This window comes from Brevundimonas sp. Root1423 (genome assembly GCF_001426805.1).
This window is the reverse complement of sequence record NZ_LMFL01000034.1, coordinates 54,826-272,954: the sequence shown is the minus strand read 5'-3', so window position 1 is coordinate 272,954 and position 218,129 is coordinate 54,826. Positions and strand designations below refer to the sequence as shown.

222 protein-coding genes, 3 tRNA genes and 15 pseudogenes (1 of these 240 running past the window's edge) are annotated in these 218,129 nt (G+C 68.4%); 128 read left to right on the top strand and 112 right to left on the bottom strand.

Features of this window, described 5'->3' with window-relative positions:
- Nucleotides 1-2: 2 nt before the first annotated feature.
- From ASD25_RS19875 to ASD25_RS19865, 3 genes are all read right to left on the bottom strand, one after another.
- Nucleotides 3-422 carry an Hsp20 family protein gene (locus ASD25_RS19875; protein ID WP_056619969.1) on the bottom strand — a complete coding sequence of 140 codons (420 nt, stop codon included), beginning with the start codon at nt 420-422 and terminating at the stop codon, nt 3-5.
- Between the two features lie 118 nt (nt 423-540).
- A tRNA-Ala gene (locus ASD25_RS19870) sits at nt 541-616 on the bottom strand.
- A 158-nt stretch (nt 617-774) separates the two neighbouring features.
- Nucleotides 775-1,155, bottom strand: coding sequence for a hypothetical protein (locus ASD25_RS19865; RefSeq protein WP_056619965.1), 381 nt, complete (start codon nt 1,153-1,155; stop codon nt 775-777).
- A 118-nt stretch (nt 1,156-1,273) separates the two neighbouring features.
- Between ASD25_RS19865 and aroA the strand changes: the two genes are divergently transcribed.
- The 8 genes from aroA (at nt 1,274) to ASD25_RS19825 (ending at nt 11,563) form a co-directional block, all read left to right on the top strand.
- Nucleotides 1,274-2,596: a 3-phosphoshikimate 1-carboxyvinyltransferase gene (gene aroA, locus ASD25_RS19860; RefSeq protein WP_082572525.1), complete on the top strand. Its 1,323-nt coding sequence runs from the start codon at nt 1,274-1,276 to the stop codon at nt 2,594-2,596.
- Nucleotides 2,593-3,243 (top strand): (d)CMP kinase, encoded by a 651-nt coding sequence (gene cmk, locus ASD25_RS19855; RefSeq protein ID WP_056619962.1) that lies wholly within the window; start codon nt 2,593-2,595, stop codon nt 3,241-3,243. Before aroA ends, cmk begins: the two co-directional genes overlap by 4 nt.
- A 118-nt stretch (nt 3,244-3,361) precedes the next feature.
- Nucleotides 3,362-5,071: a 30S ribosomal protein S1 gene (gene rpsA, locus ASD25_RS19850; RefSeq protein WP_056619960.1), complete on the top strand. Its 1,710-nt coding sequence runs from the start codon at nt 3,362-3,364 to the stop codon at nt 5,069-5,071.
- Between the two features lie 223 nt (nt 5,072-5,294).
- Nucleotides 5,295-5,582: an integration host factor subunit beta gene (locus ASD25_RS19845; RefSeq protein WP_056619956.1), complete on the top strand. Its 288-nt coding sequence runs from the start codon at nt 5,295-5,297 to the stop codon at nt 5,580-5,582.
- 14 nt (nt 5,583-5,596) lie between these two features.
- Nucleotides 5,597-6,016 carry a large-conductance mechanosensitive channel protein MscL gene (mscL, locus tag ASD25_RS19840; protein ID WP_056619952.1) on the top strand — a complete coding sequence of 140 codons (420 nt, stop codon included), beginning with the start codon at nt 5,597-5,599 and terminating at the stop codon, nt 6,014-6,016.
- An 87-nt stretch (nt 6,017-6,103) separates the two neighbouring features.
- On the top strand, nt 6,104-6,757 hold the full coding sequence (locus ASD25_RS19835; RefSeq protein ID WP_056619951.1) for a hypothetical protein: 654 nt from the start codon (nt 6,104-6,106) through the stop codon (nt 6,755-6,757).
- Nucleotides 6,663-8,270 (top strand): DNA polymerase Y family protein, encoded by a 1,608-nt coding sequence (locus ASD25_RS19830; RefSeq protein ID WP_162252091.1) that lies wholly within the window; start codon nt 6,663-6,665, stop codon nt 8,268-8,270. The genes ASD25_RS19835 and ASD25_RS19830 overlap by 95 nt, the downstream gene beginning before the upstream one ends.
- Complete coding sequence (locus ASD25_RS19825; RefSeq protein WP_235562801.1) at nt 8,267-11,563, top strand: error-prone DNA polymerase; 3,297 nt, start codon at nt 8,267-8,269, stop codon at nt 11,561-11,563. Before ASD25_RS19830 ends, ASD25_RS19825 begins: the two co-directional genes overlap by 4 nt.
- A 6-nt stretch (nt 11,564-11,569) precedes the next feature.
- Here ASD25_RS19825 and ASD25_RS19820 read toward each other — a convergent pair whose 3' ends face one another.
- The 4 genes from ASD25_RS19820 to ASD25_RS19805 all read right to left on the bottom strand — a co-directional run bounded on the left by ASD25_RS19820 (nt 11,570) and on the right by ASD25_RS19805 (nt 16,277).
- On the bottom strand, nt 11,570-11,755 hold the full coding sequence (locus ASD25_RS19820; RefSeq protein ID WP_056619945.1) for a hypothetical protein: 186 nt from the start codon (nt 11,753-11,755) through the stop codon (nt 11,570-11,572).
- Nucleotides 11,748-12,851: a 4-hydroxyphenylpyruvate dioxygenase gene (gene hppD / locus ASD25_RS19815; protein ID WP_056619944.1), complete on the bottom strand. Its 1,104-nt coding sequence runs from the start codon at nt 12,849-12,851 to the stop codon at nt 11,748-11,750. Before hppD ends, ASD25_RS19820 begins: the two co-directional genes overlap by 8 nt.
- A gap of 117 nt (nt 12,852-12,968) precedes the next feature.
- On the bottom strand, nt 12,969-14,921 hold the full coding sequence (locus tag ASD25_RS19810; protein ID WP_056619941.1) for a M1 family metallopeptidase: 1,953 nt from the start codon (nt 14,919-14,921) through the stop codon (nt 12,969-12,971).
- Nucleotides 14,922-15,014: 93 nt separating this feature from the next.
- Nucleotides 15,015-16,277: a multidrug effflux MFS transporter gene (locus ASD25_RS19805; protein WP_056619938.1), complete on the bottom strand. Its 1,263-nt coding sequence runs from the start codon at nt 16,275-16,277 to the stop codon at nt 15,015-15,017.
- Nucleotides 16,278-16,429: 152 nt separating this feature from the next.
- On the opposite strand from ASD25_RS19805, the gene ASD25_RS19800 reads away from it, so the two are divergent.
- Together ASD25_RS19800 and arsC are read left to right on the top strand one after the other, a co-directional pair.
- Nucleotides 16,430-17,536, top strand: coding sequence for a sensor histidine kinase (locus ASD25_RS19800; protein WP_162252090.1), 1,107 nt, complete (start codon nt 16,430-16,432; stop codon nt 17,534-17,536).
- 16 nt (nt 17,537-17,552) lie between these two features.
- Nucleotides 17,553-17,999, top strand: coding sequence for an arsenate reductase (glutaredoxin) (arsC, locus tag ASD25_RS19795; protein ID WP_056619936.1), 447 nt, complete (start codon nt 17,553-17,555; stop codon nt 17,997-17,999).
- 573 nt (nt 18,000-18,572) lie between these two features.
- On the opposite strand, the gene ASD25_RS19790 is transcribed toward arsC, so the two are convergent.
- The 11 genes from ASD25_RS19790 to ASD25_RS30620 form a co-directional block, all read right to left on the bottom strand.
- Nucleotides 18,573-18,654: transfer RNA gene (locus ASD25_RS19790), tRNA-Leu, on the bottom strand.
- A gap of 92 nt (nt 18,655-18,746) precedes the next feature.
- Nucleotides 18,747-19,616 (bottom strand): hypothetical protein, encoded by an 870-nt coding sequence (locus ASD25_RS19785; protein WP_056619933.1) that lies wholly within the window; start codon nt 19,614-19,616, stop codon nt 18,747-18,749.
- Nucleotides 19,617-19,678: 62 nt separating this feature from the next.
- Nucleotides 19,679-20,224 carry a CcdC protein domain-containing protein gene (locus tag ASD25_RS19780; protein ID WP_056619930.1) on the bottom strand — a complete coding sequence of 182 codons (546 nt, stop codon included), beginning with the start codon at nt 20,222-20,224 and terminating at the stop codon, nt 19,679-19,681.
- 218 nt (nt 20,225-20,442) lie between these two features.
- Nucleotides 20,443-21,450, bottom strand: coding sequence for a fumarylacetoacetate hydrolase family protein (locus ASD25_RS19775; protein ID WP_056619919.1), 1,008 nt, complete (start codon nt 21,448-21,450; stop codon nt 20,443-20,445).
- A 50-nt stretch (nt 21,451-21,500) separates the two neighbouring features.
- A complete protein-coding gene (locus ASD25_RS19770) occupies nt 21,501-22,256 on the bottom strand; it encodes a hypothetical protein (protein WP_156389387.1) in 756 nt (251 codons plus the stop codon).
- Nucleotides 22,257-22,313: 57 nt separating this feature from the next.
- Nucleotides 22,314-22,580, bottom strand: coding sequence for a hypothetical protein (locus tag ASD25_RS19765; RefSeq protein ID WP_056619911.1), 267 nt, complete (start codon nt 22,578-22,580; stop codon nt 22,314-22,316).
- Entirely contained in the window at nt 22,571-23,077 is a 507-nt protein-coding gene (locus tag ASD25_RS19760; RefSeq protein WP_056619908.1) for an isoprenylcysteine carboxylmethyltransferase family protein, read from the bottom strand. Before ASD25_RS19760 ends, ASD25_RS19765 begins: the two co-directional genes overlap by 10 nt.
- Nucleotides 23,074-24,138 (bottom strand): isoaspartyl peptidase/L-asparaginase family protein, encoded by a 1,065-nt coding sequence (locus tag ASD25_RS19755; protein ID WP_056619905.1) that lies wholly within the window; start codon nt 24,136-24,138, stop codon nt 23,074-23,076. Before ASD25_RS19755 ends, ASD25_RS19760 begins: the two co-directional genes overlap by 4 nt.
- A gap of 46 nt (nt 24,139-24,184) precedes the next feature.
- On the bottom strand, nt 24,185-24,904 hold the full coding sequence (locus ASD25_RS19750) for an ABC transporter ATP-binding protein (protein WP_082572522.1): 720 nt from the start codon (nt 24,902-24,904) through the stop codon (nt 24,185-24,187).
- Nucleotides 24,901-25,890: an iron ABC transporter permease gene (locus tag ASD25_RS19745; RefSeq protein ID WP_162252089.1), complete on the bottom strand. Its 990-nt coding sequence runs from the start codon at nt 25,888-25,890 to the stop codon at nt 24,901-24,903. The genes ASD25_RS19750 and ASD25_RS19745 overlap by 4 nt, the downstream gene beginning before the upstream one ends.
- Nucleotides 25,887-26,837 (bottom strand): ABC transporter substrate-binding protein, encoded by a 951-nt coding sequence (locus ASD25_RS30620; protein ID WP_162252088.1) that lies wholly within the window; start codon nt 26,835-26,837, stop codon nt 25,887-25,889. Before ASD25_RS30620 ends, ASD25_RS19745 begins: the two co-directional genes overlap by 4 nt.
- A 236-nt stretch (nt 26,838-27,073) precedes the next feature.
- On the opposite strand from ASD25_RS30620, the pseudogene ASD25_RS19735 reads away from it, so the two are divergent.
- Both ASD25_RS19735 and ASD25_RS32210 read left to right on the top strand, forming a co-directional pair.
- A pseudogene (locus ASD25_RS19735) lies at nt 27,074-28,643 on the top strand (peptide MFS transporter); the annotation flags it as partial.
- A gap of 1 nt (nt 28,644) precedes the next feature.
- Nucleotides 28,645-29,011, top strand: a pseudogene (locus tag ASD25_RS32210) (MFS transporter); the annotation flags it as partial.
- Between the two features lie 101 nt (nt 29,012-29,112).
- Here ASD25_RS32210 and ASD25_RS19730 read toward each other — a convergent pair.
- Both ASD25_RS19730 and ASD25_RS19725 read right to left on the bottom strand, forming a co-directional pair.
- Nucleotides 29,113-31,212, bottom strand: a complete 2,100-nt coding sequence (locus tag ASD25_RS19730) for a TonB-dependent siderophore receptor (RefSeq protein ID WP_056619897.1) — start codon at nt 31,210-31,212, stop codon at nt 29,113-29,115.
- Between the two features lie 125 nt (nt 31,213-31,337).
- Nucleotides 31,338-33,383, bottom strand: coding sequence for a TonB-dependent siderophore receptor (locus tag ASD25_RS19725; RefSeq protein ID WP_056619893.1), 2,046 nt, complete (start codon nt 33,381-33,383; stop codon nt 31,338-31,340).
- Between the two features lie 171 nt (nt 33,384-33,554).
- Here ASD25_RS19725 and ASD25_RS19720 point away from each other — a divergent pair, with 171 nt between their 5' ends.
- Entirely contained in the window at nt 33,555-34,520 is a 966-nt protein-coding gene (locus tag ASD25_RS19720; protein ID WP_235562800.1) for a TraB/GumN family protein, read from the top strand.
- On the opposite strand, the gene tldD is transcribed toward ASD25_RS19720, so the two are convergent.
- The 4 genes from tldD to ASD25_RS19700 form a co-directional block, all read right to left on the bottom strand.
- Entirely contained in the window at nt 34,517-35,947 is a 1,431-nt protein-coding gene (tldD, locus tag ASD25_RS19715) for a metalloprotease TldD (RefSeq protein WP_056619890.1), read from the bottom strand. The two genes, ASD25_RS19720 and tldD, sit on opposite strands and share 4 nt — an antisense overlap.
- A gap of 81 nt (nt 35,948-36,028) precedes the next feature.
- On the bottom strand, nt 36,029-36,826 hold the full coding sequence (locus ASD25_RS19710) for a GIN domain-containing protein (protein WP_056619887.1): 798 nt from the start codon (nt 36,824-36,826) through the stop codon (nt 36,029-36,031).
- Between the two features lie 13 nt (nt 36,827-36,839).
- A complete protein-coding gene (locus ASD25_RS19705; RefSeq protein WP_056619886.1) occupies nt 36,840-37,424 on the bottom strand; it encodes a DUF1700 domain-containing protein in 585 nt (194 codons plus the stop codon).
- A complete protein-coding gene (locus tag ASD25_RS19700) occupies nt 37,421-37,792 on the bottom strand; it encodes a PadR family transcriptional regulator (protein ID WP_056619883.1) in 372 nt (123 codons plus the stop codon). The genes ASD25_RS19705 and ASD25_RS19700 overlap by 4 nt, the downstream gene beginning before the upstream one ends.
- Nucleotides 37,793-38,046: 254 nt before the next feature.
- On the opposite strand from ASD25_RS19700, the pseudogene coxB reads away from it, so the two are divergent.
- From coxB to ASD25_RS19640, 12 genes and pseudogenes are all read left to right on the top strand, one after another.
- Nucleotides 38,047-38,981, top strand: a pseudogene (gene coxB, locus ASD25_RS19695) (cytochrome c oxidase subunit II).
- Between the two features lie 23 nt (nt 38,982-39,004).
- Nucleotides 39,005-40,673, top strand: a pseudogene (gene ctaD / locus ASD25_RS19690) (cytochrome c oxidase subunit I).
- Nucleotides 40,674-40,751: 78 nt separating this feature from the next.
- The gene (gene cyoE / locus ASD25_RS19685; protein WP_056619880.1) at nt 40,752-41,720 is read left to right on the top strand and encodes a heme o synthase; all 969 of its coding nucleotides are present in this window, start codon (nt 40,752-40,754) and stop codon (nt 41,718-41,720) included.
- Between the two features lie 5 nt (nt 41,721-41,725).
- The gene (locus ASD25_RS19680; RefSeq protein ID WP_056619876.1) at nt 41,726-41,905 is read left to right on the top strand and encodes a hypothetical protein; all 180 of its coding nucleotides are present in this window, start codon (nt 41,726-41,728) and stop codon (nt 41,903-41,905) included.
- A complete protein-coding gene (locus ASD25_RS19675; protein WP_056619873.1) occupies nt 41,902-42,480 on the top strand; it encodes a cytochrome c oxidase assembly protein in 579 nt (192 codons plus the stop codon). The genes ASD25_RS19680 and ASD25_RS19675 overlap by 4 nt, the downstream gene beginning before the upstream one ends.
- A gap of 51 nt (nt 42,481-42,531) precedes the next feature.
- Nucleotides 42,532-43,440, top strand: coding sequence for a cytochrome c oxidase subunit 3 (locus ASD25_RS19670; RefSeq protein ID WP_056619871.1), 909 nt, complete (start codon nt 42,532-42,534; stop codon nt 43,438-43,440).
- On the top strand, nt 43,437-43,817 hold the full coding sequence (locus ASD25_RS19665; RefSeq protein WP_056619870.1) for a DUF983 domain-containing protein: 381 nt from the start codon (nt 43,437-43,439) through the stop codon (nt 43,815-43,817). Before ASD25_RS19670 ends, ASD25_RS19665 begins: the two co-directional genes overlap by 4 nt.
- Nucleotides 43,814-44,509: an SURF1 family protein gene (locus ASD25_RS19660; RefSeq protein ID WP_056619866.1), complete on the top strand. Its 696-nt coding sequence runs from the start codon at nt 43,814-43,816 to the stop codon at nt 44,507-44,509. Before ASD25_RS19665 ends, ASD25_RS19660 begins: the two co-directional genes overlap by 4 nt.
- Nucleotides 44,510-44,559: 50 nt before the next feature.
- A complete protein-coding gene (locus ASD25_RS19655) occupies nt 44,560-45,771 on the top strand; it encodes a pitrilysin family protein (RefSeq protein ID WP_156389383.1) in 1,212 nt (403 codons plus the stop codon).
- A 24-nt stretch (nt 45,772-45,795) separates the two neighbouring features.
- Nucleotides 45,796-46,386 carry a GNAT family N-acetyltransferase gene (locus ASD25_RS19650; RefSeq protein ID WP_056619860.1) on the top strand — a complete coding sequence of 197 codons (591 nt, stop codon included), beginning with the start codon at nt 45,796-45,798 and terminating at the stop codon, nt 46,384-46,386.
- A gap of 33 nt (nt 46,387-46,419) precedes the next feature.
- The gene (locus ASD25_RS19645) at nt 46,420-48,087 is read left to right on the top strand and encodes a bifunctional diguanylate cyclase/phosphodiesterase (protein ID WP_056619857.1); all 1,668 of its coding nucleotides are present in this window, start codon (nt 46,420-46,422) and stop codon (nt 48,085-48,087) included.
- Nucleotides 48,088-48,465: a hypothetical protein gene (locus ASD25_RS19640; protein WP_056619854.1), complete on the top strand. Its 378-nt coding sequence runs from the start codon at nt 48,088-48,090 to the stop codon at nt 48,463-48,465.
- On the opposite strand, the gene ASD25_RS19635 is transcribed toward ASD25_RS19640, so the two are convergent.
- Entirely contained in the window at nt 48,462-49,031 is a 570-nt protein-coding gene (locus ASD25_RS19635) for a YqgE/AlgH family protein (RefSeq protein ID WP_056619853.1), read from the bottom strand. The two genes, ASD25_RS19640 and ASD25_RS19635, sit on opposite strands and share 4 nt — an antisense overlap.
- 110 nt (nt 49,032-49,141) lie before the next feature.
- Between ASD25_RS19635 and ASD25_RS19630 the strand changes: the two genes are divergently transcribed.
- Together ASD25_RS19630 and ASD25_RS19625 are read left to right on the top strand one after the other, a co-directional pair.
- Nucleotides 49,142-49,627 carry a peroxiredoxin gene (locus ASD25_RS19630; protein ID WP_056619852.1) on the top strand — a complete coding sequence of 162 codons (486 nt, stop codon included), beginning with the start codon at nt 49,142-49,144 and terminating at the stop codon, nt 49,625-49,627.
- Between the two features lie 43 nt (nt 49,628-49,670).
- Nucleotides 49,671-50,120, top strand: a complete 450-nt coding sequence (locus ASD25_RS19625) for a very short patch repair endonuclease (RefSeq protein WP_056619851.1) — start codon at nt 49,671-49,673, stop codon at nt 50,118-50,120.
- Here ASD25_RS19625 and ASD25_RS19620 read toward each other — a convergent pair.
- The 5 genes from ASD25_RS19620 to ASD25_RS19600 all read right to left on the bottom strand — a co-directional run bounded on the left by ASD25_RS19620 (nt 50,078) and on the right by ASD25_RS19600 (nt 54,760).
- Entirely contained in the window at nt 50,078-52,030 is a 1,953-nt protein-coding gene (locus tag ASD25_RS19620; protein WP_056619847.1) for an ATP-binding protein, read from the bottom strand. The two genes, ASD25_RS19625 and ASD25_RS19620, sit on opposite strands and share 43 nt — an antisense overlap.
- A 64-nt stretch (nt 52,031-52,094) precedes the next feature.
- Nucleotides 52,095-53,126: a quinone-dependent dihydroorotate dehydrogenase gene (locus tag ASD25_RS19615; RefSeq protein ID WP_056619845.1), complete on the bottom strand. Its 1,032-nt coding sequence runs from the start codon at nt 53,124-53,126 to the stop codon at nt 52,095-52,097.
- Entirely contained in the window at nt 53,117-53,473 is a 357-nt protein-coding gene (locus ASD25_RS19610) for a DUF952 domain-containing protein (protein ID WP_056619844.1), read from the bottom strand. The genes ASD25_RS19615 and ASD25_RS19610 overlap by 10 nt, the downstream gene beginning before the upstream one ends.
- Nucleotides 53,470-53,973: a histidine phosphatase family protein gene (locus ASD25_RS19605; protein ID WP_056619841.1), complete on the bottom strand. Its 504-nt coding sequence runs from the start codon at nt 53,971-53,973 to the stop codon at nt 53,470-53,472. The genes ASD25_RS19610 and ASD25_RS19605 overlap by 4 nt, the downstream gene beginning before the upstream one ends.
- 10 nt (nt 53,974-53,983) lie before the next feature.
- Complete coding sequence (locus ASD25_RS19600; RefSeq protein ID WP_056619839.1) at nt 53,984-54,760, bottom strand: class I SAM-dependent methyltransferase; 777 nt, start codon at nt 54,758-54,760, stop codon at nt 53,984-53,986.
- Nucleotides 54,761-54,805: 45 nt separating this feature from the next.
- Here ASD25_RS19600 and gloB point away from each other — a divergent pair, with 45 nt between their 5' ends.
- Complete coding sequence (gloB, locus tag ASD25_RS19595; RefSeq protein ID WP_056619837.1) at nt 54,806-55,534, top strand: hydroxyacylglutathione hydrolase; 729 nt, start codon at nt 54,806-54,808, stop codon at nt 55,532-55,534.
- On the opposite strand, the gene ASD25_RS19590 is transcribed toward gloB, so the two are convergent.
- A complete protein-coding gene (locus ASD25_RS19590) occupies nt 55,535-56,422 on the bottom strand; it encodes a DUF4908 domain-containing protein (RefSeq protein WP_235562799.1) in 888 nt (295 codons plus the stop codon).
- Entirely contained in the window at nt 56,400-57,125 is a 726-nt protein-coding gene (gene phbB, locus ASD25_RS19585) for an acetoacetyl-CoA reductase (RefSeq protein ID WP_056619832.1), read from the bottom strand. Before phbB ends, ASD25_RS19590 begins: the two co-directional genes overlap by 23 nt.
- A 182-nt stretch (nt 57,126-57,307) precedes the next feature.
- Here phbB and ASD25_RS19580 point away from each other — a divergent pair, with 182 nt between their 5' ends.
- Nucleotides 57,308-57,850, top strand: a complete 543-nt coding sequence (locus ASD25_RS19580; RefSeq protein WP_056619829.1) for a hypothetical protein — start codon at nt 57,308-57,310, stop codon at nt 57,848-57,850.
- 7 nt (nt 57,851-57,857) lie between these two features.
- Here the strand turns inward: ASD25_RS19580 and ASD25_RS19575 are convergent, their stop codons facing one another.
- From ASD25_RS19575 to ASD25_RS19560, 4 genes are all read right to left on the bottom strand, one after another.
- Nucleotides 57,858-58,922: an NAD(P)-dependent alcohol dehydrogenase gene (locus tag ASD25_RS19575; protein WP_056619827.1), complete on the bottom strand. Its 1,065-nt coding sequence runs from the start codon at nt 58,920-58,922 to the stop codon at nt 57,858-57,860.
- A 62-nt stretch (nt 58,923-58,984) separates the two neighbouring features.
- Entirely contained in the window at nt 58,985-59,353 is a 369-nt protein-coding gene (locus ASD25_RS19570; RefSeq protein ID WP_056619824.1) for a GFA family protein, read from the bottom strand.
- Nucleotides 59,350-60,102 carry a DUF72 domain-containing protein gene (locus ASD25_RS19565; RefSeq protein ID WP_056619822.1) on the bottom strand — a complete coding sequence of 251 codons (753 nt, stop codon included), beginning with the start codon at nt 60,100-60,102 and terminating at the stop codon, nt 59,350-59,352. The genes ASD25_RS19570 and ASD25_RS19565 overlap by 4 nt, the downstream gene beginning before the upstream one ends.
- 33 nt (nt 60,103-60,135) lie before the next feature.
- On the bottom strand, nt 60,136-60,717 hold the full coding sequence (locus tag ASD25_RS19560; RefSeq protein ID WP_056619819.1) for a TetR/AcrR family transcriptional regulator: 582 nt from the start codon (nt 60,715-60,717) through the stop codon (nt 60,136-60,138).
- Between the two features lie 103 nt (nt 60,718-60,820).
- Between ASD25_RS19560 and ASD25_RS19555 the strand changes: the two genes are divergently transcribed.
- Nucleotides 60,821-61,138, top strand: a complete 318-nt coding sequence (locus tag ASD25_RS19555) for a hypothetical protein (protein WP_056619818.1) — start codon at nt 60,821-60,823, stop codon at nt 61,136-61,138.
- Here ASD25_RS19555 and ASD25_RS19550 read toward each other — a convergent pair.
- The 6 genes and pseudogenes from ASD25_RS19550 to ASD25_RS19530 form a co-directional block, all read right to left on the bottom strand.
- A pseudogene (locus ASD25_RS19550) lies at nt 61,135-62,404 on the bottom strand (glutamate--cysteine ligase). The gene ASD25_RS19555 and the pseudogene ASD25_RS19550 sit on opposite strands and share 4 nt — an antisense overlap.
- Nucleotides 62,405-62,478: 74 nt before the next feature.
- On the bottom strand, nt 62,479-63,198 hold the full coding sequence (locus tag ASD25_RS19545; protein ID WP_056619817.1) for a 16S rRNA (uracil(1498)-N(3))-methyltransferase: 720 nt from the start codon (nt 63,196-63,198) through the stop codon (nt 62,479-62,481).
- A 15-nt stretch (nt 63,199-63,213) separates the two neighbouring features.
- Nucleotides 63,214-64,377 (bottom strand): acyl-CoA dehydrogenase family protein, encoded by a 1,164-nt coding sequence (locus ASD25_RS19540; RefSeq protein WP_056619816.1) that lies wholly within the window; start codon nt 64,375-64,377, stop codon nt 63,214-63,216.
- A gap of 2 nt (nt 64,378-64,379) precedes the next feature.
- Nucleotides 64,380-66,164, bottom strand: coding sequence for an acyl-CoA dehydrogenase C-terminal domain-containing protein (locus tag ASD25_RS19535; protein WP_056619813.1), 1,785 nt, complete (start codon nt 66,162-66,164; stop codon nt 64,380-64,382).
- Nucleotides 66,165-66,214: 50 nt separating this feature from the next.
- Nucleotides 66,215-66,316 carry an acyl-CoA dehydrogenase N-terminal domain-containing protein gene (locus ASD25_RS29630; RefSeq protein ID WP_082572520.1) on the bottom strand — a complete coding sequence of 34 codons (102 nt, stop codon included), beginning with the start codon at nt 66,314-66,316 and terminating at the stop codon, nt 66,215-66,217.
- A 2-nt stretch (nt 66,317-66,318) separates the two neighbouring features.
- Nucleotides 66,319-66,804 carry a MerR family DNA-binding transcriptional regulator gene (locus ASD25_RS19530; protein ID WP_056619811.1) on the bottom strand — a complete coding sequence of 162 codons (486 nt, stop codon included), beginning with the start codon at nt 66,802-66,804 and terminating at the stop codon, nt 66,319-66,321.
- Between the two features lie 49 nt (nt 66,805-66,853).
- Between ASD25_RS19530 and ASD25_RS29625 the strand changes: the two genes are divergently transcribed.
- Nucleotides 66,854-67,024: a DUF2256 domain-containing protein gene (locus ASD25_RS29625; RefSeq protein WP_082572519.1), complete on the top strand. Its 171-nt coding sequence runs from the start codon at nt 66,854-66,856 to the stop codon at nt 67,022-67,024.
- On the opposite strand, the gene ASD25_RS19525 is transcribed toward ASD25_RS29625, so the two are convergent.
- Both ASD25_RS19525 and ASD25_RS19520 read right to left on the bottom strand, forming a co-directional pair.
- Complete coding sequence (locus tag ASD25_RS19525) at nt 67,021-67,443, bottom strand: DoxX family protein (protein WP_056620140.1); 423 nt, start codon at nt 67,441-67,443, stop codon at nt 67,021-67,023. The two genes, ASD25_RS29625 and ASD25_RS19525, sit on opposite strands and share 4 nt — an antisense overlap.
- A gap of 309 nt (nt 67,444-67,752) precedes the next feature.
- Nucleotides 67,753-69,168, bottom strand: a complete 1,416-nt coding sequence (locus tag ASD25_RS19520) for a protein adenylyltransferase SelO family protein (protein ID WP_056619810.1) — start codon at nt 69,166-69,168, stop codon at nt 67,753-67,755.
- A gap of 202 nt (nt 69,169-69,370) precedes the next feature.
- Here ASD25_RS19520 and nhaA point away from each other — a divergent pair, with 202 nt between their 5' ends.
- Together nhaA and ASD25_RS19510 are read left to right on the top strand one after the other, a co-directional pair.
- Nucleotides 69,371-70,585 (top strand): Na+/H+ antiporter NhaA, encoded by a 1,215-nt coding sequence (gene nhaA / locus ASD25_RS19515; protein WP_056619807.1) that lies wholly within the window; start codon nt 69,371-69,373, stop codon nt 70,583-70,585.
- 225 nt (nt 70,586-70,810) lie between these two features.
- Nucleotides 70,811-73,411 (top strand): TonB-dependent receptor, encoded by a 2,601-nt coding sequence (locus ASD25_RS19510; protein ID WP_056619806.1) that lies wholly within the window; start codon nt 70,811-70,813, stop codon nt 73,409-73,411.
- A gap of 653 nt (nt 73,412-74,064) precedes the next feature.
- Here ASD25_RS19510 and ASD25_RS19500 read toward each other — a convergent pair.
- Nucleotides 74,065-77,154: an efflux RND transporter permease subunit gene (locus tag ASD25_RS19500; protein ID WP_056619804.1), complete on the bottom strand. Its 3,090-nt coding sequence runs from the start codon at nt 77,152-77,154 to the stop codon at nt 74,065-74,067.
- Between the two features lie 9 nt (nt 77,155-77,163).
- Nucleotides 77,164-78,354: an efflux RND transporter periplasmic adaptor subunit gene (locus tag ASD25_RS19495; protein WP_235562798.1), complete on the bottom strand. Its 1,191-nt coding sequence runs from the start codon at nt 78,352-78,354 to the stop codon at nt 77,164-77,166.
- Nucleotides 78,355-78,577: 223 nt separating this feature from the next.
- Here ASD25_RS19495 and lepA point away from each other — a divergent pair, with 223 nt between their 5' ends.
- A complete protein-coding gene (gene lepA, locus ASD25_RS19490; RefSeq protein ID WP_056619803.1) occupies nt 78,578-80,272 on the top strand; it encodes a translation elongation factor 4 in 1,695 nt (564 codons plus the stop codon).
- A gap of 31 nt (nt 80,273-80,303) precedes the next feature.
- Here lepA and ASD25_RS29620 read toward each other — a convergent pair whose 3' ends face one another.
- The 3 genes from ASD25_RS29620 to ASD25_RS19475 form a co-directional block, all read right to left on the bottom strand.
- Entirely contained in the window at nt 80,304-82,022 is a 1,719-nt protein-coding gene (locus ASD25_RS29620; protein WP_082572518.1) for an AAA family ATPase, read from the bottom strand.
- A gap of 37 nt (nt 82,023-82,059) precedes the next feature.
- Nucleotides 82,060-82,965 carry a DUF3883 domain-containing protein gene (locus ASD25_RS19480; protein WP_056620135.1) on the bottom strand — a complete coding sequence of 302 codons (906 nt, stop codon included), beginning with the start codon at nt 82,963-82,965 and terminating at the stop codon, nt 82,060-82,062.
- A gap of 151 nt (nt 82,966-83,116) precedes the next feature.
- Complete coding sequence (locus tag ASD25_RS19475) at nt 83,117-83,344, bottom strand: hypothetical protein (RefSeq protein ID WP_056619799.1); 228 nt, start codon at nt 83,342-83,344, stop codon at nt 83,117-83,119.
- 214 nt (nt 83,345-83,558) lie between these two features.
- Between ASD25_RS19475 and ASD25_RS19470 the strand changes: the two genes are divergently transcribed.
- Nucleotides 83,559-84,176 carry a hypothetical protein gene (locus ASD25_RS19470; RefSeq protein WP_056619795.1) on the top strand — a complete coding sequence of 206 codons (618 nt, stop codon included), beginning with the start codon at nt 83,559-83,561 and terminating at the stop codon, nt 84,174-84,176.
- 97 nt (nt 84,177-84,273) lie between these two features.
- Nucleotides 84,274-85,095: a hypothetical protein gene (locus ASD25_RS19465; protein ID WP_056619790.1), complete on the top strand. Its 822-nt coding sequence runs from the start codon at nt 84,274-84,276 to the stop codon at nt 85,093-85,095.
- Nucleotides 85,096-85,260: 165 nt separating this feature from the next.
- Here the strand turns inward: ASD25_RS19465 and ASD25_RS19460 are convergent, their stop codons facing one another.
- A complete protein-coding gene (locus ASD25_RS19460; protein WP_235562797.1) occupies nt 85,261-88,005 on the bottom strand; it encodes an amidohydrolase family protein in 2,745 nt (914 codons plus the stop codon).
- Between the two features lie 39 nt (nt 88,006-88,044).
- Here ASD25_RS19460 and ASD25_RS32205 point away from each other — a divergent pair, with 39 nt between their 5' ends.
- The 6 genes from ASD25_RS32205 (at nt 88,045) to ASD25_RS19435 (ending at nt 93,541) form a co-directional block, all read left to right on the top strand.
- Nucleotides 88,045-88,287, top strand: a complete 243-nt coding sequence (locus tag ASD25_RS32205) for a hypothetical protein (protein WP_235562796.1) — start codon at nt 88,045-88,047, stop codon at nt 88,285-88,287.
- A 552-nt stretch (nt 88,288-88,839) separates the two neighbouring features.
- Nucleotides 88,840-89,205, top strand: coding sequence for a hypothetical protein (locus tag ASD25_RS19455; protein WP_056619788.1), 366 nt, complete (start codon nt 88,840-88,842; stop codon nt 89,203-89,205).
- Nucleotides 89,206-89,210: 5 nt separating this feature from the next.
- Complete coding sequence (locus ASD25_RS19450; protein WP_056619786.1) at nt 89,211-89,864, top strand: DUF305 domain-containing protein; 654 nt, start codon at nt 89,211-89,213, stop codon at nt 89,862-89,864.
- 24 nt (nt 89,865-89,888) lie between these two features.
- A complete protein-coding gene (locus ASD25_RS19445; protein WP_056619783.1) occupies nt 89,889-91,724 on the top strand; it encodes an LVIVD repeat-containing protein in 1,836 nt (611 codons plus the stop codon).
- Nucleotides 91,725-91,979: 255 nt separating this feature from the next.
- Nucleotides 91,980-92,960, top strand: a complete 981-nt coding sequence (locus tag ASD25_RS19440; RefSeq protein WP_056619780.1) for a hypothetical protein — start codon at nt 91,980-91,982, stop codon at nt 92,958-92,960.
- Nucleotides 92,961-92,977: 17 nt separating this feature from the next.
- Complete coding sequence (locus ASD25_RS19435; RefSeq protein ID WP_056619778.1) at nt 92,978-93,541, top strand: fasciclin domain-containing protein; 564 nt, start codon at nt 92,978-92,980, stop codon at nt 93,539-93,541.
- On the opposite strand, the gene ASD25_RS19430 is transcribed toward ASD25_RS19435, so the two are convergent.
- Complete coding sequence (locus ASD25_RS19430) at nt 93,538-94,482, bottom strand: hypothetical protein (RefSeq protein ID WP_056619777.1); 945 nt, start codon at nt 94,480-94,482, stop codon at nt 93,538-93,540. The two genes, ASD25_RS19435 and ASD25_RS19430, sit on opposite strands and share 4 nt — an antisense overlap.
- Nucleotides 94,483-94,665: 183 nt before the next feature.
- Here ASD25_RS19430 and ASD25_RS19425 point away from each other — a divergent pair, with 183 nt between their 5' ends.
- Both ASD25_RS19425 and ASD25_RS19420 read left to right on the top strand, forming a co-directional pair.
- Complete coding sequence (locus ASD25_RS19425) at nt 94,666-95,217, top strand: OmpA family protein (protein ID WP_056619776.1); 552 nt, start codon at nt 94,666-94,668, stop codon at nt 95,215-95,217.
- A gap of 122 nt (nt 95,218-95,339) precedes the next feature.
- Nucleotides 95,340-96,095, top strand: coding sequence for an SseB family protein (locus tag ASD25_RS19420; protein WP_056619775.1), 756 nt, complete (start codon nt 95,340-95,342; stop codon nt 96,093-96,095).
- A gap of 15 nt (nt 96,096-96,110) precedes the next feature.
- Here ASD25_RS19420 and ASD25_RS19415 read toward each other — a convergent pair whose 3' ends face one another.
- The 4 genes from ASD25_RS19415 to ASD25_RS19400 all read right to left on the bottom strand — a co-directional run bounded on the left by ASD25_RS19415 (nt 96,111) and on the right by ASD25_RS19400 (nt 100,237).
- Entirely contained in the window at nt 96,111-97,058 is a 948-nt protein-coding gene (locus tag ASD25_RS19415) for a hypothetical protein (RefSeq protein WP_056619773.1), read from the bottom strand.
- Nucleotides 97,055-98,431: a glycosyltransferase family 2 protein gene (locus tag ASD25_RS19410; RefSeq protein WP_235562795.1), complete on the bottom strand. Its 1,377-nt coding sequence runs from the start codon at nt 98,429-98,431 to the stop codon at nt 97,055-97,057. The genes ASD25_RS19415 and ASD25_RS19410 overlap by 4 nt, the downstream gene beginning before the upstream one ends.
- Nucleotides 98,432-98,616: 185 nt before the next feature.
- Nucleotides 98,617-99,741 (bottom strand): zinc-dependent alcohol dehydrogenase family protein, encoded by a 1,125-nt coding sequence (locus ASD25_RS19405; RefSeq protein ID WP_056619771.1) that lies wholly within the window; start codon nt 99,739-99,741, stop codon nt 98,617-98,619.
- A 46-nt stretch (nt 99,742-99,787) separates the two neighbouring features.
- Complete coding sequence (locus ASD25_RS19400; RefSeq protein ID WP_056620121.1) at nt 99,788-100,237, bottom strand: GNAT family N-acetyltransferase; 450 nt, start codon at nt 100,235-100,237, stop codon at nt 99,788-99,790.
- A 194-nt stretch (nt 100,238-100,431) separates the two neighbouring features.
- Between ASD25_RS19400 and ASD25_RS19395 the strand changes: the two genes are divergently transcribed.
- On the top strand, nt 100,432-100,869 hold the full coding sequence (locus ASD25_RS19395; protein ID WP_200943674.1) for a thioesterase family protein: 438 nt from the start codon (nt 100,432-100,434) through the stop codon (nt 100,867-100,869).
- 138 nt (nt 100,870-101,007) lie between these two features.
- On the opposite strand, the gene ASD25_RS19390 is transcribed toward ASD25_RS19395, so the two are convergent.
- The gene (locus ASD25_RS19390; protein WP_056619769.1) at nt 101,008-101,208 is read right to left on the bottom strand and encodes a hypothetical protein; all 201 of its coding nucleotides are present in this window, start codon (nt 101,206-101,208) and stop codon (nt 101,008-101,010) included.
- Nucleotides 101,209-101,377: 169 nt separating this feature from the next.
- On the opposite strand from ASD25_RS19390, the gene ASD25_RS19385 reads away from it, so the two are divergent.
- Nucleotides 101,378-102,151, top strand: coding sequence for a YebC/PmpR family DNA-binding transcriptional regulator (locus ASD25_RS19385; RefSeq protein WP_056619763.1), 774 nt, complete (start codon nt 101,378-101,380; stop codon nt 102,149-102,151).
- 63 nt (nt 102,152-102,214) lie between these two features.
- The gene (locus ASD25_RS19380; protein ID WP_056619760.1) at nt 102,215-102,733 is read left to right on the top strand and encodes a hemerythrin domain-containing protein; all 519 of its coding nucleotides are present in this window, start codon (nt 102,215-102,217) and stop codon (nt 102,731-102,733) included.
- A 6-nt stretch (nt 102,734-102,739) separates the two neighbouring features.
- On the opposite strand, the gene ASD25_RS19375 is transcribed toward ASD25_RS19380, so the two are convergent.
- Nucleotides 102,740-102,946, bottom strand: coding sequence for a hypothetical protein (locus ASD25_RS19375; RefSeq protein ID WP_056619759.1), 207 nt, complete (start codon nt 102,944-102,946; stop codon nt 102,740-102,742).
- Nucleotides 102,947-103,062: 116 nt separating this feature from the next.
- On the opposite strand from ASD25_RS19375, the gene ASD25_RS19370 reads away from it, so the two are divergent.
- Nucleotides 103,063-103,752, top strand: a complete 690-nt coding sequence (locus ASD25_RS19370; protein WP_235562794.1) for an MgtC/SapB family protein — start codon at nt 103,063-103,065, stop codon at nt 103,750-103,752.
- Between the two features lie 67 nt (nt 103,753-103,819).
- Entirely contained in the window at nt 103,820-104,506 is a 687-nt protein-coding gene (locus ASD25_RS19365) for an MgtC/SapB family protein (protein WP_056619757.1), read from the top strand.
- Between the two features lie 119 nt (nt 104,507-104,625).
- On the opposite strand, the gene ASD25_RS19360 is transcribed toward ASD25_RS19365, so the two are convergent.
- Nucleotides 104,626-105,861 carry an MFS transporter gene (locus ASD25_RS19360; protein WP_056619754.1) on the bottom strand — a complete coding sequence of 412 codons (1,236 nt, stop codon included), beginning with the start codon at nt 105,859-105,861 and terminating at the stop codon, nt 104,626-104,628.
- A complete protein-coding gene (locus ASD25_RS19355; protein WP_056619751.1) occupies nt 105,854-106,267 on the bottom strand; it encodes a MarR family winged helix-turn-helix transcriptional regulator in 414 nt (137 codons plus the stop codon). Before ASD25_RS19355 ends, ASD25_RS19360 begins: the two co-directional genes overlap by 8 nt.
- A 95-nt stretch (nt 106,268-106,362) precedes the next feature.
- Here ASD25_RS19355 and ruvC point away from each other — a divergent pair, with 95 nt between their 5' ends.
- From ruvC to ASD25_RS19285, 15 genes and pseudogenes are all read left to right on the top strand, one after another.
- Nucleotides 106,363-106,878 (top strand): crossover junction endodeoxyribonuclease RuvC, encoded by a 516-nt coding sequence (gene ruvC / locus ASD25_RS19350; RefSeq protein WP_056619747.1) that lies wholly within the window; start codon nt 106,363-106,365, stop codon nt 106,876-106,878.
- Nucleotides 106,875-107,492, top strand: a complete 618-nt coding sequence (gene ruvA / locus ASD25_RS19345; protein WP_056619744.1) for a Holliday junction branch migration protein RuvA — start codon at nt 106,875-106,877, stop codon at nt 107,490-107,492. Before ruvC ends, ruvA begins: the two co-directional genes overlap by 4 nt.
- A 153-nt stretch (nt 107,493-107,645) precedes the next feature.
- Entirely contained in the window at nt 107,646-108,674 is a 1,029-nt protein-coding gene (gene ruvB / locus ASD25_RS19340; RefSeq protein ID WP_056619741.1) for a Holliday junction branch migration DNA helicase RuvB, read from the top strand.
- A gap of 69 nt (nt 108,675-108,743) precedes the next feature.
- Entirely contained in the window at nt 108,744-109,118 is a 375-nt protein-coding gene (locus tag ASD25_RS19335; protein ID WP_056619737.1) for a hypothetical protein, read from the top strand.
- Nucleotides 109,115-109,561 carry a tol-pal system-associated acyl-CoA thioesterase gene (gene ybgC, locus ASD25_RS19330; RefSeq protein WP_056619734.1) on the top strand — a complete coding sequence of 149 codons (447 nt, stop codon included), beginning with the start codon at nt 109,115-109,117 and terminating at the stop codon, nt 109,559-109,561. Before ASD25_RS19335 ends, ybgC begins: the two co-directional genes overlap by 4 nt.
- 155 nt (nt 109,562-109,716) lie before the next feature.
- Nucleotides 109,717-110,469, top strand: a complete 753-nt coding sequence (tolQ, locus tag ASD25_RS19325) for a protein TolQ (RefSeq protein ID WP_056619729.1) — start codon at nt 109,717-109,719, stop codon at nt 110,467-110,469.
- A 3-nt stretch (nt 110,470-110,472) separates the two neighbouring features.
- Complete coding sequence (locus ASD25_RS19320; protein ID WP_056619726.1) at nt 110,473-110,928, top strand: ExbD/TolR family protein; 456 nt, start codon at nt 110,473-110,475, stop codon at nt 110,926-110,928.
- Nucleotides 110,929-110,932: 4 nt separating this feature from the next.
- Nucleotides 110,933-111,727: a hypothetical protein gene (locus ASD25_RS19315; RefSeq protein WP_056619725.1), complete on the top strand. Its 795-nt coding sequence runs from the start codon at nt 110,933-110,935 to the stop codon at nt 111,725-111,727.
- Nucleotides 111,728-111,833: 106 nt separating this feature from the next.
- The gene (gene tolB, locus ASD25_RS19310; RefSeq protein ID WP_056619723.1) at nt 111,834-113,198 is read left to right on the top strand and encodes a Tol-Pal system beta propeller repeat protein TolB; all 1,365 of its coding nucleotides are present in this window, start codon (nt 111,834-111,836) and stop codon (nt 113,196-113,198) included.
- Between the two features lie 125 nt (nt 113,199-113,323).
- Nucleotides 113,324-113,875, top strand: coding sequence for a peptidoglycan-associated lipoprotein Pal (gene pal / locus ASD25_RS19305; RefSeq protein ID WP_056620115.1), 552 nt, complete (start codon nt 113,324-113,326; stop codon nt 113,873-113,875).
- Between the two features lie 60 nt (nt 113,876-113,935).
- Nucleotides 113,936-114,838, top strand: a complete 903-nt coding sequence (locus ASD25_RS19300; protein ID WP_056619720.1) for a tetratricopeptide repeat protein — start codon at nt 113,936-113,938, stop codon at nt 114,836-114,838.
- Entirely contained in the window at nt 114,784-116,187 is a 1,404-nt protein-coding gene (gene tilS / locus ASD25_RS19295) for a tRNA lysidine(34) synthetase TilS (RefSeq protein ID WP_369816638.1), read from the top strand. Before ASD25_RS19300 ends, tilS begins: the two co-directional genes overlap by 55 nt.
- Nucleotides 116,188-116,229: 42 nt before the next feature.
- Nucleotides 116,230-117,043: pseudogene (locus tag ASD25_RS19290) on the top strand (AAA family ATPase); the annotation flags it as partial.
- A 1-nt stretch (nt 117,044) separates the two neighbouring features.
- Nucleotides 117,045-117,351 (top strand): annotated as a pseudogene (locus tag ASD25_RS32200) (AAA family ATPase); the annotation flags it as partial.
- Between the two features lies 1 nt (nt 117,352).
- Nucleotides 117,353-118,471 (top strand): annotated as a pseudogene (locus ASD25_RS19285) (ATP-dependent metallopeptidase FtsH/Yme1/Tma family protein); the annotation flags it as partial.
- Between the two features lie 65 nt (nt 118,472-118,536).
- Here the strand turns inward: ASD25_RS19285 and ASD25_RS19280 are convergent.
- Nucleotides 118,537-118,953, bottom strand: coding sequence for a GreA/GreB family elongation factor (locus ASD25_RS19280; RefSeq protein ID WP_056619716.1), 417 nt, complete (start codon nt 118,951-118,953; stop codon nt 118,537-118,539).
- 300 nt (nt 118,954-119,253) lie between these two features.
- On the opposite strand from ASD25_RS19280, the gene ASD25_RS19275 reads away from it, so the two are divergent.
- From ASD25_RS19275 to folP, 4 genes are read left to right on the top strand one after another with little or no spacing between them, the layout of a single operon-like run.
- Nucleotides 119,254-120,474, top strand: coding sequence for an acyltransferase family protein (locus ASD25_RS19275; protein WP_056619715.1), 1,221 nt, complete (start codon nt 119,254-119,256; stop codon nt 120,472-120,474).
- 60 nt (nt 120,475-120,534) lie between these two features.
- Nucleotides 120,535-121,179: a hypothetical protein gene (locus ASD25_RS19270; protein ID WP_056619714.1), complete on the top strand. Its 645-nt coding sequence runs from the start codon at nt 120,535-120,537 to the stop codon at nt 121,177-121,179.
- Between the two features lie 3 nt (nt 121,180-121,182).
- Nucleotides 121,183-121,488 carry a transcriptional regulator gene (locus tag ASD25_RS19265; protein ID WP_156389381.1) on the top strand — a complete coding sequence of 102 codons (306 nt, stop codon included), beginning with the start codon at nt 121,183-121,185 and terminating at the stop codon, nt 121,486-121,488.
- On the top strand, nt 121,485-122,300 hold the full coding sequence (folP, locus tag ASD25_RS19260; protein WP_056619711.1) for a dihydropteroate synthase: 816 nt from the start codon (nt 121,485-121,487) through the stop codon (nt 122,298-122,300). The genes ASD25_RS19265 and folP overlap by 4 nt, the downstream gene beginning before the upstream one ends.
- Here the strand turns inward: folP and ASD25_RS19255 are convergent.
- The 4 genes from ASD25_RS19255 to ASD25_RS19240 are packed head-to-tail and all read right to left on the bottom strand — an operon-like array spanning nt 122,221 to nt 124,071.
- On the bottom strand, nt 122,221-122,742 hold the full coding sequence (locus tag ASD25_RS19255) for an SRPBCC domain-containing protein (protein WP_056619708.1): 522 nt from the start codon (nt 122,740-122,742) through the stop codon (nt 122,221-122,223). The genes folP and ASD25_RS19255 overlap by 80 nt on opposite strands.
- Nucleotides 122,739-123,212, bottom strand: coding sequence for an SRPBCC family protein (locus tag ASD25_RS19250; RefSeq protein ID WP_200943672.1), 474 nt, complete (start codon nt 123,210-123,212; stop codon nt 122,739-122,741). Before ASD25_RS19250 ends, ASD25_RS19255 begins: the two co-directional genes overlap by 4 nt.
- On the bottom strand, nt 123,209-123,763 hold the full coding sequence (locus ASD25_RS19245) for an SRPBCC family protein (protein ID WP_056619706.1): 555 nt from the start codon (nt 123,761-123,763) through the stop codon (nt 123,209-123,211). Before ASD25_RS19245 ends, ASD25_RS19250 begins: the two co-directional genes overlap by 4 nt.
- Nucleotides 123,760-124,071, bottom strand: a complete 312-nt coding sequence (locus tag ASD25_RS19240; RefSeq protein WP_056619702.1) for a helix-turn-helix transcriptional regulator — start codon at nt 124,069-124,071, stop codon at nt 123,760-123,762. The genes ASD25_RS19245 and ASD25_RS19240 overlap by 4 nt, the downstream gene beginning before the upstream one ends.
- Nucleotides 124,072-124,154: 83 nt before the next feature.
- Here ASD25_RS19240 and thiD point away from each other — a divergent pair, with 83 nt between their 5' ends.
- From thiD to ASD25_RS19225, 3 genes are read left to right on the top strand one after another with little or no spacing between them, the layout of a single operon-like run.
- Complete coding sequence (gene thiD / locus ASD25_RS19235) at nt 124,155-124,958, top strand: bifunctional hydroxymethylpyrimidine kinase/phosphomethylpyrimidine kinase (protein WP_056619700.1); 804 nt, start codon at nt 124,155-124,157, stop codon at nt 124,956-124,958.
- A gap of 50 nt (nt 124,959-125,008) precedes the next feature.
- Nucleotides 125,009-125,536 carry a nucleotidyltransferase family protein gene (locus tag ASD25_RS19230; RefSeq protein ID WP_056620106.1) on the top strand — a complete coding sequence of 176 codons (528 nt, stop codon included), beginning with the start codon at nt 125,009-125,011 and terminating at the stop codon, nt 125,534-125,536.
- Nucleotides 125,536-126,354 (top strand): PhzF family phenazine biosynthesis protein, encoded by an 819-nt coding sequence (locus ASD25_RS19225; RefSeq protein ID WP_056619697.1) that lies wholly within the window; start codon nt 125,536-125,538, stop codon nt 126,352-126,354. Before ASD25_RS19230 ends, ASD25_RS19225 begins: the two co-directional genes overlap by 1 nt.
- 61 nt (nt 126,355-126,415) lie before the next feature.
- Here ASD25_RS19225 and ASD25_RS19220 read toward each other — a convergent pair whose 3' ends face one another.
- A complete protein-coding gene (locus tag ASD25_RS19220) occupies nt 126,416-126,820 on the bottom strand; it encodes a hypothetical protein (RefSeq protein ID WP_056619696.1) in 405 nt (134 codons plus the stop codon).
- Between the two features lie 254 nt (nt 126,821-127,074).
- On the opposite strand from ASD25_RS19220, the gene ASD25_RS19215 reads away from it, so the two are divergent.
- The 17 genes from ASD25_RS19215 to ASD25_RS19135 all read left to right on the top strand — a co-directional run bounded on the left by ASD25_RS19215 (nt 127,075) and on the right by ASD25_RS19135 (nt 144,038).
- Nucleotides 127,075-127,383 (top strand): hypothetical protein, encoded by a 309-nt coding sequence (locus tag ASD25_RS19215; RefSeq protein ID WP_056619693.1) that lies wholly within the window; start codon nt 127,075-127,077, stop codon nt 127,381-127,383.
- The gene (locus ASD25_RS19210) at nt 127,384-128,064 is read left to right on the top strand and encodes a response regulator transcription factor (protein WP_056619692.1); all 681 of its coding nucleotides are present in this window, start codon (nt 127,384-127,386) and stop codon (nt 128,062-128,064) included. It abuts the gene before it with no gap.
- Nucleotides 128,061-129,509 (top strand): sensor histidine kinase, encoded by a 1,449-nt coding sequence (locus ASD25_RS19205; protein WP_082572516.1) that lies wholly within the window; start codon nt 128,061-128,063, stop codon nt 129,507-129,509. The genes ASD25_RS19210 and ASD25_RS19205 overlap by 4 nt, the downstream gene beginning before the upstream one ends.
- 83 nt (nt 129,510-129,592) lie before the next feature.
- The gene (locus ASD25_RS19200) at nt 129,593-130,948 is read left to right on the top strand and encodes a hypothetical protein (protein ID WP_056619689.1); all 1,356 of its coding nucleotides are present in this window, start codon (nt 129,593-129,595) and stop codon (nt 130,946-130,948) included.
- 19 nt (nt 130,949-130,967) lie between these two features.
- Nucleotides 130,968-131,792: a c-type cytochrome biogenesis protein CcmI gene (gene ccmI / locus ASD25_RS19195; protein ID WP_056619686.1), complete on the top strand. Its 825-nt coding sequence runs from the start codon at nt 130,968-130,970 to the stop codon at nt 131,790-131,792.
- Nucleotides 131,789-132,271 (top strand): cytochrome c maturation protein CcmE, encoded by a 483-nt coding sequence (gene ccmE, locus ASD25_RS19190; RefSeq protein WP_056619684.1) that lies wholly within the window; start codon nt 131,789-131,791, stop codon nt 132,269-132,271. The genes ccmI and ccmE overlap by 4 nt, the downstream gene beginning before the upstream one ends.
- Entirely contained in the window at nt 132,268-134,253 is a 1,986-nt protein-coding gene (locus tag ASD25_RS19185) for a heme lyase CcmF/NrfE family subunit (protein WP_056620101.1), read from the top strand. Before ccmE ends, ASD25_RS19185 begins: the two co-directional genes overlap by 4 nt.
- Nucleotides 134,250-134,741 (top strand): cytochrome c-type biogenesis protein, encoded by a 492-nt coding sequence (locus ASD25_RS19180; RefSeq protein WP_056619682.1) that lies wholly within the window; start codon nt 134,250-134,252, stop codon nt 134,739-134,741. Before ASD25_RS19185 ends, ASD25_RS19180 begins: the two co-directional genes overlap by 4 nt.
- Nucleotides 134,742-134,853: 112 nt before the next feature.
- Nucleotides 134,854-136,410 (top strand): S1C family serine protease, encoded by a 1,557-nt coding sequence (locus ASD25_RS19175; protein WP_369816631.1) that lies wholly within the window; start codon nt 134,854-134,856, stop codon nt 136,408-136,410.
- A gap of 69 nt (nt 136,411-136,479) precedes the next feature.
- Complete coding sequence (locus tag ASD25_RS19170; RefSeq protein WP_056619676.1) at nt 136,480-137,115, top strand: response regulator transcription factor; 636 nt, start codon at nt 136,480-136,482, stop codon at nt 137,113-137,115.
- Between the two features lie 113 nt (nt 137,116-137,228).
- Nucleotides 137,229-138,479, top strand: coding sequence for a HAMP domain-containing sensor histidine kinase (locus ASD25_RS19165; RefSeq protein ID WP_304439662.1), 1,251 nt, complete (start codon nt 137,229-137,231; stop codon nt 138,477-138,479).
- Nucleotides 138,476-138,907, top strand: a complete 432-nt coding sequence (locus tag ASD25_RS19160; protein ID WP_056619670.1) for an acetyltransferase — start codon at nt 138,476-138,478, stop codon at nt 138,905-138,907. Before ASD25_RS19165 ends, ASD25_RS19160 begins: the two co-directional genes overlap by 4 nt.
- Complete coding sequence (locus tag ASD25_RS19155; RefSeq protein ID WP_056619668.1) at nt 138,904-141,777, top strand: bifunctional [glutamine synthetase] adenylyltransferase/[glutamine synthetase]-adenylyl-L-tyrosine phosphorylase; 2,874 nt, start codon at nt 138,904-138,906, stop codon at nt 141,775-141,777. The genes ASD25_RS19160 and ASD25_RS19155 overlap by 4 nt, the downstream gene beginning before the upstream one ends.
- A 67-nt stretch (nt 141,778-141,844) precedes the next feature.
- The gene (locus ASD25_RS19150; RefSeq protein ID WP_056619666.1) at nt 141,845-142,477 is read left to right on the top strand and encodes an EF-hand domain-containing protein; all 633 of its coding nucleotides are present in this window, start codon (nt 141,845-141,847) and stop codon (nt 142,475-142,477) included.
- A 66-nt stretch (nt 142,478-142,543) separates the two neighbouring features.
- Nucleotides 142,544-143,107: an RNA polymerase sigma factor gene (locus ASD25_RS19145; protein WP_156389380.1), complete on the top strand. Its 564-nt coding sequence runs from the start codon at nt 142,544-142,546 to the stop codon at nt 143,105-143,107.
- 5 nt (nt 143,108-143,112) lie between these two features.
- Nucleotides 143,113-143,541, top strand: a complete 429-nt coding sequence (locus ASD25_RS19140) for a hypothetical protein (protein WP_056620097.1) — start codon at nt 143,113-143,115, stop codon at nt 143,539-143,541.
- Complete coding sequence (locus ASD25_RS19135; RefSeq protein WP_056619662.1) at nt 143,538-144,038, top strand: periplasmic heavy metal sensor; 501 nt, start codon at nt 143,538-143,540, stop codon at nt 144,036-144,038. Before ASD25_RS19140 ends, ASD25_RS19135 begins: the two co-directional genes overlap by 4 nt.
- Before the next feature lie 6 nt (nt 144,039-144,044).
- On the opposite strand, the gene ASD25_RS19130 is transcribed toward ASD25_RS19135, so the two are convergent.
- From ASD25_RS19130 to ASD25_RS19120, 3 genes are all read right to left on the bottom strand, one after another.
- The gene (locus tag ASD25_RS19130; RefSeq protein WP_056619659.1) at nt 144,045-146,453 is read right to left on the bottom strand and encodes an ATP-binding protein; all 2,409 of its coding nucleotides are present in this window, start codon (nt 146,451-146,453) and stop codon (nt 144,045-144,047) included.
- Nucleotides 146,454-146,543: 90 nt separating this feature from the next.
- On the bottom strand, nt 146,544-147,119 hold the full coding sequence (locus tag ASD25_RS19125) for a hypothetical protein (RefSeq protein WP_056619657.1): 576 nt from the start codon (nt 147,117-147,119) through the stop codon (nt 146,544-146,546).
- Nucleotides 147,120-147,224: 105 nt separating this feature from the next.
- Complete coding sequence (locus tag ASD25_RS19120; RefSeq protein WP_056619654.1) at nt 147,225-147,635, bottom strand: CBS domain-containing protein; 411 nt, start codon at nt 147,633-147,635, stop codon at nt 147,225-147,227.
- 168 nt (nt 147,636-147,803) lie between these two features.
- Here ASD25_RS19120 and ASD25_RS19115 point away from each other — a divergent pair, with 168 nt between their 5' ends.
- The gene (locus ASD25_RS19115; RefSeq protein WP_056619651.1) at nt 147,804-148,211 is read left to right on the top strand and encodes a hypothetical protein; all 408 of its coding nucleotides are present in this window, start codon (nt 147,804-147,806) and stop codon (nt 148,209-148,211) included.
- Nucleotides 148,212-148,308: 97 nt separating this feature from the next.
- A complete protein-coding gene (locus tag ASD25_RS19110) occupies nt 148,309-149,802 on the top strand; it encodes an aldehyde dehydrogenase family protein (protein ID WP_056619648.1) in 1,494 nt (497 codons plus the stop codon).
- On the opposite strand, the gene ASD25_RS19105 is transcribed toward ASD25_RS19110, so the two are convergent.
- Both ASD25_RS19105 and ASD25_RS19100 read right to left on the bottom strand, forming a co-directional pair.
- Nucleotides 149,799-150,989 (bottom strand): winged helix-turn-helix domain-containing protein, encoded by a 1,191-nt coding sequence (locus tag ASD25_RS19105; RefSeq protein WP_056619644.1) that lies wholly within the window; start codon nt 150,987-150,989, stop codon nt 149,799-149,801. The two genes, ASD25_RS19110 and ASD25_RS19105, sit on opposite strands and share 4 nt — an antisense overlap.
- Nucleotides 150,990-151,204: 215 nt before the next feature.
- Nucleotides 151,205-153,055 (bottom strand): von Willebrand factor type A domain-containing protein, encoded by a 1,851-nt coding sequence (locus ASD25_RS19100; RefSeq protein ID WP_056619641.1) that lies wholly within the window; start codon nt 153,053-153,055, stop codon nt 151,205-151,207.
- 153 nt (nt 153,056-153,208) lie between these two features.
- Here ASD25_RS19100 and ASD25_RS19095 point away from each other — a divergent pair, with 153 nt between their 5' ends.
- The 3 genes from ASD25_RS19095 (at nt 153,209) to ASD25_RS19085 (ending at nt 156,538) form a co-directional block, all read left to right on the top strand.
- Complete coding sequence (locus tag ASD25_RS19095) at nt 153,209-155,071, top strand: monovalent cation:proton antiporter-2 (CPA2) family protein (RefSeq protein WP_056620093.1); 1,863 nt, start codon at nt 153,209-153,211, stop codon at nt 155,069-155,071.
- A gap of 40 nt (nt 155,072-155,111) precedes the next feature.
- Complete coding sequence (gene dusA / locus ASD25_RS19090) at nt 155,112-156,128, top strand: tRNA dihydrouridine(20/20a) synthase DusA (protein WP_056619638.1); 1,017 nt, start codon at nt 155,112-155,114, stop codon at nt 156,126-156,128.
- A 98-nt stretch (nt 156,129-156,226) separates the two neighbouring features.
- Nucleotides 156,227-156,538, top strand: a complete 312-nt coding sequence (locus ASD25_RS19085) for a hypothetical protein (RefSeq protein ID WP_056619635.1) — start codon at nt 156,227-156,229, stop codon at nt 156,536-156,538.
- Here ASD25_RS19085 and ASD25_RS19080 read toward each other — a convergent pair.
- On the bottom strand, nt 156,535-157,161 hold the full coding sequence (locus ASD25_RS19080; RefSeq protein WP_200943671.1) for a DUF4126 domain-containing protein: 627 nt from the start codon (nt 157,159-157,161) through the stop codon (nt 156,535-156,537). The genes ASD25_RS19085 and ASD25_RS19080 overlap by 4 nt on opposite strands.
- A gap of 89 nt (nt 157,162-157,250) precedes the next feature.
- Between ASD25_RS19080 and ASD25_RS19075 the strand changes: the two genes are divergently transcribed.
- A complete protein-coding gene (locus tag ASD25_RS19075) occupies nt 157,251-158,234 on the top strand; it encodes an SDR family oxidoreductase (RefSeq protein WP_056619633.1) in 984 nt (327 codons plus the stop codon).
- On the opposite strand, the gene ASD25_RS19070 is transcribed toward ASD25_RS19075, so the two are convergent.
- The 6 genes from ASD25_RS19070 to ASD25_RS32860 all read right to left on the bottom strand — a co-directional run bounded on the left by ASD25_RS19070 (nt 158,235) and on the right by ASD25_RS32860 (nt 161,150).
- Nucleotides 158,235-158,522, bottom strand: a complete 288-nt coding sequence (locus tag ASD25_RS19070) for a GNAT family N-acetyltransferase (protein WP_056619629.1) — start codon at nt 158,520-158,522, stop codon at nt 158,235-158,237.
- Nucleotides 158,523-158,641: 119 nt separating this feature from the next.
- Entirely contained in the window at nt 158,642-159,061 is a 420-nt protein-coding gene (locus tag ASD25_RS19065; RefSeq protein WP_200943670.1) for a hypothetical protein, read from the bottom strand.
- Between the two features lie 15 nt (nt 159,062-159,076).
- On the bottom strand, nt 159,077-159,802 hold the full coding sequence (locus tag ASD25_RS32195) for a hypothetical protein (protein WP_235562792.1): 726 nt from the start codon (nt 159,800-159,802) through the stop codon (nt 159,077-159,079).
- A 66-nt stretch (nt 159,803-159,868) separates the two neighbouring features.
- The gene (folB, locus tag ASD25_RS19055) at nt 159,869-160,261 is read right to left on the bottom strand and encodes a dihydroneopterin aldolase (protein WP_235562791.1); all 393 of its coding nucleotides are present in this window, start codon (nt 160,259-160,261) and stop codon (nt 159,869-159,871) included.
- Nucleotides 160,262-160,264: 3 nt separating this feature from the next.
- On the bottom strand, nt 160,265-161,026 hold the full coding sequence (locus tag ASD25_RS19050) for an SDR family oxidoreductase (protein WP_056619626.1): 762 nt from the start codon (nt 161,024-161,026) through the stop codon (nt 160,265-160,267).
- The gene (locus ASD25_RS32860; RefSeq protein ID WP_255356178.1) at nt 161,019-161,150 is read right to left on the bottom strand and encodes a hypothetical protein; all 132 of its coding nucleotides are present in this window, start codon (nt 161,148-161,150) and stop codon (nt 161,019-161,021) included. The genes ASD25_RS19050 and ASD25_RS32860 overlap by 8 nt, the downstream gene beginning before the upstream one ends.
- Nucleotides 161,151-161,222: 72 nt before the next feature.
- Between ASD25_RS32860 and ASD25_RS19045 the strand changes: the two genes are divergently transcribed.
- The 3 genes from ASD25_RS19045 (at nt 161,223) to ASD25_RS19035 (ending at nt 163,921) form a co-directional block, all read left to right on the top strand.
- Nucleotides 161,223-161,669 (top strand): DMT family transporter, encoded by a 447-nt coding sequence (locus tag ASD25_RS19045; protein ID WP_056619622.1) that lies wholly within the window; start codon nt 161,223-161,225, stop codon nt 161,667-161,669.
- A gap of 16 nt (nt 161,670-161,685) precedes the next feature.
- On the top strand, nt 161,686-163,539 hold the full coding sequence (gene uvrC, locus ASD25_RS19040; RefSeq protein WP_056619619.1) for an excinuclease ABC subunit UvrC: 1,854 nt from the start codon (nt 161,686-161,688) through the stop codon (nt 163,537-163,539).
- 70 nt (nt 163,540-163,609) lie between these two features.
- Nucleotides 163,610-163,921 (top strand): TonB family protein, encoded by a 312-nt coding sequence (locus ASD25_RS19035; RefSeq protein WP_056619616.1) that lies wholly within the window; start codon nt 163,610-163,612, stop codon nt 163,919-163,921.
- Between the two features lie 13 nt (nt 163,922-163,934).
- Here the strand turns inward: ASD25_RS19035 and bla are convergent, their stop codons facing one another.
- Nucleotides 163,935-164,933: a class A beta-lactamase gene (gene bla, locus ASD25_RS19030; protein WP_082572515.1), complete on the bottom strand. Its 999-nt coding sequence runs from the start codon at nt 164,931-164,933 to the stop codon at nt 163,935-163,937.
- Nucleotides 164,934-165,118: 185 nt separating this feature from the next.
- On the opposite strand from bla, the gene ASD25_RS19025 reads away from it, so the two are divergent.
- Together ASD25_RS19025 and pgsA are read left to right on the top strand one after the other, a co-directional pair.
- On the top strand, nt 165,119-165,739 hold the full coding sequence (locus tag ASD25_RS19025; RefSeq protein ID WP_056619613.1) for a carbonic anhydrase: 621 nt from the start codon (nt 165,119-165,121) through the stop codon (nt 165,737-165,739).
- Nucleotides 165,740-165,811: 72 nt separating this feature from the next.
- Nucleotides 165,812-166,447: a CDP-diacylglycerol--glycerol-3-phosphate 3-phosphatidyltransferase gene (pgsA, locus tag ASD25_RS19020; RefSeq protein WP_056619609.1), complete on the top strand. Its 636-nt coding sequence runs from the start codon at nt 165,812-165,814 to the stop codon at nt 166,445-166,447.
- A gap of 39 nt (nt 166,448-166,486) precedes the next feature.
- Here pgsA and ASD25_RS19015 read toward each other — a convergent pair whose 3' ends face one another.
- Nucleotides 166,487-168,562, bottom strand: a complete 2,076-nt coding sequence (locus ASD25_RS19015; RefSeq protein ID WP_056619605.1) for a S46 family peptidase — start codon at nt 168,560-168,562, stop codon at nt 166,487-166,489.
- Nucleotides 168,563-168,722: 160 nt separating this feature from the next.
- Complete coding sequence (locus tag ASD25_RS19010) at nt 168,723-170,792, bottom strand: S46 family peptidase (RefSeq protein ID WP_056619602.1); 2,070 nt, start codon at nt 170,790-170,792, stop codon at nt 168,723-168,725.
- A gap of 193 nt (nt 170,793-170,985) precedes the next feature.
- Here ASD25_RS19010 and ASD25_RS19005 point away from each other — a divergent pair.
- From ASD25_RS19005 to ASD25_RS18995, 4 genes and pseudogenes are all read left to right on the top strand, one after another.
- Nucleotides 170,986-171,894, top strand: a pseudogene (locus ASD25_RS19005) (ABC transporter permease); the annotation flags it as partial.
- Between the two features lies 1 nt (nt 171,895).
- The coding region (locus ASD25_RS32190) for an FtsX-like permease family protein (protein ID WP_369816628.1) at nt 171,896-172,258 on the top strand (363 nt) is incomplete at its 5' end.
- Nucleotides 172,255-173,010 carry an ABC transporter ATP-binding protein gene (locus tag ASD25_RS19000; RefSeq protein ID WP_056619599.1) on the top strand — a complete coding sequence of 252 codons (756 nt, stop codon included), beginning with the start codon at nt 172,255-172,257 and terminating at the stop codon, nt 173,008-173,010. The genes ASD25_RS32190 and ASD25_RS19000, both read left to right, overlap by 4 nt.
- A 20-nt stretch (nt 173,011-173,030) precedes the next feature.
- A complete protein-coding gene (locus ASD25_RS18995) occupies nt 173,031-174,050 on the top strand; it encodes an HlyD family secretion protein (protein ID WP_056619596.1) in 1,020 nt (339 codons plus the stop codon).
- A gap of 8 nt (nt 174,051-174,058) precedes the next feature.
- Here ASD25_RS18995 and ASD25_RS18990 read toward each other — a convergent pair whose 3' ends face one another.
- The 3 genes from ASD25_RS18990 to ASD25_RS31330 all read right to left on the bottom strand — a co-directional run bounded on the left by ASD25_RS18990 (nt 174,059) and on the right by ASD25_RS31330 (nt 175,497).
- Nucleotides 174,059-174,856, bottom strand: a complete 798-nt coding sequence (locus ASD25_RS18990) for a crotonase/enoyl-CoA hydratase family protein (protein WP_056619594.1) — start codon at nt 174,854-174,856, stop codon at nt 174,059-174,061.
- 37 nt (nt 174,857-174,893) lie between these two features.
- On the bottom strand, nt 174,894-175,211 hold the full coding sequence (locus ASD25_RS18985; protein WP_056619591.1) for a hypothetical protein: 318 nt from the start codon (nt 175,209-175,211) through the stop codon (nt 174,894-174,896).
- Nucleotides 175,212-175,341: 130 nt separating this feature from the next.
- Entirely contained in the window at nt 175,342-175,497 is a 156-nt protein-coding gene (locus ASD25_RS31330; protein WP_200943669.1) for a hypothetical protein, read from the bottom strand.
- A 154-nt stretch (nt 175,498-175,651) separates the two neighbouring features.
- On the opposite strand from ASD25_RS31330, the gene ASD25_RS18975 reads away from it, so the two are divergent.
- Both ASD25_RS18975 and ASD25_RS18970 read left to right on the top strand, forming a co-directional pair.
- Nucleotides 175,652-175,882, top strand: coding sequence for a DUF1289 domain-containing protein (locus ASD25_RS18975; protein WP_056619575.1), 231 nt, complete (start codon nt 175,652-175,654; stop codon nt 175,880-175,882).
- Nucleotides 175,883-175,987: 105 nt separating this feature from the next.
- Nucleotides 175,988-176,497 (top strand): TIGR02281 family clan AA aspartic protease, encoded by a 510-nt coding sequence (locus ASD25_RS18970; RefSeq protein ID WP_056619572.1) that lies wholly within the window; start codon nt 175,988-175,990, stop codon nt 176,495-176,497.
- Here ASD25_RS18970 and ASD25_RS18965 read toward each other — a convergent pair.
- Nucleotides 176,494-177,318 carry a sulfite exporter TauE/SafE family protein gene (locus tag ASD25_RS18965; RefSeq protein WP_056619569.1) on the bottom strand — a complete coding sequence of 275 codons (825 nt, stop codon included), beginning with the start codon at nt 177,316-177,318 and terminating at the stop codon, nt 176,494-176,496. The two genes, ASD25_RS18970 and ASD25_RS18965, sit on opposite strands and share 4 nt — an antisense overlap.
- Nucleotides 177,319-177,433: 115 nt before the next feature.
- Between ASD25_RS18965 and ASD25_RS18960 the strand changes: the two genes are divergently transcribed.
- Nucleotides 177,434-178,303, top strand: coding sequence for a hypothetical protein (locus tag ASD25_RS18960; protein WP_056619566.1), 870 nt, complete (start codon nt 177,434-177,436; stop codon nt 178,301-178,303).
- Nucleotides 178,304-178,337: 34 nt separating this feature from the next.
- Here ASD25_RS18960 and ASD25_RS18955 read toward each other — a convergent pair whose 3' ends face one another.
- The 4 genes from ASD25_RS18955 to ASD25_RS18940 form a co-directional block, all read right to left on the bottom strand.
- Complete coding sequence (locus ASD25_RS18955; protein WP_056619563.1) at nt 178,338-178,547, bottom strand: helix-turn-helix transcriptional regulator; 210 nt, start codon at nt 178,545-178,547, stop codon at nt 178,338-178,340.
- Complete coding sequence (locus ASD25_RS18950; RefSeq protein WP_056619560.1) at nt 178,540-179,223, bottom strand: hypothetical protein; 684 nt, start codon at nt 179,221-179,223, stop codon at nt 178,540-178,542. Before ASD25_RS18950 ends, ASD25_RS18955 begins: the two co-directional genes overlap by 8 nt.
- Before the next feature lie 71 nt (nt 179,224-179,294).
- Nucleotides 179,295-179,813: a methylated-DNA--[protein]-cysteine S-methyltransferase gene (locus ASD25_RS18945; protein ID WP_056619557.1), complete on the bottom strand. Its 519-nt coding sequence runs from the start codon at nt 179,811-179,813 to the stop codon at nt 179,295-179,297.
- Complete coding sequence (locus ASD25_RS18940) at nt 179,810-180,595, bottom strand: isocitrate lyase/phosphoenolpyruvate mutase family protein (protein WP_056619555.1); 786 nt, start codon at nt 180,593-180,595, stop codon at nt 179,810-179,812. The genes ASD25_RS18945 and ASD25_RS18940 overlap by 4 nt, the downstream gene beginning before the upstream one ends.
- Nucleotides 180,596-180,769: 174 nt before the next feature.
- Here ASD25_RS18940 and ASD25_RS18935 point away from each other — a divergent pair.
- Nucleotides 180,770-182,945 (top strand): annotated as a pseudogene (locus tag ASD25_RS18935) (excinuclease ABC subunit UvrB).
- Between the two features lie 209 nt (nt 182,946-183,154).
- Here the strand turns inward: ASD25_RS18935 and ASD25_RS18930 are convergent.
- Nucleotides 183,155-183,874, bottom strand: coding sequence for a DUF3800 domain-containing protein (locus ASD25_RS18930; RefSeq protein ID WP_056619551.1), 720 nt, complete (start codon nt 183,872-183,874; stop codon nt 183,155-183,157).
- A gap of 34 nt (nt 183,875-183,908) precedes the next feature.
- Entirely contained in the window at nt 183,909-184,043 is a 135-nt protein-coding gene (locus ASD25_RS32855) for a hypothetical protein (RefSeq protein WP_255356177.1), read from the bottom strand.
- Nucleotides 184,044-184,074: 31 nt separating this feature from the next.
- Here ASD25_RS32855 and ASD25_RS30610 point away from each other — a divergent pair, with 31 nt between their 5' ends.
- The 4 genes from ASD25_RS30610 to ASD25_RS18905 all read left to right on the top strand — a co-directional run bounded on the left by ASD25_RS30610 (nt 184,075) and on the right by ASD25_RS18905 (nt 188,035).
- Entirely contained in the window at nt 184,075-184,941 is an 867-nt protein-coding gene (locus tag ASD25_RS30610; RefSeq protein ID WP_156389379.1) for a hypothetical protein, read from the top strand.
- A 538-nt stretch (nt 184,942-185,479) separates the two neighbouring features.
- Nucleotides 185,480-185,701 carry a hypothetical protein gene (locus ASD25_RS18915; protein ID WP_056619544.1) on the top strand — a complete coding sequence of 74 codons (222 nt, stop codon included), beginning with the start codon at nt 185,480-185,482 and terminating at the stop codon, nt 185,699-185,701.
- Nucleotides 185,698-186,081: a hypothetical protein gene (locus ASD25_RS18910; RefSeq protein WP_156389378.1), complete on the top strand. Its 384-nt coding sequence runs from the start codon at nt 185,698-185,700 to the stop codon at nt 186,079-186,081. The genes ASD25_RS18915 and ASD25_RS18910 overlap by 4 nt, the downstream gene beginning before the upstream one ends.
- 763 nt (nt 186,082-186,844) lie before the next feature.
- Nucleotides 186,845-188,035: a DMT family transporter gene (locus tag ASD25_RS18905; RefSeq protein WP_235562790.1), complete on the top strand. Its 1,191-nt coding sequence runs from the start codon at nt 186,845-186,847 to the stop codon at nt 188,033-188,035.
- Between the two features lie 55 nt (nt 188,036-188,090).
- On the opposite strand, the pseudogene ASD25_RS18900 reads toward ASD25_RS18905, so the two are convergent.
- The 3 genes and pseudogenes from ASD25_RS18900 to ASD25_RS18890 form a co-directional block, all read right to left on the bottom strand.
- A pseudogene (locus tag ASD25_RS18900) lies at nt 188,091-188,189 on the bottom strand (cold-shock protein); the annotation flags it as partial.
- A gap of 203 nt (nt 188,190-188,392) precedes the next feature.
- On the bottom strand, nt 188,393-189,151 hold the full coding sequence (locus tag ASD25_RS18895; protein WP_056619537.1) for an extensin family protein: 759 nt from the start codon (nt 189,149-189,151) through the stop codon (nt 188,393-188,395).
- 48 nt (nt 189,152-189,199) lie between these two features.
- On the bottom strand, nt 189,200-190,306 hold the full coding sequence (locus tag ASD25_RS18890) for a serine hydrolase (protein ID WP_056619534.1): 1,107 nt from the start codon (nt 190,304-190,306) through the stop codon (nt 189,200-189,202).
- A 162-nt stretch (nt 190,307-190,468) separates the two neighbouring features.
- Between ASD25_RS18890 and ppk2 the strand changes: the two genes are divergently transcribed.
- A complete protein-coding gene (ppk2, locus tag ASD25_RS18885; RefSeq protein WP_056619532.1) occupies nt 190,469-191,215 on the top strand; it encodes a polyphosphate kinase 2 in 747 nt (248 codons plus the stop codon).
- On the opposite strand, the gene gluQRS is transcribed toward ppk2, so the two are convergent.
- Both gluQRS and ASD25_RS18875 read right to left on the bottom strand, forming a co-directional pair.
- Complete coding sequence (gene gluQRS / locus ASD25_RS18880) at nt 191,216-192,067, bottom strand: tRNA glutamyl-Q(34) synthetase GluQRS (RefSeq protein ID WP_056620080.1); 852 nt, start codon at nt 192,065-192,067, stop codon at nt 191,216-191,218.
- On the bottom strand, nt 192,064-193,197 hold the full coding sequence (locus ASD25_RS18875) for a JmjC domain-containing protein (protein WP_056619530.1): 1,134 nt from the start codon (nt 193,195-193,197) through the stop codon (nt 192,064-192,066). The genes gluQRS and ASD25_RS18875 overlap by 4 nt, the downstream gene beginning before the upstream one ends.
- A gap of 47 nt (nt 193,198-193,244) precedes the next feature.
- Here ASD25_RS18875 and ASD25_RS18870 point away from each other — a divergent pair, with 47 nt between their 5' ends.
- From ASD25_RS18870 to ASD25_RS18860, 3 genes are all read left to right on the top strand, one after another.
- Complete coding sequence (locus ASD25_RS18870; RefSeq protein ID WP_056619527.1) at nt 193,245-193,904, top strand: DNA-3-methyladenine glycosylase; 660 nt, start codon at nt 193,245-193,247, stop codon at nt 193,902-193,904.
- On the top strand, nt 193,901-194,551 hold the full coding sequence (locus ASD25_RS18865; RefSeq protein ID WP_235562789.1) for a trimeric intracellular cation channel family protein: 651 nt from the start codon (nt 193,901-193,903) through the stop codon (nt 194,549-194,551). The genes ASD25_RS18870 and ASD25_RS18865 overlap by 4 nt, the downstream gene beginning before the upstream one ends.
- A gap of 133 nt (nt 194,552-194,684) precedes the next feature.
- Nucleotides 194,685-195,245, top strand: coding sequence for an HNH endonuclease (locus ASD25_RS18860; protein WP_056619522.1), 561 nt, complete (start codon nt 194,685-194,687; stop codon nt 195,243-195,245).
- Nucleotides 195,246-195,297: 52 nt separating this feature from the next.
- On the opposite strand, the gene ASD25_RS18855 is transcribed toward ASD25_RS18860, so the two are convergent.
- Nucleotides 195,298-195,819, bottom strand: coding sequence for a hypothetical protein (locus ASD25_RS18855; RefSeq protein ID WP_056619518.1), 522 nt, complete (start codon nt 195,817-195,819; stop codon nt 195,298-195,300).
- 125 nt (nt 195,820-195,944) lie between these two features.
- On the opposite strand from ASD25_RS18855, the gene ASD25_RS18850 reads away from it, so the two are divergent.
- Entirely contained in the window at nt 195,945-196,721 is a 777-nt protein-coding gene (locus tag ASD25_RS18850; RefSeq protein ID WP_056619515.1) for a transglutaminase family protein, read from the top strand.
- Here ASD25_RS18850 and ASD25_RS18845 read toward each other — a convergent pair.
- From ASD25_RS18845 to ASD25_RS29615, 3 genes and pseudogenes are all read right to left on the bottom strand, one after another.
- The gene (locus tag ASD25_RS18845) at nt 196,718-198,469 is read right to left on the bottom strand and encodes a M1 family metallopeptidase (RefSeq protein WP_235562788.1); all 1,752 of its coding nucleotides are present in this window, start codon (nt 198,467-198,469) and stop codon (nt 196,718-196,720) included. The genes ASD25_RS18850 and ASD25_RS18845 overlap by 4 nt on opposite strands.
- A gap of 59 nt (nt 198,470-198,528) precedes the next feature.
- Nucleotides 198,529-198,861, bottom strand: coding sequence for an MmcQ/YjbR family DNA-binding protein (locus tag ASD25_RS18840; protein ID WP_056620077.1), 333 nt, complete (start codon nt 198,859-198,861; stop codon nt 198,529-198,531).
- A gap of 83 nt (nt 198,862-198,944) precedes the next feature.
- Nucleotides 198,945-199,128: pseudogene (locus ASD25_RS29615) on the bottom strand (bL28 family ribosomal protein).
- 224 nt (nt 199,129-199,352) lie between these two features.
- Between ASD25_RS29615 and ASD25_RS18835 the strand changes: the two are divergent.
- Complete coding sequence (locus tag ASD25_RS18835) at nt 199,353-199,817, top strand: DUF3617 family protein (RefSeq protein ID WP_200943668.1); 465 nt, start codon at nt 199,353-199,355, stop codon at nt 199,815-199,817.
- 18 nt (nt 199,818-199,835) lie between these two features.
- Here ASD25_RS18835 and ASD25_RS18830 read toward each other — a convergent pair whose 3' ends face one another.
- Together ASD25_RS18830 and ASD25_RS18825 are read right to left on the bottom strand one after the other, a co-directional pair.
- Nucleotides 199,836-200,315, bottom strand: coding sequence for a hypothetical protein (locus ASD25_RS18830; RefSeq protein ID WP_056619507.1), 480 nt, complete (start codon nt 200,313-200,315; stop codon nt 199,836-199,838).
- 184 nt (nt 200,316-200,499) lie between these two features.
- Nucleotides 200,500-200,991, bottom strand: a pseudogene (locus tag ASD25_RS18825) (CarD family transcriptional regulator); the annotation flags it as partial.
- Nucleotide 200,992: 1 nt separating this feature from the next.
- On the opposite strand from ASD25_RS18825, the pseudogene ASD25_RS33305 reads away from it, so the two are divergent.
- Nucleotides 200,993-201,101, top strand: a pseudogene (locus tag ASD25_RS33305) (hypothetical protein); the annotation flags it as partial.
- Between the two features lies 1 nt (nt 201,102).
- On the opposite strand, the gene ASD25_RS33300 reads toward ASD25_RS33305, so the two are convergent.
- On the bottom strand, nt 201,103-201,215 hold a 113-nt coding region (locus ASD25_RS33300), incomplete at its 3' end, for a CarD family transcriptional regulator (protein ID WP_369816637.1).
- A 414-nt stretch (nt 201,216-201,629) separates the two neighbouring features.
- A complete protein-coding gene (fdxA, locus tag ASD25_RS18820) occupies nt 201,630-201,971 on the bottom strand; it encodes a ferredoxin FdxA (protein ID WP_056619504.1) in 342 nt (113 codons plus the stop codon).
- 174 nt (nt 201,972-202,145) lie between these two features.
- Here fdxA and ASD25_RS18815 point away from each other — a divergent pair, with 174 nt between their 5' ends.
- Nucleotides 202,146-202,766: a YceI family protein gene (locus tag ASD25_RS18815; protein ID WP_056619501.1), complete on the top strand. Its 621-nt coding sequence runs from the start codon at nt 202,146-202,148 to the stop codon at nt 202,764-202,766.
- Here ASD25_RS18815 and ASD25_RS18810 read toward each other — a convergent pair.
- A complete protein-coding gene (locus ASD25_RS18810) occupies nt 202,753-203,049 on the bottom strand; it encodes an RNA-binding S4 domain-containing protein (protein WP_056619498.1) in 297 nt (98 codons plus the stop codon). The two genes, ASD25_RS18815 and ASD25_RS18810, sit on opposite strands and share 14 nt — an antisense overlap.
- Nucleotides 203,046-205,550 carry a helicase-related protein gene (locus tag ASD25_RS18805; protein WP_056619495.1) on the bottom strand — a complete coding sequence of 835 codons (2,505 nt, stop codon included), beginning with the start codon at nt 205,548-205,550 and terminating at the stop codon, nt 203,046-203,048. The genes ASD25_RS18810 and ASD25_RS18805 overlap by 4 nt, the downstream gene beginning before the upstream one ends.
- 298 nt (nt 205,551-205,848) lie before the next feature.
- Between ASD25_RS18805 and ASD25_RS18800 the strand changes: the two genes are divergently transcribed.
- Together ASD25_RS18800 and ASD25_RS18795 are read left to right on the top strand one after the other, a co-directional pair.
- A tRNA-Arg gene (locus ASD25_RS18800) sits at nt 205,849-205,925 on the top strand.
- A gap of 681 nt (nt 205,926-206,606) precedes the next feature.
- Nucleotides 206,607-207,230, top strand: a complete 624-nt coding sequence (locus ASD25_RS18795) for a hypothetical protein (protein ID WP_056619492.1) — start codon at nt 206,607-206,609, stop codon at nt 207,228-207,230.
- A gap of 168 nt (nt 207,231-207,398) precedes the next feature.
- On the opposite strand, the gene ASD25_RS18790 is transcribed toward ASD25_RS18795, so the two are convergent.
- Nucleotides 207,399-207,806: a DUF983 domain-containing protein gene (locus ASD25_RS18790; RefSeq protein WP_056619489.1), complete on the bottom strand. Its 408-nt coding sequence runs from the start codon at nt 207,804-207,806 to the stop codon at nt 207,399-207,401.
- A gap of 109 nt (nt 207,807-207,915) precedes the next feature.
- On the opposite strand from ASD25_RS18790, the gene ASD25_RS18785 reads away from it, so the two are divergent.
- Nucleotides 207,916-208,425 carry a CinA family protein gene (locus ASD25_RS18785; RefSeq protein ID WP_056619487.1) on the top strand — a complete coding sequence of 170 codons (510 nt, stop codon included), beginning with the start codon at nt 207,916-207,918 and terminating at the stop codon, nt 208,423-208,425.
- Nucleotides 208,426-208,527: 102 nt separating this feature from the next.
- Nucleotides 208,528-211,356, top strand: coding sequence for a hypothetical protein (locus tag ASD25_RS18780; protein ID WP_056620075.1), 2,829 nt, complete (start codon nt 208,528-208,530; stop codon nt 211,354-211,356).
- 11 nt (nt 211,357-211,367) lie between these two features.
- On the opposite strand, the gene ASD25_RS18775 is transcribed toward ASD25_RS18780, so the two are convergent.
- The 3 genes and pseudogenes from ASD25_RS18775 to ASD25_RS18765 all read right to left on the bottom strand — a co-directional run bounded on the left by ASD25_RS18775 (nt 211,368) and on the right by ASD25_RS18765 (nt 212,803).
- The gene (locus ASD25_RS18775) at nt 211,368-211,589 is read right to left on the bottom strand and encodes an HU family DNA-binding protein (RefSeq protein WP_056619484.1); all 222 of its coding nucleotides are present in this window, start codon (nt 211,587-211,589) and stop codon (nt 211,368-211,370) included.
- Nucleotides 211,590-211,707: 118 nt separating this feature from the next.
- Nucleotides 211,708-212,495 (bottom strand): annotated as a pseudogene (gene fliP / locus ASD25_RS18770) (flagellar type III secretion system pore protein FliP).
- A gap of 20 nt (nt 212,496-212,515) precedes the next feature.
- Nucleotides 212,516-212,803 (bottom strand): flagellar biosynthetic protein FliO, encoded by a 288-nt coding sequence (locus tag ASD25_RS18765; protein WP_056620072.1) that lies wholly within the window; start codon nt 212,801-212,803, stop codon nt 212,516-212,518.
- Nucleotides 212,804-212,920: 117 nt separating this feature from the next.
- Here ASD25_RS18765 and flgB point away from each other — a divergent pair, with 117 nt between their 5' ends.
- From flgB to ASD25_RS18740, 5 genes are all read left to right on the top strand, one after another.
- Nucleotides 212,921-213,328: a flagellar basal body rod protein FlgB gene (flgB, locus tag ASD25_RS18760; protein WP_056620070.1), complete on the top strand. Its 408-nt coding sequence runs from the start codon at nt 212,921-212,923 to the stop codon at nt 213,326-213,328.
- Nucleotides 213,329-213,372: 44 nt separating this feature from the next.
- A complete protein-coding gene (flgC, locus tag ASD25_RS18755) occupies nt 213,373-213,759 on the top strand; it encodes a flagellar basal body rod protein FlgC (protein ID WP_056620068.1) in 387 nt (128 codons plus the stop codon).
- 10 nt (nt 213,760-213,769) lie between these two features.
- Nucleotides 213,770-214,069: a flagellar hook-basal body complex protein FliE gene (gene fliE, locus ASD25_RS18750; protein WP_056619481.1), complete on the top strand. Its 300-nt coding sequence runs from the start codon at nt 213,770-213,772 to the stop codon at nt 214,067-214,069.
- Nucleotides 214,070-214,174: 105 nt separating this feature from the next.
- A complete protein-coding gene (locus tag ASD25_RS18745; RefSeq protein ID WP_056619478.1) occupies nt 214,175-215,497 on the top strand; it encodes an amidohydrolase family protein in 1,323 nt (440 codons plus the stop codon).
- A 59-nt stretch (nt 215,498-215,556) separates the two neighbouring features.
- Nucleotides 215,557-215,943 (top strand): VOC family protein, encoded by a 387-nt coding sequence (locus ASD25_RS18740; protein ID WP_056619476.1) that lies wholly within the window; start codon nt 215,557-215,559, stop codon nt 215,941-215,943.
- A 3-nt stretch (nt 215,944-215,946) separates the two neighbouring features.
- On the opposite strand, the gene ASD25_RS18735 is transcribed toward ASD25_RS18740, so the two are convergent.
- The 3 genes from ASD25_RS18735 to folE all read right to left on the bottom strand — a co-directional run.
- Nucleotides 215,947-217,095, bottom strand: coding sequence for an acyltransferase (locus ASD25_RS18735; protein ID WP_056619473.1), 1,149 nt, complete (start codon nt 217,093-217,095; stop codon nt 215,947-215,949).
- A gap of 56 nt (nt 217,096-217,151) precedes the next feature.
- Nucleotides 217,152-217,664, bottom strand: a complete 513-nt coding sequence (locus tag ASD25_RS18730; protein WP_056619471.1) for a hypothetical protein — start codon at nt 217,662-217,664, stop codon at nt 217,152-217,154.
- 61 nt (nt 217,665-217,725) lie between these two features.
- Nucleotides 217,726-218,129, bottom strand: partial view of a GTP cyclohydrolase I FolE gene (gene folE, locus ASD25_RS18725; protein WP_056619468.1) — the 3' portion only. It continues 172 nt past the right edge of the window; the window shows 404 of its 576 coding nt (coding positions 173-576); its start codon lies beyond the right edge, outside the window — the gene reads right to left on this strand; it ends in the stop codon at nt 217,726-217,728.

Sequence of the window (218,129 nt, the reverse complement as noted above, 5' to 3'; positions counted from 1 at the left end):
TGTCAGCCCGTCGTGATGGGAATGCGCCGGATCGTCGGCAGGTCTTCGGGACGAACCATGTCGACATGCAGCAGGCCATGCTCCAGCCGCGCCTCCTCGACCTCAAGCCCGTCAGCCAGCACGAAGCTGCGGACAAAGCCGCGGCCGGCGATGCCGCGGTGCAGGAAGGCCTGATCGGCCTTGTCCGAGGGTTCGCGCTTTCCGGCGATCGTCAGCTGACGGCCCTCGAGCTGGACGGCCAGATCCTCGGGCCCGAAGCCGGCGACGGCCAGGGTGATCCGTACGGCGTGCTCGCCGCGCTGCTCGACATTGTAGGGGGGATAGCTGTCGGCGGCGGCGCGCGCGGCGCGGTCAATCATCTGCCGGGTGTGGTCGAAGCCCAGCAGGAAGGGGCTGTCGAACAGGATGGTTCGCGTCGTCATCGTCTCATGCCCCCGAAGCAGGCTGTCGCGCCGTCTGCGCCCCCCGTCATCGGCGAGGCGTCGGCTACGGTATCCAGATGGGGCCGGATCGTCCGGAGATCAACAGGACCCCGGAAGATGGTGGAGCTTAGCGGAGTCGAACCGCTGACCTCTTGCATGCCATGCAAGCGCTCTACCAGCTGAGCTAAAGCCCCGAACCTTTCGGTCGGATCGCTTGGGGGCCCCGGGAGGCCCTGCTGCGAGGCGGCGGAACCTATGTCAGGGTCTGATCTCGATCAAGCCCGGTTCTGCCATTTATTTTCGTCGCGCCCGGACCGGTGAAAACCGGTCCGGGAACGGGCCGAAAAATCGCTTATTCGTCTTCCTTGGGCGTGATGATTTCGTCCTCGAAGCCGTCGTCGTCCTCGTCCTCGATGAAGGGGACCGAGTCGTCGTCATCATCGTCAGCCAGGACGTCGTCGTCCTCGACCGCTTCGCCCATGCCGGACTCTTCGGTGGGGTCGACGGGGGTCTCGTCGTCGTCGTCCGGCGTCAGGATCGGCTCGTGGCCTTCCTCGTCGATCTCGGGCGTTGCGACCGCCTCTTCTTCCTCGTCCTCGTCGCCGTCGGCCTTCTTGTCCTTGACCTGATCTTCATCAGCGTCGTCGGCAGGATAGCCGGCCGGACGGCCGCGGCGGTTGCGCAGCTTCAGCGCTTCCTCCGGATCGAAATCGGTCGCGTCGGGTTTGGCCACGGTTGAAGACCTTTGGCGGGAGTGGGGAAATGGGGCGGCTCCCTTGCCACCCCCTGACGCCGCTGTCAAAAACCATCTCCGCGCACCCGCGTCTATTGACCGCCCCGGAGACCGCAGGGTGTCGACCCCCGATCATCTGACCGCCCGCCGCAGCGCCCCGCTGAACGGCCTCGTGCGCGCCCCGGGCGACAAGTCGATGTCCCACCGCGCCCTGATCCTCGGGGCGATGGCGACGGGTGTCACGGAGATCGAGGGTCTGCTGGAGGGCGACGACGTTCTGGCCACGGCGCGGGCTGTGGAGGCATTCGGCGCGAACGTCGAGCGGCTGGGCGAGGGGCGCTGGCGTGTGACGGGGCAGGGTGGGTTCAGACAGCCGGCCGGCGTCATCGACTGCGGCAACGCCGGGACGGGCGTGCGGCTGCTGATGGGCGCGGCGGCGGGATATCCGATCACCGTGACCTTCGACGGCGACGCCAGCCTGCGAAAACGGCCGATGAAGCGGGTGACAGGTCCGCTGGCGGAGATGGGCGCCCGGTTCGGCTGGAAGGCCGAGCCCGATCGCCTGCCGGTCGAGATTCAGGGCGGAGCCCTGTCGGCGATCGATTTTCTTCAATCGGTGGCCTCGGCCCAGGTGAAGTCGGCCATCCTGCTGGCCGGACTGAACGCGGAGGGCGTGACCACCGTGGCCGAACCGGAACCGAGCCGGGATCATACCGAGCGGATGCTGCGAGCCTTCGGGGCCGAGGTCGGGGTGTTGCCGATGGAGCAGGGCTGGCGGATCAGCCTGAAGGGCGGACAGGCGCTGGTCGGGACCGATGTGGCCGTGCCGGGCGATCCGTCCTCGGCGGCCTTCCCGCTGGCGGCGGGGCTGATCGTCCCCGGGTCGGAGGTGATGGTCGAAGGCGTGATGCTCAATCCGCTCCGCACCGGCCTGTTCGAGACCTGGCGGGAGATGGGGGCCGACCTGACGGTCTCGAACCGCCGCATGGCGGGTGGAGAAGAGGTGGGCGACGTCACGGCGCGCTATTCGGCGCTGACGGGCGTTGTCGTTCCCGTCGAAAGGGCCGCCTCTATGATCGACGAATATCCGATCCTCGCCGCCACCGCCGCCTTCGCGACGGGCGCGACCGTGATGCGCGGCATCGGCGAGATGCGGGTCAAGGAGAGCGACCGTATCGCCCTGATGGCGGCGGGGCTGAAGGCGTGCGGCGTCGCGGTCGAGGAGGAACCGGAGGGGTTCACCGTGACAGGCGGCCCGGTGCGCGGCGTCGCGACGGTCATCACCCACGGCGATCACCGCATCGCCATGAGCCATCTGGTGCTGGGTCTGGCGGCGGACGAGGCGGTCACCGTGGACGAGCCGGGCATGATCGCGACCAGCTTTCCCGGTTTTGTGGAGTTGATGCGCGGCCTCGGGGCCGATATCGCAACGTCTGAATGAACCGATCCCTGATCATCGCCGTCGACGGCCCCGCCGCTTCCGGCAAGGGCACCATCGCCGCGCGGCTGGCGCGGGAGTTCGGCCTGCCGTTCCTCGACACCGGCCTGCTGTACCGGGCCGTCGGCCTCGGCGTGCTGGACGCCTGCGGATCGCTGGACGACGAAGCGGCGGCCGTGGCCGTGGCGCGGGCGCTGAAGGCGGAGAACCTCAGCGACACCGAGCGGCTGACCAGCGGCGATGCGGGCGAGGCGGCCAGCCGGGTGGCGGGCTATCCGGGGGTGCGGGCGGCCTTGCTGGAGTTCCAGCGGGCCTTCGCCGCCCAGTCCGGGGGCGCGGTGCTGGACGGGCGGGACATCGGCACCGTCATCGCGCCCGATGCGCAGGCCAAGCTGTTCGTGACAGCGACCCCCGAGGTCCGGGCCATGCGGCGCTGGAAGCAGTTGACGGGCCGCGGCGACGCCATCGCCTATGAGGCCATGCTGGCCGACATCATCCGCCGCGACGAGCGCGACGCGGGCCGGGGCGCGGCGCCGATGGTGCAGGCCGACGACGCCGTCTTGCTGGATACGACCGATATGGATATAGAGACCGCCTTCGATGCGGCCCGCCGTATCGTCGAGGCGGCGCGTGTCCGGAACGGTCTCTAGAGACCCAAAGGCAAATCCAGCGCGTCATCCTCGGCTTCCGCGGGCGTTCTGGCTTCATCTGCCTCGCGTCCCGACGACCTGATTACCCTTTCACACTCGTTAGAAACCTCAACACTGCATGACTGACACCCAAAGCTTCTCCCCCTCGCGTGACGACTTCGCCGCGCTGCTCGACGAAACCCTTCAGGGCCGCGATCTCGGCGAAGGCCAGGTCGTTCACGGCCGCGTCGTCGGTATCGAGAAAGACATCCTGATCATCGACGTCGGTCTGAAGACCGAAGGCCGTATCCCGGCCCGCGAATTCGGCATCGGCGAAGGCGCCGTGATCCCGAAGGTCGGCGACAACGTCGAAGTCTACCTCGAGCGCGTCGAGAACGCCCTGGGTGAAGCCGTCATCAGCCGCGACAAGGCTCGCCGCGAAGAAGCCTGGACCCGTCTGGAAGTCGTGTTCGCCGAAGGCCAGCCGGTCAACGGCGCCATCGTCGGCCGCGTCAAGGGCGGCTTCACCGTCGACCTCGGCGGCGCCTCGGCCTTCCTGCCCGGCTCGCAGGTCGACATCCGCCCGGTGCGCGACGTCGGCCCGCTGATGGGCAAGGAACAGCCCTTCGCCATCCTGAAAATGGACCGTCCGCGCGGCAACATCGTCGTCTCGCGTCGCGCCATCCTGGAAGAAGCCCGCGCCGAACAGCGCACGGAGCTGGTCGGCCAGCTGCTGGAAGGCGAAGTCCGCGAAGGCGTGGTCAAGAACATCACCGACTACGGCGCGTTCGTGGACCTGGGCGGCATCGACGGCCTGCTGCACGTCACCGACATGTCGTGGAAGCGCGTCTCGCACCCCTCACAGGTCCTCGCCGTCGGCGACACCGTCAAGGTCCAGATCGTCAAGATCAACCCGGACACCCAGCGCATCAGCCTCGGCATGAAGCAGCTGCAGACCGATCCGTGGGACGGCGTCGAAGCCAAATACCCGGTCGGCGCCAAGATGACCGGCCGCATCACCAACATCACCGACTACGGCGCGTTTGTTGAGCTGGAAGCCGGCGTTGAAGGTCTGGTCCACGTCTCGGAAATGAGCTGGACCAAGAAGAACGTCCACCCGGGCAAGATCGTCTCGACCTCGCAGGAAGTCGACGTGGTCGTGCTGGATGTCGACGCCTCCAAGCGCCGCATCTCGCTGGGCCTCAAGCAGGCCCAGGACAATCCGTGGGACGCCTTCGTGGCCGCCAATCCGATCGGTTCGACCGTCGAGGGCGAGGTCAAGAACGCCACCGAGTTCGGCCTGTTCATCGGCCTGGACAACGACATCGACGGCATGGTCCACCTGTCGGACCTCGACTGGAACGTCTCGGGCGAGGAAGCCATCCAGCGCTACCGCAAGGGCGAAACCGTCAAGGCCAAGGTTCTGGACGTCGACGTCGAGAAGGAACGCGTCTCGCTGGGTATCAAGCAGCTGGGCGGCGACCCGATGGAAGGCGACACCTTCAAGAAGGGCCAGCAGGTCACCGTCACCGTGACGTCGGTGGAAACCGGCGGCATCGAGGTCAAGTTCGGTGAAGACGACGCTCCGGCGACCGCCTTCATCCGCAAGTCCGACCTGTCGCGCGACCGCAACGACCAGCGCACCGAGCGCTTCTCGGTCGGCGACCGCGTCGACGCCATGGTCACCGGCATCGACAAGGCCTCGCGCCGCGTCTCGGTGTCGATCAAGGCTCTTGAAATGAAGGACGAGACCGCGGCGATCGAACAGTTCGGTTCGTCGGACTCGGGCGCCTCGCTGGGCGACATCCTCGGCGCAGCCCTTCGCGAGAAGGCCAGCACCAAGGAATAGTCTTCCTTGAGCTGAGTACGGATCAGGCGGCGGGAGCGATCCCGCCGCCTTTTTCGTGCGCGGGAAGGGGCGATTTGTGAGCGTTAACCGACATTTCGCCCTCCAAACCGCCGGTCGGGGCTTTTTCCTGCGGCGGGCGGAGGTTAGGGTGGCTTGCATCCTGCGCTCGGATGCACCCGTATGCGTCCCGGGGAAGCGCGGATAAAGGACGGGGGTCTCGCCAATGATCAAGTCTGAGCTGATCGAGAAGCTCGCTGCCGAGAACACCCACCTGACCCATGCGGAGGTCGAGCGGGTGGTGAACATCGTGCTCGGCCAGATGGTCGACTCGCTGGGCGAAGGCGGCCGCGTGGAGCTTCGCGGCTTCGGCGCCTTCTCCGTGCGGGCCCGTCCGGCGCGCGCCGGACGCAATCCGCGTACCGGCGAGACCGTCGACGTGCCCGCCAAGGCCGTGCCCTTCTTCAAGAGCGGCAAGGAACTGCGCGAACGGCTGAACGCCGGCGACGCCTGAACCGGAGACCGGCAATGGGCCTCGTAACCGAGTTCAAGGAGTTCATCGCCCGCGGCAATGTCATCGACCTGGCGGTCGGCGTCATCATCGGCGCCTCGTTCGGCAAGATCGTCACCAGCCTGGTCGAACAGGTGGTGATGCCGCCGATCGGCATGCTGCTGGGCCGGGTGGACTTCGCCAATCTGAAATGGGTGCTGGCCCCGGAGAACCCCTCTACCGAGGCGGTCGAGGAGGTGGCGATCCAGTACGGCGCCTTCATCAACACCCTGATCCAGTTCGCCATCGTCGCCCTTGTGGTGTTCCTGATGGTCAGGGCGATCAACAATTTGCGCCGCGAGAAGGCCGCCGAACCCGAGGCGCCGGCTGCGCCGACGGCGACCGAGGCCCTGCTGGCCGAAATCCGCGACGAGCTGAAGGCGCGGCCCAGGGCCTGATTTCCATCGAAGGTGCGGAACGGGATTCTCTGTTTGACTCTGACGTGGGTTGGAACAAATAGTGAACATTCTGCTTTCCGGACTCTCATGAACCCCGCGCCCCTGTCATCTCCCGGCCTGTTTCCCGAGCGGCCCGCGCCGTTGGAAGAGGCCTGCGCGGCGAGCCCACGGGACGGGGCGGCCCTGATGTCCTTCGCCCTGTCGCGGCGGCTGGAGGGGGATGAGCGTCCGGTGCTGATGACGGCGACGCGAGCGTGGCTCGGCGAGCATGGGCGGCCCTATGGGCCGGGCCTGCCGGGAACGTCGCTGATCCTGGCGCCGGTGAACACGGCGGCCGAGGCCTTGTGGACGTTGGAACAGGCGTTGCGGTCAGGGGCGGTGTCGCTGGCGCTGGGGACGGTGGATGCGGCCACCCTGGCCCAGACGCGGCGGCTGGATTTCGCGGCCAAACAGGGCGGATGCGTGGGTCTGGTGCTGCCGCGCGGGCTGGACGGGCTCAGCGCGGCGCGGCGGCGGTGGAGGATCTCAACCCTGTCCAGCGCGGTCGATCCCGATGACGCCAAGGCGCCGGGCGCGGCGCGGCTGACGGCCGAACTGGTGCGCGGGCGCGGGGAGCGGCCTGGGGCATGGATGCTGGAGCAGGATGATGAGACGCATCGTCTCCGTCTGGCTGATCGACTGGCCGATAGCGGTCTGGCGGCGATCGGCCATGCGGGCGCGTCGTCCGGCCTCGCCGCCTGACCCCGCGCTCGACCCGAAGAACCCGTTCGCCCTGATCCTGAAGAACAGCCGGGGCGCGGCGATCATCCACGCCCTGAATCCGGCCGCCCGTTCGGCTGGCTTGAGGCGCGGCCAGACCCAGGCCGACGCCCTGGCCATGATCCCGCACCTGATCTGCAAGCCCGCCGACACCGAGGCCGACGCCCGGGCGCTGACGGCGCTGGCGGTCTGGGCCGAACGCTGGTCGCCGTCGGTCAGCCTCGATCCGGCGGGGGAGGGGCTGGAAGGGCTGTTCCTCGACGTCACGGGCGCAACCCATCTTTTCGGAGGAGAAGCGGTCTTGCTGACGCAGATTCGCGACCGGCTGGCCGAGGCCGGAACGCGGGCGCGGGCCGCCATGGCCCCGACGCCGGGCGCGGCCTGTGCTCTGGCGCGCTGGGGCGAGGCGGAGGGCGGCGGCTGCATCGCCGACGAGGACAATGTGCGCGGTCTGCTGTCGGCCTTGCCGGTCGAGGCATTGCGCATCGACGACCGCACCCTGACGCAGGCGCGGCGGTTCGGGCTGAAGCGGATCGGCGATCTCAATCCCATGCCGCGCTCGGGATTGGCGCGGCGATTCCGGGACGGGGCCGGGGTCGGTCTGGTGCAGCGGCTGGATCAGGCGCTGGGCTTTGCAGGCGAGGCCCTGACGCCGGTGCGGCCGCCGCCGAAATATCGGGCCTGGCAGACATGGATGGAGCCGGTCGGCGATATCGAGGGCGTGGAGGCGCGGCTGAAGGAGCTGACCGCCGACCTGTCCGCGCCGCTGGTGCGCGACGGGCAGGGGGCCAAGGCCCTGACCCTGACAGGCTTCCGCTCGGACGGTCGCACCACCAGCCTGTCGGTGCGCATGGGCCGGCCCGGACGGGATGCTGGCGTCTGGATGCGGTTGTTCCGCGAGGCGGGGCTGGGGCGGCTGGAACTGGGCTTCGGCCTCGACGCCATGATGCTGACCGCCGACACGGTCGAGGCGATGACAGCGCGGCAGGGCGCGCTGGAAAGCGAGGCCGAGGCGAAACAGGCCGAGAGTCTGGCCGCCCTGATCGACCGCCTGACCGCGCGGCTGGGCGAGGACCGGGTGCTGACGCCCGAACCGTTTGACAGCTGGCTGCCCGAACGCGCCGAGCGCTGGCGGCCGGCCTTGGGGCGGTCGCCGTCCGCGGCGGAAGGCGATGCGCGCCGGCCCATCCTGCTGCTGGATCCGCCCGAACCGGTCGAGGCCCTCGCCGAACTGCCCGACGGCGCCCCGGTGCGGTTCACATGGCGGCGGCTGTCGCGGCGGGTGACGCGGTCCGATGGACCCGAGCGGCTGTCGCCCGAATGGTGGCGGCCCCGTCCCGACGACCGGCAGGTGCGCACCCGCGACTACTATCGCGTCGAGGACGAGGCGGGCGGCCGGTACTGGCTGTTCCGCGAGGGGCTTTACGGACGAGAATATTCGGGCGAGGTCGAGGAACGCGCCCCATCATGGTGGATGCACGGGGTGCTGCCGTGACCACCCCGGGATCCGGCTGGGACGGCCAGTACGCCGAGCTGGGGGCGATGACGAACTTCAGTTTTCTGGAGGGGGCGTCGCATCCGGGCGAACTGATGCATCAGGCGAAATCGCTGGGTCTGGCCGCCGTCGGGGTGGCCGACCGCAACACCCTGGCCGGGATGGTGCGGGCCTTGATGGGGGCCGAGGAGGTCGACATCCCCTTGGTCGTCGGGTCGCGGCTGGGGTTCACCGACGGAACGGAGCTGATCGTCTTTCCGCGTGACCGCGCCGCCTACGGCCGCCTGTGCCGACTGCTGTCGCTGGGCAAGAGCGAGGCCGTGCCGCAGCCGGGTGCCGACCCTGCTGCAGAGCGGATCGAGAAGGCCGAAACGCGGCTGACCTTCGAGCAGGCGGCCGGGCTGGGCGAGGGGATGATCGCCTTGGCCCTTGCGCCGGAGAGGCCTGATCCGGCGTTCGAGGCGCGGCTGGCGGCGTGGCGGCGGGCCTGGCCTGACGCCCTTTATCTGGCGGCGGCTCCCCTGTGGCGCGGCGACGACCGCAAGCGGCTGAACCGGCTGGCGGCGATGGCGCAGCGTACGGGCGCGCCCATGATCGCGACCAATGCCGTGCTGTATCACCACCCCGACCGGCGCATGCTGCAGGACGTCCTGACCTGCATCCGCGAGGGAACCACCATCGACAAGGCGGGCCGGCGGCTGCAGGCCAACGCCGAACGCCATCTGAAGCCGCCCAGGCAGATGGCGCGACTGTTCCGCGGGCATGAGGCGGCGCTGGCGCGGACGATGGCGGTGGCGCGGGCGTGCCGCTTCTCGCTGCGGGAGCTGGAATACCGGTATCCTGACGAGCCCGTCCCGGCAGGATGGACGGCGCAGCGGCGGCTGATCCGGTTGGCCTTTAAGGGCGCGAGGATGAAGTGGCCTGACGGCGTCGATCCCAAGATCCGGGAGACGATCGTCAAGGAACTGAAGCTGATCAAGCTTCTGAAATACCCCAACTACTTTCTGACCGTGCACGACATCGTCCATTGGGCGCGGACGCAGGAGAAGCCGATCCTGTGTCAGGGACGCGGCTCGGCCGCGAACTCGGTGGTCTGCTTCTGTCTGGGCGTCACCAATGTGAACCCTGCCGAGCAGGACGTGCTGATCGAACGCTTCATGTCGGCCGACCGGGACGAGCCGCCGGATATAGACGTCGATTTCGAGCATGAGCGGCGCGAGGAGGTGATGCAGTACGTCTATCGCCGCTATGGCCGCGACCGGGCGGCGATCGTGGCGACGATCATCCACTATCGCCCCCGTTCCGCGATCCGCGACGTGGGCAAGGCGTTGGGCCTGACCGAGGACGTCACCGCCCGGATGGCCGACACCGTCTGGGGCTCGTGGGGCGACAGTGTGAAGGACGAGCACGTCGACCGGACGGGCCTGAGCCGCGACGACGCGCGGATGCGGCTCGCGCTGGAGCTGACGGCCGAGCTGATCAAATTCCCCCGCCATCTCAGCCAGCACGTCGGCGGCTATGTCCTTAGCCAGACGCCGCTGCTGGAGATCGTGCCCATCGGCAACGCCGCCATGCCGGACCGCACCTTCATCGAATGGGACAAGGATGACATCGACTTCCTGCGGCTGATGAAGGTCGATGTGTTGGCGCTGGGCATGCTGACCGCGTTGCGGCGCGGCTTCGACCTGATCGCGGAACACTATGGACGCCGGTTAGAACTGGACACGGTCCCGCCGGACGATCCGCAGGTCTACGACATGCTGTGCAAGGGAGACTCTCTCGGGGTCTTCCAGGTCGAAAGCCGGGCCCAGATGTCGATGCTTCCCCGGCTTCAGCCACGTGTCTTCTACGATCTGGTGGTGGAGGTGGCGATCGTCCGGCCCGGGCCGATCCAGGGCGGGATGGTGCATCCCTATTTGAAGCGGCGGGCCGAGCGGCGCGAGGCGGAGCGGCTGAACCGGCCCTTCGTGATCGACTTCCCCCATCCTCACTCCGACCATGGCGACAGGGACGAGTTGAGGCGGGTGCTGCACAAGACCCTGGGCGTCCCCCTGTTCCAGGAGCAGGCGATGCGGATCGCCATGGAGGCGGCGAAATACACCCCGGCCGAGGCCAACAGCCTGAGGCGGGCCATGGCCACCTTCCGGCACATGGGCACCATCGGCGAACACGAGGTGCGGTTCACAAGCCGGATGATCGAGCGCGGCTACGACCCCGACTTCGCCCGCAGCTGTTTCGACCAGATCAAGGGGTTCGGGGAGTACGGCTTCCCGGAAAGCCACGCCTGCTCGTTCGCCCACCTCGTCTACATCTCGTCATGGATGAAACGCTGGCATCCGGAGGCGTTCACCGCCGCCCTGCTGAACAGCCAGCCGATGGGTTTCTACGCGCCGGCGCAGCTGGTTCGGGACGCCATCGAACATGGGGCCGAAGTCAGGCATCCGGATGTGAACGTCAGCGGCTGGGACGCCTCGCTGGAAGCGCGCGGCGAGGGCGAACCCTGCGCCCTGCGGCTGGGCATGAGGTCCATCGATGGCTTCAAGGAGGGCTGGGGCCTGCGGATCGAGGCGGTGCGAAAGGCGGGGCCTTTCGCTGATCTGGAGGATCTCAGGCTGAGAGCGAATTTGCCGCCCTCCGCCCTCGACCGGCTCGCGGAAGCGGACGCCTTCGGATCACTGGAGCTGACGCGCCGGCAGGGGGTGTGGGCGGTCCGGGGCGCGCCGCCGCCCTCATCCGCGCCCTTGTTCGAGGCCATGGGACTGGTCGAGACGGACGGCCGTCCGCCTGAGGCTCTGCCGATGCTGGCGCCGTCAGAGGAGGTGGTCGGCGACTACCAGACCATTCGCCTGTCGCTGAAGGGGCACCCGGTCAGCTTCCTGCGCGAGCGGCTGACGGCCGTCGGGGCGCTGACGGCGAAGGACTATCCGCAAAGGCCGAACGGCCGGACCGTCTCGGTCGGCGGCGTCGTGCTGGTGCGCCAGCGGCCCGGCACGGCCAAGGGCGTCTGCTTCATGACCGTGGAGGACGAGACGGGCGTGGCCAATCTGGTGCTGTGGCCCAACGTGTTCGAGCGGTTCAGACCTGTCGCCATGGGCGCGCGCATGGTGCTGGCCCGTGGCAAGGTGCAGACGGCCGAGGGCGTGACCCATCTGGTCGTCGATCATCTGGAAGACTGGACCCCAATGCTGGGCCATCTGACGCCCGACAGCGCGCCGGGATCAGGCCATACGCCAGCGCGCGGACGGCATCCGCGGGACGTCAGGGTGCTGCCTGGGTCGCGGGATTTTCACTGACGGGCCTCAGCCCTTCCGCTGAAACCGCCACTTCCAGATGCGGTAGCCGACGATCGGGGCGAAGCCGCAGACCAGGGCGGCGATCAGCACCGTCCAGAAGCCGCCGCCCAGCCCGTATTCGCCGACCGCCGCCCCGACCAGGGCCGCGAGAAGCGGACCCAGCCAGGGCACCCACGACGGGGGCTTAGGCATCCACCTTGATGACGCCGCGCCGGATCTGGTCCAGCTCGATGGAGTCGAACAGCGCCTGGAAATTGCCCTCGCCGAACGCCTGGTTGCCCTTGCGCTGGATGATCTCGAAGAAGATCGGACCGAAGGTGTCCTGGGTGAAAATCTGCAGCAGCAGGCCGTCCTCGTCGGAACCGTCGATCAGGATGCGGTTCAGCCGCATGCGGGCGACGTCGTGGCCGTGACCCGGCAGGCGTTTGTCGATCAGATCGAAATAGGTGTCGATCGTGTCCTGGAAGGGGATGCCGCGACGCTTCATCTCCTCGACGGTCTCGAAGATGTCGTCGGTGGCGAGCGCGATGTGCTGGATGCCCTCGCCGTTGTAGCGGCGCAGGAATTCCTCGATCTGGCTGTTCTCGTCCTGGCTCTCGTTCAGCGGAATGCGGATGGCGCGGTCGGGCGCGATCATGGCCTGGGACAGCAGGCCGGTCGCCTTGCCCTTGATGTTGAAATATTTCTGCTCTTCGAAATTGAAGACGTCGCCGTAGAAGCCCGACCAGGTTCGCATCTCGCCGCGGCGGACGTTGTGGGTCAGGTGGTCGAGCATGAACAGGCCGACGGAGTTCTTGCGCTCGGCCTCTTCCCAGCCCTCGATCTCGTTCCAGCCGTCGTAGAGCGAGCCCTGCTCGCCATACTGGTCGATGATGTAGAGCAGCGAGCCGCCGATGCCCTGCAGGATGTAGGAATAGCCGCCGCCCAGAGCGCCGCCGTCATGGCCTTCGGCCGGACGGGCGCCGCGCGCCACGGCGCCTTCGTAGGCGGCCTTGGCGTCGGTGACGCGGAAGGCCATGCCGTTGGCCGAAGGACCGTGATCGGTCGAGAAGGCGGCCGCCTGTCCCTTGGGCGACTGGTTGACCAGCAGGGTGATGTCGCCCTGCTTCAGCCGGACCACGTCATTGGCCGGGTTCACATGGGTTCGGGTGAAACCCATCAGCTCGAGGCGCGAGACCATGGCCGCGGGATCGGGACCGGTGAACTCCACGAACTCGAAGCCGTCGACGCCGAGCGGGTTTTCCTTGTCGAGGCGGGCGGCCGCTTCGGATTGGGGGGCGTCATGCATGGAACGTCTCCTGAGCGCGTCGGCGTTGGTCGCCGCTTTCGGGCGGAACCTAGTGATCGGCGGCGGCCAAGCCAAGCCGCCGCCGGTCACAGTTGAGTGGGAGAGGACGCGCGGCGGCTACGGCCGCCCGACAACCGCATCGACCGACCCGGTGGTCACCGGGTGATAGCCCGGACGCGCCTGCGCGTAGATGCGGCGCGCGATCGGACGGCCCCAGTCGCCCTCGGCCCACAGGCTGGTGAACAGGGGCAGGACGAATTTGCGTCGGCCCTGGGTGGTCAGGAAATGCTCCAGCGTCGGCACGGCGGGCTGATAGCGGTGCTGGACCGCGATCTGCAGCCAGGCGAACAGCACCTCGGCATTGCCCTCGTTACGCAGGTTCAACGACGATTCCAGATCGGCCAGCTGCGCATTGGTCAGCCAGTCCGCCCCACCCTGCGCGCCCTCGGGACGCCAGGCGAGGAAGCGCTGGCGCTCCTGCGTCGACCAACCCGCCCACGGGACGGCCGAGGCCGGACCCTTGTCGGCGAAGAAGGCGCGGGCGGCCGCATCGACCGGACCGAAGGCGCCTGACACCGGAGGCTGCCAGTTCGACGGCATGCCGGGCTGGTAGATCCAGGCGTCCATCATCAGCTGGCGTTCCAGACCGGCGTCGCCCGCGATCAGATGGGTGCGGATGTCCTGCAGGAACAGTTCGGTGGTCATCGGACGGAAGGCGTTGCGCTCGAAATAGCCCTTCAGCCAGCCGTCGAACCGCTCGCGTCCGACGATGCGCTCGATGGTGAACAGGAAGGCGGCGCCCTTTTCATAGGCGACGTCGGTCAGGCCCTCGTCGGGGTCGCGGCCCTCGAGGCTCAGATGCAGGCGGGTGTCGGCGGGCGGCAGGCCTGCCATCTCGTCCTGCAGGTCGCCCCAGCCCAGCGAGGCCAGCATCAGGGCGCGGTCCTTGCCGTACAGGGCCTCCATGATGCGGTTCTCGAAATAGACGGTGAACCCCTCGTTCAGCCACATGTCGTTCCAAGTGGCGTTGGTCACCAGATTGCCCGACCAGCTGTGCGCCAACTCGTGCGCCACCAGCGAGACCAGCGACTGGTCGCCGGCGATGATGGTCGGGGTGGCGAAGGTCAGACGCGGGTTCTCCATCCCGCCGAACGGGAAGGAGGGCGGCAGGACCAGAAGGTCGTAGCGGCCCCAGCGATAGGGGCCGTACAGCCGCTCGGCCGCGTCGACCATGTCGGCGGTCGGGGCCAGTTCGGCGCGGGCGGCATCGAGGCGCGAGGGCTCGGTGAAGACGCCGGTGCGCTCGTCGATCGCCGCGAAGGCCAGATCGCCCACGCCGATGGCGATCAGATAGGGCGGGACCGGATTGGTCATACGGAAGCGCCAGGCCTTCATGCCGGGGCCGGCGGCCTCGCCCTCGGGGGTCAGCTGCTGGGCGCTCATCACGACGCGCAGGTCGTCGGGGGCGACGATGCGGGCGTCATAGGTCTGGCGGATGCCGGGGCTGTCCTGGGTCGGAACCCAGGTGCGGGTCAGGATGGCCTGGCCCTGGCTGAACAGATACGGCTTCTGGCCGCCCGCGGTCTGGCTCGGCGTCAACCACTGCAGGGCGGCGGCGTCCGGGCGGGTCGAATAGCTGACCACGATGCGCCTCGTTTCGCCCGCGGTCAGGGCCGGGAAGCGGACGGTCAGGGGCTGGCCCTTGATGGCGTCATTGGCGCCCGTTTCGTACTGCAGCGGGGCTCCGGCGGCGTCCGTGACGTTGCGGATGTCCAGATTCTTGACGTCCAGAACGATCTCGTCGGCGCCCTGGACGCCCTGGATGTCGAGCCCTGCCGTCCCCGACAGGGTGTGGGCGGCGAAGTCGGCGGTCAGGTCCAGATCGACGTGACGCACATGGGCGATCTCGGGGCGGGCGTATGTATGGGTGTCGCGCGCATACGCGATCGGCGCGGTCGCCGAGGCGGGCAGGGGCGGCATGTCGGAGGGGCCGGAGCCGGGCATGGATGCGCATCCTCCCATGGCCGTCGCGAGGGCGAGGGCGGAGACCAGTCCAAACGTGCGGATCATCGAGAGTCCTTGACCAGAAGGCCCGCCGCCCTTGTTCGGTCGGTCAGGCCGGTTCGTTTCCTGCCGGGACAACGCTCCCGCGGAGGAAAAAGATCAAGAGGGCGCCATCGCCGGAACGAGGTTTCGCGCCTTGAACAACTGGCCCCGCTCGGCGATCAGGACGAAGCCCAGCGCCGTGAGGCCCAGGCAGGTGAAGCCGATGGTCATGGGAACCGCCGAGCCGTTGAACTGCTGGCCGATCAGGAAGCCCAGCGTTGCGCCGCCGGTCGTCGAGATGAAGCCCTGCGCGGAGGAGGCGGTGCCCGCGATATGCCCCATGGGCTCCATGGCCATGGAGCCGAAATTGCCTGCGATGAAGCCAAAGCAGAACATGGTCAGGGCTTGCAGAACGGCGAACGTCCAGATCGTCTCATGGCCCGATAGCGCCACCGCCGCATGGATCGCCGACATGGTGATGAAGCCCAGCAGGGCGGTGTGCGAGATCAGCCGCGACCCGAGCCGCTCGACCAGTCGCGCGTTGAGCAGCGAGGCGATGGCGATGCCGCCGGCGACGACGCCGAAGACGATTGTGAACAGCTCCGGCTCGTGGAAGACGTCGAAGAAAATCTGCTGGCTGGAATTGATGAAGCCGAACAGGGCGCCGGAGATGGCGGTGATGGCGAAGGTGTAGCCGATCGATTGCCGATTGGTCAGTGCCGTGCGGAAGGCCGAGGCGATGCGCCCGACCTGGATCGGCATCCGGTCCTCCGGGTGCAGGGTCTCGGGCAGACGGATCGCGGCCCACATGGCGAAGGCGGCGCCGCCCACGGCCAGGACGCCGAACACCCACGGCCATGGCGCGACGGTCAGGATCGCCGCACCGAGCGCCGGCGCCAGGATCGGCACGCCGAGGAAGACCAGGAACGACAGGGACATGACCCGCGCCATCGTCCGCCCGGAGTAGCGGTCGCGCACGATGGAGACGGCCAGCACGCGCAGGGCGGCGGCGCCGACGCCCGTCCCGACCCGCGCCGCGATCAACAGTTCGAACGTCGGGGAGAAGGCGGCCAGCACGCTGAAGAGCACGTAGAGGCCCAGCCCGATCATCAAGATCGGCTTGCGCCCGTACCGGTCGGCCAGAGGGCCATAGACGATCTGGGTCACGCCAAAGCCCAGCAGATAGGCGGTGATGACCCACTGGCGGCTGTTCTCGGACACGACGCCCAGCGCCTCGCCGATGGCGGGCAGGGCGGGCAGCATGGAATCGATAGCCAGAGCGTTCAGCGCCATCATCATGGCGATCAGGGCGACGAATTCGGGAAACCCCGGCCCCTTCATCGCTTCCGGGGTGCTCCGAACGTCCGTTGATTTTTCCATCCGGCCCAGATGGGAAGGTCGGGCCAGCCTGACAACCGGAAGACGCCGGGAAATTGCCCGGAAGCGGTCCAACCTCTACCGTGGCGTAAATGAGAGGCGGGGGACGCATGGAGACGACCGTTCTGAAGGCCCATCGACCGTGGCGCGGGGTGTTGCTGCTCACCCTCGCGCTGTGGGGATTCTGCTTCCTCACCTACTATGCGATCACCTTCCTCTGGACCAACTGGGCGCCGCCCGCGTGGCTGCTGGGCTTCAATCTGGCGGCGACGCTCAGTGGTATTGGCGTGTCACTGGCTCTGGCCGCGGCGCTGATGAAGCTCGATCCGAGGCGCGGCGCCGGGCGGATCGCCGGCGCGGTCGCGCTCACCCTGGTCGCGGCCCTCGTCCAGACCCTGATCGACCAGCAGATCTGGCGCGAGCTCGCCAGCCAGTTCATGCAACCGACCCCGCGCCCGACGTCCCTGGCGGGCGTCTTCGCCGATTTCGCCCAGGCGATGAAGACGCCGATCGCCGCCTTCCGACTGCTGTCCTTTCTGTGGGTGTTCGGCCTGTTCGCCGCGGCGGTCATCCTGTTGCTCGAACTCGGAGCCGGCCGACGGCGTGAGCGTCAACTCGTCGAGGCCCGGAACATGGCCCAGACGGCGCAACTGGCGGCGCTGCGGTACCAGCTGGATCCGCATTTCCTCTTCAACTGCCTGAACAACGTCTCAAGCCTGGTCGTCACGGGTCGGGCCGCTGAAGCCGAGACGATGATGATGAAGTTGTCCGACATGCTCCGCACCAAGCTGGCGGGCGATCCCCACCTTCCGAAAACCCTCGGCGAGGAGCTCGACGACGTCTGTGAATATCTCGCGATCGAGGGGATCCGGTTCGGCGACGCGCTTGAGATCGACGTCGACTGTCCCAGCGAATTGCTCGGGGCCGAAGTGCCGGGATTCATCCTCCAGCCGCTGGCGGAGAACGCCGTGAAGCACGGGCTCATCGCGGATGGAACGCCGCGTGCCATATCGATCGAGGCGGAGCGCAGGGATGAGGCCCTGGTGATTTCCATCCGCAATGAAAGGACTGCGAACAGCGGCGACGCGCTCGAAGGCTTCGGTCTCGGACTGACCAACACGCGGCAGCGCCTGCAAGCCCTGTATGGTCCCGACGGGCGGCTGGAAACCGAAGCCGACGATAAAATGTTCACGGCCCGGGTCGTCCTCCCGCTTGATCGCGCGGCCGACCGGCGCGAAGACGCCATTCTGACCGGCGCCTAGCCTTCCGGACTTCAATATGACCGACTTCCCCGTGACCGTCTTTCACAACCCCGCCTGCGGCACCTCGCGCAAGGTTCTGGGCATGATCGAGGCTGCCGGCTACCAGCCCGACGTGGTCGAATACCTGCAGACGGGGTGGACGTCCGACCAGCTGCACGACCTGTTCGCCGAGGCCGGACTGACGCCGCGCGACGCCCTGCGCGAGAACGAGGCGGCGGTTACCGTTCCGGCCTTGCTGGACGCTGCGGCGACGGATGACGCGATACTGGAGGCGATGCTCGCAGACCCGGTTCTGGTCAACCGTCCTATCGTCCGCACCCCCCGCGGCGCCGCCCTGTGCCGTCCGCCGGAGCGGGTGCTTGATTTGCTGGACCGCCGGCCAGATGACCTTGTCGACAAGGACGCCGACTTGGTCGAACCAGGCCAGGCCATCTCTGGCGCACCATCGGTGGGCCCGGCATAGTCCTCCCGATCAGGGAGGATCACACCATGCGTCTTTCAGTACTTGCGGCCGCACTGGCCCTCGGCTGCGCCGCGCCAGCCGCCGCACAGACGCCGCCGTCGCCGGTTCCGGTCTCGACCGCAGCGCCGGCCGATGTCGCCACGCCCGAGGCCATCACGGCGGCGCTTTACAACGTGATTTCCGGGGACGCCGGAGTCGCCCGCGATTGGGATCGCTTCCGGTCCCTGTTTCACCCGACGGCCCGGTTGATGCCTTCCGGCATGAACCGCGAAGGTCAGAGGGTCGTCCGTTCGATCACGCCGGAAGAATACGTTACCCGCAACGGCCCGTTCCTGGTGGATCAGGGGTTCCACGAACGGGAGATCGCGCGCCGCTCGGAACGGTTCGGCCAGATCGTCCACGTCTGGTCCACCTATGAAAGCCTGCACAGCCTGTCGGACGCGAGCCCGTTCGCCCGCGGCATCAACAGCATCCAGCTGTTCAACGACGGCGCCCGCTGGTGGGTGGTCAGCGTCTACTGGCAGTCCGAAACCCCGGCTGCGCCGATTCCCGCGGAGTACCTTCCGCCCGCGGTGCGGGCGGCCGGGGTCGAACCGGCACTCCTTTCGGAACCGGATTTTGAGTCCGGCGCGTCTACCAATTCCACCACGCCCGCACAGGCCGCCCGGTCATCTCGGCAGGCGGGCTTGGTAGCGTGGGCCGTCCGTCCGGGTCAATCCGGCAGTCGCGGCGACATGGACCGGAGCATCATTCGCTTGCGGCGCGTCGGGCGGCGCGTTCTTCCCGCTGCCGCCGTCGGTCCTCACGCATGCGTTCCCTGTCCTCGGGGGTCTGATAGCCGTCCAGAAGGAAATGAGCCTTGTAGAGGACCCGCGTGACCGGCAACGGCGCGCCGGGATCGGTGAGGTTCTGGAGCCGGGCCCGTCGCGCCGAGGCGAGCGTCGCCTCGCCGAACCGGCCGTCTCGTGGGTGTTCGGACTCGATGGCGCAGTCCCGCAACGATCCGTCCGGATTGTTTACACAGGTGACGACCGCAAAGCCGCGAGCATATCGCGTGTTCGGGTATTCACCCCGGGGACGAACGGCCCACCCCAGATTGGGGGGCACGCCGTCCTCCTGAAGGGTGTCCAGTTCCGCGTCGCGCGGGTCGACAAGCGGCCGGCCGCATGTGGTCAGGGTCTGGTCGATCGAGCCGGACGACGCAGGCAGGGCAACGTCGTACAGAAGATTTCGCCCGCCGTAGGAGGCGCCCGGGACGAGAATGCGAAGGCGTCCGCCGTCGCGCAGTTGACGGGCGAAAGGAGCCGGCAGCTCGCTCACCACGATGGTGTCGTCCGTCGCGACATTCCAACGGCTCTCTACCGGCTCGTCATCTCCGAAAGCGATCCGCAGCGGACGGCTGGTCGCCCGTCCCGCAGGCGGAAGACCGGCGATAACGGCCTCGAACCCGCCATCCGCGCAGCGTGTGGCGATAGTCAGCCCGTTGTCGAACCGGACATAGGCGACCAGAAGATTCTTGCGCTGGTCCCGCGCGACATCCCAGTCCGGCGACGTATCCTGGGCGAGCGCCGGCAGCGCGATGCAGCAGGCGAGGAGGGTAATCAAGGCGCGCTTCATCGATCAGTCCGGGGAGAGAGTTGTTGCAACCTTGTCGGGACGAATGTCAGGAAGCAACCTCATTAGAGGGCCTGGGCTGTCACTTCCGTATGGGCGTCCGGCGCGCCGGCCATGATCCGGCGGGCGCGGATGAACATCTCGATCCGCTGGGCGACGATCAGGCCGCCGGCCAGCAGCAGGAAGCCCTGCTCGACCGCGACGACGTGGAGGCCGAGACTTTCGGCGTGACCCTCCAGCCACGGACGGGCGAACGAGCGGACCGCCAGCAGGGCCACGATCAGAATGATCCCCAGCGGCGACGCCTGGGCCTTCAGCACGCCGTCCTGGCCCTTCTCGATCGTCACCATGCTGCCCCGCCAGAAGCCTGCGGCGAGGCCCAGCATGAGGCTGCCGGCCAGCAGGGCCCAGTCGGCCGGACCATAGGGGGTCAGGTCCGCGCCGGGCGCCTGCCGCATGCCCCACAGGCCGAACCCGATCAGGGGGATGAAGAGCGCGGGCAGGATCCACATCAGCTCCGGCCGCAGGGTCCGCTTCTGGCGGTTGCGCAGAAGGATCACGACGACGGCGATCCCGATCCCGATCAAGGGACCGTATTGTTGAGGCGTCATGGCCGGTGCTCCCCCCGCGCGACCCGGAATGGTCGCGGAACTGTCGAAAGCTTAATCCGCCCCGCGCATCCGTAAAGGCGCGTCGCCGCCTCTGCCTCCTGAAAATCGGAGGTCGAGATGAAGCGCGTGATACCCGCGATCCTGTCGGGCCTGCTGCTGTCCTGTCAGGGACCGGCGGCGGTTCTCGCTCGGGAGCCGGCGAGGACGGCAGGCAGCGCCTATACGGCTTCGACCGTCTGTTCGATGGCGCCGAAGATGGAGTGGTGTTTGTCGTCCAGCATCTCGATGCGGACGGTATCGCCGGCTTTCAGGAACGGCGTTTCGGCCTTGCCGCGCAGGATGGTTTCCACCGTTCGCACCTCGGCGATGCAGGAATAGCCGAGGCCGCCCTCGGAGACGGGCTTGCCCGGACCGCCGCCCGCGTCGCGGTTCGACACCGTGCCCGAGCCGATGACCGTGCCGGCGCACAGGGCGCGGGTCTTGGCCAGATGGGCGATCAGGGTGCCGAAGTCGAAGGTCATGTCGACGCCGGCGTCGGCCTTGCCGAAGTCCGCGCCGTTCAGCTGGACGGACAGTTCGCCCTTCAGCTTGCCGTCGGCCCAGCGGTCGCCGAGCGCATCCGGCGTGACGAAGACGGGCGACAGGGCCGACGCGGGCTTGGACTGGACGAAGCCGAAGCCCTTGGCCAGTTCGGCGGGGATCAGGTTGCGCAGGGAGACGTCGTTGACCAGACCGACGAGGCGGATGTGGGTCAGCGCTTCCTCGCGCGTCACGCCCTGCGGCACGTCGCCGGTGACGACCACGACCTCGGCCTCGAGGTCGCAACCCCAGCTTTCATCGGCCAGCGGAATGGCGTCGCGCGGCGCGAGGAAGCCGTCGGAACCGCCCTGGTACATCAGGGGATCGGTCCAGAAGCTGTCGGGCATTTCGGCGTTGCGCGCCTGACGCACCAGGGCGACGTGGTTCACATAGGCCGAGCCGTCGGCCCACTGATAGGCGCGGGGCAGGGGAGCCGCGGCCTCGCGCTCGTGGAACCGGCCGCGCGGCACGCCGCCATGCTCAAGACTCTCGGCCAGCGCCAGCAGGTCCGGCTCGACCCGCTCCCAGTTGTCGAGCGCCGCCTGCAGGGTCGGCGCGATCAGGAAGGCGTCGGTGAACCAGGCGAGATCGTCGGAGACGAGGACGAGGCGGCCGTCGCGGCCGTGCTTGAGCGAGGCGAGTTTCATGCCTCAAGGCTTAGGCGGTTTTATCCGGCGAGGAAACCGTGCGTGGGCGGTCAATGACCGGCGCGCGTTCCGCTGATCCTGCCGTCGACCGGACGCTTCGGCCCGGGGTTCGACAGTTCCGCATGGGCGGCGCGCAGCTCGCGTACCCTTTCGCGGCGCTGGCCCCAGTGGTCGTTGAATTGCCCGATGGCGATACGCAGGGCGTCGTTCCGGGCCTGAACGCTCAACGGCGTTTTCGCGCCGTGGTCGCCGTGGTGATCGTCGCCGCCCTTGTGACCCTCGCCCGGGCCGTTGTTGACGATGACGGTGACGCCGCTCGCGGCGGCGGGCGGAGCGTCGTGATGTCCATGCTTTTCGTCATGGCCCGCGTCGTGTGCGTGATCTCCATGCGGCTTGTGCGCCGCCTCGCCATCGAGCGCCTTTTTCAAAGCCTCGGTGGTCTTGCCCACGCCGCCGCCCACGCCGAGGGTCTTGCCGAGCCGGCTTTCGATGGTCCGCAGCAGGGCGGAGGCCTTGGCCGAAAGGGTGTCGCCGTTCGCCTTTATGGCGTCCCGGGCGGCGTCGTCGATGTCTTCCCAGATCGACTCCGCGGCGTCCGGGCGTGAGGCCTTGCCGCCCTGTCCGATGTACCAGCCGATCAGCAGGGCCGCGGCCAGTCCCAGCAGCAGGGCGCCCCAAAGGACCGGGTCCGCGCCGATCATCAGGGGCGCGTCCAGCGGCGCATTGGCGGCGTCGGCGGTGGCGAAGTCGGCGCCATAGGCCATGCGGCTGTCCCTCCCGGTCTGCGCGTGCGCGTTCGGACGCATCTTGCCCTGACGGCTCAGCTTGGCAACGGGAAAGGTTAATGGCGGCGCGGTTCCGGGTCAGCGCGGCGCAGTGATCAGCGCCTTGGCTTCCGCACCCGTCCGTGCGCCGATGTCGCGCACCTCGACCTCGACGGCGATGGCCCCCTCGGGTTCATGGGCCCACAGGTAGCGCCGCTCGATCTCGACCTCGCGGCCCGAGGGGGCGAAGCCTGTGAAGCTGTCGCCCCATGGCGTCACCGATTTCATGTCGGGCCACGGCAGGGCGCAGGCGATATCCAGCTCCTCGATCGCCATGGCCGACAGCTCGTCATCGTTCACAGCCATCGGCGCACCTTCTGTCGGTAGGCGTCGTAGGCCGCGCCGAATTTAAGGGACAGGTAGCGCTCCTCGCGCCGGATCACGAACCGGTCGATCACGAACAGGCAGGGGACCAGCAGGATCAGAGCGATCCAGCTGTTCATGGCGATGGCCAGCCCGACGTAGGTCACCGCGAACCCGAGATAGATCGGATTGCGGCTGAACCGATAGGGGCCCTCGCTGATCAGGGCGGTCGACGGCTTCCACGGTTCGACCGCCGTGCCGCGGCGACGGAACAGGCCCGCTGCCATCCCGTCCAGCAAAAGGCCGCCGACGATCAAGGCCAGGGCGACGCCGCGACGGACCTCCATCTCCAGCCCGAAGCCGGCCGACAACCAGTCGAGGCCGGCCTCGACCGCTTCGGGCCGCGCGCCGAGTTCGGCCAGCCCCCAGCCGAGGAACAGGAAGCCGAGGTAGATGACCGGCGGCGGGGCGAGAACGCCGGGCGTGTCGGGCTTCTTCATGGCCGCAGCACTTCGTCGCCGTATATGGCCACCCGCGCAGGTTCGCTGGACGAGACCGCGCCGCGATACATGCCCGAGGTGGTCATGGCGAACGCGGGTTGGCCCTGCAGGTCCATGACGATCACGCCCCCCGAGCCGCCCAGCGACAGGGCGTCGTCGACCTCGGCCTGACCGGCGATCTGGCCCGAGGCCCCGGCGTGGATGCGGCTGCAGATGTCGCGGGCAACCGAGGCGCGGATGTAATATTCGCCGTCGCCTGTAGCCGACACGGCGCAGCCGTCGCGGTTGGAAGCGTAGGTGCCGGCGCCGATCACTGGCACGTCGCCGACCCTGCCCCAGCGTTTGGCGGTCATCCCGCCGGTCGAGGTGCCTGCGGCGAGGCGACCTTGGGCGTCCAGGGCGACGGCGCCGACCGTGCCGAATTTGCGTTCGTTCAGCGGCGGGGCGGGCAGATCGTTCGCGGCCTGCGGGCCGGGCGCGCCGGCCGGGCGTTCGGGGATGGGCAGGTTCTGCTGGCGCAGGGCGCGTTCCAGCCCCTGCCAGCGGCGCTCGGTGAAGAAGAAGGACGGATCGACCTGCTCCAGCCCGACCGAGGCGGCGAAGCTGTCGGCACCCTGACCGATCAGCATGACATGGGGCGAGCGCTCCATGACGGCCCGGGCCGCCGCGATGGGGTGACGGGTGGTGGTCAGGCCGGCGACCGCTCCGGCGGTCAGGTCGGTCCCGTTCATCACGGCGGCGTCCAGCTCGTTCCGGCCGGCGGCGGTGAAGACGGCGCCGCGTCCGGCGTTGAACAGGGGATCGTCCTCCATGACCTGGATGGCGGCCTGCACCGCATCCAGCGCGGCGCCGCCGCTGGCCAGCACCGCCGACCCTGCGTCCAGCGCCTGTTTCAGGGCGGCCCGATAGGCGGCGTCCTGTTCGGCCGTCAGGCTTTCGCGCTCGATCACCCCGGCCCCGCCATGGATGGCGAACGACCAGCGCGGCGCCTCCTGGGCCATGGCGGGCGCGGCGGATAACACGAGCGCGACGGCGGCCGGAACGAGATGGGCGAGGGACATGGTCAGCCTTTCGAAATCGAGGGGCGAACCTCGACCAGACGCGGGCTCAACTCAAGGGGCCGCCGCAACAGGGGCAGCCGTCGACCTCCACGCCGAACAGGGCGCGGATACGGTCGGGAGCCAGCGCACGCGCTGGAGTGTCCATTTCGGCCCAGTCCGGGCCCAGAGTCAGCACGCGGTCGGCGCGCGCGGCGAAGGGCAGGTGGTGGGTCGAGGCGATGACGATGCGGCCTTCGCTCGCGAGCGCCCGGATCGCGGTCTCAACGGCCTGGGCGTGGGCGGGGTCCAGCAGCGCAAGCGGTTCGTCCAGCACGCAAAGCGGCGCGTCCTGAACGAACAGCCTTGCGATAAGGACAAGCTGCTGTTGACCGCTGGACAAGCGGTCGAACGGGCGGTCGGCCAGATGGGCTATGTCCAGCCGGTCCAGCGCCGTGCGGGCGGCGTCGAGATCGGCAGCCGCGAGGCCCGAAGACCAGCGCCGCAGGTGCGACCGCCCCAGCGCCGTCAGATGCAGGACCGAAAAGCCGGCGTTGACCGCGCCCGGCGCCGGCAGCCAAGCCGCGCGCGGCCGCGCGACCGAACCCGCCAGCGGCGGCAGGAGCCCCGCGAGGGTCTTGAGCAGCGTTGTCTTTCCCGCTCCGTTCGGACCGATCACGGCGACGACCGCGCCGGGCGCAATGCTCTGATCCAGCGGCGGCAGTCGGAAACCCTTGCCGTCTCTCGCGGCCCGTCCGGCGACCAGACCCTGCAGCAGCAGGTCGCTCATGACCGCCTCGATGCGGCGACGAACAGGAACAGGAAGGCCGGGGCGCCGATGGCGGCGGACAGCAGGCCGACAGGGATTTCAGCGGGACCGAAGGCAGTGGCCATGCGGTCGATTATGAGGGCGAACAGGGCGCCGATTGCCATGGATGCGGGGATCAGCTGCCCGGCTCTGTCGCCGACGATCAGGCGTGCGGCGTGGGGCGCCAGAAGGCCGATCCAGCCGACGATGCCGGCGAGGGCGACGGCCGCCGACGTCATCAGCGCGGCCGCCGCCAGCGCCGTCACCCGCAGGGCGCGCGCCGACAGACCGAGCGACCGCGCCTGCTCATCCCCGAGCGACAGGACGTCCAGCCGGAAGCCGAGCCAGAGCAGGATCGCGCCGCCGAGGCAGATCGGCCCCAGCGCGAACAGCGCCTCGGCCAGCGTCGCCCGCGTGAACGAGCCGAGCAGCCAGTAGGTGATCGCGGGCAACTGCGAATAGGGCTCCGCGACGATGACCACCAGGCCGAGCCCGGCCGAGGCTAGCGCGCCCGCGACCACACCGCACAGGATCAGGGCCAGCCGCCCGTCGCCGCTGCGGGTCAGGGCCGCGCATCCCATGGCCAGCCCGCCGATCGCCAGCCCGCCGGCGAAGGCCGCGCTCTGCACCAGCACCGTTCCAGCGCCGAGCAGCAGCGCCACAGCCGCGCCGAGGCCCGCGCCGGACGAAACGCCCAGCAGATCGGGCGCCGCCAGCGGATTGCGGAACAGGATCTGGAACCCCGCGCCCGCTCCGGCCAGCGCCGCGCCGCAGGTCAGGGCGGCCAGCAGTCGGGGCGCCCTTAAGGTCAGGACCAGTTCCGCTTCCGGCGCGCCTCGACCGATCAGCGCCGCCAGAAGGTCGGCGGCCGGGATGGCCAGCGGCCCCGTCGACAACACGACGGCGGCCCCCATGAGTGCGAGCAAGGTCAGGGTCAGTGCGGGCAGGGCGGCCTTGAGACGGTTCACCAGACCCATCGCGGCTGGGCGACCTCGACCGGAGCCATGCCGTAGAGGCGACGGCTCAGCGCGCCGACGATCATGGTCGACCCCTTCGGATCGGCCAGCCACGCGCACCCCAGCAGGCGGTTCACCGAAGGCGGGCGGTCGACCCAGCCGAAAGGCCGGTCGGGCAACAGCAACAGACGACGGCGCTCGCCGTTTCCCCGCCAGCGCCAGGCGGGATCGCGCCGCACCGCCTCGGCGAACCCGCTGTCCAGCGTGACCAGAACCTCGGGGTCCCAGGCGGCGACCTGCTCGCGGGTCACCCGTCCGATGTCGCGCGATCCCTCGGCGACATTCGTCCATCCCGCGCCTTCGAGAACTTCCGTGGCGAGCGCCCCGCGGAAGCCGGTTTCCAGCCCGTCCGCGCCGCGTGCGTAGTAGAAGCCCGGTCCCGACGGTGCGCGACGCCAGCGCTCCAGCACCTCGGCCGCCTGATCGGCGAGGGGATCGGCGTTGCGGCCGGCTTCCAGCAGGGCGCCGGCCTCGCGGATCGCCTCGGGGATCCGGGTCAGCGATCCGTCGATCAGCCGCCAGTCCGCCCCCAGCCGGGCTTTCAGCCGCTCCGCGAGCGCCTGGTATTCGGGATCGGTGTTTCCGTAGTCGATGATCAGCCGCGGCTTCAAGGCGGCGATGGCCTCCAGATTCGCCTGCCGATTATTGCCCGTCAGGCCGCCGAGTTCCGGCAGGTCGGCGGCGAGAGCCGGAAGCGCAGACAGGGCGGCCGGCGCCGGTCGACGGGGCCAGCCCGCCAGCCGTTCACGCGCGACGGCCCAGACCAGCAGCGCCGCGGGCGATCCCGCCGCGACGACGTCACGGCTGTGCGCGCCGCCCGGCGACGAGCCGCGGGAACAGCCGGACAGGGCCAGGGCGCCGCCGAGGCCGATCAACGCTGACCTGCGAGTCGTGGTCATCAACCGCCCCATGCTGCGAATCTTGCGCATCGTGCCGACCCGCGGCCCCGGGCGCTACCTCCAACCAATTTACCCTTAACTCTTGTCCGGTCTTGCTCCGCGTGCTGCTTATGCGCCGATCGCGCGTCAGGTGGGGCGCAGCAACAAGGGAGTGAGCCGTTGAGTAGGACGGACGCAGGGGGCGCGCTTACAGGGCGCAACGGGCTTGAAGCCCGACAGGTCGCAGGAGGCCGGGCATGAACATCGTTATCATCCTGGGCCTGATCATCACCTTCGCCACCGGCATTCCGGTGTTGATGCAGATCCTCAAGAACCATCCGCGCGGACTGATCATCCTGTTCTTCGCCGAGATGTGGGAGCGTTTCTCCTACTACGGCATGCGCGGCATCCTGATCTTCTTCCTGACCCAGCATTTCCTGTTCGACGACGCCACGGCGGGTTCGACCTACGGGTCCTACACCTCGCTGGTCTACCTGCTGCCGCTGGTCGGCGGCATCCTCGCTGACCGCTTCATCGGCACGCGCAAGGCCATCGCCTTCGGCGCGGTCCTGCTGGTCGCCGGCCACGGCCTGATGGCTTTCGAGGGCCGTCCCGCGACCGAGACCCTGACCTACGCCGGTCAGACCTATGAAATCTCGGCCGAAGGCCGCGGCGCCGATCGCGACGTCAACATCGTCGTCGACGGCCAGAAATACGCCTTTGGTCCGGCCGAAACCGGCGGCATCGCCGTGACCGGTCTGCCGGCGACTTCGGCTCTGCCCGCGACCTTGGCGGAAGGGTCGTACGTCATGACCCAGACCCGCGACCTCCGCAGGGCGACCCCCGTCGCGATTCCGGCTTCACCCTCTACTACTACGGCATCAACCTCGGGGCCTTCTGGGCCGCGGTGCTGTGCGGCTATCTGGGACAGACCGTCGGCTGGTGGGCGGGCTTCGGCCTCGCTGGCATCGGCATGGCGCTGGGCTGGGTCGTCTTCATGCTCGGCAAGCCGCTGCTCGAGGGCAAGGGCGAGCCGCCCAACCCCGAGATGCTCAAGCGTCCGATGATCGGTCCGCTGAACCGCGAATGGTCGATCTATCTGCTTGGCACCCTGGGCGTCGGCCTGGTCTGGTTCCTGGTCCAGCGCAACGCCCTCGTCGGCACCGTGCTGACCATCGCCACGATCGCGTCCCTGCTTTTCATCCTCTACGTCATCATCAAGGTCTGCCAGACCAAGGCCCAGCGTGAGCGGATGATGCTGGCCGTCGTGCTGATCTTCGGCTCTGTGGTCTTCTTCACCCTGTTCGAACAGGCCGGCACCTCGCTGAACCTGTTCGCGGACCGCAACGTCGACCTCAGCCTGACGCCGACGGCGTTCAACTTCCTCGGCATCACCGTCGGTACACCGGCGCAGCTGGCCGCGGCGGGGATCACCCCGACCGGCTTCTGGATCGACGCCACCATCACCGCCGCCCAGACCCAGTCGTTCAATGCGGGCTTCATCCTGCTGTTCGCACCGATCATGGCGGCGCTGTGGGCCTATCTGGCGAAGCGCAACATGGATCCCAACCCGACGATGAAGTTCGGCCTCGGCCTGCTGCAGGTCGGTCTGGGCTTCATGGTGGTGGTCTGGGGAGCCGGCATGGCCGACTCCGCCTTCCAGATGCCGATCGTGCTGCTGGGCCTGCTCTACATGTTCCACACGACGGGCGAGCTGTTCCTGTCGCCGGTGGGCCTGTCGGAGATCACCAAGCTGTCGATGCCGGCGGTGGTCAGCTTCATGATGGCCGTCTGGTTCCTGGCCAGCTCCATCGCCCAGTTCGTGGGNGGTGGGCCTGTCGGAGATCACCAAGCTGTCGATGCCGGCGGTGGTCAGCTTCATGATGGCCGTCTGGTTCCTGGCCAGCTCCATCGCCCAGTTCGTGGGCGGCTGGATTGCCGGTCTGGCCGGCACGGAGACCGTCGGCGGTCAGGTTCTGGACCCCGGTCTGGCGCTGCGCACCTCGCTCGAGATCTTCGAGAAGCTCGGCTGGGGCGGCATGGCGATCGGCGCCTTCTTCATCCTGATCAGCTTCTTCATCAAGGGCTGGTCGCATGGAGCCAATGACGCCGGAAACCACCCGGGACCGACCCTGACCGACCGCGGTCAGGAAGACGGCAACGTCGCCAAACCCGGAACCAGCACCGCGGGCTGATCCAGCCAGCGCCGATAACAGAAAGGGCGGGGCCTCGCGGCTCCGCCCTTTTTTCGTGCGCGGGGGGGCGCACGTCAGTTGTGGGGTTGGGGACGCCTTCTTCAGAAGGTCTTTCTTATCTGGAGGAACAGCCAGGGGCTCATCTGCGTGCGGCGCACCTCGCGGAAGGCGAGGGGCGCGGTGTCGCGCGGCCCCGAATAGATTTCGCGGTTGTAGCCGATCTTGCGGTTGGTCGCGTTTCCGAGGTCGAGCCGAACCGTCAGATCGCTGCGCGGCTTCCACTGGCCGAAGGCGCTGACGCCGGGCTCAGCGTAGAAATAGCGGATCTCCCGCACGCGGTAGTCAGCGCCCTTGTCGACGTTGCAGCCGTGGTCGAAGCCATAGGACCAGCGGCCGCCCTTCAGATCCTGATTGAAGGCGATGCCGCAGCCGAAGGCCTGGTTGCCCTGGAACCGGCGTTCCTCGCCGGTGACCGGATCGGTCACCGCGGTCGACGACCAGCTCCCGCGCACCTGCAGACGGCCGTTGGGCACGCCCAGCTTGTCGGTGGGCAGGGTCAGGCGCGTCTGGAAGAACCTGGCCGTTCCGTCGCCGATATTACCCACGCCGTCGAAGCCGCCGACCAGCGGGATGACGTCGACGACGTCCTCGAATTCCGCGTACTGCCAGGTGAAGTCCAGAACGCCTTCGCCCCAGAAGCGGCGCTCGTAGATGGCTTCGAGCACGGTCGATTTCTGCGGTTCCAGATCGGGGTTGCCGCCCTCGACCTGGCCGATGTCGATATCGGCCGAGGCGACGAAGTCGCCGAAGTCCAGCTGGCCGACTTCGCGTTCGGCCCGGAATCGGAACTGCTGGCCGGCCCACGGCGTCCAGGTCATCTGGATGCGGGGCTTGGGGAAGACGAAGGATTTGGACTCGTTGCTGTCGCCGGACTGGCTGATTTCTGACACCTCGACCCGGACGCCGGCTTCCAGCGTGAATTCCGGATTGGGCCGCCAGGTCGCCTGACCAAACACCTCGCCGCGCAGCTCCTCGACCCGAACCGCGGCCGACGGCAGGGGGATGACCACGCCGTTTTCTTCATAGGCGTTGGCGCTGTCGAGGAAGTTGAAGGCGATCTCGCCGCCCGTCTCGACCGCGTACTGGTCATTGGGCCGGTAGCGCAGGGTGGCGCGGGCGATCGTTTCGCCGGCCGTGGCGTCGGCGGTGAAGGTCGAACTGTCGCCGCCGCCGACCGAGACGCCGGTGTATTCCTCGGTCCCGTAGCGTTGCAGACCGGTCAGCTCCAGCCCCATGCGAGGGCTCAGATCGCGGGTCCAGTTGACGCCCAGCTCGCCCGTGACTTCGTCGGCTTCCTCGTCGTTGAAGCTATCGCTGCCGGCGCCGGAGCGGATCAGCAGGTCCTGCGAGTTCTCGTTACCGAACCAGCCCAGCAGGCCGTTGACCTTGAGCAGGCCGCCGGCCACGCGGCGCTGAACCGCGCCCGTCGCCCGCACCGTTCGGATGCGGTCCCAGAGCACCAGATCGGCGTCCTGGATCAGATTGCCGGCGGGGTCGTAACGGCGACGGAAGCCGTCGCCGGTTCCGTCGGTGCGATCGGTGAAGGCGTTGATCGAAGCCTCGATCTGATTGTCTCCTTCGCGCCGCGACCAGCGGGCGGCGACGACGGGGCCGACATAGCCGTCGGGATAGAAATAGGCGTTGGCCTCAATGACCCGCTCGGTCACGACGGTGCGCACCAGAATGACGTTGGCGATCACCGAACGCCCCTGCATGTCGATGCCGGGAGCGCCGCCGCGGATCAGTTCGATGCGGGCCACGCCCGCGGCCGAGATGCGGCGCAGGATCTGGTCGAGGCTGTCGCTCTTGGTCGAGGGGCGGGCTCCGTCGATCAGGACGTTGCCGGCGGTGCCGGCCAGACCGCGCGTACCGCTGTCGCCGGTGTCGAGACCGAAGCCGGGCAGGCGGGCGATCATGTCCAGGGCGGTGTCGGGCCGCGAGTCTGCGAAGAAGGCGGGTTCGAAGATCAGCACGCCCTGCTGGGCCGCGTCGACTTCCGGCGCGCTCTGCGCCGGGCCTGTGGGGATCGGCGCCTGGGCCGCCGACTGGGGCGTCGCTGTCTGCGAGGGGGAAGTCTGCGCCGCGGCTGGCGCTGCAAGGGCGCACAGGGCCGCGCCCGTCAGCCAGACTGCTTTTTTCATCGACCCTCTCCCTGTTGCAACGAAGGTGCGCGAGGGCCTGCGGGGTCTCCAGTTACAAGCTGTACAGGTGGATTAAATCGCCGACAGGCTTGGGGCGACCCGAAGGCCGCCCCGCTTTTGCTTGATCAGAACGTCTTGCGCAGGCGCAGGGAGACGAAGGTGCGGGGGTCGATGTAGCGGTTCTCGTAATAGGAGACCGGGCGCGCGGGGGTGCGATCGGCGAAGACCGTGCGCTGGACCTCGAAATCGTCCCAGATGTTGATCTGGGCGCGCAGCGACAGGGTGGGGGTGTGTTTGTACTCGGCCCACAGCTCGAAATAGTCGGCGCCGCGGAAGCCCGAGGTCTGGTCGGGATCGTAGCTGAACTGGTGCAGCGTCGCGATATAGGCGCCCCCCCACTGCAGTTTCCAGGAGTTGATGTCCTGGGCGATGGTGAAGACCGGCTGCGACGGACGGACGCCCGAGATGGGACGAATTTCCCCCGTGGTCGGATCGGTCACCTCGGTGTGAACCCAGGTGTTGCGGAAGCCCAGCCGGCCGCCGGTGAAGCCGAACTTGTCCATCGGGACCAGAATGTTGACCGCCAGCTGGTCCGACGTGCCCTCGCCGATGTTGCCGACCGCCGACAGGCCGCCGTCCAGGGGAATCACATCAATGGCGTCGACGATCTCGTCGTGGCGCAGGCCGATGCTGATGATGCCGTCGGTCCAGAAGCGGCGCTCATAGGTGACCTCGGTGATCCAGCGCTGCTCGGGCTCCAGATCGGCGTTGCCGCCCAGCACGTTCTCCTCGTCCAGATCCGAAGAGGCGGCGAAGTCGCCGAAGTCCAGCTGGCCGACTTCGCGTTCGAAGCGGAAGCGGAACTGGTTGTCCGGCATCGGCGTCCAGGTCGCCAGCAGGCGCGGTTTGGGGAAGAAGAAGCTCTTCTCCTGCTCGGCGTCGCCCGACTGGGTGATGGTCGAGGTCTCAAGCCGCAGGCCGCCTTCGACGGTCAGGGTCGGACGCACCCGCCAGGTCGCCTTGCCGAACGCCTCGCCGCGCAGTTCCTCGACGATGACCGAGGCGGAAGGCAGGGGCACCCCGACACCGCCGACCGTGAAGGCCTGTTCGGTGTCCAGCATGTTGTAGGCGATCTCGCCGCCGCCCTCGAAGGTCAGGGCCGCCGAGCGTTCCAACCGAAGGAGGCCCCGGGCGATGGTTTCGGAGGATTTGCCCTCGCTGACGAACAGCTGTTCGGCGCTGTCGACGCCGTTGATCCGGCTCCGGGCGGTCGATGTCGATTCGAAGTCGTTGAACTGGTGGATGAAGCGGCTTTCCAGCGTCATCCGCGTGCTCAGAGGGCGCGTGTAGACAGCACCGAATTCGCCGCCGGCGCCCTCGTCGGTGAACAGGTTTTCGCGCCGGACTGTGGGGGCGGTCTGCAGGGTGATGCCCTGGAAGTCATTGAGTCCGTAACGGGCTGTCAGATCGATCTTGCCGCCGTACAGGGGCGTGGCGAAGTTGCCGCGGATCGAGGTGCCGCCGCCGTACTGGTCGTTGTAAAAGTCCTCCTGGCGGAAGATGACGCCGTTGGCGTCGCGGCGGATGACCGGGCCGACGCCGTTGGCGTCGCTCATCGAGATGCCGTCGCTCAGCGTGACGCCCCACGTCCGTTCGCCTTCCTTTGCCGTGAACTGGTAGCTGGCGCCGAACAGGTCCTGGCCGCTGCCCTCGAAGATGTTGGCGTTGGCGGTGAAGATATGCTGGCGGCTGGACTCGGTCTTGGTGATCACGTTCACGACCACCGCGAAGCCCTGCATGTCGATGCCGGGCGCGCCGCCGCGGATCAGCTCGATCCGCTCGACCTGGCCGGCGAGGGTGCGGCCCAGAACGGCCGAGCCGGTGTCGTTCTTGGAGGCCGGACGCGAGCCGTTGATCAGGATGTTGCCGACGGCGCCTTCGAACCCGCGGCTGCCGTCGCCGTCGACGACGGAGAAGCCCGGAACACGGTTGACCATGTCCAGCGCCGAGTTGGGCCGCTGGTCGGCGAAGAAGGCGGGCTCGAAGATCAGCACGCCTTGTTGCGCTGCGTCCGCCTGGGGGGCGGCCTGCTGTTCGCTGGGCGTTTGGGCGGATGCCGCGCCGGCGGTCAACAGGAGCGCCGTCGTCGCCAGCAGGATGGTCTTGGTCATTGCAGGATTCCCCTCGTCATGTGACGCGAGGTGTGGCTGTGTGTCGCGGCTTGCTCCAGTTACAAGACAGACAGGTGGATTAAATCGCGTACATCATTACGGCTCAGTCATGATTGTGTTCTGATTTAGTCTTGCCATTACTCGGTTATCTTGGGCGAAGAAGGTATAGCGGTGAAGTTCTTCATATACAGCGCGTTCTCTGTCGCCCTTTTGGCTGGAGCCGGCGCGGCCGGCCTGGCCGCCGCGCAGACGCCGGTCGCCGAGGAACCGGCCGCCTCTACGCTGGACGATGTCATCATCACAGCGCGCCGGGCCGGAGCGCCGATGTGGACCGTCGAGCGCGGCGACAGCGTCGTCATTCTGGTGGGGTCTATCGAGGGCGTGCCCCGTGACTACATCTGGCGGCCCGAGGCTCTGGAGGCGGCAACGCGTGAGTCGCAGCGGATTCTCTATCCGATGGAGGCGCAGGCCTCGGCGGCGGATCTGCTGCGCATGCTCTGGCGCATCCGAACCATCGCCCGCCTGCCCAACGGAACGACCATCGCCGACCACGTGCCGCCCGAACTGCTCGCCCGGCTGGAGCGGCTGAAGGCTGACGAGCGGTCCGACGCCTGGCGCACGCAGAGTCTTGTCGGACTGAGCTTCGATCTGTTGCGGGACGCGGGGCGCGAGCGCCGCGGGCGCGGGGCCCCGGCGGTGGTCAAGGATGCGGCGCGGACCGCGCACGTTCCCGGCGAGCCGGTTGGCGTCGTGCGGGGCGATGAACTGATCGACAATCTGATCACCCTGCCGCCCTCAACCTATCTGCGATGCATTGAGGCGGCCACGGACGCAGCCGAGGCGGGTCCCGCCGGCGCTGTGGCGCGGCTGAACGCCTGGAGCGGGCTTCGGGTGGCGGAGGTGCTGGCCAATCCGCTGGATCGGGCGTTCGGCCTTTGCTGGCCCAGCGGCGATCCCGACATCGCGCCGGTGCTGCGGGCGCGCTGGGCCGAGGCGACGAATACCGCCCTTGGCCAGCCGGGCGTGACGCTCGCGGTCGCCCCGCTGCGCATTCTGGCGGAGCCGGGCGGTGTGCTGGATCAGCTCGAGGCGCAGGGGCTCGATCCCCGCGGACCGGAGTGGAGGCCGGCGCCCTAGACCGCGGTGCCGCCGACCGTCAGGCCGCCGATCTTGAGGCTGGGCTGGCCAATGCCGACGGGGACGCCCTGACCGGCCTTGCCGCAGACACCGACGCCAGGGTCGAAGGCGAAGTCATCGCCGATCATCTGCACCCGCTGCAACGCCGTCGCGCCGTCGCCGATCAGGGTGGCGCCGCGCACCGGAGCCGTGATCTTACCGTCTTCGATGAGGTAGGCCTCGGTGCACTGGAAGACGAATTTGCCGTTGGTGATGTCCACCTGGCCGCCCCCGAAATTGGCGGCGTAGAGGCCGCGCTTCGTCGAGGCGATCATGTCCGCCTGCCTGTCCTTGCCGCCTTCCATGAAGGTGTTGGTCATGCGCGGCATCGGCATGTGGGCGAAGGACTGGCGCCGACCGTTGCCGGTGGCGCGGGCGCCCAGCTGGCGCGCCGACATCCGGTCGTGCATCAGCCCGACCATGATGCCGTCCTCGATCAGGACGGTGCGCGAGGTCGGCGTGCCTTCGTCGTCGATCGACAGCGAGCCGCGGCGGCCCGCGATCGAACCGTCGTCGACCACGGTGACGCCCGGAGCGGCGACGCGCTTGCCCATCATGCCGGAGAAGACAGAGCTTCCCTTGCGGTGGAAATCGCCCTCGAAGCCGTGGCCGATGGCTTCGTGCAGCAGGACGCCGGGCCAGCCGGCGCCGAGGACCACGTCCATTTCGCCGGCCGGGCAATCCACGGCTTCCAGATTGACGAGGGCCTGGCGCAGGGCCTCGTCGACCTGACCCTGCCAGCGATCCGGTGCGATCCAGGTTTCGAAGCCGGCGCGGCCGCCGGCTCCGGCCGAGGCGCTCTCGCGCTTGCCGTTGGCCTCGACGGTGATGGAGACGTTCATCCGCACCAGCGGGCGAAGATCGCGCATCAGTCGGCCGTCGCCGCGCAGGATCTCGATCTGGCGGCGCTCGCCGATCAGACTGGCGGACACCTGCACGACCCGCGGATCACGGGCGCGGGCCCAGGCGTCGATCTCGGTCAGCAGCGCGATCTTGTCCGAGAAGGCGGGCGAGGCGAGGGGATCGACCGCGTCGTAAAGCTGCTGGTTGGTGGCGCGCGGCGCCTCGGCCGTGACGCCGGCGTGGCCGGACCGGGCGAGGGAGGCGCTGTCGGCGGCGCGGCGGATGGCGGGGCCGCTGATCTCGTTGGCGTGGGCGTAGCCGGCGGTCTCGCCCGCCACGACCCGAAGACCGAAGCCTTCGCTGGCGTCGTATGCCGCGGATTTCAGCCGGCCGTCGTCGAAGACCAGCGATTCGCTCTCGGAGCGTTCGAGGAACAGTTCCCCGTCGTCGGCGCCTTGTAGCGCGCCCTGGAGGATGGAGAGGGCTTCATCGGCGCCGACGTCGGCGCTGTCGAGAATGGCGGGAGGCGATACGAGGACGGTCATGGGCTCCAGATAGGGTGTCAGGAGCGCCGCGTCACCGTCTCCTCTCCCTCCCCCGCGCAGGAGGAGGGAGGGAGGCCGGTGTCAGTCCTGCCGGACTTCGCCGAAACCGGAGACTCTCTGGGTCAGTTCAGCAGGCCGTTCGGTCAGAATGACGTCGCCGGAGCCCGAGACATTGATCTCGGCCTTGCCAGTGGCCGCCACGCGCGCATCGCCGAAGCCGCTGATGTCGACGGCCGCATCCCTGGTCGTCAGGCTATCGAGGTCAGCCTCGCCTGAACCGGAAATCTCCAGCTTGACGGTATCAGTCCGACCCGTGGCCTCCACCCCGCCGAAACCCGAGACCGCCAAAGTCAGCACAGGCTGGTCATAGTTGCGGATTTCGAGGTCGGCCGAGTCGGTGAGTTCGAAGGTGTTGATCGACGGAGCCGTGACAGTGATTTTCAGGGTGCCGTCTGCTCCAATCGGATTCCCGTCCTCGTCCCACCTCCGGGTTCCGACGTGGACGCTGACCGACCGCGTGTTGGGACCACTGCCGTCGCCTTCGATCGTCAAGCGACCGTCGATGAGGCGAACCCGATCCACCATCGCCTTCGGCCCGGTAACCCGAACACCGGCCTCGGCTCCCTGCACATAGGTCACCTCGCCAGGAACATCGATCTCCAGCCGCTCGCCGCCGGTCCAGGCGAGATTGCGGGTTACGGCCGCCCCCTCTTCGCCCCGACGGAAATCAATGGTGTGGTCCTCGCCGTCGTTGTCTCTGAAGGTCCATTCCCAGCCGTGCCGGGCCAGCTCGTTGCCCCCGATGGCGGCGGCTCCGGACAGGGTGGCGACGCAGAGCACCAGACTGGCGCCCGTGATGATGAGAAGCGTGCGGATCATGTCTGTTCCTCCCTCAGAACTTGCCGTCGGCCGGGGACTGTTCCCCCAGCGCGGGCTTCAGCAGGCGATAGTGCAGGCGCGCGTACCAGACGGTCGCGTTGACCAGCAGGATGGTGACGATGGCGGTCAGGGCGCCCAGAGCCGTGGCCCCGGCCATCAGGCCGATACCGCCCAGGATCGCCGTGGCGACGCCGCCCGGGAAGCCCGCGAACGGACCGGCGATCATCACCGCGCCCCCGCCGATGAACAGTCCGACGGCGGCCATGAAGAAGCCGAACAGGACGCCGACCACGCTCATGAAGATGGGCAGCAGGATCAGCAGGTCGATCGCGCCCAGTCCCAGGACCGCGAAGACGGCTCCGGCGGCGGCCGACGGGTTCTTCTCCTGATGCCAGCGCTGGGCTCCGGCCTCGGCGCGCAGTTCGCGGGCGAGACGGTCGGGATCGCCCAGGGCGGCCGCGACCTCGGCTTCGGAACGGCCGGCGGCGGCTCCGTCCTCGAAATGGGTCTCATAGTCCGAGGCGATGTCGGCGGCGGCGGCGGTGGGCATGCCGACCAGTCCGCGGCGCAACCGGCCCATGAATTCGGCGCGGGTCATAGTTCAGCTCCCTTGTCGGCTTTTTTCGCAGGCGTGACGGCAGGCGTCGCGCCATCGAGGACGGTTTCCACCGCGCGGGCGAAGGCGCGCCATTCGGCCGTCTGGGCCTCCAGGGCGCCACGGCCGGCGTCGGTCAGACGATAATATTTGCGCGACGGCCCGGACGCCGATTCGACCATATAGGTCTCGACCTGTCCGTCGGACTGCATCCGCCGCATCAGCGGGTAGATCGTCCCTTCGCCCATGTCGATCGCATCGGACAGGGTCGCGGCGATCTCGTAGGCATAGCTGTCATGCCGGTTCAGAAGCGCCAGAACGCATAGCGTCAGCACTCCCTTCTTCAGCTGTATCTCGATTGTTTCGGGCACCGGGGCGTCCTCCTTTGATGCCCAAGACGTATCGCAAGGTATCTTGTTGCGCAAGGTAGCTGTCATAACATGACGAGGAATTAATCCGGGGGCCGATGGCCGCACCGACGCGCAATCTCTTGCTGATCGCTTGGCAAGCGTCAGACGGGGCGATATGGACCGCCCGAAGAACCGCTGCGGGCGTCAGTCCGGGCGCCTGCTTGCGATTGTCTCGCAAGCGTTTGCGACGAAACGTATTTATGAGGATGTCTCGCATGGGGATGGGCACGCGGGCCCGGGCGCTGATCGGCGGTGGTTTCACCGCCCTTTGCCTGGCCGTATTCTCCGCCACGCCGACGTGGGCGAAGGAACTGGTGGGTCAACCGACTGACGGAGCCCTCGGGCTGCAGCCGGCCGCCTCGCCGCTGAAGGTTCAGGCGCACTTCTTCCACGACATCATCCTGATGCCGATCATCACCTTCATCACCCTGCTGGTGCTGGGCCTGATCGTGTGGATCGTCGTTCGCTACAACAAGAAGTCCAACCCGGTTCCGGCCAAGTGGAGCCACAACACCCTGGTCGAGGTGATCTGGACGGTCCTGCCGGTCCTGATCCTGGTCGGCATCTCGCTGTTCTCGTTCCGCCTGCTGTTCGCCTACCACGACATGCCGACGCCGGACCTGACGGTGAAGGCGACGGGTAACCAGTGGAACTGGGCCTATGAGTATCCGGACCAGGGCATCGCGGAATACGTCTCCAACATGCTGCCGGAAGACGAACTGGCCGAGCGCGGCATGCCGCACAGCCTGTACCGCCTCGCCGCCGACGAGCCGATCGTGGTGCCGGTCGGCAAGACGGTCCGCGTGCTGGTCACCGCCGCCGACGTCATTCACGCCTTCGCCCTGCCGGCCTTCGGTCTGAAGACCGACGCCGTCCCGGGCCGCGTCAACGAGACCTGGTTCCGCGCCGACCGCGTCGGCACCTTCTACGGCCAGTGCTCGGAACTGTGCGGCGTATGACGCCGAAGACTCCGGAACAGGCTCCCGGCGGCACCGCCGCCCAGGTCGCCGCCGGCACCACCGGAGCCCCGACGGTCKCCGAAGGCGCCGTCGCCGCCCCGACTTCCATCCCGACGGTCGGCGCTCCCGCCGCCGCCGCCCAATCCGCTGCCCCCGCCCCGGCTCCCGCCGCGGCGCCGGCGGCCCAGTAACGATCCGCGAGAGCCCCCAGATCATGGCCACCGCAGCCGAAAACCTCGCCTATGACCACGACGGTCATGACGACCACGACCACAAGCCGGGTTTCTTCACCCGCTGGTTCCTGTCGACCAAYCACAAGGACATCGGCACGCTGTACCTGCTGTTCGCCATCATGGCGGGCCTGGTCGGCGGCATCCTGTCCGGCTTCATCCGCCTCGAGCTGGCCGAACCGGGCATCCAGTATTTCGTCGCCGGCGGCCTGATCGACAAGCTCGGCCTCGTTGAGGCGTCSMAGCACGGCTACAACGTCACSGTCACCGCCCACGCCCTGATCATGATCTTCTTCATGGTCATGCCGGCGATGATCGGCGGCTTCGGCAACTGGTTCGTTCCGATCATGATCGGCGCGCCGGACATGGCCTTCCCGCGCATGAACAACGTTTCGTTCTGGCTGCTGGTCGCGGCCTGGGTGCTGCTGTGCCTGTCGATGTTCGTCGACGGCGGACCGGGSMAGGGCTTCGGCGGAGGCTGGACCATCTACCCGCCGCTCTCCACCACCGGCCACACCGGCCCGGCCATGGATCTGGCGATCTTCTCGCTGCACGTCGCSGGCGCCAGCTCGATTCTCGGCGCGATCAACTTCATCACCACCATCTTCAACATGCGCGCGCCGGGCATGACCCTGCACCGGATGCCGCTGTTCGCCTGGTCGGTGCTGATCACSGCCTTCCTGCTGCTGCTGTCGCTGCCCGTCCTGGCCGGCGCCATCACCATGCTGCTGGCCGACCGCAACTTCGGCACCAGCTTCTTCGACCCGGCCGGCGGCGGCGACCCCGTCATGTTCCAGCACCTGTTCTGGTTCTTCGGCCACCCCGAGGTGTACATCCTGATCCTGCCGGGCTTCGGCATCATCAGCCACATCGTCTCGACCTTCTCGAAGAAGCCCATCTTCGGCTACCTCGCCATGGCCTACGCCATGGTCGCCATCGGCTTCGTCGGCTTCATCGTGTGGGCGCACCACATGTACACGGTCGGCATGAGCGTGAACCTGCGCGCCTACTTCATCGCCGCGACCATGATCATCGCGGTGCCGACGGGCGTGAAGATCTTCAGCTGGATCGCCACCATGTGGGGCGGCTCCATCAGCTTCAAGACACCCATGCTCTGGGCGATCGGCTTCATCTTCCTGTTCACCGTCGGCGGCGTGACCGGCGTGGTCCTGTCCAACGCGGGCATCGATTACAGCCTGCACGACACCTATTACGTCGTGGCCCACTTCCACTACGTGCTGTCGCTCGGCGCCGTCTTCGCCATCTTCGGCGGCTTCTACTACTGGTACGAAAAAATGTTCGGGGTGAAGTACAACGAGTTCCTCGGCTGTGCGCACTTCTGGATCATGTTCGTGCGTGAACCTGGTCTTCTTCCCGCAGCATTTCCTTGGCCTGCAGGGCATGCCGCGCCGGTATGTGGATTACGCGGACGGCTACGCCTACTGGAACCACGTCTCGTCGGTCGGCTATGCGATCACGGCCGTCGGCGTGCTGGTCTTCCTGGTCATGCTGGCCGAGTCGGCGATCCGTCGCCGCAAGGGCGTCGCCAACCCGTGGGGCGAAGGCGCCACGACGCTGGAGTGGACCCTGTCCTCGCCGCCGCCGCACCACCAGTTCAACGAGCTCCCGGTCGTCAAGAGCGACGACCACTAGAGGCCGGCTGAACCGGAACTGACATACGGGGGCCGCTCTTTCAGCCGAAAGGGCGGCCTCTGGGTTTTTGAAAAGCAAATGACCGAAACCGCCCCCCAGCCCGCGATCTCGATGGCCCAGCCGGAAGACTTCTTCCAGCTGCTGAAGCCGCGCGTGATGTCGCTGGTGGTGTTCACCGGCGCCACCGGCCTGGTGGTGGCCAGGGGCGGCATCGACTGGATCTCGGCGGCCATCGCCATCCTGTGCATCGCCGTGGGCGCGGGCGCGGCCGGCGCGCTTAACATGGCGCTGGAGGGCGAGACCGACGCCCTGATGCGGCGCACCCGCGGACGGCCTGTGGCGGCCGGACGGGTGAAGAAGAACGATGCGATGGCCTTCGGCGTCATCCTGTCGATCTTCTCGGTCATGCTGCTGGGCATGACGACCAACTGGCTGGCCGGCGGCCTGCTGCTGCTGACCATCGTCTACTACGCCGCCTTCTACACGATGCTGCTAAAGCGGCGGACGCCCCAGAACATCGTCATCGGCGGCGCGGCGGGCGCCTTCCCGCCTGTGATCGGCTGGGCGGCGGCGACGGGGACGGCGCCGTGGCAGGCGTGGCTGCTGTTCCTGATCATCTTCCTGTGGACGCCCCCGCACAGCTGGGCGCTGGCGCTCTATTCGGCTGGCGACTACGCCAAGGCGGGCATTCCGATGATGCCGGTGGCGCGGGGCGCCAAGAGCACCCGTCTGCAGATCCTGCTCTACACCCTCGTCTTCGTCCCCGTGGCGATCGCGCCGGGCCTGACGGGGCTGGGCGGCCTGCTGTATCTGGCGGTGTCGGTCCTCGGCGGGCTGGGCTTCCTGTTCCTCGCCGTCCGCCTGTTCCGCAGCCGCGCCGGGGACCAGCCCGACAAGGCCGAGGCCGTGGGGCGAGAGGCCGCATTGTATGATGTCCGCGCCGAGGCCAAACCGGCCCGAAACCTGTTCGCCTTCTCGATCCTGTATCTGATGGCGCTGTTCGCGGCCTTGCTGGTCGAGAGCGTCGCCGCCATCCCCGGACTGTAACGACCATGACCCGCCTGACCCCTGAACAGCTGAAAGCGCGCAGCAAGCGCAACCTGGCCATCGCCGGGGCGCTGGTGGCCTTTATCGTGCTGGTCTTCGGCGTGACCGTGCTGAACCTCAAGCGCAACATCGACGCCCGCAAGGACGCAATCTCCGCCGGACAATCCGTGGGCTACGCGGGATGAAACTGTCGCGGAACGCTGTCGCCATCGCCTGCGTGCTGGGCGTCATGTTCATGACCGGGGCCGCCTTCGCGGCCGTGCCGTTGTACCGGATGTTCTGTCAGGTCACGGGCTTCGATGGCACGGTGATGAAGGCCGACAAGGCCCCGGACCAGATCCTAGACGAGACGGTGCTGATCCGCTTCGACACCAACGTCCGCGACCTGCCGATGACGTTCCGCGCCGAGCAGGTCAGCCAGCGGGTGCGAATCGGCGAGACGGGCATGGCCTATTTCGACGTCACCAACACCTCGGACAAGCCGATCCACGCCACGGCGTCCTACAATGTCGTGCCGGAACGCGCCGGGCCCTATTTCCAGAAGCTGCAATGTTTCTGCTTCGACGGGCAGACGATCCAGCCCGGCCAGACGATGAAATTCCCCGTCCAGTATTTCGTCGCGCCCGAGATGGCGACGGATCGTGAGAGCCGCGGCGTCCACGAAATCACCCTCAGCTACACCTTCTATCCGACCAAGGCGGCCGACGTGGCCGCCGCTGCCGGCAAAGCTGGCGCCCAAGCCACTGGCGCAGCCGGATAGCGGACGCTATAGCCTGCCCCATACGTATCTCGACCGCTTCAAGAGACCCTGATGGCCGACGCTCACGCCACCCCGCACCACGACTATCACCTGGTGAACCCCAGCCCCTGGCCGCTGGTGTCCTCCATCGCGGTCACGATCATGATGGTCGGCGCCGTGGTGTGGATGAAAGGCATCGTCGCCGACGACGCCGGGCAGTTGGCCGTGACGCTTCTGGGCAAGGGTCAGGCGGCGCTGTTCTTCGCCGGTTTCGCCGGCGTGCTTGTCTCGATGTTCGGCTGGTGGGCTGACGTGATCAAGGAGAGCAAGGCGGGCGATCACACGCCGGTCGTCTCCATCGGCCTGCGCTACGGCATGATGCTGTTCATCGCGTCCGAGGTGATGTTCTTCGTCGCCTTCTTCTGGATGTTCTTCGAGATGGCGGTCTTCAACGAAGCCCGCGCCCACATCCCGGAAGTCGCCAACTGGGCCGACACCGCCGCCGCCTGGTCGACCTGGCCGCCCAAGGGCGTCGAGACGCTGAGCGCCTGGCAACTGCCGCTGCTGAACACTGTCATCCTGCTGCTCTCGGGCACGACCGTCACCTGGGCGCACCACGCGCTGCAGGTCGGCGACCGCAAGGCCGCCAAGACCGGCCTGCTGATCACCGTTGCCCTCGGCATCCTGTTCACCGCGGTGCAGGCCTATGAGTACCAGCACATTCTCCACGAGAACCTGTTCTTCAACGAGGAAGCGGCGAACTCCGGCCTGTACGGCTCCATCTTCTTCATGGCGACGGGCTTCCACGGCTTCCACGTCCTGATCGGCACCATCTTCCTGCTGGTCTGCCTGCTGCGCCTGTACGCCGGCCAGATGAGCCCGGCCAAGCATTTCGGGTTCGAGGCCGCCGCCTGGTACTGGCATTTCGTGGACGTGGTCTGGCTGTTCCTCTTCGCCTTCGTCTACGTCACCTTCGGGTGACGGGCGGCCCCACAGGGGTTGATCTTCAACCGGCGCGGATCGATCCGATCCGCGCCGGATTGCTTTGTCGCTGCCCGCAGTGCGGACAGGGGCCGCTGTTCGCGGGCTTCCTGAAAGTGGTCGAGCGGTGCGGGGCCTGCGGCTTTGACTTCACCCGGCTGAACACCGGCGACGGCGCCGCCATCTTCATCATGCAGATCGCCGGCGGGATCGTGGTGTTCGGCGCCCTGTTCGTGCAGGTCGCATACAATCCGCCGATATGGGCCATGCTGGCCGTCGCCCTGCCGCTGGTGGCTGCTCTGTCGGTGGGGCTGATGCGGCCGGGCAAGGGCGTGATGATCGCCCTGCAGATGCGCAACAAGGCGGGCGCGCAATGACGACCCGCCCCCGCTTCCCATGGGGCCTGACCGTCGTCTGCGCCCTGGCGTTCGTCCTGCTCGCGGCGCTGGGTGTCTGGCAGGTGCAGCGGATGCAGTGGAAGAACGGTCTCATCGCCGAAGCCGAGGCGGCCGGGGCCACGCCGGCTTCCGATGCGTCGACGGCGTTCCGTCGCGGCGAGTTCGCGCGGGTAAGCATGGACTGCCCCGGTCTGGCGACCGCCCCCTATGTCGAGCTTCAGACCATCCATGATGGCGAATCGGGCGTGCGCCTGATCTCCGCCTGTCGCCCGACCGGTTCTGATTTCGCCATCCTTGTCGACCGGGGCTTCGTCTCCGAAACCATCTCCGCTCGCCCGCCGGTCGCAGCCTCGACCGTTCCGGTCCGAGTTGAGGGTCAGTTGCGCCAACCGACACCGCCCGGACCGATGGCGCTGCCGCCCGAGGGGCGCCGCTTCTTCGCCCGTGACCATGTCGCCATGGCCGAGGCCTTGGGCGCAGGCCCCGAGGTCATGGCGCTGATGGTCTACGCCACCACCTCGTCCAACCCCGAATGGCTGGCGCTCCAGCCCTCGGCGCCGCCAGCGGCCTTCACGAACAACCATCTCGGCTATGCGTTGACCTGGTTCGGACTGGCGCTTGCGCTGGCCGGTTTCTATATCGCGCTGCTGCGTAGAAAGCCGAAATCCTGACCGCCACCCTGCACACCCTGTCCAACGGCGTCCGCGTCGTCTGCGATCCTATGCCCGGCCTGCGCACCCTGGCCCTGACCGTCGCGGTGCGCGGCGGGGCCAGGTGGGAGACCGAAGCCACCTCGGGCTGGTCGCACTGCCTCGAACACCTCGTCTTCAAGGGCGCGGGCGACATGGGCGCGCGCGAGATCGTCGAGCGGATCGAGGCCGAGGGCGGCTCGCTGAACGCCTCCACCGGCTACGAACGCACCAGTTTCGAGGTCCGGGCGCTCGACGGCTCCCTGCCGCTGGCCATGCAGGTGGTGTCGGATCTCGTCTTCCGCCCCACGCTCGATTCCGACGAGATCGAACGCGAGAAGGACGTGGTCGCCCAGGAGATCGCCGAGGCCTTCGACACGCCCGACGACCACGTCTTCGAAATGGCCCAGACCCAGGCCTTCAAGGGCCAGCCGCTGGGCCGCCCGATCCTCGGGTCGGTGAAGAGCCTCAAGCCGATCACCCGCGCCTCGATCAGCGGCTGGCGCGCGCGCCTGTATTCGCCCGACCGGATGGTGGTGGCGGTGTCCGGCGCTGTGAACGAGGCCGAGCTGCTGGCGCTTGCCGAGCGATGGTTCGGAGACCAGACGGCAACGCCGGCCGCCGAGCCCGAGACGCCGCGCTTCACCGGCGGCGACGCGGCCCTGTCTCGGCGGATCGAGCAGGCCAATATCGTCTTCCAGCTGCCGGCCCCGGCGGCCGGAGACCCCGCCTATGCGGCGGGGCGGCTGATGACCGAGATTCTCGGTGGCGGCATGGCCTCGCGCCTGTTCCAGAGCGCCCGCGAGGAGCGGGGTCTGGCCTACGCCATCGACGCCTATCATGAGCCCTATGAGGACGCAGGCATCCTCGGCATCTACGCCGGAGCCGCCGCCGAGCGGTCGGTCGAGCTGGCGCAGGTCTGCGCGGCCGAGCTGAAGGCGCTGGCGGAAACCGGTCCCACGGCGGCGGAGCTCTCGCGGGCCAAGGCGGTCATGAACGCCGGGCTGTGGATGTCGGACGAAAGCCCGTCGGCCCGCGCGGGCCGGGCAGCCGCGCAGGTGCTGATCTTCGGCGCGCCGATCTCGTCGGAGACCATGGCCGAACGGATGCTGGTCCAGACGGCGGAGGACGTGCGCGCGGCGGCGGCGATGTCGCTGGCCGCCGGCAAGGCCGCGACGGCGGTGCTGGGGCCCAAGGCGGCGGCGCCCGCCGGGGCGGCCTTCCGCGAAGCCCTTTTCGGCTGACCGGCGGGCGGCTAATCTGCGCCCATGGCCCTGCTGGACTGGATCAACGAGGCGACCGGTCCGGTCGTGAAGGGCGCAGGGGTCACCCTGAGGGCCCCGCGCGCCGGGGACCACGAGGCCTGGGCGACCCTCCGTCAGGCCAGCCACGCCTATCTGCAGCCGTGGGAACCCGTCTGGCCCGAGGACGACCTGACCCGGGCGGCGTTCAAGCGGCGGCTGACGATCTATGCGCGCGAGATGGAGGCCGGCAACGCCTGGCCCTTCTTCATCTTCGCCGATGCGGATCAGGCGCTGGTCGGGGCCATCACCCTGTCGAACGTGCGGCGCGGCGTGGCCGAGACGGGGACGCTGGGCTACTGGATCGGCCAGCCGTTCGCGGGGCGAGGGCATGGCACGGCCGCGGTGCGGGCTTTGGTCGCCTATGCCTTCAACGACCTGAACCTGCACCGGGTCGAGGCGGCCTGCGTACCGGCCAACCTCGCTTCGCGGCGGGTGCTTGAAAAAGCCGGCTTCGAGCTCGAGGGTCAGGCGCGGGCTTATCTCAAAATTAACGGCGGTTGGGCAGACCATCTGCTGTTCGGCGTCGTGAATGACGGAGCCGCGCGCGGCGGCTGACTAAAGGCCGTACTGTCAGGACCGGTTAGGCGTTTGAACACTCGCTCCAGAAGTCTGGCCTGGGACGCGACGACCGCCATCGAGGCCTTGGCCGCGGCGGACACGGCGCTGTGGATCTGGACGCCCGCCGACGACCAGATGCGATTCACCGGGGCGACCCGCGCGCTGGGGCTGGGCCCGCTGGCGCCGGAGTGTTCGGGCGCGGCCTTCACGGCCGTGGCTTCGCCGCAGGACCGCGCGCTGGCCGAAAAGATTCTCAAGCCGCAGGAGGAGGGGACCGAGGTCGCCGTTCGCCTGCGTATGCGCGACTCGGAGATGTGCATCTGGCGCGGCGTCTGGCTCGAAGACGGATTGCGCGCCGCCGGCGTGGTGGCGCTGGAGACCAAATTCGCCGCCTCGCATCGCGATCACCTGACCGGGCTGCTGGACCGCCGCACCTTCCTTGTGCGCGCCGGCGAGGCCCTGACCCAGCCCGGCGACTATGAACTGGTGGTGGCTGATGTAGACCGCCTGCGCCGCCTGAACGAGGCTCTGGGGCATGCGCGTGCGGATCTGGTGCTGGCGGCCCTCGGATCCCGCCTCAACGCCGCCTTCGCCCATGACGCCAACGCCGCCCGCATCGGCGAGGACGAGTTTGCGGTGCTGGCGCCGCGCGGCACGGGCATGGTCGCCGAACGGGTGCGCGAGGCCATGGAACAGCCGCTGCGGATCGCCGGCTTCGACATCTACCCGACCGTCTCGATCGGCTCGGCCTCGGCCGAGGGCGGGCCGGACGCGCCCGACCCCGCCGAACTGCTGCGCCGCGTCGAACTGGCCGTCGAACAGGCCAAGCTTGCGGGCCGGGGCGGGGTCGCCGCCTATGGCCGGGCGCTGGAGAGCGACAGCCTGTCACGTCTGGCGCTGGAGGCCGATCTGCGGAACGCCTTTGTGCGCGGCGAGATCGAACCCTTCTACCAGCCGATCGTGAATCTGCTCACGGGCGCCGTGGCCGGGTTCGAGGCTCTGGCCCGCTGGCGCCATCCCAAGCGCGGACTGGTGCCGCCGGACGAATTCCTGGGTCTGGCCGACGAAATGGGCCTGATGAACGAGTTGGGCCTGCTGATGATGACCTCGGCGTCGCGCCAGCTGGCCGAATGGCTGACGCGGCATCCGACGGCGGGCAAGCTGTTCTGCAGCGTCAACCTGTCGGTCGGCGAGATCGAGCGGGCGGATCTGGTCGACGACGTCACCCGCATCATCACCGAGGCCGGCCTGCCCAAGGGCGCGCTGAAGCTGGAGGTGACCGAAGGCGACATCATGCGCGACACGTCGCGGGCGGCGGACACCCTGACGCGGTTGCGGGAGGCCGGGGCGTCGCTGGCGCTCGATGATTTCGGCACCGGTTTCTCGTCCCTGACCTGGCTGGCCAAGCTGCCGTTCGATACGCTGAAGATCGACCGCTATTTCGTTCTGACCATGGACAAGGACGAGGGCTCGGCCAAGATCGTCAAATCAGTGGTCAATCTGGGCCGCGATCTGGGGCTGGACGTCGTCGCCGAGGGCGTCGAGAACGCCGGCCTCGCCAAGCTGCTGCTTGAGGCCCAGTGCCACTACGGCCAAGGCTTCGGCTACGCCCAGGCCCTGCCGGCGCAGGAGGCGGAGGTCTATCTGAACGAGTCGCTGGCGGACGGCACGGCCCCGATCAAGGCGCGGTCGGCCTAGGTGCGGAGAGGCGGCGACGAACGCCTCGGACGCTGGGCATTCGGACTGATCGCTGTCGTGGTGCTGGCGGCGATCCTTGTGAGAGTAAACCGTCCTGGCGAGGAAGACGTTGTCCGCGCCGAGGTCCGCCGGATCGCCCCTACCGCGGCCGAAGCCGACATCCGGCTGGTCAATGTCCAGCAGTCCGGCGGGCGGCGCTCGAAATTCAGGGCCGCCGCGCCGGGCCTGTGGTGCGGTTCTATCTCTGGCCGGCCGGACAGCGACTTCGCCATCCGGTACCGCGACGGGCGCGTCGAAGCCGTCGCACGGTCGTGGGTTGCGGACCGGAGCGGCGATCAGGACGGCATGCTGACGACCTGCGCCGCCGCCCTCGGCTAGGCCCGCCCGATCTGTCCCGACAGCTGCGCCGGATCCACGCCCAGCCCCGCGAGCACCCGGCCCCATTTGCTCTCGTGGTCCGTGTCGAAGATCAGCTCGGGGTCGGCCTCGGCGACCAGCCAGACATTCTCGCCCAGTTCATCCTCCAGCTGGCCGTCGCCCCAGCCGGCGTAGCCCAGCAGCAGCACGGACCGGTGCGGGCCTGTCTCGGGGTTGACCATGGCCAGCAGGGCCTCGCGCGTGCCGGTCATGGCGAAGCCGGCGCCGAAGGCCAGCGAGGCGTCGTCGATCAGCCAGTCGTCGGTGTGCAGGACGAAGCCCCGCTCGCGGTCCACCGGCCCGCCGATCAGCACGGCGCGACTGTCGGCGTCGGGGGGCAGGGGCGTGTCGAGCTTGGTCAGCACCTTCTTCAGGTTCACGCCCGGTGCGGGCCGGTCCAGCCGCAGGCCCATGGCGTGGTCCGGGCGGTGGGCGCAGATCAGGATGACCGCGTGCTCGAACCGTGGGTCGCTGATGCCGGGCATCGCCACCAGCAGCCGCCCCGCCAGGGATTGGAATTCGTCCATGTCCCTATCATCGGCATGGACGGCGCTGTTCGCAAGGCGGTTGGCGGGAAGGACGACAGCGCCTATCTGATCGGCACGTTTCGTCCTCACATCCACTCCGGAGCCTGCCCATGACCGTCCAGATCGGCGACCGCATTCCCTCGGCAAACCTGACCCGCGCCACCGACGATGGCCCCCGGCCGGTCACGACGGACGACATCTTCGCCGGCAAGACCGTGGCCCTGTTCGCGGTTCCGGGCGCCTTCACCCCGACCTGTTCGGCCAAGCACCTGCCGGGCTTCAAGGACCTGCGCGAGGACATCGTCGGCAAGGGCGTCGACACGATCGCCTGCGTCTCGGTCAACGACGCCTTCGTCATGGGCGCCTGGGCCGACAGCCAGGGCATCGGCAAGGAAGACATCGTCATGCTGGGCGACGGCAACGGCGACTTCACCCGCCAGCTTGGCCTGTCGATGGACGCCAAGGGCTTCGGCATGGGCGAGCGCTCGCAGCGCTATTCCATGCTGGTCAAGGACGGCGTGGTCGAACAGCTGAACATCGAACAGCCCGGCGAGTTCAAGGTGTCGTCGGCGGAGCATCTGCTGGCGCAGCTTTAAGGGGCGCTACCGCTCGCCGCGCGGCGGCTCGCTATTTGAGCGCATGACCACCGACGTCTTCACTCCCGAGAAACGCAGCGCGGTGATGCGGCGCGTGAAGAGCCGCGACACGACGCCCGAAATGGCCGTCCGCCGCATCCTGCGCGCGGCCGGCGTCGGCTACCGGCTGGGCGGCGCGGGCCTGCCCGGGCGGCCCGATCTGGTGATGAAGGGGCGTCGGGTTGCGGTCTTCGTGCACGGCTGTTTCTGGCACGGGCACGACTGCGCGCGCGGCTCGCGCAAGCCCAAGGCCAATGCCGGCTACTGGACTGGCAAGATCGACCGCAACCGCGCCCGGGACGAGGCCAGCCGCACCGCGCTGACGGCCGCCGGCTGGCGCGTGGTCACGGTCTGGGAGTGCGGAATGAAGGCCGAAGTCTTCGCCGACCGGCTGATCGCCGACGTGCGTTATCAGGCCGCGACGGTTTCGGACTCGGGGACCACTTCCGACTGAGCCATGGTCATCACATGGGTGATGGCACCCAGCAGCATCGGCGGGGTGATGGGTTTGGGCACAAAATAGGTCATGCCCGCGTCCGTGCAGGCGGCGATGTCGTCGGCCGAGGTGTCGGCGGTCACTGCGATGATCGGCACGGCGGCGTTGGGACCGTCGCCCGCGCGGATGCGGCGGGTCGTCTCGCGGCCGTCCAGTTCGGGCATGCGCACGTCCATGAAAATCAGGTCGAAGGCGGTGTGCTCGCAGATCTTCAGCGCCTGCATGCCGTCCGCGGCCGTGGCGATGTCGCAGCCCAGCGGCTGCAGGATCAGCTGGATGGCCCGGCGATTGATGTCGTGGTCGTCGACGACCAGTACCCGCATGGGACGGCCATCGTCGTCGTCCTCGTATTCCGTATCCGGGGCGGCGTCCTCGACAACCAGCGGCGCGGGGGGCGGCGGCGCCTCGTAGAGCGGTTGGGGCGCGGCGATCTGTTCGGCGGCGGCGGAGCGGCTGCCGGAGAGCGAGCGTGCGACGGCGTCGCGGCTCTGCTGGTCCAGGGCGGGCGTCTTGACGGCGACGGCCTCGCTGGGCTGCAGGTGCAGCGACAAGGTGAACTGGGCGCCATTTCCGGGGCGGCTGCGGGCGGTCAGGCGGCCGTCCATCAACTGAACCAGTTGGCGGCTGATGGCCAGGCCGAGGCCCGTCCCGCCGTGTATGGCGCTGACGCCGGAGATAGTCTGGTCGAAGGGTGTGAACAGGCGGCTGAGCTGGTCCGCCGTCATGCCCGGACCCGTGTCCGCGATCTCGATCAGAACGGCGTGGCCGCCGGGTTCGTCGACCCATGCGTTCAATCGCAGGGTAATCGATCCGGTGTCCGTGAATTTCATCGCGTTGGAGATGAGGTTGTTCAGCACCTGACGCAGGCGCATCGGATCGCCCCGCACCGAATCCGGAATGCGTGACGCGCCCTCGACGCGGAGCTTCAGCCCCTTGGCCCGGGCCGGCCCGCGCCAGAGCCGGACGGTCTGGTTCAGGAGATCGCGCAGATTGAAGTCGACCTGCTCGACTGTCATGTGGCCTGCGTCCAGCTTGGCGTGGTCCAGCAGGTCGTCCAGCAGGGCCTTCATCATAAAGCCGGCGTCGGTGATGAGTTGGGCCTGCGACCGTGCGGACGTATCGACCGCGCCGCGCTCAAGCTCGGCGGCCCCGGTCAGGATGGCGCTGATGGGGGTCCGAAGGTCATGCCCGATGGCGGCCAGGAAGGCGCTGCGGCCCTCCATGATGCGTTCTGCGTCGACCCGTTTCTGATCAGCCTCGACCCGGGCCGCGCTCTCGGCCAGCCGGGCCTCGTTCATGCGCTGCCAGGTCGACAGGCAGTAGGTGATGAAGACGCCGACGGCGATGGCGGCGGCGGTCACGAAGCCCGTCGATGCCCCGTAGACGGCCATGAAGAAGGGCGTTGCGGCCAGATAAAGGAACTGCAGCGACGCGGTCATCAGCATGACGGACGTCGAGCGCGGCGCGTTGATCACCGAATAGATGCAGCCTGCCGAGAGCAGCATGGCGGCGCAGATGCCGCCCATGGGCCCGCCCAGCAGCCACATCGGGATCGAAAGACTGCCGAAATAGCCGGCGTTGGCGATCAGCATGACCCAGCCGGCGACATTGCGCAGCCCGGTCAGACGCTCGGTCTTGCCGCTGTTGATCGGCGAGAAGACCCAGATATCGAGGGCCTGAATGGTGAAATAGCCCAGCACCCAGGCGACGCTCAGGGGCCAGCCCAGAAGGGGGCTGAAAATCATGGCGGCGGCCGCGGCCATGCCGAGCCGCTGCAGCAACGCCTTGCGCCGCTGGCGAATTGCAGTCGCCCAGTCGCCCTCGAGAGCGGCTCCCTGAGCTTGCGTTCCGGCTTTGGCGATCGCCATGCAGTTCCCCGAACAAGGCGCACTCGCCTCGCGTTCACTATGCAGGGGTTGCCCTAACGCTCCGTCAACGGCCGACGGCCTGCGACACGGTGGAGAAGCCGTCGGCGCGCAACAGGTCGGCCAGATCGCGTTTGATTCGCGTGATCAGGCCCGGCCCCTCGTAAATCAGGGCGGAGTACAACTGGACAGCCCCGGCCCCCGCGCGGATGCGCGCATAGGCCTCGGCCCCGGAATCGATCCCGCCGACCGCGATCAGGGGCAGACGGCCGGCGGAGGCGTCTGCGGCGGCGCGCAGGGCCTCCATGGCCCGGGCCTGAAGCGGCGCGCCGGACAGACCCCCTGCCTCGACCCGGTCGCGCGAGCGCAGGCTTTCAGGCCGGTCCAGGGTGGTGTTCGAGACGATCAGGGCGTCGATCCGGTGATCCAGACTGGCGTCGACGATCAGGGCGATTTCGTCCGCCGTCAGATCGGGCGCGACCTTGAGGAAGACCGGGGTCGGATCACCCGCGCGGGCCTCGTTGAGGCGGCCCAGAAGGTCGTCCAGCGCCGCCCGGCCCTGCAGGGCGCGAAGCCCCGGCGTATTGGGCGACGACACATTGACGGTGACATAGTCGCTGAGCCCGCGCAGACGCGTCAGCCCCGCCACATAGTCTGCCGCCTTATCCTCCGTATCCTTGTTGGCTCCCAGATTGGCGCCGACCACGACCGTCCGGGGCCGACTTACGAGACGTGCGGCGAAGGCGTCGAGGCCGAGGTTGTTGAATCCCATCCGGTTGATGATGGCGCGGTCTTCCGACAGCCGGAACAGGCGAGGCCTGGGGTTGCCGGACTGAGCCAGCGGCGTGACCGAGCCGCATTCCACGAAGCCGAAGCCGAGGCGCGCCAGACCGTCCAGGGCCTCGCCATTCTTGTCGAGCCCAGCAGCCAGACCGACAGGGTTCGGCAGCTCCAGCCCCGCGATCGTGGTCCTGAGGATGGGATCGTCGGGGGGAGCCGCAGGCAGGGGAATGGTTTGCAGGGCGCGGATCGCCAGACCGTGCGCGACCTCGGGATCGAGCCGTCGCAGCAGGGCGGCGCCAAGGTCGTTCAGGGCCATCCCACCGCTCCGTCGTCGAAGCGCATGACGCCCCCCGCGTCCACGGACAGCGGCCGTTCGTGCGTCGCGGCGCTGACGGGCAGGGGGGCGTAAAGATGAGGAAACAGGGCCCCGCCGCGCGACGCCTCCCATTTCAGATCCTCGCCCAGAGGCTGCAGATCCACGGCGACCAGCATCAGGTCCGCCCGACCCGCATAGTGCCGCCGCGCGGTCTCGGCCAGCTGGTCGGCGCCCGACAGGTGAATGTAGCCGTCCGCCAGATCGACCGCCGAACCGGCATAGGCGCCCGCAGCGCGTGCGGCGGCCCATTCGGCCCGGTCGACCAGCTTGTACGCGACTTCGGTCATTCGCCGGCCAGATCGCGGGGCTGCAGGAAGCCCTCGAACGTGCACCGTCCAGCGAGGTCGACGATGAAGATGGCCGCCGCGCCCGGTGGGAAACCGCCGCTCATGCGGTCCAGAACCGAAGGTGAGGCCGCGCTTTCGACCAGGTATTCGACGGCCAGCACGTGTACGCCCGGATTATGCGCCACCACCATCAGGCAGCCGGCCTCGTCCTCCGCACCCTCGACATGGCGGCGCAGGGTGTCGGCGCTTCCGTTGTACAGCGGTTCGGGCTCGCGCACCTGCACATCGCCAAAGGCGTCGTGCAGCAGGTCCCAGGTCTGGTGCGTGCGGGTCGCGGGAGAGACGAAAGCGAGATCCGGCTTCATGCCCCGTGCGGCGAGGGCCCGACCCATGGCGGCCGCGTCGGCGCGGCCCTTGTCGGACAGCGAACGGTCGCGGTCGTGGCCCGAGGCCGCGCGCTTCTCCGCCTCGGCGTGGCGCATCAGGATCAGTCTCTGCATGGCCGTGGCTTTAAGGGCGTTCGCGCGTTCCCGCCAGATCGGCGCCCGCCAGTTTCTCGCGTCGCGACCGGCTGGCAGGCTGGGGCTGGAGGGCCGGGGTCATCACCGGAACGGTCGCCACGGCGCCGCCGGGGCGGATACGGGCGTATTCCCGGCGCGTGGCCTCCAGCAGAATCACACCGGCGGCGCCGGGCATGATCCGCTTTCCGACCTGTTCGAAGCCGTCGGCCAGCGCCAGCAGCGGACCCCAGGGCGGCACATACAAGGTTTGCGACCATGCGGTCGGCTCAAGGCCGGCGGCGCGCACCAGCCGCTCCAACTGGCCGCGGGTGAATGGTCGGCCGTGTCCGAAGGGCGTGGTCTCGGCCCGCGCCCACAGCCCGCCCCGCGCGGCGGCGACCAGAATGATCCGCCCGGCCGGCGACAGGGCGCGGACGGCCTCGGCCATCAGGGCCGAGGCGTCATCGGCCTCTTCGAGGGCGTGGACCAGCAGGATGCGGTCGAACGATCCTGCGGCGAAGGGCAGGCGGCGGTCGTCGACAAGCAGCGTACGGTTCTTGCCGACCGACGGCCACAGCTCGACGCCCTGTCCGCCGGGCATGGCCGCCACGACCCGGCGGGCGCCGACGAAGGCGTCCAGCCAGGGCGTGGCGTAGCCGAGGCCCAGCACATCGCTGTTCGTCGCCTCGCCCCAGGCGTCCTCCAGACGCCGCGCCAGCAGACGGCGCGCCAGGGCCCCGGCGGGTTCGCCGTAGAAGATGCGAAGGTCCTCGATACTGCGCCGCATGGGGGGAGCATAGGCCGGGTCGGGGCGGGCTGCTAGGATGGGTGCATGACCCTTGATGTGCGCATCTTTCCCTGTCTGAACGACAACTACGGCCTGCTGGTCCGCGACGCGGCCACGGGGACGGTCGCGGCGATCGACACGCCCGACGCGGCGGCCATTCTGGCTGACCTCGAGCAGTCAGGCTGGGGGCGGCTGGACCTGATCCTGAACACCCATTGGCACCCGGATCACACCCAGGGCAACGCGCGGCTGAAGGACGAAACCGGCTGCGAAATCATCGGGCCTGAGGAGGTGCGCAAGGCCGCCCCTATCGATCGCGTCGTCGCCGACGGCGACACGGTGATGCTGGGTGAGACCGCGCTGGAGGTCAGCCATACGCCGGGTCACACCCTCGGCCATATCGTCTACCGCTCGGTCGGCGACGCCCAGGCCTTCGTCGGCGATGTGCTGTTCAACCTGGGCTGCGGCCGGCTGTTCGAGGGGACGCCGGAGCAGATGCACGCCAGCCTGCAGACCCTGGCCGCATGGCCCGACGAGACGGTGATCTGGTGCGCCCATGAATACACCGCGTCCAACGCCCGCTTCGCCCTGACCCTCGACGACCGGCCGGATATGCGCGCGCGGGCCGAAGAGATCTTCGCCATGCGCGAGCGGGGAGAGGCGACCGTGCCGACGACCATCGGGAAGGAAAAGGCCTTCAACCCGTTCGTTCGGGCGGCCGACGCTACGGAATTCGCCGCCCGGCGGGCCGCGAAGGACGTCTTCGCCGGCTGACTATCGCCGCGACGGCGTGGCGGGAGTCAGGAAGGCGTCGATCACCCGGGCCGAAGAAGGCCGTCCGGCCACGCCCTGGGTGGGGGCGACCACGATACGCAGATCCCCTCGGGAATAGGTGACCGAGGCGCGGGGGCCGTCGACGATGGTGATGCTGCGCAGCCGGTCCAGCGAAGACCGGGCCGAGGGTGAACGAGCGATGCGCAGGGCGGCGTCGGTCGACAGAATCAGGGCTTCGACGGTCAGGCTCTCGGCGGCGCCGTCCGTGTCGACATTGATCTCGATCAGACGGCCCAGCGCCTGGCTGAGCATGGCGCTGCGCCGTGTCATCAGCTGGAAGATCTGCGCCGGGCCGAGGGTCGGCGGCGTCAGGCTGGGGGCGGGCCCCGACAGGGAGGCCGGCGATCCGCCGGGCGCACGCGGCGTATAGACGGTCATGCCGCCGCCCGGCGTTACCCGCAGCAGCTGATCGCCCGCGTCGTTGCGATAGATGACGTCGCCGCGCGGAGCCGCGGTCGGGCGCAGGACCCAGGTCTCGTCGCGCCGGTCGAAACGCAGCAGGGGTCGCTGGCCCGAGCGGTCGAGAATGAAGCCCTCGCCCGATTCCGCGACGTAGCGACCCGTCGGCGGCAGGGTGCGCGAGCTGGCTGCGCCGTTGCGAAGAGACTGGCTCTGTTCGGCCTGGGCGTTGCCGCGGGTCTGGGCGTAGGCGTCGGCGCTGATGGGCAGCAGGGAAAGCGCCGCCGCCGCGAGGGCGATCGCCATCGCGGCCGGAAGCGGCGTTCGCGCCGTTCTGGACCCTGCCGTCAACTCCATGGCGGCCAGTGGTGAAACCAGCGCGCGGCGGATTTTGGGCAGGGCCGGATCAGCCGACCAGATACTGACCACCGTTCAGCGACAGGGTGCAGCCTGTGACATATCCGGCACGTTCGCCCGACAGCCAGGACACCATGTCGGCAATTTCCTCGCCTTTTCCGAGTCTTCCGACCGGGATCTGGGCGATGATTCCGGCCAGCACCTTCTCGTCCATGGCCCCGACCATCTCGGTGTCGATATAGCCGGGGGCGATGCAGTTCACTGTCACGCCCTTGCGCGCGTTTTCCAGCGCCAGCGCCTTGGTGAAGCCGATCATGCCGGCCTTGGCGGCGGAATAATTGGTCTGGCCGATCTGGCCCTTCTGCCCGTTGATCGAGCTGATGTTGACGATGCGGCCAAAGCCCCGGTCGCGCATGCCGTTGATCACCTGGCGCGTCATGTTGAACACGCTGTCCATGTTGACGCGGATCACGTCGGACCACTGGTCGGCGCTCATCTTGTGGAAGAAGCCGTCGCGCGTGATTCCGGCATTGTTGACCAGCACGTCGATGGGACCCAGCTGGTCCTCGATCTCCTTCACGGCGCGGGCGCAGTCGTCGAACGAGCCGACGTTGCCCTTGACGATGGTGACGCCCAGCTCACGGGCCGTGGCCTCGGCCGCCTCGGTGTTCCCGGAATAGCCTGCGGCGACGGCCATGCCGTCCTCCTTGAGGCGCTGGACGATCGCCTTGCCGATGCCCCGGGTGCCGCCCGTCACGAAAGCCACGCGTGTCATGCTGATTTCCTGTCCCTGCCGGACGCGTCTGACGCGCGTCCTTGCCCTACGGCATAACCCTGCATTGGATCGGAGAGAAGGGGGCGGGCGGCTTCGTCGCAAAAACCCGGCGCCGGTCGCAGGGCGCGGGCGCGGGCCGCTGCGGCCCGCCATCCTGTCCGAAATTACAGGGGATCATCGCGATGAACATGTTCGCCGCCGCCACAACCGCCGTCGCCGTCCTGCTGGCCGCGCCCGCCGCACAGGCCCAGAGCGCCGGCCTGACGGGCAATTGGGTCCATGAGGGCACCCAGTCTGAGCTGGTCATCCGCTCCAGTATCCAGACACGCGCCTATTCCATGCCGGGCGACTTCAGCCTGGGCGGGACGACGCCCAACACGGTCATCTCGACCACGCCGACGCCCACCCAGGTGCGCCGCGAGATGGCGCTGATCGTGCAGGCCGACGGGACCTTCAGCTGGGTGACCGACAAGACCTACGCCGAGGGCGCGAGCTGCAACGTCACCATTCGGCAGGAGAAGACGGGGCGGCTGTCCGTGCAGGGCTCGCAGGCGACCTTCAGTATCGCCCGCGGGCTGGAGCGGGCCAGCCGGTCCTGCAACGACCGCGTCACCGAGGTCGACCGGTCGGGCCGGACCGAGACCTATCGGGTGACCCGCTCCGGCGCGTCGTTGCGCATCAGCGACGGTACGGCGACCTGGACCTTCACCCCCTACCGGGGATGAGCTGGTCTCACGCGGCCAGACGCGCCATGTCGAGAACGAACCGGTAGCGGACGTCCGACTTCTCCAGCCGGGCGTAGGCTTCGTTGATCTGGTCCGGGGCGATCACCTCGATGTCGCAGGCCAGGCCATGTTCGGCGCAGAAGTCCAGCATCTCCTGGGTCTCGCGGATGCCGCCGATCAGCGAACCGGCCACCGACCGGCGCCGCCACAGCAAGCCCATGGCGTAGACCGGCAGACCCTCGGTGGTCAGGCCGAGCATGACCATGGTCCCGTCCTTCGCCAGCAGCTGCACATGGCTGGCGATCTCGTGTGTCGCCGAGACAGTGTTGATGATCAGGTCGAAGCTCTCGGCCGCCGCCTGCATCGCCGCCTTGTCCGAGTTGATGAGGAAATGCTTCGCGCCCATCCGCTCGGCGTCCGCCTTCTTGCGGTCCGAGGTCGAAAGGACGGTGACCTCGGCGCCCATGGCCGCCGCCTGTTTGACCGCCATATGGCCCAGACCGCCCAGGCCGATGACCGCCACCTTCGAGCCAAGTCCGACCTTCCAGTGCCGCAGCGGCGAATAGGTGGTGATGCCGGCGCACAGCAGGGGTGCGGCGGCGTCCAGCGGGATGCTGTCGGGGATGGTCACGACATAGTTCTGATCGACCACGATGGCGGTGGAATAGCCGCCTTGGGTGATCTTCTGGCCCACAGCGGCCCCCTTGGGATCGGCGGAGCCATACGTCTGGGTCATGCCGGGAACGCAGTACTGCTCCTCGCCCTCGCGGCAGGGGGCGCACTGGCGGCAGCTGTCGACCATGCAGCCGACGCCCACGCGGTCGCCGACCTTGAAGCGGGCGACGTTGTCGCCCACCGCCGTCACCACGCCCGCGATCTCATGGCCCGGCACGATCGGATAGGTCGTGTTGCCCAGGTCGTTCTTCACGATGTGAAGATCGGAGTGGCAGACCCCCGCGAATTTGATCTCGATGGCCACGTCGTCCGGACCCGGATCGCGCCGGTCGAAGCTGAAGGGCGACAGCGGGGCGTCGCTGGAGGTGGCGGCGAAGGCGCGGGTGGCGATGGGCATGGGGAGGTCCTCGAGGTGGCTTCAGGGGCAGGTGCTTACGCCGGGGGCGATCCGCAAGGCAGTCAGGCGTTGCGGCCGTTGACAATCCGCACGGGGACGGCGGCCAGGTCCAGCTCGTCGAACAGGCGGGCGTTCAGAATGATGCGCGCGGGGCGCGCCTCGCCCTCGTCCGTGGTCCATGCGGGCGTCTCGTCGAAGGCGCCGCAGCCGCACGCCATGCAGTGGTGAAACGTCATCATCCGGTCGCCCCACTGATAGGCGCCGAGAACCTCGGGCGAGAGGCTGAGCTCGACCTGCTCCGGCGCATAATAGGCCGCCAGCGTCCCGCGCTTCGAACAGATCGAGCAGTTGCACTGTGTCACGCTCTCCGGCGCCGGCGCGGAGAACCGCTGGGCGCCGCAGTGACAACCGCCCTGCAGTCGCGCAGTCATTGGCCCAGTTTCGCGATCAGGGCCTGCGCCGCGGCCGGATTTCGGACCTTCGCTCCGGCGATGAAATAGGCGAAGACGTCGCCCTTTTTCGCCCAGTCACGCGTCTGTTTGACGATCCCGTCCAGCTCTTTCGAGGTCATGCCCGCAGGCTCGTCCTCGCGGCTCGACATCAGGCGCGCGTATTTAAAGTCGGCGGTGTCCTGATCGATGCGCGGCCATTGGGGGGCCTCGTCGTCATGGCCGTAGACGATGGCGGCGCCGTATTTCCGGGCCAGATCATGGAACTGTTCGTTATCGAACGTGCCGCTGCGGACCTCCAGGGCGTGACGCAGGCGGACGCCGTCCTTCTCCTTCGGCAACAGCTTCAGGAAGCCCTCAAAGTCGACAGGATCGAACTTCTTGGTGGCCATGAACTGCCAGTTGATCGGCCCCAGCTTGTCGCCCAGCGCCGTCAGCCCCTGATCGAGGAAGCGCTCGAGGCTCTCGTTGCCCTCGGACAGGACTTTCCGGTTGGTGCAGAACCGGCTGGCCTTGACCGCGAAGACGAAGTCGTCGGGCGTCTCGTCGCGCCACTTCATCCAGGTCTCGGGCTTGAAGCCCGAATAGTAGGTGCCGTTGATCTCGATCGAGGTCGTGTGCCGGCTGGCGTATTCCAGCTCGCGCTTCTGACTCCATTTCTCGGGATAGAAGACGCCGCGCCACGGCTCATAGGTCCAACCCCCGATGCCGACGCGGATTTTGCCTGTCATGGTCTGATCTCCCTGTCCGCCATGGACCTAGGATCAGGCGGGCGAACCCACAAGCGCCCGATAGGCCGCCGTCGCCTGTCCGCGCGCCGTCTCGTCGTCCAGCAGGCGGCGCGAGTGGCCATAGGCCAGCACCAGTCCCTTGAACTGGAACACCTTGAGCTCCAGCGTCGAGTCGTCGGCGTCCGGATACAGCGTCCGGAACTCGCGCTTCAGCGTTTTGGCCCAAAGCACCTGACTGCCCTTCAGCGTGTCGCGCAGCGGGCCGGGCTGGTCGTCCAGCTCCATCGCTGCGGCCTTCAGCGGGCAGCCGCCGGGGCGGTCCTCGCCGTCGATCCAGTCCAGCTCGCCCTCGAAGATGCGGTCCAGCCGCGCGCGGCCCGGCTCAAGCGGCTCCGCCGGGTCCCAGACGGCGGTCTTGAAGCGGTCGATCATGGCGTCGACCACCTCGCCCTGCAGCGCCTCCTTGGACTGGAAATGCTTCAGCACAGCGCTCTTGGACACGCCGGCCGCGCCCGCGACGTCCGCCAGACTGACCGCCGCGAGTCCGCGCACGGTGACCTGGGTCATCGCCTCATCGATCAGCCGGGCATGGGTGGCGTCGCCTTTGGGCGGCATCGATCGAACCTATTGACTCGAAGTGACCGATCGGTCACTTAATGGTGCACGAACGGTCACTTTTACATCGAACCGTTCGTCCTGACCAGCCCCGGAGGATATAATGCTCGTCCTGTCCCTTATGGCGGCCCTCGCCGTCCAGACCGCCGCCCCTGCTTCGTCGGGCGCAGCGGCCACCCTGCTGCAACCCCGCGAAATCCAGCTGAACCTCGATGGGCGCAACTGGAACTGCGGCCCCGACGGCGCCTGCGCCGGTCGCGGCGGCGGGACCACCCAACCGCTGATGCGCGAATGCCGTCGCTTCGTCGGCCGGATGGGCCCGGTCTCGACCTTCGCCCGCGCCGGTCTGGCGCTGACGGAAGCCGAGGTCGCCCAGTGCAACGCGGCCGACAACGCCCGCGTTCGGCGTAACCCCGCCTAGTAGGCGAAGTCCCGGTACATCCGGGTGACGTCGCCCTGCCATTCACCGTGGTAGAGCTCCAGCAGCCGGTCGGCGGGGGTGACCCCACTGTCGGCGATGTCTTCCAGCTCTGACAGATAGCCGCGCTCGTCGACCATTCCGCCCGAGAAGCGGGCGCGGTTCTTCAGTCCCTCGCGGGCGATGTGGACCATGTCCACGGCCACGTCCCGCACCGACCGGCCCGCCACCTCGGCCTTGAGGCCCAGACGCGTCACGTCGCGGCGGAGGCGTTCGTGGTCGGCGATGTCCCAGTCCTTGACCAGATCCCAGGCCGCGGCCAGGGCCGCGCCGTCGTACAGCACGCCGGCCCACAGGGCCTGAAGCGCGCAGATCCGGCTCCACGGTCCGCCGTCGGCGCCGCGCATCTCCAGATACGACTTCAGCCGCACCTCGGGGAAAAGCGTGGTCAGGTGGTCGTTCCAGTCCTTCTTCGTCGCCCGCTCGCCCGGCAGGGCGTCGAGACCCTCGGTCATGAAGCGGCGGAACGACTGCCCCGACAGATCGACGTAGGTCTCGCCGCGCTTGGCGAAATACATCGGCACGTCCAGCGCATAGTCGGCGTAGCGCTCGTAGCCGAAACCGTCGGCGAAGACGAAATCCAGCATGCCTGTCCGGTCGGGATCGGTGTCGGTCCAGACATTGGCGCGCGACGACAGGAAGCCGCTCGGCTTGCCCTCGATGAAGGGCGAACAGGCGAACAGGGCCGTGGCGCATCATGTCGAGGCCCAGCGACCCCTTCTTCGGCATATAGGCCCGCATGATGCCGTAACGCCCCTTTGGCATGACGGGAACGTCCTCACGCCGCCATAGCGGGTCGAAGCCGGCGCCGATGAAGCCGAGGTTCAACTGGTCGGCGACCTGTTTCACCTCCATCAGGTGGCGGCCGGTCTCGTCGCAGATATCGTGCACGTCTTTCAACGGCGCGCCCGACAGTTCGAACTGTCCGCCGGGCTCCAGCGAGATCGAGGCGGTCATCCCCTCTTCGTTCTTGCGCTCAAGGGCGATGACGTGGCCCGCCTCCTCGACCGGGGCCCAGCCGAACCGCTGCAGGCCAGTGAGCATGGCGAGAATGCCGCTCTCGCCCTCATAGGCGGGCCGGCGCAAGGTCGTGCGGTCGAAGCCGAATTTCTCGTGCTCGGCGCCGATGCGCCATTCGGCCTTGGGCTTGGCCCCTTTCGACATGGCGCCGATCAGGTCTTCCCGGGAAAGCGGTTCGGCGTCGGCCATGCGTATATGTCACCCCTCTTGTCGCGGCTAGATGGGCGACCCGACGGCAACGCTCAAGGGGCAGGGCCGTTCTTCTAGCGATCCCAGTCGCCGACGGCCGCCTGCCACAGCGTCAGGGCTGCGATGGCGGCGGTGTCCGCGCGCAAAATTCTGGGGCCCAGCGACACGGCGGTGGTGAAGGGCAGGACCCTCAGTCGCTCGCGTTCCTCGGGCGAGAAACCGCCCTCGGGGCCGATCAGCACGGCCCACGGATCCTCGCCCGCCGCCTGAAGCGCCGGACCCGCCACCGCGCCCCCGGTCTCGTCGCAGAACATCAGTCGCCGCCCGGCCTCCCATCTGTCCAGCAGGTCGGCCAGTTTCATCGGCTCGTCGATCACAGGCACATCAACCCGCCCCGTCTGTTCGGCGGCCTCAATGGCGATGGCGTCCAGCCGGTCCATTCGAACGTGCGACGTCTGGGTCCGGTGGGTGACCACCAGCCGGATACGCCGCACGCCCAGTTCGGTCGCCTTCTCCACGGCGAACTCCAGCGCGCTCTTCTTCACCACGCTGATCAACAGTTCCAGATCGGGGCCGGTCGACTGCGGCCGGACCTGCGCTTCCGCGCGCAGAACCACGCCTTTCTTGAGCACCTCGGCGATGACGTAGCGCCACTCGCCGTCCACCCCGTTGAACACCAGCAGGCTGTCGCCGATCTTCAGCCGCATCACCTGGGTGAGGTAGCGCGACTGGTCCAGCGTCGGCATGACGGCGGCGTCGGGGGAGAGGGGCTGGGGAACGAACAGGCGGGTCATCCCGCCTGTGTGCGGTCAGAGGGTGCGCGCGATCAAGAGCTTCATGATCTCGTTCGTGCCGCCATAGATGCGCTGGACCCGCGCATCCTTGTACAGCTGGGCGATCGGGTATTCGTTCATATAGCCGTAGCCGCCGTGCAGCTGCAGCATCTCGTCGATGACCTCGCCCTGGATGTCGGTCACCCAGTATTTGGCCATCGAGGCCGTGGCGGCGTCCAGCTTCCCTTGCAGGTGCAGGCCCAGGCAGTGGTCGACGAAGACCTTGGCCACGGTCAGCTTGGTCTTCACCTCGGCCAGTTTGAACTGGGTGTTCTGGAAGTCGATCACCCGTTTTCCGAACGCCTTGCGCTCCTTGACGTAGGCCAGCGTTTCCTGAAGCCCGCGCTCGGCCGCGGCCACGCCCTGGACGGCGATGTTCAGCCGTTCCTGCGGCAGCTGCTGCATCAGCTGGATGAAGCCCTGCCCCTCGCCGCCGCCGATGATGTTTTCCCCGGGGACCTTCACGTCGTTGAAGAACAGCTCGGAGGTGTCGTTCCCCTCCATGCCGATCTTGTGCAGGTTCCGCCCGCGCTCGAAGCCTTCCGCGCCATCGGTCTCGACGACGATCAGCGAGGTGCCCTTGGCGCCCTCGTTCGGATCGGTCTTGGCCACCACGATGATGAAGTTGGCCAGCTGGCCGTTGGTGATGAAGGTCTTGGACCCGTTCACCACATACTGGTTGCCGGTCTTGATGGCGGTGGTCTTGACGCCTTGCAGGTCGGATCCGGCGCCCGGCTCGGTCATGGCGATGGCGCCGACCAGTTCGCCCGACTGCAGCCGCGGCAGCCAGCGCGCCTTCTGCTCTTCGGTGCCGTAGTGCCAGATGTAGGGCATGACGATCGCATTGTGCAGCGAGATGCCGAAGTGGTCCGCGCCCTTCCAGCCCAGCTGGCGCATCAGCACCACTTCATGCCGGTAGTCGCCGCCCATGCCGCCATCGGCCTCGGGCATCGACAGCCCCAGCAGGCCCGCCTCGCCCGACGCGGTCCACAGCTCGCGCGGCACGGACGAATTGGCGATCCATGACTGCACCGCCTCGGGCGGCGCATGCTCGTCGATCCATTTGCCGACACTGTCGGAGAAGAGGACGATCTCCTCCTCCTGCATGAAGGCGGGCTCGGGGACGTTGAGGACGTTCATGCTCAGAAAGCCTCGGCGGGCATCTGCATCAGCACCTCGGCGCCGGTCTTCAGTTTGGCCAGATGCGCGCCGGTGTCGGGCAGGATGCGCTCGACGAAGTAGCGACCGGTCATCAGCTTGTTGGCGTAGAAGGGATCGGTCGAGCCCTCGTCGACCTTCGCCTGCGCCGCCTTCGCCATCTGCGCCCACATGTAGGCCAAGGCCGTCAGACCGAAGATGTGCAGGTAGTCGGTGCTCGCCGCGCCTGCGTTGTCCGGGTTCTGCATGCCGTTCTGCATCAGCCACATGGTGGCTTCCTGCAGCTTCTTCTTCGACTCCGACAGGCCGTCGACGAAGGGTTTGATCGGGCCCTCGGCGCCGTTCTCGGCGACGAAGGCATCGATGTCAGCGAACCAGCTCATGATGGCCCGGCCGCCGTTGGCCGGCAGCTTGCGTCCGACCAGATCCAGTGCCTGGATCCCGTTGGCGCCCTCGTAGATCATGGTGATCCGGGCGTCGCGCAGATACTGCGACGCCGGGAAATGCTCGGTGTAGCCGCTGCCGCCGTGCACCTGCATGGCCAGCGAGGCGACGTGGAAGCCCTTGTCGGTCAGATAGGCCTTCAGCACCGGGGTGATCAGACCCATGTAGTCGCGGGCCTTGGTCGCCTCGGCCTCGTCGTTCGAGTGCTGCAGATCGGCCTGCAGCGCGGTCCATAAGGTGAAGGCCTGACCGCCTTCGACGAACGCCTTGGCCTCCAGAAGCATGCGGCGCACGTCCGGGTGGACCATGATGGAGTCCGCCGGGCCATCGGGGTTTTTCGGACCGGTCAGCGACCGGCCCTGCAGGCGGTCGTGCGCGAACTCGACGGCGGCCTGATAGGCGGCCGTGCCGATCGACAGGCCCTGCAGGCCGGTGCCCAGACGCGCCTCGTTCATCATCACGAACATGGCGGCCATGCCCTTGTTCTCGGTTCCGACGAGCCAGCCCTTGGCGTTCTCGTAGGCCATGACGCAGGTGGCGTTGCCGTGGATGCCCATCTTGTGCTCGAGGCCGGCGCAGGCCGCGCCCTCGTTGCGCTCGCCCAGCGAGCCGTCGTCATTGACGAAGACCTTGGGCACCACGAACAGGCTGATGCCCTTGATGCCGGCGGGCGCGCCCTCGATGCGGGCCAGCACCAGATGGATGATGTTGTCTGTGAAGTCGTGCTCGCCCGACGAGATCCAGATCTTCTGGCCGGTGATGTTGTAGCTGCCGTCGCCGTTCGGGACGGCCTTGGTGCGGATCAGGCCGAGGTCCGTGCCACACTGCGGCTCGGTCAGGTTCATGGTGCCGCCCCATTCGCCGGTGGCCATCTTCGGCAGATATTTGGCCTTCAGCTCATCCGAGCCGTTGGCGTTCAGGCCCCAGTAGGCGCCGGCCGTCAGGCCCGGATACATCGAGAAGGCGGCGCTGGCGGCGGCCGTCATCTGGCCGAACGCCATGGCTACGACCGAAGGCATGCCCTGACCGCCATGCTCGGGCAGGGCCGACAGGGCGGGCCAGCCGGCGGCGACCATGGCCTGATAGGCTTCCTTCCAGCCCTTGGGCCCGGTGACCTTGCCGTTATCCCATTTGCAGCCTTCCTGATCGCCGACGCGGTTCAGAGGGGCGATGACCTCCTCAGCGAACTTCGCGCCCTCCTCCAGGATCTGGGCGACCAGATCGGCGGAGACGTCCTCGAAGCCGGGCTGGTTCGAATAGCGGTCGATCTCCAGCACCTCGTCCAGAATGAACGTCAGGTCGCGGACAGGCGCCTTGTAGGCCATGCTCAGGCTCTCGCTNGGAGGGCTGAACGTGAAACTGGGCAACTACCGCTTCAAGAGACGTCCTCGAAGCCGGGCTGGTTCGAATAGCGGTCGATCTCCAGCACCTCGTCCAGAATGAACGTCAGGTCGCGGACAGGCGCCTTGTAGGCCATGCTCAGGCTCTCGCTTTGAAGGGCTGGTGGTGGGGATCGGGGTTCAGCCGCGCCTTCAGCAGGTCGGCGTATTCCTCGGCGCCGGGCAGAAGGTCGGGGCGGAATTCGCCCAGCCGCTTCTCCATGACGGCGCAGGCTTCCTCGGCCGTCTCGATGGCGGCGTCGAGGTCCTCGCGTTGCTGTTTCAGCGCGGCGATCTGGGCCCGGTGACGGCGCAGGGCGACGGCCATCTGATGGGCGTTGTGATTGTCGTGGTCGTAGAGGTCCAGCATCTCCTGGATTTCCAGAAGGCTGAAGCCGATGCGGCGGCCGCGCAGGATAAGCTTCAGCCGGGCCCGGTCGCGGGCGTCATAGACGCGCGTCTGACCCTTGCGGGCGGGCGTCAGCAGGCCCTTGTCCTCATAGAAGCGCAAGGCCCGGGCCGTCGCGCCGAACTCGCGGCACAACTGGCGGATCGAATAGGTGCGATGATCGTCGGCGGTCGCCATGCATCCGTCATAACTTGACGTGCACGTAAAGGGAAGCCTTTAGCTTTGCATGGCTCGCAAGCACGTCAATCTGGGCTCGGCCCCGGACAAGCGAAATCTGCCGCAAAAGACATGCGTCGTCTGCGGCAGGCCGTTCTCGTGGCGCCGCAAATGGGCGCGCGACTGGGAGACTGTGAAGTTCTGCTCGGACGGTTGCCGGGCGTTCGGTGCGAAAGGCTAGCGGACTTCCCGGGCCCGCATCCACAGCACCGGGGCTGTCATGGCGATCAGCACCAGATTGGTGATCGCCGGACCCACGTCCATGCCCATGGCGTGCAGACCCAGCATGACGACTTCAAGCGCCAGCAGCCCCGAGGCGGCCATGACCAGCAGCGGGCGACCGTGCTTCCACGACACCAGCGGGGCCAGAACCAGAACGGCGAGGATAATCTCCGCGATGCCCAGACCGCGGACCATGTTCTCGCTCACCAGCGCAGGCCAGCGCATCAGCTCGACCAGATTGGTCATCGGCTCGCTCAGCTTGGCGTAGCCGGCGCCGATAAAGAACATCACGAGCCAGCCCTGCAGCGTCCAGAGCGTCAGGTTGCGATAGCTGGCGTTGAGGCGCGAGCGGGCCGGGGTGAGGGTCTGAGAAGTCATGTTCTTGACGCCGGGGAGGGCGCTCTTGTGATTGGTAACAGCGGCGAAGTCGGATCGCGCAAGCCATTCCGCAAGGGTGCTCAGCGTGACCGTAACCATCCGTGACCGCCTTCTGCGTGAGCTACGGGGCCGAAGCGTGGCCGTATGCATACTTCTCTGTAATCTTGCGGGCGTTGAGGCCGGGTTAAGGCCAAGCTTGTGACAGTCTGACCTCGGGCACAGGTTCGGCATGACGGCGGCTCCTCCGGTCGGACAGACCGGCGGCGACCGGCCTGATCTACCTACCGCCACCCTGCTGCCAGCCGACTGTCAGCAGCCGGTCAGGCTCCAGGCCGCGCCCGCCTCGCGAACGCGCGCGATCTTGTCCTGCAGCGCGCCCCAGTCGTCATCATCGTCGATCGCCGTCCAGATCGCCTCGACCTCGTCGATCAGCATTTCCTCCGGCTCGGGCCGTGCGAAGAACGGATGCTCGAGTCGCTCGGGCCGGTCCGGCTGGTGCTCGAACAGGGCGAATCGGAAGGCGTCGAAGGTCTCGCCCTGATAAAGTTTGCCGCGCGGCCCTCCCAAGGCCCGGGCGGCAGAAGCGAAGCCGCCGAACCAGTCGAAGAACAGCGGCTCCCAACGCAGGGCCTCGCCCCCTTCGCGCAGCAGGGCCAGCGTCGTGTCCAGCAGCCGCTGGTCTGCGGCCTCGCCAAGGCTCTGCACGCCCAGCCGCGCCAGGAAGGCGGCGCGCAGTTCGTGGATATAGGCCTGCCCGAACCCGTTCAGGGCGTCGGTCAGGGGCTCCGCGTCGGCGACCGTTTTCAGCGCCCCGCCCAGCTGGGTCAGGGCCCAGAACACCGCCTCGGGCTGACGGGCGAAGGCGTACAGACCCGTCTGGTCGAAATAGGCGGCGGTAAAGCCCGGCTCGTAGTGCGGCAGGAATCGCCACGGGCCGTAGTCGAAGCTCTCGCCCGTGACGTTCAGATTGTCTGTGTTCAGCACCCCGTGGACAAAGCCCGCCGCGATCCACCGCGCCGTCAGCCGCGCCGACGCCTCGACCATGGCGCGCAGGAAGCCGGGGACATCGCCGGTCGTTACGTCGGGGTGGTAGAGCGCCCGCGCATGCTCGCCCAGGGTCTCGATCATGTCTGCGCGGCCCAGATACGCCGCGCGCTGGAAGGTGCCGAAGCGGATGTGGCTGTGCGACAGGCGAACCAGCACGGCGGACCGGGTGGGCGAAGGCTCGTCGCCGCGCTGCAGGGCCTCGCCGGTTTCGGTCAGGCTGAAGGCGCGGCTGGTAGGCACGCCCAGCGCCTCCAGCATTTCGGCCGCCAGCACCTCGCGCACTCCACCCTTCAGGGTCAGCCGCCCGTCGGCGCCGCGCGACCACGGCGTCTGGCCCGACCCCTTGGTGCCGAGGTCGAGCAGACGCCCCCGGTTGTCCCGCAACTGGGCCGCCAGAAACCCCCGGCCGTCGCCGAGATCGGGATTGTAGGTGCGGAACTGGTGCCCGTGATAGCGCATGGCGACCGGGCCAGGCTGGCCGGGCAGGGGCTCGAACCGCGCGAAATGGGAAATCCATTCGGCATCGGTCAGGCCGTCGAGGCCCACGCTGCTGGCAGCGCGATCGTTGCGGATCCGCAGGATCGTCGCGGGAAACTCCGCCGCCCGGACGGCGTCGCCATATTCGTCTCCCAGATCGAAGAAGCGGGGATCGGGGCGGTAGGCGGACGAGACGGGCATCGGGCGCAGATGCGTCCTCCAGCGCCCGGACGCAACCGTCGGCGCACGGTTGAACCCCCCGGCCCCTCGCGTATGCTATCTCCCAGAGATCAGGCCGGCTCGACCGGCCAGGCTGGCGCGCCCGTCCGATGCGGCGCGAATCCGGTCCGGCGTCCGTCGATAACCTGACGCCACGACAGACCTTTCTGATCCGGAGGCGGCCGTGGCGCGCAAACTGACTCTCGACTTCCTCAGGACCGAGGCCGGCTCGGGCGCCGTGCTGGGCGTCGCCGCCTTCGCCGCCCTGATCGTCGCCAACTCGCCGCTGTCGGCCGCTTATTTCAGCTGGCTGAAGAGCGAGCACATCCTTCAGCTCGGCCCGTTGATCCTCGAGAAATCCATTTCCGAATGGATCAAGGAGGGCCTGATGGCGGTCTTCTTCCTCGTGGTGGGGCTGGAGATCAAATATGAAATCCTGCGCGGCGAGCTCAGCGATCCGCGCCAGCTCGCGACGCCGGTGCTGGCCGCCGCGGGCGGGATGATCGCCCCCGCGGTGGTTTATCTGGCGATCTCCGGCGCGACCGGCGGACCTCATGGCGGTTGGCCGATCCCCCTCGCCACCGACATCGCCTTCGCCCTCGCTGTTTTCGCTGTCGCGGCGCGCGGCCTGCCGTCGTCGCTGCGCGTCTTCCTTCTGACCCTGGCCATCGTCGACGATCTGGGGGCCATCGCCCTGATCGCCGCACTATTTTCCAGCGGGGTCGCCCTGGCGCCGCTGGCAGGCGTCGCGGTCATGCTGGCGCTCGGCTTTTTCGCCGCGCGCATCCGCAAGGTCCCCGCCCCCTTCTGGGTGCTGGGGTTCGGCGCGGTCTGGTATCTGACCGTGCGGGCCGGGCTTTCGACGTCCCTGACCGCGGTGGCCTTCGCCGCTATCGTTCCGGTCGCGGAACGCGCCGACGGCCAGAGCCCGTTGCGCGAGGCGATGCATGATCTGCACCCCTACGTGGCCTTCCTCGTCCTGCCCTTGTTCGCCTTCGCCAAGGCGGGCGTCAGCTTTGCCGGGCTGTCGCTGGACCAGATGCTGGCTCCGCTGGTGCTGGGCATCGCCTTCGGCCTGTTCGCCGGCAAGCAGATAGGCGTGCTGGGCGCGGCCTGGCTGGCTTCGGCGCTGAAGATCGGCCGCAAGCCGACGGGCGCCACCTGGCTTGAACTCTATGGCGTCAGCCTGCTTTGCGGGGTCGGTTTCACCATGAGCCTGTTTATCGGCGCGCTGGCGTTTCCCGGCGCGATCGACTCGCCCGAGCAGGTCGAGGTCAAGTTGGGCGTGCTGCTGGGGTCTGTGCTTTCCGCTGTGACCGGTGGCGGCGTACTGGCCGTCGCTTCACGTCGGCACAAGATTTTGGCCGAACGGGCACGGATACTATCCGGAACCAGGTGAATATTGACCTAGCGTCATCGGTTTCTGTCGCTTTTGCGTCACAGTCATGCTTGCGCCATGGCGGAAACAGGGCCCTGAAGGGTCGCGCTGCTTGTCGCTGAGTCCGGCTTGGATTACCCCGGATGCTGGACTTTCCGTGCTCCACAGAAGGGCGCGGGCCAGGGATCAGGAAACGCCGCGGTCGCCGTCCAGGGACGGAGTCCCGGCCCATGTCGGGGAGCGACCATGCGCCTTACCAACCTTCTTCGCACAACTGTGTCGGCCGCCGTCGTCGGCGCCTGCGTATTCGGCATCGCCGGCGCGGCCTCGGCCCAGCAGGCGCCGCAGGACCAGCCGACGACCATCGACGACATCATCGTCACCGCCCAGAAGCGCGAGCAGAACCTGCAGGATGTGCCGATCGTGGTCACGACCCTGTCGCAGGAAACCCTGCTGACGGTCACCTCGACCTCGTCGGAAGCCTCGACCACGGCCCGTATCCGCGGCGTCGGCACGGTCGGCGACAACCCCGGCCTGGAAAGCTCGGTCGGCATCGTCATCGACGGCGTCTACCGCTCGCGCAACTCGGTCGGCTTCGGCGACCTGGGTGAAATGGCCCGCATCGAAGTTCTGAAGGGTCCGCAGGGCACGCTGTTCGGCAAGAACACCTCGGCCGGCGTCATCAACATCATCACCGAAGCCCCGTCCTTCACCCCCGGTTACAACGCCGAGTTGGGCGTCGGCAATTACGGCGCCATGGGCGCCGCGGGTTCGGTCACGGGTCCGCTCACCGACCAGCTGGCCTTCCGCCTGTACGCCGCCCGTCGGGTGCGCAACGGCTTCTACAACGTCAATCTCGGCGACGGTCCCCGCACCAACACCGATGACCAGAACCAGGACTTCGGCACCGTCCGCGGCCAGCTGCTGTGGCTGCCCAACGACAACACCTCGGTCCGCCTGATCGCCGACTACAGCTCGCGCGACGAATATTGCTGCACCGGCGTCCAGATCCGCACCGGCCAGACCTATCCGTTCATCGACGCGCTCTCGACCGGCACCGGCCAGCGTCCGCCAGCGGCCGGCTTCGGCCCGCTGCCCTTCTCGCGGACGGCATTCGCCAACCGCGACACGGGTCAGGACGTCCATGACATGGGCGTCTCGGTGGAAGCCAATATCGACATCCCCGGCATGTTCGGCGGCGCGACCCTGACCTCGGTCACCTCGTGGCGCGACTGGGAGACCCAGCTGGGCCAGGACATCGACTATACTGGCGCCGACATCGCCTATCGCGTTCAGGACAACCAGAACGGCTACTCCGTTTCGGCCCTGACCCAGGAGTTCCGTCTGGCCGGTCAGAACGAAACCTTCGACTGGCTGGTCGGCCTGTTCGCCACTTCGGAAACCATCGACCGCGCCGACAGCTGGTATTTCGGCGCCGACTACACGCCGTTCATCTCCTTCCTGTTGACGGCCAACCTGAACCGCGCCACCGCGGCCACGCCGACACCCCCCGGTCCGATCCCGATCGATCCGGGCCGCGTCGGCTGCTTCACCCGCACGGGTCAGACGGCAGCGGGCCTCGGCGCCTGCCTGTACGGCTCGCCGCTGTCGCCGGCCTCGGGTCCGGGCTTCACGCTCGGCCAGGGCTATGCCGACAATTACGAGCAGGAATCGACCTCGTTCGCCATCTTCACCAACAACACCTGGCACGTCACCGACGCGTTCGATCTGACCCTGGGCCTGCGCTACACGATGGACGACAAGTCCCTCGAAGGCCGGCAGCAGAACGTCAACGGTAACGGCGCGACCTGCACCGCGGCCCAGCTGAACGCCGCGGCCATCGGTGGCGCGCTCGGTGCGGGCAACGTCGGCGGCATCCTCGGCGCCCTCTGCCTGCCGTTCGCCAACAGCGCGTTCAATAACCGCATCGTCGCCGAGAACGCTGACGACGGCGAGCTGAGCGGCACGGTCAAGGCCTCGTACCGCCTGAACGAGTCCATCCTGACCTATGTCTCGTACGCCCGCGGATACAAGAGCTTCGGCTTCAACCTCGACCGCGTGCACCGCACCGGCACCATCACCCCGGTGACGTCGCTCTACTTCCCGTCGGAATACGTCGACAGCTACGAGGCTGGCGTGAAGATGACGCTGCTCAGCCGCACCCTGCTGCTGAACGCGACCTACTTCGACCAGACGTTCGAGAACTTCCAGCTCAACACCTTCAACGGCGTCGGCTTCACCGTCGAGCCGATCCCCGAGCTGACCTCGCGCGGCGTCGACGCCGACATGGTCTGGTTCACGCCGGTCGACGGGCTGAGCATGCAGGGCGGCGTCACCTATACGGACGCCGAGTACGGGGTCTTCACCGCCGCCGACCTGGTGGATCCGAACAACTTCCCCGCCGCGTCGCTGCTGCCGGGCAGCCGTCCGTCGTTCGCGCCGGAATGGTCCGCCTCGCTGTCGATCAACTACGATCGCAACATCGGCAATGGCCTGCGCGCCGGCTTCAGCCTGGCCGGCAAGTACATGTCGGAATACAACACCGGCTCGGACCTCTCGCCCTTCAAGATGCAGGACGCCTTCACCACGATGAACGGCCGCATCACCCTGGGTTCCGAGGACGAGCGCTGGACCGCCGACTTCTGGGTCCAGAACCTGACCGACGAAGAGTATCTGCAGGTCGGCTACAACGGCCCGCTGCAGGGCACGGCCTTCCAGACCACTGTCCAGCCGGCCGGCACCAGCCACCCCGGCACCTACTACAATCAGGCTCTGGACACCCAGACCTACAATGCCTTCCTGGGCCAGCCGCGCACCTACGGCGCGACCCTGCGCTTCAAGTACTAGTCAAAGCGCCGCAAGGCGGACGACGCAGCCGGCCGGGGGAAACCCCGGCCGGTTTTGTTTTTGGAGGGCGGTCCCCGGCCGGTGTGGGTGGAAAGCGGACGTTAATCCGACCTGACCATCCTCCCGGAGGCAACTGAGCCGGGTGAGGATCATGAGCTTTGGAAAGAGAGCGGCGTCGCTCATCGAGTCTCCGGACTCGGAAGGGGCTGCGAACACCCCGGAAACACGACGCGGCGGCTACTGGCTGGCCCTGCTCGCTGTTCCAGCTACTTTTGCTGTCATTGCCGTTGGGATGGGTATTGCCTCAGGAGCTCCGGCCTCTCATTGGCTCTCCCCTATACCTGCCTCCGCATTCAGCCTTGGCTTGGTGGCAGCCGTGGTTCTTCTGGTCTCTGATCTCGCTCTGAGAGCGGCAGGCTGGCGAAACCCATGGGTTTTCGCAGTCGTGTGCGGGCTGACCCTCTTCGGCCTGTGTTTCGTCACACCTCTGCCGGTTCGCTACCTCGTGCCTTTTGCTCTCGTTCCGGGCTTCTGCGGCGGCTGGGTCCTCGGATGGTCCCGCCGCTAGAGCGTCGAGCTCGGCGGGGACGGAACGGAACGTCCGCAACGGGTCAGAAGCGGGCGGATGTCCCGCCCGCTTCTCAACCATTTCCCTACTCCGCCGGAGCGATCGCCTCCGGCTCTCCGGCCACCCGCCGCTGACCCGCAAACATCTTGCCCATGCGGCGGGCAAAGAAGCCGGCGATGTCGTCCACGATCGTGAAGATCGGGGGAATGAACAGCAGCGACAGGAAGGTCGACGAAATCAGGCCACCGACCACGGCGATGGCCATCGGCTGTCGGAACTCGACGTCCGCGCCCCAGCCGACGGCTACTGGCATCATGCCCGCGCCCATGGCGAAGGTGGTCATGAGAATGGGCCGCGCCCGCTTGTGGGCCGCGTCCATGATAGCGTCCCAGCGCTTCATCCCGTCCTTCTCGGCCATGACGATATAGTCGACCAGCAGGATGGAATTCTTGGCCGCGATCCCCATCAGCATCAGCACACCGATCAGAGACGAGATCGAGAAGCTCGAGCCGCCGATCATCAGCGCCACGAAGGCGCCGCCGATGGCCAGCGGCAGGGAGGCCATGATGGTCACCGGATAGGCGAAGCTGCGGAACAGCAGCACCAGCACTGCGTACATCAGCAGGATGCCGGTGGCGAAGGCGATGGCGAAACCGGTGATCATCTCCTGGATGAACTCGGCGTCCCCGGCGGGGACCTGACGCACGCCGTTGGGCAGGTTCTTGACGGACGCCAGCTTCTTGACCGCCGCATCCGCTTCGCCGGAACGAATGCCGTCCAGCTCGGCCGTGATCGAGGCGATCCGCGAGCGATCCTGTCGTAGCACCTGCGACGGGCCCGACCCGAACTGGATGTCGGCCACGGCGCTCAGCGGCACGGCGCCGCCGTTGCTGGTGGGGACCCGCAGGGTCTCCAGCACCGATAGGTCCTCGCGCGCCGCCTCCGTCAGCTGCAGACGGATCGGGACCTGACGGTCGCCCAGATTGTATTTTGGCAGGTTCTGCGCGACGTCGCCGATGGTGGCGACGCGGATGGTCTGGGAAATGTCGCCGGTCGAGACGCCCATCAGGGCGGCCTGGTCCGGACGCGGCGTGACGAGGATTTCGGGCCGCGCGATCGAGGCGGTGTTGACCACATTGGCCAGCCCCGGGACGGTCCGCATTTCGGCTTCGATCTGACGGGCCGCAGCCTGTAGCGCCGCCGGATTGTCGCCGAGAATGGCGAAGGTGTAGCTGGTCCCGTCCGATGGGCCGCCGCCCTGGTTGCCGGTGCCGGCGCCGATGCGGGCGCCCGGAATGGCCTTCCAGCCGTCGACCATCTCGCGGGCGAATTCCTGCTGGCTCAGCGCCCGTTCGCCCTTGTCGACCATGTCCGCATAGACATTGGCCTGATTGACGTCCTGACCGCCCACCGAGGCGTAGACCGAAGTGACCTCGGGCCGCTGGCGCAGGTCGCGGGTGACCTGCTGCACGATCGCATCCGTCTGGCGCAGGGTGGCGCCGGGCGGCAGCTCGATAGAGAAGGCTGCGCGCGACTGGTCGCCGGACGGCGAGAATTCGAACGGCACCTTGGTGGCCAGGAAGCCGCAGCCGATGAACAGCACCGTGCCCAGCGCGAAGACCTTCCAGCGGTTGGCCAGCGACCAGCGCAGCGAGGTCAGATATGCCCCCATCCAGAACGGATCGGCGTCTTCATGTTTGTGGTGCTTCAGCAGATAGGCGGCCATCAGCGGCGTCAGCGTCCGCGCCACGACCAGAGAGAAGGCCACGGAAACGCAGGCGGCCAGGGCGAAAGCCTTGAAGAACTGGCCGATGATGCCCGGCATGAAGCCGACCGGCGCGAACACCGCCAGAATGGTCGCCGTGGTGGCCACGACGGCCAGACCGATCTCGTCCGCTGCCTCCATGGATGCGTGATAGGGCGACTTCCCGTCCCGCATGTGCCGGACGATGTTCTCGATCTCCACGATCGCGTCATCGACGAGGATGCCGACCGTCAGCGACAGGGCCAGCAGGGTGACCACGTTCAACGACTGGTCCAGCGGCCCCAGAATGGCGAAGGCGGGGATCAGCGACAGCGGCATGGCCGTCGCCGTGATGAAGGTCGCGCGCCAGTCCCTGAGGAAGATGAACACCACGATCACCGCCAGACCGGCGCCCAGCAGCAGCGCCTCGATCGAGGCGATGTAGCTTTCCTCGATATATTCGACGCTGGACGTGACCTTTTCGATGGTCAGTTCGGGATGGGCCTCGTCGATCTGGGCCACGCGTTCGCGGACCTTCTCGGCGACCTTGACCTCGGACGCGCTGCGCGAGCGCAGGAAGTTGAAGGTCACCGCCTCCTGCCCGTTGTAGCGGGCCAGACGGCGCGGTTCGCTCCAGTGGTCGGTGACCGTGCCCAGATCGCCCAGACGAGCGGACCGGCCGCCGGCCAGCGGGATCAGGGTCTCGCGCAGTTGTTCGATCGAGCCCGCGGCGCCGAGGGTGCGGATCGACCGCTCGGAACCCGAGATGGTCACCCGGCCGCCGGGCAGGTCGTTATTGACCGCCGTCAGCGCCTGGCTGACCGAGGCCGCCGTCAGGCCGAACGAGGCCAGACGGTCCGGATCCAGCTCGACCCGGATTTCGCGATCCACACCACCCGAGCGGTTGACCTCGCCGACACCGCTGATGGACAGCAACGAGCGGCTGACCTCATTGTCGATGAACCAGCTGATCTCTTCCGGCGTCATGGTCGACGAGCGGACGACCCAGGTGATCAAGGCGTCGCCGGTGATGTCGATCCGCTGGACGCTGGGTTCCTGCATGTCCTGCGGCAGGTCTGCGCGCAGGCCGCTCATGGCGTTGCGCACGTCGTTGGTGGCGCGTTCGGTGTCAGTGCCCAGCTCGAACTCGATGGTCGTCTGGGACGAACCGTCCAGCACCTGGGAGTTGATGTGGCGTACACCGGGCAGGCCGGCGAGGGAGTCCTCAATCAGGCGGGTGACCTGGACTTCCATCTCGCTGGGCGCAGCGCCCGGCCGGCCCGCATAGACGCTGATCAGCGGGAAATCGATGTCGGGGTTGTTGTTGATCCGCATCCCCATGAAGCCGTTGACGCCCGCAAGCGTCAGCAGCACGAACATGAGGATGATCGGGATCGGATTTTTGATCGACCAGGACGAGATGTTTTTCATCGTCCGGACCTATTTCTTGGCGTCGGCGGTGCGGGCCGCGGCGGCGCTTACAGCAGCTGTGCGGGCGGCCGAGGCGCGGTTTGCCACGGGGCGCGCGGCTGGTGCGACGGTCACCCGGTCCCCCTCGCCAAGGAAGCCGGCGCCGGCGACGACAACCCGCGAACCGGCGGCGAGGCCGCTGACTGCCGTGGAGTCCGTCGTGCGCGACAGCACCGTCACAGGCTGGAAGTGGGCCCGGTTGTCGGTTCCCAGCATGAAGACGCCAGCGCGGTTCTCGCGGTACAGAACGGCGGCCGTCGGCACCGTCACGGCCGGCTGGTCGCCGACCTGGATGCGGGCTCGGGCGAACATGCCCGGGCGGAAGCCGCCGCCGGTGAGGGCGATCCGGGCCACGCCCAGACGGTTCTCGGCGTTGACCTCGGGTGTCACGATGCGGACGCGGCCGGTCGTCTCGCCGATCTGATCGGACGAGATCACGGCGCTCTGGCCCGAGCGGACCAGCGCCAGATCCGTCTCCGGCACCTGGGCGTCCAGCTCCAGCCGGCCGTCACGGACGATGCGGAACAGTTCGGTTCCGGCCGAGATGATCTGACCGCGCGTGACGTTGCGGCTGATGACCAGACCCGAGACAGGGGCCTTGATCGTCGCCTGCGACAGGCGGGTGCGGGTCTCGGACAGCGACGCCTGCGCGGCCGCGACATTGGCGCTCGACGCGCGTTGGTTGGCCAGCGCCGTGTCCAGCGAGGCCTGGCTGAGGAAGCCCCGCTCTTTCAATTCCTGGGCCCGGCCCAGCGCCGCCTGATCGCGGGACGCGTTGGCGTTGGCCGTCTCCACCGCCGCCTGCTGCTGTCGCAGCTGGGCTCGCAGCAGGGCGTCGTTCATCTGCACCAGCGGCTGGCCCTGACGGACGTAGTTGCCTTCATCGACATAGACGCCGGTCGCCGTCAGCCCGCCCGTTTCTGCGCCGACCGGCACCTCTTCCCAGGCCGAGACGGTGCCCGAGGCCGTGACGGTGCGCGGCAGGTTCTGCAGCGAGGCGACCACGACCGAGACGGTCTGGCTGGAGGCGCCGCCGCCGGCCTTGGCTCCCGCCTTGGTCTCGGCTTTCTTGGCGTCCTCGCTAGCGCCGCAGGCCGCCAAGGCCAGGCTGACGAGAACGACCGCCGCACCGGCTCGCATGTTCCGCTTGATGTTCGCCACGTCTGATCCCCTGTTGGGCGCCGCAGCCGGGGGGACCGCGCGCCGACTGTCGGCGCCGCTCGGGCGCTCTGTCATCAGCCGTTGAATAGCCGTTCCAACGACGCTTCTCAAATCCGAATGCACGCCCTTACGGCGAAGTAATCCGCCACAATCGCGGTTGCCGGGCATCGGCGCTGCGGCGTCCGCGTTGGCGATTTCGCCCTGCCGTGCTACCGGCGCGGCCATGACGACCCCTCCCATCGACCGTATCCGGAATTTCTCCGTTGTCGCGCACATCGACCACGGCAAATCCACCCTGTCCGACCGCCTGATTCAGGTGACCGGCGGCCTGACCGCGCGCGAAATGTCGGCGCAGGTTCTCGACAATATGGATATCGAGAAGGAGCGGGGGATCACCATCAAGGCGCAGACCGTGCGCCTGAATTACAAGGCGAAGGACGGGCTCGACTACGTCCTGAACCTGATGGACACGCCTGGGCACGTGGACTTCGCCTATGAGGTCAGCCGGTCGCTGGCCGCGTGCGAGGGGTCTCTGCTGGTCGTGGACGCGTCGCAGGGCGTCGAGGCCCAGACCCTGGCCAACGTCTATCAAGCGATCGACAACAATCACGAGATCGTCCCGGTCCTCAACAAGATCGATCTGCCCGCCGCCGAGCCCGAGCGCGTCCGGACCCAGATCGAGGACGTCATCGGCATCGACGCCTCGGACGCCGTCCTGTGCAGCGCCAAGTCCGGCATCGGCATCGAGGATGTGCTGGAAGCCATCGTCACCCGCCTGCCGGCGCCCAAGGGCGACCCGAACGCCCCGCTGAAGGCCCTGCTGGTCGACGCCTGGTACGACCCCTACCTCGGCGTCGTCGTCCTGGTCCGCGTCTTCGACGGCACCCTCAAGACCGGCCAGCGCGTCAAGATGATGCAGAACGGCTCGACCCACCTGATCGACCGCGTCGGCGTCTTCCTGCCCAAGAACACCCCGGTCGACCAGCTGGGTCCCGGCGAGGTCGGCTTCATCACCGCCCAGATCAAGGAGGTCGCCCACGCCGCCGTCGGCGACACCATCACCGACGAGAAGAAGCCGACCGCCGAACCGCTCAAGGGCTTCAAGGAAGTCCAGTCCGTCGTCTTCTGCGGCCTSTTCCCGGTCGACGCCGCCGACTTCGAGGACCTGCGCGCCGCCATCGGCCGCCTGCGCCTGAACGACGCCAGCTTCACCTATGAGATGGAATCCAGCGCCGCCCTCGGCTTCGGCTTCCGCTGCGGCTTCCTCGGCCTGCTGCATCTGGAGATCATCCAGGAGCGCCTCAGCCGCGAGTTCAACCTCGACCTGATCGCGACCGCCCCGAGCGTCGTCTACAAGATCAGCCTGCGCGACGGCTCCGAGATCGAGCTGCACAACCCGGCCGACCTGCCCGACGTGATGCAGATCATGGAAATCTCGGAGCCGTGGATCAAGGCGACCATCCTGACCCCCGACGAATACCTCGGCGGCGTCATCAAGCTGTGTCAGGACCGCCGCGGCTCGCAGGTCGAGCTGTCCTACGTCGGCWSCMGMGCGCTGGTGGTCTATGAGCTGCCGCTGAACGAGGTCGTGTTCGACTTCTACGACCGGCTGAAGCTGGTCCACCGCGGCCGCGCCGAGATGCGGGGCCGCAGCATGGTCGAGAAGATGAAGGAGCTGATCCCCCCGCACCTGTTCGTCATCCCGATCCAGGCCGCCATCGGCGGCAAGATCATCGCGCGCGAGACGGTGCGGGCGCTGCGCAAGGACGTGACGTCCAAATGCTACGGCGGCGACGCCACCCGGAAGAAGAAGCTGCTCGAGAAGCAGAAGGCTGGCAAGAAGCGGATGCGCCAGTTCGGCAAGGTGGAGATCCCGCAGGAGGCGTTCATCGCGGCGCTGAAGATGGACGAGGATTGAGGGCTGCTGACGCTGGGGCCGCTCTGAGCCATTAATGCCTACCGGCTAGCATGCCTTCCAGAGCGGAAAGTAGGGGCTCAAACGCAGCAAAGGAGCTCGCGGGCAAACCCGCGACATGCGTGGCAAAGCTGGTCTTTTCCGCAGATCTGAACTTGGGCATCGAAACGTTTAAAGGGCCCGCCACATGATCGATCATGTGCGGGGGAATGTCCTTATCTTCAAACAAGAACTCGATCGAAAGGATCGAGCGTCCTTTCAAGGCTGTACTTGCGTATGTTTGCCGCGCCGTGGGGACCGGTAACAGCATCGCCCAAGCGTTTTTCCCGTCTCTACGTTTGATAAGGCCATCACTCTCGACGCTCGATACCAAGGTAGATGGCTTGTCCCGGCTCTTCCAAACGCCATTCCATTGGTCATAAGCCTCGTCAAAATCAAATATTCCGGCAATCATCCGGCTGCCGAGCTTTGCGAATAGCTCTTGGTCGTTCAGCGTTATGTTTAGGTTTTTCATCCCTAACGCTGGTCGAATCTCGAATGGCATCGGCTGTCCGGACCTGAGTTTGCTCCACGCAGCCGAGATTATCTCTTCGTCGCTTTCGCCCTCGACCAAGACAAGCAATGGTTGTTTGGCCCCCCTTAGGAACGCTGAGAGATTGAAGGCTTGCACTGCCTCAGTTCCGCTAGCGATAGGATAAGCGGGTTTCGCCATCTCCTGAACCTGACCTGTCGGAGTTTTCTCCAGAATGACCGTTCTTGAGGTAGCTGATCCGTGAACAACGAAGGGGCTGTGCGTCGAGATGAACATCTGTGGATGTTCGCCACCGTCATCGGACAAAAGCGTCTTGTAGAAATCTACAATCCGTGACTGCCATTCGGGGTGAAGGCTTAACTCTGGTTCATCTATTAAGATCAGGGAATCTCTGGTGTTGCTTAATGACTTCAGCAAAAATCCAGCTCTAAAAACAATCTGCTTCTCGCCAGTGCTTAAGGTGTCTATCTCGCTGATACGGCCATTTTCCTCAAACTGAATATTGAGTCGTCCGTTTCCTCTCGACACCCCGCGGAAGCGCTTGGCGGGGAACATGTAATCGAATGCGCGGGTGAATCGCGACATTCTCTTGTCCCTGACACTGTTCGGCGGTGCGACGTTAGGGTGCGCGTCTACCCATTCAGACAAATCTTCAGAGTCAGCTGACCTTACATCGATAAGAAGCTGGGTAATGTCTTGGGCCAGCTTAGCGCCGCTCCGCTCCGCTTGTGTAGGCTCATCGACAGAGAGTGCTGTGATAGACCTGGCGGGCGTTGGATTGAAACTGACGTTTGCCTCGCTGAAGAACGTCTTGAATATCGCTTTTATCGATGCTTCGCCAAAAACAACGGCGTTCCCTGCCGTCGGTTCTCCGTTTACAAACGCCCATTGCAGCTTATAGCCGTCCCATCCGGAATCAAAGGAATCATAAGTAATTCTAAGGCGCCGCAGTTGCTGAGGGGTGGCGCGTACTTGATCATTTTGGGATAGGCGGTTCGCTTCATCATCGGAAAGCATGATGTCGAGCTTAACGATGCCAATTTTGGCCTCCAATTTAGCTTCGAAAGTCGCTTGTATTGCTTCAAGTATTGCTGTTTTTCCGCATCCGTTCTCCCCGGCGATTATGATCGAGTCAAACGGGACACCCTGCGGGTCAGAAAACGATATGGATAGATCTCCGATACCGGGGTGGTTGAACAGCTTCAGCGAGTATAATTTCATTATGTTTGAGTACCGTTAGGGATGCGTCTGCCCGCCTTTAGAAGCGGGCGCGCCAGTTTTCTGCCTCGAGACGAACCGCTTGCTCCAACGGCGGTGCTATCACGAAGAGTCTTGGCTTCACGGGAAGTGTGTGAAGCCGGTACAGCCGCCATGCTTCCGGCCGTTCCATCGAAACTTCTCGCTCGGTACGGGACAGGAAGAAGTCACTGGCCGGACCGCCCTTTGTCGCTTTCACCTCGATGAGGCGATCAGAGCCGTCTGGCTCGAAGCTCTTGATGTCGTAGCCCGCACCGTCCCCATAGACGTCAGAGGTCCATTCGACTTTTTTGGCGAGGTCCATGCGCTCGGCGGCGATCAGGCGAGCAATCTCGTGGTTTAGAACATGCTCTTCGCCCAGCTTTCCTAAGATGCGATTCCGCGCGTCCCGGGCGGCGGGATCGTATTTGCGGACAAGACGAACGAGGTCTTTCGGCCGGGCTTTGCGCTCCGCGCCGAGCGGAGGGATCGGGTCAGCAGGCAACAGTCCGAACGCTGACACCGAGGCTTCTATGGAGGGGGGCGTTGGGGCCGTTACCGCCGGTTGGCTCGGCGAGGGGAAGGGCGCCGTTACCGTCTGCAAAAACGCGTCGTCAGCCAGCGCCGTCGGGTGAGCGGTCAGGTATCGATCAATGGCCGGATAGATCGCCTGTTGGATATTCTCCAACGCTCCGTACCCGGGAAGCGGCGGCAGCCCTAGTCGCGAAGCGACGAACGTGATGTTGGAGAGCTTGCGACCGATCGAGCCTTCGCCGCGTCCGAGCTGCTCGTCGAGCTTCCGAAGGCGGGCCGTTTTCCAACCGCGCTGAACACCCGGCTCGGGTGAAAGCATGCTGAAATATTCGGCGACGATGAGGTCGAGTTCCTCGTCGGACCAGTTGCCCTTGCCGGTTGAAGTGTCTGCCAACGAGAGCCTCCCTGCCTCGGACAATCAAGCGAGAGTGGCAGCTTGGCAAGTCGCGATCAGAGATTGCGTGTGAGTAGGACGGTGACGACGCCCTGCGCGACGACGCAAAGAGCGAGTGCGATCACCATCAAGGTTTCTTGCCAGTCGCGTTTCATGTTCGCCCTTCGACCTGTTCGATGAACTCTCGCCGGCGTTTGTTGAACCAGCGCACCCGGAACCACGCTTCCTCCCCCTCGAACTCCGGGAACTCGCCCGGTCTGACGAAGGCCAAGGCGGGTCCGACTTTCCCGTCGTAGGTCATGACGCAAAACACCGTCCCGGCGCCGTCCTGTGGAAGGAACCGATGGCGGGCGAGGTGGACCGTGCGGATGTCAGGCATTTGTCGATGTTCCGTATTTGTTCTTCCCGAGTCAACGCGGCGACCTCCTTGATCCACAGCTGAGGGAGTTCAGCGGCTGGCCGACTGTCGCGCAACCTATCCTGGTATTTCGTTATCTAATATAGCTGATCGTGGATCGGCGCGGCGGAGGCCGTAGCCTTGGACAGCGAGACGAAGTGACCGTCGGAGACATCAAGACAAAGAGACCATCGACGTGAGGGTCCTCGTTGCATGCGAGTACAGCGGGATTGTCCGGAACGCCTTTCTCGACCTCGGCCATGATGCGTGGTCGTGCGATCTGCTGCCCAGCGAAGACGGGTCCAACCGCCATATCGTCGGTGACGCGCGCGATCTGCTGAATGACGGCTGGGACCTGCTGATGGTCGCCCATCCGCCCTGCACCCGGCTGTGCAATTCCGGGGTTCGCTGGCTGAGCGTGCCGCCGCGTGGGAAGTCCGTCGAGGAAATGTGGGCGGAGCTGGACGAGGGTGCGGCCTTATTCTCCGATTTCTGGAACGCGCCCATCGATCGCATCGCGATCGAGAACCCGGTGATGCACCGGCACGCCAAGACCCGGATCGCGAACTTTGAGGACTTCGCGCAGAGCATCCAGCCTTGGCAGTTCGGGCACGGCGAGACGAAGCGGACCTGTCTGTGGCTGAAGAACCTGCCGCCGCTGGTGCCGACGAACATCGTCAGCGGTCGCACGCCTCGGGTTCACCACATGCCGCCGTCGCCGGACCGCTGGAAGGAGCGGTCGCGGTTCTATCCGGGCATCGCCAAAGCGATGGCAGAACAGTGGAGCGAAGTCGCGATGAAGGAAGCGGCATAGGTTTTATCTTAGCGTCCCGACTCCCGCCCCCGCCTGCGTTTCCGCGCCGATTTCGCTCTATCTCCGGCGCCCTTCCGGGCGGGCGTATCCTTGCGGAATGACCGATGCGCCCCTCGCCAACACCGATCCCCATCGCACGCCGAAAGGGCCGCGGCCGCGCAAGCCGCGCGATCCGGATGCGCCCGCCCACTATCGGCTGTCGAAGGAGACGTGGGAGCTGATCCTCGCGGAATATCGCGAGGGGGCGACGGTGACCTTCCTGTCGTCGAAATGGCGGGTGTCGGCCCATGCGCTGCGCAAGCGCATTACGAAGCACAAGGCGACCAAGCGGGACTGGGGCGACGCGCAGGCGATGGAGCAGGCGGCGGCGCGCGAGGCCGAGCTGGAAGAGGCGCGGCGCAACACGCCCGAGGCGCGGGCGGCGCGGCTGTTCGACGACATGGAGAGCGAACCGCCCGAGGCGGGCGATCCCGTCGCGCTGGCGAGGCTGGCGGCGATGGCCTCCGGGCGGGCGATGCGCGGGCGGCTGTGGGCCGAGGCCAAGGCGCTGACGGCGCTGGCGGAAAGCTATCAGCGGATGGCGGGGCAGGAGCAGGCGCGCGAGGCGGGGACGCTGGAGACCCTGCCGCTGAGCGCCGTGTTCAACGTGACCATGGCCAGCGACGAACGGCTGATGGCGCGCTTCCACATCAGCGAGCGGCCCGGGGTGAAGGACCCGGACCGGGACCTGAAGGAGGGCTGGTGGCAGCTGCGCCGGCATCGCGAGCAGCTGGAGGAGGCGCAGATGGGATGGGTCGGCGATCAGGCGCGGCACATCCAGCGGCTGGAGGGGATGCTGCGGGCGGCGGGGCTGACGCCGCCGGAGTTCGCGCTGCCGGCGCAGGTGGCGCGGGCGGTGGAGATGCTGCAGCGGCGGTGAGGGGGCGGTGGGGTGGTGGGGCGGGCGCCCCTCCACCACGCTGCGCGTGGTCCCCCTCCCCATCGCCTTCGGCGACAGGGAGGAGACGACCGTGCGGCGGCGGCCCCCTCCACCACGCTGCGCGTGGTCCCCCTCCCCCACGAGGGGGGAGGAGAAGCGTGTCGACTAGTCGTGGCCGTGGCCGTCGGTTTCGGTTTCCGCCGCGCCCGGGGCCCAGCCTTCGCTGCCGCCGTCGGCGAACCAGAAGGGCGCGCGGGGGCGCTGGCGGGGGGCGATCTCGTTCATGCCGCTGTCGTAGACGCGGCCGTTGGCGACGGTGAAGGCGATGCTGGTGGTGTTGCGGATATTGTCCAGCGGGTTGGCGTTGAGGATCACCATGTCGGCCAGCTTGCCGGGCTCCAGCGAGCCGATGTCACGGTCCAGTCCGAGGGAACGGGCGCCGTTCAGGGTGCCGGCGCGGATGATGTCGATGGGGGCCATGCCGCCCTGGGCCAGGCTCCACAGCTCCCAGTGGGCGGCCAGACCCTCGCGCTGGCCGTGGGCGCCGATGGAGACGCTGACGCCCTGATCGGACAGGCGGCGGGCCTCGCGGGCGATGGAGATGTGGTTCCACTCATTGTCCGGCGCGGTCTCGGGACGGCGGGCGCGGGAGTCGAGGATGCGGCGCGGGACGTACTGCGTCAGGATCGGATGGTTCCAGACCTCGCTCTCCTGATACCAGTAGTTCTCGCCATAGCTGCCGCCATAGGCGACGACGAGGGTCGGGTTGTAGGCGACGCCGGTCTGGCGCCACAGCTGGTGGACGTCGTCGTAGAGGACGGCGACGGGGATCGAATGCTCGATGGTGGTGTGGCCGTCGACGATCATCGACATATTGTGCTGGAACAGGGAGCCGCCCTCGGGGACGACCATCATGTTCAGCTGGCGCGCGGCCTCGATGATCTGCTGGCGCTGGTCGCGGCGGGGCTGGTTGTAGCTCTTGACGCTCCAGGCGCCGGCGGCCTGCATGCGGCGCAGGGTGGACAGGGCGTCGTCGAGGGACTCGACCTTGACGGTGCCGGCGGTGGTGGCGCCGTACAGGATGGAGCCGGTCGAGAAGATGCGCGGGGCGACCACGCGGCCGGCGCGGGCCAGCTCGCTGTGGGCGAAGATCTCGCTGGTGTCGCTGGACGGGTTGTGGATGGTGGTGACGCCGAAGGCCAGCGAGGCGTAGTCGACCCAGCTCTGTTCCGGGATGATCTCGTCCGAGCCCATCGAGCCGTGCCAGTGGGCGTCGACGAGGCCGGGCATGATGGTCTTGCCGGTCATGTCCATGGTCGGGATGCCGGCGGGGAGGGTGGTCGAGGCCAGCGAGCCGATGGTCTCGATGCGGTTGCCGTCGATGACGATGACCCCGTTCTCGATCACCTCGGCGCCGTTCATGGTGATGATGCGGGCGCCGACGAGGGCGATGCGGCCCTCGGGTTTGTCGGCGGTGGCGCTGAAGCCGATGTTGATCCCGCGCTCGTCCGGCTTGGGGAGTTCGGCGGGGGCGCCTTCGACGAAGGTGAAGGACTGGTTCAGGTCGCGGCTGAACAGCTCGGGGCCCTGTGACCACTGCAGGCGGCGGCTGTCGCCGGACCAGCTGAGCCACTCGCCGGAGTCGCGGGTGACGCGGGCCTGGGGCAGGGCCTTGCCGTCGGGGGCGATGGCCTGGGGCCGGCCGGCGGCGACGAAGGGGGCGACATAGGCCTGGAAGCGCTCGGTCCAGCCGACCCAGTTTCCATCGGGCGAGACGGCGAACTCGGCGGCCCATTCGCTGGTCAGGTGGGTGCGTTCGTCCTCGCCGTCGAGGTTGACCGACATCAGGGTGCGCCGGTCGCCGTCGCGGCCGGTGAGGAACAGGCGGTCGTTGGCGGCGCCGAACTGGGGGACCTCGCCCTCGTCGGTGATGTGGACGGGTTCGCCGCCCGCGGCGGGGATGCGGTAGACGCCCGGGTCGCGGCTCCACAGGGCGGTGGTCAGGAAGCCGTCGCTGGTGGTGCGATAGACGATGGTGCGGCCGTCGGGGCTGAAGGTCGGCTCGACGTAGTGGCCGGGGTTGGGGGTGATGACGCGACCGGCGCCGCCCGAGGCGGGAACCACGCGGATGGAGCCCAGCTCCTGGTCGTCCCAGGTGGTGTAGACGATGGAGCGGCCGTCGCGGGACCAGGACGGGTAGAGTTCGAAATGGTCGCTCTGGCGGGTCAGGCGGCGAGCCGTGCCGGTGGGCAGGTCGCGGATCCACAGATTGCCGAGGGCCTCGAAGACGACCTTGGTGCCGTCGGGCGAGGGGCGGGCCCAGCGCAGCATCTTCACGTCGAACTGGTCGGGCGCGACCTCGATCGGGAAGCGGACGGCGTCCTGCACGCGGCGGGTGTCGGCGACGTGGAAGGGGATGTTCGCGACCTCCTTCGAGGCCACGTCAACGCGCTGGATGCGGCCGTCGGCCCAGAAGACGATGGAGCGGTTGTCGGGCGTCCAGCTGATCGCCGGATAGACGCCGTGGATGGCCCAGGTTTCCTGCATGTCGCGGTCGAGGGCCGAGAAGACCGGGGTCTCGCGGCCAGACTCGATGTCCATGACATAGAGGGTCGACTGGTAGCGAACGCGCCGGATGAAGGCCAGGGACTTGCCGTCGGGCGAGGGCGTCGGGCGGATCGAACCGCCGGGGCCGGTGACATAGGCGTCGATGTCGCCCGTCTCGCGGTCGAGGCGGCGGATGACATAGATCTGGTCGTTGACGTCCTTGGAGTATTCGAAGGTCGTCCCCGGCGTGGCGTCGTCGCTGAAATGCCGTCGGGCGAGAAGGCGGGCTCGCCCGTGTCCTTCTGCTGGGTGCGGCGCTCGGTCATCTGCACGCCGCCGCCGCCCGAGCGGTGGTACATCCACATTTCGCCGGCCCCGAGCGAGCGGGACGAGGTGAAATGCTTGCGGCCGACCACGAACTGGCCGTCGGGCGTCCATTCGGGCTGGTTCACCAGCCGGAAAGTCTCTTTCGACACCTGCGTCGGGTTGGAGCCGTCGGCGTCCATGATCCAGATGTTGTCGCCACCGCCCCGGTCCGAGGTGAAGGCGATGTGGCGGCCGTCGGGCGACCATTTCGGCTGCATCTCCCAGGCCACGCCGGACGCGATGGCGCGCGCCTCGCCGCCGGCGACGGGCATCACATAGATGTCGCCCAGCAGGTCGAAGACAATGGTGCGGCCGTCGGGACTGACGTCCAGCGACATCCAGGTGCCGCGGGTGACATCGATGGGGATGTCGCGCGACGGTCCGGGCGGGTTCTGCACATCCCATTTCGGCGTTTCGGCCGGAGCGGCTGCTGCGGCGACCGGAGCCGGCGCGGCGGCGGCGCCGTCCTGCGCCTGCGCGGGGGCCGGGCCTTGCGTCGGAGCAGGCGTCGGGGCGGGCGTGGGCGGGGCGGCGAGCGGGGAGGGCGGCTCGGGCGTCTGGGCCATGGCGGGGAAGGCGAGCGCCATCACGGCGGCCGTCGTCAGGAGTACGCGCTTCATCGTTTCATGCCCCGATAGCGGACGCCTGACCGCCCCGGGGGCGTCGCGTCCTTGTCGGGCGGCAACAGAGCATTGCCCGGGCGGCCAAGTCCAGCCGCGCCCCCGCCTTGCGGGTGTTTCTCCTGCGTGAATTCTTTGTCATGCGGCGACAGGTTGTGGCAGTCCGCCGGCTGGGTCATGGTCCGGGAAATACTATCTCCGGGGACCTCCAATGCGCATTCAAACAATCTTCGCCGGCGTCGCCGCCGCCGCCCTCATGGCCTTTCCGGCCATGGCCCAGGACGGCCAGTACCGCGAGCCGCTGACCCGCATCATCACCGAGGCCGCCGACGGCGTCTGCCTCGAGGCCCTCATGGCCCAGTCCCTGCTGGACGCCTGTAACAGCCAGATCCAGGGCATGGCCCCGGCCCTCGCCGCCATGGGCGCGATCGAGGAGATGACCTTCATGAGCGCCGAGGACACCCCTGAGGGGCGGCTTGAGACCTGGGCCGTGAAGTTCGCGGGCGGCGAGATTCTGACCTGGGTCATTGGCCAGCCTCACGACGGCAAATTCACCAGCGTCGCCGTCTCGGGCTAACCGGTTTGATCAGCCTGCCGACCATTCTCATCGTCGGACTGATCGCGGCCCAGGCCCCGCAGTCCCCGCCGATCTTCCAGCCCGGCGCACCCGGCGCGGCGGCGCGCGTCGTCACGCCCGGCGAGGCGGTGGCCATGAGCCGCTCGACCTTCACCGCCGCCGACGTCGCCTTCATGCAGCATATGATCGCGCATCACGCGCAGGCGGTGGAGATGGTGGGTCTGCTGGAAACCCGCGGGGCCAACCCGGGGGTCCGGCTGATCGGCCGACGCATCGCCCTCAGCCAGACGGCCGAGATGGACCTGATGCGGGACTGGCTGTCCGGGCGCGGCCAGCCGCTGGAGATGCCCGGGATGTCAGGCCATGACCACTCGGCGCACGCGGGTCATTCCATGCCCGCCAGCGATACGCCTCTGATGGCCGGCATGCTGTCCCCGGCGCAGATGCAGGCCCTCGCCGCGGCCAGCGGCCCGTCCTTCGACCGCCTGTTCCTGCAGGGGATGATCCAGCACCATCAGGGCGCGCTGGACATGGTCGACGGATTGCTGGCCAATCCGGGCGCCGGGGAAGATCCCATGCTGTCCGAATTCACCGCCTCCGTCGTCGCCGATCAGTCGGCGGAGATTCTTCGTATGCAGTCCCTTCTTTCAGACCTCTGACCTCACACACGCCAAGGAGCGGCCATGAACGTTCGCAGCACCCTGCTATCCACCGTCGCCGCCCTCGGCGTCCTGATCAGCGCCAGCGCCGCCTCGGCGCAGGCGCCCGCCGCGCAGGTCATCCCGACCGACGCCCGCAGCGCCCTGTCCGCCGGCCTGCACGACGCCGGCCAGTACGCGTCCGGCATGGTGCTGGAGCATTCCGTCCAGCCCGCCCCCGGCTTCTTCGACCCCGAGGCCCTGTTCGCGCCGCCGACGAACGCCGCCGAGGCCGCGGCCTTCCAGGAGCGGATGCGCAACAACCCCAAATACGGCCCGCTGGCTTTGGCCAACACGGACATGGCCGTATCCGACGGCAAGCTGTTCGTGGGCAATTTCAACGGTTTCAACGCCTATGACGTGAGCAAGGGCGGCGCGCCCGAACTGGTCATGTCGGTGGTCTGCCCCGGCGGTCAGGGCGACGTCTCGGTCGTCGGCAACCTGCTGTTCATGTCGGTCGAGCAGAACCGCGCCCGTCTCGACTGCGGCACGACCGCCGCCACGGGCGACGTCAACGCCGAACGCTTCCGCGGCATCCGCATCTTCGACATCAGCGACCTGAACGCCCCGCGCCAGATCGCCGCCGTCCAGACCTGCCGCGGGTCGCACACTCACACCCTGGTGCCGGATCCGACCGATCCGCGCAGCCTGTATATCTACAACCAGGGCACCGCCGATGTGCGCAAGACCGAGGAGCTGGCCATCTGCTCGGACGGCCAGCCGGACCAGAACCCGGAGACCGCCCTGTTCTCGATCGACGTGATCAAGGTGAACCTCGACCGGCCGCAGGACGCGGCCATCGTCAACCGCCCCCGCATCTTCGCCGACGCCAACGGCCGCGTCGCCGGTCTGTGGCGCGGCGGCCGCGCCGGCATCGCCAGCCAGGCGACCGCCCAGACCAACCAGTGCCACGACATCACCGTCTATCCCGAGATCGGTCTGGCCGCCGGCGCCTGCAGCGGCAACGGCATCCTGCTGGATATCTCCAACCCGCAGAACCCGACCCGCGTGTCGGACATCTTCGACCCCGACATGGCCTACTGGCACTCGGCCACCTTCAACAACGCCGGCGACAAGGTCGTCTTCACCGACGAGTGGGGCGGCGGCACCGCCGCGCGCTGCCGGGCCGAGGACCCCTCGACCTGGGGCGCCAACATGGTCGCCACCATCGAGAACCGCACCCTGCGCGGCCGCGCCTTCCACAAGCTGCCTTCGGCCCAGGGGTCTGACGAGAACTGTGTCGCCCACAACGGCATGATCGTGCCGGTCCCCGGCCGCGACCTGATGGTGCAGGCCTGGTATCAGGGCGGCATCTCCATCATGGACTTCACCGATGCGACCCGCCCGGTCGAGATCGCGTCCTTCGACCGCGGCCCGATCGAGGAGGGCAAGCTGTTCATCGCCGGTTCGTGGTCGGCCTACTGGCTCAACGGCCGCATCTATTCCAGCGAGATGGCCCGCGGCTTCGACGTGCTGAAACTGGTCCCGAGCGAGTATCTGTCGGCGGCCGAGATCGCCGCCGCCGAGAGCGTTCGCGCCGACCAGATCAACCCGCAGACCCAGATGCGCGTCAGCTGGCCCGACAGCCCTGATGTGGCCCAGTCGTATCTCGACCAGCTGATGCGCGCGCCGGCGGCCAACGCCGCCCTGACCGCACAGGTCCAGGCGGGTATCGACCAATGGCGCCAGAGCGCCCGCAACCGCCGGGGGGCGGCCGATCTGGCCGCGGCCCTGACCGCTGCGGCGACGCAGGAAACCGGCACGGCGGCCAAGGCGCGGCTGACCGCACTGGCGGGCATCTTCGGACGACGGGCAGGGTAGCCGGGCCTGCCGGGTCGTCATCCCGGGGCGCAGCGACCCCGGGACCCGGCGGCGCGCGAGAGCGCGACCCTGCCGAAAGCGCCAATGCGTCCGGCATCGCCTTCGCTGTGCTCGGCGCCGCCGGGGCCCGGCTTTCGCCGGGATGACGACAGATGAGAGGTGAGTGATCACCCTCAAGCCATACAGGGGTCCAGACGAGCTTCAGGAACGCCCGTCGCCTGACGGCGTTGTGTCGGGAACCTGAAAGAGGCTCCCATGTACAAGCTTATCCCGATTACCTCCGCTCTCGTTCTCGCCCTCGCGGCGCCGACGGCGGTTCTCGCCGATCCCGGCAACGGCAAGGGCGGCGACAAACAGGAACGCGGAAACCGCGGCGGCGACGATAACGGCCGCGGGAACGGCAACAACGGCAATGGCCGCGGCAACGGCAACGGCAACGGTAATGGAAACGGCCGGGGCGGCGACAATCGCCCGGACGTCCGCGTCGCCGTCGCGCCTGATGGCCGCGCCGTCGTCGTGGCCCGCGATGATCGCGGTCCCGGCCGGGGCAACGGTCGCGGCGATGTCGAGGTCCGCGACCTGCGCCGCGAGGTCGAGCGTCAGGTGTTCCAGACCCGCGACGGACGCCCTGTGGTGTATTTCAGCCGCGAAAACGACCGCGGCCTGATCGCCGGCTGCCCGCCCGGACTGGCCAAGAAGAACAACGGCTGCCTGCCGCCCGGTCAGGCGCGCCAGATCGCCCGCGCCGCCGAAGCCTCGCGCTACGACTGGCTGTGGCGCTCGCGCGGCGACGACTACAACTACCGTTACGACGAGGGCTATCTGTACCGGATGGACCGTCAGGGCGGGCTGCTGGGCTGGTTGCCCGTGCTGGGCGGCGCGCTTTCTCCCGGCAACGCATGGCCGGCGCAGTATCAGTACCAGCCGGCGCCCGACTACTATTCCAGCTATTTCGGCCTGCCGCAGAACCAGCAGTACCGCTACGCCGACGGCGCCCTGTACGGCGTCGATCCGCAGACGCAGATGATCAGTCAGGTCGCCGCCCTGCTGACCGGCCAGAACCTGAGCGTCGGCCAGCCGCTGCCTGCCGGTTATGACGTCTACAATGTGCCGTATGACTACCGGAACCAGTACGCGGACAACGCCAACGCCATGTACCGGTACAACGACGGCTATGTGTACCAGGCCGATCCCAAGACCCAGCTGATCACCGCCGTGATCCAGCTGCTGACCTGATCCGCGAGCGACAAGGCATGACCATGAAGACGATGATGCGCTGGGCGCTGGCCCCCGTTTGCCTGATGGCGCTGGCCGCGTGCGGCGCCGAGGGCGGCAGGAAGGATGACGCGGCCACCGTGGCCGCGCCTTCCGGCAAGACGATCGCGGCGACGCTGAAGGACGAGGGCTCGTTCGGGACGCTGGAACGGGTGCTGACGAACGCGGCGCTCGGAGACGTGCTGGCGGGCAAGGGCCCCTATACGGTGTTTGCGCCGTCCGACGCGGCCTTTACGGCCTCTGCCGGCGACCTCGGCGATGAGGCCATGAAGGCGCAGGGGGCTGCGATGCTGCGGGCCCATATCGTGCCGGGCGCCCTGACCCGGGCCGACATCCTCGCCGCCATGAGCCGCGGCGGCTCGGGCACGGTCGAGGTGCGCACCATGGCCAACAGCCTGCTGACCTTCTCGAAGGAGGGCGAGGCCGTCATCGTGACCGGCGACAACGGCGCCCGCGCGCGTCTGACCGGCGATGAGACGGTGGCCTCGAACGGCGTGGTCCAGCCGGTGGACGCCCTGCTGGTCAAGCCCGCCGCCAGCTAGCGGACGCCCAGCAGGTCCGACCAGCGCCAGCTGGCCTCGCCCAGCGCGAGCCGCGGCGCGCCGGGGCCATCGGCGAAGGCGATGACGGCCAGACCCCGCACCGGCTGGGTCCGGCACTCGCGCGGCGCAAAGGCGACCTCGAGCGCGATGGCCTGGCGCACGCCGGCCAGTCCCTTGCCGGCCTGTCCGGGATCCTGGATCCAGTCGCCGTTCCAGACCAGAATGGCCCGGCCCGAGGCGGGCATGGCGCGATGCGCCCGGGCGACGGCGTCCCGAACCTCCGGGTCGGCCCGCAGGGCGTCCTGCAGGCGCCGGACCATGTCGCACGCGCCGCCGGTACCCGCGCCCGATCCGCCGCCTCCGCCGCCGCCTGACCCCGACCCGACGCCGGAGCCCTGCCCCGCGCCGGCCTGCAGCGCGCCGGCCAGTTGGGCTTCGCCGACCACAGCCATGGGGGCGACGACGGGCGAGGGGTTGGCCGGGAGGGTCGGAATGTCCGGCGGCGGGGGCGTGCGCACCGGCCGGGGGCGCGGGGCGGCGCGGGCAGGGACCGGGCGGGGCGGGGCAGGCGAGGGGGCGGCGGTCGGCCGGGCCTGGGCGGGTCCGGGCGGCGGCTCGGCGATCACCTGCGCGGGCGGCGGAAGCGGCGGCGGCGGCCGGGTCAGGGTGACGACCACGGCGCGCGGTTCGGTCTCGGGCGGATAAATTTTATCGGGCGCGGCGGGGGCTGAAACCAGCGCGAGGAAAACCGCCAGATGGGCGGACAGGCTGAGGGCGACGGCGGGGGCCCAGCTGCGCAGCCACCGTGGTGAGCGGACCGGGCGGCCGGGCGCGACCGGCGGTCCGGGCCGCGATTTTTCCGTTTGCGTCTCAAGGCTTGACCGCACGAGGGGCTCCTCGACCAGCGGGGCCGGGGCGCCCGCGTGGACCTGAAAGACCACCCGCCCGCGTCAAGAAGGTGGCGCCCCGGAGCCATCTCCGGGGCCTGCTTCATACGGCTCAGCTAATGGTCAAGGTGACGTGTTTTGGCCCCAACGGGAACATCACTCCGCCCCGCGCATTACGCCACGGTCAGGTCCGCGTACCTATGCGGGAGTCGCGCCCCGCCCAAAAGGAGACGACACTTGACCCGATCCAAACTCAGGACAGCGGCGATCGCCGGTGTGGCGGCCGCCCTTGGCCTCGCGGCCAGCGGCTGCGCCAGCCATCAATTCGTGCGGGACAATCTGGCGGTGGTCGACAGCCGGGTGACCGAGGTCGAAGGCACGGCCGGACAGGCGCTGCAGCGGGCCAATGCGGCCCACAAACTGGCCGAGGGCAAATTCCTCTATGAGGTCGTGCTGTCGGACGACTCGGTGAAATTCCCCACCGATGCCCGCGCCCTTTCGCCCGAGGCCGAACAGCGGCTGGCCGAACTGGCCCAGCGGCTGAAGAGCGAGAACCGCAACGTCTATCTGGAAATCCAGGGCTATACGGACGCGGTCGGCGACGCGGATTACAATGAGCAACTGGGCGAGGCGCGGGCCGAGGCCGTGCGCCGCTCGCTGAGCCGCCAGGGCATCGCCCTGAACCGGATGGCGACCATCTCCTATGGCGAGGAATCGCCGGTGGCGCCGAACGAAACTCCGGAAGGCCGCGCCCAGAACCGGCGCGTGGCGATCGTCGTTCTCAGCTAGGACGACCGTTCCAGCGGGCGGCCGGGCCTTCGGGGCCGGCCGTCTGTCCGGGTTGGACAGGGGCGATTGACTGGGCGCGTCCGCTCGCCTCTTGTGTCGGCCCCTTCGTTCCCGAGTTGACCATGACCGACGCCCAACCTCTCGTCTTCACCGACAATCCGCTGAACCCGCTGGAGGAGGCCCTGTACGAGGGGCTGGCCGATGCGTCGCGGATGGGTCTGTTCGAGCGGCTGATGCTGGAGGCCGACCTGTACGCGGTGCCCGAGCCCGACAGCCCGGGCGGCGCGCCGGGCGACGACGGCGCCAAGGTGTTGCGTCAGGGCGAGCAGCTGGTCCTGCGCGGCGTGGTGCTGAACGACGGCCGCAACAGCGTCTCGGTCTTCACCGATCCGACGCGGGCGACGGCGATGTTCGGCGAGGAGGCGCGGATCATCGCCATGAAGGGCCGGTCGCTGCTGGCCCTGATGGGAGAGACGCCCGCCCTGCTGAACCCGGACGGCGGCCGCGGCCTGTTGCTGAACCCCGACCAGATCCGGTCGCTGCTGGAGCATGAGGAGGCGATCCCGCAGCTGCGCCCGGTCAGCGGCCGCGCCGAACTGCACGACGTCGATCCGTTGAGCGAGCCGACGGCGCTGGTTCAGGCGATTGCGGACACCTTCAAGCCGCCGATGGTCAAGGATGTCTGGCTGGCGCGCGCCATCTGGCCGGAGGTCGGTCAGATCGGCTGGTTCCTGGACATCCGCACGGACAGTCCCGCTGACGAGATCAAGGCGCTGGTCGGCAGGGCCGTGCGAGGCATCCACTTCGGTTACGAAACCCTGGACCTGACCGTGGGCAAACCCGGCGGTGAGCCGGGCGTCGGCATCAAGATTATCTGAAGCGTCCCGACCGGGTCAGAAGCCCCGCGTCAGGGCGATGCTGAGCTGGCTGTAGTCATAGGCGTAGCCGCTGCTGACCGGGGTGTTGCTGTGGACCACGGCCGCCCTGACGTACCAGTCGCGATCGATCTTCGGACTGGTCACCGAGGCCTCGAACCAGCCGGCGGCGCGCCAGTCGGATGCGGAGTCCCTCTGGGCGCCGAGACCGACCGCGACCTGATAGCGCCAGCCGTCGACGAAGCGCTGGACCTGCACCGTGGGCAGCACCTCGACGTACCATTCGGGTGAGAAATAGTCGGCCTCGCCCGGCTCGCTGTTGTGGAAGAAGCGGGTGCGGACGCCCGCGCTGAGTCCCCACTCCGGCTTGACCACATGGACGTAGCGCGCGCGCAGGTGGGTGCGCAGGTTGTCGCCGCCGAACTCCTGCACGCCGACCAGGGTGGTGAAGGTGTTGAAGTCGTCGACGGGCAGGTCGAAGGCGGCGCCGACGAAGGTGAAATACAGATCCTCGTCCAGGCCCTGACGGGTCTCGAGGCGGTCGCGCTCGACAAAATATTCCTGCCGGAAGCGGGCGTCGTTGTGGACGCTGACCGAGCCGAGAACGGTATCGCCGTTCGTGCCGACCGCCCCGGTGGAGGACCAGGCCTCGCCCTTGTGGGCGAAGCGGTAGTAGACGCGTTGCTCTTCCGCCGTCTCGCCGCCGAGGGGGGTGAAGCGCGCGGTCTCGAGGCGGAGGCCCTGGTAGCTTTCCGGGCCTTGATACTGCCAGTCGAGATTGACCCCGGCCTTCAGGGTTTCGGACTCGTCGGCGTCGGTCGAGAAGAACAGGTCAGCGCCGACGGCCGGGTTGAACGGGCGCTGACCCGTGCTGACGTCCTCATAGTAGGGACGTTCCCCGGCGACGGCGGCCGTGGCTCCGCACAGGGCGGCGGCGGTGATGATGAAGCGGGCGGTGCGGATCATTTTGTGCCCCATGTCTTTCTGAGTCCGGCCAGCTCGGCGAAATATCCCGCGACGCAGACCGGTTGCATCAGCAGGCTGTAGGCGAAGACGTAGAAGGCGAAGCCGCCGGCGTTGCGGCGCACGCGCAAGCCCTGGGCGCGGAACATCTTTCGCTGGACGCGGAAGATGAACCAGTTCCACAGCGCGGCCAGCGGCAGGACCGCCAGCGTCAGCGGTCCGGCGATCCAGTAGACGCCGAAAAGCGCCAGGATCAGGCCCGGTATGAAGGCGAAGCTGTAGACGAGGTCCAGCGGCAGGAAGAACAGGTTCCACCAGATGAACAGGGTGGACAGCCGCCACTGGAACAGCATCGGCCAGTGGGCGGCGAAGGCCTCGATCAGGCCGCGCGACCAGCGGCGGCGCTGGTTGGCGAACTGGCGGAACTCATGCGGGACGTTGGTGAAGACCAGGGCGTCCTCGGCATAGCCGATGCGGTAGCCCTTCCGCAGCAGGGCCCAGGTGACGACGATGTCCTCGCCGACGGTGTGCGGCCAGCCGCCGACGCTTTCCAGCGCGCGGCGCGTGTAGAGCGAAAAGGCGCCCTGGGCGACGAGCGTGCCGTGGAACATGCTCTGCATCCGCTTCACGGCCGCGATGCCGTGGAAATAGTCCCACTCCTGCGCCTTGGTCAGGACGTTGCGGCGCGAGTTGCGGACGAGGACCGAGCCGGCGACGGCCTCGGTTCCGGGCGGGTCCGACAGTTTGCGCTCGACGATGCGGGTCAGGGCGTCGGCGCGCAGCCAGCAGTCGCCGTCGACGGTGACGATCAACTCATGCGCGGCGATCTTCAGGCCGCGGTTCAGCACCGCCGACTTGCCGGCGTTGGCGGCGAAATTGACCAGCTTCATGCGGGCGCGGGTCCGGGGCTGAAGCCGCCCGATGATGCGGGCGGCGACCAGCATGGAATCGTCGGTCGATCCGTCGTTCAGCACGATGATCTCGAACGGCCCCGGATAGGTCTGGGCCGCCAGACTTGTCAGGGTGTCGCCGATGTTCAGCGCCTCGTTGTAGCAGGCGACCAGAACGCTGACGGGCGGATAGACCGCGGGCGGCGCGTGCGGCGGACGCCGGTCGAGGATGATGCTGCTCATCATGAAGGCGTTCATGAAGCCCGGCACATAGGCGATGAAGCCGATGACGATCAGGGCGCCGGGCCGGCTGACGATCCCGGACAGATCGGCAAGCCATTGCAGGGACAGGCATATGCTGAGCGCCGTCCATGCGATGCCGAAGCATAGGGCGATCGCGAACTTCACATGGACGGGCAGGTAGAGCGCCCGGCGCGCGGAGGGGCTGACCGGCACGGTCGGGGCCGGGGCGACCGACGCCCACACAGGCGCGTCGGTGAGACGAAAACGGGGAGATGCGCGAAAAATAAGCCTGGACCAAACAAACGCGGTCCAACTGGTACTCAGCCACCGACGATCGGCGGTACCAACGCTTTAGAGCGGATTAGGATCAGCAACAGGTTCAGATCATGGCGATTATATCGCCGGTCGCCCAGTCGGCTCGGGTCAGGTCAGAACCGAACGACGGTCCGCACGGCCTTGCCGTCGGCCAACTGGTCGAAGGCGGCGTTGATGTCCGACAGGGGGATCGTACCGGTCAGCAGGCGGTCGACCGGCAGCCGGCCCTGACGGAAGAGGGCGACGTAGCGGGGGATGTCCCGGCTGGGTACACAGGTCCCGATATAGCTGCCCTTCAACGTGCGTTCCTCGGCGACCAGCGAGACGACGTTGACGGCCAGCGCCGCTTCGGGCGGGGGCAGGCCGGCGGTGACGGTGGTTCCGCCGCGCCGGGTCATGCGCCAGGCGGCGTCGAGGGCGCGGACCGAGCCGGCCATCTCGAACACGAAGTCGGCCCCGCCGCCGGTCAGGGCGCGGACCTGTTCGACGGCGTCCGTGTCGGCGGCGTTGACCGTCTGGACGGCGCCGAGGGTGCGGGCCAGCGCCAGCTTGTCTTCGGACAGGTCGACCGCGATGACAGGCGAAGCGCCGGCGGCGACGGCGCCCAGAACCGACGACAGGCCGACGCCGCCGAGACCGACCACGACCACGCTCTGGCCCGCGCGGACTCCCGCCGTGTTCACGACCGCGCCGACGCCGGTCAGGACGGCGCAGCCGAACAGGGCGGCGTGCTCGAACGGCAGGTCGGCGTCGACCTTGACCAGAGACCGGCGCGAGACGACGGCGTGGCCGGCGAAAGCCGAGCAGCCGAGATGGTGGTTCAGATCGCCGGCGTCGTCATGGATGCGGCGGCCGCCGGTCAGCAATTCGCCCTTGCCGTTGGCGGCGGCGCCCGGCTCGCAAAGGGCGGGGCGGCCCTCGGCGCACGGGTTGCAGTGACCGCACGAGGGCATGAAGACCATGACGACATGATCGCCGACGGCCAGATCGGTGACGCCGTCGCCCAGCGCCTCGACCACACCTGCGGCCTCGTGGCCCAGAGCCATGGGCAGGGGGCGGGGACGGTCGCCGTTGATGACGCTGAGGTCCGAGTGGCACAGGCCGGCGGCCTTGATCGCCACCCGGACCTCGCCGGGCCCGGGCGGGTCGAGGGTCACGGTCTCGATCGAGAGGGGACGGCTGTCCGCATAGGGACGGGCGGCGCCCATGGTGCGGAGAACGGCGGCTGTGGTCTGCATGGCGACACGCTAGGCGCTTGACGCCGCGTCCGCCAAGCCCGGCGGATCAGAAGCCTTCGTTGAGCGGCTTGGTGAAGCTGAAGCCGAAGATGGTCATCCCCTCGCGGAAATAGAAGCGGTGGGCGCGGGTCCGGTGCGTGCCGGATTCCAGATCGAGACGGCTCGCGCCGCGGCGCCGGCCCTCGGCCTCGCACCAGTCCAGAAGCAGGCGGCCGTGTCCCGAACTGCGCTCCGTCTCATCGACCACGAGGTCGTCGACGTAGAGTCGGCGCCCGAAGGTCGAGATCAATAGCCGGAAGACCGCTATGCCCACGACGCGGTCGCCGACCGCCGCGACGGCCATCTCGCCGCCGTTCGCGAGGACCGTGTCCATATAGGTCGTGTAGGTCCCCGGAATGTGGGGCCGGAAGTCGCGGTGCAGACCTTCAGCGCGATCCAGCCACAGGTTCCGGTCGGCGAAGCCGCTCGCCAGTTCGATCACTTCCGCCTTGCTCATCGCGCGCTCGTCCATTGGAGGTCGTGGCCACCCTAGGCGCGGCGAGCCTCGCGATGAAATGACCACGACGGAGATTCTGCGAGCGCCCGGCGCGGGTGGGCCAAGAGACGGCTTGACGGTGGGGCGGGGAGGCTAAAGGCTCGCTGGGACGAAGACGCCGAACGGCGCGAGTTGGAAACACAGGGAGTGGGTGCGTGACCGGTACGATCGAACGGACGAAACGGAGCGACTATCGCCGGTTTCAGGCCATCTCCACGCGGTGGATGGACAACGACGTCTACGGCCACGTGAACAACGTCGTCTATTATTCGTGGTTCGACACGGCGGTGAACCGGCTGCTGGTCGTGAACGGCGTGCTGGATATTCACCACGGCACGACCATCGGTCTGGTGGTCGAGACGGGCTGCCGCTATTTCGCGCCGACCGCCTTTCCGGACGAGATCCAGGCGGGCGTGCGGGTGGCGCATGTGGGAACGAGCTCGGTCCGCTACGAGATCGGCCTGTTCCGCAACAACGAGGACGATGCGGCGGCGGTCGGCCATTTCGTTCACGTCTATGTCGACCGTGAAACCAAGCGACCCGTGTCTGTGGACGACAAGATGCGCGGGTTCCTCGAGAGCCTGAAGACGTGACGTCTCCCTCCCCCTCGTGGGGAGGGATGTCGGCGCGAAGCGACGACAGGGTGGGGTACGTCGGTCCGCGCTCCGGCCCTGTCGAACCCCACCCGGTCGCTGCGCGACCACCCTCCCCATGAAGGGGAGGGAGAATTGCTAGTCGTCCAGACGGCCCATCAGGGCCAGGGCGCCGACCGCGGTCAGGACGCCGAGGGTGAAGGCGCCGATGATCGATCCGACGGCGGCGGGGGTCGAGATGGTGATGGGCCGGGTCTCGTACCATTCGACGATGTCGGCCTCGTCGAGGTCGCCGTCGGCGTAAAGGTCAGCGTCGTAGATGACGTCTTCGGCTGTCATGGAAACGGCTCCGGTTGGGATGCAGGAACAATGTCCGGGCGCGCGGGCGGTTCCTGTGTCGTGACAGCGCACGCGGCTTCGGCTAGATGCGCTGCTCGTCCGTTCCGCCGTCGCGCTCAAGCAGCGAGCGACCGCGTCGCGAGCGGTAGCGCCCAATCAAGAGAGCTTCATGGCCGGCCATTCCAAGTTCAAGAACATCATGCACCGCAAGGGGCGCGCCGATGCGCAGCGCTCCAAGCTGTTCTCCAAGCTGTCGCGGGACATCACCGTGGCCGCCAAGCTGGGCATGCCCGACGTCAACATGAACCCGCGCCTGCGTCTGGCCGTGAACAACGCCAAGGCCGAAAGCCTGCCGCGCGACGTGATCCAGCGCGCCATCAACAAGGCCGCCGGCGGCGACGTCGATACGATGGAAGAGGTCCGCTACGAGGGCCGCGGCCCCGGCGGCGTGGGCATCATCGTCGAGGCCCTGACCGACAACCGCAACCGCGCCGCCTCCAACATCGGCGCGGCGTTCAAGAAGAACGGCGGCATGCTGAGCGAGATGAACTCGGTCGCCTTCATGTGGAACCGCGTCGGCCGGATCATCTACCCGGCCGAGGCCGGCTCCGAGGACGCTGTCATGGAAGCCGCCATCGAGGCGGGCGCCCAGGACGTCGAGAGCGATCTGGTCAAGCCGGACATCTATGAGGACGCGCCCGGCCACACGATCTGGACGACGTTCGAGGATCTGAACGAGGTGGCCGAGGCCCTGTCGAAAATTCTCGGCGACGCCAAGTCCACGGCGCTGGTCTGGCGGCCGCAGAACGAGGTCACGGTGAGCGGCGAGGCGGTCGGCACGCTGATGAAGCTGCTGGACGCGCTGGACGCCGAGGACGACGTGCAGAACGTCTATTCGAACGAGGACATCTCCGACGAGGACCTGGCGAAGTACGCGGGCTAAGGAACGGCTGACGACCGGGCGGGTTAGGGCAGGCGAACCGCAACGCTTGCCCGGACCGCGCCCATGGACATCACCCAGCTGATCCTCGACGACCATGCCGAGCAGCGTCGGCTGTTCGCCATCATCGAGCAGATCGACCCGACCGACGTGGACGCCCTGACCAAGGTGTGGGGCCGTCTGTCCGCCTTCCTCGACGTCCACGCAGAGGCGGAGGAGCGGTTCTTCTATCCGGAGCTGATGAAGGTCGGGAAATCGGCCAACGACGCCGAGGGGACTGACGCCGGCCCCGAGACCGAGGACGCCATCGAGGATCACAACAAGCTGCGCGACGCGGTCAAGGCGGTGGAGAAATACCCGGTCGGAACCGGCGCCTGGATCGAGGCGGTGGGCAAGGCCAACGTCGTCAACTCAAAGCATATGGGCGAGGAGGAGCGGCAGGGCCTGACCGATTTCCGCCGGCACGCACCCTTGCAGACGCGCCATGATCTGGCTGTGAAGTTCGCCGCCTTCGAGGCCGGTCACATCAACGGGGTGAAGCCGGTCAACAAGGATCCGGAAGCCTACGTCGAACAGCACGGCTGAGAGCGGTCAGGCGAAGCTGCGAAGCTCGTCGGTGACCCAGCCGTCGGGATTGCGGACGGCGCGGCCGGGGCGGCGCAGACGCAGGATGACGTGCATGGCGTCGGTCAGGTCCAGCAGCTGCTCTTCGGAAAGCTCGACAGCGGCGCGAAGCACCTCGGCCTTCAGGGCCGCGTAGTTTTCGGCGCGCAGACAACGGTCGTTCCGGCCGGGCATCGCGGCCTCCTGCTGAGCGGCCGGGCGACGCCGCCAAGCGGCTTGAATGCACAATGGACGCACCCGGTTCCTCAGGCGGAACAGCGCGCAGGCTTGACCGTTGCGGGACCATGGACATGACAGACCTGCCCGGTTTCGCCCTGCCCTTGCTGGCCGCCGTACTGGCTGGCGGGTTGATCGGGTTCGAGCGCGAATGGCGGGGCAGGGCGGCCGGATTCCGCACCCACATCCTCGTCTGTCTGGCGTCGGCCCTGCTGATGGAGGCGGCGGTCTCGCAGGGCGCATGGCGGTTCCTGCCGATGGCGGGCACCGAGATCGTCAGCGATCCGGCCCGGATGGCGCATGGCGTGCTGACCGGGATCGGCTTCCTGTGCGCGGGAGTGATCTTCCGGTCGGGTTTCTCGATCCATGGTCTGACCACGGCGGCGTCGCTGTGGATCACCGCCGCGCTGGGCCTTCTGTTCGGGGCCGGGTTGTTCGCGCTGGGCGTGACGGGCACGGTGCTGACGGTCACCATACTGCTGGGCCTGCGGCTGGTCAGTCTGAAGCTGCCGCAGAAGTCGGTGGTCGACGCCGAGGTGGTCTGGGCGCGGGGGGATCTGGAGGCCGAGGCGCAGATCGACGCGGCGCTGGAGAGCGTGGACCGGGCCCGGCGCGCGGACCGGTTCGAATTGATCGACGGCGATCACCTGCGCCGCAGCTTCCGTCTCAAGCTGGCGGATGAGGCGGCGCTGAGGGCCCTGGCCCTGCGCCTGCGGACCATAGAGGGCGTGACGGCCTACAAGCTGGATCCTCGCGACGACTGACGCTTGCCCGCAAACGACTCCCGGCGCTACGCTGGAGATTCGTCAGTTTGCGGAGCGAATTACACAGATGAACTGGGATCTGGCCTGGCCCGTTGCAGCGGCCATGACAGCCGGGGGGCTGATCGGCATAGAGCGCACCTATCACGGGCACCCGGCGGGATTCCGCACCCATATTCTTGTCTGCCTGACATCCTGCCTGCTGATGCTGGCGGCGATGCACCAGTCGACCTGGGCGTTCACGGCCCTGCCGGGCCAGACGGTGGTGATCGACCCGACACGGATGTCTCACGGCCTGCTGACCGGGATCGGCTTTCTCTGCGCCGGGGTGATTTTCCGCGAGGGGTTTTCGGTCCACGGCCTGACCACGGCGGCCTCGCTGTGGGTGACCTCGGCCATCGGGGTGCTGTTCGGCGTCGGCATGCTGGACCTGGCCCTGATCGGGTCGGGGGCGACGCTGGCGGTGCTGGCCGTGCTGCGCCTGCTGGACGCCAAACTGCCGCACATCGGGGTGATGGACGTCACCCTGCGCTGGAAACGCGGCGCGGCGCCGGCCGAGAAGGCGCTGCGCGACATGCTGAAGGGGTCCGGCATGAAGGCGGTCCGTATTGGCCACATGATCTGCCAGTCGGGCGCCCAGCACGAGCACCACATGAAGGTGAAGGGCCAGATGCCGATGGACATTGACGGGCTGGTCAGCCGGCTGTCGGCGCAGAAGGGTCTGGCCGAGTTCTCGGTCATGCCGCGGGACGAATAGGCCTCAGGTGCAGAAGGCGATGGCGGCGTCGACCCAGACCGCCAGACCGTTGCGGCTCCACAGGCAGACGCCGAGGCCGAGCACGGCGGCCAGTCCGACGCCGATGAGGATGCGCACTTTCATTCGGCGGGCTGGAGCGCGGCCGGGCGGACCAGCGGTGCTTCCCTGATCGGCAGGTTGGCGAGGGCGGCGACCAGCGCCAGACCGATCGAGATCATCCAGATGATCGCGTAGGACCCGGTCGCGTCGAAGGCCAGACCGGCGGTCCAGGCGCCGAGGAAGGCGCCGACCTGATGGCTGAGGAAGACGATGCCGCCCAGAGCCGACAGGTGGCGCACGCCGTAGATCTGGCCCACCAGTCCGGTCGTCAGCGGCACCGTGCCCAGCCACAGGAAGCCGAAAGCGGCGGCGAAGACCAGCACGCTGGCCGACGACAGGGGCACGATCAGGAACAGGGCGATGGCCACGCCGCGCAGGGCGTAGAGCAGGGCCAGCAGGCCCTTCTTGGACTGGTTCGAGCCCCAGGCGCCCCACAGCCATGAGCCGGCGATGTTGAACAGGCCGATCAGGGCCAGCGCTCCTGCGCCGACGCTGGCCGACAGGCCCTCGTCGCGGATGTAGGCGGGCAGGTGGGTGCCGACGAAGGCGATGTGGAAGCCGCAGACGAAGAAGCCGAGGTTCAGCAGCCAGAAGCTGGGATGGCGCCCGGCCTCGGCCAGCGCTTCCCTGAGGGGCGGGCCGTCGCGGGCGTCGCTGGCGGGCGGCTTGCCCGCCACGCCCAGCGCCAGCGGGATGATCAGGGCGACCAGCGCGGCCATGACGAACAGGGTGATCCGCCAGTCCAGCGCGTCCAGCAGGCCCTGCGCGGCCGGGACGACGAGGAACTGGCCCAGCGAACCGCCGGCGGTGACGATGCCGAAGGCGAGGGTGCGCTTGCCGGGCGGGACGATGCGCCCGACGGCGCCCAGCACGACCACGAAGGTCACGCCCGACATGGCGAGGCCCGTCAGGACGCCGAAGCCCAGCATCAGACCCATGGCGTCCGCGGCGCTGGCGGCGATCAGCAGGCCCGCGCCATAGACCAGCGCCCCGCCGACGGCGACGCGCCCGGCGCCGTATTTGTCGGCCCAGGCGCCGACGAAGGGCTGGATCAGGCCAAACAGCAGGTTCTGGGCGGCGATGACGAGGCCGAAGGTCTGCCGGTCGATCTCCAGATCCATGCCGATGGGCCGCAGGAACAGGCCGAACGCCTGCCGCACGCCCATGGACAGGGTGACGATCAGGGCGCCGGTCAGGATCATGATCCAGGCCTTGCGCGACAGGTTGGCTTCAGGGGCGGGCGAGTCGTCAGACATGGGCTTCGACCTCGGCCAGCAGGGCGATCAGGGCGGCCTCGCGCGGGCCGAGGGTTTGGGCGACGCGGGCCTGCGCCGTGCGCCAGTGCGGCAGGGCGTCGGACAGTTTTTCCCGCCCGGCGGGGGTGAGGGACAGCTTCTGTCCCCGCGCGCCCTTTTCGGCCACGGCGGCGATCCAGCCCTGCTTCACCAGCGGCTGGAGCGTGCGCCACAGGGCGCTCTTCTCGTGGGCGGTGGTCTCGGCGAGTTCCATGAGGCTCGGCCGGTCCAGTCGGCCGAGCGTCCGCATGACCGAGAACTGGGTGACCGTGATCCCGACCGGCGCGAGCGCCTCGTCATACAGCCGGGTCAGGGCGCGGGAGGTGCGGCGCAGGCGGCCGCAGATGCAGGGGGAGAGATCGTCCATTGCATATACAAGGCACAAGGTCGTTGCATATGCAACAGCCATCGTCGCGCGCCGGTCATTGTCCATCAACCTTCTTTGCGGCATGAATGGAACGAATGACGAACGAACCGACTCGCATTCTCGGACTGGACCCCGGCCTTCGCCGCACCGGATGGGGCGTTGTCGTGGCCGAGGGGTCGCGTCTGCGCTGGGTCGCGCACGGGGTGGTCGCCCCGCCCGAGGCCGCGCCGTTCAGCGAGCGGCTGCTGTTCCTGCTGGAGGCGTTGGGCGAGGTCTGCGCTTCGCACGGCTGCGACGAGGCGGCAATCGAGGAGGTGTTCGTCAACATGAACCCGTCGTCGACGCTGAAGCTGGGCCACGCCCGGGCGGCGGTCATGCTGGCCCCCGCGCGCTGCGGCCTGCCGGTGGCGGAATATTCGCCGAACCTGATCAAGAAGGCGGTGGTCGGGGCCGGCCATGCGGACAAGATCCAGATCGCCTTCATGGTGAAGCGGCTTCTGCCCTCCGCCGGAGACGTGAAGGCGGATGCGGCCGATGCGCTGGCGGTGGCGATCACCCATGCGCAGATGCGCAAGCGGACCCTGCTGACCACCCTGCGGGGCGCCGCATGATCGGCCGTCTGAGAGGTGTGCTGGCCGAGGTGGAGCAGGATCACTGCCTGATCGACTGCGCCGGGGTCGGCTATGTCGTGGCCTGCGGAGCGCGGACGCTTCAGCGGCTGCCGGCGCCGGGCGACGAGGCGACCCTGCATATCGAATCGAGCTGGTCAGCCGAGAACGGGCCGCGGCTGTACGGCTTTCTGACCCGCGACGACCGTGGGGCCTTCACCACCCTGACCGGCATCCAGGGCGTGGGGCCCAAGGCGGCGCTGTCGGTGCTGGACGTCCTGCCGCCCGGCGAGCTGGCGGCGGCGGTGGCGCGCGACGACAAGGCGGCGGTGGCCCGGGCCAACGGCGTCGGGCCCAAGCTGGCCCTGCGCATCGTCACCGAACTGAAGGGCAAGCCGCTGGGCGATGTGTCGTTCACGCCGAGCGCGCCGGGCATGCACGCCGAGGCCGCGGCGCCGGTTCCCAGCGTCACCGGCGAGGCTGTCTCCGCCCTGCTGGGTCTGGGCGTGGCCGAGGTCAACGCGCGCCGCGCCGTCGATCAGGCGCTGATCCGCCTCGGCGAGGACGCCGAACTGTCGGCCGTGATCCGCGCCGCCCTGCAGGAGCTGGGGCGTTGAAATCTCTTTTCCGCTCATCCCGGCGAAAGCCGGGACCCAGTGCTTTGGGTGATGGAGCCCTTGCATCTGCGCGTCGGAGGGTCGTCCTGAAACACATGCGCCAAGCTGGACAGGACTGGGTCCCGGCTTTCGCCGGGATGAGCGGGTGTGGGCATGACTGAGAACAGGCTGGTAGACCCGTCCCCCGTCCCCGGCGAGGTCCACGACCGCGCCCTGCGGCCGCAGACCCTGTCCGAGTTCGTCGGGCAGGAGCAGGCCAAGGGCAATCTGAAGGTCTTCATCGACGCCGCGCGCGGCCGCGGCGAGGCGCTGGACCACGTGCTGCTGTTCGGGCCCCCGGGGCTGGGCAAGACGACGCTGGCGCAGATCGTGGCGCGCGAACTGGGCGTCGGCTTCCGCGCCACCTCGGGGCCGATCCTGGCCAAGGCCGGCGACCTCGCGGCCATCCTGACCAATCTCGAACCGCGGGACGTGCTGTTCATCGACGAGATCCACCGCCTCGCGCCGACGGTCGAGGAGATCCTGTACCCGGCCATGGAAGACCATGTGCTGGACCTGATCATCGGCGAAGGACCCTCGGCCCGCTCGGTGCGGATCGATCTGGCGCCCTTCACCCTTGTCGGGGCGACGACGCGGGCGGGCCTGCTGGCCACGCCCCTGCGCGACCGGTTCGGCATCCCGCTGCGGCTGGAGTTTTACACGCCCGACGAACTGGTGCGGGTCATCACCGGCGCGGCGCGCAAGATGGGCGTGGCCATCGACGACGAGGGCGCGCGCGAGATCGCCAGCCGGTCGCGAGGCACGCCGCGCGTGGCCGGCCGGCTGCTGCGCCGGGTGCGCGACTTCGCTGGACCCGAGGGGAAGATCGACAAGCTGTCGGCGGCGCGGGCGCTGGCGCGGCTTGAGGTCGACGAGGCGGGGCTGGACGCCAACGACCGCCGCTTCCTCAAGGCCCTGATCGAGAACTACGGCGGCGGGCCCGTTGGTATGGACACACTGGCGGCCGCTATCGCCGAGGCGCGCGATGCGGTCGAGGACGTGATCGAGCCCTATCTGCTGCAGCAGGGCTTCATCCAGCGCACGCCGCGCGGACGGATGGCCTGCGCGAAAGCGTATGCGCATCTGGGCCTTACGGAACCGCCGAGGACGCCCGAGCAGGGCGGGCTGTTCGGCTCCAAATAATTCCATCGATCCGGCGGCCTCTTCACGCAATCGCCGAACCCCGGCATGCTTCGCCCGAAGGGAGACGGAATGGCGCGAGGGGCGATCCGAAGCGAACGGCTGATCGCGGTGCTGGGCGCCGCGGTGCTGCTGCTGGGCGCGGTGATCCTGTGGAAGACGGTCGAGGCCTCGCGTCCCGGCTTCACCGAGGAACCGGCCGCGCGCCGGGTGCTGCGTCAGGCCCGCGAGCAACTGGGCCGCACTGCGGAGATCCGCCTGCTGGACGAGGGCCGCGGCCGCGTCGTCTGCGGCTATGTCGGGCGGCGCGGCGAGGCGGGCGCCTGGAGTTTCATCTCGCGGCCCAACCGGATCATGATGAGCGACGACCCTCTGGCGACCGAATTCCAGGCCATGCTGCGCGCCGACTGTCCGCACCTGCCCACGCCGCCGCCGGCGACCCCATGACCGACCTGCCCACAACCGGCCGCTTCGAGGGCCGCGAACACCGTCTGCCCGTCCGCGTCTATTACGAGGACACCGACTTCACCGGTCTGGTCTATCACGCCAACTATGTTCGCTATTTCGAGCGGGGGCGGTCCGACTGCCTGAGGCTGATGGGGATCGGCCACGCCGATCTGCTGGACGGCGACCAGCCGATGGCCTTCGTGGTCACGAAGATGGCGCTGAACTTCCTCAAGCCGGCGCGGATCGACGATGCGCTGGTGGTGCGGACCCACTACGACGCGGTGAAGGGGCCGCGGCTGCTGATCTCCCAGACCGTCACCCGCGGCGAGGACGTGCTGTGCCGGGCCGATGTCGAGGTGGTCTGCATCCATATGGACGGACGGCCGCGGCGACCGACGCGGACCCTGGTCGAGAAGATCGGGCCCTGGCTGCGCGAAGGCTGATTGCAGCGCGAAGCGTGAGAACATTGCGAACCTGTCACGTGCAGACAGGTGACGCGGTGGCTACACCTCGGCAGAACCGGATTCGCGCCCGGCCCTACGCCACATAACCGCCACGCCCGTCCGGTGCACAGGGACGGACAGACGGAAGGATTCCGATGACCACCGCCGCCGAAGCCTCGATGATCAACCCCGTGACCCTGTTCCTGACGGCCGACATCGTCGTGCAGGCCATCATGCTGGGACTGGTCGTCGCCTCCCTGTGGTCGTGGGCCGTGATCATCGACAAGGCGGTGCGCTTCGCCTCGCTGAACAGTCAGGCGAACAGTTTCGAACAGGCGGTCGGCTCGGGCCGGTCGCTGGAAGAGATCGCCGCCCAGGCGGGGCCGAACCCGGCCCACCCCCTGCCGCGCATGCTGGTCATCGCCCTGGCCGACTGGCGCGAGGCCCGGACGCGGGGCCCGCTGACCGAGAACCACGCCAATCTGCTGATGTCGCGCATCGACCGCGCGCTGGACAGCCTGATCGCCCGCGAGGGCCAGCGGGTCGAGAACGGTCTGGGCGTGCTGTCGGTGGTGGCGACGTCCTCGCCCTTCATCGGCCTGTTCGGCACGGTCTGGGGCATCATGAACGCCTTCGGGGCCATCGCCCTGTCGGGCAACACCAATCTGTCGACCGTGGCCCCTGCCATTTCCGAGGCCCTGTTCGCCACGGCGCTGGGCCTTGCGGCCGCCATCCCGGCCTATATCGCCTACAACAAATTCTCGATCGACGCGGGCAAGTTCACGGGCCGGCTGGAGAGCTTCGCGGACGACCTGCAGGCCGCCGTAGCGCGCCGTCTGGGCGGCTCGAACGCGCCGTCGTCGCCGCCGGTGACCACGCCGGGCGACTACAGCCGCCGGGAGCTCTGAGCCATGGCGCTGGCTGGCGGGGGCGGTGGCGGACACGTCCGGGGCCGCAGACGGGCGCGCAAGCGGCCGCTGAGCGAAATCAACGTGACGCCGCTGGTCGACGTCATGCTGGTGCTGCTGATCATCTTCATGATCTCGGCGCCCCTGCTGACGACCGGGGTCGAGGTCGAACTGCCCAAGACCGAGGCCAGCGCCGTCGAGACGAATCAGGAGCCGGTGGTGGTCTCGATCGACCGCGACGGCGCCATCTTCGTCGCCGACAGCGAGGTCGCCTGGGATCGCCTGATCCTGGCCGTGGCGCAGGAAGGCGGCGAGGGCGCGCGCGACAAGCCGGTCTTCGTCCGCGCCGACGGGCGTGCGCCGTATCAGGCCGTGGCGCGGGTGATGGCGCGTCTGTCGGGCGCCGGCTTCACCAAGATGAACCTGATCACCGACACCTCGGCTTCGGGGGAGGGCTGACGCCTTGGAACGGCCCGGCCCGGCCCTGATCGGATCCGTCCTCGTGCACGCCGGCGTCATCGCCGCCGTGCTGGGCATCGGCCTGTTCGCGCCGAAGGCGGCGCCGCGTCCGGTCGTCAACGCCGTGCCGGTGTCGATCGTGTCCGACACCGTGATCGAGGCCGCCGCCGCCGACAATCCGAGCGAGGAACTGGTCACCGAGGACGCCGCCACGGCGCCCGTCGCGCCGCCGCCCGAGCCCGTCCCCGCGCCGCCCGAGCCGAAGCCGGTTCCGCCGCCGCTGCCCACGCCGACGCCGGTAAAGAAGGCGCCGACGCCACCGCGTCCGACGCCGCCCCGGCCCACGCCGCCACGCGCGCAACCGACTCCGCCTCGCCCGACCCCGCCGCGCCGCGAGGAGACGCTGGACCTCGACGCCCTCGCCGGGCCGGCGCGTCCGGCCACCCGCCCCGGCACCCGTCCAGCCACCGGCCAGCAGGGGCAGGGCGCGGCGCCCCGGGCGACCGGGCCGCAGATCACGGCCATCTTCAATCAGGTCTATCCGAACTGGAGTCTGCCCTGTGACATCCCGGGCGCGCGGAACCTGCGGATCCAGATGGATGTGACGCTGGATGCGCGTGGCCGCATCACCTCCGGTCCGACCCTGATCGGGGCCCAGTCAGACCCCGTCTGGCGCGCCGCCGCCGACGGGGCGGTGCGGGCGATTCGTCAGACCGCGCCCTTCGAGGTTCCGGAAGGCTTCCCGGGCGGCCCCTTCCGTCCGACCTTTGTGACCGAACGCGCCTGCGCCAATCGCTGATCAAGCGTGGCAGGGCCTGAAAGTCGCCCCAATCACGGCCATGCTGGCCTTATGCGCACGGTCTGGCGATAAGGACCGGCACAGGTTTGAACTGCGGGAGCCCTTGATGCGACTGAACCGACTTCTGGCGAGCGTCGCCCTCATGGCGATGACCGCGACCTCGGTCACGGCCCAGACCCCGCCTCCGCAATCCGGCGATCCGGTCGAGGTCGAGATCGATCAGGGCGTGCTGCGTCCGCTGCAGATCGCCGTGGTCAACTTCACCGGCCAGAACGGTTCGGACCTGGGCAACGTCATCCGCGCCGACCTGCGCCGCTCGGGCTATTTCGAGCCGATGGACCCGGCCAGCTTCGTCGAGACGGGCCTGACGCTCGCCAACGCCCCCAACTTTCCCCAGTGGACCTCGATCGGCGCACAGGCCGTGCTTTACGGCGCTGTGTCGCCCCGCCCGGACGGCCGCAACGATTTCGGCTTCCGACTCTATGATCCCATCCGCCAGTGCCAGCTGGCTTCGTACCAGTTCACCGCCACGCCCGAACAGTGGCGCCGCATCGGCCACAAGATCGCCGACCTGATCTACCAGCGCATGACCGGCGAGACCGGCCTGTTCGACAGCCGCGTGGTCTTCGTCTCGGAAAGCGGCACCCAGCTGAACCGGCTGTCGCGCCTCGCCATCTCGGATCAGGACGGGTTCAACCCTGTCTATCTGACCCAGGGCGACGAGATCATCATGTCGCCGCGCTTCTCGCTGAGCGATCCGAACGAGATCACCTATGTGGCGCTGGGCAAGGATTACAGCCGCATCTACCTGTACAACCTGTCCACCGGCCGCCGTGAAAGCCTGGGCGAGTTCGACGGTCAGGTGCTGGCTCCGCGCTTCTCGAACGACGGGACCAAGATGGCCTTCTCGATCATCCGGGGCGGCAACACCGACGTCTATGTGATGGATCTGTCCAGCCGCCAGACGCGCCGCCTGACGACCGATCCCGGCATCGACACCTCGCCCTCGTTCAGCCCGGACAACAGCCAGATCGTCTTCACCTCGGACCGCTCGGGCAGCGCCCGCCTGTACGTGATGCGCGCGGACGGCACCGGCCAGCGCGCCATCGCCCGCGGCGGCGGCCTGTACACGGCCCCGAACTGGAGCCCGCGCGGCGACCTGATCGCCTTCACCAAACAGGGCGGCGGCCGGTTCTCGACCGGAGTCATGCGCCCCGACGGCTCGGGCGAGCGCATCCTGTCGTCCAGCTATTTCGAGGAGGGCCCGTCCTGGGCCCCGAACGGCCGCTACATCATGTTCGCGCGCCAGAGCCCGGGCGGCGACACCCGGCTGTGGACCGTGGATCTTTCGGGACGGGTAGTCTCGCAGGCAGGCTACAACGGCCGCGGGTCCGACCCCGCCTGGTCGCCGCTTCTGGACGAACAGCCCTCGAACCTCGGAGGCGGCGGCCCGGACGGCTGCCCCACCTGATCACAAGCGGAGCCATTCGGCTCAATCCCGCGTTATCGCGACTGGTGAAACGCGTGGCCCGTCAGTAGCAACCTTTTATAGCCAAGCTGGAGGCCGCGGCCTCGCCCCAAGGAGACGATCCGATGATGAAGCCCTCGAACCTGGTCCGTCTGGCCGCTGTCGGTCTGACCGTGACCGCTATCGCCGCCTGCACCCCGCGCAAGCCCGTCGACACCGGCGCCGGCGAGTCCGTGCCGCCCGTCAGCAACGATCAATACCGCGACCCCAACCCGCCGATCACCGGCGGCACGGTGGGCGCCCCGGCCCCGGGCTCGGAACAGGACTTCGTCGTCAACGTCGGCGACCGCGTCTATTTCGATCTCGACAGCTACCAGCTGCGTCCGGAAGTCTATCCGCGCATGGACGCCCAGGTCGCCTGGCTGCAGCGCTATCCGAATGTGACGGTTCGTATCGAGGGCAACGCCGACGAACGCGGCACCCGCGAATACAACCTGGCCCTCGGCGCCCGCCGCGCTGAATCGGTCCGCACCTATCTGGTCGAGCGCGGCGTCAACGCCGGCCGCATCGACACGATCAGCTATGGCAAGGAGCGCCCGATCGCCGCCGGTTCGACCGAGGAGGCCTTCGCCCGCAACCGCAACGCCCACACCGCCATCGTCTCGGGCGCGACGCGCTAAACAAGACTGCGCCTCTCCGTCGCATCCGCGGCGGGGAGGCGGCCCTGGGACGAAAAGACCATGCTGAAGCTGCCCGCCGCCCTCCGCACCCGGAACGCCCTGGTCTCGGTCCTTGGCGTGATCCTGATCGCCGGGACCACGACCGTCGTGGCCCAGACCGCGCCGCTGGAGCCGATCCAGTGGGACAAGCGCCGGCTGGACCAGCTGGATCGCAACGTGCGACGCCTCGAGCGCGCCGTGACACAACGCAACGCCGCCGGCCAGCCGGTGATCATCGAGCCGGACGCGGAAGTCGTGGCGCTGCAGGGCCGCGTGGGCCTGATGGACCGCCGCCTGGGCGACATGGAAGCGACGGTCCAGCGCGTGAACGCCGACCTGGAGCGGCTGACCTTCCAACTGGACGAGGTTCAGCGGGACAACTCATCCCTGACCACCCGCGTGCGTGACGCCGAGACCAAGGTTCGGACAATGGAGGCCGCAGCCGCCCGCGAGGCCGAGCTGAACGCCCCCATCCCGACCACCTCGCCCACCGGCGACGCCGCCCGCGACCTGACCGCCGCCGCGCGTCTGGCGGCCAGCGACCCGGCGCGGGGCGACCGCGCCCTGCAGACCGTCATCGCCGCCTGGCCCGATACGCCACAGGCGGCCGAGGCCAACAGCCGTCTGGGCGACCTCCGCGTTTCGGCGGGCGATCACGCCGGCGCGGTCTCTGCTTACGCCGCCGCCCTGCGTGGCTGGCCGACGACGCCCTGGGCCCCGGCGACGACGCTGGAGCTGGCCAGCGCGCTGAACGCCACCGACCGCAAGACCCAGGCCTGCACCGCCCTGACCGAGTTCACCCGCCGCTACGCCACGGCCGCGACGCCGGCCGTGCGCACCCGGGCGACCGAGACGCGGACCCGCATCGGCTGCGCCGCGCCGGCTGCGGCCCCCGTGGCCACGCCGCCCCGGCGGCCGGGCTGACCCCGACTCCCCAGGACTGGACCGCGCCGGTCAGGGACCGCCTGTCCGCCCGGCTGGAGCGCAACGCCGACTATCCGTTCGCTCTGGCGCTGTCGGGCGGGGGAGACTCCATCGCCCTGCTGCATGTCGCCGCCGACTGGGCGCGCGGGAACGGGCGGCGGCTGCTGGCCCTGACGGTCGACCACGGTCTCAGCCCGGAGAGCGCCGGCTGGACGGCCTTCGCCGAACACGCCGCCCGCGAGGTCGGCGCAGAGTGGCGGGGCCTGAAATGGGCCGGCTCGAAGCCCTCGACGGGCCTGCCCGCAGCCGCCCGCCGCGCTCGCCACGGCCTGATCGCCGATGCGGCGCGTGAGGCCGGCGCCCGCGTCGTCCTGTTCGCCCACACCGCTGACGACATCGCCGAGGGCGAAGTCATGCGGGACGAGGGATCGACACTGGGTCGGTTGCGCGAGTGGGCGCCGTCACCCGCCTGGCCCGAAGGCCGGGGTCTGATGCTGCTGCGTCCGATGCTGGACGCGGGACGCGCCGAAGTGCGCGACTGGCTGGCGGTCCGCGAAGTTAGTTGGATCGACGATCCGGCCAATGACGATCCGAAATATGCGAGGAGCCGCGCCCGGACTTCCCTTCTCCCGATGGGAGAAGGTGGCGCGCAGCGCCGGATGAGGGTCGACCGGGGAAGCGGCGTAGCCGCCCACGAACAACTGACCCTCACCCTTTCGCGCAGGGCCGACGGCGTCGCCGCCGTGCGCTCAAGCCCTCTCCCGACGGGAGAGGGATCGCCGCTTGTTCTGGATCGCTCCACTGACCCCGGCACCCTCGCCGCCGCCCTCGTCTGCGCCGGCGGCGGCGACCGCCCCCCGCGCGGGGACCGGCTTTCCACCCTCGTGACCCGCCTCCGTTCCAACGCCCCCTTCACCACCACCCTCTGCGGCGCCCGCATCGAGGCCGCCGGGGACCGAGTCGCCATTGCCCGCGAGCCCGGCGAACTGACGCGTCGCCCGCCGCCGCCCCTGCCGCTGACGCCCGGCGTCGAAGCCGTCTGGGACGGGCGCTGGGCCATCATGATGGACGAAACAGGCTGGTTCGTCGTTCCCGCCGCCGGTCGGATGGCCACGCTGTCAGACGCCGACCGCGCCGCCCTTAAAGCCCTTCCACCCGCCGCCCGCGCCGGAGAACCTGTCCTGATCCGGAACGAAAAGAGCGCCCCGGTTCTTGCACGGACAGGGGCGAGGGCGCGGTCGCTGGTCGAACAGAGACTGGCGCTCGCGCTGGACCGAATGACGCACGAAAGGGATCTGGGCGCCGTCTTCCATGGCGAAACGCTCCGGAACCCCCTATTTTCGACCTGACATCAGTGACGGGGCGTTCCCCGCCCGAGGAACAAGACGAGCATGAACCTGCGCAATTTCGCCATCTGGGGCGTCATCATCCTGGGCGCCATGGCCTTCTATGTGGCTGTGAGCCGCCCCGGCGGCCTCGCCGCGCCCGCGGGCGCCAAGGCCGCCGCCGAACGGCCCCAGGTCATGACCTATTCCGACCTGCTGAAAGCGCGCGATGCGGGCGACATCGCCAGCGTCGAGGCGCGGGGCGAGACCCTGAAGGCCACGCTGAAGGACAACCGCGTCGTCACCGTCACCACGCCCCTCCCCAACGGCCCCCTGCTGGACACGATCGCCGCCACGGGCGCCGAGGTGGACACCAAGAGCACGCGTCAGTCGATCTGGGTCAGCGCCCTGATCGGCCTGCTGCCCTTCGTGCTGATCATCGGCCTGTGGGTGCTGATCATGCGCCAGATGCAGGGTGGGGCGCGCGGGGCCATGGGCTTCGGCAAGTCCAAGGCCAAGCTGCTGACCGAGCACAAGGGCCGCAAGACCTTCGACGACGTCGCCGGCGTGGACGAGGCCAAGGAGGAGCTGCAGGAGGTCGTCGACTTCCTCAAGGACCCGGGCAAGTTCCAGAAACTGGGCGGCAAGATTCCCAAGGGCGCGCTTCTCGTGGGCCCTCCCGGCACCGGCAAGACCCTGCTGGCCCGCGCCGTCGCGGGCGAGGCGGGCGTGCCCTTCTTCTCCATCTCGGGCTCTGACTTCGTTGAGATGTTCGTGGGCGTCGGCGCCAGCCGCGTGCGCGACATGTTCGAACAGGCCAAGAAGAACGCCCCCTGCATCATCTTCATCGACGAGATCGACGCCGTCGGCCGTCACCGCGNCGGCTCGACGATCGTGGCTATTCCGCGTTGAGATGTTCGTGGGCGTCGGCGCCAGCCGCGTGCGCGACATGTTCGAACAGGCCAAGAAGAACGCCCCCTGCATCATCTTCATCGACGAGATCGACGCCGTCGGCCGTCACCGCGGCGCCGGACTGGGCGGCGGCAATGACGAGCGCGAGCAGACCCTGAACCAGCTGCTGGTCGAGATGGATGGCTTCGAGGCCAATGAGGGCATCATTCTGATCGCCGCCACCAACCGTCCCGACGTGCTGGACCCGGCCCTGCTGCGTCCCGGCCGCTTCGACCGNGGATGGCTTCGAGGCCAATGAGGGCATCATTCTGATCGCCGCCACCAACCGTCCCGACGTGCTGGACCCGGCCCTGCTGCGTCCCGGCCGCTTCGACCGTCAGGTCGTGGTGCCGAACCCCGATGTGAACGGCCGCGAAAAGATCCTGCGCGTCCACATGAAGGATGTGCCCCTGGCCTCGGACGTGATGGTCAAGACCATCGCGCGCGGCACCCCCGGCTTCTCGGGCGCCGACCTGGCCAATCTGGTCAATGAGGCGGCCCTTATGGCGGCCCGCAAGGACCGTCGCATGGTCACCCATCGCGACTTCGAGGACGCCAAGGACAAGGTCATGATGGGCGCCGAGCGCAAATCCATGGCCATGAACGAGGAAGAGCGCCGCCTGACCGCCTATCACGAGGGCGGCCCGAGCGCAAATCCATGGCCATGAACGAGGAAGAGCGCCGCCTGACCGCCTATCACGAGGGCGGCCACGCCATCGTGGCCATGAACGTCAAGATGGCCGATCCGGTGCACAAGGCGACCATCGTTCCGCGCGGCCAAGCGCTGGGCATGGTGATGCAGCTGCCGGAAGGCGACCGCTACTCGATGAAGTACCAGCAGATGGTCGACCGCATCGCCATCATGGCCGGCGGGCGCGTGGCCGAGGAGCTGATCTTCGGCAAGGAGAACATCACCTCGGGCGCGTCGTCGGACATCCAGCAGGCCTCGAAACTGGCGCGCCGCATGGTCACGCAATGGGGCTTTTCGGACATCCTGGGCACGGTGGCCTACGGCGAGAACGAGCAGGAGGTCTTCCTGGGCCACTCGGTCGCGCGCAGCCAGAACGTCTCGGAGGAGACGGCCCGGATCATCGATTCCGAGGTCAAGCGCATCGTCGGCGCCGGCTGGGACGAGGCCCGCCAGATCCTGACCGACAAGGCCGCCGATCTGGAGACCCTGGCCCAGGCATTGCTCGAGTACGAGACCCTGTCGGGTCAGGAGATCAAGGACCTGCTGGAGAAGGGCCTCGCCCCGAACCGCGACGAGAGCAACTTCCCCAACGCCGGACCGTCGGTGTCGGTGCCCATCACGCCGGTGTCGGACGGCACGTCGGTCGAGGTGCAGACGGTTCACTGAACCGCCGCAGCGCGCTGAAACATGGAAGGGCCGGGGATCGCTCCCCGGCCCTTTTTGTTCGTCCCTCAGATCAGTTCTTCCGGATCCTCGATCAGGATGGCCGTCAGCTTGCGGGTGCGGCCGGCAGGATCGGGCCAGACGATGGACTGGCCTTCGGCGAGTCCGAGGAGCCCCGCGCCGACATGCGACAGGGGCGAGATCAGGCCGCGATCGATGTCCGCCTGATCCGGCAGAACGATCTTGATCCGGCGGGTGCGGCTGTTGTGCCCGTCGACGTAGTGGACCCAGCGGTTCAGCCCCACGGTGGCGATCCGTCGTCCGGATCTGTGCACGGTCGCCCGGGCCAGCTCCTGCTGCAGCAGGCCCGGCGCGCCCTCGGCGGGGGCGTCGCCGAGCAGGCCGGAGAGCAGGGCGTGGTCCGAGGCGGTCAGGTGGATGGCGGGCAGGGGCGCGGGCGCGGCGGAGGTGGTGTGGAGGGGCATGGGGCTGTTCCGGAATGGGGACGCGTGCGCCGGGGCGCTTTCGGTCCGTGTCTGTGAAGGATGACGGCAGGCGGCCCCGGAGCGCGACGCGCGTCGTCGCCCCGGGGTCAGCCGCCTGCGACGAGGCGTCCCGCGTGGTTCAGCAACCGACCCTGTTCGGACCTTCCAGACATGCGGACAGGCTAGGCCAAGGGCGGGGGAAGTCAAACCGGACCGGGCAAGCAGGTCTTCGCATAGACATGTTTGCATTATAAACCAGTCTATGAGATACGACCTTCGTCCAAACGAGGGGAGGGCGTCATGCCGTCATCTGAAATCCACCAAACCGATCGTCTGCACGGGCTCGACGCCCTGCGCGCCGCCGCCTTGCTGCTGGGCGTCGTCCTGCATGCGTCGATGTCGTATTTTCCGGTGACGATCTGGATCGTGCCGGACACCGACAACTCACCGGCCGCCGCGGTCCTGTTCTTCGCCATCCACCTGTTCCGGATGACCAGCTTCTTCCTGATCGCCGGCCTGTTCGCACATATGATGCTGGGCCGGCGCGGGACGTTCGGCTTCGTCAAGGATCGTCTGGTCCGCATCGCCGGACCGCTGGCGACCTTCTGGACGCCGGTGCTGGCGGCCATCATCGCCGGGGTGATCTGGATGGCCGCGATCCGCAACGGCGGGACGATCCCAACCGACGGCCCGCCTCCGCCGCCTCTGACGGTCGGCACCTTTCCGCTGACCCATCTGTGGTTCCTGTATGTGCTGCTGATCCTCTACGCCGCCATGCTGATCCTGCGTGCGCCCTTCGCCCTGATGGATCGTGACGGCGGCTGGGGCCGGTTCGTCGACCGGCTGACGGGCGCGCTGATCGGGCCGTGGACGCCGGTCGTGCTGGCGGCGCCGCTGGCCGTCGCCTTCTGGCTGGCCCCGAACTGGACGCCGTTCTTCGGCATTCCGACGCCGGATACCGGACTGGTTCCCAACCCCGTCGCCCTGACCGCCTTCGGGAGCGCGTTCGGTCTCGGCTTCCTGCTGGACCGCCGCCGCGATCTGCTGGGCCGGATCGAGCGGCTGTGGCCGGTGTTCACGGTTCTGGCGCTCGGCGTCGGGACGGCGGCGCTGTTCATGTCAGGCGGTCCGGTCCCGAGCCTGGCGCCCGTGACCGACCTGAACCTGAAGGCGCCGCTGGCGGCGGTGATGGCCCTGGCCGTCTTCGCCTCGACCTTTGCGGCTCTGTCGCTGGCCCTGCGTTTCGCCTCGGGATACAGCGCCGTCCGCCGATACCTCTCCGACGCCTCCTACTGGGTCTACATCGTCCATCTGCCGCTGGTGATGGTCGGGCAGATTCTGGTGATCAACGAGACCTGGCCCTGGTTCGTCAAACTGCTTGTGGTCATCGGCGGGACCATGACGGTCAGCCTGCTGTCCTATGAACTTCTGGTCCGCCACACCTTCGTCGGCCAGTGGCTCAACGGCCGCCGCGTCCCCTGGCGTCGACCACCGCAGCCCGCGCTCGCGCCTGCCGAATAGCTTGCCAACACCCTCCGGCTCGTCCACCCCAAGGGCGAGCCGGCCCCGGAGAATCGCCTCATGCCCGCCAAGCCGAAACTGCATTCGCCAGAAGACGATCTCGCCTTCATGCGGTCGATCGTCGAGGGCGGCGGACGCCCGCCGATGACGCTGGCCGTCTCCTATCTGGCCGGCGGGCTGCTGTACGGGTTGCAGTGTCTCTTCCACGTCGGTCAGGCGGCGGGACTGATCCGTTGGCCCGACCTCGCCAATCTGGTCTTCGTCGCCCTGATCAGCGTCAGCTTCCTGTCGATCCTGACCTGGGCGATCCTGAAGGACCGCAAGGACGGTCTTTCGCAGCGCGGCCCCATGGCCGCCCGCACCCTTAGCGCCGCCTTCAGCGCCACCGGCATGGCGAATGTGTCGGTGATCCTCATTTTCGCGATCGGCGCCGTGAGAGACAACGACTTCGCCATCTGGCTCTACTACGCGGCCATCGTCTTCGCCCTTCAGGCCGCCGCCTGGTACATGGCGTGGACGCTGAAGCGGAGGGGCTGGATGCTGGCCACGGCGCTCGGGGGCTGGGTCACGGCCGTGGCGCTGGGCGTGCTCGTCCGCGAGCCCCTGTGGTACCTCGGAGTCTGCACCGTCGCCCTGTTCCTGCTGTTCGCCCTGCCGGGCTGGATCATGTTCCGCGACGCCCGCGCCGGGTCGAGGGCGGTCTGATCCATGGGGCTGGCCGATCTCGGACGGATCGACGACGTCATTCACGGCCGCATGCGGTTGGGGATCATGGTCTATCTGGCCGACTCGGACGCCGCCGACTTCACCGAGCTGAAGACCGTGCTTGAGGCCACCCAGGGCAATCTGTCGGTCCATCTGAAGACTCTGGAAAAGGCCGGCTATGTGGCCATCGACAAAAGCTTCCGCGACAACAAGCCCCTGACCCGGGTGTCGATCACCGACGCCGGGCGCAAGGCGTTCTCCGCCTATCTGGACGCTCTTGGCAGCCTGATCGGGGGCAAGGAAGAATGAGCCGTCCGCAGGTCATGGGCATCGTCAACGTCACGCCGGACAGCTTCTCGGACGGCGGACGGCTGGCGGACCTCGGGGCGGCGGTGGCGCACGGGTTGATGCTGGCCGAGCAGGGGGCGGACATCCTCGATATCGGGGGCGAAAGCACCCGGCCGGGCGCTGATCCCGTGGACGCGGACGAGGAGATCGCCCGCACCGCTCCGGTCATTGCGGGCCTGCGCGCCGCCGGCTGGGCCGGGCCGATCAGCATCGACACCATGAAGCCGGAGGTCGCCCGCGCCGCCGTCCTTGCGGGGGCGACCATGTGGAATGACGTCAGCGCGCTGGGTCATGCGTCGGACAGTCTGGAAACCGCGGCGTCCCTCGGCTGCGACGTCGTCCTGATGCACATGAAGGGCGAGCCGCGGACCATGCAGGACGCGCCGGCCTATGACCATGTCGTCGCCGAGGTCGCGGACTGGCTGGCCGCCCGGGCCGGGGCCGCCATGGCCGCCGGGGTGGCGCGCGAGCGGATCTGGCTCGATCCCGGCATCGGCTTCGGCAAGACGGCGGATCATAATCTGGCCCTGACGGCGCATCTGGACCGACTGACGGCGACCGGCTTTCCGGTGCTGTACGGCGCCAGCCGCAAGCGCACGATCCAGTCGATCGATCCGACGGCGACCGATGCGGGCGACCGTCTGGGAGGCTCGCTGGCGCTGGCGCTCGAAGCGGCGCGGCAAGGGGCGGGGATCATCCGCGTCCACGACGTCCGCGAAACGGTGCAGGCGCTGAAGACGCAGGCGGCGGTGAGGGATGCGCTGAGGGTCTAGAACCCCCTTTACCTGCGCGAACGACCCGTTCCAGACTGTCGAGGATCATCGTCCAGCCCGCAGCGCTGCGTTCTGCGTACGCCGCCCACGCCGGGGCCAGGTCGTGGCTCAGGACGACGACGCAGCCGTCGCCGTCCTCCAAGAAGGTCACGGTGACGCGGGTCGGCTCCTCCGGCGCCTCGTAGACCCAAAAGTCGAACACGATGCGGTCGGGCCGGTCGATCTCGACGAAGCGGCCGAAATGGCGTGCGAGGTCGGCGCCGCGCCGCTCGAAGACGGCGAACGACCCGCCGACGACGGGATCATAGTCGGTCTGCTCCATCACGCCGTCGGGGGTGTGGAACAGCCATTGGCCGACGCGCGCGGGATCGAGGAAGGCGTCGAACACCCGCTCGCGCGGATGGCGGAAGAGCTTCTCGACGCGAACGGCGGGCCCGGTCATGCGCGCCCCATCCACTCCGGGAGGCGGTGAGCGGCGTGGGCGTCCTCGATGATGCGCGGATCGATCCCGTGCTCGAGCCAGAATTTCGCGGCCGCCATCACGAGGTTGAAGCCGCCCGTGGAATCGAGCGCTTTGGCGACGCCCGCCGGGCTGTCCTCGAACCCGCGGTTCTCGACGGTGGCGAAGGTGTCGGCGCCGCGGGCCTCGAACAGCCATTCGACCTCGGTCGGCGCGTCGGCGGTGTCCCAGTCGATCAGTATGCGGCGGCCCGGCTCGACCGCCTTGACCAGCACATCGGTGCCGACGCCATACATCTCCCAGTCCCAGCGGACCTTGGCGCCTCGCTCCAGCCGTCCCGAGCCCTTTGTGAACCAGAAGCGGGACGTGACCGCCGGATCGGCGAAGGCCTCGAACACCTCGCCGGCCGGCCGCCGGATCAGCATGCAGGCGCTGGCGACGGGAGCGGTCACGCCGCGCCCTCCAGCCCCGCGGCGTAGGCGTCGCGGAGGGCGAACCAGCGGTCCCACGACCACGGATGGCGCACGCCGCGCACCGCGTCGTCCAGACCCTCCATGTGATGATGCCAGCCGCCGAGGACGTTCTTGCGCGCGTCGGCCCAGGATTCCGGCACGCGATGCACCAGCGTCAGATGCGTGCCGTCGCCGTCGGGCTCCAGCCGCCAGGAGACGACCGATTCCGGATTGCTGCCGAAGGTGTGCTCGAACCGGGTGAAGGGCTGGACGACCAGCACCTCGTTGGACTGGCGGCGCTTCTCTGGCGTGTCCGGCATGAAGTCGTGGTCGGGCTGGCGGAAATTCAGCTCCATGCGGCCGCCCGGCGTCGCCTCGATGTCGGCCTCGGCCAGCCAGCAGACGAGGCCTTCAGGGGTGGTCAGCGCCTTCCACACCCGTTCGGGCGAATGGCGCAGCCGGCGTTCGAAATGGATTTCCCAGCCGCCGTCGATGCGGCGGCAGGTTCCGGCGTCGGCGTCCAGGCGGGCGGGGTTCAGGGTCTCGGTCATTGGGGAAACTCCTTGTCGAGATGCGCCTCCAGCGCGTCGAGTTTGCCGCTCCACAGGCTGCGGTAACGGGAGAGCCAGACATCCAGTTCGGCCAGCGGGGCGGGGTTGAGGCGGTACATCCGCCGCTGGGCGTCCTTGCGCACGGTCACCAGTCCGGCCTCGCGCAGCACCGACAGGTGTTTCGACACCGTCGGCTGGCTGATCGGCAGGGCGTCGACGAAGTCGCCGGCGGGCCGTTCTCCATCGGCCAGCATCGAAAGGATCGACATCCGGTGCGGTTCGGACAGGGCTTGCAGGGCGGCGTGCATGAAGATCGTTTAATGGCAATATAGCCGAAATGCAATATACAATCCGGCTTGCCGTTTCGGTGCGGATTGGTCATCCAGCGCGCATGACCTCGCACCTCGGACGCGTCCTGATCATCGCCGGCTCGGATTCGGGCGGCGGGGCGGGCGTGCAGGCCGATATCAAGGCGGTCACCGCCATGGGCGGCTATGCGGCGACGGCCATCACCGCGATCACCGTGCAGAACACCCTGGGCGTCCACGGTGTCCATCCGCTGCCGCTGGACCTGATCGAGGCGCAGGCGAAGGCGGTTCTGGACGACATCGGGGCCGATGCGATCAAGACGGGGATGCTGGGCTCACGCGAGGTGGTGGAGCGGGTCGCGGCCATTCTGGACAGCTGGCCCGTCCCGGCGGTCGTCGATCCGGTCATGGTCGCCAAGGGCGGACACAGCCTGCTGGCGGATGACGCTGTCTCGGCGGTCAAGTCGCTGATGATCCCGCGCGCCGCTCTGCTGACGCCCAATGCGCCGGAGGCTGAGGCCCTGACCGGTCTGGACGTGGTCGATCTGGACGGCCAGCGGCGGGCGGGGGAATTCCTGCTGGGTCTGGGGGCGCAGGCGGTGCTGATGAAGGGTGGGCATATCGCTGGCGAGACCGTCGTCGACGTGCTGGTCACGCCCACCGGCGAGACGCTGCTGGAAGGTCCTCGCGTCGACACACGCCACACCCACGGCACGGGCTGCACCCTGGCCAGCGCGTGCGCGGCGGGGCTGGCGAAGGGCCTGCCGCTTGAGGCGGCCGTGGCCGAGGCCTGGGCCTATGTCGCAGAGGCTATCCGCCGCGCGCCGGGGCTGGGCGGCGGGCATGGGCCATTGGACCACGGCTGGCCGATGAGGCGCGACAAGTGAGCGATCTGGAGACCCGACTCGCCTTGATCGTCCGGGCCAATCCAGACCTGATGCATGTGCTGCGGACGGTTCGGGCGCTGGACCTGCCGGACTGGCGGATATTTTCAGGCGCCGTCTATCAGGGGGTCTGGAACAATGCGACCGGACGGCCTGTCGGCTACGGCATCAAGGACTATGACATCGGCTATTTCGATCCCGACACCAGTTGGGACGCCGAGGATGTGTTCATCAAGCGGGTCGCGGCTGCGTTCGATCCGCCGTTCCGCGATCTGGTCGAGGTCCGCAATCAGGCGCGGGTCCATCTGTGGTTCCGCGACCGCTTTGGCGAGGACTATGAAGCCCTGACCGGGACCGACGAGGCGCTGGCGCGATTCGTGGCCCCGGCGTTCGCGGTTGGCGTACGGCTGGAGAAGGACGACGCAATCAGCGTCGCCGCACCCTTCGGACTGGAGGACATGTTCGACATGGTCCTGCGCCCGAACCCTCGGCGCGAGCCGGCCAAGGGCTGGACCCGGGCGGTCGAAAGCGCGCGGGCGCGGTGGCCGGAGCTGACCGTCATCGAACCGGAACGAGCCTGATGCGCCAGTGGACCGTCGACGCCTTCGCCGCCGCCCCGTTCAGGGGCAATCCCGCCTGCGTGGTCGAGCCGTTTGACCGGTGGCCGTCCGACGACTGGATGCAGGCGCTGGCGAAGGAGAACAATCAGGCGGAGACCGCCTTCCTGCTCCGGACCGCCGACCCCGCCCGGTTCGGACTGCGCTGGTTCACGCCGGGCAGGGAGGTCGATCTGTGCGGGCACGCAACGCTCGCGGCAGCCCATGTGCTGATCGCCGAGACGAGGGTTGAGGTCGAGGCGGTGATCTTCGACAGCCGCTCGGGGCCGCTGATCGTCAGCTGCGCGGCCTCGGGCTACGAGATGGACTTCCCCGCCGATCCGCCGCGCCGGTGCGAGACCGCCCCCGCCGGCCTGATCGAGGCTCTGGGCGTCCAGCCGGTCGAGGTCTGGGCGGGCCGCTATCTGGTCGCCGTGCTGGCCGATGCGGCGGCGGTGGGGACGGTTGCGCCGGATATCCGCGCCCTCGCTTCTCTTCAAGGCGAGGCAGGGGAGGCGGGGCAGGTCATTGTCTGCGCCCTCGCTGAACGGTCCGACGATGTGGACGTCGTCGACCGGTTCTTCGCGCCGGGCTGCGGTATCGGCGAGGATCCGGCCACGGGATCTGCCCACTGCATCCTCGGGCCGATGTATGCGGACAAGCTCGGCGGTCCCGTTGTGCGTTTCAGGCAGGTGTTTCCGGGACGGGGGGGAGACATCGAAACCGAGGTGCGCGGCGACCGCGTCCTGCTTCGCGGACAGGCGGTCACAGTCATCGAAAGCCGCCTGCGCCTCGCCGAATAAGGAAAGGGGCGCGACCCTTTCGGATCGCGCCCCTCGGACCTCCGGGGAGGAAGGTCAGGCCCTAGTAACGGCGGCCGTCGCGGTCGCGGCGCTCTTCACGCACCTGCCTCGACAGGTTGTCGTAGCGACGGTCCAGCTCGGCGCGTTCACGGGCGCTGAGCCCGCCGCGCTGGTAGCTGTACTCAAGACGGACGAGCGCGTTCAGCTCGGTCTTGAGGCGCGTGGCCTCGCGGCGGCTCAGCGAGCCGTTGCGCAGGCCGACGTCGATACGGCGGTCCAGCTGGTATTTCCGCTGGGAGATCGACTGCCAGCCGCCGCGGTTGTCCCGCTCGTACCGGTCGCCGCGATCACCGCGGTGATCCTGCTCGTAGCGGCCGCGATCCTGCGAGCCGTAGTTCTGGGCCATGGCGGGGACCGCGACGGAGGCCGCGGCCAGGGCGATGGCGGGGATGAGAAACTTCTTCATCTGTCGTCTCCTTGGCGGTTCACGCTGGACCGGGGTGGCCGGCGTTGAGACGAAGAAAGCATTTACCACGTGAGCCCCGTCTGAACGGGCTGTGTCAGCTACCGTTCATCGGCGTGAAATCGTCGTAAGGCGCGGTCGGGCTTCATGTGGACGGTTGTCTGTACGCCCGTGCGAGGGGGCGGCGCGGAATCGTAAAACATGTCTATGCTGGCTGTTCAGCCCGCGTTCAGAGGCTGGAGCCTAAACCTCGGCCCATGATCCGCTTTTCCGCCATAGGACTTGCCGCCCTGATCGCCGCCGCGCCGCTGTCGCAGGCGGTCGCGCAGGACCGTGGTCCGCGCGCCGATCGGCAGCCGCAGCAGGACGAACGTCTCCAGCGGGATGAGCGCCCGCGTGTCAGCATCGGCGACGCCGTGCAACGCGCCTCGTCGGGCCGTCCGGGCCGTTTCCTCGGCGCCAGTGACCGGGGCGGGACTATTGTGGTGCGCTGGGAGTATCCCGGCGGCCGGATTGCCGACATCATGGTTGACGGCCGGACCGGCCGGGTCATCGGAGAACGCTGAATGCGCGTGCTGCTTGTCGAGGACGACGTTGATCTGTCGCGCCAGCTGAAGCTCGCCCTTGGCGACGCCGGCTATGCCGTCGATCACGCCGCGGACGGCGAGGAAGCGCATTTCCTCGGCGACACCGAACCCTATGACGTCGTGGTGCTCGATCTGGGCCTGCCCAAGATCGACGGCGTTTCCGTGCTGGAACGCTGGCGTCGCGACGGCAAGACCACGCCGGTGCTGATTTTGACGGCGCGCGGCGCCTGGTCGGACAAGGTGTCGGGCTTCGACGCCGGGGCCGACGACTATCTGACCAAGCCGTTCCACACCGAGGAGTTGCTGGCCCGTCTGAGGGCGCTGCTGCGGCGTTCGGCCGGCATCGCCTCGGCGACGCTGTCGTGCGGCGGGCTGCGGCTCGATCCGCGCGCGGCCCGCGCCACAGTCAATGGCGAGCCCCTGCGCCTGACCTCGCTGGAATACCGGCTGCTGCACTATCTGATGATGCATCAGGGTCGGGTCATCAGCCGCACCGAACTGGTCGAGCACCTGTACGACCAGGACTTCGACCGGGATTCCAACACGATCGAGGTGTTCGTCGGACGGCTGCGCAAGAAGATCGGCTCCGATCGCATCGAGACCGTGCGCGGCCTCGGCTATCGCCTGACGCCGCTGGCCGGGGAGTCCGAGGCGGCGTGACCGAAGGGGCGGGGGGCGACGCGGCTCCGGAAGCCGCCCGGACCTGGGGCCGTTGGTTCGGCCGTCCGGGAAAGAGTCTGACCCGCCGTCTGATCTGGCTGGCCTCGGCCTGGATCGTCATCGCCCTGGTTCTGACCGGCTGGACCCTGACCACCCAGTACAAGGAATCCGCGCTCCGCCGGCTGGGCAACATGCTGTCCGACACCATCGACGAGGTGGTGGTCGCCACCAACGCCACACCAGACGGGATCGTGGTGGCGGAGATCAGCGACGCCAAGACCAACCGCGCCCTGTCGGGCGAATACTGGGCCGTCGCGGAACTGGACGGGGACAATAACCTGCGTTTCATCGCCGGATCCCCTTCGCTGGCGGGCGAGCGGCTGGCCGTTCCGCACGATCTTCCGGGCCAGCTCCGCGCGTCCTCGGGCACGATCATCAGCTACAACGATCCCGGCTTCCTTCGTCCCCCGCTGCGTCAACCGCTTCGCGTCGCCGCCAGCCTGAAGTCGCTGCCCGGACGCAGCGAGCCGCTGGTCTTCATGGCGGCCGTGGACCGCACCAATATCGAGGATGACACCCGCCAGTTCGCGACGGTCACCTGGAGCGCCCTGCTGATCCTCGGCGCGGGCCTGGTGATCGCTGTCTTCCTTCAGGTCCAGGTCGGCCTGCGCCCCCTGTTCGCCCTGCGCAACGAGATCGCTGATGTGCGCAAGGGCCGGATCGCGCGCATCGCCCGGAACTATCCGCTCGAGATCCAGCCACTGGCGGAACAGGTCAACCGGCTGCTGGACCACAATCAGGAAACGGTCGAGCGCCAGAGAACCCATGTCGGCAATCTGGCCCATGCGCTGAAGACGCCGCTGTCGGTCATGCTGGCCGAGGCGGGGTCGCAGACCGGACCCTTGCCTGATCTGGTGCGCAAACAGACCGAGGTCATGAAGGCCCAGGTCGACCACCATCTGCGCCGCGCGCGCGCCGCCGCCCGCGCCCAGCTGCTGGGCGAGCGCACGCCGATCGCCGAGGTGCTGGACGAGATGGCCGTGATGCTGGAGCGGGTTTTTGAAGGCAAGGGCGTCGAGATCGACTGGCGCGCGCCTGACGAGCTGGGCTTCCGCGGAGAGCGGCAGGATCTCCAGGAGATCCTCGGCAATCTGATCGAGAACGCCTGCAAATGGTCGAAGCGGCGGGTCCGGATCTCGGCCGGTCCCACGGGCCTGGGCCAGATGGTCGTGGTGGTCGAGGACGACGGTCCCGGCCTGCCCGCCGAGCAGCGCGAGGCCGCCCTGGAACGCGGCGCGCGTCTGGACGAGACCACGCCGGGTTCGGGTCTGGGTCTGTCGATCGTCGTTGAGCTGACGCGGGCCTACGGCGGTCGCATCACCCTGGCCGACAGCGATCTGGGCGGGCTCAAGGTGCTGCTGGAATTGCCCGCCGCCGAGGCCTGATCCCGGGTCCGTGAATAACGGTTGTTAACCCTGACCGTGCACTGTCCGAGACGGTCGGCGTTTTCCGGCCAAGGGATTGTTGAATGTCGGGGCTGACTGTCGCCCACAAGGTCGCGCTCGCCGCCCTGCTGGAGCGGTGCCCGGACGCCATGCTCAGGACCGTGTCCGCCGCTGTCGCGCCCCTGCCGGGAGGGCGGGCGGCGGAACTGCGCATGATGCTGGCGGACGAGCAGCGTGACCGCGTGCGCCGTCAGTTCGTGATGGCCCCGCTGACGCCCATGTTCCGGGCGCGCACCGACGGCGTCGAGGCCCTGACCTTCCCGCCGGCGGTGTTGCCGCGGCTGTGGAAGGCCGCCAGCGCCCGCGAACCCGAGCTGCTGTCCCGCCTCGATGGCAAAGAGCCCTCCGTCATGGTCGCCGACCGCATCTGTCTGGCCGCCGCCGCCATCGTGCGCGACACGCCCGATCTGGTCTGGCCCGGCGGGAGCGATCCTGCGCGCCTGACCGGTCTCGAGGATCTGGCCGCCTGCCTCGACCTGTCGCACATGGCGCGCCGCGCCCTGCCTTCGCTGGAGGTCTGGCTGAAACGCCCCGACGGCGACCAGGTCGCCGAACTGCGGCTGCTGCTCAAGGATTGCGCCGGCATTCGATCGGACGGGAGCCAGCGCGTGCTGGAAATCCTGTTCTCACATCTGGAGGACGCGGTCCTGATCCTGCGGATCCTCACCCAGAGTTCGACCGCGGTCGAGCAGGAGGACTTTCTCAGCGCCTCGGAACTGGCCGGCTTCGTCGACCGGCTGATCGCGGGCGTTGACCAGCGCGCCGCCCGGATCGCGGCTTTCAAGCCCGCCGCCGACATCGCGCGGGCCAAGGACGTGATCGCCGACCTGACCTGGTGCGCGAATGTGCTGGCCGAACTGGACGTGACGCTGACGCTCAATCCGCAGAGCGTCTGGGGCAAGTCGGTGCGCGACGGCCGCGTGCTGATCGCCGGACGGCTGTCGGGACTGCTGCGCGCCGCCGACAAGGCCGTGGATCAGGCCCTGCCGTGGGAGCGGGTCCAGACCAGCGGCCGGATGACCCGCAACGCACCCCAACTCGACGCGCCCATCGACGGCGACATCGTTCTGGCCGCGCGCAGCCTGCTGCGGCTGGTGGGGTCGGTGCGGGGACCGGCCTCGACCTTCGGCTGCGAGTCCGACCGCAAGGCTCTGGTCGAGGCTCTGACCGCCCGGTTGACCGACTATGCCGATCAGGTGCTGCGCATGATCAACGACGGCGAAGCGCCCGACGAGGCCCGCGCGATGAAGATCATCGCGTTCGCGGCCCAGTGTCTGGATCTGATCGCCGCGACCGAGGCCGCCCGCACCGTGCGGCGTCGGGCCGCGGTCGCCGCAGGGCCCTCGGGCGTCGGCGGGGCCTCGTCGCGGGCCGCCTGATCGGCTACAGCGCAGGCCGATGACGGTTTTCTGGATCATGACGGCCCTGGTCACGGCGCTCGCCGGCCTGTTGGTGCTGGCCGGCGCGCGGCGCGGCGCGGACGAGGGCGAACACGTCGCCGGCATGGCCGCGGCCGCCGAACTGGCCGAGCTGGACCGGCTGAAGGCGCGTGGTCTGCTGGACGAGGCCGGCTGGACCGCCGCCCGCGCGGAGGCCGGCCGCCGCATCCTGTCGGCGGAACGGGAAACCCTTCCCGTCCGGGCGGGGCCAAGGGACCGGTTTTTGGTTCTGGCGGGGATCGGCGTCACGGCGGCGGCGACGCTCGGCGTGTACGCCCTCTACGGAGCGCCCGGTCTGCCGGATCAGGCCTATGAGCGCCGCGTGGACGAATGGACGAACGATCTGGATACGCTCGAGGCGCCGCAGATCGCGGCGGTCGCGGCGCGGATCGTGCGAGAACGGCCCGACGATCATGAGGCCCTGACCATGCTGGGGGCCGCACGATTCGAGGCCGGCGATCCGATCGGTGCGGCCTCGGCCTTCCGTCGCGCGCTGGTCCTGCAGCCGGACGACGCGCAGAGCTGGGCGCGGCTGGGCGAAAGTCTGGTGCGGGCCAATGGCGGCAAGGTCGGCGGCGACGCAGAGGCGGCCTTTGTGCAGGCCCTGCGCCGCGATCCCGGCCAGCTGGGCGCGCGCTACTTCCTCGGCGAAGCGGCCATGGTGCGCGGCGACCGCGCGACGGTGCGAGCGATGTGGGCCCCGCTGCTCGCGACTCTGGATCCCTCGGATCCACGCCGCATCGATCTGGAGCGTCGGCTGGTCACCATGGAAGCGGGCGCATGAGCTGGCTTCCGAAATCGCCCAGGGCGCGGCGCCGTCTGTGGCTTTTCGCGGCCGTCGCGCCGGTGCTGGCGCTGGCCGTCGGCCTGTCGCTGTACGCCATGCGCGACAGCGTCACCTTCTTCTTTTCCCCGTCCGAAGCGACCGAGGCGAAGGCCCCGGCGGGCCGCGTCGTGCGTCTGGGCGGTCTGGTCGAGGCTGGCAGCGTCAAGCGAGGAACCGGGGGCGAGGTCGTCTTCTCGGTCACTGACAATGTCGCGGCGACCCGGGTCGTCTATCAGGGCGATCTGCCCGACCTGTTCCGCGAGGGGCAGGGGGTGGTGGCGCAGGGGGCCTTCCAGCCCGACCGCTCGTTCCGCGCCACGCAGGTGCTGGCCAAGCACGACGAGAACTACATGCCGCGCGAGGTGGCCGACCGTCTGAAGGCCAAGGGCGAATGGCGGCCCGAGGCGGCTCCGACGGCGGGGGCCCCGCGCTCATGATCGTCGAGCTGGGCGCCTTCGCCCTCGTCCTCGCGCTGGTCCTGTCGGTGCTCCAGACCGTCATGGCCACGGCCGGACGGATGCGGCGCAGCCCGGTGCTGGCCGGCGCCGCCATCGGCGCGTCTATCGCCGCCGCGCTCGCGGTCGCGGTGGCCTTCGGCGCGCTGATCCACGCTTTCGCCGTGTCGGACTTCTCGGTCGCGAACGTCGCCGCCAACAGCCACACCGACAAGCCGATGCTCTACAAGGTGGCCGCCGCATGGGGCAGCCATGAGGGCTCGCTGGTCCTCTGGTGTCTGGTCCTGACCGTGTTCGGCGCGGCGCTGGCGCGGGCGCGAAACCTGCCGTTCGGGCTCAAGGCCTCTGCGATAGCGACGCAGGGTCTGCTGGGCGTGCTGTTCCTCGCCTTCGCCGTTTTCACCTCCAATCCGTTCGAGCGGCTGAACCCGGCGCCGTTCCAGGGCGCGTCGCTGAACCCGCTGCTGCAGGACCCCGCGCTCGCCTTCCATCCACCGCTGCTCTACTGCGGCTATGTCGGGTTTTCGGTCTGTTTCTCGCTGGCCGTGGCCGCCCTGATCGAGGGCCGCGCCAACGCCAGCTTCTGGCCCGCATGGGGCCGCTGGGTCCGGCCGTGGGCGCTGGCCAGCTGGGCCTTCCTGACCGTCGGCATCACCCTCGGCGCCTTCTGGGCCTACTATGAGCTGGGCTGGGGCGGCTGGTGGTTCTGGGATCCGGTCGAGAACGCCAGCTTCATGCCATGGCTGGCCGGCGCGGCCCTGTTGCACAGCGCGGTGGTCACCGAGCGGCGCGGGGCGCTGGCGGGCTGGACCACCTTCCTGGCCCTCCTGGCCTTCACCTTCTCCATGCTGGGGGCCTTCCTCGTGCGCTCGGGCGTGCTGACCAGCGTCCACGCCTTCGCCGTCGATCCCGAGCGCGGCCTGATGCTGCTGGCCATTCTGGGCGTCACCGCGGGGGCGGCCTTCGCCCTGTTTGCCTGGCGGGCGCCGCGCCTGACGGGCGGGGGGCAGTTCGCCCCGGTCAGCCGCGAGGGCGCGCTGGTGCTGAACAACCTGTTCCTGACAGCGGCCTGCGCGACGGTGCTGCTGGGCACCCTCTATCCGCTGATCCTTGAGGCGATGAACGGCGCGACCATCTCGGTCGGTCCGCCCTATTTCGCCCTGACCTTCGTTCCCCTGATGGCCGTCGCCTTCCTGATCCTGCCCGCCGGACCGCTGCTGGCGTGGAAGCGCGGCGATCTGAAGGGCGTGGGCCAGCGTCTGATCATCGGCGCGGGACTGGCGCTTCTGGTCGCCCTGGCCGGCTGGTTGGCGTTCGAGCCGCGCAAGGCGCTGTCCGCCGCCGGGATCGGCCTGGGCGGCTGGCTGGTGCTCGGCGCGCTGGCCGAGATCGCCGAGCGTATCCGCCTGTTCCGCGTCAGCCCCGGCGAGAGCCTGCGCCGCGCCCGCGGACTGCCGCTGGGCGCATGGGGCACGGTGCTGGCTCACGCCGGGCTGGGGGTCTTCGTGCTCGGCGCCGTGGTCGAGACCGGCTACCGCGTCGAGGCGGCGCGGACAGTGGCCGTCGGCGAGACGGTGACCGCCGGGCGATACAGCGTGCGGCTCGATGGCGTCCGCATCGTCGAAGGCCCCAACTATCTGGCCGAGCAGGGCAGGTTGACGGTCTCGCTGCGCAGCGGCGGCGCCCCGCGCGTCGTCACCGCCGAGCGCCGTTTCTTCCCGGCGGGCGGTCAGACCACGACCGAGGTCGGGCTGGATTTCCGGGGTCTGGACGACGTCTATGTGGTGCTGGGCGAGCGGGGCCAGAGCGAGGCCGGCGCTCCTGCGTGGAGCGTGCGCGTCTGGTGGAATCCGTGGGCGCGGCTGATCTTCCTTGGCCCCGCCATCATGGCTCTGGCCGGAGTCCTTTCCCTGCTCGACCGACGGCTGAGGCTGGGCGTCGGCAAGCGGAAGGCGGCGACATGAAGCGCGCCCTGCTCATCGCCCTGGCCGCTGTCGGCCTGATGGCCGCCGAGCCTCCGCCCGCGCCCGACCGGCCCCTGCCGGACGCCGCGCAGGAGGCGCGCGCCAAAGCCCTGTTCGCCGACATCCGCTGCGTCGTCTGCCAGCACGAGGCCATCGCCGACAGCCCCGCCGGCATCGCCGCGGACATGCGCCAACTGGTGCGCGAAGAGATTGCGGCGGGCCGCACCGACGCCCAGGTCCGCGACGATCTGGTGCGCCGCTACGGCGATTTCGTCCTGTTCAAGCCGCCCGTCCGGGCCGGGACCTGGCTGCTGTGGTTCGGCCCGCTGGCGGCGTTGGCGGCGGTCGGAATCGGCCTGCTGGCGCTGGCGCGGCGCCGCCGCGAGGAAGTCCCGGCGCTGTCGGTCGCGGAAGAGGCGCGTTTGGCCGATATTCTCGCCGCGGACGCGGATCGCCGCGATCCTGACGCAAAGGCGTCTGACGACTGACGTTCGACGCGGCCTATCTTCAGCGCGATGCGTTGGTGAAACGGGTCACAGTCCTATATTCATTGTCGAAACGGGCGGTGTCCTGCCCGAAAGGATCGCAAAGAACTCCATGATGAAGCGCAAGGAATTCATGCTCGGGGCCGTCGCCGGCCTGGCCTTCGCCGCCGCCGCCACGGCCGGCGGCGTGATCGACTGGCCGACCGCTGAAGCGGGTCCCGTCGCGGGCGTTAGCGGCCGTCTGGCCCCCAACGCCGGCGGCGCCGGCCTGGCCTTCGCACCGCCGCAGGGCGCGCCGCTCAGCTTCGCCGACATCTTCGCCCAAGTCGCGCCCGCCGTGGTGCAGATCGACGTCAAGACGCGGGTCGCGCGCCAGCCCGGCATGATCCAGATCCCCGGCACCCCCTTCGCCATTCCGAACCCCAACGGCGGCGGACAGCAGGGCGAGGAGGGTGAGGACGGAGAGGGCGGCGCGACCGCACTCGGCGCCGGCTCGGGCTTCTTCATCGCCGCCAACGGCTTCATCGTCACCAACAACCACGTGGTCGCCGACGCGACCGAGATCATGGTCAAGCTGGCCGACGGACGCGAGCTCGAGGCCCGTCTGGTGGGCCGCGACGAGGACACCGACCTGGCCGTGATCAAGGTCGAGGGGACCGACTTCCCCTTCGTCAATTTCGAGGAAACGGCCCAGCCCCGCGTGGGCGACTGGGTCATCGCGGTCGGCAACCCGTTCGGCCTGGGCGGCACCGCCACGGCCGGCATCGTCTCGGCCAGCGGGCGCGGCGATATCGACAACAACACGCCGTACACCGACTATCTGCAGATCGACGCCGCCATCAACCGGGGCAACTCGGGCGGACCGACCTTCGACATCTACGGCCGCGTCATCGGCGTGAACTCGGCCATCTATTCGCCGACGGGCGGCTCGGTCGGCATCGGCTTCGCCATTCCGGCCACGGTCGCCAAGCCGATCACCGACCGGCTGATGCGCGGCGAGAGCATCGCCCGCGGCTATCTCGGGGTCGGCATCCAGAACCTGAGCCGCGAACAGATCACGGCGCTGGGGCAGGGCTCCGGCTTCACCGGCGCCTGGGTGGGTCAGGTCACGCCTGGCGGACCGGCTGAAAAGGCCGGCCTGCAGATCAATGACATCGTCACCCGCCTGAACGGACAGCCTGTCCGCGACAGCAATGACCTGACCCGCCGGATCGGCTCGGTTGAGCCGGGTCAGACCGTGCGGCTGGAAGTTTTGCGTGAAGGCCGTCTCCAGACCATCAGCGTTCGCGCCGGGGCGCGGCCGTCGCAGGCGGAACTGAACGCCGGTCCGGCCACGCCGGAATCCGGCGACCGGGAAGCGCCCGAGGGCGCCGGCGTCGCCGTCGGCGGTCTGACCGTCGCGCCGATGTCGGACGTGCTTCGCCGCCGCTATTCGATCCCGGCCAATATCAACGGCCTCGTCGTGACCGCGCAGGACACCGTTGGCGAACTGAGGTTCCGGCCCGGCTTCGTCATCACCAACGGGCCGGCCAGCGTGATCCGCACGCCCGCCGATCTTGAAGCGGCGATCACCGCCGCCCGCCGGGCCAACCGGTCGGGCGTCTTCCTCGTCGTCTGGACGCCGGACCAGGGCAGCGTGCCCGTCGTGCTGGACCTTCCGAAGTCTGAATAAGCCTTAACTGCCCGGATCGCCGCCGATGCGCTAACATCGGCGGCGATTCTCGCTTTGGGGGACTGATCGATGCGTATTCTGGTGGTCGAGGACGATGCCGAGGCCGCGACCGCGATGGTCCGGGGCCTGACGGAAGCCGGTCACGAGCCGACCCATGCCGTCGACGGCGCCTTCGGTCTGCTGGAGGCCCAGAAGGGCGGCTACGACGTCTATGTGGTCGACCGGATGATGCCCCGCCTCGACGGCATCGGCATGGTCGAGACCCTGCGCAAGGACGGCGACCAGACCCCGGTCCTGTTCCTGGTCAAACCCTACGCCTTCTCCGAACTGATCGCCCGCGTCGAGGCCCTGTCGCGCCGCCGCGAGACCGGCTCGGTCGCCACCATGCTGAAGGTGGGCGATCTGGAGATGAACCTGATCTCGCGCTCCGTGCACCGCGCGGGCCAGGAAATCGACCTGCAGCCGCGCGAATTCCAGCTGCTGGAGTTCCTGATGCGCCACGCCGGCCAGTCGGTGACCCGCACCATGCTGCTGGAGAAGGTCTGGGAATATCATTTCGACCCCCAGACCAACGTCATCGACGTCCACATCAGCCGCCTGCGCGCCAAGATCGACAAAGGGTTCGATCACGCCATGCTGCAGACCGTGCGCGGGGCGGGCTACCGGCTGGAGCCTCCCTCCTTCGCCGCACGCCCTTCCGGCTGACGCTGCTGTTCCTCGCCCTGTTCGCGGCGGCGGCCAGCGCGATCCTGGCCTATGTCTATTTCGCCTCCGCCGACGCCGCCCGCACCAAGGCCGAGCGGGACGTGCGGGGCGAGATGCAGGTCCTGACCGGCATCTATGACGCGCGGGGGCTGGACGCCCTCAACATGGCAGTGATCGACCGCACCCTGACGGGTCGCTACGAATATCTGCTGATGGACAAGTCCGGCGGCCGGATCACCGGCAGCCTCAGCATATCCCCCTTCGAAACCTTCGAGGGGAACCGTCAGTGGATCACCTTCCCCCTCACAGACACCCTGCCCGACGGGACGGTGGTCCGGCCACAGGCACGCGGGGTTCAGGTGCGGCTGGCGGGCGGCGAGATGCTGTTCGTCGGGGCGTCGCTCATCGACACCGAGGCCTATCTGGCGCGGCTGACCCAGGCCCTGTGGGCGGCCATGGGCATCGTCCTGCTGCTGGGGCTGGCCGGGGGCGTCCTCGTCAGCCGCAACCTCGAACGGTCCATGAGCCGGCTCGGCAAGGTCGTCACCGCCGTGCAGGAAGGCGACCTGAAGGCGCGCGCGCCCGTCCGGAATTCGGGCGACGAACTGGACGAGCTGGGCGCCGGCCTGAACGTCATGCTGGACCGGATGGAAGCCTCGATGGCCTCGATCCGCCACGCCGGCGACGCCATCGCCCACGACCTTCGCTCACCGCTCACGCGGATGCGGGCCAAGCTGGAGGTGGCCCTGATGGACGCCGAGGCGGGCAAGATCGACGGCGTCGATGCGGTGCAGCTGGCGCTGGACGAGGCCGACAGCCTGCTGAAGACCTTCAACACCGTCCTGGCCATCGCCCGGCTTCAGGCCGCCGCCGGCCGTACGCCGGATCCGAAGGTGTTCGACGCCGCCGATCTGGCCGCTGACATGGCCGAGCTCTACGAGCCGGCCAGCGAGGACAAGGGACTGGAATTCTCGGCCGAGATCGAACGCGGCCTGATGGTCGAGGGCAATCAGCCCTTCCTGGCCCAGGCGCTGGCCAACATCATCGACAACGCCATCAAATACACCCCGACCGGCGGGGCGGTGATGCTGCGCGCCCGGCGGCGTTCGTCGGGCGAGATCGAATACTCGGTCACCGACACCGGCCCCGGCGTGCCGGAAGAGGACCGCGAGCGGGTCATCGAACGGTTCGTGCGTCTGGACAACAGCCGCACCGAGGCGGGCTCGGGTCTGGGCCTGTCGCTGGTCGGTGCGGTCATGGAGGCCCACGGCGGACGCATCATCCTCGACGAGGGCCCGGGCGCCTACGGCGGCTTCGGGCCGGGGCTGAGGGTCGCGCTGGTCCTGCCGGCGGCGGCGACATGATCCGGCCCTCCAGACCGGGGGACGCCGCGCGGAACCTCGAGATCTGGCGGGGCGCGGTGGACGCGACCCACGACTTCCTGTCGCCGCAACACCGTTCCGAGATCGACGCCACGGTCGCCGGATGGCTGCCGACGGCGGAGCTTCAGGTGCTGGTCGACGGGGCGGATCGCCCGCTGGGTTTCATGGCCTTGTCGGGCGACCATGTGGATGCGCTGTTCGTCGACCCGGCCCTGCATGGCCGGGGTCTCGGGCGAACCCTGATCGCGCACGCCCGGTCGCTGCACGACAGTCTCAGCCTCGACGTAAACGAACAGAATCCGCGGGCCGTCGGCTTCTACGAACGGCTCGGCTTCGAGCGGACCGGCCGGTCGCCGATCGATGATCAGGGTCGGCCGTATCCGCTGGTGCATATGGCCCTGCGTCCATGACAGACCTGCAGCCGTGCGGACCGGTGGTGGACGCCGACGCCGCGGCCCGGGCTTACGAACGACTGTCCGAGGCGGCGGCGAAACAGGGCTGGAGCGGACTGCTGACCGACGCCTGGCCCGCCGTAGGGCCTGTTTTCGCCGCCTCGCCCTATCTGTTCGGTCTGGCGCGCCGTTGGCCCGCCATGCTGGAAAAGCTGCTGCGCGAGGGGCCTGAAGCCCGGCTGGCCGACGTGCTGACGCGGACCGAAGCCCTGTCCGGCGAGGCGGAGGCGGTCAAGCTTCCACTCCGGCGACTGAAGGCCGAACTGCATTTGCTGACCGCCCTGGCCGACCTCGGCGGCGTCTGGAATCTCGACCAGGTCACCGACGCGCTGAGCCGTTTCGCCGACGCCTCGACACAGGCCGCCCTGCGCGCCGTGGCCCATGACCAGCGCGAGCGGGGCAAGCTGGTCTCCGCGCCTGATGACCCGCGCGGTCCGATCCCGGGCCTGTTTGGCCTCGCCATGGGCAAGCACGGCGCCTTCGAGCTCAACTACTCCTCCGACATCGACATCAGCCTGTTCTGGGAGCCCGAGGCTGTCGAAAGCGCGCTGGCCGAGGGCGTAGAGCCGCAGAAATTCCTCGACCGCATCGCTCATTCCCTGTCGACGTTGATGCAGGAGCGGACCGGCGACGGCTATGTGTTCCGCGTCGATTTGCGGCTGCGCCCCGATCCGTCCTCGACCCCGCCCGTGGTCGCCGTGCCTTTCGCCCTGTCCTACTACGAGGGCGTCGGCCAGAACTGGGAAAGGGCGGCCTTCATCAAGGCGCGGGCCATGCTTGGGGACATCGGCGCCGGGAGCGACTTCATCCGGGCCCTGCAGCCCTTCATCTGGCGGCGCAGCCTCGACTTCCCCGCCATTCTCGACATCCAGTCGATCAAGCGACAGATCCACGTCCACAAGACGGGCGAGGGGCTGGATGCGGCCGGCGCCAATCTGAAGCTGGGCCGCGGCGGCATCCGCGAGATCGAGTTCTTCGTCCAGACCCAGCAGCTGATCCTCGGCGGCCGCGATCCCGCCCTGCGCAGCCCCCGCACGGTCGAGGCGCTGGCCCTGCTTCGCGACGCCGGCCACGTCAGCGCCGAGGCCTGCGCCGAACTGACCGCCGCCTACGGAGCGCTGCGCGATCTCGAACACCGGGTGCAGATGCTGGACGACGAGCAGACCCATACGCTGCCCGTCGATGCCTCGCGCCGCGCGGCCGTGGCGGCGCTGGCGGGGGAGGGCGATCTGGCTGTCTTCGACGCCGGGGTCGAGGCCCTGCTGGTCGGGGTCAACCGCCGCTACGGCGAGCTGTTCGAAGGCGAGGAGGCGTTGTCGTCGCCCTACGGTTCGCTGGTCTTTACCGGGGTTGAGAACGACCCCGAGACCCTGCTCACCCTTGAACGGATGGGATTCGCCGAGCCGGCGGGCGTGGCCGACACGATACGCAGCTGGCACCACGGCCGCATCCCCGCGACCCGGTCGGCGCGCGGCCGCGAGCTGTTCACCCGTCTGGCCCCGCGCCTGCTCACAGCCCTGGCCGACACGGGAGCCGCCGATGCGGCCTTCCGCCGGTTCGCCGTCTTCTTCGCCGGGCTCAGCGCCGGGGTGCAGGTCCAGGCCCTGTTCCTGGCCCAGCCCAAGCTGTTCGAGCAGGTTCTGGGCGTGATGGCCTTCGCCCCGCGGCTGGCGCGCACGCTGGGCCGCTATCCGGCGGCGCTGGACAGTATGCTGGACGCCCGCTTCGCCCGGATCATCGACGAGGATTCCGGCGTCGTCGCCCAGCTTCTGACCGACGCCGCCGCAGCGCCCGATTTCGAGGCCGCGCTCGACGTCGCCCGGCGGATGCACCGAGAGCAGATGTTCCGCGTTGGGGTCCAGACCCTCAGCGGCCGCGCCGATCCCGAGGCCGCGGGCCGCGCCTACACCGCCATCGCGGATGCCGTCATCACCGCCCTCGCCCCCGCCGCCATGGCCGAGGCCGTGCGTCAGGGCGGGGCCCTGAACGGCGGCGCGGCCGCCGTAATCGCCTTGGGCAAGGCCGGATCGCGGGAGATGACCGCCAGCTCGGACCTCGATCTGATGACGGTCTACGACGCCCCGGCCGACGCCGTGTCGGACGGCAAGGGCTGGGCCGCGGCCGTCTTCTATTCGCGCTTCACCCAGCGGCTGATCGCCGCCCTGTCCGCGCACACGGCCGAGGGCGGCCTGTACGAGGTCGACATGCGGCTGCGGCCCGGCGCGGCCAAGGGACCGGTGTCGCTGCGGCTGGACGCGGTTCAGGAGTATTACGCCGACGAGGGCGATACCTGGGAATTCATGGCCCTGACCCGGGCGCGGGTGGTCTGGACCGACGATCCCGCGTTCGGCGCGCGTGTGCAGGCCGTGATCGAGACCATATTGCGCAGGCCCCGTCCGGGCGTGGACATCGCCGCCGACGCCCGGCGCATGCGCGACCTGATGGCCCGCGAGCGGCCGGGGCAGGGCGCCTGGGATCTGAAGCTGGCGCCCGGCGGTCAGGTCGACGCCGAATTCGTCGCCCAGACCCGGCAGCTGAAGGCAGCGGCGTCGGGCGGGGCGCTGACGGTGTCGACGCTGGAGGCCCTGGCCGACGAACCGGCCCTGGCTTCGGCCTGGCGGCTGCAGCAGGCGCTGAACCAGATCCTCAGCGCGGCCTTCGACGACAGGCCGGATCCGGATCATGAGCCCGAGGGCTTCCGTCGCCGTCTGGCCGAGGCGGCCGGCGTCTCGGATTTCGAGACCCTGAAGGCGCATCTGGCCGAGGTCCGGGTAGCGGCGCGGGCCGCCTTCGAAACCGCCCTGCCGGCCGTCCGCGACGGAGACTGACCCGGCGGACGTTTCACTCTCTGACAGGGACGAAACGGCCGCGTCGGGCGGCCATGGAGATCATCTGATGAGAAAAACCCTTCTGGCCGGCGCCCTCGCCGCCCTGACCCTCGCCGCAGGCGGCGCCGCGCTCGCCCAGCAGGCGCCGTCGAAGCCGCACGCCATGCGGGCCGACGCCGACGGCGACGGACGCATCAGCCAGGCCGAGTTCGTGGCGCGACGTGTCGACCGCCTGACCGCAGCAGACGCCAACCGCGACGGCTCGGTCGCGCCCGATGAAATGCGTGCGGCCGCCCAGGCTCGCCGGGCAGAACGCGCCGACGCCCGCTTCCAGCGGCTGGACGCCGACCGTGACGGCGCCATCAGCCGCGCCGAGTTCGACGCCCCGCGCGCTACCGGGACCGAGGCCCGCCCGAACCGCGCCGCCCGTCCGGCCCGCATGCATCGCGGCGGCCCCCGCATGGCGCATCGCGGCCAGCGCATGGATGCCCGCGGCCCGATCTCGATCGCCGAGGTTCAGGGCAAGGCCGCACAGGCATTCACCCGTCTGGACGGCGATCGCGACGGCTTCGTCACGGCCGCCGAGCGTCAGGCCGGCATGCAGGCGGTGCGCGAACAGCGCCGCGAACGCATGACGGAACGCCGCGCCGCCCGTCAGGCGCAAAGGCAGGCGTCGCCTCCGGCGCCCGCTTCGGAGTAAGGATGATGGGCGGGGCGACGGTCATGGGCCGAACGACCCTTTCGCGAACAACGGGAGAGGGCCGGATTGGCGTTGATCGCCGACCCCGACGAGGATCTGGTGCGCCGCGTGGGTCAGGGCGACCCCGCGGCCATTCAGGCCATGGTGGCCCGCAAGCTGCCGCGCATGCTGGCGCTTGCGGGGCGCATGCTGGGGGACGCCGCCGAGGCCGAGGATGTGGCGCAGGAAGCCATGCTCCGTGCCTGGAAACAGGCGCCCCGCTGGACGCCGGGACAGGCCAAGTTCGACACCTGGCTGCACCGGGTGGCTCTGAACCTCTGCTACGACCGGCTGCGCCGGCGGCGCGAGGTTCCGACCGAGGCCCCGCCGGACCGGCCCGACGACGGACCGTCTCCGGACCGGGGTCTGATGGCGGCGGATGTGGGGACGCGCGTAAACGCGGCGTTGGCCCTTCTGCCCGATCGTCAGCGCGAGGCGGTGGTTCTGTGCCACTATCAGGAACTGACCAATATCGAGGCCGCGGCCCTGATGGAGGTCAGCGTCGATGCGCTGGAAAGTCTGCTGTCGCGTGGACGGCGGGCGTTGAGACTGGCCCTGGCCGATATCCGGCCCGGCGCTGAAGGAGTTTGAGCGTGATGACGTCGGAACGGTTTCTCGCACTGATCGCGGCCTACGGCGCCGATGCGCGGCGCTGGCCGGAGAACGAGCGCGCGGCGGCCCAGGCCTTCGCCGCCGCCGATCCCGCGGCCGTGCGCGCCGCCGTGGCCGAGGCGGACGCGGTGGACGCCCTGCTGCACCTGTCGCGTGCCGCCCAGCCGTCCATGGCCCTGCGCGACCGCGTGATCGCCTCCGCCGCCGAGGCCGGGCTCAAGGCGCGGCGCGAGGGCCGTCGCTGGCTGGACCGTCTGGCCCTCGCGCTGGGAGCCGGCTGGGCCGTCGCGGCATGCGCTGGCGTGGCCGCCGGCGTCATGCTGACCACCCACCTGACCGCCGACGCCCAGGCCGATGCGGTGCTGTATCAGGCGTCGCTGATGGCCGTGGATGACACCGAGGTGCTGGGATGACGTCGCAAACGCTGAAGAGCGCCCTCGCCATCTCGGTCGCCCTGAACCTGTTCGCGCTCGCGGCGGGTGCGACCGTGCTCGTCACCCAGGCCCAGGTCGAGAAGCGGGTCGAGGCCCAGCACCGTCCGCCGCGCAGCGGGTCGCCCATGCTGCTGATCGGCCAGCTGGATCCCGCCGTCCGCGACCGGGTGCGCGACACCCTGCGCGCCTCGGCCCTGCAGGTCCGTCCGGATTTCGAGGAAGCCCGCCAGAAGCGGCGCGAGGCGGTCGCCATCGCTTCGTCGGACACCTTCGACAGCGCGCGCATCACCACCCTTCTGGCGCAGTCGCGCGAAGCGGAATTGCGCGGTCGGGCCCGGCTTGAGGTCGATGCGGTCGCGGTCCTCGCCTCGCTGGAGCCGGCGGATCGCAAGGCGTTGTCGGAAATCCTGACCCGCCGGGGCCGCGTCGTGGTGCGTGGCGACAATGACAAGAAGGGCCCGCCGCCGCCCCGCTGACCGGCCTCAGGCGGCGCGGGCCTGTTCGGTCTGGGCCCCGTCGGGCCGTCGGATCGGCAGGACGAAGCCCACCGTGGTGCCGCGACCCGGCTCGCTGGCGATGGTCAGCTCCCCGCCGTGCAGCTCGATCAGCGACTTGGTCAGGGCCAGGCCCAGACCCGTGCCCTGTGTCGTCTTGGAATGCTGGCCCTCGACCTGTTCGAACGGTCGCGCCAGCCGGTTCAGATCCTTCTCGGCAATGCCGATACCCGTGTCGGTGACCGCCACCCGCACCCGGTCGTCATCCTCGCGCGTCAGGGCCACAACGATGTCGCCGCCCTCGGGTGTGAACTTCACCGCGTTGGAGATCAGGTTCAGCACCACCTGTTTCAGGCCGCGGTAATCGGCGTCGATCTCGGGCATCTCGGGCGCATCGACCAGCAGGTTCAGCCCCGCCTCCTGGATCTTGCCGCGCATCAGCCGCGTGGCGTCCTCGACCACCTCTTTCAGCGACACCTTCTCATAGTGCAGCGTCAGCTTGCCGGCCTCGATCTTGGCCATGTCGAGGATGTCGTTGATCAGGCTGAGCAGGTGCTGGCCCGACTTCAGGATGTCGGCGGCGTAGCCCTTGTACCGGGCGTCGCCCAGCGCCCCGAACATCTCGCCCGCCATGATCTCCGAGAAGCCGTTGATGGCGTTCAGCGGCGTCCGCAGCTCGTGGCTCATATTGGCCAGGAACTCGGACTTGGCCTGGTTCGCGGCCTCGGCCCGGGTCATGGCCACCTCGTACTTGCGCGCCAGAAGGGAGAGACGCTCCTCGCGGTCTTCAAGCTCGGTGATGGTGACGTGCAGCCGTTCGGTGGCCCGTTGGCGCTCCGCCTCCTTGCGCTTGATGGCGGTGATGTCCGCCGCCGTGACGACCGAGCCGCCGTCCGAGGTGAAGCGTTCGACCAGCTGCAGCCAGCGGCCGTCGTTCAGCTCGACCTCTCGCGCGCCGGCGCGCCCGCCCGTCGCGGGCTGGTCCGAGGTGATGGCCAGGGCGGCGATCCGGTTCAGATCCTGTTTGAAGGCGCCCCGGCGCACCACCCCCTCCTCGAAGCCGAAGGCGTCCTGGAAGGCCTGGTTCGACAGGATCAGCCGGCCCTGCTTGTCAAACAGGACGAAGGCGTCCGACACGCTCTCGATGCCGTCGCGCAGACGGCTTTCGGCGGCCTGGGCCTGGGCCTTGGCGCGGCGGGCCTCGGTCGTATCCAGCGCAACGCCCAGCACGCTGGTGAAACCTTCATCGCCCCGGTCGCCGCGCGCCTGACCCCGCGCGTCGATCCAGCGCGCCTTGCCCTGGGCGTCGGACACCGGGAAGCTGACGTCGAACGTGCCGAAGGTCTGGGCCTGCCGCAGGGCGTGCAGCACCGCCTCATGATAGCGCGGATGGATGCGGGCCATCATCTCTTCGGTCGTGACGGCGCCCTTCTCCAGCCCCATCAGCTGGGCCATGTATTCCGAGATGGTGACCGTCTCGCTGTCCGTGTCCCATTCCCAGACGCCGCACCGCGCGGCCTCGACGGCGCCGCGGAACCGCTGTTCCGAAGCCGCCCAGACCTGGGTGATGCCCTGCTGGCGGCGTTGCAGCAGCAGCGCCAGCAGGACCACGAATGCTCCAATGCCGACGGGCGCGGTCAGCACCCAGACATCGTCCAGCAGGGCGTCGGCGCCGACGGTGACCGGGGTGGTGGCGACTGCGATCAAGCCGGTGTCTCCGACCGGCGCGGCGGTGCGACGGACGCCATGCCCGTCGCCGCGCAAGGTCACGCCGCGGCCGTCGACGGACACGGGCGCAGCCGCCAGCCCGAGGGTGGCCACGGTCGTCCCGGAGCTGGTCAGGAGCGTGTCCGGGGCGGACAGGATAGAGCGGGTGACGCCGTTCTGCGGCGCCAGCGACGGAAGGGGCGCACGACCGACCAGTCGGCCTCCACCCGCCAGCGGGTTGGAAATCAGGATGGCCCGGCCGTCCGCCGTCAGCCGCGGGCGGCCCGGCGCGGCGGTGAACAGGCGGGCTTCTCCGCCCGTGGTTGCAACGGGGCGGCCGGTTTCATCCAGAACAGCGAAGGACTGGCCGGGCGCGGCGGCGCGGGCGCGTTGCAGCATGATCGCGGGAGAGTCAGCGCCGATGGGCGCCGAGCGAACGGCGGCCTGCACCGGGGCAATGCGGGTTTCGAGATCGAAGGCCAGCAGCCGGGCCTCGCGGTCGACGGCGCTCAGGCGAAGGGCGTCCGCCTCCTGTCCCGGTCGAGCGATCTCGCGGGCGAACAGCAGCACACAGACGGCCAGGGCAAGGGTGACGGTCAGTAAGGCGATGCGCAGCCACGACGGCGCGCCCTTGCGTCGGTCCGCCGAACGCCGTCCCTCTCCGGTTATGCGGCGCTCGTTGCCCCGCAAGGCGCTCTCCCCCAGAAATCAACGTCGATCAGCGAATCTAGGCTGCGTCGCGGATTCCTGTCGAGCCTTGGTTCGGAACCATCAACGGTTTCAGGCGGCCTGTGTTTCCCGCTGCCCGCCGCCACCGCTTTCGGTCGGCGAGACCAGAACGTCCGTGATCGTCTTCAGCAGGGTCCGCGCGGTGCGGGCCAGTTCGACCATCTCGGGCGGTGCGTCGTCCGGCGCCTCGTCCACCGATGCCGCAAGCCGTTCGGCAAGCGCCAGAAGCTGGGGAGAGGCGGCGATCAGGCGCGCCTGGAACTCGATCTGGTCGGGGTCGCGGTCATACTCCGCGCCGGGCACGCGCCAACCGCCCCAATCGGCCTTGTCGGTGACGACCACGGGGTAGGTGCCAGGGAAGGGATGGTGAGGGCAGTCGTCGGCCGTCTGCCATTTGTTGCGGGCCCGCATCAGCCGCCAGGACTCTCCAGCGTTGGCCGAGGGGTCCTCGGTCGGCAGAAGCAGTTCGTGGCCCAGAAACTCCCGGCCAAGACCGACATCGTAGGTGACGCGGACGGGTTCCTCGAAACCCTTGGCCCAGACGGGCTGGACCTTCTCAACCTGGGCCCATGCGCCGACGCACTCGACCCAGACCTTCTGTCCCTTCTGGAATTGCGCGCGCGCCATCCACGTCTCCGATCCTGAAGGGTCAGAGTGGGCCTTGGCGAGTGAACAGCGCGTTCCGCGAAAGGGTGAAGCAGACGTAAACGCCGGCCTCACCCCGATCCCGGGTCAGGTCCGGGAAATGTCTTCCAGCGCTTCGCCGGCGTACTTTTCCTTCACGCGGGTCGACAGGTCGCCCAGCGAGACGACGCCGACCAGACGGCTGTCCTTGTCGAGCACCGGCAGGCGGCGGATCTGCTTCGATCCCATGGCGTCCAGCACCGTCTTCAAATCATCGTCGGCGCGGGCGGTGTGCGGATCGCGGGTGATGTATTCCACCACCGGCGCGCTCGCCGAGGCGCCCTGGGCCAGCGCCCGGATCGTCAGGTCGCGGTCAGTGATGGTGCCGATCAGGGTGTCGCCGTCGGCCACCGGCATGAAGCCGAAATCGCCACTGGCCATGCGCGAGGCCACTTCCTGGACGGTGTCGCCGGGGCGGGCGACCTGCACGTCCTTGCTCATTACGTCGCGAACTTTCATCGGGTCTCTCCTTGAAGGGGGGCTGCCGTCAGAACCCGTCCATCCGCCGCCGGTTCCGGTTCAGCCACATGACTGCCAGACAACGAGACCCTCAGGGTCGTGTCAGCCGCGGCATGGTTTTCTCACTCCACGGTCCGCTGCGGATCGGAACGATTGAGGAATACGACAATGAAAACCGCCATGATCCGGAAGGCCCTGCTTTCCACGCTGGCGGCGACGGCGGTCATGACGGCCACGCCGGCGCTGGCCCAGAACGTCACCTTCTCCGTGGGCGTCGGCTCGCCGGCCTACGGTCAGGGCTATGGCTACGGCCAGGGCTACGGCTACAACCGCGGCTACGGCAACGACCTGCAATACCGCGCCCAACGCGTGGCCCAGCAGATCAACCGGGTAGCCTACAACGGCCGTATCAGCCGCGGCGAGGCTCAACGTCTCAGTTGGGAGATGCAGCAGTACCGGAACCTTGAATGGCGCTACGCCCGCGACGGCCTGAGCCGTCAGGAGTACGCAGCGCTCAGCAACCGCCTGACCCGCATCGAATACATGCTCCGTCAGGAGCGCCGCGACCGCTGGTAAGCGTTGTGAAGTGAACGGAGGGCCGCCCCGGCGACGGGGCGGCCTTTCGTTTGTTCGCCTCTGTCGTTAAGCCGCATCCCTCGAACGGAGAGCGACAATGACGGCGGCGAACGAGGCGAAGGCCATCCTGCAACGGCTGGGCGTGGACGACGCCGTCTGGGGCGGCGCCCTGACGACGCGGTCGCCGGTCGACGGCTCCAGCGCCGGCGCGCTCGTCGGGACAACCGGCCTCGACGCTGTCGCTGACCGCTCGGTCGCCGCCTTCCACGCCTGGAAGCGCGTGCCGGCCCCGCGTCGCGGAGAGCTGGTCCGCCTGCTCGGCGAGGAACTGCGCGCGTCCAAGGATGACCTCGCTCGCCTCGTGACATTGGAAGCCGGCAAGATCGTTTCCGAAGGCCTCGGCGAGGTGCAGGAGATGATCGACATCTGCGACTTCGCCGTCGGCCTGTCGCGCCAGCTGTACGGCCTGACCCTCGCTTCCGAACGCCCCGGCCACCACATGCGCGAAACCTGGCAGCCGCTGGGGCCGGTGCTGGTCATTTCGGCCTTCAACTTCCCTGTTGCTGTCTGGGCGTGGAACGCCTGCCTGGCCCTCGTCTGCGGCGATCCGGTGATCTGGAAGCCGTCCGAGAAGACCCCGCTGACCGCCTTGGCCACGCAAGCCATCTTCGACCGCGCCGTCGCCCGCTTTGGCGACGCCCCGGAAGACTTGTCCCAACTGGTGATCGGCGGCCGCGAGGCTGGCGAGAACCTGAGCGCCGACGTCCGCATCGCCCTCGTTTCCGCCACCGGCTCCACCCGGATGGGCAAGGCCGTCGCACAGACCGTGGCCGCCCGCCTCGGCCGTTCGCTGCTGGAGCTCGGCGGCAACAACGCCATGATCGTCACGCCCAGCGCCGATCTCGACATGGCTGTGCGCGCCATCGCCTTCTCGGCCGTCGGCACCTGCGGCCAGCGCTGCACCACCCTGCGCCGCCTGCTGGTCCACGAGAGCATCGCCGAAGGCCTGATCGCGCGGCTGAAGGCGGCCTATGAGACCCTGCCCATTGGCGATCCGCGTCAGGACGGCGTCCTCGTCGGTCCCCTGATCGACGACGCCTCGGCGCACGGCTTCGACACGGCGTTGGCACAGGCGGTCGAACAGGGCGGACAGATCGTCGTCGGCGGCGATCGCGTCGACCGTGACGGCGTCTACGTCCGCCCCGCCATCGTCCGCATGCCGGCCCAGAGCGCTGTCGTGCAGCACGAGACCTTCGCCCCCATCCTCTACGTCCTGACCTGGTCCGATTTCGATCAGGCCGTTGCCATGCAGAACGACGTACCGCAGGGGCTGAGTTCCTGCGTCTTCACCGACAGCGTGCGCGAGGCCGAGGCCTTCCTCTCTGCGTGGGGTTCGGACTGCGGCATCGCCAACGTCAATATCGGCCCCTCGGGCGCCGAGATCGGCGGGGCTTTCGGCGGCGAGAAGGACACCGGCGGCGGGCGTGAATCCGGGTCCGATGCGTGGAAGGCCTATATGCGCCGCCAGACACAGACGGTGAATTTCTCCACCAGCCTGCCGTTGGCGCAGGGCGTGAAGTTCGAGGTCTAGAGCGCCGCCGCGAGGTCTTCAGCCAGATCGCCCTTGCCGACGATCTCAACGCCGTCCAGGCCCAGCCACCCGGCCATCCGCTTCAGCTCCGTCGCCAGCCGCGCGGCCGTCTCCGCCGTCGCGTCCGGCTCGCGCCACGCCGCCTGAACCAGCAGGACTCCGCCCTTCCGGTCCGACTTCAGATCGACCCGCGCCGTGATCGCCTCGTCCTCGAGGAAGGGCAGGACGTAGTAGCCGTGCGCCCGCTTGTGCACCGGCGTGTAGATCTCCAGCCGCACCTTCACGTCGAACAGTCGTTCGGTCCGGTCGCGGGCCCAGATCAGATTGTCGAACGGCGACAGCAGGGCCGCGCCCGCGACCTTGCGCGGCGTCCGCGCCCCGGCCGCCAGATACGCCGGCTGCCGCCAGCCCTTCACCGCCACCGGCGATAACTCCCCGGACTCGACCAGTTCCGCGATCCGCTCGCGCGCATCGGCCAGCGGCAGCCGGAAATAGTCCCGCAGGTCCGCCGCGGTCGCCACGCCCATGGCCCGCGCCGAGATGCGCACCAGCTCGCGCTGGGCGTCCGCCTCTTCCGGCGTCGGCAGGTCGATGATCCGGGCGGGCAGGGCGCGTTCGGTCAGGTCGTAGACCCGCTCGAACCCGTTGCGCGTCTTCGTCGTGATCAGCCCGGCCCAGAACAACCACTCCAGCGCCCGCTTGCCGTCCGACCATGACCACCAGCCGGGCGCCCCGCGCGGCCCTTCCGCGAAGTCGCCGCCAGTCACGGGGCCGCGCCGCTCGATCTCGGCCAGCACCCCGTCGATATAGTCCCGCTTCTCGCGCCCGAAGCGCGACAGGCCTGTCCACATGGCCCCGCCCTGCGCCCGCTCCATCCGCCAGCGGAACAGCGGCTGGCTCTCCAGCGGCAGCAGCGACGCCTCATGCCCCCAGTATTCGAACAGACTGCGCCGCGGCCCCCAGGCCTCGGCCTCCAGCGCCTCGCGCGGATAGTCGCCCAGCCGCGAGAAGGCGGGCAGGTAGTGGGTGCGCGTCACCACATTGACGCTGTCGATCTGGATCACGCCCAGCCGTCGCGCGGCGTCGCGGACGTGGCTGCGGCCGGGCGCGGCCGGCCGGGTTTTGCCGAAGCCTTGGGCGGCGAGGGCGATGCGGCGCGCGGTCTTGAGGGTGAGGGTTTCTGTCACCCGGTGAGGCTAACCTGATCGCAGCGTTATTTGCGACAGCAGCGTGAAGCCGGGGTCCGAAAAGCGCCCATCCTGTCGTCATCCCGGCGAAGGCCGAGACCCAGCGGCGCCGAAGGCGATGCCGGACACAGCCCCGCTCCCGGCAGGTTCGCGCTTTCGCGCGCCGCTGGGTCCCGAGGTCGCTGCGCGCCCCGGGATGACGGCAGGTTGGGCGGCTATGGCGCCGTCCGCGCCGGCAGACCCTGCGCTGCCCGCACCATCTGCACGAACTCGGCCCGCTCGCCGTATGCGTCCTCGCCACGCGCGCCCTGCGCCTGTTCCAGAACCTCGTTCCAGCCATAGCCCTCGGCCATCCACGGATCGCCGCGCAGCCGCTGTCCGAACGCGGCCACGGCCATCGCCCAGCGCGTGCTTTCGGGCGGCTGGGCGCTGACCCGGCCTCCGCCGCTGTTCGACAGCACATGCTGCATCAGCCGCGAGTCCCGCTCGCCCGGAAGCTTGTAACGCACCTGGACGAAGCCGACCTCGCCGTCCGGGTCGCCGCCCCCGACGCCGACCCGGTTCTGGTCATAGCGCCGCTCCGGAATCTGGCTCGGCCCGCCGACGGGCGTGATCTCGTACAGGGCCGTCACAGAAGCGCCGGACCCGACCTCGCCCGCATCGACGCGGTCGTTGTTGAAATCCTCCTCGTTCAGCAGCCGGGTCTCATAGCCGATCAGCCGGTACTCGCTGACCCGCGCCGGATTGAACTCGACCTGGATCTTGACGTCGTCGGCGATGGGGAAGGCGCCCCGGTCGAAGGCCGGGCCGAACAGTCGGCGGGCCTCGTTCAGATCGTCCACATAGGCCGCCACGCCGTTGCCGGCCTGGGCGATCGTCTGCATTCGCGCATCCTGGTAGTTGCCGCGTCCGAAGCCGTAGACCGACAGATAGATGCCCGTCCCGCGCTTGGCCGCGACATAGTCTTCCAGCCGCTGGTCATTGGTGACGCCGACGTTGAAGTCGCCGTCGGTGAACATCAGGATCCGGTTGACCTTGTCGCGTCCGAATGCGGCCTCGGCCTGCTGATAGGCATTGATCATCCCCTGCGCTCCGGCGGTCGAGCCGCCCGCGTTCAGCGTCTCCACGGCGCAGCGCAGCTTCAGCTTCTGGTCGCCGGGCGTAGGGCCAACAGCGGTGCCGACGTCGGATGCATAGAAGGTCACGGCGACCTGATCCTGCGGTCGCAGGCGGTCGATGATCAGGTTCATCGACTTCTTCGCCAGCGCCAGCTTGTCCGGCGTCTGCATCGAGCCGGAGACGTCGACCATGAAGGTCAGGTTCAGCGGACGCCGCTCGCCCTCCGGCAGTTCATAGCCCTGCAGGCCCACATGGACGATCTGCCGCCCCGGCGCCCAGGGCGAGGCCGCCACCGCCGTGGTGATGGCGAACGGCTGCGTCGCCGAGGTCGGCCGGTCATAGCCGTAGTCGAAATAGTTGATCATCTCCTCGACCCGCACGGCGTCGGCGGGCGGCGCGCGGCCGTCGTCGATGAAGCGGCGGACGTTGGAATAGCTGGCCGTGTCGACGTCGATCGAGAAGGTCGAAACCGGCTCGTCGGCCACGCGCCGGACCGGATTGGGCGTGGCGTCGGGATAGCGTTCGGTGTCGGGCTGCGGCCGCGCGATCTGGCCGGAGCCCGGGCGGATGCGGGAGCCGGCGACTGCGATCTCGTTCGCGCCGATCGCCGGAGCGGCCATCACCGGCGGAGGAGGCGCCGGCGGGGCCGGAGGCGGAGGGGGCGGCGGAGGAGGCGGCGGCGGAACGTACGCCAGCCGGTCTTCCTTCTTCGTTGGCTCGATCGGCAGGGTGACGGGGGGCGGGACGTATCGCGGGACCGTGACCGGCCGCTCCTCCCGCACCGTGAAGCCGAATGGCGCGCACGCCGCCGCCGAGACCACGCCGTCTGACGGCTTGTCCGGATCGAAGGGACGCTGGGACTGGTCAACCGCACCGGGCGCAATCGGCGACGCCAGCGTCAGGCTCATCACCCCGGCGAGGGCCTGTTTGAGCGGAAGGACGGTCATCGGCGCATCTCCCTTTGGTTGTCGGTCAGCATGAGGCCGACCCGTCTCGGGCGAAACTGTGGCGGTTTGAACGAGCCGCGTTCGACGGGCCGAGGGGTGGCGCAACCGCGCATCACCCCCCACTATGAACAGCCACGCTGACAGGGGATGTACATGGCCGAGGCGGCGACCGGACTTCAGCTTGGCCATATGGCCGCCCTGCTCGCCGCGGGCGTGGTGGCGGTGCCCGTATTCCGGCGGCTGAAACTCGGTTCGGTGCTCGGTTACCTCGCCGCCGGTCTGGCCATCGGCCCGTTCGGCTTCGGCCTGTTCCGCGAGCCGGAGGTCATCCTGCACGTCGCCGAGTTCGGCGTGGTCATCTTCCTGTTCATCATCGGCCTCGAGATGCGTCCGTCCCGACTATGGGGGCTGCGCAAGGAAATCTTCGGCTTGGGGGCGGCCCAGGTCGCCGTCTCCGGCCTGCTGCTGACGCTCACCGGCATGGCCGCCGGCCTGTCGGTTGCCGTCGCCTTCATCGCCGCCATGGGCTTCGTCCTCAGTTCGACCGCCGTCATCATGCAGATGCTGGACGAGCGGGGCGAAATGTCCCTGCCGCGCGGGCAGCGGGCCGTGTCCATTCTGTTGTTCGAGGACCTGGCCATCGTGCCCCTGCTGGCCGTGGTCGCGGTCATGGCCGCGTCCATGGGTCTGGGCGGAGAAGAGACGCCGCCTCTGTGGCGCACCTTGGGTCTGGCGATCGGCGCCATCGCCGTCGTCTTCCTGGCCGGCAAATATCTGATGAACCCGGTGTTCCGCATCCTCGCCCGCTATGGCGGCCGCGAGGTGATGACCGCCGCCGCCCTGCTGGTCGTGGTCGGGGCCGCCTGGCTGATGGATATGGGTGGGCTGTCGATGGCCATGGGCGCCTTCCTCGCCGGGGTGATGTTGTCCGAGTCGACCTTCCGGCATCAGCTGGAGGCCGACGTCGAACCCTTCCGCGCCATCCTGCTGGGCCTGTTCTTCCTCAGCGTAGGCATGTCGCTGGACCTCGGCGTGGTGCTGGCGGACTGGCAGATCATCGTCGGCGGGGTGATCGCCTTCATGGCGGTCAAGGGCGTCGCCATCTACGCCGTCGCCCGGCTGTTCAAGGCCAGTGAACGCGAGGCCGTCGAGCGCGCCGTGCTCTTCGCCCAGGGCGGTGAATTCGCCTTCGTCCTCTACGGCGCGGCCGCGGCGGCCGGCGTGTTCGACGCCGGAGTTTCGGCGCGGGCCACGGCCATCGTCATCCTGTCGATGGCGCTGACGCCGCTCACCAGTCTGCTGGTCGGCCGCTTCATGCCCGCCGAAACCCTGTCGCCCGACGACGCCGAAGGGGTCGATCACGCCGAGAACCTGCGCGAGCGCGTCCTGATCATCGGCTTCGGCCGCTTCGCCCAGGTCGTCTCCCAGCCGCTGTTGGCCCGCGACGTCGACGTCTCCATCATCGATATGGATGTCGAGATGATCCAGGCCGCCGGCAAGTTCGGCTTCAAGGTCTACTACGGCGACGGTTCGCGGCTGGACGTGCTGCGCGCTTCGGGGGCCGGGAACGCGGAAACCATTCTGGTCTGCGTCGACAAGCCCGAGGTCGCCGACCGCATCGTCTCGGTGGTCAAGGAAGCCTTCCCCCTGACCAAACTGTTCGTCCGCGCCTACGACCGCGGTCACTCGCTGCGCCTCGTCCAGGCGGGGGTGGAGTACCAGCTGCGCGAGACCTTCGAGAGCGCCCTGGTGTTCGGCTATCAGGTGCTGATCGACCTCGGCTTCACCGGCGACCAGGCCCGTGAGACCATCGACGATGTCCGCCGCCGCGACGAGGAGCGGTTCACCCTGCAGCTGTCCGGGGGGCTGCAGGCCGGCCGCGGCCTGATGCGCGGCAACCTCCGCTCGCCCACGCCCGCGCCCTACATCAAGCCGCGCCGCGAGGGCCAGGCCCTCAACGAGGAGGCCGCAGAGGCGCTCGAGGAAGACGAGGAGCGGCAGAAGACCGGGGTCTGAGGTCGCCTCCGCGGCCGCTTTGGTGTAGAGCCCCCGCCCGATGTTGAACCGCCGTCTCTCGATCGCGCCCATGATGGACTGGACCGACCGGCATTGCCGGGCGTTCCACCGCGCCCTGACGGCGCGCGCCCTGCTCTATACCGAGATGGTCACGGCCCCCGCGATCCTGCACGGCGACCACCAGCGTCTGCTGGGCTTCGATGCGGTCGAACATCCTGTGGCCCTGCAGCTGGGCGGCTCCGATCCCGACCAGCTGGCCGAGGCCGCCCGCATCGGCGAGGCCTTCGGCTATGACGAGATCAATCTGAACGTCGGCTGCCCCTCCGACCGGGTCCAGTCCGGCCGCTTCGGCGCCTGTTTGATGCGCGAGCCGCAGCTGGTCGCCCACTGCATGGCGGCCATCAAGGGCGCCGTCGCCGTGCCCGCCACGGTCAAATGCCGCATCGGCGTCGACGATCAGGACCCGCAGGTCTCGCTGTTCGAGACGGTCGACGCCTGCGCCGCCGCCGGGATCGACACCTTCATCGTCCACGCCCGCATGGCTTGGCTGAAAGGACTGTCGCCGAAGGAAAACCGGGATGTGCCGCCGCTGGACTATGCGCTGGTCCGCCGCCTGAAGCGCGAGCGGCCTCATCTTTCGGTCTCGATCAACGGCGGCATCGCGAACCTCGACGAGGCCGAGGCGCATCTGGACGACAGCGACGGCGTGCAGCTGGATGGCGTCATGCTGGGCCGCGCCGCCTATCACGAGCCCGCCATTCTGGGCGAAGCCGACCGCCGGATGTACGGCGTGTCCACGCCCGACGTGGACGCCTTCGCCGCCATTGACCGCTACAGGCCCTATATGGCGGCCCGTCTGGCCGAGGGCGTACATCTGGCGGCGATGACCCGGCATATGCTCGGGCTGATGCATGGCCGCGCCGGCGCGCGCGCTTTCCGCCGCATCCTGACCGTCGAGGCCATCCGCCCCGGCGCGGGCCTTGAGGTGGTCGACAACGCCGTTGACGCCGTGCGCGAAGCGGAGGCCCGGCGCCAGACGGCGTCCGAAGCCGCCTGATGCAATCGAGTCACACGCCGCACTGATCTCGCGGCCAACGGTGTTAACGGCGGAACGCCACGGCGCCGCTTCGCATTGGTTGGCTCAGGAGATCAATCATGACCCAGACGCCGAACGCCAAGCCTGACCTTCGCCTCGTCGCCGCCGAGTCCGAAATCTACGACCTGATGCGCGCGCCCGAGACCACGTCGGACCGTGTCAAACGTCTGCAGATGGAAGCTCGCGCCCTGGCTGTCGAACAGGTCGAGGCTCTGGAAAAGGTCTTGATGCAGGCCTCCGCCATGGCCGAGGAAATCGCCCAGGGCGGCGACGCGTATCCGGTCGGCGCACGCGAACTGGCCGGCCGTCTGGCCGCCGATCTGCCGGCCAAGTCCCAGACGCTGAAGGCCATCGTCAGCCGCACGCTCTAGGCCGGCCGCGGCTCGTTCCGGTCGCGGATACGCCGCGCCAGCCGGAACACCAGCACTGCGAAGACGACCATCACGATCGGGATCAGGATCGGCGCCAGGAAGGCGACCATCACGGTCACGAACGCGAGGAAGTCCTCGATCACCGATACGACCGGATTGCCGAAGCCCGCCGTGGTCGCCGTCGATCCGACGCGGACTCCCGTCTGCGCGGCATTGAACGCCAGCGCCGCCGGCGCGCCGACGATGATCCCGGCGATGGCCGCCGCCGCCGGATCCACGCCCCAGAAGACGCTGCCCGCGGCCACCGCGCCCGCCACGGGCCGGGTGACATAGCCGATCGCGTTCAGCGCATGGTCGATGGCCGGCACCTTGTCGCCCGCAAACTCGGCCACCGTCGCCGTGGCCAGGGCGGCGATGGCGGGCCAGGACACCAGCCAGTCCATCTGGTCGATCAGCCGCACGCCAAACATCTCGAACCGCGCCGCCAGCGCCAGCATCAGCAGGGGCAGGAAGGTCCGCAGCCCCGTCGCCGACGCCAGACCAAGCCCCAGCAGGGCGGGCAGCACCCATGTCTGCAACGGCCCTGCGGCGGCGCTGACGGAAGACAGGTCGAGGTCAGGCATGCGGTGGCTCCGTATCGTCGAACATGACAATGCGCGGGAACGCCTTGCCGCTCCATCGGCTTCTGCATCCGACCGCTGAAGGAGCCCCCATGGCCGACAAGACCAAATCCCGCGCGAAGAAGATCGCAGATCAGGAGCGCAAGATTCAGAAGGGGATCGACGCCAGGGCAGGCAAGGCGAAGAAGAAGCCGGAGAAGGCCGTCCAGGCGGGCGCGCGCAAATACCCCGAGCCGCCCTTCCCGAAACAGCACCAGACCAAGCCCGGAAACGAGGCCGCCCTCGATCCCGCGCCCATGTATGACGCGCCGTTCTGGAAGGGCTCGGGCAAGCTGGACGGCATGGCCGCCATCATCACCGGCGGCGACTCGGGCATCGGCCGCGCCGTCGCCGTCCTGTTCGCCCGCGAGGGCTGCGACGTCGCCATCTGCCACCTCGACGAGGACAGGGACGCGGCCGCCACGAAAGCCGCCGTCGAGGCCGAGGGCCGCAAGGCCATCGTGCTGAAGGGCGACGTCGCCGATCCCGCCTTCTCGAAATCCGCCGTCAAGGCGACGCTGAAAGCCTTCGGCCGGCTCGACGTCGTCGTTCCAAACGCCGCCTTCCAGGAGCATGTCGAGGCGCTGGAGGACCTGACCCTCGAGCATTTCGACCGCACGCTGAAAACCAACCTCTACGGCTATTTCAACCTTGTGCAGGCCGCCGTTCCTCACCTGAAGCCGGGCGGTTCCATCGTCATGACCGGCTCGGTCACCGGCATCCTCGGCAATGAGAACCTGCTCGACTATTCGATGACCAAGGGCGGCATCCACGCCTTCGCCCGCTCACTGGGCACGCATCTGGCGCAGAAGGGCATCCGGGTGAACGTGGTCGCGCCCGGCCCGGTCTGGACGCCGCTCAATCCCGCAGACCAGCAGGCGGACAAGGTCTCGAAATTCGGCTCGAAGACGGTGATGAAACGCCCGGCCCAGCCCGAGGAGATCGCGCCCGCCTTCGTCTTCCTCGCCTCGCCCCAGATGTCGAGCTACATCACCGGCGAGGTCCTGCCGATCATCGGCGGCTACGGCGGGGGCTGATCAGGCTACGATGTCGTCAAACTCGCGGTGCCGTTTCAGCCAGGCCACGGCGTAGCTGCAGCGCGGGTTCAGCGTCAGCTTTTCGGCCCGGGCATGCTCGGCCAGCGCCTGCATGAACTGTCCGGCGGCGCCCGAGCCGCGCAGGGCCGGATCCGCCTCGACATGCAGGATCGCGCGCGTCGATCCCTGCACCGCATAGTCCGCGAAGACGGTCCGCAGCTGGCCCTCGGAATCGGTGAAGCCCTGCTCGAACCTTTGTTCGTCTCGAACGTCGCGGAACTCGGTCATCTTGATACTCTCGTGTCTGCCAGCGGACAGAGGGCCAACACGGCGGCTGCGGGGGCGTTCCCCGGCAAACAGGGAAATCCGGCTTTTCAACCGCACGCGTGACCGCTGCGCCTCGCCGGTCAGGGCGCCTTGTCGCCGACCAGATGGATCAGGCCGATGATGCTCTTGATCGTGAACCAGACGGTGAGGAAGAACAGCGCCAGACCCAGCAGCAGCCCCAGCGGCACCAGCACGATCCCCGTCACGGGCGCGGCGAAGAAGCTGACGCCACAGATGATGATCGCGACCCACAACAGGATCGTCCACCAGAAGACGGACCAGAACAGGCCGATCTGCGCCTCGATATGATCCCGCGCCAGGCCCGTGGCGCTGCTGCGTCCGGCGTAGGCGACGATCAGGCCGACGATGACGAGCAGGTTCGCGCTGGGCAGGGACAGGATGTACAGGCCCCAGGCGATCAGCGCCGCCGGTCGGCCCTCGGACTCATGGCCGGGGCGAGGTTCGATCGCCTTGCCTTCGACGGGCTTCGCATCGGCCATCGGTTCGTCTCTCCGTCAGATCCACCAGCCGCGCGGATCGGCGATCGCATGGCCGGACTTCAGGGCCCAAACGCCCGAAGCGCCGCGAAGCACCAGCCACAGGGCCAGAAGGAACAGGATCGGCACGCCCAGGGCGAACGGCGCCGCCAGCAGGATCAGGCCCGCCACGGCCGCCACGGCGGCGGTCCAAAGCGTGCGTTGCTGATAGATGAAGTGCGAGCGCGACAGCGCGTCCTCGGGTCCCGACCGGCCCGTCACGGCCAGCAGGCCGATCAGGGCGGACACCCCCATCGTCGGCACGGCGAACAGGATCAGGGCGTAGACGGCGTACAGCCCCATCCCGCCGCCCGGCAGATCGGCGCCCGGATTGCGACGACGGCGTTGCATGGGCGTCTCCGGCGCGGGCTGGAAGATCGACGCGGCCTCGACGGCCGCCGGCGCGGGCGCGACCACTTCGGGTTCGGGCTGGGGCTCGACAGGGGCGGACGTCCAGACGGTGCGCGGCGCGAACAGGTCGTCCGCCGGTTCCGGCGCCGGCTCAGGTTCGGGCTGCGCCTCGGGCGGAGCCTCAAACCGGACCTCAGGTTCCGGCGCAGCCGCCGCGGCTTCGAACGATGGAACCACGACCTCGGCGGGCTCCGTCTCCGGCTCGCGCGTGCGGCCCTGCAGCGACGCCGGCGAGGCGAAGCCGATCAGGTCGTCGTGATCGTCAGCTTTCGAGGGATCGCCCGGTTCGGCCATCAACGGGTCCTTGTCATCTTGCCCAAGTAATGACGGCGCCTCGCGCCCCGCGCAACTGCCGACCGCCTAGCGCGAGAGCACGACCTCGCAGCCCGGCGCGGCCGCGCCCTCCAGTGCGCCCGGCTTCTCGATCCGCACGGCGCAGCGCCGCACATGCGGGTCGGCCAGACAGGCCGTAGCCAGCCGCTGGGCGAAGGTCTCGACCAGCCCCACATGCCCCTCGGCGACGATGGCGCGCGCGGCCGCAGCGATGGTCTCGTAGTTGACCGTATCGCCCAGCCGTTCGACCGGTGCGGGCGCCAGTTCCAGCGTCACATCGATGACCAGCCGCTGCAGACGGCCCAGCTCATGGTCGTGGATGCCGATCCCGGCCTCAAGCGTCAGCCCGCGCACGAAGACCGTCAGGCCTTCCAGACGGGGCGCGTCCGCGCCGGAAAAGGGCAGGGGGGTCACGCTCACGGCCTACTCCACGATGTCCGGGGTCTGCCAGGCCAGATGCTGGCCCCCGTCGACGGCGATCATCTGACCAGTCACCAGCTCCGCGTCCACCAGCCAGCGCACGGCCGAGGCCACGGCCTCGGGGCTGCCGGCGCGTTGCAGCGGCGTGGCGCGCGCTTCGGCTTCAAAATCTTCAGCGCTCTGATGCACCGACGGCAGGGTCGGACCCGGCCCGACGCCGTTGACGCGGATGCGCGGCGCCAGCGCCTGCGCCAGCGTCCGCGTCGCCCACCACAGGCCATTGCGCGACAGGGCGTAGGAGATGAAGCGCGGATCCGGCTTCAGCACCCGCTGGTCCAGCAGGTTGACGATCGCCGAGCCGTCCGGCGCCTGGCCCGCGAAGGCCTCGGCCAGCACGATCGGCGCGCGCAGATTGGTCTCGATATGGGCGTCCCAGGTCTCGCGGCCCAGCGAGCCGACGCGGTCGTCCTCGAACACCGAGGCGTTGTTGATCAGCACCGCCAGCGGCCCGCCGATGGCGGCCAAGGCGTCTGCGACCAGTGTCCTGACCTGCGCCTCTTCGGCCAGATCGGCCCTTACGATCGCAGCCTTGCGGCCCAACGCGCGCACCTCGTCCGCCACGGCCTCGGCCGCGTCCGGCGATGAGCGATAGTGGATGACGACGTCGAAGCCGGCCCGCGCCAGCTCAAGGACGATCGCGCGCCCGATCCGCTTGCCGCCGCCCGTAACGAGCGCGGCGCCAGACCGGGCCGGATGGTCAGTCAACCCGGCCGAACTCGATGAAGTTGATGGCGGCCAGAACGGCGACGAAGCCGAGGATGATGTAGAGGGCCAGCATTGAAAGCTCCTTGGTTGACGCCGCAATAAAGCGCCGCGCCCTCCGGTTCAAGGATGGCGGGAGCGTATCGTTGTGCGCGGGCGGTAACTTCTCCGGCCGGGGCCGCGGTGTTACAGCCGGTGGATGAACCCCGCCCTCCTCTCCATGATCGCCGTTGTCCTCGCGGGCGGCGCCACCGCCCTTCAGGCCCCGACCAACGCCAAGCTGATGGGCGCCATGGGCTCCCCGGTGAACGCCGCCTTCGTCTCCTTCGCCGTCGGGACGGCGGCGTTGGGGCTCGTCGCCCTGGTCATGCAGACCAAACCGGACATGAGCGCCGCGCGCGGCCTGCCCTGGTACGTCTGGATCGGCGGCCTGTACGGCGCGATCTTCGTGGTCGCCGCCGCCTGGGGCGTGCCGCGTCTCGGCGTCGCCCTGACCATCACCCTGATGGTGGCGGGACAGCTGCTGGTCGGCCTGATCCTCGACCATTTCGGAGCCTTCGGCGCGCCGCAGCACCCGATCAGTCTCGGCCGCGCCGCGGGCGTGGTGCTGGTTCTGGCCGGCGTCCTTATGGTCCGCCGGTTCTAGGCCTATATCGGTCCCGATGACCGAGGAGACGCTTCCCGCTGATTCGCCGCCGACCGCCTTGGTCGCGGCCGACCTGATCCGCGACGAGGCGCGGCGGGCGCCCGACAAGCCGGGCGTCTACCGCATGTATGGCGAGGACGGGACCTGCCTCTATGTGGGCAAGGCGCGGTCCATCAAGAAGCGCATCCTCCAGTACGCACAGGGCCGGTTCCACACCCAGCGCATCGGTCTGATGGTGTCCCTGACCCGGTCGATGGAGCTGGTCATCACGGCCTCCGAGACCGAGGCCCTGCTGCTGGAATCCAGCTACATCAAACAGCTGAAGCCGCGCTTCAACGTGGTGCTGCGCGACGACAAGTCGTTCGCCGAACTGATGATCCGCAAGGACCACCGCGCCCCGCAGGTCCGCAAACACCGCGGGGCCCACACCACGCCCGGCGACTATTTCGGCCCCTTCGCCTCGACCTGGGCGGTGAACCGGACCCTGAACACCCTGCAGAAGGCCTTCCTGCTGCGCTCCTGTTCGGACAGCGTCTACGAGACCCGCACCCGGCCGTGCATGCTGCACCAGATCAAGCGCTGCTCCGCGCCCTGCACCGGCCTGATCTCGCTCGAGGACTACGCGGGCCTGGTCGACGAGGCCTCGGCCTTCCTGAAGGGCAAGTCCCGCGCGGTCATCGGTCGCCTGTCCGAAGAGATGAGCGCCGCCGCCGAGGCCATGGACTACGAACAGGCCGCCCGTGTCCGCGACCGCATCCGCGCCCTGTCGGCCATCTCCATGGAGAACTCCGTCAGCGCCGACAGCGTGGCCGAGGCCGATGTCTTCGCCCTGTTCAGCGAGGGGGGGCAGGCCTGCGTCCAGGTCTTCTTCTATCGTGGCGGCCAGAACTGGGGCGGCCGCGCCTATTTCCCGCGCGTCGACAAGACCGACACCGACCCCGAAATCCTCGCCGCCTTCCTCGGCCAGTTCTACGAGGACAAGCCGATCCCGCGTCTGATCCTGTCCAACGTCCGCCCGCACGAGCTGGAGCTGCTGGAAGAGGCCTTCTCCATGAAGGCCGAACGCAAGGTCGAGATCGCCAACCCCCGGCGCGGCGAAAAGCTCAGCCTCGTCGACCACGCCCTGACCAACGCCCGCGAGGCGCTGGGCCGCAAGATGGCCGAGGGCTCGGCCCAGGGCAAAATCCTCGACGAGGTCTGCGAGGCCTTCGGTCTCGACAACGCCCACATCCAGGGGACCAACGCCGTCGGCGGCATGGTCGTCGCCGGACCCGAGGGTTTCCAGAAGTCCCAGTACCGGAAGTTCAACATCCGCGGCGAGGATCTGACCCCCGGCGATGACTACGGTATGATGCGCGAGGTCATGCGCCGCCGCTTCTCGCGTCTGGTGAAGGACGAGGATGCGGGCGAGGAGGTGGTCCGACCCGACCTGCTGCTGATCGACGGCGGCGCCGGCCAGCTGGCCGAGGTGCTGGCCGTGCTGGCCGATCTGGGTCTGGACGACATCACCGCCGTCGGCGTGGCCAAGGGGCCGGACCGCGATGCGGGGCTGGAGCGGTTCTTCATGCCGGGCAAGCCGCCCTTCATGCTGCCGCTGAAATCGCCGGCGCTGTATTACATCCAGCGCCTGCGCGACGAGGCGCACCGCTTCGCCAACGGGGCCCACCGCACCCGCCGCTCGATGGACATCAAGAAGAACCCGCTCGACGAGATCGAGGGCATCGGCCCGGGCCGCAAGAAGGCCCTGCTGCACGCCTTCGGCTCGGCCAAGGGCGTCGGCCGCGCCTCGGTGGTCGATCTGGTCAAGGTCGAGGGCATCAACCAGCCGATGGCGGAACGCATCCACGCCTTCTTCCATCGAACCGCCTGAGGCGTTTCCAAGCGGAGCCGGAGGAACGGAAAAGGCCGCCGATTATTAACGGGACAGAGAGGATCCTGTAATGATCGCGTTCGCCTTCGCCACCGCCCTGCTTCTGGACCCTACGCCCAAGCCGGCGAACCTTCAGAAAGCCATCCAGCCCGCCGCGGAAACGTCGCGCGAGGCGTCTGCGGGCGCAATCCTCTCCAACGTCTCCGTCACCCTGGAATGCACGGCCCGCGCCAGCGGCCGGGTCGAGAACTGCAAGGTGCTGGGCGAGACCCACCCGGGCCTCGGTTTCGGCGAGGCCGCCATCGTGCTGATGCGGGACGCCGAGGTGGCCCCCGGGCCGCGGGACGTCCAGTTCGCCCGCACCATCGAGTTCATGCCCTAGGGCCGCTGCGCGGTCAGCGCGCGCGGGTGACGATGCGGGCGACCTTGGCGATGGCCGCGGCCCGCGCCGGCGCCTCGGCGGGTGAATTGGCCAGAAACACCGCCACGCCCGAGGGCTCTCCCAAGGGGGATGTCAAAACGCCGACATCGTTCGTCGCCCCGGTGACGCCGTTCCAGGTATTGCTGGTGCCGGTCTTGTGCGCGGCGTCCCAGCCCGGGGCCGTCCCCGCGCGAAGCCTGTCGGGGAACGTCTGCGTTTCCTTCATCGTCGCCAGCATCCACCGGGTGGATGACGTGCCGAGCAGGTCGCCGCTCGCCAGCCTGTACAGCAGGGTCGCCATGGCTCGCGGCGTCGCCGTGTCGCGCACGTCCTGCTGATAGGCGCGGAACGCCGCATCCCGGACGGCGACAGGCTGGGCGTCTATGTCCTGCTGGAAGCGGTCCGGGTTCGTATATTCGTCGCGCCAGGTCAGGCCGAAGATCTCGGTCTGCAGATGGCGCTCGTCGCGGTCCAGCCGGATGCCGGTCACGCCCTTGCGTTCCAGAAAGGCCTGCACGGCGCCCGGACCGCCCAGACGGGCGATGAGCCAGTCCGTCGCCATGCTGTCGCTCTGGATTACCGCGCCGCGAACCAGCTCCCCGATAGTCGTGGAATAGCCAGAAGGCCCGAGACGCGACTCGATGGGCTGGACGAAAACGCTGACGTCCGCACGCGTCAGCGTCACGCGGTCCTCAAGCCCCAGCTCGCCGCGTTCGACGGCGTCCAGCACCGCCAGCCCGACCAGCAGTTTCATCACGCTCTGCATGGAGGAAGGCCGATCCCCGTTCACGCAGGAAGCGCCGGCCTCGTCCACCACGCAGGCGGCAAGGGTTCCTGGCGTCTGGTCGGCCAGCGCTTCAAGAGCTGCTGAGCGGGCGTCGACAGGTTTCGAGGGCGTCGCGCTGGCGCAGGACGCCGCACCGCAGATCATCAACATGCCCGCGATGGCGGCTCGGCTTTTCGACAGTTTCACGCGTATCTCCGAAAGACGGGCTTCGGAAACTAGGGAAGGGCCCACGGACGCGATACCGCTCCGATCGAAAACTGGTCGTGTCGCAACGAGCACGGTGATCCAGGGCCTGAAAGAACCACCCGGTTGGTTCGTGTCGCTCCGGCTTTCCTCTCCCACTGGACCGGAGGAACGCTTATACCGACGCCATGACCGACGAATCCCGCGACGCCCTGCTCTCCGGTTACCGCCGCTTTCGCGAAGACCATTGGCCCGAGGCCCGGGCCGAGTATGAGGCGCTCGCCAAGGGGCAGCGACCCCACACCCTCGTCGTCGCCTGTTCGGACAGCCGCGCGGATCCGGCCCTGATCTTCGATGCCGCGCCGGGCCAGCTGTTCGTCGTCCGCAACGTCGCCAATCTGGTCCCGCCCTACGAGCCGGACGGTCATCTTCACGGCGTCTCGGCGGCCCTGGAGTTCGGGGTCAAGGTGCTGAACGTTTCGCGCATCATGGTCATGGGTCACGCCTTCTGCGGCGGGGTGAACGCCATGATCCACGGCGCCCCGGCCGACTGTCAGGACTTCGTGGCGCCCTGGGTAGCGCAGGGCGCGGCGACCGTGCGCCGGGTCTGCGAGGAGTGCCCGCCCGATGACCTCATGCAAAAAGCCGAGGAGGCGGTCGTCCGCCTGTCGCTGGACAACCTGCGCACCTTCCCCTGGATCGCCGAACGCGAGGCGGCCGGAACCCTGGCCCTCAGCGGCGTTCATTTCGGCATAGCCGACGGGGTGCTGCGGTCGTTGCGCGAAGGCGAGTTCGTCTCTCTGGCCTAGGGCCGCACAGCCAACCGCCTCGCTTCATGCAGCGAAGCGTGGCAGATCGCGTTGAGGTATCGGAGCGCCCTTATGACACCCACACCCCACGCCAATCCCATTCCGAACATCCTGACCGGCCTGCGCCTGATCGCGGGGGTCATCATGTTCCTGATCCTGGCGGGGGCGGCCCCGCAGGGCATTCCCCTGCTGTCCGAATATCTGAGCCCCGACGACCAGTTCCGCTTCGGCCGCACCGCCTTCGTCATCTTCGTGGTCGCCGCCTCGACCGACTGGGTCGACGGCTTCCTGGCCCGCCGTTGGCACGCCACGACCCGTTGGGGCGCCATCCTCGATCCGATCGCCGACAAGGTGCTGATCACGGGCGCCATCCTCGGCGTCCTGGCCTGGGGCGCCCTGCCGCAGATCGCCATCCCCTGCGGCCTGATCCTCTTCCGCGAGTTCGCTGTCTCGGCCCTGCGCGAAACGGTGGCCGGCAAGGTCAAGCTGCCGGTCACCCTGCTGGCCAAGTGGAAGACCGTCCTGCAGATGATCGCCCTCGGCTGTCTGCAGATCGCCCTGCTCTGGGACGGCTTTGGCCTGCCGCTGGAATGGCAGCCGCATTTCCAGACCTTCGCCTACGTCCTGATCTGGATCGCCGCGATCGTCACCCTGTGGACCGGCTGGCAGTATTTCTCGAAGGCCCAGCAGAAGATGAGCCAGCTCTGAGGCGCTTTCTCCCTCCCCATGAAGGGGAGGGAGAGGGGGCTATCTGACCCCCAGCTCCCGCACCAGCCCGTCCATCCCGTACACGTCCCGCAGCGCCGTCGTCACCGCGCCGGTGGTCACGATCACCGAGCGGTTGACGTTGCGGTCGTAGCCATAGGCGTTGCGTTGGGTCAGGACGGTGGAGTCGAAGTTCGCGCCCACGATCTCGCCCGCCGCCGTCACCACGGGCGAGCCCGACGAGCCGCCGATGGTGTCGGACGACACCGCCATGTTCAGCACCGTATCGCCGTCGATCCGGTCCTTCGCGGCCAGCAGCTTCGGCGCGACATCGAACGGCGCCGCGCCCGTCGCCCGGTCCCACAGGCCGTCGAAGGTGGTGAACGGCCCGAACCGCTGGCCCGGGACGTCCGTGCCCTCGATCTTGCCGTAGGTCAGCCGCAGGGTGCCCGTCGCGTCCGGGTAGACCGCGTCGCCATAGGCGGCGAAGCGGGCCGCGGCCAGCCGTTCCGAGGCGCGGTCGGTCGGAGCCTGCACCCGGTTCTCCCAGTCCGAACGCGCGGCGCGGGTCTCGTCCTGGATCGACAGCAGATACTGGATCATCGGATCGTCTGACGCCTCGACGGCGGCCAGACCGCCCTCCCACAGCGCGCGCCGCACCGCCGGATCGGCCAGCTTGGTGCCGCCCACCAGACGGGCCGACAGGACTTCCGGCGACTCATTGCCCAGCAGGCCGCGGACGGCGGGATTGTCGACGGTCAGCCATTCGCGGGTCTTGGACAGCCACCATTCCATGCGGACCTGATCCAGCGACGGATAGACCGGCCGCTCGGCGAAGAGGCCCGACTGAACCCCGGCCAACCGGCTGTCAGCGAACTCGGGCAGGCGTTCGGCGGAGGGCTTCTCCCGCTCCTGCGCCCCGCGAACGATCGTCCGCGCCCAGTTGAACAGCTGCGATCCGCCCGCGACCGGAGTCGTGCCCGCGCCGGTCCCGCCTTCCAGCAGGGCCATGGCCGCATAGGTCTCGCGCATGATCGGCTGCACCGCTGCCAGATCAGCCCACGGATCGGCGCCGCCGGTGTCGGTCCGCGCCGCGTAGCGCTGGCGGAAGTCGGCCTCATTGGCCGCCCGCGACGCCATGAAGCCCGGATCGACCAGCGCCCGCATCCGGCCCAGCCCGCGCTTGTAGGTGTTTTCCAGCCCCACGATCGGATCCATGGCGATGAAGGCGTTTTCCTCGCTCTCCTCGGAGAACCGGATCAGCCGGCCGCGCAGTTCCGAGGCCAGCAGCTGGTCCATCGGCAGGACCACGTCGCGGATCGTGAACAGCTGCTCCTGCGTCAGCAGACGCTGCGTCGCGCCCGGGCTGCCCGAGACGAAGACGGGCGTGCCCTCGACCGGCTTGTCGGCCTTCCAGATGAAGTGGGTCGGCGTCGCCGCGGGCGCGCCGTTCTCGTACAGCCGGATGAAGGCGGCATCGATGGCGAAGCGGGGGAAGCTGAAATTGTCCAGATCGCCGCCGAAGGTCGCGGCCCGGTCTTCCGGGGCCCAGGCCAGGCGGACGTCCGAGTATTTCTTGTAGGTGTAGAGCTTGAACTGGCCGCCCCGGTAAAGGCTGACGACCTGACAGCGTTTGTCCGTCGCGGCGCCGCAGGCCTCCTGCTCGATCCGGCCCGCCTCGGCGTCGCGGGCGCGGGTGAAGGCCTGGCCTTCCAGACCGGCGCCGGCCGCGTGCATCCGTTCGGTGACGTCGCTGATGTCGGTCAGGATCTCGGCCGAGCCGCCCGGGCATTTCAGTTCTTCCTCGCGGGTGCGCGGCGTGAAGCCCGTCTCGGCGTAGTTCACAGCCTGCGTCGACAGATTGGCCACGCAGGTGGCGACGCAGTGGTTGTTGGTCATCACCAGACCCTCGCCCGAGACGATGCCCGCCGAGCAGCCGCCGAACTTGACCGAACTCAGTCGCACCCGGTCCAGGAAGGCCTGGTTGATGTTGGTGCCCAGCGTGGCGTTGGCGCGTGCGATGGGGAAGTTGTCGAAGGTCCACATGCCCTCTTCAGCGCGCGCGGCGCCTGCGGCGAGGGTCAGAAGGGCGGCGGCGAGGGCGGGGGTGATACGCATGTCTTGTCTCCTCCCCGTCGCCCGCGATGGGGAGGGGGACCACGAAGTGGTGGAGGGGCCGACGCTCGCGCGCCGACCCCTCCGGTTGGCTCTGATTTTACGCTAACTCACGAAGCGTGGATGGGAAACCGGTCCCCGCCGCTGCTTCGTCGACACGCTCTTACCGGACACCCAGTTCGCGCAGCAGGTGCGGCTGCGGATAGATGTTGCGCAGCGCCTCGGTGATAGCCGCCGTCGACACGGTCACCGTGCGGTTCAGCTCGGCGTCATAGCCGAACGATCCGCCCAGCGAGTGGATGTTGCCGTCGAAGGCCGCACCGATCACCTCGCCGTCGGCGTTGATCACGGGCGAGCCCGAGTTGCCGCCGATGATGTCGTTGGTCGAGGTGAAGTCGTAGACCGTGTCCTTGTTGACCCGGGCCTCGTTGTCGATGAACGCCTGCGCCGCGTTGAACGGTTCGGCGCCCGTGGCCCGCTCGTACAGGCCGCCCATGTAGGTGAACGGCGGCACGGTCACGCCGCGATAGGTCCAGCCCGCAACCTGACCGTAGGACAGGCGCAGCGAGAAGGTCGCGTCGGGATACAGGTTGGTGCCATAGGCCGCGAACCGGGCCTGGGCCACCTTCTCCGCGGCGCGGGCGGTCGGGGCGTTGACCTCGGCGGCCCAGCGGGCGCCGATGTCGGTGGCCGCGGCGTCATTGGCGATGACGAAAGCCAGCAGGGGGTCAGCGGCAGCCAACTGCTCCGTGGTCATGCCGGCGGCCTGGGCGCGGAAGGCGGCGTCGCCCATTTTCGTGCCCGAGATCAGCCGGTCGGCCAGGGCCTCGGGGCTTTCGCGGCCCAGCATGGCCTTCACCTGAGGATTGTCGACCGTCAGATATTCACGGGTCTTGGACAGCCAGTAGCGCAGGCGGATCTCTTCCATGTCCGTCGCGATCGGCGTCTCGGCGCCGAGTGCGGTGGCCAGACGCGCGCGCTGGACGTCGGTCATGGTCGTGTTCTTCGACGCCCGCACGAGGGTCCGGGCCATCTGGTACAGGGTCGAGCCGCCGCCCGCCGACTGCTCCAGCTGGCGGTAGGGCAGGTACAGGTCGCGGGCGGTCGCCTGCACGCGCTCCAGATCACCCCACGGATCGCCGATCTGCTGCACCAGCGCCGGGTTAGCGGCCACGCGGGCCCGCAGTTCGGTCTCGGCTTCCCGCTTGGCCGCCATGAAGGCGGGATCGGTCAAGGCGCCCTGCTGGCCGTAATAGACCTTGAAACTGTTCTCCAGGCCGAAGATCGGATCGAACGACAAGCGCTTGGCCTCGTCGCCGGTCAGCGAATATTCGAGCAAACGCCCGCGCAGTTCCGAGTTCTGGATCAGGGTCACCGGCAGCTGCTGGTCGCGCAGCCGTTCCAGCTGGCTCATGGTCAGCAGCCGCTGGGTCGTGCCCGGGTTGCCGGCCACGAAGGTGACGTCGCCTTCCTTGGGCGCGTTCGGGTTCCACTTGAGGAAGTTCGGGCTCTCGACCGGCTGGCCGTTTTCGTAGGCGCGCAGGAAGCCTGCATCGAGGGCGTAGCGCGGGAAGTTGAAATTGTCGGGGTCCCCGCCGAAGAAGGCGGCCTGGTTCTCGGGCGCGAACACCAGCCGCACGTCGTCATATCGGCGGAATTTGTACATGGCGTAGCGGCCGCCGCGGTAGAAGCTGATCACCTGGCAGCTGAATTTCGCATCGCCGGCGCAGGCCTCGGTCTGGATAGTGTTGGTCTCGGCCGTGCGGGCGGCGTTGAAGGCGGCGCCTTCCAGCCCGGTCCCGGCGGCCAGCACCCGGTCGGTCACATCGACGATATCGACCAGCACCTCGGCGGTCTGGCCGGGGCAGCGCTTCTCTTCCTCGCGGTTCCGGGTCAGGAAGCCGTTCTTCACATAGTCCTGCTCGGGCGACGACAGTTCCTGCGCGCAGCCGACGACGCAGTGCCAGTTGGTCAGGATCAGACCCTCGTCCGAGACGAAGGAGGCCGAGCAGCCCTGGATGCGCACGGCGGCGTTGCGGACCCGGTCCAGCCACGCCTGATCGATCCGGGTGCCGTATTTGTCGTTCACCGTCTGGATCGGGAAATTGTCGAACGTCCACATGCCTTCATCGGCGCGGGCGGAGGTCGGCGCGGCCATGACGGCCATGACGCCGGCGACGGCGACAATCGAGGCGGTCGCCGAAATGGCGGCGCGAAGCGAACGAAGCTGCATTCTGCGAATTCTCCCGGGTCCGGCGTTGATCGCCCACCGTTGTAATTATCTAGACCCGATGAACCGACCCCGTCCATCGCCCTCAGGGTCTGCTCACGAAAGCGTAACGCCGGTCGCCTTACCCCGATTTAACTTGGTTCGAACCAATGCCGCCGTCACATAGCGGTAATTACTCGGGGACCTGTCCGTACCAATGTCGCTCGCCCTCTCCACGCTGCTCTTCGAGTGGCGGCGCTATATGGCCGCCGTGATGGCGCTGGCCCTGTCGGGTTTGCTGGTGCTGGCCATGACCGGCGTCTTCATCGGCATCGGCAAGGGCTTCACCGCCACGATCGAGCGTTCCAGCGCCGACATCATCATCATGCAGCCGGGCGCCAAGAGCCTGATGGGCGGCCCCTCGGGCGTGCCGCGCCGGTTCATTCCGCTGGCCTACCGCAACCCGGCCGTCATCGAGGTCCAGCCGCTGGACGGCGCCGGCGGCTCGTTCCAGTCGGTCAAGAACGTCGACCCGACGATGTCCCAGGCCGAGCGCGCCAAGATGGGCGCGCCGCGTCAGGAGTTCGTCCAGGCCAGCATCATCGACACCACGCCCGGCGCGGTCACCATTCCGACCGACTATTCCCAGGAACTGGTCGACGCCCTGCGGCAGCCCTACACGGTCGCCATCGACGAGACCGCCGTCTCCAAACTGGGCGTCAAACTGGGCGACAAGGCGCTCTACAACGGCCAGACCGTCACGGTCGTCGGCATCACCCGCGGCTATCCGAACATGATGCAGGCCACCATCGTCATGTCGCGGGACACCCTGCGCATGCTGGGCCAGGCCGACACCGGGCCCCGCGTCGGTCCCCTGATGATCAAGCTGCGCGACCCGACCCAGGCCGAGCGCGTCGCGGTCGAGCTGAATGAGCAGGGCGACGGCCAGTGGAAGGCCTGGACCCGTCAGGAGCTGGCCGACGCCAACGCCTCGGCCATGTTCGAGGAAGGCATTCTCGTCATCATCATCGGCGGCTGCGTGGTGCTGGGCACGATCATCGGCGTGGCCATCACCTGGCAGACCCTGCGCGGCGCCATCATGGCCAACATCAAGGAGTTCGCCTCCNATCGGCGGCTGCGTGGTGCTGGGCACGATCATCGGCGTGGCCATCACCTGGCAGACCCTGCGCGGCGCCATCATGGCCAACATCAAGGAGTTCGCCTCCCTGCGCGCGCTGGGCGTCGGCATGGGATCGCTGAACCGCATCGTCATGGAGCTCAGCTTCTGGGTCGGCCTCGTGGGCGTCGGCGCCGCCATCGGCCTGACCCTGCTGGTGCAGATGCTGGCGGCGGCCAACGCCGTGATCATCGCCCTGCCGCCCGTCCTGCTGATCGTCGTCGGCGGTGGCCTCGTCATCATCGCCATGCTGTCGGGCCTTCTGTCCCTCGGCATCCTCAAGAACAGCCAGCCTGCGGACCTGCTGCGATGACCGGCCACACCAAGGTTCACGGCAAACACGGCGAGTTCGCTATCGAGGCCAAGGGTCTCGTGAAGCGCTTCAAGTCCGGCAAGTCGTACATCGACGTACTCAAGGGCGTGGATTTCGACGCCCGCCACGGCGACCTGACCATGGTCATGGGCCCCTCGGGCTCGGGCAAGTCGACCCTGATCGCGGCCCTGTCCGGTCTGCTGCGGCCTGAAGAAGGCCGCGTCGACACGCTCGACGTCGACGATCTGTGGAAGCTGTCCGGCGGCAAGATCGACAAATTCCGCCTCGACCACTGCGGCTTCATCTTCCAGGGCTTCAACCTGTTCCCGGCGCTGTCTGCCCTGCAGCAGGTCGAGGTGGTGCTGAAATTCCAGGGCCTGTCCAAGGGCGACGCCAAACGTCAGGCGACCGCGACCCTTCAGGAAGTCGGCCTAGGCTCGCGCCTGCACCAGCGGCCCTCGGCCCTGTCCGGCGGCGAGAAGCAGCGCGTCGCCATCGCCCGCTGCCTGGCCAAGAACCCGCAGATCCTGTTCGCCGACGAACCGACCTCCGCCCTCGACGGCGAGAATGGCCAGATCGTCATCCGCCTTCTGCGCCGCGCCGCCACCGAACACGGCGCCGCCGTCATCTGCGTGACCCACGACCCGCGCCTCGAGGAATGGGCTGACCGGGTCATCAAGATCGAAGACGGCGTGATCATCGACGACCAACGCCGCATTCCCAATCCCGACGCCACGCTGGCTTCGCACTGACGCCCTCAAGGACCTTCGACATGCCCGCCTTCCTCAAGAACAAATGGCTCTGGATCGGCCTGGTGCTGATCGTTGTGCTCGTTGTCGGCTTCAACGTCATGCAGGGCGCCGGCAAGGCGAAGAAGGCCGAGGAAGAGAAGGCCAACGCCCTCAAGAAGGTCGAAAGCCCCTATGCGGCCATCGCCAACGGCAAGGTCGATATTGAAGGCGGCATCATCCAGGTCGCGGCCCGCCGCGGCGGCGTCGTCCGTCAGGTGCTGGTGCAGGAAGGCGACCGCGTCGTCGCCGGCCAGATCCTTGCCCGTCAGGAGGATGACGAGCCCCGTCTGGCCCTGCAGAGCGCCAGCGCCGACGTCGCCCAGGCTGAAAGCCAGCTGCGCCTGATCCAGGTCGACATCCGCACCGCCCAGCGCGAGCACGACCGCCTGCAGCAGCTGGTCGCGTCCAACTTCGTCGCCGCCTCGCGCATGGATCAGGCCCGCGACGCCATCGCCCAGGCGCAGGCCCGGCTCGGCTCGGCCCAGGCCGCCGTCCAGACCGCCCGCGCCCGTCGCGACCAGGCCGCCTACAACGTCGAGCTGACGGTGATCCGCGCGCCCCAGTCGGGCCGCATCGTGCGCCGCTACGCCAACCCCGGCGCCGGCGCCTCGACCCTGAACGTCTCCAACATGTTCGACCTCGAGCCCGACGCCCCGCGCATCGCCCGCGCCGAGATCGTCGAGAGCGACATCCCCAACATCACTCCCGGACAGGCCGTCGAGATCACCCCCGAGGGCGATCCGTCCAAGGTCTATGTCGGCGCCGTCCTGCGCCGCGCCGCCGTCTTCGGCGCCCGGAAACTGGCCTCGGACGATCCCTCGCAGCGTTCGGACGAGCGGGTCGTGGAAGTCGTCGTCACCGCCGGCGACGCCCCGCTGCTGATTGGCCAGCGCGTGCTGGTCAAATTCATGAAGCCCGGCCAGACCGCCGGCGCCCCGCGCGCTGCGACCGTCGGCGTCCCCGCCGGCCGCGCCATGCGGGCTCCGGCCGCCGCGGGCTGATCCTTGAGCTAGCGGCCGGTGAAGTCCGCCGGCCGCTTCTCCAGCGCCGCCGTCACGCCTTCCAGATGGTCGTCGCCTAGATGCGCGAGCGCCTGCATCGACGCGGTCATCTCCAGGATCTGGTCGAAGGTGGCGTCCCGGCCCTGACGCAGCAGGGCCTTGGTCATGCGCAGCGCCTGGGGCGCGCGGGCCGCGATGTCCCCGGCGATCTCCAGCGCCTCGTCCCTCAGCCGCTCCGGCGCGACCACCCGGCTGACCAGCCCCCACTCCATCGCCGTCCGCGCGTCCAGCGCCCGGGCCGTGAACAGCATCTCGGCCGCGCGCGCATAGCCGACATTACGCGGCATCAGCCACGCCCCGCCGTCGCCCGGCAATATGCCCAGCTTCAGGAAGGGCACGCCGAAGCTCGCCGTCTCCGAGGCGATGCGGATGTCGGCCAGCCCCGCGATGTCGCAGCCCAGCCCCATGGCCGGCCCGTTCACCGCCGCCACCAGCGGGACCTCCAGCCCGTACAGCGACCGCACGATCCGGTGCACCACGCGGCGATATCGCTCGCGGATTTCGGCCCCGGAGCCGGCGAACATGTCGCGTCGGTCCTTCATCGCCTTCAGATCGCCGCCCGCCGAAAAGGCGCGCCCGGCCCCGGTCAGGACCACGCAGCGCACCTCCGGGTCCGCATTGACCGCCTCGCAGGCGGCGGCGAACGCCTCGCCGTCCTCCAGATCGGGCAGGGCGTTCAGCCGGTCGGGGCGGTCCAGCGTCCAGATTTCGATATGTGCGCGGCGTTCTCTGCGGATCAGGGTCATCCGTCCGCTGTGCCGCAAGCGCGGCGTCCTCGCAACGTCAGGAGTCGGGCAGCTTTCTCGCAACCGCAGACCAGGCCCGCGTCAGGGAGCGCTCGGCGGGCTCCGGCCTCGCAACCTCGGCGACGAGGCTGACGAAGCGGCGAACCACCGTCACGCCCGTCGGCAGCATCTCGTCCGCTTCGACGAAACTGACGGGCTCCGCCGCCGCGATCCGCGCGGTCGCCGTCGACCCGTCCGCAGTCCTGCGCCGGCCCGGGCTCCAGACGATGAAGTCGACGCCGCGCTCCGGCGACCAGCCATGTCGCCAGGGCCGGGCGGGCGTCCACGCGATCAATGTCGCCTCAAGCTTCAGCATATCTCCCGTCCCCCGACAGAAGACTGGCACGGTTTTCACTCCGTCCCATGTATCCCGCACGCGACAGGAGAATTGAAAAAGCCCCGGACCTTGCGGGCCGGGGCTTTTGTCAGGGTTCGAGCCCAGCGCCCTAGCGGCGCTTCTCGATCTTGATCGGTACGAAGTTCGACGGGTGGCTGATCACACGATCGCCCGCCCCGTTGTTGTTCTTCGTATTCACCAGCATCCCGCCCCAGAGGGCGAATGACATCATGGCGTGCTGGAGGTTGCGGTCTCTGTCGTTCATCCTGGCGTCTCCTTTCGATGGAACGATGAAAAGAGACGCGTCGTGCTTTTCGGGAATCTCACCGTCATAGTCGTTTCGCGTCAGCATCCATGTAACCTTGGCCGCTGAAAATTGCAATGATTTTTACTCCGCTAGCGGACCATATTTCGCACTGATGTCATCGACTGTCGCCCAAAGTCCACAGACGCTGCCGCGCAGCATCGCCACGCCCTGCATCAAGGTGTGCGTCGTCGACGGCGCGTCCAGCCTGTGTCTGGGCTGTTTCCGCACCCTGTCCGAGATCGGCGGCTGGAGCGCCCTGACGGATGAGCAACGCGCGGCCGTGATGGCTGATCTGCCGACGCGGCGATCCCGCGTGGACCCGGCTCTTCTTGGCCCCGCCTGACGCGGTCGCGTTAAGCCGCCGCAAACCATCCCCCTTCACCGCATCCAAACGGGCGCGTGCGATACCGGAGCCGTCGCAAGGGCGACGCTTCAGGACGAGTAAGGCATGCGTTTCGACCTTTCCTCCGCCGGCATCATGGCCGCCGCCGTCGCCTCGGCCCTCACCACCGTCTGGTGGATGGATCAGGCCGGCCTGCGCGGTCAGGCCTATGCGGCGACGCCGGCCCCGGCGACCGCATCCGCCCGCGGTGTTCCCGGTCAGGTGATGAAGGGCCTCGACGGCCACTACTGGGCCGACGCCCTGATCGAGGGCCGCGCGGTCCGCGTCATGGTCGACACCGGCGCCAGTGTGGTCGCCCTGACTCCCAACGACGCCGCGCGTCTGGGTCTCAAGCTCACGTCCGACGATTTCTCCAGCACCCTCGTTACGGCCTCCGGCATCGTCCGCGCCGCCCCGGTCGAGCTTCAGGCGGTCGCCGTCGCCGGCGCCCGTGTCGAACGGGTTCAGGCCCTGGTCGTCGAGCGCGGCCTGCCGCACTCCCTGCTGGGCATGAGCTATCTGGGCCGCCTCTCGGCCTTTACGGCCACTCCCGCCAGTCTGACGTTGCGCCCCTAGAGCGCCTTCACCACGACCGACAAAGCCGTGGCCAGCAGATAGACCGCGAACGCCTTGCGCAGCACCCGCTTGTCCAGCGAATGCGCCAGCCTGGCGCCCCACGGCGCGACGGCGGTGGTCAGAACGGCCATCACGATGGCTCCCGGTACATTGACGTAGCCCAGCGACAGCGGCGGCCGACCCGCCGCATCCCAGCCGAACGCCACGAAACCCAGCGTCGCCGCGGTTCCGATCGCGACGCCGAACCCGGACGCCGTCGCCACCGCCTGATGGATGGGCCGTCCGCACAGGGTCATCATCATCCCGCCGAAACTGCCGCCGCCGATCCCCATCATCGCCGACAGTCCGCCGATCAGGCTGCCCAGCCCGCGCCGCGCCCAGCCCGTCGGCAGGTCGCGTCTGAGGGTGAACCGCTCGGGCATCAGCCCCAGTTGCGCGGCGATCAGCGCCAGGCAGACGCCGTAGACGATGGCCAGCCCTTCCATGGAGGTGACGCCCGCCACGCCGGCCCCGATCAGCGCGCCGAACCCGACCCACGGCGTCCAGGTCTTCAAAACGACCTCGTCCACCGCCCCGTGCGACCGGTGCGCCTTCAACGACCGCCAGCTGGTCGCCACGATGGTCAGCAGCGAGGTCCCGATGGCCGTGTGCAGATTGCTCTCGCCCCCGACGCCCAGCACCTCGAACGCGTAGAACACCGCCGGCACGATCACCGTGCCGCCGCCCACCCCGAACAGGCCGGCGACGATCCCGCCCGCCAGCCCCGCAGCGATCAGGGCGGCGAGCAGAAGCAGCAGATCGGTCAGGGGCAGGGCGGTCATCTGTCCTGTCTAGTCTGACTCGCGCCGGAGGGGAGCGGGCCGGCCTGGCCGCAACCTTCCTCGCCGACTCCCGTTCTTCCCGCGCAGGGACACCCAGGACCCGGAAAGAACCCCCATGACATCGCTCAAGCTTATTGCGGCCTCGGCCGCCGCCCTTACTCTTGTCGCCGGCGCCGCCTCGGCACAGACCCCGTACGGCTCGACGCCCTACGGACAGAGCCAGACCCAGACCGATCCCATCGGCGCCATTCTGGGCGCCCTGTTCGGCGACCGGCTCGGCGTCTCGACCACGCTGGACAGCGAGTGGGGACGTGGACGCCGTCCGCTCAACACCAACCGCGCACAGTTCGAAAGCCGCCTCGACGCAGACGTGCGCTCGGGCGCCATTTCCTCCTCGGCCGCCCGCAGCCTGACGGCCGAGTACAATGAACTGGTCACGATCGAGGCCCGCTACACGGCCGACGGCCGGGTCACCACGACCGAGCGCTCTGATCTGGCTGAACGCTACCGCGCCTTCTCGACCCGCTATCAGGCAGGCGGGCAGGGTGGTTATGACGACGGTTACGACGACTGGCGCCCGCTGGCCGACAGCCGCGTCGAGTTCAACAGCCGCCTCGACGCGGGCGTTCGCAACCGCACCCTGACCCGCAGCCAGGCCAACCGCCTGTCGACCGATTTCAACGCCCTTGTGCAGCTGGAAACCACCTACGAGCGCAACGGTATCGACAGCCGCGAGCGTCAGGATCTGGAAGCGCGCTGGGCCGATCTGAACCGCCGCGTGGGCGACAACTATGACGGCGGGTACACACCGGGCGACAACTACGGCTCCGACCCGCGCGGCGCCCAGATCGAGGCCCGCATCTCTGCCGGCGAGCGCAATGGTTCGATCAGCCGCACCGAGGCCTCGAGCCTGCGGCTGGAGCTTCGGGATCTGACCCGGCGTTGGACCGAACTGGAAGCCCGGGTCTCGGCGGCCAGCCGCTAAACCGGGAACGAGGGCGCCGGTTCGCCGGCGCCCCCTATTCCGTCAGCCAGAACAGGTCCTCGACTTTCGTGCCAAGCGCGCGGGCGAGGCTCAGCGCCAGCAGGGTCGAGGGCACGAAGACACCGTTCTCGACCGTGTTCACGGTCTTGCGCGACACCCCGGCGCGTTCCGCCAGATCGGCCTGGGTCAGTCCGGCGGCGGTCCTCACCTCCTTCAGGCGTGAGGCGAGGCGCGGATCACCCATCCTGACCCGCCTCGCGGTCCAGCCAGGCGAAGCGGACGCCGGCGGTCGCACCGCCCGCCGCGATGGCGGCCATCAGGGCGATCGCGCCAAATTCCGGGCGGATCAGAAACACCGCCAGCGCCGCTGTGGCGCCGGCCATCAGCGCCACGAACGCCGCTGTCATGGCGCGAGACCGGATCACAGTCGTCAGTTCGTCCTCGAGAAAGCGCCGGTTATGCCGGGAAGGGCCGTCCCAGCCCATGGCGATTGCCGCCGGCACCCATGCGTAAAGCACAGGCAGACCGACTGCGAGATAGTCTGTCAGCCCGCCTTTGCCCGCGGCCACCTGGCGCAGAGGCGTCAGCGCCAGCCCCAGAAAGATCACGGCCATCGCCGGGAACAGGAAAAGCTGGCTCGACCGTTGCGCCTGCAGCCTTTCGCGCTTGTCTTGCGGACGTTCTGACATCCACCGCCGGTCGCTCGGCCGGTGCATCCATGCGAAGATTGCCCCCATCACCGCAAAACTGAATCCGAGCCCCGCCGAGATGCTGGCGACCGCCGCTGCATCACCGGTCTTTCCCTGTCCAAAAGCGAATCCGAAGCCCATAGCCAGGACCCCCACGATGGCGAGGGCAATCGACGAATAGAATTTTCGAGCGCGCTTCCGCACGTCGTTCGCCAGTTCCTGCTCGTCCATCTCGCAACCCCAAAAGCGCGTTGTCACCTTGGGGTTACATATCACCTATGGGTTACATCGAGTCAAGCCGCTCAGATCAGCAGCGCGCCCTCGTGCCGCAACAGCCAGCCCTTGCGCTCCAGTCCGCCGCCGAAGCCGGTCAGCGAGCCGTCCGCGCCGACCACGCGATGACAGGCCAGAATCAGCGGGATGGGGTTGCGGTTCAGCGCCACGCCCGCAGCCTGCGCCGCGCCGGGCTCGCCCACGCGTTTCGCCATCTCGCCATAGCTGATGGTCACGCCCGCCGGCACCTCGGCCAGAGCCTCCCACACACGGGGCTGAAAGCCGTTGGAGACGGCGCCGTCCAGCGACCACGGCACGCGCTTCAGCGCCTCGCGGTCCCCGTCGAAATAGGCCGCCAGCTCGCGCGCCACCGTCGCCGGCGTCTCGCCGTCGGACAACGCCGCGTCGGGATACTCCCGTCGCATCGCCTTGATCAGCCCGTCGCCGAACGACACGCCGCGCACCACGCCCGCCTCGTCGCAGGCGAGGGCCAGCGGCCCGATCGGGCTCTCGACCCACGACAGCGTCAGATGGCCGGGCGCGCTCATTCCGGGACCGGCATCAGGGCGTTCACCTCGCCCCAGCCCAGCGCGCCTTCGCCCAGAGGCTCCGACCGCCCGTTCGCCAGGAAGGCCTCTGCCAGCGTCGCCGCCCGGCCCCAGGTCGCGCCGACGATGCCCGATCCGGCGCTCAGCCGCCGCACGCCCAGCCCCTCCAGCGCCCTCGCATCCGGAAGACCGGGGAAGGCCAGCAGGTTCAAGGGCAACGGCGTCGCCGCGACCATCTCCGCGATGTCCGCCAAATCCGTCAGCCCGGGCGTGAACAGCCCGTCAGCCCCCGCCGCCGCATAGATCGCCCCCCGCCGCGCCGCTTCGGCCACCGGCGCATCCGTCGCCAGCCCTCTCAGCCACACGTCGCACCGCGCGTTGATGAACAGGTCCGGCCCGACCGCCGTCCGGATCGCCCCGATCTTGGCCGCCAGCAGCTCCGGCGAGCCGCCGCCGTCCTCGATATTGATCCCCGCCGCCCCGGCCTCGACCAGCCGCTTCGCCTGCGCCGCCACCGCGCCCGGATCGTCGGAATAGCCGCCCTCGAAGTCGATCGACACCGGCAGCCCCTGCGCCGCCCGCACGACATCGCGCGCGACCTGCACCACTCGCTCCACCGGCAGCGCATCCCCGTCCGGCCAGCCCAGCGCCCAGGCCACGCCCGCGCTGGTCGTGGCGATCGCCTTCGCCCCCTTGGCCCGCATCAGCGCCGCCGACCCGCCGTCCCAGGCGTTGGGCAGGATCAGCAGGCCGGAACGGTGCAGGTCGCGGAATGCGGTCATGGCGGGTCTCCTTGTTCGACCGGTAACATGGCCGCCGACAGCCGCCAGCGCTCGCGGTTTCCGGTCCTTCTCATCAAACATGCCGCCACCCTGCTGTCAGCAGGGCGCCCGTGCATCCCCTGTCAGCGCCCCGCGTTGTGGCGAAACCCCCCGCTTGCCCCTAGATTGCTGTTCATGGCCCGTTCCCCCGCCCGCCCCGGCAAGCCCGTCCACGTCCCCGGCCAGTCCGCCGGCGTCTCGGAGGCTGCGGCCCCCTTCATCTTCGACCCGGCGGCGGCGAAGAACCACATGCCCATGTTCGCCCCGGTGACCGGTCCGCGCCTGACGCCCGACGAGCCGCCCGGCAAGCCCGCCGACTGGGTCCCGCACCGCCCCGACCGTCCCGACAGCCGCAAACGCATCCCCTTCCGGCTGGAGACCAAATACACCCCCGCCGGCGACCAGCCCTCCGCCATCGCCGAACTCGTCGCCACCGCCGAAACCGGCGAGCGCGATCAGGTCCTGCTGGGCGTCACCGGCTCGGGCAAGACCTTCACCATGGCCAAGGTCATCGAACAGACCCAGCGCCCGGCCCTGATCCTCGCCCACAACAAGACGCTCGCCGCCCAGCTCTATTCCGAGTTCAAGAGCTTCTTCCCGGACAACGCCGTCGAGTATTTCGTCAGCTACTACGACTACTACCAGCCCGAGGCCTACGTCCCCCGGACCGACACCTACATCGAGAAGGACAGCTCCACTCGGCGACGCGGGCGATCCTGGAGCGGGACGACGTCATCGTTGTCGCCTCGGTCAGCTGCATCTACGGCATCGGCTCGGTCGAGACCTACACCGCCATGACCTTCACCCTGAAGGTCGGGGACCAGATCGACGAGTCCAAGCTCCGCGCCGACCTGATCGCGCTGCAGTACAAGCGCAACGACGCCGCCTTCGACCGCGGCATGTTCCGCAAGCGCGGCGACGTCATCGAGATCTTTCCCGTCCACATGGAAGACCGCGCCTGGCGCATCCAGCTGTTCGGCGACGAGCTGGAATCCATCCAGGAGTTCGACCCCCTGACCGGCAAGAAGACCGCCGACCTGACCGAGATCACCGTCTACGCCGCCAGCCACTACGTCACCCCGCGCCCGTCGCTGAACCAGGCCATCACCGGCATCAAGGCCGAGCTGAAGGAGACGCTCGACTGGATGGTCGAGAACGGCAAACTCCTCGAAGCCCAGCGCCTCGAACAGCGCGTCCGCTTCGATCTGGAGATGATGGAGGCCACCGGCTCCTTCGAATACATCCCCGACAACGCCCTGCTGTTCGTCGACGAGAGCCACGTCACCGTCGGCCAGATCAGCGCCATGTACCGCGGCGACTACCGCCGCAAATCGACCCTGGCCGAATACGGCTTCCGCCTGCCCAGCGCCATCGACAACCGCCCGCTCAAATTCGACGAGTGGGACGCCATGCGCCCCCAGACGACCTTCGTCAGCGCCACCCCCGGCCCGTGGGAGATGGAGAAGACCGGCGGCGTCTTCACCGAACAGGTCATCCGCCCCACCGGCCTGATCGACCCCCCGGTCGAGATCCGCCCGGTCTCCACCCCGACCCGCACCCAGGTCGACGACTGCATCGACGAGGTGAAGGCCGTCGCCCGCGCCGGCTACCGCAGCCTGGTCACCGTCCTGACCAAGAAGATGGCCGAGGACCTGACCGAATACATGCACGAGCAGGGCGTCCGCGTCCGCTACATGCACTCCGACGTCGACACGATGGAGCGGATCGAGATTGCGCGAGGGCCTCGACATCCCCGAGTGCGGCCTGGTCGCCATCCTCGACGCCGACAAGGAGGGCTTCCTGCGCTCCGAGACGTCGCTGATCCAGACCATCGGCCGCGCCGCCCGCAACGTCGACGGCCGCGTCATCCTCTACGCCGACCGCATGACCGGCTCGATGGAGCGCGCCATCGCCGAGACCAACCGCCGCCGCGAGAAGCAGGAGGCGTACAACGCCGAACACGGCATCACCCCGGAATCGGTCAAGCGCGACATCCGCGAGATCATGGCCAGCCCCTATGAGTCCCGCGCCCTCGACAGGCTGACGGCGCCGGGCGTGGCCGAGGCGTCCAAGCCCTTCACCGGCTCCAACTTCCAGGCCGCCCTGAAGGACATCGAAGGCCGCATGCGCAACGCCGCCGCCAACCTCGAGTTCGAGGAGGCCGCCCGCCTGCGCGACGAGATCAAGCGCATGAAGCTGATGGACCTGGAGTACCGCCGAGGGCGAAGAGGTCGACAAGTCCGCGCCGAAACGCTGGCGGGCCGATGCGGCGGCGGAGAAGGCGGAGGCGTTCCGGAAGAGCAGGCTGTAAGGGCGCAAGGCTAAGTCGAAGTGGGCTAACTGAGAGCTAGAACGGGTTGTCTCGGGGATGAGCGCCCGACAACTATCGCTCGTCCTCGAGGTCAGGAGCAGGGCCTGATTCGTTGACAGAATCCGCGTCATGTCCTATATTCGGGACAAATGGATTGGGGTTATCCCGGTCGGCGAGGGCGTCCTGTGAAAGGGGCGCCTTTCTGCTGTCTAGGGAGGGAAAATCTTCAGCCCAAACCCCCTCATGCCTCCACCCCACCGCTGACGTATTCGAGGCCGCACAGCCAGCCAATCCGGACGCCGGGTGTCGTGGTCTAAGACGTAGGCGGCAATGGATGGGCAGGCGAGATCAGCTACCTGAAGGCCCGTAACGTTGTGCTTCTTCTTGGCAAAACAGAACGCCATATTGAACACCTCTCCCCTGAAGTTTTCTCCCGCCGCGATGGCGATTGACCACTCCAACACAAGAGCGTCTTCAGTCCGGCCGCGAGCCTCATAAACGACCTGAATCTGGTCGTTCGCGCCGCACATCATGTGCAGCCGCTCAAGGACAAATTTGACCGAGAGATAATAGGGGTCGTTCGGATCAACATACTGTCCGGCGAGCCGCTGTTTGTGGATCGTTGAGGCGATAATCGTGCATCGGGACTGACCGAAAAAATCACCTATCTCGCGGTGAAAGATGTCTCGCTCGGCGCGATTTGCGCAGAAAGCGAACGGCCCTTGTCGTTTGCGGATATCGTATGCGTGAAGAACAACACCCTCATGCCCCCAACGTCCAATCTTGAGGCGGCTCATGGCTGGGATTTCGTGGTGCAAATACTGTTCGAGCGGATAGACGACCGCCGCAAGAACAAAGACCGGGGCCAGCGGATCAACTGCGACTAGTCCGTGGTCGCCCGATTCATCAATGAAGGCGATGTGGGCCATAAGCCCACCGGAAGCTGAATTTGTTTAGCCCCGCTTAATCGCCCTGCGCCAGCCCTTGGTCCTCGCGCAAATCATCCGCGTTGCGTCCGAAGGGAACGACAGGCTCAAGCTTGGTGAGCATCGCCTCTAGCAGGGCATGGAAGCGTTGCATCTCTTCTGGTTCAGGCATCTAAATCGCCTCCATGGGGCGGGTTTTACTCTTGATCATTGGCTTCGTCGTGGCGCTCGGTGTGGGGGCGTCAGCCAAAGCGCCCAAACAAGGTGGCGGCCAGCAAGACGCCAAACGCGCTATCGCGATAGACTCGGCCCGCTCAAACCCGGCCGTCCCACCACCGATCAACCCACCGGTTCAGGATCAAGGCTGCGATCAGGGTGAGGATGATCGCAAGTCCGACCTTTGCGCCCAGTGGCGTTCGGTCGATGCTGCCCGGTCCTCCGCCAATGCCGCGTGGACGATGGGCGCTATCGGAGCCCTTATAGGCTTCCTCACGCTCTTGGCTGCGATGAGCGCAGCGCGTTGGGCCAAGCGAGCCGCCATTAATGCTGGCCATAGCGCGACCATCGCGAATGACGCCCTGATTGCCGATACCCGCGCTTGGCTAGCTATCAAATGGGTTACCTCACACGTTGTGGGGGATCCGCCTGCTGACGAAGCCGAAACGGTCAGAAGTAGAATCTCTATTGGAGTCCACAACTACGGACGCGGCCCAGCGCTAGACTGCAAAGCCCGTGTGGGTTGGAAGCGACGCGGTGAAATCTGGGAGGCGCTCGACGAGGCTCCCTACTGCCGCTCTGCCAGCTTTGACGCCCTGATGCCGGGTGAGAGCGACGAGACCATCCTCGTTCTGTTGGATGATCCCTTCGACGAAATCTACTTCAACGGCATGATGATGCTCTGGGTCGAACTATCTTATCGCGTTGTGGGAACCGAGGGATTCCGAACCACGATCCAACACCTCAAGGTCGCGGGTGCCAAGACTGGCGGCGGTCACGTGGCTGTAGGCAAAGGCTTCATCGTGCGGGGGCACCGCCTGCTGGCCCTCCCCGAAAAAACCAGCATGACTTAAGGTCAACGCCGCAATCAAAACGACGTACATGTCCTGCCGGGATCCATCCCGGGGAATGCAAGGATCAGCGCTCGACCAGTGCTGTTCGAATAGAAAAGGCGATCCACTCACACGGAGAAGGACTCCCACACTTCCCCCTCTACCCCTCCCGCTCCCAAAACCCGCCCCTCCCGCCCCCGCTACGTCCGTTCCTGACGCATCGCGCCCCCATAATCCGGCCGCACGCACGGAAGGGGGACTGCAACATGCTGCAATCACGGCCGACGCCTGAAACCCGCTACGTCACCGTCAGCCCCGACACCTGGAGCCTGATCCGCGGCGCCTGGCTGTCCGGCCTGTCGGCCCGGACGTCGCCGGCCGCTTCGGCGTCTCCGAGGGGGCGTTGCGCAAGCGGGCCGCGCGCGAGGGCTGGACCAGGCGCGCCTTCGCCGCCATCCACAGCCGCGAAGAACGTAACAAGAACATCCCTCTTCCCCCACCGCGCCCGCGCCCCTAGGAACACCCGGTCGGATGGCCTCCCGTCCAGAGGCCCTCACCCTTGCGCGAACCTCCTCCCCGGCGATGGCTGCACGTCCGCTGCCTGCGCCCGTACTGCGGCCGTGAGGCCCTGATCGATCCGGCGGCGCGGTTCGGCGCCGGGGCCCGCTGGCCCGCCGCCGGGCTGTCGCGGCGGTTCGTCTGCCGGTGCGGCGGGCGGGCGGCGCATGTGAGCTATGGCGACGGGAAGCCGAAGCCCGACAATCCGTGCGGCTGGCTGTGACGCGGCCCCTGATGATCGGTCATGCGGGACCGCCCGCGCCGGCGGCGCTGATCACCATCCAGTCGGCGCGCCGCCACGGCCTGATCCTGCGCGTCAGCTGCCAGCCCTGCGGGCGGCACCGGACGATCGAGGGGGCGACGCTGCCGGCCATGGCGCGCGCGGTGTGCCTGGGCGAGCTGTGGCTGGCGGGGCGGTTCCGTTGCGCGGGGTGCCGCCGGCCGGCGTCGCAGCTGGAGGTGCTGGAGCAGGAACAGAGCGTGCGGGTGAAGCGCGAAATCTGGCGGCTGGGCGATCCGCTGGTCGCCGAGCGGTTGCGGCGGCACTGGCGGCACGATCCGTATGACCGGAGGGACTGGCCGGCGTGGTTCAGGCGGCGGTGACGACTCCCACACCTCCCCCTCCGCCCCTCCCGCTCCCGAATTCCGCCCCTCCCGCCCCCGCTACGTCCGTTCCTGACGCATCGCGCCCCCATAATCCGGCCGCACGCACGGAAGGGGGACTGCAACATGCTGCAATCACAACAGACGCCGGCTGCCCGCTACGTCACTGTCAGCCCCGACACCTGGAGCCTGATCCGCGGCGCCTATCTGTCCGGCCTGTCGGCCCGGACGGTCGCCGGCCGGTTCGGCGTCTCCGAGGGCGCGCTGCGCAAGCGGGCCGCGCGCGAAGGCTGGACCAAGCGCGCCTTCGCCGCCCGCGCCACGCCCTGGCCCGGGGCGCCCGACCGGCCTCGAACGGCGGCCTTCGCCGGATCGGCCCGGGCGCGGCCTGACGGCCCTGCGGCTGGCCCGGGCGGCGTCCGAGATCGCCCGTCTCGACGCCCTGTTCGAATGGGTCGAACTGGACCCCGCCGAGGCGGAAGCGCGCAGCGCGCAGGGTCAGCTGATGGCCCGCCGCTTCCTGCGCGAGCGGGCGCTGGGGCTGGCCCGCGACCTCGCCCTCGGCCGCCCCCTGCCGCCCGAATACGACGAGTTCGCCGCCCCTGCGGAGGCGGAGGAATGAGGGGCGAATGTCTCCGCTTGGGCGGTTTTCGCAATTTCCCGCGGGCCGGGGACATTCGCCCTTCGACGCCCCGCCTGTCCGCGATCCGCAACGCGACGGAAAGGTGCGCGCCCCCCGTTGAACAGGGTGGAGGCAGGCCTGATGACCGACACCAAACCCACCGGACGCCCGCGCGGCTTTGCCGCCATGTCGCTGGAGCAGCGGCGCGCGATCGCCTCCAAGGGCGGGTCCAGCGTGGCCCCCGAACAGCGGACCTTCTCGCGCCAGCAGCCACGGCAGGGCGAAGACGTCAGACAGGCCGGCGTCGCCGACCTGATGCGCGGCATGGTGCGGGAATGCATGCGGGTCGGCCGGCCCTGTGCGTCAACCCGGTCACGGGTTCGACCACCCTCCCCACAAGGGGGAGGGAGAACGAGAATCCGCTATACCTCTCGCATGCCCTCATCCCGCGCCTCCGCCCTGCTGGTCCTGATCGCCTCGGCCAGCGTGCTGGGGTTCGCGCCGATACTGGTGCGGCTGGCGGATGCGGGGCCGGCGGCGGCGGGGTTCTGGCGGTTCGTCTTCGCCCTGCCGTGGCTGCTGGCGCTGGCGATGCGGCCCGGCGGAGAGGGCGTGGGGCGGCCGTCCGGGTGGATGGCGCTGGCGGGCGGGATGCTGATGCTGGATCTGGCCTTCTGGCACTATTCGATCGCCTTCACCTCGGTGGCCAACGCCACCACCCTGACCAATCTGACGCCGGTGGTGGTGACCCTGGTCGGCTGGTGGGTGTTCCGCGACCGGCCGAGGGCGCTGTTCCTCGTGGCGCTGGCGGCGGCGATCGCGGGGGCGCTGGCGATGTCGCTGGGGGCCGACGGCGGGCAGGGGTCGAATCCGCCGGTGGGCGACGCCTTCGCCGCCGTCACCGCCCTCTGGTACGCGGGCTATTTCATCGCCGTGAAGGCGGCGCGCGGGCGGTATTCGGCGGGGCGGGTGATGCTGTGGTCGACCGCCATCGCCGCGCCGGGCCTGCTGCTGGCGGCGCTGGCGCTGGGCGAGCCAGTGCTGCCGGGGTCGCCGAACGGCTGGGCGGCCTGCGCGGGGCTGGGGCTGATGCATGTGGTGGGGCAGGGCGGCGTGGCCTGGTCGCTGGGCCGGCTGCCGGCGGCGCTGACGGCGGTGACGGTGCTGATCCAGCCGGTAGTGGCGGCCTTGCTGGGCTGGCTGATCTTCGCCGAGACCCTGACGCCGGTGCAAGCGGTCGGCGGAGCGGTGGTGCTGGGCGCGATTGTCCTCGCCCAATGGTCGGCCAAAAAGAAAGGCGCGGAAGCCGAAGCCGCCGCGCCCGTCTCATGATGGTGTCAGTCGTGGATCAGAGGATTTTCAGATCGATCGCCGACGTCTTGCCGCGCGCGGTGATGTGGACGAAAACGTCCTGTCCGCCGCCATCAGGCTGGATGAAGCCGAAACCCTTGGTCGGGTTGAACCACTTGACCGTACCGGTCGCCATAATGCGTCTCCGTGAACGCGCTTGCCAGGCAGGCGCCCCGGCGGAGCGCCCGTCAGCCCATCTGGACGAGCTCATTCAGCGAAGGAGCGGGCACGGGTGTGGAGGCCGCGCGAAATCCGGACTGCGGCGACTTTTTCTCGCGCAATTCCGGGGCGGTCAACCTGAAACCCACACGCGCGCTGCGCGAACGTGGTTACCCGGAATCAGGCGCAGAGGCTGCGCGGGGCGCCGTCCAGATGCAGGTGGTTGCGGTGCGCCTCGTTGTAGTCGGGCGTGAGGACGGTGGAGAAGGCGCGGCAGGCGCCGTCGCGGATGCGCTTGAGGAAGCTTTTGCCCTCGCCGCCGGCTGGGCCGGTTCCATCCCAGTCCTTGAGCACCGACACCTTGCGGCCGTCGGCCAGGGTCATGCTGCCGATGTCGAGAGCGTTGGCGCGCGCGTGCTCGCTGGGCCGGGCGTCGTTGGCGGTCAGGCCGTAGATGCGGCGGCAGGAATAGGTGCCGACCTCGTTCACCCGCGCGACCCGGCTGCCGAATGCCGCCTCGGCGGCCGGCTGCAGCACCTGCCGGTCCCAGATGACGTAGCGCACGGCCAGCGGGCACTGCATGACGGGATTGCCGTCCAGCGGGGTGACATCGCCGCCGGTGATCCTGACCGCGCCGCGCACGAGGCAGAAGCCGCCGTCGTCCTTGTCCTCGGCGCGCTCGACGGTGACGCCGGCCTCACGCAGCACCTGGATGCAGGCGTCGGTGACGGCGGCGGTCTGCTCGGCCGCGGCGGTGCGGGGCAGCTCGAAATCAGCCACCTTGGCGCCGGTGGCCTGACCGATCGGATGGTTGAGATCCAGCGGCTTCCACGGCAGGTCCTGGCCCGGGACGAAGGCGTTCAGCAGGGCGAACGCGGCGCACAGGCCGAGCGTCAGCTCCCACAGCAGGTTCCAGAAATCGGCGAAGTCGCGCTTCATGCCCGACCAGCCTTAGCGGTGGTCGGCTCTGCGTCAAAGCGTGACCGCTCAGACGGGGGCGTAGATGGCGGTCAGGGCGTCGGCCATGGCGTGGTTCGCGGCCTGTCCGGGGCCATGGCGGTTGGCGATGGAGACCACGGCGATCCCCTTGGCCGGCAGAACGCGCGTCGTGGCGTGCCACATGGTGTTCGAACCGTCGTGGCTGAGCCGCGGGCCGGGCTGGACGCCCCAGCCGTAGGCATAGGCCGGGGGCGCGCCCTCGGGCGGGGTCGTCAGCCGGGCCATCGTCGAGGGCTGCAGCAGTCCGCCGCTGTCGGTCAGGTAGAGGCGAAGGAATTTGGCGTAGTCGGCGACCGTCATATGCATGCGGCCCGCGGGACCGAACGGCGGCGGGTTGTCGGCGCCGCGCGCGGGATCGACGGCAGCCAGCTGGTCGCCGACCGCCCGGTGACCCCAGGGATTGTCGCCGGTGGGCGCGCCATGCCCGACGGAGGCCATGCCCAGCGGATCGAAGAGTTCGGCCTTGATGGTCTCTTCCCACGACCGCTCGACCAGACGTTCAATGGCCGCGCCGGCGAGGATGTAGCCGCAGTTCGAATAGCCGAAGACGCCCCGCGTTCCGGTCAGGGTCTTGCCCAGCGCCATGGCGGCGAAGTCAACGCGCTGATCGCGGGTCGAACGGGTGTCGGTGTGGCCCGCCATCATGACCTCGCGGGTCAGCAGATCGCGATCCGACAGGCCCGAGCGGTGGCACAGCAGGTCGTCGACGGTGACGGCCTGCAGGGCCGGATCGATCGTGGCGCCCGGGAAGAGCTCGGGCAGGGTCGCGCCCCATTTCGCCCGGCCCTGTTCGACCAGCCGGGCATAGAGGACGGCAGTCATGGACTTGCCGTTCGAACCAAGGTGCCAGAGCTGGTCCGTTGTCGCGGGCTCGGAGCCGCCGGCGCGACGCACGCCGCGGGCGCCGGACCAGATCAGTCCGTCCGCGCCGACGACGGCCGAGACCATGGCGGGCGGGGCGTGGGCGGCGAACTGCGCATCGAGGGCGGCGTCGGCCCGGCCCCCGCGCTCGTCGCGGGCAAGGGCGGGAAACGCTTTGGCGAGGGGCAGGATGGCGAAGCCGCCCAGAAGGGCGCGGCGCGTGGCGATCAGCATCGGCAAGTCTCTCCGGATTTCCACCCGTGATAGCGACCCATGAGGAGGGGCGCACGTGAGAAGGGTGTAACAGTCGCGCCCGTCTGTGTGACGACGCTGAAACGCGAGCGAAACATGGACGTGGGGTTGCTGAGGCGCCGCCGACGGGTCCACGGTGGCAGGATGGGAAAATCAGACGACTACCAGGCCGAACTCGAACGCCTGCAGCTGAAGCTGGTCGAGGCCCAGGCCTGGGCCATCGAGAAGGGTCAGAAGACCCTGATGGTGTTCGAGGGCCGCGACGCCGCGGGCAAGGACGGATCGATCACCCGCCTGACGGAATACATGTCGCCGCGTCAGACGCGCGTCTACGCCCTGCCCAAGCCGAGCGAACGCGAAGCGAGCCAGTGGTATTTCCAGCGCTACGTCCCGCACCTGCCGTCGGCGGGCGAGACCTCCATCTTCAACCGGTCCTGGTACAATCGCGGCGGGGTCGAGCCGGTGATGGGTTTCTGCACCCCGGAGCAGCATGAACAGTTTCTGAAGGACGCGCCGCGGTTCGAGCGGCTGCTGACCGACGCCGGCATCCTGCTGATCAAGCTGTGGTTCGACATCTCGAAGGAAGAGCAGGCCGAACGGCTGGCCGAGCGGGTCAGCGATCCGCTGAAGCGGTTCAAGGTCTCGCCGCTGGACGCCGAGGCGCAGAAGCGCTGGGACGCCTATTCCGCCGCGCGCGACCGCATGCTGGCCGAGACGCATGTGCCGCATGCGCCGTGGACCGTTATCGCGACCGACCACAAGAAGACGGCGCGCCTGAACGTCATCCGGCATGTCCTGCAACGGCTGGGCGCGCCCGGCTGCAAGTCCGAGAAGCCTGACCGGGACGTCGTCTTCGCGGCCGACGACGCCGCCGGGCGTCTGGCCCCCTGATCAGAAACCGAGCTCGGCCCTCAGGGTCTCAGGGCTCAGGCCCGCAGCGCGAAGTTCGCCCAGGGTGACGGACCGGTCGCGCTTGGCGTAGCGACGGCCGTCCTCGCCGACCATCAGGGCGTGGTGCCGGTAAACGGGCGTGGGCCAGCCCATCAGCGTCTGGATCAGCACCTGGATGTGCGTCGCCTCGAACAGGTCGTGACCGCGGATGACGTGGGTCACGCCCTGCAGGGCGTCGTCGTGGGTGACGGCGACATGGTAGGCGGCGCCGGCGTCCTTGCGGGCCAGAACCACGTCGCCCGCCGTCTCCGGCTGCGCCCGGATCAGGCCGCGTTCGCCATCAGGACCCGCGCCTTCCTCGACGAAGGCCAGCGCCTCCCAGGCCCGTTGACCCAGCAGGTCACGCGCGCGGTCCAGCGACAGACGCCATGCGAACGCCCGGCCCTCGATCAGGAAGGCGGCTTCTTCCTCCGCGGGATGCGGGCCCGGACGAGCGGCCTCGACGGGCCCATGCGGCGCATCTGTGATGGCGTCGAGGATCTCCTTGCGGGTGCGGAAGCAGCGGTACAGCAGGCCGCGCCGGTCCAGCACGTCGACGACCCCCGCATAGTCGGTCAGATGCTCCGACTGCCGTCGCACCGGCCGCTCCCAGTCCAGACCCAGCCAGGCCAGGTCCTCGAGAATGGCGGCTTCGAACTCCGGCCGGCATCGCGTCGGGTCGATGTCCTCGATCCGCAGCAGGAACCGTCCGCCCGCCGCCCGCGCCGCCATCCAGGCCGTCAGGGCCGAGAAGGCGTGGCCCCTGTGCAGGCGGCCTGTCGGCGACGGGGCGAAGCGGGTGGTGAACATCAGAGTCTTTTCAGCGCCCCGGCGCGTTCCGCCTCGGCGACGGCCTGTCTCAGCGCGTCTTCGGGCACGAAATCGAACTGGCCGATCATGTCTTCCAGAACGACTGACGGCTGGCCCATCGCCCAGTCGATCGCCACCGCCGCGGGCCCGTTGACCGGCGGGCACGCCAGTCCGGTTCGCTGAAGGCGCGTCATCGTCACGCGTTCGGGCAAGGCATAGGCTTGGCCCCGGGCCGTCAGGCGGGTCTGGGCCATGGCGATCTCGTTACGGAAGGCGCCGGAGCCGGCCAAGGCCGCCAGCTTGCTTCCCAGCGCCGCCAGCTGCGCCTGAAGCGGACGGCCTCCGTCCTCGGCGGCAGGGCGCAGCCAGGCGCGGAACTGTGGGTCCTGCATAGCCGCCGATTCCAGCAGCCGGAAGAGGATGCGCCCATACAGCGGCGTGACGGAGAAGGTCACATGCAGCGACGCGCCCTCGGCCGTCAGGGCGTCGTGATACCAGCCGCGGGGCAGGTAGAGGACGTCGCCCGGCCGCATGCGCACTTCCTGCATCAGTTCGCCGCGCGTCCGGGCGAAATAGCGATGGGCCTCGGCGCGGTCGGGAGGGAGGTCGACCGGCGACTCCGCTCGGTTGCTGTACAGACGCCACGTCTTCTCGCCCTCGACCTGGACCGCGAAAACATGGTGCAGGTCGTAGTGGGTCTCGAACGCGTGCACGCCCCCGAACGAGCAGTAGACGTTGGCGCCGGCCAGTCCGGCGAAGGTGGCGGACAGGGTCTCCGACAGGGTCCGCAGTTCGGGCGTCAGGTCCTGAACGTCGCCGCAGATGATGCTGGCGCCCATGGCCAGCAGCGGCTGCACCCGGGCCGGAGACGGCCGCAGGGAACGGCCCGACTGGGTCGTCACCTCGACGCAGTATTGTTCGGGCGGGATCGGCTCGCCATTGTAGACGAGCTTGAGATTGTGGGCGCTCCAGATCGAGGTCTGGTCCAGCAGGGCGTTGAAGCGGGCCCAGTCCAGCAAGCCGCGTTTCGGCGCGCCGTCGCCCGCGGGAATATGCAGCGGTTTCCGGTCGTCATAGCCGGAATGGAATTCCGCCGGGGTGATCGGATGCAGAAGTTCGTCCAGACTGATCATGGCGGACAGGAGTAGTTCGCGCCCCCGCCCCTGTCGATGAGGTCCGAATGCCCACGCCGCCGTCCGCCGAACAGATCGCCGCAGCCCGTGCGGCGCTGATCGGGCTCGACCCGGCGCTGGACCGCGCCCACGCTCAGACCCCGGTCTTCGACTGGCGCTGGCGCACGGGCGGTTTCGAAGGCCTGTTCCACATGATCGTGGACCAGCAGGTCTCGGTCGCCTCGGCCGCCGCGATCTGGGCCCGTGTCGAGGCGGGGCTGGGTGGAGAGGTGACGCCGGAACGGGTGCTGGCCACGCCGATCGAGACCCTGCGCAGCTTCGGGCTGTCGATCCAGAAGGCGACCTATGGCCACGAGATCGCCCGGGCCCAGGTCGAAGGGCGCATCGATTTCGACCATCTGGAGCGGCTGTCGGACGAGGAGGCGATCGCGCGCCTGGTGGCCATCAAGGGCGTCGGCAAATGGACAGCCGAGACCTTTCTGATGTTCTGCGAGGGCCGGCAGGACGTCTTCCCGGCGGGCGATATCGCCCTGCAAGAGGCGATCCGGTGGGCCGACAGTTCACCGACGCGCCCGCGCGAGAAGGAAACCTATGCCCGATCCGCGATGTGGAAGCCGCATCGCAGCGTTGCGGCGCATCTGCTTTGGGGATGGTATGGGGCGGTCAAGCGCGGCGAGGTCGTGCTGGAGGAAGGCCCCGGCTCGTGACCCCCATCGTCGACCCCGCCATCGCCAATCCCGAGACCGTGCTGGGCGCGCTGGATTTCGCGGGCGTGGCGGTGTTCGCGGCTACTGGCGCGCTGGCGGCGGCGCGGCAGCGGCATGATCTCGTCACCTTCGCCTTCTTCGGCGCGATCACCGGCGTCGGCGGGGGTACGCTGCGCGACCTGCTTATCGGCGTACCGGTATTCTGGGTGCAGGACTGGCGCTATATCGCCGTCTGCCTGTTCGCCTCGGTCGTGGTGTGGATGCTGGGCGCGCGGAGGTGGCGGTTCCGGGCCCTGCTGTGGCTCGACGCCCTGGGTCTGGCGGCCTACGGCGTGATGGGCGCCGCCAAGGCCGAGGCCTTTGGCGTCGCCCCCCTGATCTGCGTCGTCATGGGCGCCCTGACGGCCTGTTTCGGCGGTGTGGTGCGCGATCTGCTGGCGGGCGAGCCGTCGATCCTGCTGAGACGCGAGATCACCGTCTCGGCCGCCCTGCTGGCCTCGACCATCTTCGTCGCCGCCCGGCTGTTCGGGATGGACGTCTGGCCGGCGGCCCTGATCGCCGCGCCCTGCGGCTTTGCTCTGCGCGCCGGGGCCCTGGTCTGGGGCTGGAGTCTGCCGGCCTTTCCGGGGACCTCGTCGCGCGGCTGAGCGTTGCGAAACCGTCGTCCAGCGGTCATCGCCAAGCCGTCGAATCAAGACTAGGCTTTCCCCACAGACAAGGAAGGAGACCGGTCTTCAGTCCGCTCGCGTCCATGTTCCTCTGCTCAAGGGCGAGGGCCTGATGCAGGTCCTGAGCCGCCCTCCGTCCGGCTGGCCCGCGCTGGTGCTGAACGCCGACTTCCGCCCGCTGTCCTATTATCCGCTGTCGATCTGGCCGTGGGAGGAAGTGGTCAAGGCGGTGTACCAGGACCGCGTCGACGTGGTCTCCACCTACGACAAGGTGGTGCGCAGCCCGTCGATGGAGATCGTCCTGCCCAGCGTGATCGCGCTGAAGAACTATGTCGACCAGGACCGGCAGCCCGCCTTCACACGCTTCAACGTCTTCCTGCGCGACGGCTTCACCTGCCAGTACTGCCACGCGACAGAACAGCTGACGTTCGATCACGTGGTGCCCCGGTCGCGCGGCGGGCGGACCACCTGGGAAAACATCGTCGCCGCCTGTTCGCCCTGCAACCTGCGCAAGGGCGGACGCACGCCGCAGCAGGCGGGCATGCCCCTGCGCCGGGCGCCGCACAGGCCGAATGCGTGGCAGCTGCAGGAATTCGGGCGGCGCTTCCCGCCCCACTATCTGCACCAGAGCTGGCTCGACTATCTGTACTGGGACATCGAGCTGGAGCCCTGACGCGCGAAAGCCCGCGCCGATGGCGCGGGCCTCGCTCTGCTTCAGCCGTTGTCTAGCGACGGCGGCGGTTGAACTGGCTCTCGGTCCAGCCGGTCACCAGCACATTGCCCTGGGCCGAGACGCTGCCGGCCGGGACCGTGCGGGTCGCGCCGTCGGCGGAGCGAACCACAAAGGCGGTCGCGCGGCCGGCGGTGTTGCGGGTCACGTCCACCACAGAGCCCAGCATGGCGCCGTCCGAACTGTGGACCATGGCGCCGGTCTGGATTGCGGCGTCGACCGCGGCGCCGTCACGGCTGGCGCGGGCGTCGGCGCGGACGTTGGCGTTGGTGTTCACACTGGCGTCGGGACGGATGTCGCGTACGGTTTCGCGGGTGTCGCGGACAGTGTCACGCGTGGTGCGGACGCCGTCGCGGGCGATGGAGCCGACGCCCTGGGTGATAGCGCCGGTTTGCGGAACGCCGACGCCGACGGAGCCGCCGACCTGTCCGCCGAGGCCGCCAGCGATCTGGGCGGAAGCGCCGCCGGCGATCAGCAGGGCGGCGGCGGCTACGGTCACGGATACGAGCGTTTTCATGTTACGGGTCCTCGGAATTTTGTGCAGCCCCCTGCCCGTGGAGAACGTTCGGGCGTTCTGGGGGTTCCTGATAGAGGGGGCTCCCGGCCTCCCGGTTCCCGTCCCGACAACACTTCAGAGTCCCCATGAAAATCCGTGTCCGCGCCGATCTGGTCTACCGTTTCGACCCGCCGACGGACGCCATCTACAAGATTCAGGTCGCCCACTGGCCGGGCCAGACGGTGCTTGAGGAACGTCTGACGACGACGCCGCAGATCGACTTCATCGAGGACCAGGACGAGGAGTTCGGGGCCCGCACCCTGCGCGCCCACCTCTCGGGCGAGGTGGCGCTGACCTATACGGCGCTGGTGGACAACGGGGTGCTGAAGGGCCTGCCGCCGGTGACGGTGCAGCATGACTGGAACGACCTGCCGGCCGAGGTCCTGACCTATCTGAACCCGAGCCGGTACTGCCCTTCGGACCAGTTCGGGCGGTTCGCGGAGCGCACTTTCGGGGGCACCGTCGGCGGCGACCGGGTGCTGAAGATCCTCGAATGGATCCGGGCCGAGATCGACTATGAGCCCGGCTCTTCCGACAGCGAGACGACCGCGGCGCGGACGTTCATCGACCGGGCGGGGGTGTGCCGCGATTTCACCCATATGGGCATCACCCTGTGCCGGGCGTCGGGCATTCCGGCGCGGGCGGTCAGCGCCTTTGCGCACCAGCTGAACCCGCCCGACTTCCACGCCATCTTCGAGGTCTGGCTGTCGAACGGCTGGTGGCTGGTCGATCCGACGGGGCTGGCGCCGGTCGAGGGGCTGGTGCGGATCGCCTGCGGGCGGGATGCGGCCGACATCGCCTTCCTGACCACCCAGGGATCGTGCCAGCTGGTGCGGCAGTCGGTGACGGCCGAAGCGGTTTAGGTCGTCGGCGACCCCGCGGCCTGCCAGGCCTCGAGGAAGTCGAGGCGGCGCAGGACCTTGTTGTCCGGGTCGATCAGGACGTGGGCGGTCGGCGGCGCGGCGATGCGGCCTCGGCCGTTGGTCATGGCCAGGGTCTGGCGGCGGCCGTCGATCTCGATCTCGACCGGCATGGGGAAGACGCCTCCGTCGCCCGTGATCCATTCCAGCACCAGATCGCCGCCGTCGCGGGTCTGTTTCAGGTCCGGCAGGGCGGCGTTGTAGAGGTAGCCGCGGAAGAACCAGGTGAGGTCGCGGCCCGTCTCCTCGTTGACGATGGTCAGCAGCTCGTCGGTCGATCCGTAGCGGGGCTGGAACCGGCCCGGGCGCGGCTCGGCCGTGCCGTAGACCATGCGGGTGACGGAGCGGAAGAAGGCCTCGTCTCCGATCAGCATCCGCAGCGAATGGGCGATCAGCGAGCCCTTGTTGTAGATGTCGAGGCCGGGGCCGGCCTCGCCCTTGTAGACCTCGTCCTCGGACTTGTCCGCGCCCGAGACGACCGGGAATTTGTTGATCAGGGCGCGGCGCTGTTCCTGCAGATAGACCTGCATGAACCGCTCGCCGTTCAGCCAGCGGGCGAACAGCGGCTGCATATAGGTGCCGAAACCCTCGTGCAGCCACATTTCGTCGGCGTTGCGGTTGGTCAGCTGGTTGCCGAACCACTCGTGGCTGAGCTCGTGGTGCAGCAGCCAGTCGAAACCGCGGCCGTCGAGCTTGTACTCGTTGCCGTAGGCGTTGATCGTCTGGTGCTCCATGCCCAGGTGCGGCGTCTCGACCACGCCCATCTTCTCGTCGCCGAAGGGATAGGGGCCGACGGTCGCCTCGTAGAAATCCATCATCGGCGCGAACTGGGCGAACAGGGCCTCGACCTTGGCCGGATCGTCCGACCGCAGATGCCAGTAGGACATGGGCACGGTGTTGCCGAAACGGCTGCGGTACTCCGCCTTCCGTTCGATATACGGCCCGACGTTCAGGGCGATGGCGTAGGTGTTGGGGTTGGCGGCGGACCAGTTCCAGGTCGTCCAGCCGTCGCCATGATCGACGGCGCCGAGGAATCGGCCGTTCGAGGGGGCGGACAAGTTCGAGGGTACAGTAATGTGCAGATCCACCCGCTTCGGCTCGGCCAGGGGACTGTCGACGCAGGGCCAGAACAGGTCGCAGCCCTCGGGCTGGACGGCGGTGGCGATCCAGGGCGTTCCGTCGGCGGTGTTGGCCCAGACGAAGCCGCCGTCCCACGGGGCTTCCGGCGCCACGCGCGGTTGCCCGGCGTAGGCGATGCGCACCGACACCTTCTCTCCGGCGGCCAAGGGGCGGGGCAGGGGGATGGTCATCCGGCCTTCGGGATTGGTCCAGCCGGCGACCTCGCGTCCGTCGACCTGCACGGAAGAAACGGTAAGCAGGGTGTCCAGCTCGACCACGACGGCAGCCAGCGGGGCGGTGGCGGTGAAATCGAGCACGGCGACGGCGTCTATGGCCTTGTCATCGGGGATGACCTTGATCGACAGGTCCGCCTTGTCGAACTGCATGGCCAGCTGTTCGGGCGTACGGGGCTGATCGGTGCCGAGGGTGAAGGCGGTCGATTCGCGGGTCGGCGTGACGACGGCGACAGGCTCGATCGAGGGCGGGGTTACGGTCGTCGGCGTCGTGGCGCAGGCCGCGAGAGCAAGCAGGGAAACGCCGGTCAGCGCGGCGCGGCAGGCGGTGGCGAACACGAACAACTCCCCGACAAGGACGGCGCCAACCTGTGACAGGCCCGCTGTCCGCGCAAGCCTTACAGACCGCGCGCCCTGACCTGCGCCTTCGTCGCCCGCCGGGCCCAGGCCTTGTCGATCTGCTCGCGCAGCCGGTCGTCGTCGGCGGCCTCGTAGCGCACCAGCACGGCGGGCCAGCCCTCATAGTGCGGGGTCTGGAAATAGGTCTGCGGCTCGGTCTCCATCAGGAAGTCGACCGTCCCGGTGTCCAGCGCCAGGGCCAGACAGTCCGGCTCGCGCCCCTCGTTGACGATCCAGTGGCCGCGCACGCGGATGCAGCGGCCGTCGAACAGGGTCGAGTCCTCGGCGCCCGGCTGGGTCAGGGCGTAGGCGAACATCTCGTCGCGGGTCATGGGCCGATAGTGGGTCGGTCGCGCCAAAAGAAAAAGGCCGGTGTTTCCACCGGCCTCTTCAAATCTTCAGCGGCGTCGCCCGATCAGGCGGCGGTGGCTTGCTCGGCCAGCTTGGCCTTCACCTGGCGCTTGATGCGCTGGGCGGCGGTCGACAGCTGCTCGTCCTTGGCCTTGACGATGAACGGGTCGAGTGGTCTTGACGTTCGAGTGGCTCACGCTGTGGCCGACCATGGGGCCGATACCGGTGAGTTCGCAGCGACGCGACATCTGACTATCCTTGACGGAGCGGTCCACGAAAACGGCGCGGACGCATGAAACAAAGGCGCGCAGGGATCGGGTCCCCGCGCGAGAGGGGGCCGTATAGTGGAAGTCACCGCGCCGCGTCAAGGCTTGTAGCGGTCTTCAACGCGTTCAGCCGCCGTTCAATTCCGGCCATATATCGCTTCTATCCATTGCAGCGAAGCTCCGCTGCCGAGGTCTGTACGATGAAGATGTCCGTCCTGCTCCGCACCGCCCCCGTCCTGATCGGCGCCCTGCTGATGGCCAGCGCCCTCATGGCTGGCCCCGCCGCGCCCGTTCAGTCGGCCACTCCGCCTGTCCTGCCGGGCTACTGGCAGTACACCACCAGCGCAGTGGGCCAGCGCGACACCGAGACGAAATGCGTGCGGCCCAGCGAGATCAACCGCTTCTTCGGCGGCCTGTCGACGCGTCACTATCGCTGCACCTATCCGACGCGCGAGGTCGGCAACGGCAACGCCCGGTTCGAGGGCAACTGCGTCTCGCGCAGCGGTCGTCAGGTGCGCGTGCGCCTGAACGGCACCTACCAGCCCGAGCAGTTCAGCTTCAACGGCGGGGCCTCGATCAAGGCCGCCGGCATCTGGAGCCCCTACATCCCGGCGACGATCACGGCCCGACGCCTGGCGGCGCAGTGCCCGGCGAACGCGGAGTATTTCTGAGGCCGGGGCTGCAAGCGGCTAGTTTGCCATCGTCTCCGCGCGGCACTGCCGCAGGTCGTCCAGGGTGAGCGCCATCCGCTCCACCTCGATCCTTTCGCGTCGCTGACCGTCAAACAGCGTGATGTGGGTCGTCGTGGCGAGATGATCGAGGAAGGTGTCGGCGAGGATGAATGCATGTCCCTGCAGGCCGTCGACCTCCAGGCCCGCGGATCTCAGATTTCGATAGGTCACACCGGAGAGATCGATCTCCATGCCGGGATAGCTTTGATCCGGTACTGTCGACCAGTCGTCCTTCAGCATACCCAGCAGGACGCCGCCCCGCCGCTGGGCGACCAGAACGACCAGTCTTTGTCCCTGCTGATCGTAATGGGAGGTCGCGCAGGAACCGCCCTCCACCACGACGCCCCAGCTTCCCGCGCGCCGGTATGTCTGTGCGGAGGCCGCGCCGGAGACGATGCACCAGAGAAACATGGCTGCGGCGCACGCGTAGAAGCGCATCGGTCAGGTTCCCTCGTCCGGAGTGGACCGTGATCGCGGGGTTCCGCGGGGTCAATCAGGCGAAGTCCGGGTTCCGGAGCCGCTGGAAAGCGCAAAGCAAAAGGCCCGGGATCGCTCCCGGGCCTTTCGTTGTTTCGGCGATGCGCGTCGAAATCAGGGCGGCGATGACGGCCTTCTTGGCGCTCAGCGACTTGGCCAGCAGCTGGACGGCGGCGTCCTTGTCGATGCGGTTGGCGGCGGCGACTTCGCGAGCCATCCGGTCCAGGGCCGATTCATAGAGCTGACGCTCCGAATAGGACTGTTCCGGCTGGCTGTCGGCGCGGTGCAGGTCGCGGACCACTTCGGCGATCGAGATCAGGTCGCCCGAGTTGATCTTGGCTTCGTATTCCTGGGCGCGGCGCGACCACATGGTGCGCTTGACGCGGGCGCGGCCCTTGAGGGTCGTCAGCGCCTTGGTCACGACGTCGTCGGCGGCCAGCGAACGCAGGCCGGCGGTCTTCGCCTTCTTGGTCGGGACGCGCAGGGTCATCTTCTCGTGGTCGAAGGTCACGACGTAGACCTCCAGCGACATGCCCGCGACTTCCTGGGTCTCGACCGCCGCCACCTTGCCGACGCCGTGCGCCGGATAGACGACCGCGTCGCCAACCTTGAATTCCAGACCAGTCTTGTTCGTCATGCCGCCCGAGGACATCATCTTCGATCCCAACATCTTCGCCGTGGCGACGGGGATCGAGGAGCACGACAACTACGCCGTGCGGCAGGTTCACCCGCGCGAAGGATTCCACCNAGCGACATGCCCGCGACTTCCTGGGTCTCGACCGCCGCCACCTTGCCGACGCCGTGCGCCGGATAGACGACCGCGTCGCCAACCTTGAATTCCAGACCAGTCTTGTTCGTCATGTCATTCCTTTCCCGGCGCAGGGAGGATGAGACGTTACGCAATGACGGCTGCGCTCTTCGGCGACGGTTAACCGTCGGCGGCGCAGTTTACTCAGTCGTCAGGAACGGAAACGGATCACCAAACCTCTGGCCGACCCCGCCTTCGTGGGCGGAGTTCTGTCGCAAACGCGGGCGGCGCGAGAAAATCGCTTACCGCCCGACCCAATNAACGGATCACCAAACCTCTGGCCGACCCCGCCTTCGTGGGCGGAGTTCTGTCGCAAACGCGGGCGGCGCGAGAAAATCGCTTACCGCCCGACCCAATGACAGGAACCTATCACAAAATTGCAGAAATTCAAAACGTCCACAGCGCTGGCGTGACTGTACGGGCAAATCCCACCGGCTTGATCTCGCTCGGGAGGCGTCTGTGTGCCGTCAGGAGCCTTTTCCGGGCTTTTCGGAGAAGTATTTCTCGAACTTGCCGGTTTCGCGCTCGAACTGTTCCGCGTCGGCCGGGGGGGTGCCCTTGACCGTGATATTGGGCCAGACCTTGGCGTATTCGGCGTTGACGATCAGCCATTTGCCGTCCGGCTCGTCCTCGGTGTCGGGCACAATGGCGTCGACGGGGCATTCCGGCTCGCACACGCCGCAGTCGATGCATTCGTCCGGGGCGATGACGAGGAAGTTTTCGCCCTCGTAGAAGCAGTCGACCGGGCACACCTCGACGCAGTCCATGAACTTACATTTCACGCAGGCGTCGGTGACGATGTAGGTCATTGAATGAAGAGGCGATCACGAGGGGTGGGTCGGGCTGCGCAGATGACCTTCGTGGCCCCGGCTGTCAACTCGGTGACCGACATGTCCCTGTATTCGGGCCTTGCCGCGGCCTTTTGAAGCCCTATCTGTATCTAATGCGATTACAGATCGCCCCCTATTCAGAGGACTCCACCCATGCATTCCGTTTCCCGCACCGTCATCGCCGCGGCCGCCTCGATCAGCCTTCTGGCCGGCGGCGCGGTGGTCGCCCAGTCCGTTCTGACGCAGAAGCCCGCCGAGGTTCAGGCCGGCGCCTACAAGCTGGATCCTTCCCACGGGAAGATCACCTGGTCGGTCGATCACATGGGCTTCTCGACCTATGTCGGTCAGTTTGTGAACGCCCAGGCCGAGCTGACCCTCGACCCCGCCAACCCTTCGGCGTCGCGTCTGACCGCGACCATTCCGCTGACCGAGGTCGATTCCAACAATGACGGTCTCGACGCCCACCTGCAGACGGCGGACTTCTTCGACACCGCCAACCATCCGGTCGCCACCTTTGTCTCGCGCTCGGTCACGGTCGATGCGGAAGATCCTTCGGAAGCGACCGTCGTCGGCGACCTGACCCTGCGCGGCGTCACCCGGCCGGTGACCATGGAGGTGGACTTCAACCAGGCCGGCGTCTCGATGGGCGCCTACAAGGCCGGCTTCGACGGCGAGGCGACGATCAAACGTTCGGACTTCGGCATCAGCTACGGCCTGCCGGTGCTGGGCGACGAGGTGACCCTGCACATCGAGGGCGAGTTCATCCGCCAGTAGGCGGCTCGCGCTCCACGATGGAATACAGGGCGCGGGCCTCCTCGGGCGGTCCGCGCCTTTCGCCCGTCTGGAGGACCTGAAGATCGATCAGGCGGCCGCCGAGGGCGAAGACCAGGCCGTCGCCGACGTGAACGGTGCGGCTGGCCTTGTCGAGCCGGGTCTGGAGGCCGTTGTGGGTCAGACGCACCGCACCTCGCTCGACCATGGCGGCGGCCAGCGACCGCGTTTTGGCGAAGCGGGCGCGCCACAGCCAGACATCGATACGGCAGGCCGTCTCGCTCATGCGGTTCCGGAAGAGGGCGAGCGGGCGCGGCGCGGACGGCGGCGTTTGGCGCGGGCCGCCGGGAGCACCGGTGCGGTGAGCGCCCGCAAGACGGCGAACGGGGAATCCTTCACCAACTGCGGGGCCTGTCCCGGCCGGTCAGGTCGCCGCGCGCGGGTCGTCTTCAAGGCTGCGATCAAGGCATTGGCCTCGTCGATGGTTACGCCGAGGTCCCGCAGGTCGTCCGCCGAAAGCGCGCCCTTTCCGATCGCGCGCCGTTCGGCCATCGCCTCCAGCAGTTCGACCGGGGCGACGTACCGGCCGACCGCGCGCAGACCGAAGGCCGACAGGCTCCGCGGCGACGGGGCGGGGGACGGCAGCAAGGTCACGCCCTCGCCGCGCGCCCGGAACGCCCACCCGCCGGTGAACGCCTGCGCCACCTCGCGGGGACGGGTCTTCAACAGGGCCGGCAGCCAGACAGAATGCGCCCCCATGCGCACGCCGAAGGTCCGCAGGGTGCGGCGCTCGACCTGGCTGAGCGCGGCCAGATCGCGCTCCACCTCGCGCCGATCGATGATCCCGCCGGCCTCGAGCAGACGGAACGCCAGCCCGCGGGGCAGGCCCTTCAATGCGCCGCTCTCGATCGCCGTCTTGAGCCGCTTCAGGGGTTTCAGCGCCCGGCCGGCCTCGGCCGCCAGCCAGGCCTCCAGCCGCCGCTGCGCCCGTTCGCGCGCCGCCACGGAGCCCAGCTCCCCCAGCAGGTGGACCCGCGGAGCGAACCAGTCACCGCCGGGGAGGACCTGACCCGCCTTGACCCCGCGCCACAGCACCGCCCCGTCCGGCGTGACGCCGAAGGCCTCGTCGGAGTCCGCCGCCAGCCGGCCCAGCCGGCGCGCGATCTCCGGCGTCACCGCCTGACGCGCCGCGTGACGCAGGGCGCGGTCCTCAAGGGCGGAGGAGCCCTTGTCGATCTGGAAATCGACGCCGGTCAGGCGGCCGACCGCATGGCCCTCGACGATCACCGCGCCTTCGTCATCGACGTCGGCGACCGCGTCCTCGCGCACGTTCAGGGCTCGCATCAGGGCCGTGGTGCGCCGGTCGACGAAGCGGGCGGTCAGTCGCTCATGCAGCACGTCGCTGAGCCGTTCCTCCAGCGCCTTGGTCCGGTCGCGCCACCCCTGCGCCTGGTCCAGCCAGTCGGGGCGATTGGCGATATAGCTGAGGGTGCGCACGCCGCTGAGCCGTGCCGAGAGCTGGTCGATCTGGCCGTCGTCGCGGTCCAGTTCGGCGAAGCGGGGGGCGATCCACTCCTGAGTCAGGCGGCCGCGCTTGCCGGTCAGGGCCTGAAAGATGTCCTTCGCCAGCCGGCCGTGCTCGTCCAGCGTGGTCTTCTGGAAGTCGGGCAGCTGGCACGCCTCCCACAGCCGCATGATGGCCCCGCGAGAGCGGCCGATGCGGGCCACCTCCTCGTCCTTGATCAGGCGGCGCAGCAGGGTTTCGTCCAGCGCCGGCTGGGTCAGGCTGAGGCCCGCGCGGCCGGGTGTCACGACCAGTGAGCGCAGCAGGTCGGGCAGGGTGTCGAAATCCAGCCGGGCGTTGCGCCACTCGGCCGCCTCGACCGGATCGAAGCGATGCTCGACCACCTGTTCCACCAGATCGGGGTCGAGTTCGAGCGACTCGCCCGTGACGCCGAAGGTGCCGTCGCGCAGGTGCCGCCCGGCCCGGCCGGCGATCTGGCCGATCTCATGCGCGTGCAGCCAGCGGGTGCGACGGCCGTCGAATTTGCGCAGGCCGGCAAAGGCGACGTGGTCGACCTCCATGTTCAGACCCATGCCGATGGCGTCGGTGGCGACCAGAAAGTCGACCTCGCCGGACTGGAACAGCTCAACCTGGGCGTTGCGGGTGCGGGGGCTCAGGGAGCCCATGACCACCGCCGCGCCGCCGCGCTGGCGCCGGATCAGTTCGGCGATGGCGTAGACCTGCTCGGTGCTGAAGGCGACGATGGCGCTGCGGGCGGGCAGGCGGGTCAGTTTCTTCGAGCCCGCGTAGGACAGGGTCGACAGCCGTTCGCGCTGGACGATCTCGACATCGGGGACCAGCGCCCGGATCAGCGGGGCCATGGTCCCGGCGCCGAGGAACATGGTCTCGAACCGCCCGCGGGCGTGCAGCAGCCGCTGGGTGAAGACGTGACCGCGCTCGGGGTCGGCGACCAGCTGGATCTCGTCGACGGCGAGGAATTCGACGGTCCGCTCCATCGGCATGGCCTCGACCGTGCAGACGAAATAGTGGGCGCGCGGCGGGACGATCTTCTCCTCACCGGTGACCAAGGCGACGGCGGCCGCGCCCCGGCGTTTGACGATGCGGTCATAGATCTCGCGCGCCAGCAGCCGCAGCGGCAGGCCGATCATGCCCGAGGCGTGACCCAGCATCCGCTCGACCGCCAGATGGGTCTTCCCGGTATTCGTGGGCCCCAGAACCGCGACGACGCGCGAGGGGGCCTGTCCGGCGCCGCGATCACTCATGATGCTGAAAAGGTGGCGTGTCCCGTCCGGTTCCTCAAGCGGCGCCGTGACGGCTGGCCGACTTGTAAACAGCCACGGTTCGCACGGCGGAACAGGGGCGAAACGAATCAGGACCGAATCACCGACACGGCCCGATTCGGGGTTTGTTCCCTACAAGATATTGTATCTTAACGCGTCTTAATCACAAGGCGAAACGCGGTTCTCGCACAGCGGGACGGCTGGATCCGGCGTCATGGCGGGAGAAAACGTATCGGCCCGCTTCCCCGACGCCGCACCAGACGCTAGGTCAGCGCTGCGTGGCCCCGTAGCTCAGCCGGATAGAGCAAGGCTTTCCTAAAGCAGAGGTCGGGGGTTCGAGTCCCTCCGGGGTCGCCACTTCCTCTCGTTTCCTCAGGATCGCGAGCTGACGCCGCGTTGTCCGTCCACAGATTCCTGGGGCGGAACGAAATGGTTTCCCCGTTTACCGGATCACGCAGGAGTTGGGGGCGTTCGCACACCCTATGCTAGAAGCAAGTATATTTTTCTAGCTCATAGCGTAGTTCATATTGGCGTTTCTCCATCAAAACAGAGAAATCGCTATGCCAACCAGCGCGGATGTGAGGTGTTGTGACGTAAGTTTTTCTATATTTGATAGATGAACAAGTAACTGCTCTTCATTTTTGCCGTTATGGCAAATCTACTGGAATGGTGGGTAAAAACCCCTAGACGCTATATTGGCCATGTGTACAGCAACGTACACATAAATGCTTTCCGACAGCTAAGCTGAAATGGCCATTTTACCGTATCATTACTACATTAATTACGTTAATTAACTAGGACGGTAAGTCCCGGATTAAGCTATCAGCGTTCATTCAGGCATGACTGGGATGTTTCAATCGGGGCTGTCGGGACATGCATGCGGGAAGAGGCGAGGGTGGCTACGGGTATCTGGGGGACCAGACAGAGGCGGGGCACGGTCCACAGCGACGGGCTTTCGGCGCGCCATACGAGAGCGTTACGTTTTCGACGGCGACCCGTTCACGCTGTGAACTGACGGTTACACTGGCCTCGCAGCCGGTGTTCGACCTGGCCTCCTCGACTCCAATCAGCCAGCGCCTCAAGCGGACCATCCGTCGCTGCGGCGAGCGCTCGATCTTCGAACGCAAGACGCTGGAGCTGGATGATCTGCGGCAGATCGACATCCTGACCATCGAGCACGGCATGCGTCTGTTGCGGCTGGGGCCGGGCGATACGGCGATCGTGCCCGCCTTCTGGCGCACCCTGTCAGGCGGACGCGGTCCCTATGCACTGCAGTGCGCGGCGGTGCAGCACAGCTCGGAACCGGGCAGTCTGCTGATCGAGGTTTTCGGCGGCCTCGAGCACACGGCCGTCGATGTGATCGACGAGACCCTGGCGCATTTCCAGACCCACACCCGCGGCGTCGTGCTGCACATCGCGCCGGATATCGATACGGCGCGACGTCTGGCGGGGGTGAAGGCGCACTGCCTCGCCATCGACTTCGCCGGTGTGGCTCACGAGGGGGCCCGCGACTGGATCAGCGCCGCTGAGCTGGTCAGGGCGGCGCGGCAGATCTGCAGTCAGCTGCTGCTGGTCAATCTGCGCCCTGACCGGGCGCTTGCGGCGCAGGCCGCCGGAGCGACCCACGCGGTCTTCTCGACGCTGGAGCCGCGGTCGCTGTAGCGGCGGCTATTTCCGCCGCCGTGTCAGGATCATGCGCAGGCTCATGCCGAGTATGACGACCGGCACGAGGACGAGCAGCCACGACAGTATCTGCATGAGGGTCATGGACGCGCCCCTCCTTGAGGCGCGGGCACAGGGCGCGTCGGCCGGTCCGAAGTCAAATGGCCGCTAGCGCCACTTCGACCCTTCGCCGTGTCCGCCGATGCTTTCGAACTCGGGCGGGGCCGCCTTGTGGATGTATTGCTCGGACACCAGCCAGCCCTTGAGAGGGCGCAGCACGCCGAGGCAGCCCAGCACCAGCAAGGGCATGGTCACCACCAGATGCACCCAGATCGGCGGGTGAACGCCGAACTCGAACCACATGAACAGGGCCATGCCGAGCAGTCCGACCAGGCTCATGCCGAAGAAGGCCGGGCCGTCGGCGGGCTCGGCGAAGCTGTAGTCCAGCCCGCAGGCCGGGCAGGCCTCGCGGATGGTCAGGAAGCCGGTCAGCAAAGGTCCCTTGCCGCATCGTGGACAGCGGCAGCGCAGGCCGGTCGAAAGAGTGCTGAGGCGGGGATAGGCGGGGTCGGTCACGGTCGTCGTCCTGACAGGAAGCCGGACTGCATGTCGGCTCCCTGGGGCGCCTCCGCAACCGGTCCAGTTGTCGCGGGGAACACCCGGCAGCCGCCGTCGTTCCTCGCCCATGACCGAAACCCTGGGATCCGCGGTGCCGGCCGACATCGAGGCCCTAGTCGATGCGGTGCTGAAGGCCGCGTGCGACCATGACATCACCCTGTCCACGGCCGAGAGCTGCACCGGCGGACTGATCGCCTCGATGCTGACGGACGTCGAGGGCCGCTCCCACGCTTTCGAGCGCGGCTATGTCGTCTACACGGACAACGCCAAGGCCGAGGAGCTGGGCGTGCCGCGCCGACTGATCGAGCAGAACGGAGCAGTTTCCGAGCCGGTCGCGCGGGCGATGGCCGAAGGCGCCCTGAGGGATTCCCGCGCCGGGGTGGCGGTTTCGGTAACCGGCTTCGCAGGCCCGGCCGGACCCGACGACGAACCGGGGCTGGTGCATTTCGCCCTGGCTGCGACGGGCGCCCCGACGGTGCATGAGGAGCACCATTTCGGCAATCACGGCCGCGGCCCCGTGCGGCTGGAGTGTTTGCGGGTCGCCCTGCGCATGATGCGGGCCGCCCTGCCGGGGTAAGCGGAACGGTCACCAACCGTTAACCGCGTTGAAAGGCCGGTCGCGCGAGGGTGCGCGCGTATGTCCGGGGCAACCGTCAGCAAGCGCGTTCTCAGAACCACCGTGGCCGCAGCCGCGGCGGGCGCGGTCGCCTTTGCGCCCATGGCCCCTCTGGCCCAGGAAGCCGGCGCGCCCGTCGATCCGATCTCCATCCGCATCGGGGCCAACGCCGAGTTCACCCGGCTGGAGTTCGCCGGCGTCATCGGCGCGCGTTCACGGGTCCGGCGCGAGGGCCGCGACGTCATCGTCCGCATCGGCTCGACCGCGGCGCCTGACGTCTCTCGCCTAAAGGTCGATCCGCCCAAGGGGGTGGAGAGGGTCGAGACCCGCGCCGTCCAGGGCGCCACCGAACTGGTCATGACCCTGGCCGAGGGCGCCGACGCCCGCAGTGGTTCGGCCGACGGCGCGGTCTATGTGAATCTGTTCGCCTCGGCGCCCGACGCGCCGGCTCCCGAAGTGGTCGTGGCGTCCTATGTGCCCGTGACCACCCGGGCCACCCCGGCCAAGGTCTCGATGACCTTCCAGTGGGACAAGCCGGTCGGCGCCGCCGTCTTCCGGCGCGGCGCGGCGGTATGGGTGGTGTTCGACACGCCCGGCCGGCTCGACATGGCCGCCGCCCGGGAACTGGGTCCGGCTTCCAACGCCCACTGGACCGCGGCCGCCGACCATGTCGCCGTTCGCATCGCCGCGCCGGAAGGGCTGGCTGTCTCCGCGGTCGCCCAAGGCTCGAACTGGACCGTCGTCATCGGCGGCCAGCCCGTCGCTGTCGCGGGCGTGCCGGTCGAGCGCGACGACAGCGGCGAGGCCGTACTGGTCGCCCGCATGGCCGGCGCCACCAAGGCGATCTGGCTGACTGATCCGCTGGCCGGCGACCGGTTCGCCGCCGTCACAGCGCTGGCGCCCGGCAAGGGGTTCGCCGCCCGCCGACGGACGGTCGATCTGGCCCTGCTGCCGACGGCGCAGGGACTTGCCGTCGAAGCCGCCTCCGAGGACCTCGGCATTCTGGCCGAGACGGACCGCGTCACCTTCAGCCGCCCCAATGGCCTGATCCTGTCGCCGCCCTCGGCTGCGCTGGAGGCCGCCGCCGATGAGAACGGGGCGCCGAAGAAGGCGAAATTCCCTGGCCTGATCCTGACTGAATGGGCCGATGCCGGCCACGCCGGCTTCTCCGCCCGCTATCGCCAGCTGCAGGACGCCGCCGCCGAGGAGGCCATGGCCGCCGGCGACGATCCGCGCGCATCGGCCGAGGCGCGTTTCGCCCTGGCCCGCTTCCTCGTCGGCTCGGGCCTCGGCTACGAAGCTGTGGGCGTGCTCAACAACATCGTCGCCAGGGCGCCGAACATGGCCGGCGAGCCCGAGCTGCGCGGCCTGCGCGGCGCCGCCCGCGCCTCCATCGGCCGGATGGAAGAGGCCGAGGGCGATTTCGCCGCTTCCGCCGTGGCCGGTGATCCGGCGTCCGCCATGTGGCGCGGCTATATCGCCGCCAACCAAGGCGACTGGGCCGCCGCCCGGCAGGCCTTCGCGGCCGGCGCCGTCGCCGCCGACGCGTTCGCCCCCGCATGGCGCGCCCGCTTCGGCGCTGCCCATGCGCTGGCGGCGCTGGAAACAGGCGACCTGCCCGCCGCGCGCGCCCTGCTGGCCTACAGCTTCAGTCAGGGCGCGCCCGCCCCCGACCAGCTGACCGCCCATCTGGTGCAGGCCAAACTGTTTGAGCTCGATGGTCAGTCCGACCGCGCGCTGGCGGTCTACGCCGCCGTCAGCCGGGCCCCGCTCGACGCCGTCTCGGTGCCGGCCAAGCTGGGCGTGGTCCGCCTGTCGCTTGCCAAGGGCAAGATGAAGCCGGGCGACGCCGCCAATGAACTGGAGGCCCTGCGCTGGCGCTGGCGCGGCGACGCCACCGAACTGGCCGTCATCCGGCAGCTGGGCCAGCTCTATCTGTCGCAGGGCCTGTACCGCGAGGCCCTGACGGCCCTGAAGGGCGCCGGACCCGGCCTGAACCGGCTGAAAGGCGCCGCCGACATCCAGGCCGATCTGGGCGAAGCCTTCCGCATGCTGTTCCTCGAAGGCGGCGCCGACGGCCTCCAGCCTGTTCAGGCGCTGGGCCTGTTCTACGATTTCCGCGACCTGACCCCAATCGGCGCCGACGGCGACGAGATGGTGCGCCGGCTGGCCCGGCGGCTGGTCGAGGTCGACCTGCTGGATCAGGCGGCCGAACTGCTGAAATACCAGGTCGAGAACCGTCTGGAAGGCGTGGCCAAGGCCCAGGTCGCGACCGATCTGGCCACCGTCTATCTGATGGACCGCCAGCCCGAGCCGGCGCTGCAGGCGATCTGGGGCTCGCGCTCCACGATCCTGCCGAACGCCCTGAACGCCGAGCGGCGGGCGCTGGAAGCCCGGGCCCTGACCCAGCTGGGCCGCTATGACCACGCGCTCGAGATTCTGGGCGACGACGCCTCGCCCGAGGCGCGCGAGGTTCGCGCCGAGATCTTCTGGAAGCAGCAGAAATGGCTGCAGGCGGCTGCGATCTATGAGGCGCGACTGGGCCAGCGCCACGCCGATCCGGCGCCCCTGACCGCCGAGGAAGAGGCGCGGCTGATCCGCGCCGGCGTGGGCTATTCGCTGGGCCATGACACCGCCGGGCTGAGCCGGCTGTCGCGCAACTACCGGCCGTTTATCGCCGGTGCGCGGGCGAAGACGGCCCTGTCGATCGCGCTGGATGACGACGGCGTCGCGCCGGGCGATTTCGCCGGCCTGGCCGCCTCGGCCGACACCTTTGCAGGCTGGGTCACGGCCATGAAGGACGAACTGAAAACGAAAACGGGCGGGAACCGCGCTGCGGCCCCCGCCCGTCCTCAAGCTGCCGCAGCGCCTCCTGCGAGGCCGGCTGCGTAGACCTTTCGGTCTTACTTGTTCACCGCATCCTTGAGCGGCTTCGAAACGCGGAAGCGCACGGCCTTCGAGGCGGCGATCTTGATGGTCGCGCCGGTGGCCGGGTTGCGGCCTTCACGGGCGGCGCGGGCGGCCGTGTCGAACACGCCCAGGTTGGAGATGCGCACGTCGCCGCCGCCGGTCAGCGACTTGTGAATGTTGGCGACGGAGGCGATGAGTTCTGCTTGGGTGGTCATGTGGGTCGTTTCCCGATGAAAGCTCGCCCCGATTCAGGGGCGATGACGGACGGATTGACGCCGCTTTTTGCCAGCTTGGCAAGCGACTTCGCCGCTGTAACCCCCACGGGGTGGGGATTTATCCGGTGCCGGACGCTCGCTGGAAGCTCTCGACCAGGCTTCCGGCGACCAGTCTCCAGCCGTCCACGAGCACGAAAAAGATCAGCTTGAACGGGAGTGAAATCACTACCGGAGGGAGCATCATCATACCCATGGACATGAGCACGCTGGCGACCACCAGATCGATCACAAGGAACGGAACGAAAAGGAGAAATCCGATTTCGAAGGCCTTCTTCAGAAGGCCGGAGTGACCACTCTCAAGGGCAGGTCGGCGGCCGCCGTCGGGGCCTCCAATTGGGACAGCCGGACGAACAGCGCGAGGTCGTCCCGGTCCACCTGCGCCAGCATGAAAGTCTTCACAGGTTCCGACGCCGCATCGAAGGCCTGGGGCAGCTCCATCTGCTGATCCAGCAGGGGTCGGATGCCCGAATCATAGGCGTCCTGCCATGTCGGGGCCATGACGATGGCGCTGAGGAACAGGGCCAGGGACACCAGAACCGCGTTCGGAGGCGACTGCTGCATGCCCAGCGCGGTCCGCAGGAGGGACAGGACCACGACGATTCGCACGAAGCTGGTGGTCATGATGACGATCGACGGCGCCAGCGACAGGACGGTCATCAGACCGACCAGCTGCACGACCCGTTCGGTCAGGCCGGAACCTGTGCCCAGATCGACGTTGATGGCCGCGCCGGGTCCGCCCGCCGCGGCGATGTCCTGCGCCAGGGCGCCCAGCGGCCACAGCAGGCAGGCGAGGGTGGTGATCAGCGACAGGATCGCCGCGCGCTTCAGCTCGGCGCGGTCGGGCATGACGAAGACGCCCTTGAGGCTCACTGGGCGGCTCCTGCCGGCGCAACGGCCCCGCGCGGCTCGATCAGTTCCCGGCCCTCGCCGAGGATCAGCAGGCGCTCCTCGCCGTCGATGGACACGATCACCAGGCGGCGGGCGGGGTCCAGCATCAGGGTCTCGACGACCTTCATCCGCTTCTCGCCGCGCTCCGCGCTGAGGCGGGCCAGCAGCGACGGCGCATACCGGCGCGCGGCCCATGCGGCCAGGCCGATGATGCCCAGGGTGAAGGCGAGCGCGAACAGGGCCCGCAGCAGGTCGAGGAGGTTCATGCCCCAGATTTCGGCGATCATGGTTAACGCCGTGTTGAGATAACGTCCCGTTAACCATGCACGCGGCAGATACTGCCTGGCTCGATGGGCGATCCGCGCCCGAAGGGGGACGCCCGCGTGGGTATCACCGACCTGCCGCTGCTCGGCCAGATCAAGGGCCGCCTGTCCTGGCTGGACGAACGTCAGCGCGTCATCGCCCAGAATGTCGCCAATTCGGATACGCCCGGCTACGTCGGCCGCGACCTGAACCAGCCGACCGATTTCGCCGCGGCGATGCGCGAGGGCGGCGGCGGGGTCCGCATGATCCGCACCAGCGCCATGCATATCGCCCCGACCGGTCAGGTCGCCCGCTTCGAGACGAAGGCCGCGCCTGATTCGGAGACCACGCTCGACGGCAACTCCGTCGTGGTCGAGGAGCAGATGCTCAAGATGGCCGAGAGCCGCATGGCCTACGATGCGGCCATCGGCTTTTACCAGAAGTCCATGCAGATGCTGCGCATGGCCGCCCGCGCGCCCGGCCGATGAGGAACTGACCGATGACTGACCCCATCCCCCCGCGCAACAGCGCGATGGCCGTCGCCGCCAGCGCCCTGAAGGCGCAGCAGTCGCGTATGCGGATCATCGCCGAGAACATCGCCAACGCCCAGTCCACGGCCCAGGTCGCAGGCGGCGAGCCCTACCGCCGTCAGGTCCCCGTCTTCCAGGCGCGCGAGATCGACGGCGCGACCGGGGTGACGCTGGCCGAGGTGCGGCCCGACATGGGGGACTTCCGCAGCGAATACGATCCGGGTCACCCGGCCGCCAACGCCGAGGGGTATGTCCTGCGTCCCAACGTCGACACCCTGGTCGAGGCCATGGACATGCGCGAGGCGCAGCGCGCCTACGAGGCCAATCTGAACATCATCGAGACCGCGCGCTCGATGGACATGCGCACCCTCGACCTGCTGAAGAAATAGGGCCTGAGCGATGAACCCCTTGATGGCGGCCAAGGCCTATGCGGCGATCCAGGACGGCGCCTCGCCCGTCGGGGGCGCGGCGGGCGCCGGACAGTCCGGCTTCGCCGACATGCTGACCAGCGTCATGGGCGACATGACCCAGAGCTCGCGTGCGGCCGAGACCCAGATGGCGTCGGCGGTGCAGGGGCAGGGCAGCCTGATCGACGTGGTCACCGCCGTGTCCTCAGCCGAAGCCTCGCTGGAAACCGTCATGGCTGTCCGCGACCAGGTGATCCAGGCCTATCAGGAGATCATGCGGATGCCGATCTGACGCCTGTCAGACCTGAGGCGCCAAGCTTACAGTGATTTCATCCGCGCCGACGCATCCGCTCATCGATTTGGAGGCCTCTCACGAGAGCAATCCATCGGAGACCGCATGATCCGCCCTAACCTCGCCGCTTCGGCCGCCGCCCTGCTGGCCGCATGCCTGCCGTTCGCAGCCGCCGCCCAGAACGCGCCCCGGCCCACGGTGCTGGTCCACGCTGGCAACCTGTTCGATTCCGAGGCCGGACGCATGGTCGGGCCGCGCGACATCCTGATCCGGGGCGACCGCGTCGCCGAGGTCGCCCCCTCCATCGCCGCGCCCGAGGGCGCCACGGTGCTGAACCTTCGCGGCTGTTCGGTGTTGCCGGGTCTGATCGACGCTCACACCCATCTGCTGCTCGAACAGAAGGACGGCGAGGGCCTGTCCGATGTCGCGGCCCGCGATCAAGCCGTGCAGGGCGATGTCTATCGCGCCCTGTCCGGGGCCCAGCGCGGCCGCCAGTATCTTGAGGCCGGCTTCACGAGTGTCCGCGATCTCGGTAACTCCGGCCAGTTCCTCGACCTCATGCTTGAGCGCGGCGTCAACGACGGCCGCGTGGCCGGGCCGCGCATCTATGGCTCGGGCCCGGGTCTGGCGCCGGCGGGCGGACAGCTTGAGCCCCAGCCCTCGGATCCTCATGACCTCGTCGCCGGCGAGTACCGCATCATCACCGGCGTCGAGGACGCCCGCGCCGCCGTGCGCGCCGCCATCGCCCGCGGCGCCGACGTCATCAAGATGTACGCGGAGGCGACGCCCCAGCGGACCCGCCTCTCCGTCGAGGAGATGGCCGCCATCGTCTCGGAAGCGAAACGCCACAACATCCCGGTCGCCGCCCACGCCACCGGAGACGCCGCGATCCGCGAGGCGGTCGAAGCGGGGGTCACCTCCATCGAGCACGCCTATGAGGTTTCGGACGACACCCTGCGGCTGATGGCCTCGAAGGGCGTCTGGCTGGTGCCGACCGATCCCTCGCTCGAAATGGCGCTGGAGTTCACCCGGTCGTGGTCGAACCCGCCGCCGCGCGAGGACATGGAGCGCCATCTGGCGCGCGCCCATGAGCGGACGCTGCGTGCGCATCGGCTGGGGGTCCGCATTGCCCTCGGCTCTGACCTCTATGCGCCCTATGCGCCTGGTCGCGGCGCCGGCTCGCGCGCGACCATGGACGGCTATGTCAACGCGGGCCTGACGCCGGCCGAGGCCTTGCAGACGGCGACCTGGGAGGCGGGGCGCCTGCTCGGCGACGGCGCCCTGGGCGTGTTGAAGGCGCGGTCGTGGGGTGACCTGGTCGCCGTCCGGGGTGACCCGACGGAGTCGCTCCAGCCCCTGCGCACTCCGCAACTGGTGCTGAAAGGCGGGCGGATCGAGGCGGGTTCGGCGGACGGCTGCGCGAACTGAGCGGGGAACCCGGGCGGCGCTCCGGACGCTCGTCTCCCGAACCTGTCAGGGAGACCCCCATGCTGAAGGACCGCAACTCATCCGCCATCGTCGCCGTCAGCGACCTCGCCCGCGCCCGCCGCTTCTATGAGGATACCCTGGGCCTGACCCGCGCGCAGGGCGGAGAGGAAGACGGCGTTCTCGGCTTCCGCACCGGCGACACCTTCCTGACCGTCTACAAATCGGACTACGCCGGGACCAACAGGGCCAATGCGGTCACCTGGGATATGAAGGGCGACCTGATCGAGACGGTGAACGCCCTGCGCACGAAGGGCGTCGAGTTCGAGAGCTACGGCGACATGGACGGGATGACGTTCAGCGACGGCGTCTATTCCGCCGGCCCCGTAAAACTGGCGTGGTTCAAGGATCCCGACGGCAACATCCTTCACCTGACCGAAGGCATGTAGCCCTCAGCCCTCCAGCGAGACTACGGGCTGCAGTGCGGTCGCCGGTCGGCGCGAGCGGCCTTTAAGCCAGGTACGGATCCGGTTCTGGATCGGCGTGTCGATCGTGACGTGGAACAGCCAGGCGAAGGCGAAGGCCGCGGCCACGCCGCCGGCCCACAGCGCCCACTGCGCCGGAACGGGCAGTGCAAACCGCGCGATGGCGACATTGGCGGCGCCGAACCAGGCGATGCGCACCACCTCGTTGGTGATGAACATCGAGAACGAGACTTGCGCCGCCTTCTCGATCCATCTCGACGGGCGCGGCGTCGGGATGGCGCCCGCAGCCAGAATGATGACCGAGATGCACACCAGCGAGATCAGGGCGTTCTTGTCGAAATACTGCGCGACGGCGAGGCCGAGCGCGGCCGCGAGGCCGGCCCAGCGCGCCAGCTTCGGCGCGATCCAGACCTTCTGGGCGAACCAGGCCAGCGCCATGCCGAGGAAGAACAGCGGCAGGGCCCGGAAGAAGCCGAGGCCCATGGGCATCTGATAGACGGGATAGCCGAACAGGCTCCAGGTCAGCTGGTTGGCCACAAGGTAGCCGCCGACGCCCAGGGCCAGCACGCTCCACGGCCCCAGCCGCACCAGCCCCTTCAGGATCCACGGGAAGGCCAGGTAGCAGCCGATCAGGGCCGAGATCGACCAGCTGGGCGCGTTCCAGCCGTAGCCGCCGGGAATGCCGAACGCCTGCACCAGCCCCATCTGCGCCGGCAGCTGGTTCCAGTCGAACCACTCGGGCGCACGGGGCGCCAGGCCGAGGGCGGCGCTGCCGAGGACGAGGGCGATCAGGCTCAGACCCATCATGATGTGCGCGGGCCAGACCCGCAGGAAGCGCTTGGCGAAGAAGGCGCCCGCCGACATCCGGCCCCCGGCCACCGAGGCGCCGTAGACGCGCATCAGCACATAGCCGCTGTCGATCAGGAAGAAGTTGGTCAGCAGGAACCCGCCCCGCTCGAACACGGGATGCAGACTTTCGGCCAGCGGTACAGGTCCCGCGCCCTGGAAATGGTGCAGGATGATCAGCGCGGCCACAATGAAACGCAGGGCGTCCAGCCACCCGCCCCGAACGATGGGCGTTGTTTCATTTCGGGTCGATATCGCGGTCCAGGCCATCGGAAGGGCCTCCTTCGAGGCGATATCCGCAAGGACCGGGCCGCATTAGGCCTTGGCTAGAGTTTGCCGAAGGCGACGCCCCGCCACCCCCAGCCGGCGTCAAGGACGGCGGCCTTGACCGGGCGTTTTATCTCGGTGGTGTCGAACCGGTAGTCGTAGATTTCGCCGAAAGACCCGTCCTCGCGGAAGGCGTAGACCGTCTCGAAGCTTTTCTCGAACTGCTGGCCGCGAGCGGCGCTGCCGCTGGCGCTGAGCGTCGGAATGCCGGCGCGCCATTCCACTTCCCACAACTCGTCGACGGCCCGGACCTCGCCCTTCGCCTCGTCGAACTTCATCAGCACCTTGAAGACCTTCTTGATGCCGGCCTTGGCGAAGATCTCGTACCATTTGGCGTCGACGATCCGCCACTCGGCGACCATGTCGACCCCTTCCTTCTTGCCGTCGCGGATGACGAACGGCGCCGACGCCCGGTTCACGGCCATCAGCTTCTTGCGAAGCGCGGCCACGGTCTGGCGTTTGGTCCCGGCAGGCGGCGCCTTGCTCCCTGTCAGAAAGTCGAAAAGTCCCATGGCCGTCCCCCGAACAATGTCCGGGGACATTGGTCGATCAGGCCGCCGAAGACCAGCGTTCTCAGCCGCGAACCAGCCGCAGGAATTCCTCACGCGTCCGCGGGTCGTCGCGCACCACCCCGCTCAGGTGGCTGGTCGACAGGCTGGCTCCGGGCGCATTGACCCCGCGCAGGGTCATGCAGCTGTGCTCGGCCTCGACGACCACGCCCACGCCTTGCGGCCGCAGCACCTCCTCGATGGCCAGGGCGATCTCGGACGTCATCTTCTCCTGGATCTGCAGCCGACGGGCGAAGCCGCGCACGACCCGCGCCAGTTTGGAGATGCCAACCACGCGGTCGGTCGGCAGATAGCCGACATGGGCCACGCCCACGACGGGCAGCATGTGGTGTTCACAGAAGCTGACGAAGCGGATGTCCTTCAGCACGACCAGCTGGTTGTAGCCGCCGACCTCCTCGAACGTCCGCT

Excerpts from the sequence above, each read along its gene's own strand:
- ASD25_RS19875 (WP_056619969.1), bottom strand. The coding sequence starts at position 422 with ATGACGACGCGAACCATCCTGTTCGACAGCCCCTTCCTGCTGGGCTTC.
- cmk (WP_056619962.1), top strand. The coding sequence starts at position 2,593 with ATGAACCGATCCCTGATCATCGCCGTCGACGGCCCCGCCGCTTCCGGC.
- rpsA (WP_056619960.1), top strand. The coding sequence starts at position 3,362 with ATGACTGACACCCAAAGCTTCTCCCCCTCGCGTGACGACTTCGCCGCG.
- ASD25_RS19845 (WP_056619956.1), top strand. The coding sequence starts at position 5,295 with ATGATCAAGTCTGAGCTGATCGAGAAGCTCGCTGCCGAGAACACCCAC.
- mscL (WP_056619952.1), top strand. The coding sequence starts at position 5,597 with ATGGGCCTCGTAACCGAGTTCAAGGAGTTCATCGCCCGCGGCAATGTC.
- ASD25_RS19835 (WP_056619951.1), top strand. The coding sequence starts at position 6,104 with ATGAACCCCGCGCCCCTGTCATCTCCCGGCCTGTTTCCCGAGCGGCCC.
- ASD25_RS19830 (WP_162252091.1), top strand. The coding sequence starts at position 6,663 with ATGAGACGCATCGTCTCCGTCTGGCTGATCGACTGGCCGATAGCGGTC.
- ASD25_RS19820 (WP_056619945.1), bottom strand. The coding sequence starts at position 11,755 with ATGCCTAAGCCCCCGTCGTGGGTGCCCTGGCTGGGTCCGCTTCTCGCG.
- hppD (WP_056619944.1), bottom strand. The coding sequence starts at position 12,851 with ATGCATGACGCCCCCCAATCCGAAGCGGCCGCCCGCCTCGACAAGGAA.
- ASD25_RS19810 (WP_056619941.1), bottom strand. The coding sequence starts at position 14,921 with ATGATCCGCACGTTTGGACTGGTCTCCGCCCTCGCCCTCGCGACGGCC.
- ASD25_RS19805 (WP_056619938.1), bottom strand. The coding sequence starts at position 16,277 with ATGGAAAAATCAACGGACGTTCGGAGCACCCCGGAAGCGATGAAGGGG.
- arsC (WP_056619936.1), top strand. The coding sequence starts at position 17,553 with ATGACCGACTTCCCCGTGACCGTCTTTCACAACCCCGCCTGCGGCACC.
- ASD25_RS19785 (WP_056619933.1), bottom strand. The coding sequence starts at position 19,616 with ATGAAGCGCGCCTTGATTACCCTCCTCGCCTGCTGCATCGCGCTGCCG.
- ASD25_RS19780 (WP_056619930.1), bottom strand. The coding sequence starts at position 20,224 with ATGACGCCTCAACAATACGGTCCCTTGATCGGGATCGGGATCGCCGTC.
- ASD25_RS19775 (WP_056619919.1), bottom strand. The coding sequence starts at position 21,450 with ATGAAACTCGCCTCGCTCAAGCACGGCCGCGACGGCCGCCTCGTCCTC.
- ASD25_RS19770 (WP_156389387.1), bottom strand. The coding sequence starts at position 22,256 with ATGCGTCCGAACGCGCACGCGCAGACCGGGAGGGACAGCCGCATGGCC.
- ASD25_RS19765 (WP_056619911.1), bottom strand. The coding sequence starts at position 22,580 with ATGGCTGTGAACGATGACGAGCTGTCGGCCATGGCGATCGAGGAGCTG.
- ASD25_RS19760 (WP_056619908.1), bottom strand. The coding sequence starts at position 23,077 with ATGAAGAAGCCCGACACGCCCGGCGTTCTCGCCCCGCCGCCGGTCATC.
- ASD25_RS19755 (WP_056619905.1), bottom strand. The coding sequence starts at position 24,138 with ATGTCCCTCGCCCATCTCGTTCCGGCCGCCGTCGCGCTCGTGTTATCC.
- ASD25_RS19750 (WP_082572522.1), bottom strand. The coding sequence starts at position 24,904 with ATGAGCGACCTGCTGCTGCAGGGTCTGGTCGCCGGACGGGCCGCGAGA.
- ASD25_RS30620 (WP_162252088.1), bottom strand. The coding sequence starts at position 26,837 with ATGACCACGACTCGCAGGTCAGCGTTGATCGGCCTCGGCGGCGCCCTG.
- ASD25_RS19730 (WP_056619897.1), bottom strand. The coding sequence starts at position 31,212 with ATGAAAAAAGCAGTCTGGCTGACGGGCGCGGCCCTGTGCGCCCTTGCA.
- ASD25_RS19725 (WP_056619893.1), bottom strand. The coding sequence starts at position 33,383 with ATGACCAAGACCATCCTGCTGGCGACGACGGCGCTCCTGTTGACCGCC.
- tldD (WP_056619890.1), bottom strand. The coding sequence starts at position 35,947 with ATGACCGTCCTCGTATCGCCTCCCGCCATTCTCGACAGCGCCGACGTC.
- ASD25_RS19710 (WP_056619887.1), bottom strand. The coding sequence starts at position 36,826 with ATGATCCGCACGCTTCTCATCATCACGGGCGCCAGTCTGGTGCTCTGC.
- ASD25_RS19705 (WP_056619886.1), bottom strand. The coding sequence starts at position 37,424 with ATGACCCGCGCCGAATTCATGGGCCGGTTGCGCCGCGGACTGGTCGGC.
- cyoE (WP_056619880.1), top strand. The coding sequence starts at position 40,752 with ATGACCGAAACCGCCCCCCAGCCCGCGATCTCGATGGCCCAGCCGGAA.
- ASD25_RS19680 (WP_056619876.1), top strand. The coding sequence starts at position 41,726 with ATGACCCGCCTGACCCCTGAACAGCTGAAAGCGCGCAGCAAGCGCAAC.
- ASD25_RS19675 (WP_056619873.1), top strand. The coding sequence starts at position 41,902 with ATGAAACTGTCGCGGAACGCTGTCGCCATCGCCTGCGTGCTGGGCGTC.
- ASD25_RS19670 (WP_056619871.1), top strand. The coding sequence starts at position 42,532 with ATGGCCGACGCTCACGCCACCCCGCACCACGACTATCACCTGGTGAAC.
- ASD25_RS19660 (WP_056619866.1), top strand. The coding sequence starts at position 43,814 with ATGACGACCCGCCCCCGCTTCCCATGGGGCCTGACCGTCGTCTGCGCC.
- ASD25_RS19655 (WP_156389383.1), top strand. The coding sequence starts at position 44,560 with ATGCCCGGCCTGCGCACCCTGGCCCTGACCGTCGCGGTGCGCGGCGGG.
- ASD25_RS19650 (WP_056619860.1), top strand. The coding sequence starts at position 45,796 with ATGGCCCTGCTGGACTGGATCAACGAGGCGACCGGTCCGGTCGTGAAG.
- ASD25_RS19635 (WP_056619853.1), bottom strand. The coding sequence starts at position 49,031 with ATGGACGAATTCCAATCCCTGGCGGGGCGGCTGCTGGTGGCGATGCCC.
- ASD25_RS19630 (WP_056619852.1), top strand. The coding sequence starts at position 49,142 with ATGACCGTCCAGATCGGCGACCGCATTCCCTCGGCAAACCTGACCCGC.
- ASD25_RS19625 (WP_056619851.1), top strand. The coding sequence starts at position 49,671 with ATGACCACCGACGTCTTCACTCCCGAGAAACGCAGCGCGGTGATGCGG.
- ASD25_RS19620 (WP_056619847.1), bottom strand. The coding sequence starts at position 52,030 with ATGGCGATCGCCAAAGCCGGAACGCAAGCTCAGGGAGCCGCTCTCGAG.
- ASD25_RS19615 (WP_056619845.1), bottom strand. The coding sequence starts at position 53,126 with ATGGCCCTGAACGACCTTGGCGCCGCCCTGCTGCGACGGCTCGATCCC.
- ASD25_RS19610 (WP_056619844.1), bottom strand. The coding sequence starts at position 53,473 with ATGACCGAAGTCGCGTACAAGCTGGTCGACCGGGCCGAATGGGCCGCC.
- ASD25_RS19605 (WP_056619841.1), bottom strand. The coding sequence starts at position 53,973 with ATGCAGAGACTGATCCTGATGCGCCACGCCGAGGCGGAGAAGCGCGCG.
- ASD25_RS19600 (WP_056619839.1), bottom strand. The coding sequence starts at position 54,760 with ATGCGGCGCAGTATCGAGGACCTTCGCATCTTCTACGGCGAACCCGCC.
- gloB (WP_056619837.1), top strand. The coding sequence starts at position 54,806 with ATGACCCTTGATGTGCGCATCTTTCCCTGTCTGAACGACAACTACGGC.
- phbB (WP_056619832.1), bottom strand. The coding sequence starts at position 57,125 with ATGACACGCGTGGCTTTCGTGACGGGCGGCACCCGGGGCATCGGCAAG.
- ASD25_RS19580 (WP_056619829.1), top strand. The coding sequence starts at position 57,308 with ATGAACATGTTCGCCGCCGCCACAACCGCCGTCGCCGTCCTGCTGGCC.
- ASD25_RS19575 (WP_056619827.1), bottom strand. The coding sequence starts at position 58,922 with ATGCCCATCGCCACCCGCGCCTTCGCCGCCACCTCCAGCGACGCCCCG.
- ASD25_RS19570 (WP_056619824.1), bottom strand. The coding sequence starts at position 59,353 with ATGACTGCGCGACTGCAGGGCGGTTGTCACTGCGGCGCCCAGCGGTTC.
- ASD25_RS19565 (WP_056619822.1), bottom strand. The coding sequence starts at position 60,102 with ATGACAGGCAAAATCCGCGTCGGCATCGGGGGTTGGACCTATGAGCCG.
- ASD25_RS19560 (WP_056619819.1), bottom strand. The coding sequence starts at position 60,717 with ATGCCGCCCAAAGGCGACGCCACCCATGCCCGGCTGATCGATGAGGCG.
- ASD25_RS19555 (WP_056619818.1), top strand. The coding sequence starts at position 60,821 with ATGCTCGTCCTGTCCCTTATGGCGGCCCTCGCCGTCCAGACCGCCGCC.
- ASD25_RS19545 (WP_056619817.1), bottom strand. The coding sequence starts at position 63,198 with ATGACCCGCCTGTTCGTTCCCCAGCCCCTCTCCCCCGACGCCGCCGTC.
- ASD25_RS19540 (WP_056619816.1), bottom strand. The coding sequence starts at position 64,377 with ATGAACGTCCTCAACGTCCCCGAGCCCGCCTTCATGCAGGAGGAGGAG.
- ASD25_RS19535 (WP_056619813.1), bottom strand. The coding sequence starts at position 66,164 with ATGGCCTACAAGGCGCCTGTCCGCGACCTGACGTTCATTCTGGACGAG.
- ASD25_RS29630 (WP_082572520.1), bottom strand. The coding sequence starts at position 66,316 with ATGGCCTACAAGGCGCCTGTCCGCGACCTGACGTTCATTCTGGACGAG.
- ASD25_RS19530 (WP_056619811.1), bottom strand. The coding sequence starts at position 66,804 with ATGGCGACCGCCGACGATCATCGCACCTATTCGATCCGCCAGTTGTGC.
- ASD25_RS29625 (WP_082572519.1), top strand. The coding sequence starts at position 66,854 with ATGGCTCGCAAGCACGTCAATCTGGGCTCGGCCCCGGACAAGCGAAAT.
- ASD25_RS19525 (WP_056620140.1), bottom strand. The coding sequence starts at position 67,443 with ATGACTTCTCAGACCCTCACCCCGGCCCGCTCGCGCCTCAACGCCAGC.
- ASD25_RS19520 (WP_056619810.1), bottom strand. The coding sequence starts at position 69,168 with ATGCCCGTCTCGTCCGCCTACCGCCCCGATCCCCGCTTCTTCGATCTG.
- ASD25_RS19510 (WP_056619806.1), top strand. The coding sequence starts at position 70,811 with ATGCGCCTTACCAACCTTCTTCGCACAACTGTGTCGGCCGCCGTCGTC.
- ASD25_RS19500 (WP_056619804.1), bottom strand. The coding sequence starts at position 77,154 with ATGAAAAACATCTCGTCCTGGTCGATCAAAAATCCGATCCCGATCATC.
- ASD25_RS29620 (WP_082572518.1), bottom strand. The coding sequence starts at position 82,022 with ATGAAATTATACTCGCTGAAGCTGTTCAACCACCCCGGTATCGGAGAT.
- ASD25_RS19475 (WP_056619799.1), bottom strand. The coding sequence starts at position 83,344 with ATGCCTGACATCCGCACGGTCCACCTCGCCCGCCATCGGTTCCTTCCA.
- ASD25_RS19465 (WP_056619790.1), top strand. The coding sequence starts at position 84,274 with ATGACCGATGCGCCCCTCGCCAACACCGATCCCCATCGCACGCCGAAA.
- ASD25_RS19455 (WP_056619788.1), top strand. The coding sequence starts at position 88,840 with ATGCGCATTCAAACAATCTTCGCCGGCGTCGCCGCCGCCGCCCTCATG.
- ASD25_RS19445 (WP_056619783.1), top strand. The coding sequence starts at position 89,889 with ATGAACGTTCGCAGCACCCTGCTATCCACCGTCGCCGCCCTCGGCGTC.
- ASD25_RS19440 (WP_056619780.1), top strand. The coding sequence starts at position 91,980 with ATGTACAAGCTTATCCCGATTACCTCCGCTCTCGTTCTCGCCCTCGCG.
- ASD25_RS19435 (WP_056619778.1), top strand. The coding sequence starts at position 92,978 with ATGACCATGAAGACGATGATGCGCTGGGCGCTGGCCCCCGTTTGCCTG.
- ASD25_RS19420 (WP_056619775.1), top strand. The coding sequence starts at position 95,340 with ATGACCGACGCCCAACCTCTCGTCTTCACCGACAATCCGCTGAACCCG.
- ASD25_RS19415 (WP_056619773.1), bottom strand. The coding sequence starts at position 97,058 with ATGATCCGCACCGCCCGCTTCATCATCACCGCCGCCGCCCTGTGCGGA.
- ASD25_RS19405 (WP_056619771.1), bottom strand. The coding sequence starts at position 99,741 with ATGCAGACCACAGCCGCCGTTCTCCGCACCATGGGCGCCGCCCGTCCC.
- ASD25_RS19400 (WP_056620121.1), bottom strand. The coding sequence starts at position 100,237 with ATGAGCAAGGCGGAAGTGATCGAACTGGCGAGCGGCTTCGCCGACCGG.
- ASD25_RS19390 (WP_056619769.1), bottom strand. The coding sequence starts at position 101,208 with ATGACAGCCGAAGACGTCATCTACGACGCTGACCTTTACGCCGACGGC.
- ASD25_RS19385 (WP_056619763.1), top strand. The coding sequence starts at position 101,378 with ATGGCCGGCCATTCCAAGTTCAAGAACATCATGCACCGCAAGGGGCGC.
- ASD25_RS19380 (WP_056619760.1), top strand. The coding sequence starts at position 102,215 with ATGGACATCACCCAGCTGATCCTCGACGACCATGCCGAGCAGCGTCGG.
- ASD25_RS19375 (WP_056619759.1), bottom strand. The coding sequence starts at position 102,946 with ATGCCCGGCCGGAACGACCGTTGTCTGCGCGCCGAAAACTACGCGGCC.
- ASD25_RS19370 (WP_235562794.1), top strand. The coding sequence starts at position 103,063 with ATGACAGACCTGCCCGGTTTCGCCCTGCCCTTGCTGGCCGCCGTACTG.
- ASD25_RS19365 (WP_056619757.1), top strand. The coding sequence starts at position 103,820 with ATGAACTGGGATCTGGCCTGGCCCGTTGCAGCGGCCATGACAGCCGGG.
- ASD25_RS19360 (WP_056619754.1), bottom strand. The coding sequence starts at position 105,861 with ATGTCTGACGACTCGCCCGCCCCTGAAGCCAACCTGTCGCGCAAGGCC.
- ASD25_RS19355 (WP_056619751.1), bottom strand. The coding sequence starts at position 106,267 with ATGGACGATCTCTCCCCCTGCATCTGCGGCCGCCTGCGCCGCACCTCC.
- ruvC (WP_056619747.1), top strand. The coding sequence starts at position 106,363 with ATGACGAACGAACCGACTCGCATTCTCGGACTGGACCCCGGCCTTCGC.
- ruvA (WP_056619744.1), top strand. The coding sequence starts at position 106,875 with ATGATCGGCCGTCTGAGAGGTGTGCTGGCCGAGGTGGAGCAGGATCAC.
- ruvB (WP_056619741.1), top strand. The coding sequence starts at position 107,646 with ATGACTGAGAACAGGCTGGTAGACCCGTCCCCCGTCCCCGGCGAGGTC.
- ASD25_RS19335 (WP_056619737.1), top strand. The coding sequence starts at position 108,744 with ATGGCGCGAGGGGCGATCCGAAGCGAACGGCTGATCGCGGTGCTGGGC.
- ybgC (WP_056619734.1), top strand. The coding sequence starts at position 109,115 with ATGACCGACCTGCCCACAACCGGCCGCTTCGAGGGCCGCGAACACCGT.
- tolQ (WP_056619729.1), top strand. The coding sequence starts at position 109,717 with ATGACCACCGCCGCCGAAGCCTCGATGATCAACCCCGTGACCCTGTTC.
- ASD25_RS19320 (WP_056619726.1), top strand. The coding sequence starts at position 110,473 with ATGGCGCTGGCTGGCGGGGGCGGTGGCGGACACGTCCGGGGCCGCAGA.
- tolB (WP_056619723.1), top strand. The coding sequence starts at position 111,834 with ATGCGACTGAACCGACTTCTGGCGAGCGTCGCCCTCATGGCGATGACC.
- pal (WP_056620115.1), top strand. The coding sequence starts at position 113,324 with ATGAAGCCCTCGAACCTGGTCCGTCTGGCCGCTGTCGGTCTGACCGTG.
- ASD25_RS19300 (WP_056619720.1), top strand. The coding sequence starts at position 113,936 with ATGCTGAAGCTGCCCGCCGCCCTCCGCACCCGGAACGCCCTGGTCTCG.
- ASD25_RS19280 (WP_056619716.1), bottom strand. The coding sequence starts at position 118,953 with ATGCCCCTCCACACCACCTCCGCCGCGCCCGCGCCCCTGCCCGCCATC.
- ASD25_RS19275 (WP_056619715.1), top strand. The coding sequence starts at position 119,254 with ATGCCGTCATCTGAAATCCACCAAACCGATCGTCTGCACGGGCTCGAC.
- ASD25_RS19270 (WP_056619714.1), top strand. The coding sequence starts at position 120,535 with ATGCCCGCCAAGCCGAAACTGCATTCGCCAGAAGACGATCTCGCCTTC.
- ASD25_RS19265 (WP_156389381.1), top strand. The coding sequence starts at position 121,183 with ATGGGGCTGGCCGATCTCGGACGGATCGACGACGTCATTCACGGCCGC.
- folP (WP_056619711.1), top strand. The coding sequence starts at position 121,485 with ATGAGCCGTCCGCAGGTCATGGGCATCGTCAACGTCACGCCGGACAGC.
- ASD25_RS19255 (WP_056619708.1), bottom strand. The coding sequence starts at position 122,742 with ATGACCGGGCCCGCCGTTCGCGTCGAGAAGCTCTTCCGCCATCCGCGC.
- ASD25_RS19245 (WP_056619706.1), bottom strand. The coding sequence starts at position 123,763 with ATGACCGAGACCCTGAACCCCGCCCGCCTGGACGCCGACGCCGGAACC.
- ASD25_RS19240 (WP_056619702.1), bottom strand. The coding sequence starts at position 124,071 with ATGCACGCCGCCCTGCAAGCCCTGTCCGAACCGCACCGGATGTCGATC.
- thiD (WP_056619700.1), top strand. The coding sequence starts at position 124,155 with ATGACCTCGCACCTCGGACGCGTCCTGATCATCGCCGGCTCGGATTCG.
- ASD25_RS19230 (WP_056620106.1), top strand. The coding sequence starts at position 125,009 with ATGCATGTGCTGCGGACGGTTCGGGCGCTGGACCTGCCGGACTGGCGG.
- ASD25_RS19225 (WP_056619697.1), top strand. The coding sequence starts at position 125,536 with ATGCGCCAGTGGACCGTCGACGCCTTCGCCGCCGCCCCGTTCAGGGGC.
- ASD25_RS19220 (WP_056619696.1), bottom strand. The coding sequence starts at position 126,820 with ATGAAGAAGTTTCTCATCCCCGCCATCGCCCTGGCCGCGGCCTCCGTC.
- ASD25_RS19215 (WP_056619693.1), top strand. The coding sequence starts at position 127,075 with ATGATCCGCTTTTCCGCCATAGGACTTGCCGCCCTGATCGCCGCCGCG.
- ASD25_RS19210 (WP_056619692.1), top strand. The coding sequence starts at position 127,384 with ATGCGCGTGCTGCTTGTCGAGGACGACGTTGATCTGTCGCGCCAGCTG.
- ASD25_RS19200 (WP_056619689.1), top strand. The coding sequence starts at position 129,593 with ATGTCGGGGCTGACTGTCGCCCACAAGGTCGCGCTCGCCGCCCTGCTG.
- ccmI (WP_056619686.1), top strand. The coding sequence starts at position 130,968 with ATGACGGTTTTCTGGATCATGACGGCCCTGGTCACGGCGCTCGCCGGC.
- ccmE (WP_056619684.1), top strand. The coding sequence starts at position 131,789 with ATGAGCTGGCTTCCGAAATCGCCCAGGGCGCGGCGCCGTCTGTGGCTT.
- ASD25_RS19185 (WP_056620101.1), top strand. The coding sequence starts at position 132,268 with ATGATCGTCGAGCTGGGCGCCTTCGCCCTCGTCCTCGCGCTGGTCCTG.
- ASD25_RS19180 (WP_056619682.1), top strand. The coding sequence starts at position 134,250 with ATGAAGCGCGCCCTGCTCATCGCCCTGGCCGCTGTCGGCCTGATGGCC.
- ASD25_RS19175 (WP_369816631.1), top strand. The coding sequence starts at position 134,854 with ATGAAGCGCAAGGAATTCATGCTCGGGGCCGTCGCCGGCCTGGCCTTC.
- ASD25_RS19170 (WP_056619676.1), top strand. The coding sequence starts at position 136,480 with ATGCGTATTCTGGTGGTCGAGGACGATGCCGAGGCCGCGACCGCGATG.
- ASD25_RS19165 (WP_304439662.1), top strand. The coding sequence starts at position 137,229 with ATGCAGGTCCTGACCGGCATCTATGACGCGCGGGGGCTGGACGCCCTC.
- ASD25_RS19160 (WP_056619670.1), top strand. The coding sequence starts at position 138,476 with ATGATCCGGCCCTCCAGACCGGGGGACGCCGCGCGGAACCTCGAGATC.
- ASD25_RS19155 (WP_056619668.1), top strand. The coding sequence starts at position 138,904 with ATGACAGACCTGCAGCCGTGCGGACCGGTGGTGGACGCCGACGCCGCG.
- ASD25_RS19150 (WP_056619666.1), top strand. The coding sequence starts at position 141,845 with ATGAGAAAAACCCTTCTGGCCGGCGCCCTCGCCGCCCTGACCCTCGCC.
- ASD25_RS19140 (WP_056620097.1), top strand. The coding sequence starts at position 143,113 with ATGACGTCGGAACGGTTTCTCGCACTGATCGCGGCCTACGGCGCCGAT.
- ASD25_RS19135 (WP_056619662.1), top strand. The coding sequence starts at position 143,538 with ATGACGTCGCAAACGCTGAAGAGCGCCCTCGCCATCTCGGTCGCCCTG.
- ASD25_RS19125 (WP_056619657.1), bottom strand. The coding sequence starts at position 147,119 with ATGGCGCGCGCGCAATTCCAGAAGGGACAGAAGGTCTGGGTCGAGTGC.
- ASD25_RS19120 (WP_056619654.1), bottom strand. The coding sequence starts at position 147,635 with ATGAAAGTTCGCGACGTAATGAGCAAGGACGTGCAGGTCGCCCGCCCC.
- ASD25_RS19115 (WP_056619651.1), top strand. The coding sequence starts at position 147,804 with ATGAAAACCGCCATGATCCGGAAGGCCCTGCTTTCCACGCTGGCGGCG.
- ASD25_RS19110 (WP_056619648.1), top strand. The coding sequence starts at position 148,309 with ATGACGGCGGCGAACGAGGCGAAGGCCATCCTGCAACGGCTGGGCGTG.
- ASD25_RS19100 (WP_056619641.1), bottom strand. The coding sequence starts at position 153,055 with ATGACCGTCCTTCCGCTCAAACAGGCCCTCGCCGGGGTGATGAGCCTG.
- ASD25_RS19095 (WP_056620093.1), top strand. The coding sequence starts at position 153,209 with ATGGCCGAGGCGGCGACCGGACTTCAGCTTGGCCATATGGCCGCCCTG.
- dusA (WP_056619638.1), top strand. The coding sequence starts at position 155,112 with ATGTTGAACCGCCGTCTCTCGATCGCGCCCATGATGGACTGGACCGAC.
- ASD25_RS19085 (WP_056619635.1), top strand. The coding sequence starts at position 156,227 with ATGACCCAGACGCCGAACGCCAAGCCTGACCTTCGCCTCGTCGCCGCC.
- ASD25_RS19080 (WP_200943671.1), bottom strand. The coding sequence starts at position 157,161 with ATGCCTGACCTCGACCTGTCTTCCGTCAGCGCCGCCGCAGGGCCGTTG.
- ASD25_RS19075 (WP_056619633.1), top strand. The coding sequence starts at position 157,251 with ATGGCCGACAAGACCAAATCCCGCGCGAAGAAGATCGCAGATCAGGAG.
- ASD25_RS19070 (WP_056619629.1), bottom strand. The coding sequence starts at position 158,522 with ATGACCGAGTTCCGCGACGTTCGAGACGAACAAAGGTTCGAGCAGGGC.
- ASD25_RS19065 (WP_200943670.1), bottom strand. The coding sequence starts at position 159,061 with ATGGCCGATGCGAAGCCCGTCGAAGGCAAGGCGATCGAACCTCGCCCC.
- ASD25_RS32195 (WP_235562792.1), bottom strand. The coding sequence starts at position 159,802 with ATGGCCGAACCGGGCGATCCCTCGAAAGCTGACGATCACGACGACCTG.
- ASD25_RS19045 (WP_056619622.1), top strand. The coding sequence starts at position 161,223 with ATGAACCCCGCCCTCCTCTCCATGATCGCCGTTGTCCTCGCGGGCGGC.
- uvrC (WP_056619619.1), top strand. The coding sequence starts at position 161,686 with ATGACCGAGGAGACGCTTCCCGCTGATTCGCCGCCGACCGCCTTGGTC.
- ASD25_RS19035 (WP_056619616.1), top strand. The coding sequence starts at position 163,610 with ATGATCGCGTTCGCCTTCGCCACCGCCCTGCTTCTGGACCCTACGCCC.
- ASD25_RS19025 (WP_056619613.1), top strand. The coding sequence starts at position 165,119 with ATGACCGACGAATCCCGCGACGCCCTGCTCTCCGGTTACCGCCGCTTT.
- pgsA (WP_056619609.1), top strand. The coding sequence starts at position 165,812 with ATGACACCCACACCCCACGCCAATCCCATTCCGAACATCCTGACCGGC.
- ASD25_RS19015 (WP_056619605.1), bottom strand. The coding sequence starts at position 168,562 with ATGCGTATCACCCCCGCCCTCGCCGCCGCCCTTCTGACCCTCGCCGCA.
- ASD25_RS19010 (WP_056619602.1), bottom strand. The coding sequence starts at position 170,792 with ATGCAGCTTCGTTCGCTTCGCGCCGCCATTTCGGCGACCGCCTCGATT.
- ASD25_RS19000 (WP_056619599.1), top strand. The coding sequence starts at position 172,255 with ATGACCGGCCACACCAAGGTTCACGGCAAACACGGCGAGTTCGCTATC.
- ASD25_RS18995 (WP_056619596.1), top strand. The coding sequence starts at position 173,031 with ATGCCCGCCTTCCTCAAGAACAAATGGCTCTGGATCGGCCTGGTGCTG.
- ASD25_RS18990 (WP_056619594.1), bottom strand. The coding sequence starts at position 174,856 with ATGACCCTGATCCGCAGAGAACGCCGCGCACATATCGAAATCTGGACG.
- ASD25_RS18985 (WP_056619591.1), bottom strand. The coding sequence starts at position 175,211 with ATGCTGAAGCTTGAGGCGACATTGATCGCGTGGACGCCCGCCCGGCCC.
- ASD25_RS31330 (WP_200943669.1), bottom strand. The coding sequence starts at position 175,497 with ATGAACGACAGAGACCGCAACCTCCAGCACGCCATGATGTCATTCGCC.
- ASD25_RS18975 (WP_056619575.1), top strand. The coding sequence starts at position 175,652 with ATGTCATCGACTGTCGCCCAAAGTCCACAGACGCTGCCGCGCAGCATC.
- ASD25_RS18970 (WP_056619572.1), top strand. The coding sequence starts at position 175,988 with ATGCGTTTCGACCTTTCCTCCGCCGGCATCATGGCCGCCGCCGTCGCC.
- ASD25_RS18965 (WP_056619569.1), bottom strand. The coding sequence starts at position 177,318 with ATGACCGCCCTGCCCCTGACCGATCTGCTGCTTCTGCTCGCCGCCCTG.
- ASD25_RS18960 (WP_056619566.1), top strand. The coding sequence starts at position 177,434 with ATGACATCGCTCAAGCTTATTGCGGCCTCGGCCGCCGCCCTTACTCTT.
- ASD25_RS18955 (WP_056619563.1), bottom strand. The coding sequence starts at position 178,547 with ATGGGTGATCCGCGCCTCGCCTCACGCCTGAAGGAGGTGAGGACCGCC.
- ASD25_RS18950 (WP_056619560.1), bottom strand. The coding sequence starts at position 179,223 with ATGGACGAGCAGGAACTGGCGAACGACGTGCGGAAGCGCGCTCGAAAA.
- ASD25_RS18945 (WP_056619557.1), bottom strand. The coding sequence starts at position 179,813 with ATGAGCGCGCCCGGCCATCTGACGCTGTCGTGGGTCGAGAGCCCGATC.
- ASD25_RS18940 (WP_056619555.1), bottom strand. The coding sequence starts at position 180,595 with ATGACCGCATTCCGCGACCTGCACCGTTCCGGCCTGCTGATCCTGCCC.
- ASD25_RS18930 (WP_056619551.1), bottom strand. The coding sequence starts at position 183,874 with ATGGCCCACATCGCCTTCATTGATGAATCGGGCGACCACGGACTAGTC.
- ASD25_RS32855 (WP_255356177.1), bottom strand. The coding sequence starts at position 184,043 with ATGCCTGAACCAGAAGAGATGCAACGCTTCCATGCCCTGCTAGAGGCG.
- ASD25_RS18905 (WP_235562790.1), top strand. The coding sequence starts at position 186,845 with ATGACCGACACCAAACCCACCGGACGCCCGCGCGGCTTTGCCGCCATG.
- ASD25_RS18895 (WP_056619537.1), bottom strand. The coding sequence starts at position 189,151 with ATGAAGCGCGACTTCGCCGATTTCTGGAACCTGCTGTGGGAGCTGACG.
- ASD25_RS18890 (WP_056619534.1), bottom strand. The coding sequence starts at position 190,306 with ATGCTGATCGCCACGCGCCGCGCCCTTCTGGGCGGCTTCGCCATCCTG.
- ppk2 (WP_056619532.1), top strand. The coding sequence starts at position 190,469 with ATGGGAAAATCAGACGACTACCAGGCCGAACTCGAACGCCTGCAGCTG.
- ASD25_RS18875 (WP_056619530.1), bottom strand. The coding sequence starts at position 193,197 with ATGATCAGTCTGGACGAACTTCTGCATCCGATCACCCCGGCGGAATTC.
- ASD25_RS18870 (WP_056619527.1), top strand. The coding sequence starts at position 193,245 with ATGCCCACGCCGCCGTCCGCCGAACAGATCGCCGCAGCCCGTGCGGCG.
- ASD25_RS18860 (WP_056619522.1), top strand. The coding sequence starts at position 194,685 with ATGCAGGTCCTGAGCCGCCCTCCGTCCGGCTGGCCCGCGCTGGTGCTG.
- ASD25_RS18855 (WP_056619518.1), bottom strand. The coding sequence starts at position 195,819 with ATGAAAACGCTCGTATCCGTGACCGTAGCCGCCGCCGCCCTGCTGATC.
- ASD25_RS18850 (WP_056619515.1), top strand. The coding sequence starts at position 195,945 with ATGAAAATCCGTGTCCGCGCCGATCTGGTCTACCGTTTCGACCCGCCG.
- ASD25_RS18840 (WP_056620077.1), bottom strand. The coding sequence starts at position 198,861 with ATGACCCGCGACGAGATGTTCGCCTACGCCCTGACCCAGCCGGGCGCC.
- ASD25_RS18835 (WP_200943668.1), top strand. The coding sequence starts at position 199,353 with ATGTCCGTCCTGCTCCGCACCGCCCCCGTCCTGATCGGCGCCCTGCTG.
- ASD25_RS18830 (WP_056619507.1), bottom strand. The coding sequence starts at position 200,315 with ATGCGCTTCTACGCGTGCGCCGCAGCCATGTTTCTCTGGTGCATCGTC.
- fdxA (WP_056619504.1), bottom strand. The coding sequence starts at position 201,971 with ATGACCTACATCGTCACCGACGCCTGCGTGAAATGTAAGTTCATGGAC.
- ASD25_RS18815 (WP_056619501.1), top strand. The coding sequence starts at position 202,146 with ATGCATTCCGTTTCCCGCACCGTCATCGCCGCGGCCGCCTCGATCAGC.
- ASD25_RS18810 (WP_056619498.1), bottom strand. The coding sequence starts at position 203,049 with ATGAGCGAGACGGCCTGCCGTATCGATGTCTGGCTGTGGCGCGCCCGC.
- ASD25_RS18805 (WP_056619495.1), bottom strand. The coding sequence starts at position 205,550 with ATGAGTGATCGCGGCGCCGGACAGGCCCCCTCGCGCGTCGTCGCGGTT.
- ASD25_RS18785 (WP_056619487.1), top strand. The coding sequence starts at position 207,916 with ATGACCGAAACCCTGGGATCCGCGGTGCCGGCCGACATCGAGGCCCTA.
- ASD25_RS18775 (WP_056619484.1), bottom strand. The coding sequence starts at position 211,589 with ATGACCACCCAAGCAGAACTCATCGCCTCCGTCGCCAACATTCACAAG.
- ASD25_RS18765 (WP_056620072.1), bottom strand. The coding sequence starts at position 212,803 with ATGAACCTCCTCGACCTGCTGCGGGCCCTGTTCGCGCTCGCCTTCACC.
- flgC (WP_056620068.1), top strand. The coding sequence starts at position 213,373 with ATGGCCGTCGCCGCCAGCGCCCTGAAGGCGCAGCAGTCGCGTATGCGG.
- fliE (WP_056619481.1), top strand. The coding sequence starts at position 213,770 with ATGAACCCCTTGATGGCGGCCAAGGCCTATGCGGCGATCCAGGACGGC.
- ASD25_RS18745 (WP_056619478.1), top strand. The coding sequence starts at position 214,175 with ATGATCCGCCCTAACCTCGCCGCTTCGGCCGCCGCCCTGCTGGCCGCA.
- ASD25_RS18740 (WP_056619476.1), top strand. The coding sequence starts at position 215,557 with ATGCTGAAGGACCGCAACTCATCCGCCATCGTCGCCGTCAGCGACCTC.
- ASD25_RS18735 (WP_056619473.1), bottom strand. The coding sequence starts at position 217,095 with ATGGCCTGGACCGCGATATCGACCCGAAATGAAACAACGCCCATCGTT.
- ASD25_RS18730 (WP_056619471.1), bottom strand. The coding sequence starts at position 217,664 with ATGGGACTTTTCGACTTTCTGACAGGGAGCAAGGCGCCGCCTGCCGGG.